154 protein-coding genes, 4 pseudogenes and 1 riboswitch are annotated in these 163,633 nt (G+C 60.2%); of the genes and pseudogenes, 99 read left to right on the top strand and 59 right to left on the bottom strand.

Going from position 1 to position 163,633, the window contains the following annotated elements; genetic code table 11:
* Positions 1-240, top strand: a 240-nt coding sequence (locus XW59_RS29555; RefSeq protein WP_206077764.1) for a hypothetical protein, incomplete at its 5' end; no start/stop codon positions are given.
* A 34-nt stretch (positions 241-274) separates the two neighbouring features.
* Here XW59_RS29555 and XW59_RS27480 read toward each other — a convergent pair.
* The 5 genes from XW59_RS27480 to XW59_RS27460 form a co-directional block, all read right to left on the bottom strand.
* Complete coding sequence (locus XW59_RS27480; protein WP_170990238.1) at positions 275-3,421, bottom strand: autotransporter outer membrane beta-barrel domain-containing protein; 3,147 nt, start codon at positions 3,419-3,421, stop codon at positions 275-277.
* 58 nt (positions 3,422-3,479) lie between these two features.
* On the bottom strand, positions 3,480-3,614 hold the full coding sequence (locus XW59_RS29840; protein WP_281406256.1) for a hypothetical protein: 135 nt from the start codon (positions 3,612-3,614) through the stop codon (positions 3,480-3,482).
* Positions 3,605-4,819, bottom strand: a complete 1,215-nt coding sequence (locus XW59_RS27475) for a GGDEF domain-containing protein (protein WP_348639337.1) — start codon at positions 4,817-4,819, stop codon at positions 3,605-3,607. The genes XW59_RS29840 and XW59_RS27475 overlap by 10 nt, the downstream gene beginning before the upstream one ends.
* Before the next feature lie 127 nt (positions 4,820-4,946).
* Entirely contained in the window at positions 4,947-5,522 is a 576-nt protein-coding gene (locus XW59_RS27470) for a DUF924 family protein (protein WP_206077763.1), read from the bottom strand.
* Positions 5,523-5,948: 426 nt separating this feature from the next.
* Entirely contained in the window at positions 5,949-6,722 is a 774-nt protein-coding gene (locus XW59_RS27460; protein ID WP_047144449.1) for an SDR family oxidoreductase, read from the bottom strand.
* A gap of 138 nt (positions 6,723-6,860) precedes the next feature.
* On the opposite strand from XW59_RS27460, the gene XW59_RS27455 reads away from it, so the two are divergent.
* Positions 6,861-7,781, top strand: a complete 921-nt coding sequence (locus XW59_RS27455; RefSeq protein WP_047144448.1) for a LysR family transcriptional regulator — start codon at positions 6,861-6,863, stop codon at positions 7,779-7,781.
* 179 nt (positions 7,782-7,960) lie between these two features.
* Here XW59_RS27455 and XW59_RS27450 read toward each other — a convergent pair whose 3' ends face one another.
* Positions 7,961-8,287, bottom strand: coding sequence for a hypothetical protein (locus tag XW59_RS27450; RefSeq protein WP_047144447.1), 327 nt, complete (start codon positions 8,285-8,287; stop codon positions 7,961-7,963).
* Positions 8,288-8,433: 146 nt separating this feature from the next.
* Here XW59_RS27450 and XW59_RS27445 point away from each other — a divergent pair, with 146 nt between their 5' ends.
* The 4 genes and pseudogenes from XW59_RS27445 (at position 8,434) to XW59_RS27430 (ending at position 10,845) form a co-directional block, all read left to right on the top strand.
* Positions 8,434-8,709: a hypothetical protein gene (locus XW59_RS27445; protein WP_047144446.1), complete on the top strand. Its 276-nt coding sequence runs from the start codon at positions 8,434-8,436 to the stop codon at positions 8,707-8,709.
* Between the two features lie 133 nt (positions 8,710-8,842).
* Positions 8,843-9,517 (top strand): hypothetical protein, encoded by a 675-nt coding sequence (locus XW59_RS27440; protein WP_047144445.1) that lies wholly within the window; start codon positions 8,843-8,845, stop codon positions 9,515-9,517.
* Between the two features lie 111 nt (positions 9,518-9,628).
* A riboswitch (TPP riboswitch) is annotated at positions 9,629-9,747 on the top strand.
* 29 nt (positions 9,748-9,776) lie between these two features.
* Positions 9,777-10,139: pseudogene (locus tag XW59_RS29905) on the top strand (NUDIX hydrolase); the annotation flags it as partial.
* 106 nt (positions 10,140-10,245) lie between these two features.
* Positions 10,246-10,845: a bifunctional hydroxymethylpyrimidine kinase/phosphomethylpyrimidine kinase gene (locus XW59_RS27430; protein ID WP_052958056.1), complete on the top strand. Its 600-nt coding sequence runs from the start codon at positions 10,246-10,248 to the stop codon at positions 10,843-10,845.
* Positions 10,846-11,056: 211 nt separating this feature from the next.
* On the opposite strand, the gene XW59_RS27425 is transcribed toward XW59_RS27430, so the two are convergent.
* Complete coding sequence (locus tag XW59_RS27425) at positions 11,057-11,956, bottom strand: LysR family transcriptional regulator (protein WP_047144444.1); 900 nt, start codon at positions 11,954-11,956, stop codon at positions 11,057-11,059.
* Between the two features lie 161 nt (positions 11,957-12,117).
* Here XW59_RS27425 and XW59_RS27420 point away from each other — a divergent pair, with 161 nt between their 5' ends.
* The 11 genes from XW59_RS27420 to XW59_RS27370 all read left to right on the top strand — a co-directional run bounded on the left by XW59_RS27420 (position 12,118) and on the right by XW59_RS27370 (position 28,455).
* Positions 12,118-13,200: a 4-oxalomesaconate tautomerase gene (locus XW59_RS27420; RefSeq protein ID WP_047144443.1), complete on the top strand. Its 1,083-nt coding sequence runs from the start codon at positions 12,118-12,120 to the stop codon at positions 13,198-13,200.
* A 268-nt stretch (positions 13,201-13,468) separates the two neighbouring features.
* Complete coding sequence (locus tag XW59_RS27415; protein WP_052958055.1) at positions 13,469-15,034, top strand: ABC transporter substrate-binding protein; 1,566 nt, start codon at positions 13,469-13,471, stop codon at positions 15,032-15,034.
* Positions 15,035-15,149: 115 nt separating this feature from the next.
* Positions 15,150-16,130 carry an ABC transporter permease gene (locus XW59_RS27410; RefSeq protein WP_047144441.1) on the top strand — a complete coding sequence of 327 codons (981 nt, stop codon included), beginning with the start codon at positions 15,150-15,152 and terminating at the stop codon, positions 16,128-16,130.
* A 1-nt stretch (position 16,131) separates the two neighbouring features.
* Complete coding sequence (locus XW59_RS27405; RefSeq protein ID WP_047144440.1) at positions 16,132-17,055, top strand: ABC transporter permease; 924 nt, start codon at positions 16,132-16,134, stop codon at positions 17,053-17,055.
* Between the two features lie 57 nt (positions 17,056-17,112).
* On the top strand, positions 17,113-18,993 hold the full coding sequence (locus XW59_RS27400) for an ABC transporter ATP-binding protein (protein WP_082137477.1): 1,881 nt from the start codon (positions 17,113-17,115) through the stop codon (positions 18,991-18,993).
* A complete protein-coding gene (locus tag XW59_RS27395) occupies positions 18,990-21,305 on the top strand; it encodes a molybdopterin-dependent oxidoreductase (protein ID WP_246666242.1) in 2,316 nt (771 codons plus the stop codon). Before XW59_RS27400 ends, XW59_RS27395 begins: the two co-directional genes overlap by 4 nt.
* A 170-nt stretch (positions 21,306-21,475) precedes the next feature.
* A complete protein-coding gene (locus XW59_RS27390; RefSeq protein WP_246666245.1) occupies positions 21,476-22,192 on the top strand; it encodes an aspartate/glutamate racemase family protein in 717 nt (238 codons plus the stop codon).
* A gap of 48 nt (positions 22,193-22,240) precedes the next feature.
* Entirely contained in the window at positions 22,241-24,337 is a 2,097-nt protein-coding gene (locus XW59_RS27385) for a hydantoinase/oxoprolinase family protein (protein ID WP_047144437.1), read from the top strand.
* Positions 24,334-26,034 carry a hydantoinase B/oxoprolinase family protein gene (locus tag XW59_RS27380; RefSeq protein ID WP_047144436.1) on the top strand — a complete coding sequence of 567 codons (1,701 nt, stop codon included), beginning with the start codon at positions 24,334-24,336 and terminating at the stop codon, positions 26,032-26,034. Before XW59_RS27385 ends, XW59_RS27380 begins: the two co-directional genes overlap by 4 nt.
* 13 nt (positions 26,035-26,047) lie before the next feature.
* Positions 26,048-27,394 (top strand): MmgE/PrpD family protein, encoded by a 1,347-nt coding sequence (locus XW59_RS27375; RefSeq protein ID WP_170990236.1) that lies wholly within the window; start codon positions 26,048-26,050, stop codon positions 27,392-27,394.
* 32 nt (positions 27,395-27,426) lie between these two features.
* A complete protein-coding gene (locus XW59_RS27370; protein WP_170990235.1) occupies positions 27,427-28,455 on the top strand; it encodes an AbrB family transcriptional regulator in 1,029 nt (342 codons plus the stop codon).
* Between the two features lie 14 nt (positions 28,456-28,469).
* Here the strand turns inward: XW59_RS27370 and XW59_RS27365 are convergent, their stop codons facing one another.
* The 3 genes from XW59_RS27365 to metC all read right to left on the bottom strand — a co-directional run bounded on the left by XW59_RS27365 (position 28,470) and on the right by metC (position 31,932).
* The gene (locus XW59_RS27365) at positions 28,470-29,192 is read right to left on the bottom strand and encodes a GntR family transcriptional regulator (RefSeq protein ID WP_082137475.1); all 723 of its coding nucleotides are present in this window, start codon (positions 29,190-29,192) and stop codon (positions 28,470-28,472) included.
* Between the two features lie 151 nt (positions 29,193-29,343).
* Positions 29,344-30,717, bottom strand: coding sequence for an MmgE/PrpD family protein (locus XW59_RS27360; RefSeq protein ID WP_047144434.1), 1,374 nt, complete (start codon positions 30,715-30,717; stop codon positions 29,344-29,346).
* A gap of 54 nt (positions 30,718-30,771) precedes the next feature.
* The gene (gene metC / locus XW59_RS27355; protein WP_047144584.1) at positions 30,772-31,932 is read right to left on the bottom strand and encodes a cystathionine beta-lyase; all 1,161 of its coding nucleotides are present in this window, start codon (positions 31,930-31,932) and stop codon (positions 30,772-30,774) included.
* 296 nt (positions 31,933-32,228) lie between these two features.
* Between metC and XW59_RS27350 the strand changes: the two genes are divergently transcribed.
* From XW59_RS27350 to XW59_RS27340, 3 genes are read left to right on the top strand one after another with little or no spacing between them, the layout of a single operon-like run.
* Positions 32,229-33,605, top strand: a complete 1,377-nt coding sequence (locus XW59_RS27350) for an MmgE/PrpD family protein (RefSeq protein ID WP_047144433.1) — start codon at positions 32,229-32,231, stop codon at positions 33,603-33,605.
* A gap of 5 nt (positions 33,606-33,610) precedes the next feature.
* A complete protein-coding gene (locus XW59_RS27345; protein ID WP_047144432.1) occupies positions 33,611-34,963 on the top strand; it encodes an MmgE/PrpD family protein in 1,353 nt (450 codons plus the stop codon).
* 17 nt (positions 34,964-34,980) lie between these two features.
* Entirely contained in the window at positions 34,981-35,580 is a 600-nt protein-coding gene (locus tag XW59_RS27340; protein WP_047144431.1) for a glutathione S-transferase family protein, read from the top strand.
* 425 nt (positions 35,581-36,005) lie between these two features.
* Here the strand turns inward: XW59_RS27340 and XW59_RS29725 are convergent.
* Together XW59_RS29725 and XW59_RS27330 are read right to left on the bottom strand one after the other, a co-directional pair.
* A pseudogene (locus XW59_RS29725) lies at positions 36,006-36,301 on the bottom strand (hypothetical protein); the annotation flags it as partial.
* A 10-nt stretch (positions 36,302-36,311) separates the two neighbouring features.
* Complete coding sequence (locus XW59_RS27330) at positions 36,312-36,725, bottom strand: helix-turn-helix domain-containing protein (protein WP_047144429.1); 414 nt, start codon at positions 36,723-36,725, stop codon at positions 36,312-36,314.
* An 89-nt stretch (positions 36,726-36,814) separates the two neighbouring features.
* Here XW59_RS27330 and XW59_RS27325 point away from each other — a divergent pair, with 89 nt between their 5' ends.
* The 6 genes from XW59_RS27325 to XW59_RS27300 all read left to right on the top strand — a co-directional run bounded on the left by XW59_RS27325 (position 36,815) and on the right by XW59_RS27300 (position 43,885).
* Positions 36,815-37,699: an NmrA/HSCARG family protein gene (locus XW59_RS27325; protein WP_047144428.1), complete on the top strand. Its 885-nt coding sequence runs from the start codon at positions 36,815-36,817 to the stop codon at positions 37,697-37,699.
* A gap of 312 nt (positions 37,700-38,011) precedes the next feature.
* Positions 38,012-38,296 carry a YMGG-like glycine zipper-containing protein gene (locus tag XW59_RS27320; protein ID WP_082137493.1) on the top strand — a complete coding sequence of 95 codons (285 nt, stop codon included), beginning with the start codon at positions 38,012-38,014 and terminating at the stop codon, positions 38,294-38,296.
* A gap of 212 nt (positions 38,297-38,508) precedes the next feature.
* Positions 38,509-39,183: a response regulator transcription factor gene (locus XW59_RS27315; RefSeq protein WP_047144427.1), complete on the top strand. Its 675-nt coding sequence runs from the start codon at positions 38,509-38,511 to the stop codon at positions 39,181-39,183.
* Between the two features lies 1 nt (position 39,184).
* Complete coding sequence (locus XW59_RS27310) at positions 39,185-40,534, top strand: HAMP domain-containing sensor histidine kinase (protein WP_047144426.1); 1,350 nt, start codon at positions 39,185-39,187, stop codon at positions 40,532-40,534.
* Between the two features lie 199 nt (positions 40,535-40,733).
* A complete protein-coding gene (locus tag XW59_RS27305; RefSeq protein WP_047144425.1) occupies positions 40,734-41,927 on the top strand; it encodes an efflux RND transporter periplasmic adaptor subunit in 1,194 nt (397 codons plus the stop codon).
* Positions 41,928-41,935: 8 nt separating this feature from the next.
* On the top strand, positions 41,936-43,885 hold the full coding sequence (locus XW59_RS27300) for a MacB family efflux pump subunit (protein WP_047144424.1): 1,950 nt from the start codon (positions 41,936-41,938) through the stop codon (positions 43,883-43,885).
* A 151-nt stretch (positions 43,886-44,036) separates the two neighbouring features.
* Here the strand turns inward: XW59_RS27300 and XW59_RS27295 are convergent.
* The 4 genes and pseudogenes from XW59_RS27295 to XW59_RS27280 all read right to left on the bottom strand — a co-directional run bounded on the left by XW59_RS27295 (position 44,037) and on the right by XW59_RS27280 (position 48,467).
* Positions 44,037-45,744 (bottom strand): annotated as a pseudogene (locus XW59_RS27295) (hypothetical protein).
* Between the two features lie 410 nt (positions 45,745-46,154).
* The gene (locus tag XW59_RS27290; RefSeq protein ID WP_047144423.1) at positions 46,155-47,099 is read right to left on the bottom strand and encodes an aldo/keto reductase; all 945 of its coding nucleotides are present in this window, start codon (positions 47,097-47,099) and stop codon (positions 46,155-46,157) included.
* A 25-nt stretch (positions 47,100-47,124) separates the two neighbouring features.
* Positions 47,125-47,433: a hypothetical protein gene (locus tag XW59_RS27285; protein ID WP_047144422.1), complete on the bottom strand. Its 309-nt coding sequence runs from the start codon at positions 47,431-47,433 to the stop codon at positions 47,125-47,127.
* Positions 47,434-47,522: 89 nt separating this feature from the next.
* Positions 47,523-48,467 carry a branched-chain amino acid--2-keto-4-methylthiobutyrate aminotransferase gene (locus XW59_RS27280; RefSeq protein ID WP_047144583.1) on the bottom strand — a complete coding sequence of 315 codons (945 nt, stop codon included), beginning with the start codon at positions 48,465-48,467 and terminating at the stop codon, positions 47,523-47,525.
* A 73-nt stretch (positions 48,468-48,540) separates the two neighbouring features.
* Here XW59_RS27280 and XW59_RS27275 point away from each other — a divergent pair, with 73 nt between their 5' ends.
* The 10 genes from XW59_RS27275 to XW59_RS27230 all read left to right on the top strand — a co-directional run bounded on the left by XW59_RS27275 (position 48,541) and on the right by XW59_RS27230 (position 58,586).
* A complete protein-coding gene (locus tag XW59_RS27275; protein ID WP_052958053.1) occupies positions 48,541-50,058 on the top strand; it encodes a PLP-dependent aminotransferase family protein in 1,518 nt (505 codons plus the stop codon).
* Positions 50,059-50,442: 384 nt separating this feature from the next.
* Positions 50,443-51,648, top strand: a complete 1,206-nt coding sequence (locus tag XW59_RS27270; protein ID WP_246666241.1) for an ABC transporter substrate-binding protein — start codon at positions 50,443-50,445, stop codon at positions 51,646-51,648.
* 196 nt (positions 51,649-51,844) lie between these two features.
* Positions 51,845-52,600 carry an ABC transporter ATP-binding protein gene (locus XW59_RS27265; protein ID WP_047144582.1) on the top strand — a complete coding sequence of 252 codons (756 nt, stop codon included), beginning with the start codon at positions 51,845-51,847 and terminating at the stop codon, positions 52,598-52,600.
* 10 nt (positions 52,601-52,610) lie between these two features.
* Complete coding sequence (locus XW59_RS27260) at positions 52,611-53,522, top strand: branched-chain amino acid ABC transporter permease (RefSeq protein ID WP_047144419.1); 912 nt, start codon at positions 52,611-52,613, stop codon at positions 53,520-53,522.
* Positions 53,522-54,586: a branched-chain amino acid ABC transporter permease gene (locus XW59_RS27255; RefSeq protein WP_047144418.1), complete on the top strand. Its 1,065-nt coding sequence runs from the start codon at positions 53,522-53,524 to the stop codon at positions 54,584-54,586. The genes XW59_RS27260 and XW59_RS27255 overlap by 1 nt, the downstream gene beginning before the upstream one ends.
* 73 nt (positions 54,587-54,659) lie before the next feature.
* A complete protein-coding gene (locus tag XW59_RS27250) occupies positions 54,660-55,379 on the top strand; it encodes an ABC transporter ATP-binding protein (protein ID WP_047144417.1) in 720 nt (239 codons plus the stop codon).
* Between the two features lie 218 nt (positions 55,380-55,597).
* Positions 55,598-55,924 (top strand): NIPSNAP family protein, encoded by a 327-nt coding sequence (locus tag XW59_RS27245; RefSeq protein ID WP_047144416.1) that lies wholly within the window; start codon positions 55,598-55,600, stop codon positions 55,922-55,924.
* A 9-nt stretch (positions 55,925-55,933) separates the two neighbouring features.
* A complete protein-coding gene (locus tag XW59_RS27240) occupies positions 55,934-56,380 on the top strand; it encodes a type II 3-dehydroquinate dehydratase (protein WP_047144415.1) in 447 nt (148 codons plus the stop codon).
* A 24-nt stretch (positions 56,381-56,404) separates the two neighbouring features.
* Positions 56,405-57,319: an acetamidase/formamidase family protein gene (locus XW59_RS27235; protein WP_047144581.1), complete on the top strand. Its 915-nt coding sequence runs from the start codon at positions 56,405-56,407 to the stop codon at positions 57,317-57,319.
* A 151-nt stretch (positions 57,320-57,470) separates the two neighbouring features.
* Complete coding sequence (locus XW59_RS27230; RefSeq protein ID WP_047144580.1) at positions 57,471-58,586, top strand: enolase C-terminal domain-like protein; 1,116 nt, start codon at positions 57,471-57,473, stop codon at positions 58,584-58,586.
* A 92-nt stretch (positions 58,587-58,678) separates the two neighbouring features.
* Here the strand turns inward: XW59_RS27230 and XW59_RS27225 are convergent, their stop codons facing one another.
* On the bottom strand, positions 58,679-59,071 hold the full coding sequence (locus XW59_RS27225; RefSeq protein WP_136068051.1) for a hypothetical protein: 393 nt from the start codon (positions 59,069-59,071) through the stop codon (positions 58,679-58,681).
* Here XW59_RS27225 and XW59_RS27220 point away from each other — a divergent pair.
* Positions 59,054-59,293, top strand: a complete 240-nt coding sequence (locus tag XW59_RS27220) for a hypothetical protein (protein ID WP_047144579.1) — start codon at positions 59,054-59,056, stop codon at positions 59,291-59,293. The genes XW59_RS27225 and XW59_RS27220 overlap by 18 nt on opposite strands.
* The gene (locus XW59_RS27215; protein WP_052958052.1) at positions 59,290-59,733 is read left to right on the top strand and encodes a type II toxin-antitoxin system VapC family toxin; all 444 of its coding nucleotides are present in this window, start codon (positions 59,290-59,292) and stop codon (positions 59,731-59,733) included. Before XW59_RS27220 ends, XW59_RS27215 begins: the two co-directional genes overlap by 4 nt.
* A 66-nt stretch (positions 59,734-59,799) precedes the next feature.
* Here XW59_RS27215 and XW59_RS27210 read toward each other — a convergent pair whose 3' ends face one another.
* Positions 59,800-60,771: an SDR family oxidoreductase gene (locus tag XW59_RS27210; protein WP_052958051.1), complete on the bottom strand. Its 972-nt coding sequence runs from the start codon at positions 60,769-60,771 to the stop codon at positions 59,800-59,802.
* A gap of 118 nt (positions 60,772-60,889) precedes the next feature.
* Here XW59_RS27210 and XW59_RS27205 point away from each other — a divergent pair, with 118 nt between their 5' ends.
* Both XW59_RS27205 and XW59_RS27200 read left to right on the top strand, forming a co-directional pair.
* Positions 60,890-61,789 carry a LysR family transcriptional regulator gene (locus tag XW59_RS27205; RefSeq protein WP_047144412.1) on the top strand — a complete coding sequence of 300 codons (900 nt, stop codon included), beginning with the start codon at positions 60,890-60,892 and terminating at the stop codon, positions 61,787-61,789.
* 604 nt (positions 61,790-62,393) lie between these two features.
* Positions 62,394-63,392, top strand: a complete 999-nt coding sequence (locus tag XW59_RS27200) for an aldo/keto reductase (protein WP_047144411.1) — start codon at positions 62,394-62,396, stop codon at positions 63,390-63,392.
* Positions 63,393-63,827: 435 nt separating this feature from the next.
* Here XW59_RS27200 and XW59_RS27195 read toward each other — a convergent pair whose 3' ends face one another.
* The 7 genes from XW59_RS27195 to XW59_RS27165 form a co-directional block, all read right to left on the bottom strand.
* Complete coding sequence (locus XW59_RS27195) at positions 63,828-64,871, bottom strand: ABC transporter substrate-binding protein (protein ID WP_047144410.1); 1,044 nt, start codon at positions 64,869-64,871, stop codon at positions 63,828-63,830.
* The gene (locus tag XW59_RS27190; RefSeq protein ID WP_047144409.1) at positions 64,868-65,716 is read right to left on the bottom strand and encodes an ABC transporter permease; all 849 of its coding nucleotides are present in this window, start codon (positions 65,714-65,716) and stop codon (positions 64,868-64,870) included. Before XW59_RS27190 ends, XW59_RS27195 begins: the two co-directional genes overlap by 4 nt.
* Positions 65,713-66,543 carry an ABC transporter ATP-binding protein gene (locus tag XW59_RS27185; protein ID WP_082137474.1) on the bottom strand — a complete coding sequence of 277 codons (831 nt, stop codon included), beginning with the start codon at positions 66,541-66,543 and terminating at the stop codon, positions 65,713-65,715. The genes XW59_RS27190 and XW59_RS27185 overlap by 4 nt, the downstream gene beginning before the upstream one ends.
* A gap of 9 nt (positions 66,544-66,552) precedes the next feature.
* The gene (locus XW59_RS27180; RefSeq protein WP_082137473.1) at positions 66,553-67,683 is read right to left on the bottom strand and encodes an NrtA/SsuA/CpmA family ABC transporter substrate-binding protein; all 1,131 of its coding nucleotides are present in this window, start codon (positions 67,681-67,683) and stop codon (positions 66,553-66,555) included.
* Positions 67,604-68,758 carry an LLM class flavin-dependent oxidoreductase gene (locus tag XW59_RS27175; protein WP_052958049.1) on the bottom strand — a complete coding sequence of 385 codons (1,155 nt, stop codon included), beginning with the start codon at positions 68,756-68,758 and terminating at the stop codon, positions 67,604-67,606. Before XW59_RS27175 ends, XW59_RS27180 begins: the two co-directional genes overlap by 80 nt.
* A 13-nt stretch (positions 68,759-68,771) precedes the next feature.
* Positions 68,772-69,461: a class II aldolase/adducin family protein gene (locus tag XW59_RS27170; RefSeq protein ID WP_136068049.1), complete on the bottom strand. Its 690-nt coding sequence runs from the start codon at positions 69,459-69,461 to the stop codon at positions 68,772-68,774.
* Between the two features lie 462 nt (positions 69,462-69,923).
* On the bottom strand, positions 69,924-70,841 hold the full coding sequence (locus XW59_RS27165; protein ID WP_047144407.1) for an NADP-dependent oxidoreductase: 918 nt from the start codon (positions 70,839-70,841) through the stop codon (positions 69,924-69,926).
* Positions 70,842-71,051: 210 nt separating this feature from the next.
* Here XW59_RS27165 and XW59_RS27160 point away from each other — a divergent pair, with 210 nt between their 5' ends.
* From XW59_RS27160 to XW59_RS27145, 4 genes are all read left to right on the top strand, one after another.
* Positions 71,052-71,927 (top strand): LysR family transcriptional regulator, encoded by an 876-nt coding sequence (locus XW59_RS27160; RefSeq protein ID WP_047144406.1) that lies wholly within the window; start codon positions 71,052-71,054, stop codon positions 71,925-71,927.
* 105 nt (positions 71,928-72,032) lie between these two features.
* Entirely contained in the window at positions 72,033-72,479 is a 447-nt protein-coding gene (gene msrB / locus XW59_RS27155; RefSeq protein ID WP_047144574.1) for a peptide-methionine (R)-S-oxide reductase MsrB, read from the top strand.
* Positions 72,479-72,991, top strand: coding sequence for a peptide-methionine (S)-S-oxide reductase MsrA (gene msrA / locus XW59_RS27150; RefSeq protein ID WP_047144405.1), 513 nt, complete (start codon positions 72,479-72,481; stop codon positions 72,989-72,991). Before msrB ends, msrA begins: the two co-directional genes overlap by 1 nt.
* A 52-nt stretch (positions 72,992-73,043) precedes the next feature.
* Positions 73,044-73,526 (top strand): thiol-disulfide isomerase, encoded by a 483-nt coding sequence (locus XW59_RS27145; RefSeq protein ID WP_047144573.1) that lies wholly within the window; start codon positions 73,044-73,046, stop codon positions 73,524-73,526.
* 160 nt (positions 73,527-73,686) lie between these two features.
* Here the strand turns inward: XW59_RS27145 and XW59_RS27140 are convergent, their stop codons facing one another.
* Entirely contained in the window at positions 73,687-74,673 is a 987-nt protein-coding gene (locus tag XW59_RS27140; RefSeq protein WP_052958047.1) for an alpha/beta hydrolase, read from the bottom strand.
* An 80-nt stretch (positions 74,674-74,753) separates the two neighbouring features.
* Here XW59_RS27140 and XW59_RS27135 point away from each other — a divergent pair, with 80 nt between their 5' ends.
* The 7 genes from XW59_RS27135 (at position 74,754) to XW59_RS27105 (ending at position 82,322) form a co-directional block, all read left to right on the top strand.
* Positions 74,754-75,371 carry an FMN-binding negative transcriptional regulator gene (locus XW59_RS27135; protein ID WP_170990234.1) on the top strand — a complete coding sequence of 206 codons (618 nt, stop codon included), beginning with the start codon at positions 74,754-74,756 and terminating at the stop codon, positions 75,369-75,371.
* Between the two features lie 59 nt (positions 75,372-75,430).
* Positions 75,431-76,582 (top strand): C45 family peptidase, encoded by a 1,152-nt coding sequence (locus XW59_RS27130; RefSeq protein ID WP_052958045.1) that lies wholly within the window; start codon positions 75,431-75,433, stop codon positions 76,580-76,582.
* 10 nt (positions 76,583-76,592) lie between these two features.
* Positions 76,593-77,537: an ABC transporter permease gene (locus XW59_RS27125; RefSeq protein ID WP_047144404.1), complete on the top strand. Its 945-nt coding sequence runs from the start codon at positions 76,593-76,595 to the stop codon at positions 77,535-77,537.
* A gap of 2 nt (positions 77,538-77,539) precedes the next feature.
* Positions 77,540-78,352, top strand: coding sequence for an ABC transporter permease (locus XW59_RS27120; RefSeq protein WP_047144403.1), 813 nt, complete (start codon positions 77,540-77,542; stop codon positions 78,350-78,352).
* Positions 78,349-79,974 (top strand): ABC transporter ATP-binding protein, encoded by a 1,626-nt coding sequence (locus XW59_RS27115; RefSeq protein ID WP_206077762.1) that lies wholly within the window; start codon positions 78,349-78,351, stop codon positions 79,972-79,974. Before XW59_RS27120 ends, XW59_RS27115 begins: the two co-directional genes overlap by 4 nt.
* A 218-nt stretch (positions 79,975-80,192) precedes the next feature.
* Positions 80,193-81,608 carry an ABC transporter substrate-binding protein gene (locus tag XW59_RS27110; protein WP_170990233.1) on the top strand — a complete coding sequence of 472 codons (1,416 nt, stop codon included), beginning with the start codon at positions 80,193-80,195 and terminating at the stop codon, positions 81,606-81,608.
* Between the two features lie 90 nt (positions 81,609-81,698).
* Positions 81,699-82,322: a GntR family transcriptional regulator gene (locus XW59_RS27105; RefSeq protein ID WP_047144401.1), complete on the top strand. Its 624-nt coding sequence runs from the start codon at positions 81,699-81,701 to the stop codon at positions 82,320-82,322.
* On the opposite strand, the gene XW59_RS27100 is transcribed toward XW59_RS27105, so the two are convergent.
* The 10 genes from XW59_RS27100 to dctP (XW59_RS27055) form a co-directional block, all read right to left on the bottom strand.
* Positions 82,323-83,156, bottom strand: a complete 834-nt coding sequence (locus tag XW59_RS27100) for a serine hydrolase (RefSeq protein WP_246666240.1) — start codon at positions 83,154-83,156, stop codon at positions 82,323-82,325.
* Positions 83,157-84,131: 975 nt separating this feature from the next.
* Complete coding sequence (locus tag XW59_RS27095) at positions 84,132-85,652, bottom strand: class I adenylate-forming enzyme family protein (protein ID WP_082137471.1); 1,521 nt, start codon at positions 85,650-85,652, stop codon at positions 84,132-84,134.
* Between the two features lie 21 nt (positions 85,653-85,673).
* Complete coding sequence (locus XW59_RS27090) at positions 85,674-86,075, bottom strand: carboxymuconolactone decarboxylase family protein (RefSeq protein WP_047144398.1); 402 nt, start codon at positions 86,073-86,075, stop codon at positions 85,674-85,676.
* A 52-nt stretch (positions 86,076-86,127) separates the two neighbouring features.
* On the bottom strand, positions 86,128-86,895 hold the full coding sequence (locus XW59_RS27085) for an IclR family transcriptional regulator (RefSeq protein WP_047144397.1): 768 nt from the start codon (positions 86,893-86,895) through the stop codon (positions 86,128-86,130).
* A gap of 34 nt (positions 86,896-86,929) precedes the next feature.
* The gene (locus XW59_RS27080) at positions 86,930-88,114 is read right to left on the bottom strand and encodes an iron-containing alcohol dehydrogenase (RefSeq protein WP_170990232.1); all 1,185 of its coding nucleotides are present in this window, start codon (positions 88,112-88,114) and stop codon (positions 86,930-86,932) included.
* 14 nt (positions 88,115-88,128) lie between these two features.
* Entirely contained in the window at positions 88,129-89,415 is a 1,287-nt protein-coding gene (locus XW59_RS27075) for a TRAP transporter large permease (RefSeq protein ID WP_047144395.1), read from the bottom strand.
* On the bottom strand, positions 89,412-89,981 hold the full coding sequence (locus XW59_RS27070; RefSeq protein ID WP_170990231.1) for a TRAP transporter small permease: 570 nt from the start codon (positions 89,979-89,981) through the stop codon (positions 89,412-89,414). The genes XW59_RS27075 and XW59_RS27070 overlap by 4 nt, the downstream gene beginning before the upstream one ends.
* Positions 89,982-89,991: 10 nt before the next feature.
* The gene (locus tag XW59_RS27065; RefSeq protein ID WP_047144393.1) at positions 89,992-91,146 is read right to left on the bottom strand and encodes a MaoC family dehydratase N-terminal domain-containing protein; all 1,155 of its coding nucleotides are present in this window, start codon (positions 91,144-91,146) and stop codon (positions 89,992-89,994) included.
* A gap of 4 nt (positions 91,147-91,150) precedes the next feature.
* Entirely contained in the window at positions 91,151-92,191 is a 1,041-nt protein-coding gene (gene dctP, locus XW59_RS27060; RefSeq protein WP_047144392.1) for a TRAP transporter substrate-binding protein DctP, read from the bottom strand.
* A 1-nt stretch (position 92,192) separates the two neighbouring features.
* The gene (gene dctP, locus XW59_RS27055) at positions 92,193-93,218 is read right to left on the bottom strand and encodes a TRAP transporter substrate-binding protein DctP (RefSeq protein WP_047144391.1); all 1,026 of its coding nucleotides are present in this window, start codon (positions 93,216-93,218) and stop codon (positions 92,193-92,195) included.
* Positions 93,219-93,564: 346 nt separating this feature from the next.
* Here dctP (XW59_RS27055) and XW59_RS27050 point away from each other — a divergent pair, with 346 nt between their 5' ends.
* Together XW59_RS27050 and XW59_RS27045 are read left to right on the top strand one after the other, a co-directional pair.
* A complete protein-coding gene (locus XW59_RS27050; protein WP_047144390.1) occupies positions 93,565-94,080 on the top strand; it encodes a MarR family transcriptional regulator in 516 nt (171 codons plus the stop codon).
* Between the two features lie 495 nt (positions 94,081-94,575).
* A complete protein-coding gene (locus tag XW59_RS27045; RefSeq protein ID WP_047144389.1) occupies positions 94,576-96,258 on the top strand; it encodes a methyltransferase domain-containing protein in 1,683 nt (560 codons plus the stop codon).
* A 195-nt stretch (positions 96,259-96,453) separates the two neighbouring features.
* Here XW59_RS27045 and XW59_RS27040 read toward each other — a convergent pair whose 3' ends face one another.
* Together XW59_RS27040 and XW59_RS27035 are read right to left on the bottom strand one after the other, a co-directional pair.
* A complete protein-coding gene (locus tag XW59_RS27040) occupies positions 96,454-97,143 on the bottom strand; it encodes a glutathione S-transferase family protein (protein ID WP_136068047.1) in 690 nt (229 codons plus the stop codon).
* Between the two features lie 32 nt (positions 97,144-97,175).
* Positions 97,176-97,862, bottom strand: a complete 687-nt coding sequence (locus XW59_RS27035) for a class I SAM-dependent methyltransferase (protein ID WP_047144387.1) — start codon at positions 97,860-97,862, stop codon at positions 97,176-97,178.
* A gap of 337 nt (positions 97,863-98,199) precedes the next feature.
* Between XW59_RS27035 and XW59_RS27030 the strand changes: the two genes are divergently transcribed.
* From XW59_RS27030 to XW59_RS26985, 10 genes are all read left to right on the top strand, one after another.
* Positions 98,200-98,628: an Rrf2 family transcriptional regulator gene (locus XW59_RS27030; RefSeq protein WP_047144386.1), complete on the top strand. Its 429-nt coding sequence runs from the start codon at positions 98,200-98,202 to the stop codon at positions 98,626-98,628.
* 384 nt (positions 98,629-99,012) lie between these two features.
* Positions 99,013-100,005, top strand: a complete 993-nt coding sequence (locus tag XW59_RS27025; protein ID WP_052958042.1) for a tripartite tricarboxylate transporter substrate binding protein — start codon at positions 99,013-99,015, stop codon at positions 100,003-100,005.
* A gap of 15 nt (positions 100,006-100,020) precedes the next feature.
* Complete coding sequence (locus XW59_RS27020; RefSeq protein ID WP_047144385.1) at positions 100,021-101,088, top strand: Ldh family oxidoreductase; 1,068 nt, start codon at positions 100,021-100,023, stop codon at positions 101,086-101,088.
* Positions 101,089-101,110: 22 nt separating this feature from the next.
* Positions 101,111-101,932, top strand: a complete 822-nt coding sequence (locus XW59_RS27015) for a TIM barrel protein (RefSeq protein WP_047144384.1) — start codon at positions 101,111-101,113, stop codon at positions 101,930-101,932.
* 52 nt (positions 101,933-101,984) lie between these two features.
* A complete protein-coding gene (locus tag XW59_RS27010) occupies positions 101,985-103,025 on the top strand; it encodes a Gfo/Idh/MocA family oxidoreductase (RefSeq protein ID WP_047144383.1) in 1,041 nt (346 codons plus the stop codon).
* A complete protein-coding gene (locus tag XW59_RS27005) occupies positions 103,022-103,504 on the top strand; it encodes a tripartite tricarboxylate transporter TctB family protein (protein WP_137327108.1) in 483 nt (160 codons plus the stop codon). The genes XW59_RS27010 and XW59_RS27005 overlap by 4 nt, the downstream gene beginning before the upstream one ends.
* On the top strand, positions 103,504-105,003 hold the full coding sequence (locus XW59_RS27000; RefSeq protein WP_047144381.1) for a tripartite tricarboxylate transporter permease: 1,500 nt from the start codon (positions 103,504-103,506) through the stop codon (positions 105,001-105,003). Before XW59_RS27005 ends, XW59_RS27000 begins: the two co-directional genes overlap by 1 nt.
* Positions 105,000-105,998 (top strand): NAD(P)-dependent oxidoreductase, encoded by a 999-nt coding sequence (locus XW59_RS26995; RefSeq protein ID WP_047144380.1) that lies wholly within the window; start codon positions 105,000-105,002, stop codon positions 105,996-105,998. Before XW59_RS27000 ends, XW59_RS26995 begins: the two co-directional genes overlap by 4 nt.
* A 16-nt stretch (positions 105,999-106,014) precedes the next feature.
* A complete protein-coding gene (locus tag XW59_RS26990; protein ID WP_047144379.1) occupies positions 106,015-106,683 on the top strand; it encodes a hypothetical protein in 669 nt (222 codons plus the stop codon).
* A gap of 64 nt (positions 106,684-106,747) precedes the next feature.
* Positions 106,748-107,758 carry a LysR substrate-binding domain-containing protein gene (locus tag XW59_RS26985; RefSeq protein ID WP_348639336.1) on the top strand — a complete coding sequence of 337 codons (1,011 nt, stop codon included), beginning with the start codon at positions 106,748-106,750 and terminating at the stop codon, positions 107,756-107,758.
* A gap of 40 nt (positions 107,759-107,798) precedes the next feature.
* On the opposite strand, the gene XW59_RS26980 is transcribed toward XW59_RS26985, so the two are convergent.
* Positions 107,799-108,791, bottom strand: a complete 993-nt coding sequence (locus XW59_RS26980; protein ID WP_047144378.1) for a GlxA family transcriptional regulator — start codon at positions 108,789-108,791, stop codon at positions 107,799-107,801.
* A gap of 125 nt (positions 108,792-108,916) precedes the next feature.
* Here XW59_RS26980 and XW59_RS26975 point away from each other — a divergent pair, with 125 nt between their 5' ends.
* From XW59_RS26975 to XW59_RS26945, 7 genes are all read left to right on the top strand, one after another.
* Positions 108,917-109,954 (top strand): ABC transporter substrate-binding protein, encoded by a 1,038-nt coding sequence (locus XW59_RS26975; RefSeq protein ID WP_047144377.1) that lies wholly within the window; start codon positions 108,917-108,919, stop codon positions 109,952-109,954.
* A gap of 9 nt (positions 109,955-109,963) precedes the next feature.
* Positions 109,964-111,010, top strand: a complete 1,047-nt coding sequence (locus XW59_RS26970) for an ABC transporter ATP-binding protein (protein WP_047144376.1) — start codon at positions 109,964-109,966, stop codon at positions 111,008-111,010.
* Entirely contained in the window at positions 111,007-111,840 is an 834-nt protein-coding gene (locus tag XW59_RS26965) for an ABC transporter permease (RefSeq protein WP_047144375.1), read from the top strand. The genes XW59_RS26970 and XW59_RS26965 overlap by 4 nt, the downstream gene beginning before the upstream one ends.
* Before the next feature lies 1 nt (position 111,841).
* Positions 111,842-112,633: an ABC transporter permease gene (locus tag XW59_RS26960; RefSeq protein WP_047144374.1), complete on the top strand. Its 792-nt coding sequence runs from the start codon at positions 111,842-111,844 to the stop codon at positions 112,631-112,633.
* A 25-nt stretch (positions 112,634-112,658) separates the two neighbouring features.
* Entirely contained in the window at positions 112,659-113,672 is a 1,014-nt protein-coding gene (locus XW59_RS26955) for a proline racemase family protein (protein WP_047144373.1), read from the top strand.
* 416 nt (positions 113,673-114,088) lie between these two features.
* Entirely contained in the window at positions 114,089-115,012 is a 924-nt protein-coding gene (locus XW59_RS26950; RefSeq protein ID WP_170990229.1) for a helix-turn-helix domain-containing protein, read from the top strand.
* A gap of 188 nt (positions 115,013-115,200) precedes the next feature.
* Positions 115,201-118,605 (top strand): autotransporter domain-containing protein, encoded by a 3,405-nt coding sequence (locus XW59_RS26945; RefSeq protein ID WP_047144371.1) that lies wholly within the window; start codon positions 115,201-115,203, stop codon positions 118,603-118,605.
* 154 nt (positions 118,606-118,759) lie between these two features.
* On the opposite strand, the gene XW59_RS26940 is transcribed toward XW59_RS26945, so the two are convergent.
* The 3 genes from XW59_RS26940 to XW59_RS26930 form a co-directional block, all read right to left on the bottom strand.
* Complete coding sequence (locus XW59_RS26940) at positions 118,760-119,149, bottom strand: hypothetical protein (RefSeq protein WP_136068045.1); 390 nt, start codon at positions 119,147-119,149, stop codon at positions 118,760-118,762.
* A gap of 72 nt (positions 119,150-119,221) precedes the next feature.
* On the bottom strand, positions 119,222-119,767 hold the full coding sequence (locus tag XW59_RS26935) for an STM3941 family protein (protein WP_136068043.1): 546 nt from the start codon (positions 119,765-119,767) through the stop codon (positions 119,222-119,224).
* Between the two features lie 10 nt (positions 119,768-119,777).
* The gene (locus XW59_RS26930) at positions 119,778-120,305 is read right to left on the bottom strand and encodes a hypothetical protein (RefSeq protein ID WP_047144368.1); all 528 of its coding nucleotides are present in this window, start codon (positions 120,303-120,305) and stop codon (positions 119,778-119,780) included.
* A 354-nt stretch (positions 120,306-120,659) separates the two neighbouring features.
* Here XW59_RS26930 and XW59_RS26925 point away from each other — a divergent pair, with 354 nt between their 5' ends.
* Positions 120,660-121,259 (top strand): TetR/AcrR family transcriptional regulator, encoded by a 600-nt coding sequence (locus tag XW59_RS26925; protein ID WP_206077761.1) that lies wholly within the window; start codon positions 120,660-120,662, stop codon positions 121,257-121,259.
* A gap of 141 nt (positions 121,260-121,400) precedes the next feature.
* Here the strand turns inward: XW59_RS26925 and XW59_RS26920 are convergent, their stop codons facing one another.
* From XW59_RS26920 to ehuB, 9 genes are all read right to left on the bottom strand, one after another.
* On the bottom strand, positions 121,401-121,880 hold the full coding sequence (locus XW59_RS26920) for a VOC family protein (protein WP_047144366.1): 480 nt from the start codon (positions 121,878-121,880) through the stop codon (positions 121,401-121,403).
* An 87-nt stretch (positions 121,881-121,967) separates the two neighbouring features.
* Entirely contained in the window at positions 121,968-122,744 is a 777-nt protein-coding gene (locus XW59_RS26915) for a VOC family protein (RefSeq protein WP_047144365.1), read from the bottom strand.
* Positions 122,745-122,748: 4 nt separating this feature from the next.
* Positions 122,749-123,471 (bottom strand): DUF1428 domain-containing protein, encoded by a 723-nt coding sequence (locus tag XW59_RS26910; RefSeq protein ID WP_047144364.1) that lies wholly within the window; start codon positions 123,469-123,471, stop codon positions 122,749-122,751.
* A 47-nt stretch (positions 123,472-123,518) separates the two neighbouring features.
* Positions 123,519-124,235, bottom strand: a complete 717-nt coding sequence (locus tag XW59_RS26905; RefSeq protein WP_047144363.1) for a glutathione binding-like protein — start codon at positions 124,233-124,235, stop codon at positions 123,519-123,521.
* Between the two features lie 26 nt (positions 124,236-124,261).
* Entirely contained in the window at positions 124,262-124,645 is a 384-nt protein-coding gene (locus XW59_RS26900; protein WP_047144362.1) for a VOC family protein, read from the bottom strand.
* A gap of 324 nt (positions 124,646-124,969) precedes the next feature.
* Entirely contained in the window at positions 124,970-125,716 is a 747-nt protein-coding gene (locus XW59_RS26895) for an amino acid ABC transporter ATP-binding protein (RefSeq protein WP_047144361.1), read from the bottom strand.
* 28 nt (positions 125,717-125,744) lie between these two features.
* The gene (locus tag XW59_RS26890; protein WP_047144360.1) at positions 125,745-126,404 is read right to left on the bottom strand and encodes an amino acid ABC transporter permease; all 660 of its coding nucleotides are present in this window, start codon (positions 126,402-126,404) and stop codon (positions 125,745-125,747) included.
* Positions 126,394-127,053: an amino acid ABC transporter permease gene (locus XW59_RS26885; protein ID WP_052958040.1), complete on the bottom strand. Its 660-nt coding sequence runs from the start codon at positions 127,051-127,053 to the stop codon at positions 126,394-126,396. Before XW59_RS26885 ends, XW59_RS26890 begins: the two co-directional genes overlap by 11 nt.
* Before the next feature lie 20 nt (positions 127,054-127,073).
* The gene (gene ehuB / locus XW59_RS26880) at positions 127,074-127,964 is read right to left on the bottom strand and encodes an ectoine/hydroxyectoine ABC transporter substrate-binding protein EhuB (RefSeq protein WP_047144566.1); all 891 of its coding nucleotides are present in this window, start codon (positions 127,962-127,964) and stop codon (positions 127,074-127,076) included.
* A gap of 123 nt (positions 127,965-128,087) precedes the next feature.
* Here ehuB and XW59_RS26875 point away from each other — a divergent pair, with 123 nt between their 5' ends.
* The 11 genes from XW59_RS26875 (at position 128,088) to XW59_RS26825 (ending at position 140,218) form a co-directional block, all read left to right on the top strand.
* Entirely contained in the window at positions 128,088-128,846 is a 759-nt protein-coding gene (locus XW59_RS26875) for a GntR family transcriptional regulator (RefSeq protein ID WP_047144358.1), read from the top strand.
* Positions 128,843-130,042: a Xaa-Pro peptidase family protein gene (locus tag XW59_RS26870; protein WP_246666239.1), complete on the top strand. Its 1,200-nt coding sequence runs from the start codon at positions 128,843-128,845 to the stop codon at positions 130,040-130,042. Before XW59_RS26875 ends, XW59_RS26870 begins: the two co-directional genes overlap by 4 nt.
* The gene (locus XW59_RS26865) at positions 129,987-131,087 is read left to right on the top strand and encodes a succinylglutamate desuccinylase/aspartoacylase family protein (RefSeq protein WP_246666238.1); all 1,101 of its coding nucleotides are present in this window, start codon (positions 129,987-129,989) and stop codon (positions 131,085-131,087) included. The genes XW59_RS26870 and XW59_RS26865 overlap by 56 nt, the downstream gene beginning before the upstream one ends.
* Entirely contained in the window at positions 131,084-132,265 is a 1,182-nt protein-coding gene (locus tag XW59_RS26860; protein WP_047144355.1) for a pyridoxal-phosphate dependent enzyme, read from the top strand. Before XW59_RS26865 ends, XW59_RS26860 begins: the two co-directional genes overlap by 4 nt.
* Before the next feature lie 694 nt (positions 132,266-132,959).
* The gene (locus XW59_RS26855) at positions 132,960-133,712 is read left to right on the top strand and encodes an IclR family transcriptional regulator (RefSeq protein WP_047144354.1); all 753 of its coding nucleotides are present in this window, start codon (positions 132,960-132,962) and stop codon (positions 133,710-133,712) included.
* A 30-nt stretch (positions 133,713-133,742) separates the two neighbouring features.
* Positions 133,743-134,537, top strand: a complete 795-nt coding sequence (locus XW59_RS26850) for an RraA family protein (protein ID WP_047144353.1) — start codon at positions 133,743-133,745, stop codon at positions 134,535-134,537.
* Between the two features lie 58 nt (positions 134,538-134,595).
* Positions 134,596-135,054: a tripartite tricarboxylate transporter TctB family protein gene (locus tag XW59_RS26845; protein WP_136068041.1), complete on the top strand. Its 459-nt coding sequence runs from the start codon at positions 134,596-134,598 to the stop codon at positions 135,052-135,054.
* Entirely contained in the window at positions 135,054-136,556 is a 1,503-nt protein-coding gene (locus XW59_RS26840; RefSeq protein ID WP_047144351.1) for a tripartite tricarboxylate transporter permease, read from the top strand. The genes XW59_RS26845 and XW59_RS26840 overlap by 1 nt, the downstream gene beginning before the upstream one ends.
* A gap of 27 nt (positions 136,557-136,583) precedes the next feature.
* Complete coding sequence (locus XW59_RS26835) at positions 136,584-137,564, top strand: tripartite tricarboxylate transporter substrate binding protein (RefSeq protein ID WP_047144350.1); 981 nt, start codon at positions 136,584-136,586, stop codon at positions 137,562-137,564.
* Positions 137,565-138,012: 448 nt separating this feature from the next.
* Positions 138,013-139,389 (top strand): amidohydrolase family protein, encoded by a 1,377-nt coding sequence (locus XW59_RS26830; protein WP_246666237.1) that lies wholly within the window; start codon positions 138,013-138,015, stop codon positions 139,387-139,389.
* A gap of 13 nt (positions 139,390-139,402) precedes the next feature.
* Positions 139,403-140,218, top strand: coding sequence for a hypothetical protein (locus tag XW59_RS26825; protein WP_246666236.1), 816 nt, complete (start codon positions 139,403-139,405; stop codon positions 140,216-140,218).
* Positions 140,219-140,491: 273 nt separating this feature from the next.
* On the opposite strand, the gene XW59_RS26820 is transcribed toward XW59_RS26825, so the two are convergent.
* Positions 140,492-140,983, bottom strand: coding sequence for a hypothetical protein (locus XW59_RS26820; protein WP_047144349.1), 492 nt, complete (start codon positions 140,981-140,983; stop codon positions 140,492-140,494).
* Between the two features lie 61 nt (positions 140,984-141,044).
* Positions 141,045-141,467, bottom strand: a complete 423-nt coding sequence (locus XW59_RS26815) for an organic hydroperoxide resistance protein (protein ID WP_047144348.1) — start codon at positions 141,465-141,467, stop codon at positions 141,045-141,047.
* Between the two features lie 124 nt (positions 141,468-141,591).
* On the opposite strand from XW59_RS26815, the gene XW59_RS26810 reads away from it, so the two are divergent.
* From XW59_RS26810 to XW59_RS26760, 11 genes are all read left to right on the top strand, one after another.
* Complete coding sequence (locus tag XW59_RS26810) at positions 141,592-142,038, top strand: MarR family transcriptional regulator (RefSeq protein WP_047144347.1); 447 nt, start codon at positions 141,592-141,594, stop codon at positions 142,036-142,038.
* Positions 142,039-142,269: 231 nt separating this feature from the next.
* A complete protein-coding gene (locus XW59_RS26805; RefSeq protein ID WP_047144346.1) occupies positions 142,270-143,409 on the top strand; it encodes an FAD-dependent oxidoreductase in 1,140 nt (379 codons plus the stop codon).
* On the top strand, positions 143,399-143,731 hold the full coding sequence (locus XW59_RS26800) for a (2Fe-2S)-binding protein (protein WP_047144345.1): 333 nt from the start codon (positions 143,399-143,401) through the stop codon (positions 143,729-143,731). Before XW59_RS26805 ends, XW59_RS26800 begins: the two co-directional genes overlap by 11 nt.
* Positions 143,728-145,092: an FAD/NAD(P)-binding oxidoreductase gene (locus XW59_RS26795; RefSeq protein WP_047144344.1), complete on the top strand. Its 1,365-nt coding sequence runs from the start codon at positions 143,728-143,730 to the stop codon at positions 145,090-145,092. The genes XW59_RS26800 and XW59_RS26795 overlap by 4 nt, the downstream gene beginning before the upstream one ends.
* A 30-nt stretch (positions 145,093-145,122) precedes the next feature.
* Complete coding sequence (locus XW59_RS26790; protein ID WP_047144343.1) at positions 145,123-145,503, top strand: RidA family protein; 381 nt, start codon at positions 145,123-145,125, stop codon at positions 145,501-145,503.
* Between the two features lies 1 nt (position 145,504).
* On the top strand, positions 145,505-146,647 hold the full coding sequence (locus XW59_RS26785) for an ABC transporter ATP-binding protein (RefSeq protein ID WP_047144342.1): 1,143 nt from the start codon (positions 145,505-145,507) through the stop codon (positions 146,645-146,647).
* A complete protein-coding gene (locus tag XW59_RS26780; RefSeq protein WP_047144341.1) occupies positions 146,644-148,410 on the top strand; it encodes an ABC transporter permease subunit in 1,767 nt (588 codons plus the stop codon). The genes XW59_RS26785 and XW59_RS26780 overlap by 4 nt, the downstream gene beginning before the upstream one ends.
* A gap of 48 nt (positions 148,411-148,458) precedes the next feature.
* Entirely contained in the window at positions 148,459-149,532 is a 1,074-nt protein-coding gene (locus XW59_RS26775; RefSeq protein ID WP_047144340.1) for an extracellular solute-binding protein, read from the top strand.
* Between the two features lie 102 nt (positions 149,533-149,634).
* Entirely contained in the window at positions 149,635-150,708 is a 1,074-nt protein-coding gene (locus tag XW59_RS26770; RefSeq protein ID WP_082137465.1) for an ABC transporter substrate-binding protein, read from the top strand.
* Between the two features lie 55 nt (positions 150,709-150,763).
* Positions 150,764-151,939: an MFS transporter gene (locus XW59_RS26765; RefSeq protein WP_136068039.1), complete on the top strand. Its 1,176-nt coding sequence runs from the start codon at positions 150,764-150,766 to the stop codon at positions 151,937-151,939.
* Positions 151,940-151,980: 41 nt separating this feature from the next.
* Complete coding sequence (locus XW59_RS26760; RefSeq protein ID WP_047144338.1) at positions 151,981-152,898, top strand: LysR substrate-binding domain-containing protein; 918 nt, start codon at positions 151,981-151,983, stop codon at positions 152,896-152,898.
* 44 nt (positions 152,899-152,942) lie between these two features.
* On the opposite strand, the gene XW59_RS26755 is transcribed toward XW59_RS26760, so the two are convergent.
* Positions 152,943-153,425, bottom strand: coding sequence for an Lrp/AsnC family transcriptional regulator (locus XW59_RS26755; protein ID WP_047144337.1), 483 nt, complete (start codon positions 153,423-153,425; stop codon positions 152,943-152,945).
* A 118-nt stretch (positions 153,426-153,543) separates the two neighbouring features.
* Here XW59_RS26755 and XW59_RS26750 point away from each other — a divergent pair, with 118 nt between their 5' ends.
* The 5 genes from XW59_RS26750 to XW59_RS26730 all read left to right on the top strand — a co-directional run bounded on the left by XW59_RS26750 (position 153,544) and on the right by XW59_RS26730 (position 159,684).
* Positions 153,544-154,746, top strand: coding sequence for a diaminopropionate ammonia-lyase (locus XW59_RS26750; protein WP_047144336.1), 1,203 nt, complete (start codon positions 153,544-153,546; stop codon positions 154,744-154,746).
* Positions 154,747-154,787: 41 nt separating this feature from the next.
* Positions 154,788-155,963 carry a Xaa-Pro peptidase family protein gene (locus XW59_RS26745; RefSeq protein ID WP_047144335.1) on the top strand — a complete coding sequence of 392 codons (1,176 nt, stop codon included), beginning with the start codon at positions 154,788-154,790 and terminating at the stop codon, positions 155,961-155,963.
* Positions 155,964-156,018: 55 nt separating this feature from the next.
* Positions 156,019-156,870: an ABC transporter substrate-binding protein gene (locus XW59_RS26740; protein WP_082137463.1), complete on the top strand. Its 852-nt coding sequence runs from the start codon at positions 156,019-156,021 to the stop codon at positions 156,868-156,870.
* Between the two features lie 61 nt (positions 156,871-156,931).
* The gene (locus XW59_RS26735) at positions 156,932-158,431 is read left to right on the top strand and encodes an amino acid ABC transporter permease/ATP-binding protein (RefSeq protein ID WP_047144334.1); all 1,500 of its coding nucleotides are present in this window, start codon (positions 156,932-156,934) and stop codon (positions 158,429-158,431) included.
* A gap of 17 nt (positions 158,432-158,448) precedes the next feature.
* Positions 158,449-159,684, top strand: coding sequence for a Zn-dependent hydrolase (locus XW59_RS26730; protein ID WP_047144333.1), 1,236 nt, complete (start codon positions 158,449-158,451; stop codon positions 159,682-159,684).
* 61 nt (positions 159,685-159,745) lie between these two features.
* Here the strand turns inward: XW59_RS26730 and XW59_RS29720 are convergent.
* The 4 genes and pseudogenes from XW59_RS29720 to XW59_RS26710 form a co-directional block, all read right to left on the bottom strand.
* Positions 159,746-159,870 (bottom strand): annotated as a pseudogene (locus XW59_RS29720) (nucleotidyltransferase); the annotation flags it as partial.
* 105 nt (positions 159,871-159,975) lie between these two features.
* Positions 159,976-160,395, bottom strand: coding sequence for a type II toxin-antitoxin system VapC family toxin (locus tag XW59_RS26720; protein WP_047144332.1), 420 nt, complete (start codon positions 160,393-160,395; stop codon positions 159,976-159,978).
* Entirely contained in the window at positions 160,392-160,646 is a 255-nt protein-coding gene (locus XW59_RS26715; RefSeq protein WP_047144331.1) for an Arc family DNA-binding protein, read from the bottom strand. Before XW59_RS26715 ends, XW59_RS26720 begins: the two co-directional genes overlap by 4 nt.
* A gap of 545 nt (positions 160,647-161,191) precedes the next feature.
* A complete protein-coding gene (locus XW59_RS26710) occupies positions 161,192-161,794 on the bottom strand; it encodes a CGNR zinc finger domain-containing protein (RefSeq protein ID WP_047144330.1) in 603 nt (200 codons plus the stop codon).
* 103 nt (positions 161,795-161,897) lie between these two features.
* On the opposite strand from XW59_RS26710, the gene XW59_RS26705 reads away from it, so the two are divergent.
* Positions 161,898-162,785: an alpha/beta hydrolase gene (locus tag XW59_RS26705; protein WP_047144329.1), complete on the top strand. Its 888-nt coding sequence runs from the start codon at positions 161,898-161,900 to the stop codon at positions 162,783-162,785.
* 204 nt (positions 162,786-162,989) lie between these two features.
* Here the strand turns inward: XW59_RS26705 and XW59_RS26700 are convergent, their stop codons facing one another.
* Positions 162,990-163,199 (bottom strand): hypothetical protein, encoded by a 210-nt coding sequence (locus XW59_RS26700; RefSeq protein ID WP_047144328.1) that lies wholly within the window; start codon positions 163,197-163,199, stop codon positions 162,990-162,992.
* Positions 163,200-163,633 lie beyond the last annotated feature (434 nt).

Below are 163,633 nucleotides of genomic sequence, written 5' to 3'. Positions count from 1 at the left end.
CTGCGATACCTCCAAAGCCCCAGCTGCGGAGGTTTTTGCGTTTCTGGGACCTCGCGCATCGCGGTTGTCCGCCAGCAGGCCGTCGATCACCGCCATCTCCGACAGGACTGCCGGCTTCTTCCTGCCCGCCACGAAGCGCAGGATGGCCGCCAGATCGCCGCGCAGGCAAAAGATACGGCGAGGATGCAGCCCGCCGCGCGGTGCGTCGCAAAATTCCCCGAAACCTACGACACATTTTGACGTTGCGGCCGTCAGGCCCCGAGGTGAGTGATCGTCACCACTTTACCTGAAAGCCGACTTTGCCTTGCAGCGAATAGCTGTCGCCGACATTGGCAAGGCTCGTATTGATAAGACCCTCGGCGTAGAGGGAATAGGTATCATCGTTCCAGCTATAGGTTCCACCGGCGCCGAGACCGCCCCAGAGGCGGTCTTTTTCGAAGTGAAAATTATCGCCGGCTACATCGACTTTGGTGCCATCCAGGAACTCGTAGTAAACGTTGGCGATGCCATAAACATGCGCCCGGTTTGTTAGACCGTCGGCGTTTTGCCATCTGCTTTCGTGGTCAAGCGTAAGGCCAAGGCGTCCCTGAAGGCTTGAGCCATTGTCACGACCGATCTCCACACCGAAACTGTCGGCAAAGCTGTCGAAATCGATCCGGGAATAGGCAAGTTGCGCCTGTGGCGTCACAGACCAACCGTCCTGGATCGTGACACGCTTTCCGGCTTCCAGCGAAAGCGCATAACCGAACGCATCATTTCCACTCACCAGGGTGCGACTGGCGGCGATGGAGCTCAAGTCCGACCCGTACCATGTCATCTGCGCCTGGCCATCGATGTAGGATCCGTTGTCCCCGTACCAAGTCAGTGCGCTCCCGAGGCCATAGCCGTTGGTGGAGATCTGTCCATCCCCGTGGGCGGAGTACGTTTTGACGGTGCCGTGCGTATAGTGGGCTGAAACACCGGCGATGAGCGAGCCGGCCGTGCTCTCCAGGAGGAGCCCGTCGATCCCGGCCTGCACCTCGAAGATGTTCTGGTCAAAGTGCGTTCCGGCAGTCGCGTGGCGTGCGTCAATGCTGTTGTGCGCGCCTTCGATACGCGCCCAGATGCCGCTGGTCGTGCTGGATGCGCCCGAGTGACCTTCAGAGGAAGTAGGACCGTCGGTCAGCCAGAAGCGATTGCCAACACGTTGTTGCAGCGTGGACAGGTTGTTCAGGTTGAGCAGCGCCTGCGGATAGTCTTCGTAGACCGGCGCGCCCGGGTGGTAGAGCGGTTCCTCCGGGTCTACGGGATCGGGGTCAGTCGGGTCGATAAACTCGGAACGCAGATACCAGTTGTTCGTCTCCGTACCGGTTCTGTTGCCCTTGAACAGCTGGTAGGAATAGGCGCCGGCGACGACGACGGGAACGCCGCCGACCTGGTAGTCCCCAACGAGGCTGAAGACAGCATCCGAGGTCCCGCCTACCGTGATCAGTTCGATGCCTTCGTTTGTTGCCGCGCCAGCGCCGCCAGTGTTTATTACCCGGACCGACGACGTGCCGGAGCTGTCTCCCGCGATGTCCAGCCGGTCGGTTGCAGACGTGTCGTTTCCCAGCTCGGTGTCGAGAACGATCGTGCCATTGTTGCCCGTATAATTACCGTCGATCCTGAGAAGATCGCCGGCGCCGCCGCCTTGTGCCGAGATGAGGCCTGCGTTGATCACGCTGCCGCTGATGGTCGTGGTTCCGCTACCATTGCCTGACGCCAAGAACCGCGTGCCGGCGGCAAGCGACAGATTGCCGTCGAGCGAAAAGTTGTCCTGTGTTGTGTCGAGTGTGGAGCCGTTGCGCAGGAAGATGCCGGTCGTTATGTCGTCGGGCGTGCCGATGGCCACGCCACCATCGGTAAGCGTCAGATAGCTGTTGTCGAGATTGATCTCGGTCCAGTTGACGATGTCGCTTCCCGCATGGGTCGCGTTGGCAGCATTGAACAAGTTCAGGACATCGGTGCCTCCGCCGCCGCCGTCGAGAACCGTGATACCCGAAAAGTCGCCTCTGAGGGTCATGGTGTCGCTGCCCAAGCCCAGGTCGACGCGACCATTGACCGTGCCGAGGGCGGCAATCTCGACATTGCTGTCCCCATCGTTGTTGGAGATGCCATTGCCGGAAACCGACTCCACAACCGAACCGGCTGCGACGTTGATATTCGTCAAGACTCCAGAGGCAGATTCCGTCGCGATGCCGTAGCCCGTGCCGCCTTGAATATTGCCGGTGACAGTGACCGTCGCCGTATTGGCGAGGGTGCCGACGGTACTACCATGGATGGTCTTGATGCCATTCTCGCCGCCTTGGGCATGATTTGCATTGAGATTCAGGGCAGAGCTTCCAGCACCTGTCTCAACAAAAATGCCGTCGTCGCCGTGACCTGTCGCCGTGCCTGTCGAGGTTACCGTCACCGGACCGCTGCCATTATGCGTTGCGTAGATGCCCCATCGCCCGCCGACCGTATCGACGGCATTGATCGTCGCACTTGCGCTGGACGCGGCGCCGTAAGCGTGCAGTCCGGTCGTACCGCCCTCGGCTGTGCCGGTGGAATCTACCTCAAGGAAACCGGTGCCGCGGTTATTGACGCGGATTCCCATGCTGCCACCGTGCGTATGCGCGGCAGTAACGCTGACATCGGTGCCATAGTTGTCGGCGAGAATGCCGCGCGCGGAGGTGCCGACGGCGAGCCCGGTCGAGGTGACGACCAGTGCCCCGGAGGTGCCGTTCCTGGCGAAGATGCCCTCTATGGCGCCTTCGGTATTGACCGCTTCGACCGTCATGCCGGTGCCGGACCAGACATAACCATAGATCCCATTTCCGTTGTGACCCGTGGCCTGCCCTGTCGAGACGATACGGACTGAGCCTGAGCCCTGGTGATCGACGGTGACCCCGTTACCGGTGCCTTCCGTGTCGTGGATGCGAACCGACGTGTCCGCCCCAGAATTGTAGGTGCGGATGCCGTCGCCACCGTGGCCTGGGGCGATTATGCCCGTGGAGATCAGCGATCCCGTCGATGTGACGCTGACGTTGCCGCTGCTCTCGTTTTCGATGAGAAGGCCGAAATAGCCGTCCGTCGTGATCGTGGCCGCGTGGTTGTCTGTGAAGGTGACGCCGCCTTCGCCGAATATCGCTATGCCGTCATCGCCGCCCGTGACGTTCAGCTCGAAACCCGGATCGGTGGTGACCTCGACAGGGCCGTTGTAGTCAAATCTTTGCATCGTGTCGGCGCCGGAAGCCTGGCCCGAGCAGACCGATGTCGGGCCTGGCGTGCAATCGCCGGCGATCGCCGGTTGCTCCATTTGGAGAGTTACCGCAAGCGCCACGGGTGGCACGACGGCGACACCCGACAAGAGCCGAACGACGGCGGAGCGACGTACACTTAAGTCTTTGACGTTCTTCAATTGATTCTGCCCCCGCTGAATCCCAAGTCGTTTCGAAGCGAGTATCGTTCGTAATCTGTTAACGATAATTGAAAGCATGCTGGGCGATCTGCGCCGGTTTCAGCGGTCGTTGCCCCATGATGTGTTGAACGGATGTGCCGCTGCCAGGGGCGGATAGCCGTCCCTTGAGATACGCCAGGCTGATCATGGCCATGGCCGTTGTCCAGCCGCGGCGGCGCTGAATACCCTGTTTCGCCCGAGGGCCTTGGCTTCATAGAGTGCGCTATCCGCGCGTGTCAGCAGCTCTTGAATCCCGTTCGCGTCTGTCGGAAAGGTCGCGATGCCGATGCTGATGGTGATAGCCCGGTCGAGATCGGGATGCGAAATAGCCTCCACGGCGGCGCGAATGCGTTCAGCCAGCGCCATCGCGCCCGGTGGCGCTTCCGGGCAGAGCAGCGCGAACTCCTCGCCGCCATAGCGGAACAATTCGTCCGCCTCGCGCTTGGTGCGCATGATCGCATTGGCCACTTCCCGGATGACCTTGTCTCCGACGGGATGACCATGCCGATCGTTGATCGATTTGAAGTGGTCGATGTCGATCATCATCAGGCTGACCGACCGCTCCGATCGCAGGGCTACCTGCAACATCTTTGGCCCTTGCGCATCGAAGCGGCCCCGGTCCTGAAGCCCGGTCAGTGGGTCCTTGCCGATACGTTCGACCAGTTTCTCGTAGCGATGGCGATAGGTGAGGCGATCGAACACATCGATGGCGCCCTGCGGGCGAGCACGAATGGCTGTCGTCTCAATGAAGCGCAAATAGATCGTCAGCATGAGGCTGAAGAAGCCGGCTGCCCCGATCTTGGCGATCCAGCCACCATAGAAGGCCGAGACCGGCACGCCGGTGAGGAGGGTCAATCCTACATAAAAGAGCGCCTGATCGAAACTCAGCACGATCGCCAGGCTGATGAAGATGCGACCTGGAATCGTATTGGTCACCAGCGCGCCGAGCCGCTCGTAGATGATCACGAGCGCGATCAGGTCAATGAAGAGCAGGACAGTGCCCCAGATCATGAGGAACCCGATCTGGTCGAGGAAACGCAAATCCGGATTGTATCCCGGCAGGTTCACCGGCTCGCTGTAGGCGCGAAGGATCATCGCCAGCACCACCATCAGGACGTTGCCGATCAGCAGCCCGTAGATCGGCTGGCGCATGCTCTCGGCATCCTCCTTGATATAAAGCAGCAGGAAGAAGGCCAACTTGCCGGCGAACATCACGGTCGAACCCGGCGAGATCAGCCCGAAAGGGAGTTCGATGAAAAAGACGGCGGCGAGATAGGTCTCGAGGAAATGCATCGCGCCGAGAACGCAATAAAAGACGCCGATCCCGATCACTGTCCTGAAGTTGAAGATGACCGCCATCGCGGCAAAATAAATGGCTGCCTGTGCAAGCAGAACAAGAAAACCCGACATGTCGTCAATCAGCCCCCAGCCTTAACCTTTACTATTCGTGTTCCTCCCATATTTGTCTGATACCTATCGCCGCATCCTATCCTCGAAACCCTCCATCGCGCAGAAATGCGGCCTCCTCCAGTGTCGTCTCTCGCCCCAGCATTTGATTGCGATGGGGGAATCGTCCGAAGCGGCGAATGATGTTTCGGTGACCTTCGGCATGCGAGAGCCAAGGCTCGCCGAGCTTTGCGTTGAGTTTCACCGAGACATCCTGATCGGCGACGTCCTCCGAATGTGCAAATGGAAGACAGAAGAACAACTGCAGATCCGATTCGATGCGCTCCATGTGCCTAGCTTTGCATGCGTGCCGGGCATAACAGCGGGCGAGGGGATCGGTAGCGTACATGTGCCCGGTCCCGCGAAACGCATTGCGCGGGAACTGATCCGTCAAGATCAAGAGCGCGAGGGCTCCTTCGGCCGTCGTCATCCAGCCATCGAGCCGGCGTGTGGCGACGTCCATGTGCACGCCGAGGAAAGCTTTCCGAAATTTCCGGTCGAACCCGTCGTCCTTGCCGAACCATCGGCCCTGCGCGCCGGCCTCCTTCCAGAAGCCGATGACGTTCGCAATCAGCGCCTCATCTTCCGGCTGTCGTACCTTAAGCGTGGTGACCACGTAGGTGTCTCCGAATTGACCGGGCCGCCCTCGCGCGGTGGATCACCGTGGATTAGGACCTGGCCCGGATGGTTGCGGCAAGCGGCGATCAACCTCTTGCCATCTGCCAGGCCAGCACAGCAGCGATCACAGCCGGGACGGCGAAGACCACGAGCAGGATCGGAAGCTCCTGGGCCAACGTGTAGCCGGCCTTGGTGACCCCACCCACATGTTGATGAGCGCAATGACTAGCCAGGCGGGGACGAACAGCTTCAGCGAGTTCGCGACGCTCGCCATGTCGCCGCCCCAGAGTTTGCCGAAGAGCGCAAAGACCCCGCACAGGATTAATCCACCAGTGATAACGAGCAGCATGTGCATGAATTGCCCCCGATCCTATGATCCTTGCCAAGGGCGACCCGCCTTCGCATCGGCAGGCCACCGATGACGTCACTTGGTCGTATAGCCACCATTGACGAGGATGGTTTGACCGGTCATCCACCAGCCGTCCGTGACGAGAAAGCGGATGTAGGGGACGATGTCCTCGATGTCGGTGAGGCCGGTCTTGGAGAAGTTCGACAGCGCTGCAGCCGTCTTGTGGTAGGCGACTGCATCCTCGCCTTCTGCCGGATAGAAGAATGGCGTGTCCATCGGGCCGGGACCGATCGCGGTCACCGAGATGCCGCGCTCGCCGAATTCCTTCGACGCTGCCCGCGTAAAGTGCTCCACCGGAGCCTTCGTGCCGGCATAAGCTGCATAAAAGGGCGTGTAGGCGCCGAGCAGCGAGGTGACGAGCGTGCAGATCTTGCCGTTGTCATTGAGGTTCTTGCCGGCCTCCTTGAGGAAGAAGAAGGCGGACTTGGAATTGACGTCGGTCATCGCGTCATATTCGGCTTCCGATATCTCGATGATCGCCTTCTTGAGCACCTTGCCGACGGTGTTGATGGCGATGTCGGGACGGCCGATGGCGGCGACCGCATCGGCAAACAATTTCTCCACAGCGCCTGCCGTGGTCAAATCTGCCTGAAACGCGACAGCCTCGGCGCCGGCAGCCTTGACGGCAGCCACCGTGGCGCCCGCCTCCGCTTTCGTGGCGGCACTGTTGTAGTGGATAGCAACGGCCTTTGCGCCCTGTTCGGCTAAATCGCGGGCGATGAGCCCGCCCAGATTCTTTGCTCCACCGGCGATGATGATGGTCTTGCCCCTGATTGAATGGTCGGTCATTGCGTCAGCCTCCTTTGCCGATGCGACCGCGCCATGCAGCCGCTTTCAGGTTAAGAGATTATCGTCTAGGATATTCCAATAAAGATGGCCGTTCTGACATCTCCTGTCGTTATTCCTGGATAATAGAGCTGCTGCGCATTGGACCGTATTGATCTGTTCCGCATTTTCTCCCGCGTCGTCGAATGCTCGAGCTTCACGCGGGCGGCCGATACGCTCGGCGTGCCGCGCTCGTCGGTGTCGGCAGCGGTGCAGGAACTGGAAGGCCGGGTCGGAGCGAGGCTTCTCCATCGCACGACGAGACGGGTATCGCCGACGCAGGATGGGATCGCCTTTTATGAGAGATGCCTGCGGCTGATCGCTGATGTGGAGGAGGCCGAAAGCCTCTTTCGCCAGACAGCAACACCATCGGGCAGGTTGCGCATCGACGTTCCCGGCCGCATCGGGCGCCTGATCATTGCGCCGGCGCTTCCTCAATTCCTCGACGCGTACCCGGAAATCGGCATCGATCTGGGCGTTACCGATCGTGCCGTGAACCTGATCGAGGAAAGCGTCGACTGCGTTCTGCGCGTCGGCCCGCTGGCCGATTCCGGAATGATTGCAAGATCGATCGGCGAACTGCCGCTGATCAACGTCGCGAGCCCCGCCTATCTGAAGCGGCATGGCGTTCCACAATCTCCGCAGGATCTCGCCATCCATTCGGCGGTCAACTACGCCTCGCCATCGAGCGGACGCGTCGAGGGCTGGGAATGGATCGAGGATGGTGCGCAGCGGTCCATGCCGATGCGCGGCCGCGTCACCGTCAACAGCGCCGAGGCGTATATCGCGTGTTGTCTCGCCGGTCTCGGCCTCATCCAGATTCCCGCATACGATGTCCGCTCTCACCTGGATGCCGGAGAACTGGTCGAAGTGATGCCCGGCCATCGCGCCGAACCCATGTCGATGACGCTGCTCTATCCCCATCGACAGCATCTTTCGCGTCGTCTTCAGGTCTTTGCCGACTGGCTAGAGGGGGTGTTAAAAGCCGAGGTGCTGCGCGGCACTTGGGTCTATGCTCGCTAGCGTCTGTCCGCCGCACCTTTATCCCAGCAATGAAACCTCGGCGAGCCCACTTCCAGGCTGAATATCCTAAACGAACGAGCCCGACGGAAGACGTCTGCAGGTGATGATCGTTCCGACAAGGTCAAGCCATTGGATCGATCGTGTCTGTGGCTACGCGACCGATGCATCGCCGCGTGCCTTCAACGCAGATGGGTCGTGTCCAGCTTCGCGAGCTCACGGTCGAGCTTGATCGCAATATCCTTCCGCTTGCCGCCGATGGACATCCTACGAACGTGTTTGGCTCCACCATACGCCGCCAGGACCGCCCATGCGAAGTAGATCATCGGTCCCGTCATCGTGGCCGGCGCGTAGGACACCCGGCCTTCAACGATCTGAAACAGGAAAACGAACAGGGGACCGAGCGCCCTGATCGAGCCGCTTACGGCGACGGCATTTGCCGTAGTCGTCTTTGACGAAATCCTGGGCGTGCCAGCCATGGTTGGGGCGGCATTCCTGCTGACCGCCATGATCCTGCTGCTCGGACGCGCATAGACGATCTCTCCTCCTGTAGAACCCGCGGAACGCCCGAAAATGGCCTCATAGCGCCCTAAGCTGACGATCGTGAGCCCACATCGATTTCGGAGGAAATGCCTTGAGAATTGCCATTGCCGCCTTGTTCGCCGCGAGCCTCGCCATCCCCGCCTTCGCCCAGACAGAACCGCCAGCAGACTTCGACGAAGCCGCGTGGCAGGCCGAATGGGATGTTGGCGACACCGATGGCGACGGCAAGCTCAGCAGGGATGAGGCGAAGGCCGGCAATGCGAACGTTACCGATGAGGTCTTCGACCAGATCGACACGGACGACGACGGCTTCATCAGCCCTGAAGAAGACAAGGCCGCTCTGTTCAAGCATTTGCAGGCGCGAGAAGCGACGAGAACCGAAGACTAACCCTCATTCATCCAACAGTGTTGAGGCGCGCTTGCTTCTTCCTCGCATATTTGTCGTCACCCTCGTGTGCTTGTTCGCTGCCGGGCTCCCCGTGCGTGCAGAGACGGCTTGCAGATTCGGCACTCCGCCCACCGTGCTCGTCGAGGAAGGTGACCCCCACGAGATCGGCAGCAGGCTACTAAAGGTATGGGAGGTCGAGGACAATCCGGTCTTCTGGTCCGAAACGACACCCGGCAGTGAAGCTTACAGCAAATTCAGGGGCGAGGTGGCCGATCTGGATATCGAAACCGATCCGGTGCACCTGCTGGAGGGCAGTTCCATCGAAAACAGCCGCATCGTGCATCGCAACGCGGATGACTGGATCGGACCGGCCGGTTGTCTGGAAATGCTGATGTACGGCCATCAGCACGCGCGCATGAACACGTTTACCGATCCCACGGAGTTCGGGAGCTTCATATTGCGCTCGCCCGACGAGGAACGGCTGCGCGTCTACTTCTACACCAACAATCAGGACGGCCTCGGCAATATGGACGTCATCGTCACCCCCGTGCTCGAGGACAAGCGGGAAGGGTGGGACGTGTTGGTCGCACTGCACAGCCATGTCTTCCATCCGGGGCAGCCCGAGATCAACGGCATCCTTGCGCCGAGCGAGCCCGATGCCGACTTCCACGCCAACCTTCATGCGAGCCTGGGTCTGCGGGAGGGGTGGATCACGAACGGCGTCCACACCGTGCGAATGCCGTCGTCGAGCTTCGACGATTTCACGCGCCCTTCCGGGCGCGGCGAAGTGAGCAATCCATATGAATAGGGCGAGAACTCTTGCTACCGAAGCATAATTGCATCTGCCTCACGCGGCCAGGCTTGCCGTCTGCTGCGCCTCGAATGCAACGTGCATTCAGGCGGAACCTTTGCTATACCTCGCCCTACCTAGGGGTGTCCCGCAAGGGGCTGAGATTCTGCTGGGCCGCAAGGCAGCGCAGCGACCCTTCGAACCTGATCCGGATCATGCCGGCGAAGGGACAGGTCTCGCGGGCTCTCTCCTTTGCCGGCCTCAGCGCGAGGCCGAAATGTCAAACCAAGTCTCCATCAAATCTCCAGATCCTGGTGTAGCGCGGCCGATCGCTGCGACGATCGCGACGGTGATCAGGGACGGCCGTGTGCTTCTGGTGCGGCGCGCCAATCCGCCAGATGCCGGTCGATGGGGTTTTCCGGGCGGCAAGATCGATATGGGTGAGACTATCGAAGCAGCGGCAGTCCGCGAGCTGCGCGAGGAGACGGGAGTACAGGCCACTGCACAACGGGTCTTCGCGGCCGTCGACGCGTTCGATCGCGACAAGGATGGGCAACTTCGCCACCACTACGTGCTTGTCGCGGTGGTCTGCTCCTGGATTGCCGGCGAACCCGTTGCCGGTGACGATGCGCTTGAAGCCCGCTGGTTTGCGCTGGATCAGCTGGAGCAAGGTAACTCGCACTCAGCCTCGATGTTGCCGCAGTGGCCCGGCAAGGCGCGGAGTTCGCCCGGAGGGAGCTGGCGCCATGATCGCCAACGTTCTCACCATCGCCGGCACCGATCCTTCCGGCGGGGCAGGCATACAGGCCGACATCAAGACCTTCTCGGCTCTCGGTGCCTATGCCGCGTCAGTCATCACCGCCGTGGTCGCGCAGAATACGCAAGGGGTGCGGTCATTCGTTGCGCTCGAGCCGAAATGGACATTGGCGGAAATGCGGGCGTGTGTGGCGGCTCTCCATCGCCTCGGTCCGCAATGGGTATTGCTCAAGGGCGGACATCTGGAAGGGTCGGAGGAGAGCACCGATCTGCTGCATGACGGGCAGCGGTTCATAGAACTGTCCGCTCCGCGGATCGCGACGAAGAACGATCACGGCACAGGCTGCACGCTGTCAGCAGCCATAGCGGCGCTGCTGCCGTCGACGCCGGTCGAAGACAGTGTGCGCACGGCGAAGGGCTATATGCACGGCGCGCTCGCGGTGAGCGGGGAACTGGATGTCGGCCATGGTCATGGTCCACTCCATCACTTCTACCGCCTCTGGGGACGAGGCTCCGACGAAGGCGACCGCATTGGTTCGGCGAGATCACCGAAACGGGCTCTATTGTCTCCCATCGTGTGGCCACGATAGAGGTTCCGATCCGGCTTCTCGCGGGCGCACGGGATCCTTCGACGCCGCCCCTTTTCTAAATATTGAACAGGCCTCTGCCGTAAGCGGCCTGATTAGACGGTTTATTCGGGAAGTTTAGCCCAGCTGGCAGGAGTGGTCCGCGTGTTCCGGCGACGCTGCAGCCGAGCGCCTGCAGGAAGCGTGTGAACTCATCCGTGCCGCGTCGGAGGCCTCAGCCCTCGGTCCAGGTCGTGATCAGCATTCTCAAAAACCGCTCGGCAGCAGGGGAAAGACTGACGCCACGGCGCTTCAGAATGCCGATTGTCCGCGAGACTTCGGGGTTTCGAATCGGGATCGGCACGAGAAAAGGATGATCGGTTTGCGGCATTGCCAGTCTTGGCAGAACTGAAATGCCCAGCCCGGCCTCGACCAGTCCAAGCGACGTGGACAGATGTGTGACCTCGTAACTCCATGGCAGGCGAAGATTCGATTTCGCAAGCGATGCGTCGAGCAGGGTCCTGTTCGCCGACGAGCGATGCACCGTGATCAGCGGATAGGGTGACAGTTCGGACCAGCTCACGACGCTTTTGCCCGCCAGGTCGTGATCCTTGCGAGCCGCCAGCACGAATGGGTCCTCGATCAGCCGGATAAATTCCAGATCCGGATCGGAATTGCCCATGAAATTGATGCCGAACTCGACTTCGCCTCGCGCTACCGACTGAACGCCTTGCGTGGCCGGAAGGTCGAGGATCGAGAAGCGGACCAGCGGATATTCCTGTGAGAACCGGCCGATCACCAGGGGCAGGAAGTAGAAGGCCGCCGTTGGGATGCAGGCCATGTTGATAATGTATGAACGCTGAACGCCGGCTTCGCGGGTGGTGAATAAAGAGGCGTCGAATTCTTCAAGCATGCGCCGTACCAGCGGCAGCAGCTCCATGCCCATCGCCGTTGAAGCAACATGGCGTGTGCTACGTTCGAGCAGGGCGCCCCCGATCACGCTTTCCAGCTTCTGAATGCGCCGGCTTAGAGCGGGCTGCGACAAGTTCAACGTGTCCGCGGCGCGGTGAAAGCTGCCCAGCTCCACGACCATAAGGAAGCAGCGTAGGTCCAGAATTTCGCAATTGATCCGCATGACGCCGCATTATCTCCCGTGCTCCACGACCCGAAGATCTCATGATGCGCGTGGCGCATCAATGGTCCGAATCTTCGCATTTCACAAATCATACCTACGCCGGTAAGTGAAACAAAGCAGCTTAATGATGCGTGATACGCATCAATGGGGTGGTTTCACACATGAATGACCTTCTCTCGATACCCTGTGTTCTGATGCGAGGTGGTACCTCCAAAGGAGCCTTCTTCCTGTCTTCCGATCTGCCGCTCGACACGGCCGAGCGCGATCACGTGCTGCTGTCGGTAATGGGGATTGGGGACCCGCTACAAATTGATGGCGTGGGCGGCGGCAATCCCGTGACGAGCAAGGTTGCTATCGTCGGTCCCGCGAGCGTGCCTGGTGCCGACGTTGATTATCTTTTCGCCCAGGTGCGCATCGACCGCCAGCTCGTAGACACTTCACCCAACTGCGGCAACATGCTGGCGGGCGTTGGTCCCTTCGCGGCAGAGGCCGGTTTGGTGCGAATTCAGCAGGGCGAGACGATGATCCGCATCCACAACGTCAACACCGGCAAGATCATCGAATCGGAAATTTCGACGCCGAACGGCAGAGTCGCCTATCTGGGCGATGCGTCGATCGATGGGGTGTCGGGGAGCGCTGCGCCGATTGCGCTGACCTTTCTCGATGCGGCCGGCGCGCGTACCGGTAAGCTACTTCCGACCGGAAGAGCCAGCGAGATGATCGACGGAATCGAGGTGACCTGCATAGACTGTGCGATGCCGATGATGCTGGTTGAGGCCACTGCGCTCGGTTTGAGCGGCGCGGAATCGCCGGCGATGCTCAACGAGAACAGGGGATTTCTTGTACGTCTCGAAGAACTCCGGATGGAAGCTGGTCGCCGAATAGGCTTCGGCAATGTCAGCAATCAGGTGATACCGAAACCGGTTCTTCTGTCGCGGCCGGACGGCGATGCCGATCTGCGCGTGCGGTATTTCATGCCAGCCGAATGCCACCCGGCACTCGCCACCACCGGCGCGGTCGGTTTGGCGACAGCCTGCGTCACCCCGGAAACGATCGCAGCGAAGGTCATCGGCCTGAGACCTCTACCGACCACGGTCCGGATCGAGCATCCAAAAGGCCATTTCGATGTCAAGCTGCGGCTGCGTGATGGAAAGATCCTGGCCAGTGTACTGCGGACTGCACGTCGGCTGTTCGAAGGGCGCGTGCTTGCACGGCCCTATGTGCGGACCAGCACGCCAGCTTGAGGCAAATGTCCTGCCACTGTTCCGGAGCCATCGCGGATTGGTCTGAACGACAGCGCAGAGCAAGAAGCGATTGACCTCCAGTTGTCTGATTTCGGGCAAAAAATGACAGGATCGAGCGAACATCTCGAAATAAAAACTCTTGCATACCGATGTTTTTAGTGTTTCGATTGCGATGACTGGACACCAGAAGCCGGCTCGTATTCCAGAGAAAGGAACAACCATGATAATTCATAGACGGACATTCGTCGGGGGCGCCGGCGCTCTCTTATTGTCAGGTTTCCTGTCGCCCGCCAGCAAGGTTCTGGCAGCGGAAAAGGGTGGAACGCTTACGCTCGGCTTTACCAGCGAAACCTCCTCGATGGATCCGCATTGGCACATCGTCACGCCCAACAACTCGGTGTCGCAGCATCTGTTCGATCGACTTGTTCATCTCGACGAAAAGCAGGGACTCGTGCCCGGACTGGCATTGAGCTGGAAACCGGTCGATGACCAGACGTGGGAATTCAAACTGCGCGAAGGCATTACCTTCCATGACGGCAGTCCCTTTACGGCAGACGATGTGATTTTCAGCGCCCAGCGGGCGCAGAACGTCACCGGCGCGATCTTCAACATGCGCGCTTATCTATCTGACAAGGTGTTTGAGAAGGTCGACGATCTGACACTTCTTGTGCGCACCGATGCCGCCAATCCTCTCGTGCCCAACGAGCTTTCGACGACGGCGATCCTGTCGAAGGCCGTGGCGGAGGGCGCTGCGAGCGCCGACTTCAACAGTGGCAAGGCCGCGATTGGCACCGGGCCGTATAAGTATGTCGAATATACGCCCGGGGCCCAGGTCGTATTGGAACGCAATGACGCCTACTGGGGTGACAAGCCGGACTGGAAGCGGGTCGTCATCAAGCCGCTTCCAGCTGGCGGCGCGCGGGTGGCTGCACTCCAATCGCGCAACATCGACGTAATCGACAACATTCCGCCGGCCGACGTTGCTCATCTCGAGGGAACTGCGGGACTGAACCTAGTCAAGGACGTGGCCAATCGCATGGTATTCCTGTCGATGGACCAGGGTCGCAAGGTCTCGCCCTTCGTGCGGGCCAAAGACGGCAGCGAGATCGCCAACGTCTTCCTCGATCGTCGCGTGCGGCAGGCCATCGACCTGGCGATCGACAAGAAGGCGGTCGCCACCCACATCCTCGCAGGCAATGGTGCGGCGGCAAGTCAGTTCGTGCCGGAGGGAATCTTCGGTCACAATCCCGATATTCCGCTCAAGGACGCCGACCCGGAAAAGGCCCAGAGCCTGCTTGCTGAAGCTGGCCTGGCAGATGGGTTTCAATTGACTATCCACGGGCCCAACGATCGGTTCATCCGGGATTCGGCCGTTGTCCAGGCCATCGCACAGATGCTGACCCGCATCGGCATTACCATGCAGGTGGACACCATGCCCGGCAACGTCTTCTACAAGCGCGCCTCGTCGGGCGGCCCGGAAGACGGGAGCGAGTTCAGCTTTTTCCTCGTCGGTTACAGCGCAGCCACCGGCGAAGTCTCGGGCGCTTTGCGCAATGTCGTGCACAGCGTGGACAAGGACCGTGGTCTGGGATCGAACAACCGGACCCGCTATTCAAACGCTGACGTCGATGCGCTGATCGAGGAAGGCATGCGGACCATTGATGACGCCAAGCGGCTGGAAATCTTCCAGTCTGCCTGCGCCATGGCAATCGAGGACGTCGCCTACATTCCGCTTTATTATCCGGTCAGCGTTTGGGGCCTTCAGGACAGCATGACCTTTGCCGGGCGGTCCGACGAACGCACCCTGGCGATGGATTTCCATTCCGCCCGCTGATTTCGCGTTAGGCACGCGACCTGGATTCGCCGCTGTGGCAGAGCTTCGGCCCGCCGCAGCGCGTGTCCGCAAATCGGCAGGCCCTGCCGTCGACGTTTCAGCCAGAGGTTGCAACATGCTCGCTTCCCTTCTTCATCGTGTGTTCCAGGCGGCATTGATCCTGGTTGCGATGACGGTGATCGTTTTCATCGGCGTCAATGTGATCGGCAATCCTGTCGATATCCTCATCTCGCCACAGGCGGATCAGGCGGAACGTGCGCGCATCATCGCGGAACTTGGGTTGGACCAGCCGCTGTGGCGGCAATATCTGGCGTTTGTATCCAATGCCCTGCAGGGTGATTTGGGGACAAGCTACATCTTCAACCAACCTGCATTGGAGGTCATTCTCCAACGCCTGCCGGCGACGCTTGAACTGGCAGTCTTCGCAATGCTGATCGCGATCCTGCTCGGCATTCCGCTTGGCCTCTATGCCGGCCTGCGGCCGGAGTCGCCGATTTCGCGCACGATCATGGCCGGCAGCATTCTTGGTTTCTCCCTGCCCACATTCTGGGTCGGCATGCTGCTGATCATGGTCTTTGCCGTTCAACTCGGCTGGCTGCCCAATGGTGGGCGTGGCGAAACCGTAACAGTGCTCGGCACGCAGTGGTCGTTCCTGACCGTGAACGGGCTGACACATCTTTTTCTGCCTGCTCTGAACCTGGCGCTGTTCAAGACGTCCCTGATCCTGCGCCTCACTCGGGCGGGGGTGCGCGAGGTGATGCCTCAGAACTATATCCGGCTGGCGCGCGCCAAGGGCTTGAGCAACCGCCGCATCATCTTCGTACATGCGCTGAAGAACGTGCTTATCCCGGTCGTCACCGTGGTAGGGCTGGAGTTTGGCTCGGTAATCGCCTTCTCGGTCGTGACGGAAACCATCTTTGCCTGGCCAGGCATGGGCAAGCTGATCATCGACAGCATCAATGTTCTCGATCGGCCGATTATCGTTGCGTACTTGATGATCATCGTCGTCCTGTTCGTCGTGATCAATCTTGTCGTCGACGTTGCTTACACGCTCCTCGATCCGCGGGTGCGGCTCGACGGCACCAAAGGGGCCTGACATGACGGACACCTTCTCCAATCCGATCGAGAGCCCTGTTACTGCTCCCACGGTTTCGCCGATACGCAAGCTGGTACGCCAGTTCAGCCGATCGAAGCTGGCACTTGCCGGTCTCGCAGTGCTGGTCGCGATCTGCCTCGCCGCGATTTTCGCTCCGCTTTTGTCGCCGCAAGATCCCTACGACCTGATGCAGCTCGACATCATGGACGGCCAGCAGGCACCCGGCAGCACCTCGCTGGGGCACGGTTTCACCTTCCTTCTCGGCACCGACGACCAGGGGCGGGACATGTTCTCGGCCATCCTCTACGGATTGAGGATTTCGCTGGGGGTGGGGCTCACTTCCGCGATCGCCGCGGCGCTGATCGGGGCTACACTCGGCATGATCGCCGCCCATGCGGGCGGGCGCACCGAAGCGGTGATCATGCGTATCGTCGACCTTCAGCTCTCGTTTCCGGCTATCCTGGTGGCGCTGATGATCCTTGCATTCCTCGGCAAGGGCATCCTCAACGTCGTGCTGGCGCTCGTTCTCGTTGAATGGGCAACATTTGCTCGCGCTGCGCGTGGCTCGGCCCTGGTCGAGAGCCAGAAGGAGTATATCGAGGCGGCCGTGTGTATGGGGCTGCCGCTGCGGCGTATACTGTTGCGGCATCTGCTGCCAAACTGCCTTCCGCCGCTTATCGTGATCGCGACCATTCAAGTCGCGCGTGCCATCTCGCTTGAGGCGACGCTGTCATTTCTTGGCGTCGGCGTGCCGATCACCGAACCTAGCCTCGGTCTCCTTATCTCCAATGGCTATCAATACATGCTCGCGGGCTACTACTGGATGAGCTTGTTTCCAGGGATCGCGCTGCTGATCACCATTGTTGCCATCAATCTCGTCGGCGACCAGCTTCGCGACGTTCTCAACCCTCGCAACCGGAGCTGAGCAATGACGGGACAGCGCATGGAGGCTCCACTGCAGACAAATGAAGAAGGGCGTGACATGGCCGCACCGCTTCTCTCCATCCGGAATCTCACAACGTCTTTTCGCAACGACGGCCAATGGTCGCCGGTGGTGCGTGACGTGTCCTTCGACATCCGCGCACGCGAAACCCTTGCGGTGGTGGGCGAAAGCGGTTCGGGCAAGAGTGTTACCGCCATGTCGGTCTTGCGGTTGCTGCCCCCCGCATCAAGTCGGATCGAAGGGCGCATTACCTTCGACGGTAAGGATTTGACAGCGCTGAGCGACGAGGCCATGCGCGCGATCCGCGGCAACGACATCGCAATGATCTTTCAGGAGGCGAGCCTCAATCCGGTCTACAAGATCGGCTTCCAGCTTGCCGAAGTGCTGGTCGAGCATCGCGCCATGAGCCAGACGGAAGCACAGGCAGAAAGTGTGCGCCTGCTCGACCGGGTACGCATTCCGTCGGCGAAAAACCGGCTGGACGCGTATCCGCACAATCTGTCGGGCGGCATGCGCCAGCGAGTCGCTATCGCCATGGCGCTGGCCTGTCAGCCCAAGCTCCTTATTGCCGACGAGCCGACGACGGCACTCGATGTGACGATCCAGGCGCAGATCATTGAACTGATCAAGACACTGCAGCAGGAGGACGGGATGTCCGTCCTGTTCATCACGCATGACATGGGCGTGGTGGCGGAAGTTTCGGACAGGACGGTGGTGATGTATCGCGGGGAGCTGGTCGAGGCGGACACCACGGCCGAGATTTTTTCTCGGGCGAGCCATCCTTATACGAGGGCGCTACTCGCCTCGATCCCTCATCTGGGCTCGATGCGCGATCGCGATGCACCTTTGAGCTTTCCTCTGGTGGACCATCAGACCGGCGCCGTTTCCGAGCCGAAGGAAACTGTCGCTCGACCAAACCAGCAAGCCGAGCCGTTGCTCGCCGTGCGCGGGCTCAAGGTGAGGTTCAACATTCGCTCCGGTATTTTGGGCGGAGTGAGCGGGCGCGTCCACGCCGTTGAGGACGTGTCTTTCGATGTCAAGCCTGGGGAGACCCTGTCGCTGGTCGGCGAGAGCGGGTGCGGAAAGTCAACGACGGCGCGCGCCATCATGGGACTGGCCAAGTATGAGGACGGCGGTATCACCTTCAACGGAAAGCCGCTTGCAGGACTGACGGGCCAGGAGCAGCTGGCGCGCAAACGCGACGTGCAGATGGTGTTTCAGGATCCATTCGCCAGTCTCAATCCGCGCATGACGGTGGGCCAGGCGCTTTCCGAGCCGCTCGCTTTCCATACGAGCTTGTCGCGCGCCGGCATACGGGCACGGGTATACGAACTCCTGGAAGGGGTGGGCCTGCATCCCGACATGGCGAGTCGCTATCCGCACCAGTTCTCGGGCGGCCAGCTGCAGCGCATCGCGATCGCGCGCGCCCTTGCGCTTGAGCCGAAACTTCTGATCGCCGACGAGGCGGTCTCCGCGCTCGATGTTTCGGTGAAGGCGCAGATCGTCAATCTGATGATTGAGCTGCAGGAGCGGTTAGGCCTTTCCTACCTGTTCATCTCGCACGACATGGCGGTGGTGGAGCGGGTCAGCCACCGCGTCGCGGTGATGTATCTCGGCGAAATCGTGGAGATCGGGCCGCGCCAGGCGGTCTTCGGGAACCCGGCACATCCATACACTCGCGAACTGATGTCGGCCGTGCCGGTTCCCGATCCACAGCGTCGAGCGACAGAAACGCGGGTCCCGGCACGTGAATTGCGCAGTCCGATCCGCGCGCCAGATTTTCAGGCGCCCAAACGTATGATGCTCGAGGTGGGACCGGGCCATTTTGCCCAGGCAGATAGCGACGGGATCGTGACCCAGTTGACATCGCTGGCCGAAACTGCAGCGCAGACCCGGCAGCCTCGTCTGGCGGCCGAATGATGACGGGCGACCTTCTGCAGCACAGTTCCCATTGGGGTGCTTTTCGAGCCCGTCACGCCGACGGCGTCACGGAAATCCGGCCGTTGGCCAGCGACCCCGATCCGTCACCGCTGTTGGGCAATCTGCCGGCGGCACTCAGCAGCGATTGTCGTATCCTCAGACCCGCTGTGCGCAAGGGCTGGCTGGAGGATGGTCCGGGCGCCGACCCGCGTCGCGGGCGTGACGCTTATGTCGAGGTTTCGTGGAGCGAAGCACTTGATCTTGCGGCCGGCGAATTGCGGCGCGTTTATTCCGATTTCGGTCCTTCGGCGGTGTTCGGCGGTTCCTATGGATGGTCGAGCGCGGGCCGCTTTCACCATGCACAGAGCCAAATCCATCGCTTCCTCAACATGTTGGGTGGTTATACGCGCTCCGTAAACAACTACAGCGCGGGCGCGGCCATGGTCATTATCCCGCACGTGTTTGGTGACTATGACCGCTTCGAGCGGCGCAGTGTGAGCTGGCGGGCCGTTGCGGAACACAGCGAAATGGTGGTCGCCTTCGGGGGAATGGCGCTCAAGAACGCCATGGTGAATGGCGGAGGCAACAGTCATCATATCGTGCGCGGCCGTATCGCCCAGGCGGCCAAACGCGGGACACGCTTCATCAATGTGAGCCCGTTGCGTGACGATATGCCGGGCGAGGCCTTGAGCCGCTGGTTGGCGGTCAGGCCAGGCACCGATGTGGCGCTGATGCTCGGTCTTGCGCACACGCTCGTGGAAGAGGGGCTGCATGACTCGGCTTTTCTTGATCGGTACACGGAAGGCTACGCAGAGTTCGAACTCTATCTGCTGGGCAAGAGCGACGGCATAGCGAAGACTGCCGCGTGGGCGGCTGCCATTTGCGGCATTTCGGCTGCCGACATCAGGGCGCTCGCGCGGGAGATGGCGCGGTCCCGCACGCTGGTCACGGTCAGCCATTCACTTCAGCGCGCCGAACATGGCGAACAGCCGGTTTGGATGGCAGTCACACTGGCCAGCATGCTGGGGCAGATCGGGCTAGACGGAGGTGGTTTCGCCTATTCGCTGGGCGCGCTGGGCAACATCGGCAAGGATGCGCTGGCCGTGCCGCTGCCGACCTTCTCGCAAGGCAGCAATCCGTGTTCCGAGTTCATCCCGGTTGCGCGCATCGCCGATATGCTGCTGCATCCCGGCGAAACCTATCCGTTTAATGGTCGCGACCTGACCTATCCCGAAATCCGGCTCGTCCATTGGGCCGGCGGCAACCCGTTTCATCACCACCAGGACCTCAACCGGTTGCGCAGGGCGTTCGCCCGACCGGAGACTATCATCGTTCATGAGACGGGCTGGACAGCTTCGGCGCGGCATGCCGATATCGTGCTGCCGGCGACCGTGACCATGGAGCGCGAGGATATCGGCGCTTCGGCCTTCGACCCTCTGATGTTTGCCATGCATCGGATTGCCAAACCAGTCGGCGAGGCGCGAGACGATTATTGGATCTTCACCGAATTGTCGCGCCGGCTGGGGACGGAAGCCGCCTTTACCGAAGGGCGCAGCGTACGCGACTGGCTCGCTCATCTCTACGAGACAACGCGCGCAGCGCTCGAGCAGCGCGGCGACGCGCCGCCCGGATTCGAAAGCTTCTGGGCACATGGTGAGTTGCATCTTCCGGTGCTGGCCGACGAAGGCGGCCCGGCTCGTCTCTATCGTGCTGACCCGCAGGCCAATCGTCTCAAGACCCCAAGCGGCAGAATCGAAATCTTCTCAAGGCAGATAGCGGGTTTCGGCTATTCCGACTGCGCCGGCCATCCGAGTTGGTATCCACCGGCCGAAGGCTACGGCTCGGCGGCAATTCAGCGCTACCCGCTGTACCTTGTCGCCAACCAGCCTTCGACGCGCCTCCATAGTCAGCTGGATTACGGCGTGGTCAGCCTGGCTTCCAAAATTCATGACCGCGAGCCCGCGCGGTTGCATCCGGATACGGCCGCCGCGCGGGGCATCGTGGATGGGGATGTCGTCAGGATTTTCAACGATCGCGGCTATTGTCTCGCAGGCGCGCGGCTCAGCGACGAGGTGATGCCCGGCGTCATCCAGCTTTCCACCGGCGCATGGTTCGATCCTGCGGATCCGCAGACCGAGCAGACGGGGTGCGTTCACGGCAACCCCAATATCGTAACCCGCGATATCGGCACGTCGAGCCTGGCGCAGGGGTGCACCGGGCAACTGAGCCTGGTCGAGGTTGAGCGGTTCGAAGGCGACTTGCCGCCAGTTCGCGCGCTGAAGCCGCCGATCTTCGCGGCGCGAAACAAATGATTTTACAAAACTAAAAACATTAGTATGCAAGTGTTCTTGTTGTGTGTATTGTGTGCGGCAATGAGCATGACGCGCAGGTTGACGGTCGTCAGCCGCGCTTGACGGAAAGTCGAGGAGCACGGCGGACGGTTGCTATGAGACATGCGGACCTGCGCAGATTTGGCGTGATCATGCCCGGCGGCAACATGACCCTGGAGCGTGAATTGCCGTCGCATCTGCCGCCCGGTTTCACGATCAACTGGAGCCGGGTCTCGCGGCCCAACTGGGAAACGGTCAACCGGGAATCTCTGCTAGAGATGAACGCGCTGGCCATCCGCGGCGCGACCGATCTCGTGCGGCTGAAGCCGGAGCTCATCCTCTATGCCTGCACGAGCGGCAGCTTTATCGAAGGCGAGGGCGAGGAGGCGGAGATTGCCCGGCGCATTACGCAGGCAACCGGAATCGGGGCGCTGACCACGTCATCTGCAGTGATCGAGGCGCTGCAGGCATTGCAGGCCCGCCGCATCTTAATGGTGACGCCCTATCCCGACGAGATCAACGAGACGGAGGCACGCTTCCTCGCCTTTCACGGCATCACGGTCACCGCATGCGCGGCGTTTCACTGCGACGCCAGCCGACCCATTGCCTCGATCGCCTCGGAAGAGGTCGCGGCTCTGGTTCTGACGCATGAGGAAGAGGCGCGGGCGGCCGATGCGGTCTTTATCAGCTGCACCAATCTCCTGACCTTCGATCAGATCGACCGGCTCGAAGCCGAACTGGGCCGCCCGGTGGTCAGCTCCAATCTGGCCTCGCTCTGGTCAGCGCTGCGCGCGATCGGCGCGCCGCTCGCGGGAGTAGCACCCGGCCGCCTGTTTTCGGCTGCTGCCGTCTCCGACCATTCGTATTAAGAGCGCCGGCACTGCCTAGCGCCCGGAAAAAGAGGGAAGAAAAAGACAATGACGGATAGCAGGCAGGCGCGTCTGGCCGTGGATATCGGCGGGACCTTTACCGACATCGTGCTGGAGATCGCGCCCGGCCAGCATGTCTCGGGCAAGTATCTGACGACCCATGCCGCGCCCGAGCGCGCGGTTCTGGAAGGCACGCGCGATCTTCTCGCAAGAAGCGGCGTGTCGCCCGCCGATATCCGTCTTGTGGTCCATGGCACGACGCTTGCCACCAATGCGCTGATCGAGCGCAAGGGTGCCAGGACCGCGCTTTTGACGACGGCCGGTTTCCGCGATTCACTGGAAATGGCCTATGAGCACCGGTTCGAGGTGTCGGACCTCTACATGGTTCGTCCGGAGCCGCTGGTGCCGCGCAATCTGAGGCTCGAAGTGGATGAGCGGCTGGCCGCCGACGGCTCGGTCCTGCGCCATCTGGACGAGGAGTCGGTGAGGGCGCTGGTGCCCGTGCTCGAACGCGAGACCGTCGAATCCGTGGCCGTCTGCCTGCTTCACTCCTATGCGAATGGCGAGCACGAAACGCGGGTCGGCGCGATCCTGCGCGACGCGCTGCCGGGCCTCAATGTCACGCTGTCACATGAAATCTGCCCGGAAATCCGCGAATTCGAACGGGGCTCGACGGTCTGCGCCAACGCCTATGTGCAGCCGATCATGGAAAGCTATCTGCGCCGCCTGGACGTCGGCCTGAAAGATGCGGGCATCGACGCACAGGTCATGCTGATGATGTCGAGCGGCGGCCTGACCAGCCTCGAGATTGCCTGCGCGCAGCCAATCAAGTTGGTGGAATCAGGGCCGGCCGGCGGCGCGGTGCTGGCGGCCGACATCGCGCGCAAGCTGGATTTGCCCGAAGCGCTTGCCTTCGACATGGGCGGCACGACTGCCAAGCTCGTGCTGATCGATGGCGGCATGCCGCATCAGAGCCGATCGCTTGAAGTCGCGCGCGCCTATCGTTTTCTGCGCGGCAGCGGCATGCCGTTGCGGGTGCCCGTCATCGATCTCGTAGAGATCGGAGCTGGCGGTGGCTCGATCGGCGCGGTGGACGCGCTCGGTCGCGTGCAGGTCGGCCCGGAAAGTGCGGGCTCTGAACCCGGTCCTGCATGCTACGGGCGCGGCGGCACGAAGCCGACCGTCACCGATGCCGATCTGGTGATGGGCAAGATCGATCCCGAGACCTTCGCCGGCGGTATGATCAGCCTTGACATCGGCGCGTCGTGCGCTGCCCTCCAGTGTCATATCGGCGCCAGCGCGCAGATGGATGCGAGGACTTCCGCCATCGCGATTGTCGAGGTGGTGGATGAGAACATGGCCAACGCGGCCCGCGTGCACGCGACCGACAACGGCGCCGAACTGGAAGGGCGCACGATGATCGCCTTCGGGGGCGCCGCGCCGATGCACGCTGCGCGCATTGCCCAGAAGCTCGGGATCGACACGGTGATTGTGCCGCGTGGTGCAGGCGTCGGCTCAGCGCACGGCTTCCTCCTCGCGCCCGTCTCCTACGAGGCGGTGCGCACTCGGCTCATTTCTCTGTCGGCCTTCGACGTGGAACTGGCGCGTTCCGTTCTTGGCGAGATGCGCAAGGAGGCCGAGAGCTTCGTGCGGCTGGGTGTGACGACCGCCGCAGCGCTGGAGGAGCGGATTTCAGTTTACATGCGCTACCGCGGCCAGGGCCACGAAGTACAGGTTTATCTTGCCGCCGATGTTCTGGACAGAGATCCCGAGACCCGCATCCGGGAACTCTTCGAAATGGAGTATCGCAGGCATTTCGGACGGATCATTCCCAAGATGGAGATCGAGTGCCTGACCTGGACGCTCACCCTGGCCGCGCCGACGCCCGAAGCGGCAGCGGCCGATAGCGCGACGGCAAGTCCTGCTCCCGCTCCACGCCGCACCCAGACGCTGGTCGATCTCGCTTCGATGCAGGACAACCCGGCAAATATCTATCACCGCACCGACCTGGGGTGCGGCGCCAGTGTGGCGGGTCCGGCGATTATCGCCGAGGCCGAAACCAACACCATGGTTCCGGTTGGCTTCACCGCATGCACCGACACTTACGGAAACCTCATCCTCAAGACCGGAAAGGCCGCAGCATGAGCGACGCGACCAGGAATATCCAACTGCAAGTGATCTGGAGCCGACTGATCGCCGCCGTCGAGGAACAGGCGCGCAGCCTTATCCGTGCGGGCTTCTCGACCTCGACCCGCGAGGCCGGCGACGTTTCCGCCGGTGTCTTCAACCGGACCGGCGAAATGATCGCGCAGGCCGTGACGGGCACACCCGGCCACATCAACTCCATGGCGCGTTCCGTGCGCCATTTCCTCGATGAATATCCTATCGACACGATGCAGGAAGGCGACGCCTACATCACCAATGATCCTTGGAAGGCAACCGGCCATCTCACCGATCTTTCGGTGGTAACGCCGATCTTCCGCAACGGTCGGGCAGTGGCGCTGTTTGCATGCACCACTCATGTCGTCGATATTGGCGGCAATGGACCTTCGCCTGAATCGCGCGATGTCTATGGCGAAGGGCTTTTCATCCCGATTATGAAGATTGTCGATCGCGGCGAGATGAACGAGCATCTGCTGAAGATCGTGCGCGCCAACGTCAAGGAACCGATCCAGGTCGAGGGTGATATCTTCGCACTCGTCGCCTGCAATGATATCGGCGGCGCGCGGCTGCAGAAGATAATGGATGAATATGCTCTCGACGACATCGAGGCCGTGGGCAATCAGATTCTGGAGCGCAGCAAGCAGGCCATGATGGAGGCGATCGCCAGGCTGCCGCGTGGCACCTGGCGGAACCATATGCGCATCGATGGCTACGAAGCCCCTATCGACCTTCACGCCGCCGTCACGGTGGACGAGATGGGCGTTCATATCGATCTCGCCGGCACATCGCCAGCTTCGCGCTACGGCATCAACTGCCCGATGTGCTACACTGAAGCCTATGCAGCCTTCGGGGTAAAATGCCTTGTCGCGCCCAGCCTTCCCAACAATGCCGCGACGCTCGGCTGCATAACGATTACGGCGCCGGAGGACTGCATCGCCAATGCATCCTTCCCGCGCCCCGTCGTGGCCCGCTCCACCATAGGAATGTTCCTCCCCGATCTCGTCTTCGGCTGCTTCGAGCAGGCGATCGACGACGTCGTGCCGGCTGAAAGCACCGGTACGCTTTGGAACATCCGGCTCGGCGTTCAGCCGAGCGGCCAGGATCGCGGCTTCATGGTCACCACCTTCCATAGCGGCGGCGCCGGTGCGCGGCCGCGTCTTGACGGCCTTTCGGCAACGCCGTTCCCCTCCGGCATCCGTAACGTGCCGGTGGAGGTGACGGAGGCTATCACTTCGCTGGTCATCTGGAAGAAGGAGTTTCGCGAAGATTCCGGCGGGGCAGGTACATATCGCGGTGGTCTCGGACAGACCATGGTGATCGGCAACCGCGCTGATGCTCCGCTTACTTTCTATGCCCGCTATGAGCGGGTGGAGAATGCGCCAAAGGGACGTCAGGGCGGGCAGCCTGGCGCGAAGGGCCGGCTCAGCCTCGGCTCCGGCTCTGCACGCGTCAAGTCAAAGGGCATTCAGACGATTCCCGAGAAGGATACGATCATCATCGAGATGCCGGGTGGCGGTGGCTATGGCAGTCCGCTGGCCCGTGACCCCGAAGCTGTGGCAAAGGACGTGATGCTCGGCTATGTCACTGTCGAGGGCGCGCGCGAGCAATACAAGGTTGCGTTCGACGTATCCGGCCGGCTCGACCGCGACGCGACTGCGCGGTTGCGGGCAGCTGGCTGACCTCTGTGCCGCGATGAACTACCCGCTCACGCTCAAGCTGGCGCAGGCATTGGTTGGCCTGCGCGAGACGGTACTCGATCCGCTGGTTTCGGAGCGGGCCGCCATTGCCTTTCTGGATACGGTCGGGGTGATGATCGCCGCTCGCAGTGAACCTGCCGTGGCTGGCCTCAAACAAACGCTCGATGCCATCGGAGCAGGACCACGCGACAGCGCGCATTCGGCGCTTGTCGACGGAACGGCCGCGCATGCACTGGATTTTGACGACGTGGCCTTCGGCGGTCATATCAGCGCGGTTCTGATCCCGGCGATCATGGCGGTTGCCGCGCCGCGCGGGGCGAGTATCCGCGAGGTCGTTCTGGCGTATGTCGCTGGCTATGAAGCCTGGGCGGAGCTCGCAGCGCGCGAGGCCACGCTTTATCACGCCCGTGGACTGCATCCGACCGGACTCCTCGGCGCCGTTGCGGCCTCTGTGGCCGTTGGGTCGCTGCTGCGGCTGGACGAGCAGGGTATGGCGCGGGCATTGGCGATCGGCGCCTCGCAAGGCGCGGGGCTGATGGCGAATTTCGGCAGCATGATCAAGCCGTTTCATGCCGGACGCGCTGCGCAGTCGGGCGTCCTCGCGGCCTTCCTGGCCCAACAAGAATTCACGGCTTCGCCTGATGCGCTGGAAGCGCCAAACGGGTTTCTGGCGAGTTATTCGCCGGCCGGCCAGGTCGATCTGGAGCGACCGATCCAACTCGACGGACACGGCCCGGTTCTCGGCCGCAACGCGCCCAATATCAAACGCTATCCGGTCTGTTATGCCGGACACCGCGCGATCGACGCCGTGCTCGAACTGGGATCGACCTCGCTGATGGCGGATGCGGTAGAATGCATCGAGATCCGGTTGAGCCCTCGCCACTCCGACACGTTGCGCTATCGCGATCCGGAAACGGTTGCGCAGGCCCGTTTCAGCCTTGAGTTCTTCGCGGCTGCTGCACTCATGCGTGGTTGGGTTGGCCTTTCGGAACTCTCCGACGCCACGCTCGCCGATCCGACCGTGCGGCCTCTGATGAGGAAGGTCGAACGGGTTCTCAGCCACGATTTCGACCCGGATCTTGATGGCTGGGCGCGCGCCGATCGGGCTGCGCTGATCCTGAAGGACGGCACGCGCCTGGAAAGCCACCCGGTGAGACGGCCGAAGGGGCATGCTGAAAATCCGACGTCTCTCGAGGATGTGCACCGGAAATTCGTGGACTGCCTTCGAAGCGTGGGTGAGGGCGAACTGGCGCCATCGCTGTTTTCGGCGGTGAGCGGATTGGCAGAACCTGATGATGGACCGATCCCGGCCGCGTTGCGCGCCGTGTTCGTAGCATCCTGATGCTTTGCAGGCCCGCTGCCTATTCCGGAAGGGTGTTTTCGTTCCTGTTGACACTGGGCATTGCGACGCTGGGCGGTTACCTGTTTTCACTTGCCCATGTGCCGCTCGCCTGGACCATCGGCGCGATGGTGAGCACTACGGTTCTGGTTTGGATCAGGCCTGTCATGCTGCCGCGCGCAACGCGCCCGCTTGCGATGATTGTCTTGGGCACCAGTTTCGGGTTGGGCTTCAGCGCGCCGGTGTTGGTAGCGGTTTTGGCCGCGCTGCCGATCATCATGACAGCCGGGACGCTAATCGTCGTCGTTGGCCTGTGCCTAACGCCGCTTTTTGCACGGCTGGCGAAACTCGACAGGAAGTCGGCCTATTTCTGCACCGTGCCGGGCGGTATTGCCGTGATGCCGGTTCTCGCCGAGCGTGCCGGAGCGCAGATTGCACCGGTGGTCTTCGCCCAGACGATCCGCATGGTCATGGTCGTGCTGACCATTCCGCCGGCGGTCGCGCTGTTCGGTTCCGTGCGAGACGACAGCATCTTCCGTCCCGATCTGCCGCCGATCGACTGGTCGAATCTGGTGCTTCTGTTTGGCTTTACGATTGGCGGGGCGCTGTTGCTCTTGCGCTTGAAGGCAGCAAATCCATGGCTGATCGGCCCGTTGATCTGCTCGATGAGCATCACGGCCTTATGGCAAGCGCCCACCGGCTTTCCGCCCTGGCTGGTCAACGTGGCGCAGATAGGCATGGGCGCCGGGCTGGGCGTCAGGCTGACGAGGCGCTTTCTCTTCACAAGCGGCCGCCTGGCCGTCGCCTCACTTGTCTCGACTGGCATTCTGCTTGTCGTATTGACCACAGGTGCGGTTGTGCTCTCAGTCATCTCCGGTTTGCCGAGCGAGGCGGTCATTCTCGGACTGGCGCCAGGTGGAACGCCCGAAATGGTCGTCACCGCCGCCACGCTGCATATAGGCGTGCCGCTTGTGCTCGGATTTCACATCGTGCGCATGCTGATCAACAACCTGTTGATTGGTCCGATCTGGAGCGTTGCGAAGCGGCTCGGTTTTGACATCTAGCGCGATCCGCCGGATCAGCCGTTGCGGATTGCCAGCAGCATGCGGTGTTGGAGCGACGAGCGTACATGCTCGCGTGCTGCCGCTTCGGCCGCCTCGCTGTCACGTGCCAGAAGGGCGCTCACAATGGCTTTGTGCTCCGCGGTGGCCTGCCGGGCGCGATCACCCTTCGACAGCAGGCTAGGCAAAAGCGACATGGTCACGGATAGCTGTGACAAGCTGCGCAGGAGATATCGATTATGCGCCGCCAGCAGGATCATCTGGTGGATCCGCAGATTGATCTCGCTCAGCTCTTCGTAATTGCCCGGATGATGCAGTTCGGATTCATTGAGTTCAGCGATGGTGCGTAACTCGACGTCGCTGGCGCTTTGTGCGGCCTGCCGTGCCGCCGCTCCCTCCAGCACCTCGCGCATGAAATAGAGCTCGACGATCTGTTGATGGGACAGATCGGTGATGATGAGGCCGCGACGCGGCTCATTCGTCAAAAGACCGTCGGCTTCCAGCCTTACGATTGCATCGCGCACCGGCGTGCGCGACACGCCAAACCGGGCCGCCAGCTCGGCTTCCGTCACTCGCTCGCCAATTGACAGCGCGCCCTTGCGGATCGCGTCGCGGACCTTGTGATAGACCTCCGAGGTCAGGTCGCCGGAATTGATAGGATATTGCGATGCCTTGGGTGTCGCTCCCGCGGCCCCGCCAGCGGCCTCGTCCTTATCTCTTGCCTTACCACGTGCGGCCATCTGCTCTGTCCCTCCCACCGGCCGCGCGCCGCGTGCGAGCCGGCACGACAGGGCCGCAAAGACACCATCCAAGTTAATCGATAACCAAAAGAGGGCTGTGAGCCAAGCCGGAACGGTTGGAGTTCACAGACACGGCGCCCTGGAGCGGGCGTCAGGTACCGGTGTCGCCAGCTAGCAGTGAGGCAATCGACGCCAGGCCATCCATCCCTTCCCCGAAACGGCGCACGGTGACAAACAGGCCGTTGGCTCTTGTTCCACCCAGAACAGGTTCGACAAGACCTTTGAACTTGTCTTCGATCTGCGCCCAGCTCAAAGGCGTGTCGGGATGGCCGAGCACGACATCGACCACGGCTTCAAGTGTCTGGCCGTCCGAAAGGGTGATTTCGAGACGCGCGGCGACTTCCGACTGTCCCTTCACTGGAATACAAGTGACGCGCGGCGTGAGATCGGCAACGATCGGATCGTTGATGATATCATCGGTAAAATCGAACGCACTAAGGCGATAGCCAGCCAGGCCCATGGCGATACAGCAATGGGTGCTGAAACGGGCTTCCAGCCCGGTTTTCGGGGCAGGATTTCCGGCGGCGACAAGCGCGATCGGATTGACATATGCCCTGATCGCTTCGATGCGCCGATTGCCGAGCCTGCCTCTCACGCCCTGCGCAGCCTCAGCCGCGGCATGGGTGGCGCGACAGGAGGCAAAACGCTTGTAGCCGTTGCGCAGCACATACCATTGTTGTGTGAAGTCGAGTTCAGGCAGCACGTATTCGGCATCCTTCAGAAAGGATGGAAGGATGCCCTTATCGATTTCAAACAGGTCAGAGGCCGCCAGGAAACCGCTCTGCGCCATTTCGGCGGCCATGATGCCGTCCATCGCTGCTTTGCCGGCATGAAACGGCTTGGAATGCGTGCCAAAGGAGCCGACCAGCCCGCCGGCCGTCGTTGCCGCAACGCCGAGCGCACTCGCCGCCTCTTCCTTTGTCAGCCCGAGGACCACGCAGGCGCTTGCCGCCGCACCGGCCCGGCCGAAAATCGAAGTGGGGTGAAACCCGCGATGCTGGAGCGTGCGTCCTACTCCTGATTGTCCGCCGCCGCCCAGCCGGGACATGACTTCGTAACCGGTCACGAACGCTCTCAGCGCCGTCGTATCCGCCAGTCCGTGATGCTGTGCCAGTGTGAGTGCCGCCGACCAGCACGGACCGCTCGGATGGCCTCCACCGGCATAATGCACGTCATCCAGGTCCATCGCATGGGTCATCGTACCGTTAAGGAGTGCTGCAACCGCCGGCTGGGTCTGAGGGCCGAGGAAGATGCGTGCGCCGCCGGGTGCGTTCCAGCTATTTGCCAACTTGCGCAGCGCCTTGACGGCAGGATCTGCATGCCCGGCCACCGAGACGCCGATGTAGTCGGCCAGTGCCTGCCTGCCAGCTTCCTGAACTTCTTCTGGCAGGGGCATCGTGGTGGCTCGCGCGACAAAGCTGGCGAGGGTGGCTGAACGGTCCGACTGTTGATGCGGCTCGGTCATCAGAGGGGTTCCTTGCTTTGCGGAACGACGAAAATTCGGGCAGGGCAGCTGAATTCAGCGCAGCCGGTCGAATCCCGCGCGAATGTCGTTGATGAGATCGCGTGGATCTTCGAGGCCGACATGGATGCGGATCGTCTGCCCATTCGGGTCCCAATGGGTGGCGCTGCGGTTCGCAGCCGGATTGGTCGGCGTCATCAGGCTTTCGAAGCCACCCCAACTCGAGCCCATGCCGAACAGGCCGAAACCATCGAACATCCGCGCGAGACGGGTGCGGTCCTGCTCGTGGATCACCATTCCGAACAGGCCGGAAGCGCCCGTGAACTGGGCCTTCCACAGATTGTGATAGGGGCTGGAGGGCAGGGCGGGATGAAGCACGCGGATGACCTCGCCCTGCTGCTCCAGCCATTGCGCGACCATCAGCCCGGATTCGTAATGCTGACGCAACCGCAGACTGAGGGTGCGCAAGCCGCGCAATGCCAGAAAGGCATCGTCAGGGCTGATGCAGACGCCGAAACGCAGGTAGATTTCGCGAAGGCGGTCATAGCAGGCCGCGTTACAGGCAATTGTTCCGAGCATGATGTCGGAATGGCCGGAGATATATTTCGTGCCGGCCTGGACCGAGATGTCCACGCCCACCTCCAGTGGCTTGAAAAAGTGCCCGCCACTCCAGGTGTTGTCGATCGCAGTGGTGACGCCGCGGCGTTTGGCGATCGCTGCGATCGCTTTCACGTCCTGAATCTCGAAGGTCTGCGAGCCGGGCGATTCCATCCAGATAAGACCAGTTTCCGGGCGGATAAGCGCTTCGATTTCGGCGCCTGCAGCTGGATCGAAATAGGTTGTTTCAACGCCCATCCGGCGCAGAACGCCCTCACAGAACTTGCGCACCGGCGCATAGGTGTTGTCGGTCACCAGAATGTGCGCACCAGGCTCGGCGTAGCTGATCAGGACGACGCTGATCGCCATTACGCCGGAGGGGGCGACCAGCGCGTGATCGCCGTGCTCCAGCGCACAGACCGCCTCTTCGAGCGCATGCGTCGTCGGCGTGCCGCGCCGAGCATAGCGCACACGTAGCGTTTCCTTGGCATCCAGCGTTGCCAGGTTCGGCATCAAGATTGTGGATGCTCGGTAGACCGGGACGTTGACAGCGCCTTTGTGCGCCTTCGGGTCCCGTCCGGCATGCGCCAGAACGGTATCGGGCCGGTAATCGCCGCTCATGAGATGGTTCTCCAACACTGCCTGCCTGTGTCGACCCGAAGGGGCCAGGGCGAAACTTGAAAAGACACGTTGCACCCTGAAAAACATCGGTATACATTAGCACTTAAGTTGTCAAATGAGGTTCGTTCGGCCGCCGAGACTTCCGCACGGGAGGGAGGCGACCCGGAGACTAAAACACACCACCGGCAGGAGCGGCGTCGCACGGCCGCAGGTGTCCGGCCCTGCCGGCCACCCGCCTTCCAGCTTGTTCATACGCGCCGGTCGATGCGAGCCGGACCATCCGGAGACCGCAATCCATGCCCCTGGCCTTGCAGATCGCCGAACGAGCGTTGGCGCTCGATCGCGAAACCTTCGACCCACGGGCGGTCAAATGGGCGAAGGACGCGATCGCCGACATGATCGGTTGCACGCTTCTGGGCGCCAACACCGAGACGACCGATGCAGCGCTCAACGCCGATAGCTATGCGCCAGGCGCCTGCCTTGTACTTGGCCGAAATCGTCGGCTGGGACAGCTCGAGGCTGCTTTCGTCAATGGCACCGCCGGCCATGCGCTGGACTACGACGACACAAGCAAATCGCTATCGGGCCATCCCACGGTCATCATCGTACCCGGTCTGCTGGCGCTGGCGGAGGAACGGGATGCCAGCGGTCGCGACTTTCTCGATGCATATATCGTCGGCGTGGAGACGGCGACGCGGCTGGCCAGAGGCGTCAATTTTCACCACTACGAGAAGGGCTGGCATCCTACGGCGACGCTCGGCATCTTCGGTGCTGCCGCGGCTGCCGCGCGCCTGTTGGGACTTTCAGCCGAACAAACGGCCCATGCCTTGTCAGCCTGCGTATCGTTCGCTTCCGGCGTCAAGGCCAATTTCGGCACGCCGACGAAGCCAATGCATGCCGGGATAGCCGCGCGCAACGGGCTCTTTGCGGCCCTGCTGGCGAAGAAGGGGCTCGCTGCAGCCCCGGGGGCACTGGAAGACCGCCAGGGCTTCCTTGACGTCTTCAACGGACCGGGCAATCACGACGCGGCGAAGATGCTGATTGACTGGGGGCAGCCGCTCGATCTGCTGGATCCCGGCATCTCGATCAAGAAGTATCCCTGTGTCTACAGCGTGCATGGCGCGATCGATGCGGCGATCGCCTTGCGTGAGGAAAGCGATGTCTCGCCGGAAGCGATCGTTTCCGTGCTGGTGCGCATGCATCCGCGCCGCCTTCTTCCCCATGTACGCAACCCCGCAACCAGCGCGCTGAACGCCAAGTTTTCGCTGCCCTACGCTGTAGCGCGGGGGCTCGTCGACGGTGCCGTAACGCTCGATCATTTCGAGGAGGATGCCTTGCACGATCCGGTCGTAACGCGGGTGATGGACCGCGTCGTCATGGAGCCACTTGACGATTTGACGAATGACTACGGCGCTGAATTGCGCGTCACGCTGGCCGATGGCACGGTCTGCATGAAAGCCGTCACGGCTCCGCTCGGGCGAGGGCCGGAAGTGCCGCTGCCGCCGGCAATGCTGGCGGCTAAGTTCGCCGACTGTGCGAGCCGCGCTGTCAGTGCGGCCGGCGCCTCGGAGATCTTCGACATGCTGATGGCACTGGACGGACTGCGATCGATGCGCCTGCTGACCAAGGCCATCGAGAAAGCGACCTCCGACCGATCCGGATCTGCGAGGTGACACGGATGAGCTTCTCTCTGGATCTGGCCCAGCGTGCCAATGCGATTTCATTCGACACCTGCCCGCCGGAGGCCGTCGCCTTGGCAACCCGCGCGCTTGCCGACACTCTGGGGGTGATGGTCGCCGGCAGCGCGGCACCGTTCCTCGACCCGATCGCCAGGGTTCTGGGTGCCGACGGTCGTCACGGCACTGTCTGCGCCATCGGCCGTCCTGGTCGCTATTCGATACTGCATGCAGCGCTCCTCAACGGCACGTCCGCTCATGCGCTCGACTACGACGATTGCAGCACCGTGATGGGCGCGCACCCTTCCGCGCCTGTAGTGCCCGCCATTCTCGCACTGGCGCAGGAGCGCGGTCTGGACGGGCGGGCAGTCGTCGAAAGCTATCTGGCCGGCATCGAAGTGGAAATCCGGTTGGCGCGGGCCGTCATGCCGCATCACTACGAAAAGGGATGGCACCCAACCTCGACGCTTGGCGTGTTCGGCGCGGCAGCAGCCGCAGCCCGACTGCTGCGATTCGACGATGGGCTCCTGGCTCAGGCGCTTGCCGTTGCGGTCTCTCTGGCAAGCGGCGTGAAGGCGAATTTCGGCACACCGGTCAAGCCACTGCATGTCGGTCAGGCCGCCTATAACGGCCTCCTGGCTGCCACAACCGTATCGCAGGGGATGCGGGCCAATCTAGACGCATTCGAGCACAACTATGGCTTCTTCAATCTGTTCAACGGTGCTGCTGCTTTCGATCCGCAGTGCGCGCTGAACGGCTGGGATGAAGGGCTCGAAATCCTCGGCTCCGGCCTGTCTGTGAAGCAGCATCCGTGTTGCGGCAGCGCGCATTCGGCCATTGATGCCGCGCTGGAGATTCATGCCGCAAAAGGGGTAATTACGCCCGAACGGATCGAGCGGATCGATATCTGGTCGCATCCGCGCCGGCTTGCCCATACCGACCGTGCTGCGCCGCGCACCGGGCTTGATGCCAAGTTTAGCATCCAGTTTCTGACCGCGAAGGCGTTGCAGACCGGAGCGATCGGCCTCGGTGATTTCGACGACGTGTCGTTTCTCACGCCGGATGTGGCGGCGCTGATGGAGAAGACCACCGTGCATAGGCGAAGTGGGGCCGACGAATATCTGGCTGAGCTTCGCGTGACGCTCTGCGACGGTACCCTCCTCGACGCGCAAGCCTCGACCGCGCTGGGGCGCGGCCCTGACCGACCGCTCTCCGACGCGGAACGCGAGGCGAAATTCATCGACTGCCTGCGCGGCCGCGCCGATGCGCAACAAGCACGGGACCTGTTCGAAATGATACTGGCGCTCGACACGGCTCGGGACGTCTCCGCCATCATAGACGGTATTTCGCGCTAGAAGAGAGGGCTTCTGCCATGCTGAAGGTCTACGGCCGTTCCAATTCCTCCAACTCCGCCAAGATTTACTGGCTGCTCGACGAAATCGGGCAGGTCTTCGAGCAAATAGAATGCGGAGGCCGGTTTGGTGGCACCGACACGCTCGCCTATAGGGCCATGAACCCTCATGGCAAGGTACCGACCGTCGTCGACGGGGATGTGATTGTTTGGGAATCGAATGCGGTGCTGCGCTATCTTGCAGGTCGTTTCGGCGCCGCCGCTTTGTGGCCAACGGAGGTCGGCGCACGCGCTTGCGTCGATATGTGGATGGACTGGAGCGCGACTGGGCTCGTGCCGCCGCTTGGACGGCTTCGCAAGAGCATTAAGGGCGCAGAGATTCAAGAGACGCTGGTCGCGCCGGTGATTGCAACCTTTCGACTTCTGGACGCGCAACTGCAAAACCGTGATTACATTGCCGGCAACGCCTTCACGCTTGCCGACATTGCCGCCGGACCGGCCCTGCATCGCTGGTTCCTGCTTGCGGTCGACAAGCCCGACCTGCGGGCGCTGGGATTATACCGCGACCGGCTTGCTGCCCGTGCACCCTACCAAGCCCGTGTTGTAAATGGCCTCACGTGAGGGACACCGGGAACGGCTTCATATCATCTTCAAATTCCTTGTAGACTTTCCGAATGCTCTGCCCTGCCACCAATAGGGGCTAGTTTCGTGTCCAAAGGTCGCCACCTGAGGGGAAACTTATGGTGTCGAGAAACAGAAACAAGGCGTTTCAGCCTGTCCTATAAACGGAGCAAGGGCGATCGTTGCAAGTGCAGTCGCCGCAGCCAGCAGGCAGCGTGCCCACCTACGACATGCTGCTGCGCCGGCGGCGCTAGCGGCTGTCATGGCTTTGGCCGTGACAGCTATCGAGGAATGTTGCACAACGTCGTTCATGAGGTGGCTTCTACGGCGAGTTTTGTCTCGATAGGGGTGGTGTCCGTCGTCCTGGTTGCGCCGGCGAACCTTGATGTTTGTTCAGACGAAGCACCTCGCGCTTCAGAAGGTCTCCGAAGCCGATCTCGTAGCGCCGCGAGCGTTGCAATCTCATACGGCCGGCGATCGGCTTCCCCTGCCCGAAAATGAGTTTTCAATCGACCTGACTGAGGTGGGTGACTGGAACGCGATCCAGGAGTCTCCGACGCGTGTCCGAGTAGAGCCGTTTCAGCAACGCAATCGCCCCAAGCAGTGGATCGTGGCGGCGCGCCGAGTGAAACGTGAAGGTATGCAGGAACGCGCCAGCGTACTTGCTGACGGTTACATACTGCTCGACCGCCAAGGTCAATGGTGACGCCTCGTTGTCCTCGGGATTTGGATTACAACTCCGTCTGGTCGTAAGCGCGCCGGTTTGCCGTGATGGAGTTCAAATTGTCGCGGACCCAGAAGTTAAACTCCTCAAGAGCGCGCAAGGCTCCGTGGCCGATCTCCGTCAGCTCATACTCGACACGCGGTGGCACTTCAGGGAAATAGTGGCGTATAATAAATCCGTCGCGCTCGAGATTGCGCAGCGTGAGCGTCAGCATGCGCTGGGTGATTTCACCAGTCTCTTTTCTCAATGCTGAAAAGCGGAGCCGACGATCCTCAGCGAGAGAAAGACGCCAAAGAACCGGCACAGTCCATTTGTCACTCAGCAGGCTGCAGACCCCGTTTGACGGAATGGGCCTGAATTGTTTGTCGTTCTCTGACCCGTGCAGCGTGCCGGCATCGATCTCTTCGTCCAAGGGTATCATCCGTGTGCCTGATGCTGAAAAATGTGCCGTCTTCCGACGAAATTGGATTCGTATATATGGATGGCCCTTGTTTAACGCGAGGGTTTCAAGTGACCAATAGCAAGCACCCCATTCTGGTTTTCGGCGCTACCGGAAGACAGGGTGGATCTGTCGCCAAAGCCTTGTTGAATACGGGTTGGGTTGTTCGCGCGCTTGTTTTGGATCCCACCGAAGCTGCGTCCGTGCAATTGCGGAATTCAGGCGTGGAGCTAGTGCAGGGTTCTTTCGAAGAGACAGATGTGATCCGCTCAGCGATGAAAGACGCCTACGGCGTCTTTAGCGTACTGCCAGCCAACCTGGCCGCCGAGGATGAAGTCCGTCACGGCATTTCGATTGCCGATATCGCTGCCGAAACCGGCATCAACCATTTTGCCTATTCGTCGGGCGCCAGCGTGGGGAATGAACTGACAGGCGTTCCGCGTTTTGACGCCAAGCCTCGTATCGAAGCGCATGTTCGAGGACTAGACATAGCTACAACCATCATCCGGCCGATGATTTTCATGGAGATGCTCGTGCGACCCGGTTTCGGTCTGGATGAGGGCCGGCTAATATCCCTGATCCGACCGGACCATTTTATTCAGCTTACTGCCGTAGAAGACATCGGCAGGTTTGTTGCTGCCGTGCTTGCCGACAAGCCCCGCTTTGGCGGCAGGACGCTTAAGATCGCGAGCGACCGCCTTACTGGGCGCGAGCTTGAGATCGCCTTCAGCGAAGTCGCCGGTCGTCCAATCTCCTATGAACGTTTTCCCGATGACATTCTCGCTGCAAACACGGATCTCGCGCATATGGCGAAGAGCCTGGAAGACGGGCCGCTTGCAGAGCACGTCGATTTGGAAGTCATGCGCGAAATGAACCCCGACCTCCTCACCTTCAGGTCCTGGCTTGCTGGCAATGGGCGCCGCTCGCTTGATGAGGCCTTGCGAACATCAGCCTAGCTAGGGCGTGCATCCAGTCGATGACCCGAAGCGTGCTCATACTGTCTTTAGGGCGTAGGTAAATTGCCGACGCTACGCACCAACGCCAACATGAAGCGGCTCCAAGCGCGAGCCGCCCCTGTGTCGTCGAATCTTTGAAAAGTGTTCGCGACAGAACCCGTTTTTCGTGCACGAATTTTCACTTTCGACCGGCATCGATGCCGACGGTCCTGTGTAACTTCCACGTAATCCCCGGTGGCCATACACCTCCACCTCGGCTCGCCTTAATGATCGACGGGCGGCCGGAGCATGATATGGATCGAAAGGACGCAGATGAAGAAGATCATTTCAGGCGTACTCATTTGTCTGACGCTGACAGCGTGCAGCCAGACGGAAAAGGGTGCCGGTATTGGTGCGGCCAGCGGCGCAATCATTGGTGGGCTGGCAAGCGGCACATGGGAAGGCGCTGCGGTAGGTGCTGCGGCCGGTGGTGTGGGAGGTGCAGTCGTTGGCAATGTCAGCGAGCGTAACGACAGGAACCGCCGTGAGCGCTGGGAACAACGTGACCGTCGTCACTACGGTTGCAGATACCAGGATCAATACGGGCGCTGCCGATAAGGAGTACTGGCTTGTCGGTGCACGGTCAAAAACCAGATGGATGCCGGGCCAACTTTGGTTTGTTCGGTATCGACATTTGCAACAGGTTCCTGGCGCCCAATAACCGTACGACCAGGATCGCATGATAGTCGGGCTCATCTGAGCCCGAGGCGCGGTTTTGCTGTAAAGACTGTCGGACGACGACTGTCCGGAACTTAACCGATCAGGCCACGATGAAACTCCTGCTTATCGAAGACGATCCGGAAATGACAGACGCGCTGAGAGCCGCTCTCTCCCAGCACGGCATTGTTCTCGACGCGGTAGGGGATCTGGCTACGGCACGGGAAGCGATTGCGGTGGCCGACTACGACATCGTCCTTATCGACAGGCAACTGCCGGATGGCGACGGCAGCTCGTTTCTGGCAGATTTGCGTCTCGCGGGAGCAAGCACCCGTTCGATCATCATCTCCGCTCTGACATCGACGGATGAACGGATTTCCGGTCTGAATGACGGCGCCGATGATTATTTGCCGAAGCCGTTCGAAATCCCTGAACTGATTGCCAGAATGAGCGCTGTGCTGAGACGGGCTCCGACAGCCGGACCATCGGTCCTGACTGCCGGCAATGTCATCTTTGATCGCACGTCACGCGATGTGCATGTGAACGGCGTGCGGCTTTCTCTCACCCGCCGGGAGCTGCTCATCATCGAGACGCTTCTGAGAAACCGTGGTCGTACCGTGTTGCGCTCCTCGCTGGAAGAGCGGGTCTATTCCTTTGACGACGAGATCCAGTCGAACTCGCTGGAGGCCAATATGTCTCGTCTGCGCCGGAAGCTCAGCGATGCCGAGGCGGACATTGTCATCAAGAACATTCGTGGCATTGGCTACTACCTTCATGAGCAGAAATAGGATGAAAAGCTCATCTCTGCGCTGGCGATTCACACTTGGCTTCATCGTCCTGCAGGTTTGCGCGGTCGTCGTCTCGCTCGGCCTGGTTTTCTATCTGTTGTCCGGCATCAAACCCGACGTGGCGATCACGTCCATCTGGCTGTCTCAGGAAATCGCCGATTCGGTCGATCTCGGGCCGGATGGCCGGGCCCGTCTGGAGCCGACGGCCAAACTGACGGAGATGATGGAGGACGCGCCCGACCTGTGGTTCGTGGCGGACCTGGGCAATGGTGGTGTCCTCTCACACGGCGCAATTCCCCAGGGCATTGCCGGCAATACGCCATTCCTGAAGACGTTCAGAAGCGTCGAACTCCATGGTTATCTTGACGATCCATTGAGCGTAGCCCGAATGGAGCGGTTCGAGACCCCGGCCGGTGAGGCAACAATACTTGCCGGCGGTGCTCCCATGTCCCAATATGGCGTGACCGTCCTGCTGGGGAATTTTGCCGTCGGCGTGCCGGCGCTGATTCTCGTCGTCATCTCCCTGATCGGCGTGCCGTTCGTCACGCGCTGGGCCTTGCGGTCTTTCGGCAATCTGAAGGAGCGCCTCGACCGGATCGATCTCGACACCCGTGGCGCTCTGGTGGAAGAGCGGGGCCTGCCCAATGAGGTCCTTCGTCTTGTGCGTGACATCAACAGGGCGCTGCGTCGTCTCGATAGTGGCTTCGAGTCGACGGAGCGCTTCTTCGTCAACGCCGCGCATGAACTTCGAACGCCGATCGCCATACTCCAGGTGAGAATCGATACGCTCCCGGCAAGTGAGGTCAAGATGCACCTGCAGACGGGCATCAAGCGCCTTACAGCGATCACGAACCAGCTTCTCGACACCGAAAAGTACCGGCAAAAGCCTCAGCAAGACGTAACCGTCGATCTCAATGATATTGTGTCGAAGGTGGTTGCAGACATTGCCCCCTTCGCTATTGCGGAAGGCTATGAGATTGAGTTCGACAGCAACACGGAAGACGCTTTCGTACGTGGGGACGCGGAGGCGTTGGAGCGTACATTCGTCAATCTGGTGCGGAATGCGATCCAGTACGGAGGGGGAAGCGGGCTGATATCGATCGCCGTCGAATCTGACGGCAGCGTGACCGTGGCTGATCAGGGCTGCGGCATAGCCGACGACAAGCATGCGCGCATATTCGAGCCGTTCTACCGGGTCAGTCCGCACGGCTCGGGAGCCGGCCTGGGGCTCAGCATGGTCAACGAGATCGTGACCCGCCACGGCGGTTACGTCGAGCTGTCTTCGGCCCCCGGCAAGGGCAGCACCTTTGCCGTGCGCTGGCGCGGCATGCGCGTTTTCCAACATCCTTAGCGCATGTCTCCCGAAAGTGGAGACCGGTTTCGGGATAAAGACATGCGAAAAAAACAAGACGCTAAAGCGTGCGGAGTGAATCTGAAAGATCGCGACACGCTTTAGGGAGCGCGTCTGCCAGGCAGGCCGCTCCGTAATGTTGGGGCAATACTCGTGAGTGACAACGCCCGCGATTCTCAATAGCGCGGTCCAAGGCTCAATGACACGATACATAACCCGAAAGCGTCTGGCCCTGGCGGCGGCAACCCTTGTTGGTCTGCTGGTCGTCTGGTTTCTGTTTCTGCGTCCGCCGGCGAAGCCTGAATTGGTGACCGCGCAGGCGCGTACTGGCGACATCGAGGAGGTCGTGCTGGCGACCGGGGTGCTCGAACCGCTGGAACTGGTGCGCGTCGGCGCCCAGGCCTCCGGTCGCGTGGAGCGTCTGGCTGTCAAGATCGGTGACGTCGTCGAGGCCGGGCAGTTGGTGGCCGAGATCGATTCCCAGACCCAGCGCAACACCTTGCGGGACCGGGAGGCTGCCCTTGCCAACATCCGCGCCGTCCATGTCGCGCGCATGGCCGGTCTGACTCTGGCCGAGAAGGATTTCGAGCGCCGCCGCGCGATGCTGGCCGCTGCCTCGACGCCGCGCGCCGAGTATGACGCTGCTGTGGCCGCCCTGGCCAGTGCGCGGGCGGAGGTCCAGGCGCTGGACGCACAGATCAGCCAGGCGCAGGTCGCACTGGAATCCGCGGGGGTAGAGCTTGGCTATACCCGCATCACCGCCCCTATTGCCGGCACCGTGGTTGCGATCGTCACCGACGAAGGCCAAACCGTCAATGCCCTTCAGACCGCGCCGACCATCGTCATGATCGCGCAACTGGACACAATGACGGTGCGCGCGGATATCTCCGAGGCTGACGTCGTGCGTGTACGCAAGGGCATGCCGGTCTGGTTCAGCATTCTTGGCGCCCCGCAGCGTCGTTTCGATGGCGAACTGCGCCAGGTCGAACCAGCCCCCGCCTCCATCGCCAACGAAGGCAGTTCTGCTGCAGGCGTGCGGGGCTCAACCAGTGGGGCCATCTACTACACGGGGCTGATCGACATCGCCAACGTGGACGGGGTGTTGCGACCCGCCATGACGGCGCAGGTGTCCATCGTCCTGAGTCGGGTCAGCGGCGCCGTGCTGGTTCCTCTGAGCGCAGTGGAAGGCGCGCCCCGGGGCGGCGATACGGCGCATGTCCGCGTGCTCGACGCGAAGGGCGAGGTACAGATGCGGGAGGTGCAAGTCGGCATCGACAACGGCGCGGACATCCAGATCCTGAGAGGGCTTCAGGCTGGTGAGATCATCATCCTTGGCGCGTCCACAGACGAACGCGCAGACGGCCAGTCTCAACTGGCCGGGCCCAACCGGTAGGGCGCGTCATGACCGAGCCGCTGATACGCGTACGAGGGGTATCCCGCGCTTTCCCCGCAGGCGACGAGATGGTGCGGGTGCTGAAGGATGTCGACCTCGATGTCGAGGCCGGCGAGATGATGGCCATTATCGGCGCCTCCGGCTCCGGCAAGTCGACCCTGATGAACATCCTTGGATGTCTCGATCGGCCGACGACAGGCAATTATTGGATCGAAGGGCGCGAGACGTCGAAGATGGATGTGGACGAACTGGCGGCGTTACGCCGTGAGCGGTTCGGTTTCATCTTCCAGCGCTATCATCTGCTTGGCGACCTGAGCGCGGCCAGCAATGTCGAGGTGCCGGCCATCTATGCCGGACGCAGCCGATCCGACCGGCACAAGCGGGCGATCACCTTGCTGACCCGGCTGGGCCTGGCCGAGCGCACGGGCAATATCCCCGGCAAGCTGTCGGGCGGCCAGCAGCAGAGGGTGTCGATCGCCCGCGCCTTGATGAATGGCGGCGAGATAATTCTGGCCGACGAACCGACCGGGGCTCTGGACACGCACAGCGGCGCGGAGGTGATGAATATCCTGCGCGAACTTCATGCCGAAGGGCACACCATCATTCTGGTCACGCATGACAAGAAGATCGCCGACCATGCGGATCGGGTTGTGGAAATCAGCGACGGTGTCATCATTTCCGATGTGCGCAATGTAGCGAAGGCGGCCGCAACGGGGCGTCCCGTCCGGGAGCGCGCGCCGGACGCCGGCTGGCGTGGCGCAATCGATCGGATGACCGAAGCCTTCCGCATGGCCGGGACGGCGATCTGGGCCCACAAGATGCGCTCGCTTCTGACCATGCTCGGCATCATCATCGGTATCGCCTCGGTGGCCGCGATCTCGGCCCTGGGAGCCGGCTCGCAGCAACAGATCCTGAACAGTATCAGCTCGCTCGGCACCAATACGATCGAGGTGCGGGCCGGGAAAGGCTTCGGCGATCTCGAGGCGGGCCGAATACGGACCCTTGTTCCTGCCGACGCCGATGCGCTGGCGCGCCAGCCCTACGTTGACAGCGTGACGCCAACCGTCTCGACCAGCGTGACTGTCAAGCGCGCCGCCGTGGCCGTCAATGCGGCGGTCACCGGCGTCGGCGCCGACTTCTTTCGCGCACGAGGGCTTGAATTGGCGCAGGGACGATTGTTCGAAGCCCAGGATGTCATAGGCTACGGCCAGAATGTGGTGATCGACGCGAACGCCGCACGCGACCTGTTTCCTGACAGGGCTGATCCCGTGGGGCAGGTGATCCTTCTGGGCACAATGCCGGCGAGGGTGGTGGGGGTGACAAAACAGGAGAACTCCTTCGGACCGGCGGCGGATACCCTGACCGTCTATGCGCCTTACACGACCGTCATGGGTCGCATGCTGGGTCGCCCGAACGTCGATGGCATCACTGTCCGCATCAGCGACGATGTCGACCCGGGCAATGTCGAGGCTGCGGTTTCCCGCCTTATCGAGCGTCGGCACGGCGCGAAGGACTTCTTCCTCACCAACTCGGCGACCATCCGCGAGACCATCGAGACCACCACGCAAACCTTGACGCTATTGATTTCGTCAGTCGCGGTAATCTCGCTGATTGTCGGCGGCATTGGCGTTATGAATATCATGCTGGTGTCGGTCACCGAGCGCACCAAGGAGATTGGCGTCCGCGTGGCCGTCGGTGCGCGCCGCAGCGACATCCTCTCGCAATTCCTGATCGAGGCCGTTCTGGTTTGTCTTGTCGGCGGCTTGATGGGAGTCATGCTTGCTCTCGGCATCGGCGCTCTTTTCAACTTGTTGAGCCCCGACTTCAAGATGATCTTCTCCTCGGGATCGATCATCATCGCCTTCGCCTGTTCGACCATGATCGGTGTCGTCTTCGGCTTCCTGCCCGCGCGCAGCGCGGCCAATCTGGACCCGATCGAAGCCCTGGCGCGCGATTGATGGGCCGCCGGAGGGGATCCGAACCGCTACTGGACGTCTGCTTTGTCGGTCTTGCTCTTCGGAACCGGACTGACAACTGCCGGCCCATACCGGCCGTGTCTGATGGCGGATCAAGAGGGATCGAGCTCCTAGATCCCCCCTTGAAATCCGCCTACGCCGCTTCCCAGACCTGGTTCAAAATCCGAGCGGCGAGAGCTGCCTTGTCCTGCGGCAGGAAACGACCGTAGTGCTGCGCGACCATGTCTGGTGTGTCCTGGATGGCGTAGCTCGCCTGCTCGTAGGAACCTGTCTGCTTGAGGATATGCGTCGCCAACACGTCGCGGACATTATGCGGGCCGTGAGGGAGGAGGCCGGGAATCGCGCCCCGTTCCGTGTAGGGGTTGTAGATCCCATATCGCTGGATCGTCAGGCGCCAAGCCTCATAAAACGTGTTCTGGTCGTAGGAAGCATCCTTGCTCGTCGTCTTCACCGTCTTGACGAAGAAAGTGCCCGGGTCCTCGGCGCCGCCGAGAAGCACACGCCTGTGCCGATCGGTATAGGCCTCGATGTGATCATAGAGGCCGCCGAGGTTGGGCAGGATCAATCGGAACGGCTTGCTCCCGAAATAGGACGAATTGGTATTCTTGAAGGCGACCGACGGGATTAGCACCACCCAACCCTTGTCACGTTCGCTCCATCGGATCTCGCCGCGCTTCATGTCGGCGAGTTGGCGCTCGGACCGGGGCAGTCGTCCGCGTTCACAGACCATCAGCTGACGAAGGTTCTTCTGCCGCAATCCAAGGTGCAGCCCAAAGCGCAGCATCAGGAACGAGCGGACGGTTTCCGCCGCCGGGCGACGATAGAGCCGCTCGTCCGGCATGAGTCGGAGGATTTCCTCCGTGATCTTCCGATATTCGCCGACCGGGCTTTCGGCCTCCAATACCGGCATGATCGGCTCGAACGGGTCGCGATGGACCCGCGCGACACGTTGAATCTCCTTCACGCGGGAGGACGCATGCTTGAAATAGACGTCGCAGGCATCGTCCCAGTCCGCACATGCGCGGTCGATGTCTTCCTGAGTAACCAGGCCGGCGATAGGCTGGAGCCGCGTTCCGAGATGAGGATGCTGCCGCAGCCATCCCGTTTCCTTTCGGGTGAGGGCAAGCGAGATGCGCAGCATATCCACCTCCCAGGCGGTATAGAAGCCGCGCCGCCTCTCGCGCCATTGCACGTACCAGTCCCAGATCGAGGGGAAGACGAGCAGCCCGAAGGTCAGGTGCTGCGGCGCCACGCCGTAGCCACGTACGGGGGCCCGCGAATGGGCGGCCAGGGCGCCAAACATCAGGCCGAGATGCTCGACCTTCTGTGATGCTGTCTCTTCGCCCCAAACACCTTTCCGCTGGAGACCGAATGCCGTGAGCGTTGCGGTCTTGAAGCGGATGAGTTCGACCATTTCCATGGCGAGGACAGGTGGGGCGTCGATGACGCCGGATCGCAGGTCGGGATCAGCGAAGGAAACGCTGTCTTCGTCCTGCTCCTCGCATCTGTCTCGATAGCGTTCGCCCGCGATGACAGCCTGACCGTAAGTGATTCCTGGAAGCGGATCGCGTAGCGCTGCTTCATCGCGGCTGCCTGGAAGCGCCTGTAGTCGGTCGAACCCTGATGATTACGCGCCGAACCCATTCGAGGATCTCCTCCTGTTCCTGGCGCGGGCGTATGTTGAAATCGTCGGGCAGATGCCAAGCGAGTCGCCGTCGCTCGGCCGGGGCAATATCGTCGAGAACATAACCCGAGGCCGACCGAGTCTGATGCGGCAGCTTCGCCTTGAAATATCCTGCCGGAAGGCGGTACCGGCGTTCGATGCGACCGAGCACCTCCATGCTCGCAACGCTGCGAGGGGCTTTCGATCCCTGTAGCCAATGACGAATGGTCGAGTGGTCGAGTCTTTCGTCATCGCGAACGACGGCACGGCCGATTGACAATGTGGGGCTCAGAACAGCCTTGGCACGAGGTGATTGACCAAAAGGTCGTCTGGGTGTTGCACGTCGATGCCGACGGCTCCAAACCTTGGTTGGAAAGTCAGCGAGGTTCTGCGTCACGATAACGGTGCAACGTCTGACGATCGTGGCGGCGAGCACATGTGGTCATCCGCATGCGTCAGCGCCGGGATCAGGACCTGGTAGCATTATCAGGACCTGGTAGCATTCGACCAAGCTATCGCGCGTTGCCCGATCCATGAGGTCGCGCCTTGCCATGCGCAAGGCGCCCGGGAACGTCGCTTACCATCAATCTATCGATGCCTGTCATGAGAACCTTGCTGCGGATCCTCGATAGAGAAGGGCAACTCCATCAACTCTGCCCATACAGCTTCTGGTATCGGCCAGGTGGACCATTCAACGGTCTGGGCAACCCGCTCAGGTTTGGAAATGCCGCAGATCGTCGACGTGATGCGGCGGTCTCTCATCGAAAATTGCAATGCAGCAGCTCCAACCGGTATATCGTGGGTGTCACATATCCTCCGTAGCGCCGCAATCCGGGCCTGTTCGGTGGGATTCAGGTCCCGGTATACATATCTTCGAACTTCATTCTCACCTTTGGCCAATACTCCGCTGGAATAAGGAGCTGCGTTGAAAACAGCGATTCCGAGGGCGGCCGCCTGTGTTATGACCTGATCGGCCTGGCGATTAAGCAGCGTGAAGCGATTGTGCGTGAGCATGGCGTCAAACGGCCAACCCTCCAGCAATTGGGACAACAGCGTGATATTTCCCATCGCAATTCCGACGGCGTCCGTAAAACCTTCCTCTTTCATTTTGAAAAGAGTATCTAGCGCTCCGCCCTTCTTCGTCACATCTTGAATATCCTGCGCATATTCCGGGTCGTGGATATGAAGAATATCAACTTTGCTCAACCCGAGCGTGTTCAGACTCTCCTCAAGCGAGCGACGCGCCTGCTCGCCATCGAACCGGTTCGTGGCCGCGTCACGATCGAGCTTGGTCGCGATCGTGAATTGGTCGGGCGGCCCGCCCATCTCACGAATGACCTCTCCAATGAGGGTTTCACTGCGCCCGGGCCCGTAGTTTCGCGATGTGTCGAGAAAGCGAAAAGGACTTTTCAATGCCGCACGGATCGTCTCTCGCGCACGCTCGGCCTGCACCTCATATCCATAAAGCTCCGGCACGCTGGCTAAGGGCGAGGTTCCAAAGCAGACACGGGGCAGATCCAAAAGCTTGGTCATTGAAGCCTCTTGTCGAGTGCCGCGATCAGGCCATCTTTCGTTGCTGAAGGGCGATGGGTAGAAAATCATAGGTGGCGTACATTTCGCTGCGGAAGGCACCCCATGCGGAACTTTCGATAGACCGGTTCACATCGCGAAGCTTTTCGGCGGGAAAGCGAAGCGTAACGATTTGCCCAAGACCCATTGCGATGACCCAGGAAACGATCTCCGTTCCCTCCGGCGGAAAGGCGCCAAGCCAATTCTGCTCATTCAGTTGTTCCTGAAGTTGCCCGACGGTTCGCGACTGATCATGGCGCAGCAAGATCGTCAGCATCATGGTCGATGTTTCACTCATTGCAGATTTCCATAGCTGTCCTGGTTGGCATGTAAGTAAGTCTGCCTGGAACCGAGACCATCGTGTTCCGGGCAGACCGAATGCAAGCCTCAGACGAGGTCGTACTTCACCGGCTCGCCATGCCAGCCACTGGTACGCTTCGCCCAATAGGTTTCACGAATTTTCTGGCTGATTGGCCCGGGGCGATCATTGTTCATGATCCGGCCGTCAATCCGGCTCACGCCGATGACGCCGCCAGCGGTGGAAGAGACGAAGATCTCGTCGGCATCGCGCAATTCCTTGGCAGAGACCCTGCGCACTTCCAGCTTGAGGCCCAGATCGTCACAGATCTCCAGGACAGACTTCCGGCTGATGCCCTCGAGCATGCCGTAATCCGGAGTTGCAACAACACCGTCGGTGACAACGAAGACATTGAAACCCGGGCCTTCCGTTACGTTTCCATCCAGATCGAGAAGTATCGGATAATCCGCACCCTTATCCTCCGCCTCGAACATCGAGATGTTCATATCCCCCCAATGGAAGTTCTTGGCGGTGGCATCAACGCAGACCTGGGGGATACGCGGCGTCGACGAAACGATCATATGCATTCCACGCTCGATCTTGTCGGACGGGACAAGGGTGGAAAACGGCGACGCCCAGCAGACGATATAGTTCCTGGCCTTGGCAGGGTGGCGAACGCCCGGGGCTCCTTGACCGCGCAGACAGTCCATCGCCACATACGCGCTGCGCAGCCCCGACAGCGCCATGAGCTTATGCAAGATCTCGCGGATCTCTTCGTCCGTTTCCTTCGGGCTGAACCGGTAACGCTCGATCGAGCGGCGAAAACGGCCGATATGGTCATCAAGGCGAAAGAACACTCCGTCCCACACGCTGACAACGTCGTAAACAACATCCGAGCGGCGATACGCCCAGTCGGTGACGGGGATTTTGGCCTCGGCGAGAGGCACGAACTTGCCGTCAACATAGGCCGCGCCGGAGGACCAGTTTATTGAGTCGTTTTCAGCGGACTCTGCCTGATTAGCCGCATAAGTCATAACATCTCTCCAACTTCGTAAGATCTTCAACAGTTGCCACTGGAAATCCATTTTGGTAACTGCCGGGAAGATAATGCGGAAGTGGAGATACGAAAGGTCCAATTCCTTGCGAAACAAAAGGTCCACTTTTCGCGCAGGCCAGCTACCGCTTGACGCGCTCCTGATTGATCGGGACAGCCCCGAACCCATCCAGCGCCAACTTTATGCGGCCCTTCGCGACCTGATCTTGCGGCGTGTGTTGACGCCCGGACTCAAGCTTCCTTCAACACGTGAGCTGTCGAAGAGAATAATGGTCTCGCGCAACACGGTGGTCCGGGCTTACGAGCAGCTGGATAGCGAGGGCTATGTCGAGACCCGACAGGGATCCAACACCTGCGTGGCTGACCTTCCTTTATCGCCCTCGTCTGCTATTGATGACGACAGCGGCAAGCAAACCGGCCACCTTTCCAATTTCGGGCATGCGTTCGACTCGCTTGAACTTCCGCAATTCTCGGTGCTTCATACCGCCTTGAGGCCGAGCACGCCCGACGTCGCCAGTTTTCCCTTCAAAACCTGGAATCGGCTTCTGGGGGGAAATCTGCTTCGCCAGAATTTTGATCTGTTCAACTACAACTATCCTACCGGATATCCGCAGTTAAAAAAGGCAATCGCCAGCTATCTGCAAGCTTATCGTGGTGTGCGGTGTGAAGCGCATCAGATCCTGATCACAAACGGTGCTCAATCCGGGCTTGATCTTTTGTCGCGCGTTCTTTTGGACCGCGGCGATACGGTCTGGATGGAAGAGCCGGGCTACGACAATGCCCGCGTTTTATTCAGTGCCGCCGGAGCTCATATCAAGCCGCTGCACGTTACTTCCAGCGGCTGGGATCTCGACCGCGTACCGGACGGCGATATTCGCCTGATCTATTCCACCCCATCCTGTCAGGCGCCGCTGGGACTTACCATGCGCATGGAACAGCGGTTGCGTCTGCTGGAGATCGCCCATCGCAAGGGGGCATGGATTATCGAGGATGACTTCGACAGTGAATATCGGTTAACCGGCGCATCGATTCCAGCAATGCAGGGCAATGATAGTTTCGGACGAACGATCTATATCGGCACATTCGCCAAGACGCTCTTCCCTGCCATCCGGATTGGCTTCGTGGTGCTGCCGCGGTCGATCGAGCCGAGCGTCAATCGTGCGGCTTTCTACTGCGGTCATCAGGTAAGCCTGCCTCTCCAGGCCACGCTCAGCGATTTCATCATGAGCGGTCACTTCGCGCGCCACCTGCGCCGGACACGCAGGCTCTATGCCCAGCGCCGGGAAGTATTTCTTGAACTATCCCGCGATCTTCTGGGCGAATGGATGGAGCCGTTCGAGGCCGATGTCGGAATCCAGGTCGCATTCCGCTTCAAGCGGTCGTTCAACGATGCCGCCATTGCCAGACGTGCCAATGAGCTGAATCTCAACGTTGTACCGCTCTCACGATATTGCCATTTCAGCGACCCCATTCGCGGCCTCGTATTTGGATACGCCGCACTCGATGAATCTTCCATGCGAACGCATCTTTCTACTCTCGTGGAGATAATCAGAGCGAGTGAAGGCGCATAGATCTCGCGCTCCAACCGACACCTCCTTTTGCTCAACTGCGGCAAAGGGTGCTTAGCGATTCCACCAACCTGCGGCTGTGATTGTTTGGGCTTTTGCCGCGCGCAGGGGTGGCGCGAGCGCGGTGAAAGCGCGACCTCGCATCCTCAGATTGTGTCCCTCAAAATGAAGGCTGCACGGGATTAACATCAAAGTGGACCCATCAACTTTCACCATATTGGACCTTCCGTAGGTTAAGCTCCATGGTACACTTTTCTCGCAAACGGCAATCATGCAGCCAGTTGGACGAGATCCAAAACGCATAAAAAAACGATCAATTTCAATTTGATGGCTTGCTGCTGCCAACTCAATGAAATCTGAAACCCGGCCGGAAATGGGAGGCCTCCCGTGAATTACAGTGTGAAAAGCTTTCTTTGTGCAGGATTAGGTGGCGTCGCGATGGCGCTGGCCAGTTCAGTTGCCCCGGCGCAGGAGGCGGAGCCGATCAAGATCGGCTTTGCGACCGCGCTCTCGGGCTGGCTGGCGGCCTACGATCAGGAGCCACATCAGGCCGCGATCCTGAAGATCGAGGAGATCAATAAAGCCGGCGGCCTGTTGGGCCGCAAGATCGAATATCAGGTCACGGATACCAAGACGGACCTGACACTGACGGCGAATGTCGCAGCCTCGCTTATCGATTGGGGCGCCAATATGCTCGTCGTGCCGCCAGATTTCGACTATGGCGCGCCGGCTGCCTTCATGGCGCAGAACGCCAACCTGATTGCCATATCGACAGGGGCAAGCGATCCCAAGATGGGTGTTCAGGGGGTTGGCTCGAACGTCTTCTCCGCGCATTCCGCGGGACAGGCCGCCGGTATCGTCATGGCCGAATATGCCCATGACAAGATGAATGCAAAAACCGCATTCATGCTCGAGGACGTGTCGCTGGAAGCCCATAAATCATCTTGTGCCGGTTTCGTCGCGGGTTGGGAGAACAAGGGAGGCGAACTTGTCGGAAGAGACTCCTTCCGCATGGAGGATACTTCCATCGCCGCTCAGATAACGCGGATCAAGGGTTTGGCGAGCGAGCCCGACATCATCTTTCTTTGCTCCGGTCTTCCCCAAGGGGCTTCTGCGGTCCGGCAGGTCCGTGCTGCGGGAATTGACACGCCGATCCTGGCGGAAGCGGGCATGAGCGGCGACTACTGGCTCGGCGGCGTGCCGAACCTCAAGGATTTCTACGTGCCGACCTTGATGTCGATCAGCGACGATCCGCGCCCTGAAGTGAACAAGTTCATCGAAGCGTACAAGGCGCGGTGGGGTGCTCTTCCGACCACCGAGTTCTCGATACTCGGCTATTGCACGATCGAGCAATGGGCGGCGGCCGTCGAACAGGCGCAATCGGTGGAGACGGAGGTTGTTCTCGCGGTGATGAACCAGTTCGAAGATCAGCCCACCACCTGCGGCCCGACATCGTATAGCGACCAGATTCATATCCAGGTCAGCCGTCCGCAACTCATTGCGCGGGTCGAAAATGGTTCATTCCGGTCGGTGGAGATATTCCGCAACCAATTTGTTCCAGACCTGAAACTGCTCCTCAGGAGCAGCAATTAACGGTATCATGCGGTGCGCGGCGCTTTGCGCCGTGCACGCTCCGTATGCATCTGCGGCGGGGCCCGCTGGCATATGCACCCTTTGCTGCATCTTGCAGCGCGTTCGCGGTGAACGCGTTCATTCCATAAACCGATCACAAGTTCTGACACCTATTGGTCGACAGGTGCGGTTTCAAAAAATGGAGACCTGGATCTCAATGTCGGAGTCCCGCAAGGAGAAGCTCGAGGCCATAGACGTCCACGTTCATTTCGGCGGCGTCAAAGCCTTGAACGGCGTAAACCTCAGCCTTCAATCCGGCGACATTCTCGGCTTGATCGGGCCCAACGGCGCCGGCAAGACAACGATGGTCAACGTTCTGAGCGGTTTCCAGATGCCGCACCCCGGAACCGTCAAGCTGAACGGCGAGAATGTCTCCAATCTGTCCGCCCGAAAAATGGCGCGCGCCGGTATTGGCCGCAGCTTTCAATCGGCCCGTCTGTTTCCCAAGCTGACCGTTCTGGAGAATCTGGTGATTCCGGGCCTCGGTATCGGCTTGTCGCGCCGGGCCGCAACCTCCCAGGCTCGGGATATTCTCGATTGGATCGGCTATCGGGAGGATCCCGACCGCCAGTGCGATTCCCTTCCCTACAGCGATGAGCGCCGCATCAGCATTGCCCGCGCGCTGGCCCTGCGGCCTTCGTTCGCACTGCTCGACGAGCCCGCATCGGGAATGAATGAGCAGGAATGCGATAGACTTATGCAAATCATCACAAGAATTCCTCAGGAATTCGGCTGCGGCGTTGTTCTTATCGAACACAATATGCATGTCATCATGGGGGTTTGCCATAGAATTCATGTTCTGGATGGCGGGAAAAGTCTTGCGGAGGGAACTCCGGACGAGGTGAAGAAGGATCCGAAAGTGCTCAGGGCATATCTCGGCGAGCAGGCCTCGCGCCCGGAAGCAGTCATTTAAAGGTGATCCCATGACACATTTCATCCAAGTTCTGATTGATGCGGTTGCCATCGGCAGCCTCTATGCCCTCGTCGCGCTGGCGATCGGTCTGGTCTTTGGGGTTATGAGGCTGATCAACTTCGCCCAAGGCGACTACATCACCATCGGGGCATATTCACTGGTTGTTCCATCCGCTGCCGCGACACCCGCGCTGATGTTCGGTGCCCTGCCTTGGCCGGCGATGATCCTGTGCGTAATCCTCACGGTGGTGGTGCTTGCGCTGGTTACCGAGCGGCTGGCATTCCGTCCGCTTCGAAATTCCGATTTGACCTCGCTTCTCATTTCGTCCTTCGCAGTAAGTTATTTCCTGCAAAGCCTGATCCTGATGGTGCATGGCGGGCGCCCGAAAACGGTGAGCATCGGAGACGCATTGAGCAGAGCCGTGGAGATTTTCGGTGTCCGGCTGCCAGGCGTCCAGCTCCTGACCATGGTCGTTGCCCTGACGCTGCTGATCGTGCTGGTGCTGTTCCTCAAGAAAACGCCGATTGGAATACAATTGCGCGCTGCGGCAGAGGATTTTCAGATGGCCCGGCTGTTGGGCGTGCCGGCAAACCGCGTCATTGCGATTGCCTTCGCAATCAGCGGTATCCTCGGTGGCACGATCTCGTTGCTAGTCATCATCCAGACCGGCACTTTGGACATCAGGATGGGCCTGATGCCCACGATCTTTGCTTTCTTCGCCACGGTGATCGGCGGAATGGGGTCGTTACCCGGCGCCGTCGTCGGCGGCTACATTATGGGAATACTGAGCGTTCTTCTGCAAGCCTATCTGCCGGCCGAGCTCCGCCCGTTCCGCGATGCCGGCGTATTTAGCATCGTCATCCTCATACTGCTCGTGCGTCCACAGGGCATATTTGCGAAAACAGCCAAGGAAAGAGTGTGATGCTGATTCTGAAGCGTATGTTCCCGGTAATCGCACTGGTTGTACCGCTGATAATCGTTGTTTTCGTTATCGATCAATTCGGAACGGGCAACATGCAACGTGTGTCTACGGAAGCGCTGGTTCGGCTCGTATTCGCGGTCGGTCTCTACATGTTCGTCGGCAATTCCGGCATCTTGTCGTTCGGACACATGACCTTCTGCGCGGTCGCCGCTTACGCATCGGCATGGCAGACCTGCTGCTCGATGATGAAGCCCACAATCATGTCGGGGCTTCCCGCATTCGTGCGCGACAACACCTTCCCACTCATTCCTTCAGCATTGACCTCCGTAGGGTTGGCGGGCGCGGTGGCGTTGGTGTCGGGTCTTGTTCTGATGAGGCTTTCGTTCTTCAGCGCCTCGATCTCCACGCTCGCCTTGCTGGTTATCATGAACGTTGTCTTTGCGAACTGGACCACGGTTACAATGGGCAACTCAACGATCGTGGGATTGCCGGTCTACGTAACGATCTGGGGTGCCCTGGCGGCTACCGTCGTGGTCATCGTGCTGGCCTATCTTTTTCAGAATTCCCGTTGGGGTCTGATGCTTCGGGCCACGCGCGAGGAAGAAGTGGCCGCGCAAGCCTCCGGAGTCTCGCTTTACTGGTCGCGCTTTATCGCGTTCACCTTGTCGGGCTTCGTCGCGGGGCTGGCCGGCGTCCTCTTTGCCCACTTCATGGGTACGGTATCGCTCAGCAATTTCTTCCTGAACCACACATTCATCATCGTCGCCATGCTGGTCATTGGCGGCATGCATAGTCTGGCGGGCGTCGTGGTCGGTGTTGCGCTGATCAGCGCGGTGACCGAAGTGTTGAGGCAGGCGGAGGCGGGATACTCCATTGGAGGCTTGAGCTTCGCCGTACCGCCCGGAACGCAGGAACTCGTGCTGGCGGTGACAATGCTGTTGATCCTCATCTTCCGCAAGGACGGGATCATGGGCGGCAAGGAATTCCGCTGGCCCTGGCCTGCCCGAAGCGACCGTCTCGCTATTGAAGAGCGGAAAGTGGCGAGCGTGCAACGCTCTTCGTGAGGCAACAACGATGGATGAACCGGGTTTGGCGGCAATAACGCATTGCCATGAGCCCGGCCACAGGGAGGATTGAATGCTGAAGATAGAGCAGGTCGTTGCGGGCTATGGTCGCCTGACGGCGCTGAAGAATATCGATCTGAGGGTGGATAAAGGGGAGGTCGTCTTCGTCGTTGGCCCCAACGGCGCCGGCAAGTCGACCTTGCTGAAGACCATTTCCGGCTTAATGGCACCGACATCCGGGCGTATTTCCTTCCAGGGAGAGCGCGTCGATGGAAAAGCGCCGGAGCAGGTATGCAGGAAGGGGCTCGCCTTGATTCCCGAAGGACGGCACATCTTCAAGACGCTGACAGTACAGGAAAATCTGCTGGTCGGTGCGATGATCAGAAAGAATGCGATGGAAGTCCGTGCCGATATGGAGATGGTGCTCGAGACCTTTCCCATCCTTCGGGAGCGCTATAACGGCGTCGCGGGCCACTTGTCCGGCGGCGAGCAGCAGCAACTGGCGATTGCCCGATCGATCCTGCAACGTCCCACGCTGCTGATGATCGACGAGCCTTCGCTGGGATTGGCTCCCCTGATGATCGACCAGGTGTATAGCAGCCTTCGCCAGCTCAACCAGACCGGCTTGACCCTGCTCATCGTGGAGCAATCGACAGGCCGGATCATGGATCTGGCATCACGAATTTATGTGCTGCGTAACGGCAATGTCGTCCTGGAAGATGCACCGGGCAATCTGGCCAATGGCAATGCTCTGGACGCCGCCTATTTTGGTTTCTCGGACAACGCCGCGTAAGGCACGGGGATGCAGCGGCTTTACGCTTTGCCGCAACGTCAGGCCTCAAAAGAATATCCGAACTCGGGACAACGATCCGAGATCGGAAGCTCGCCCAAAGCTTCGGCTACGAGATAAACTGGACCCTTCATTTCGTCAGATATTGGACCTTTTTCCTCGCCACAATTGCGTTATGGCTGGGTTGAGGGATAAAGCAGTCGCCAGAGAGGAAGAGCACCATGATCCACGAAATGCGAATTTACCACGCCGCGCCCAAGAAACTCGGACATGTCGTTCAACGTTTCGAAAACCACACGATCGGCATTTTCAAGCGACTGGGAATCCGGCCGGTGGGATGCTGGACGGTCGTCATCGGAGAGGCCAACGATCAGTTCATATACATACTCGAGTGGAAGAACCTCGCGGAGCGGGAAGAGAAGATGGCCGCTTTCATGAAAGATGAGGAGTGGCAAACGGTTTGGGCGGAAACCGACAAGGACGGGCCTTTGGTGAGATATACGACGAACCGGATCCTTCAGCCTGTTTTGACAACGCTGACCCAGTAAGAGGGCGCCATGGTACCAAAGATCGTTGTTCTGAACGGACCTTCCTTAAATCTCCTCGGCACCCGCGAACCGGAGGTGTACGGCACCACAACCCTTGAAGAGATTGAGGCTATGTGCCGTAAACGTGCTGGCCTGCGCAATCTCGACCTGACGTTTTTCCGGCAAACCAATCATGAGGGTTTTCTGATCGACTGGATCCATGAAGCCCGATCTTTGAACGCCGCTATTGTCATCAATCCGGGTGCTTGGCTGGCCACGTCCGTCGCGATCGCCGATGCGCTGAAAATATCGCAGTCCCCGGTCGTCGAGGTGCATCTGTCGAACATCCATCGTCGCGAGTGGTCTCACAACGAATCCTACGTTTCGAAGGTTGCGAAGGGTGTCGTCGCGGGGTTTGGCTACCATAGCTATCTCTATGCCATCGATGCCCAGGCAGATTTGCTCGCCCCCCGCTAAACCCAAGCGTGATTGGATAAAGTGATGCCAGAAAAGTTTATCAGCAAAGAAAATCTCAAATATCAGCTGACCGCTGCTGATGCATATGTCGATCACATCTCCCCAGGGGATGATGTCACCATAGAGTGTGAGATTGCTTATAACGGCGGTCTGGTCACATCACTTGAATCCGTGGTGACGCCAGAAGATCTCCGGTTCCCGTATTTCAATCCCCTCACCGGGCCGATTGAGGTGAAAGGTGCCAAAGCGGGCCAGGTGCTTTGCGTCCAGATCAAATCCATGCAACTGGATGAATTCGGGCTTACGGGTCTCATGCCGCACAGCGGCCTGTTCCAAGACTGGATCTTTCAGCGCCAGCCCGAGTTCACCAGGTTCAAGCCGATACGCGTCGCGGATGGCATAATTCATTGGGACGAAAACCGCAGGATTCCTGCTGCGCCAATGGTTGGAGCCATCGGGGTCGCGCCGTCCTTCGGCGGCATATTGAGCATCGATAACGGCGAACACGGCGGTAACATCGACGTGCAGGAGGTTGCGCCCGGATGTACCATCTATCTGCCGATTCAGGTCGATGGAGCCTATCTGTATATTGGTGATTGCCACGCGCGTCAGGGAGATGGCGAGGTTTGCGGAGTGGGCGCCATCGATATCGGAGCACGCGTCACGCTCGCGGTCGAGGTTAAGGACCGGCCTTCGCGCATGGTATGGCCCCGGTTTGAGAACGATACGCATATCGGCGTGATCGGCCTAGGTCGGCCTCTTGAGGATGCGATGCGCGTTGCCTACCGGGAAATGATCTATTGGCTGGCCGACGACTACGGCTTTTCAGAGCCCGATGCGTACATGCTTCTGTCGTCGATCGCCGAGGGGCGAGCAACCCAGATCATGAATCCAAAATCTACTTACGTATGTAAGGTGAATAAGGAATTCATAAAATAGTTCACGTTCGTCATAATTAAAAGATCCGTAATTCTATTGGGTGCCCGTCAGCATAACCCGAATATGCTGAAGAGTTTTGTTTGGCAAAATTCCGGACAAGCATGGGTTTTCGATGGCTGACACTTGCCTGCATGATAGAGGAGCGCCAACGATGGCTGACAGCGGTATCAAGATCAAGCGTGTGGAGATCGCGAGTTGCAGTCTTCCCCTGCAGAAGCCTATCAATCTCGGTTCAGTCAGGATCACATCCCGTGACTACGTCTGCCTGCGTATCGTAACAAATGCCGGCATCGAAGGGTTTGCGATCGGATACAAGAGCGGAAGCCAATCGTTCGAAAGTCTGCAGGCGCTGGCGCCACGGCTCTTGGGGCAAGACGCGCTCATGCGCCAAGCTTTCAATTTCGAGAGTGAAACGTCTCAGGTGCCGGCAAGGGCATCTTATGTTCGGGCGCTGGGTCTGATCGACGTTGCTCTTTGGGATATTACGTCGAAAGTTGCCGGGCTTCCTCTCTACATATTGCTTGGCGGGCTGCGAACCGAGATTCGCGCGATGCCGGTTGTCGGCTTCTCTTACGCCGATCGTCCAATAACCGAGATCGAAGGCGAAATCGATCGCCACTGCGAGAATGGTGAAACCTTGATCAAGATCATGATCAAGGGAACGGACGCAATTACCAATGCCACCTATCTCAGAGCGCTTGCATCCCGTTTTGAGGGGTGTGCATCGTTGGCTGTAGAGACTCACTGGTCGTGGCGGACGATTTCCGAGGCACTAGATACATGCCGCCGGATCGATGACTGTGGCCTTGCATTTATCGAGGATCCCTTTCTGCCTCAGCAATGGCGCCTTGTCGGAGAATTACGCTCCAAGCTCAGGACGCCTATTGCCGTGGGCGAGGATGTACTTGATCTTTATAGCTACGCCGATCTTGTACAAAATGTTGATATCCTGCGGGTGGACGCCACAGGCAGCGGAGGCATAACGACCGCCATGAATGCGTTATCGCTTGCCGCTGCCCATGGCAGAAAGGCAATTCCCCATGTGTTTCCTTATCTGCATGTGCATCTCGCTTGCGCGCACAACGCAATCATGGCGGTCGAGTATATTCCCGAGCACACGGGCACCGATCCAGTTCGCACGCTGTTGAAAAGCTTTCCCACGATACGAAATGGTAAGTTCCAAGTTTCCGATAAACCCGGCGCCGGGTGTAACCTTCAGTGGAATGCCGTTGCGCAGTATTCCACGGAAGCGCGCACATTTGAGTGATTGCCACCTCTGCAGCAGACCGCACCAACCTCAGATAGGCGTGAGCGCTGCCGGGTCGCCAGATCCGAGCCGACGCAAGGCTGGGGGCACGTTCACTGCGGATGCTTGGTGAGCGCTTCGGTCAGAGATCGAGGAGCAGCTTCTGGTGAGGCAAAGAGCTGCTCGCCGCTGCGCGCATCGGCGGCGAAACCGTCAACCGCTGCCACATAGCGAAGGCTGTCAAAGCTCATTGTGCTGTAGCCGACCAGGTCGTCAATGAAAAAAAACCGGCATAGGACGATAGCTGCCATAGGCGGCGATAGTCGACGCCGCCCCTCACCCCGACCAGTGTTTGGTTCATATCCGATTGGTCGCATCGGATGCCCGATCTCTTTTCTGTTTTCTCCGTCCTCCCTTCCGCGTTTTCCTTGAAATGCGTTTTTCCTGTTGCTATCTTTGCTCTCAATGATCTCATTGGGAGCATCATCATGCCTGGCAACCTGCACGTTCGAAATCTCGACGACGAATTGATCGTCAAACTGAAAATTCGCGCCGCCCGCCATGGCCGGTCGGCGGAAGCCGAGCATCGGGAGATCTTACGCCAGGCGCTGCAAGCCGAGGTTGAGCCCACATTCGATGATCTTGCCCTTGATCTGCGCAGACTGACCGCATCCCGCCAGCAGACCCCCTCCGAAGTCTTGTTGCGTGAAGGACGTGACGAGCGCTGAAGGAGACGCTTGTCATCGACGCCAGCATCGCCGTGAAGTGGGTGATCAAGGAAGAGGGCACGGAAAACGCCCTCGGATTGAGGTTAGCGTTTCAGTTTGTTGCGCCTCAATTGCTGATCGCTGAATCCGCCAACATCCTCTACAAAAAGGTTCAGCGCGGTCAGTTGCTTCTCGAGGAAGCGATACTGGCGAGCCGCTTACTTGAACGCTCGGGTATCGATTTCGCATCCATGCAAGGGTTGCTGGAACCCGCCACCGAACTGGCAATTAGCCTGTCGCACCCCGCCTATGATTGTATCTATCTCGCGCTAGCGCGCCAGAAGCAGGCACGCTTTGTGACGGCAGACCAAAGGCTTCTCCGCACGATTTCGAATCGGGCGCCTGGGCAACTGGCCGATTTGTGCGTGTCCTTAACGGAACTGGCTGGAACGACGCACTGATGCGTGCGCCTGCCAACTTGATCGCTCGACACTTTCGCACGGATCGGAATTGCTGGAACGCTGATCTCATGCCGTATAGGAAGCATTGTATCCGCGCGCTACATCGAGCGAGATACCGGAAATCGAACTTGCAGCTTCACTGGCGAGAAATACCGCAGCATCTGCGATGGCCTTTGGTTCCAACACAGAAAGATCTCCAAGCGGCAGCATGGGGCCGATAATGCGATCCTGATCTTCCGATGTCGTTACTCCCATCGATCGGATCTGGCCTTGCGACCGGTACATGGGTGTGTCGGTCGGACCTGGCGCGATAGAGTTGACCGTTATGTTATCAGGCCCCAACTCGAGCGCCGCCTGCTTGGTGAGGCCTATGACCGCCCACTTGGTCGAGGTGTAAGCGCCGTTGCCGGGGACGCCTTGGCGCCCGCCGATGGAAGAGATGGCGATCAGTCGACCTGTACCGCGCTGTCGCAGCGCGGGTATGGCCGCCTTGAAGCTATTGAATACGCCATGGACGTTGACGTCGAAGACGCTTTTCCAATCAAGTTCCGTACCCTCGGCAAAACTATGCCAGCGCACACAACCCGCGTTAGCGACCACGATGTCGAGACCTCCGAACTCCGACATCGCGCGTTCCACCGCCGTCCCCATCTCGTCAGGTATACGGACATCGGCTTGAATCTTCAGCACGCGCCCGCCGAACCTCACCGCAGCAGCTACAGCTTCGTCGAACTCCTGCATATTGGCGGTACGATAACCGTCGACCGGAGGAACGGCGTCCGGATCGGCGAGGTCCACCATCGCCACAGCAGCGCCTTCGCGCACATAAGCCTCGGATATGGCGCGTCCGATGCCGCGGGCGGCGCCTGTCACCAACGCTACCCGGCCGGCAAGCACGCCGTTCGTGGTGGCCTCCCGTCCCTCTGCCGATGTGTTCGCCATGCCGGAGCTCGAGACGACCGTACCGACAATCAGGCTATTGCGAAGGAAGTCACGTCGCGCGTTATCGTGAGTCTGAAAACTATTGCCAGAGCTCATCGTGTTATCTCCTTACTCTGTATTCGGCATATCGATCGCATGGCAAAAGAGTCTGCACGACCACGTTTGTTTTGATAAGCTGTCGAGAGCTGGACAAATACGTTAGGAAAATTAACGTATGGAATTGGATGATCTCGATGGTGTTGTGGCATTCCTCAAAGTCGCGTCGACTCGTAATTTCACCGAGGCAGCACGCTCGTTTGGCGTGACTCGCTCCGCCCTCAGTCAGACTGTATCCAAGCTTGAATCTCGACTTGGCGTGCCGCTTCTCACCCGCACGACGAGGAGTGTCGGTTTGACGGAGGCAGGCCAGCAATTCGTGACCAACGCTGGTCCGCTTGTCGACGGCACGTTGCGGGCGTTGCTTGCCGTAAGAGAACTGAGCAGCGAACCCAAAGGCCTGTTGCGAATTAACTTACCCCGGGTCGCCATGCCAATCGTCATCGAGCCGATCATGCAAGACTTCGCGAACATATATCCCAATGTGTCATTGGAGATCTTTGTTGATGACGGCTTTGCCGATCTATCGAGAGAGGGTTTTGACGCTGGAATACGATTGGGAGAAATGCTCGAGGCTGACATGGTCGCAGTCCGCTTAACACCGCCACTAAGGCTCTCGGTGGTGGGCTCGCCGGACTATTTTGCTCGCCATGGAAGGCCCACCACGGCCGAGGACCTAAGATTTCACCGATGCATCCAGTTTCGGGGAAGCAGCTCCGGTGAATTGTATCGCTGGGAGTTCGAGCGGGAAGGGGAGGAACTCAAAGTAGCGGTGAAGGGCAGCCTGATCGTAAACGAGAGCAATGCCAAAATTTTCGCGGCAACCCAAGGGCTGGGACTTGCTTACGAGCTTGATGAACTTGTCGATGGCTTCGTAAGAAGCGGTCAACTTGAACGCGTTCTCGAGGATATCACGCCGTCATCACCCGGTTTCTATCTCTATTATCCATCACGCACACATGTGATGCCAAAGCTCCGTGCCTTAATCGATTTTCTCAAGGCGCGCTGGAGAGCGTAAAAGCTGAGAACGGGCACAACGCGAAGGCAATAGGTGTCGAGTGGGATAGCCCTTTTGGCCACACGCTCGTGGATGTCCCGCTTGCAATAGATCGCTTCATAGCCGCTGCCCAGTAACCTCCGAGCACTATCTTTCCGATCATGATTCCGGATTCAACCAACGCGTAGGCTTTACGGACGTTTGACCGCGTCAATCGAACTCAAGCACGTTGTCACGTGCGGTCCTCAAGACGCCACGGTTATCAGATCACTAACCTCATTCAGAACTCGGTCGCGTTTGTACATGTCTAGCAATCTGGAACTGTGTTCGAGTAACCACTGCGAATGTCAGTCAGGAAGATGGGTGAGTCCGATCCGCGTTGCGGCAGGGGTCGCGTGTCCCTCGGAGGCCAAGGCGTCGAAGAGCATCAATGGGTGAGGTCTATGTTAGAAGACGAAACCTCAATGGCGCTTATACTAATTGTGCATTGCCGCAATTGAGGAGCCATCAATAGGCTAATCTCGTCATTGCCCTGAAGCCTGATCACAAAAAACAGCGAACACCGGCCGGATTGGTATTCCTCCAAGGCTGAATCCTGGGCGAAAACAATTGAAGGAAGCAATTGATGAAAACACGCCAACTTGGCCCCCATCTTGCGGTTTCTGCAGTCGGACTCGGTTGCATGGGCATGAGCCACGCCTACGGTGGACAGGACGAACAGGACGCTGTCCGCACGCTGCACCGGGCAGTCGAACTTGGTGTCACATTCTTTGATACGGCCGAGGTCTATGGCCCGTTTGAGAACGAGATCCTGGTCGGCAAGGCGCTGAAGCCCTACCGGGATAAGGTGGTAATCGCGACCAAGTTCGGCTTTCGGATCGATACAGGCAAGAAGGGCGTTGAAGCCATGGCCGGCGTGGATGGTCGGCCTGACCATGTCCGCGAAGTGGCCGAGGCATCGTTAAAGCGGCTCGGAATCGAGATGATCGACCTTTTCTACCAGCATCGCATCGACCCGCAGGTGCCTGTCGAGGATACTGTCGGTGCAATGGCGGAACTCGTGAAGGAAGGCAAGGTGCGCGCTCTCGGCCTTTCCGAAGTAGGCGCCGAAATTATCCGCCGGGCACACGCCGTCCATCCGATTTCCGCCCTGCAGAGCGAGTATTCGCTTTGGACCCGCGATCCGGAAGGCGAAATCTTCGACACCTGTCGTGAACTGGGCATCGGCTTCGTGCCATTCAGCCCGCTTGGTCGCGGCTTCCTGACAGGCAAGATCCAGAAGCTGGAGGATTTCGATGCCGGGGACTTTCGGCGCACGCTCCCGCGCTTCAGTCCCGAGAACATGGTGACCAACGCTTCAGTGGTGAAAATGCTAGAGGAGATGGCTGCTGAAAAGGGTGTGACGGCCGCGCAGCTCGCGCTCGCATGGGTTATCAACCAAGGTGATTTCATTGTTCCAATCCCAGGTGCACGCAAGATCGCACATTTGGAGCAGAACGTTGCTGCCGCAGAAATTTCGCTCTCGGGCGAGGACATTAGAACACTCGGTGATCTGCTGGCGCCAGAAAAATTTGTCGGCAAACGCTACGGCGATGCCGGCGCGTGGGTGACCGAACAAAAATGAACTGAAGACGACCGGCAGCTTATGGTGAGCGAAGTATCACACAGGGACTGCCGACGAATGCTGGTATCAGTAGTTGTGAGCCCAGTAACCGGAAGTTTAACGAAAACTCCGGCTTCCGGCAGAGTTTTGCGTTTGGAACGCAATCGCTCTGAACCACAGGAAAACGGTGGTGTTGTAAGAGCTCTCGCCGTTTACTTCCACTTTCCACCAGCTTTTCCTGCAAACGGACTTCCTTCCAACCTCAGAGGAGGTGCACCCTTGCAGGTGATGAAGACAGGCCCGAAAAGGCTGAGTGTTGTGCGCGAGCGGGTCCAGAGATTGCATACGGCGAAGGGCGGTTCTCTCAGAGATCCGTCGATAACAACCGTCTGGCTCTTGAGGAGCAACGTCGCTCGTTTTCCGAATAATTTGGCGCCATATCCCTTGAATGTTTTGTCAGAAAGCGGGCGTGGTCGGCCGTGATGTTAATGCAAGCCGTGCAGCGGTTTCGAGCAGCTTCGGCTCCGCCCAGTCGGTCACGTCGAATCCGTCATCGATGAAGCCGTGGCGAGCGAGGCGGTCGACCTGTAGCTGCAGCAGCGACATGCGCTGCCGATCCAGCGTCGGCGCAAGACCGATGTGGAATTGAGGGCCATAAAGCGCCTGGATGCGCGCGGCCGTGGCACCCGTTTCCTGACCGACGATCTCCGCCGTGCGCCGAGGATTTGCCGCAGCCCAGTCCGCCGCTTTCAAGGTCAGTGCAAGAAAATCCAGAACCCATTCCGGCCGATGCTCCAGAAGCTCCGCGTGAACCGTGATCGGCCTCGGCGTGCCGTTGTTCACGCGTGCCTCGATCGGCAGGGTGTCAATCTCCACAATGACGTGAAGACCCAGTGAAAAGGCGGCCTCGCGCGCGGCGGCGCCCTTGATGTAGGCCGCATCTGCTTGACCATCGGCAATCTGGTGCAGTGATGGCCAATCCTTTATCCCGAGTTCGGTACGCAGCCGTCCCGGCGGCACGGTCCGCTGAGGTGGCGTTTCGACGATCGTGACGTCCGTCGGATCAAGTTCGAGCGAACCCAGGGCCGCCTCAAGCCCGCCCAAGGCCATGGCCCTGGCGTGGCTGGCGTTCTTCCGTATGGCAAATGCGGGAACGGCAATGCGCGCGCCAGCAATATCCTTTGCCGCAGGAACCCTACCGGGGTGCGCGACGATCGCCTGTCCTTCGTCGATGAAGGTCAAGCCGAGCAGACGGGTGGGAGCGCCTTCCGCGTAGGCCACGATGGCCGGAACATTTCCGCCTTCTCGGAAGAGCGTGCGAAGGGAGTGGTCGTAGTGCGACAGCGAGATTTCGAGCGGTGCATCCTGCAACACTCCGAATTGCGCACCGTCTCGGGCGAACCGCTCCCCGAACCATCCGAGATCAAGCGCTATCCCGCTGGCGGTCGGCACCTGGCATCGTGTGTACCAGACTTCGTCATACGCCGAATGCAAGCTCATTCGCCGGTTCTCGCGCGATCGTTCGCCAGATGCCAATGGAGAACCTTTCGCTCTACGAGCAGGAAACCGGCATTGAGCAGATAACCCACCACGGCAACGGTTGCCGCGCCCGCATACATGCGGGAGATATCGAGCGTTTGCTGGGCGTGGATGATATAATAGCCGACGCCGGAATTGCCTGCGATCATGCCGGCCGCGATGGCGATAACGAACGAACCTGCAAGCGCCAGCCGCAGGCCGATGAAGATTTCGGGTGCCGCGGCCGGTACCACGATTTCGCGCACGGTCTGCCACCAGGACAGGTTGAAGGTGGCGGCGGTGTCGCGCAGCGCGGCCGACACTCCGCGGGCGCCCGCATAAGATGCGATAAGGATGGGGATCGTCGCCGATATGAGGATGGCGATGACGTTCATCTCGCGGCCGAGGCCTACATACAGGATGATGACAGGCACGAAGATGATGGTCGGTATGGGACGAAGCAGTTCCACCAGCGGCTCCATCAGCGCGTAGAAGACGCGCACCCAAGCCATGACCACCCCAATCACCACACCAAATATCGTCGACAAGACGAAACCGTAGGCCATCGAAATCATCGTGTCGGCAAGCTGCCACCTCAGTTGCCCAACTGTCATCTCGCGCCACCATGCAGCCGCGATACGCGACGGAGCAGGCAACCCCGGCGACGGGCTAACCTGCGCGACCACCTCCCAAACCATCACGAGAACAAGCAGCGCAAACCAACCGAGCGAACGGCTCTGGAAAAACCTTGCCGCCGCAACCGACAGGCGCCCTGGTTTACTTTCGTTTTCGGCGATGCCTCGGCCTTCCAATGGCGCGATCGTCATGCCGCCCTCGCTTTGTTTTCAGCCGGCTTTGCCAGAACGCTGCCCAATAGTTCGCGGCGATATTCCAGGTAACGGGGATGTTCGCGCGTCTCCAACTGCGCCCGAGGGCGCGGGAGCGAGATATCGACCTCGGCGCCGATGCCTTTCCCATCAGGGTTGAGCACGATGACCCGGTCGGCCATGTAGATGGCCTCATCGATGTCGTGGGTGACGAGCACGGCGGTGAAGCCGAACTCCTTCCACAAATCGAGCATCATGTCCTGCAGCATTGCTCGGCTGAGCGCGTCCACCGAACCGAAGGCTTCGTCCAGAAGGATGATCTTCGGGCGCGAGGCAATTGCACGCGCAATGGCCACGCGTTGCTGCATGCCGCCGGAGAGCTCGCGCGGGTAGCGGTCGATCGCGTGGGACAAGCCAACACGATCGATGATTTGCTCGACGGCAGTGACGCCACCGCTGCTGCCTTCGACCGCGTGACGTTCGCCGAAGCGCACATTTTCTCGCACCGTCAGCCACGGGAGAAGCGATTGGGAATAGTCCTGCGCGACGAAGCGGATTTGAGCGGGCGGCGCATCGACGCGTGCGTCGCCAATGCTAACCCCGCCCTGCCTGGCTCGCGTCAATCCGCCGATCGCACGCAAAAGCGTGGATTTGCCTGAGCCGGAACGCCCCACCAGTGCGAGGAATTCCCCGCTCTTGACCGTCAGCGATACGTCCGCGAGGGCGTCGACGCTGCCGTGTTTTCCATCAAAGCGCACTGAAAGGTGGCTGACCTTGATCGGCGGCGTGGCATGCGCACGCTCCTGAATAGGATGAACCCGGGCCATCGGTGTCTCCTAGAGGCTCGGCGCGGTCGCGGTCTTGTACAGAAGCGGCTCGACATCGATGACCTGGTTGATCACACCCTTGGCATGCGCGATCTCCAGCCACTCGCGGATTGCGCCAAGATCGGCCGGGCCTGATTGAGCCGCATTGACGTCGTTCAGACGCTCGATTACGCCCGGCACCTGCTTTTCCAGTTCGAACAGGTCTATGTCGTCATATTTGAGCGAGATCCCGGCCTTCCGTTCGGCCGTGTAGGCATTGTAGATGCTCGAGCCTTCACGGGCAGCCTTCACAAAGCGTTCAGCGAGATCCGGGTTGGCGTCGATCCAAGCCGTGGTGGCGAAATAGCCGGCCGTGCTCGTGCGCTCGGGAATCTGCTCCCACGGCCGGCCTTCCAGAATCTTGACGCCATATTGCTGCTCCCACTGGGCAACATGCGGGTCGGAAGCAATCGATGCATCGATCTGGCCGGACGCAAGCGCGGCGCCGACAGTTTCGCGCTGATTGATGATGACATATTCGACCGAGTCGGGATCGACGCCGAAACGTTCCAGGTAGAGGCGAACGCGCAGGCGGGACTGAGCGTGCGCGGCAGTGCCGATCTTCTTGCCTGCGAGATCTGCGGGCTTTTCGATCCCGCTATTGGCGGAGGCTATGATGTAGTCGGAATTGCCGCGCCCGTTGGCCGCTTGAAGGAAGGTCAGGTCGAACCCGTTCTCACGGGCACCGATCCAAGCGAAGAGATCGGCGTATCCGATTTCGAGCGAACCGCCGACGGTCGCTGCCAGGATGTTGGGGCCGCCGGCAAGCGTCACGATCTCGATTTCAATGCCTTCGCGCTCGAAGATACCTTCCTCAATAGCGGTCTTGATGCCGGGAACGGCGCCGAACGGGGCCCCGATCCGGATCTTCTCGAAATTCTGAGAGGATGCGACAGGGATTGTGCCTATCGACAGCACGGCGGCCGCCGACAGGGTGAGGGCGGCCAAGAAAGCATGGCGCCGGGTGATTGCAGCGGTCATCGATTTTCTCCCGATTTCGCCAGTTCTTTTGGGGGATACGTCAGGCCGCTTCCGGCTTGCGTTTATCGGAAGGAATGCCCTTTGCCTCGCTTGGCCAGGCATAGGGTTCGGCACGCTCATGCGGTTGCTGCCAGCTGTCGTCGAGCGGAAGCAGCGGCATCACCTGATCGGCAAATCGGTGAGCTTCCTCGAGGAACGGATTGCCTGACAGGATGAAGGATTCCACGCCGATCGACTTGTATTCGATCAAGCGTTCAGCAACGGCTTCCGGGCCACCAACGATGGCGATGCCGGGGCCATTGCGAAGCAGCCCGAAACCGGACCAGACATTGGGATGGAGCTCCAGATCGCGCGCGTGTTTCGGGCGCTTGCCGCCATGGAATGCCGATTGACGGTCCTGGCCGACTGCGTCCTGCTTGCGATTGTTTTGCTGAACCTTTTCGATCGCTTCATCCGTTGCGCTATCCAGCATTTGCTGGGCTGCGTCCCAGGCTTCTTCGTCAGTATCGCGCACGATGAGGTTGAGCCGGATGCCGAAGCCGATTCTCCGGCCGTGCCGGGCCGCCCGCGCACGGACATCCTTGACGACAGCGGCGGTTTCCGCCGGCGGCTCGCCCCAAGTCAGATATTTGTCGATGTGCTTGGCCGCCACGTCGATGGCGACGTCCGACGAGCCTCCGAACCAGAGCGGAGGATAGGGCTTCTGCAGGGATGGGAACTCCGCCTTCGCCCCGCTGACCTTGATGAACTCGCCATCGAAATCGACGGTCTCGCCGGACATCATGCGCCGGTAAACCTCGAGGAACTCGTCGCACCTGCGGTAGCGTTCGTCATGCGCAAGATGCACGCCGGCCGGCGCGAGGCTCGTATGCCCATTCACGATGTTCAGGACCAGCCTGCCGCCGATATTGTGATCAAGCGTGGTCGTCAGTTTCACCAACTGGCTCGGCGTGAACAGCGACGGGTGAACCGCCAGCAAAAACCGCATCCGTCGCGTGTGCGCCGCAAGGCTTGCTGCAGTGATGAACGGATCAAGTCCACCATTGGGCTGGGTGGCGAAAAGTGCGCCCGAATAACCGCGAGCGTCGATCGTGGTCGCTAGCGCGCGCAGATAGTCGATGCCGACAGGCCGGTTCCAACTTGGGTCCCAGGGGTAACGACCGTCGCGGTTCACAACATACCAGAGAATATCCATGGGAGCCTCTTGATCAGCTCAAATTGAAAGGCTGGGATCCACCCAGAGCCTGGGCACGAATGAAGATTGACGCTGCCTCGTCAATGGTCGCGGCAAGCTGTGCGGCGGCCTGTGGCGTCTCGTCGAACACCAGCAATCCATGGTTGGACAGAAGGACGGCGCGCGTATCCGGCTGGGTGGCCAGAAAACCGTCGAGCTGCCCGACCAACCCACCGGAATTCCGTTCCCCATAGGGGCTGACCGGGACGGGTACCTTTTGGCCCCGGGTCACCATGGGTTCGTAATGGACGGGAATAGGAACCTGGGCGACCGCGAAGGCGGTAGCATTGATCGAATGGGTGTGGATCACGGCACCGACACCCGGACGCTTGTAGGCATGGGTGTGCATTGCAATGACCGAGCGTACGCCCGCCCCAAGGCTGCCACTCACAAACTGACCATCGAGCGTCACCACGCCGAAATCGTTTTCGCCGATGTCTGCGGTCATGCCGCGGGCGGTAACGAGGACATGGTCATCCGTGTCGGTAAGACGCACGCTGGCATTGGCCGAGCGCGGGTTGGTGAGGAGTCCGCGCGAACGTAGATGCTCGATCGCCGACAGCAATTGGCGGCGCAATTCCTTGCCTTCAGGGCCGAGGATCGGCGAACCCTCCTCGATCGATCGAATCTGTTCACCGAATTCAATTGCACTGACCGTATTCATCGGCGCCTCCTTGTTATGCTGGAAGCGTATCAAAATCTGTAATGTCGACTAGATTAATAGACTTTCAATTCTGGCGGCATATGGGAACATCGTTTCCGGAATCGCCGCCAAGCGTAGAATGGCATTGCGTGCTGCGGCACTCTGTCGATCCGATCGATAGAGTGGAAAGAGCGGCGCATGGACAGAGACCGGCACGGCCCCAAGCTCGATCGCAGCATCGACATTATCTGCTATCTGCGAATGTCAGGGGGTCGGGCGGCGTGAGTGACACGCGGGTGCCTTGCGGCAATCCAGGGCGCCGGGAGCGGGACCGTCCGGCTGGACAACGCGAGGAGGGCAAGCAGACATTGCGCCGTTGCCTCATCTCTCTCGGTCAAGAAACAGCGGAAACCTTTCTCTGCCGCCTTCTGCGTATTCGTGCGCACGCTCACGCTGCAGGTGAAGGGCTGTTCCTCGGAGTCATCACGAGCGAACGCGGACAACCGTCTTTCCCGCGCGTCGCTCGGTCGCGTTAAAGGTGGCGACGGCATCGTCGAGGGTCGCGATTTTACCGATGTTCGTCCGCAGTCGTCCGTCCCGTATGCGCTGGACGATCTCATTCAGTTGGCGACGATCGGACTCGACAACGAAGTCAATCGCCAGGCCGTCGGTGGGCCGTGACTCAGCCGGCCCGACGACAGTCACCAGCATCCCTCCGGCTCGGATCAGGGCTGCGGAGCGTTTCTGGATGTCCCCGCCGATGACATCGAACACCAGATCGACTCCGCCTATGTCTTCCAGGGCGTCGTTCTCGAGATCGACGAATTCATTTGCGCCGAAGTCGAGTGCCTTTTGACGGTCGTCGGCACGTCCGGTTCCGATGACATGGGCGCCGGCCTCTCGTGCGAGTTGCGTCACCATCGAACCCACTGCGCCAGCCGCGCCGTGACTGAGGACGCTCTGGCCTGCCTGAAGGCGGCCGTGCTGAAACAGTCCCTGCCACGCGGTCAGGCCCGATATCGGTAAGCTCGCGCCGACGATGAAGTCGACATCGCCCGGCAATGGCGCGAGGTTACGGGCCTCCATGGCTACATACTCCGCCAGCGTGCCATCTCGATGCCAATCCGCGAGGCCGAACACCCGCTGTCCCACCGACAGCCCCGTGGTCCCATAGCCTAGAGCGGTGACCACTCCGGCCAGCTCGTGCCCAGGGATCGATGGCGTCCGGTCACGGTCGCGGCGATCGGCCCAGGTCGAAGGCCACTCCAGCTCAGTCGGAACGAATCCTGACGCATGAACCTGAACGACCACGTCGTTTATCGCTGCCTGTGGCTCGGGCCGTTCCACCAGCTTCATCCCAGCCGTCCCCGCAGACTGATCCGTTACCACAATTGCTTTCATCGGAATTGTCTCCTGGCCGTTAGCCTCTCTGGTGGAAATGCCGCTTGCTGGCGGGTATGGGTAGCAAGCTGGTAGTTCGTTGGTCATTTCAGTTGTCGCAGTGCGGAGCGAAAATTGCCAATAGCTGGCATGTATAGTTTCCATGCGGCTCGTTAATTGCTGCGGTCGACAGCGCTTGCTCGAACTGAGGTCGGCGCTGGAGGAAGAACAATGGAATTCAACCAGATTCGCTATTTCCTGAACCTGGCGGACACCCTCAATTTTACCGAAGCGGCCATGCGAAGCGGGGTGTCTCAGCCCACACTCACCCGCGCGATACAGCGGCTCGAACAGGAGTTGGGCGGAACGTTGGTTTATCGCGACGGAAAAGATAGTCGACTGACAGCCCTCGGACGCGACATCCGCTCCGAATTCGCTGCAATCGTAGATCGTGAGCAGCGGGTTCGGGCGATATCCCTCAATCGGGTTCGCGGCCGCCGTGAAACCTTGACGCTGGGTATCGTTAATACCATCGCGCCGGCGCTGATTACGGGTTTCCTAAATCATGCCCTTCGCCAAATGCCGATGCTCGAACTGGTTCTCCAGCCGATTACGCGCGACCAGGGTTTGGATCTCCTCCTCAGCGGCCAAATTGACGGGTGTTTCTGCACGGATCCAATAGCCGGAAACACCAAGGTCGCTACCGTCGAAATGTTCAACGAGCGACTGTTATTGGCAATGGCACAGGGGCACAGCCTGGCAAACCAGGCTTCGGTTTCGCTTGTCGAGCTGTCGGAGCAACCGTACCTCGATCGGCTCCAATGCGAATTCCGCACGCGCGTGCAAAACCATCTACACGAGCGCGCGATTATCATGATCCCGCGTCTCAGGTCCGAACGGGAGGATTTGATTCAACAAGCCGTGGCGGAAGGCGTAGGTGTTTGCATGCTGCCCGAGCGGTCGGCAATCGTTAACGGTCTGACGTTGCGCCCGGTCGATACGCTGGAGCTGTCGCGCTCGGTCGCATTTCAGTCGATTTCGGGATCCGGAACGGCAGCGGCACTGCGACAGCTCCGTGTGCTCATCGAGCGTTATGTGCGGTCGTGAATTCTTGGGACATGTCAGCCGCACATCGAAACTATAGCCGCCGCGTATTGGACACCTTCGGATCGAATATCCATTTTGTCTGGCATGAGCTCGAAGGAGAAATTCATGGCTGCCTACAAGAAAACAGAAGCTGCGATCGCCGGGCTGTCGCCTGAGGAATATCGGGTGACGCAGCAGAGCGGGACCGAACGTCCTGGAACTGGTGCGCTTCTCTACAACAAAGAACCTGGCATCTATGTCGACATCGTCTCGGGCGAACCGCTGTTCGCATCGTCGGATAAATACGAGTCGGGCTGCGGATGGCCGAGCTTCACCAAGCCGATCGAATCCGCAAACGTGAACGAGCTGCGTGACACAAGCCACGGCATGATCCGGACGGAGGTGCGTTCGACGCATGGCGACAGCCATCTCGGCCACGTTTTCCCTGATGGACCGGGTGATCGCGGCGGCCTGCGCTACTGCATCAATTCCGCTTCGCTGCGCTTCGTGCCCCGCGACGAGATGGTGGAGCAGGGTTATGGTGAATATCTCAACCAGGTGGAGGACATCTGATGAAGACTGAACGTGCTGTTCTCGCGGGGGGCTGCTTTTGGGGCATGCAGGATCTCATCCGCAAGCTGCCCGGTGTGATCTCGACCCGGGTCGGGTACACCGGTGGCGACGTGCCGAATGCGACCTATCGCAATCACGGCACCCATGCCGAGGCGATCGAGATCGACTTCGATCCCTCGCAGATCACATATCGTCGGCTGCTCGAGTTCTTTTTTCAGATCCATGATCCGACGACGCCGAACCGTCAGGGGAACGACCGTGGCACGAGCTATCGTTCCGCGATCTATTTCACCAGCGATCAGCAGAAGGCTGTTGCGCTCGATACGATCGCGGACGTCGATGCTTCGGGACTATGGCCGGACAAGGCCGTCACCGAAGTCGAGCCGGTCGGTGATTTCTGGGAGGCAGAGCCCGAGCACCAGGATTATCTCGAACGTATTCCGAACGGATATACCTGCCATTTTGCACGCCCCGATTGGGTGTTGCCGCACAGGGCCGGTGCTGCCGTTTAAAGTAAACCCGCGGCTCGCGGTACAACGCCGCGAGCCGCTCATGGGGAAGTTCATGAAAACGGGAATTGTGGGTCTGCCTGCACCTCCGCTCGAGCATGTCCGGTGGATCGATGAAAGCGGCGACGAGCGCGGCCCTTTGTCCCTGGCAGAGTTGGGGCAAGGCTTCAGAATACTCTATTTCTTTCAGGACTGGTGTGCGGGCTGCCATGCACACGGCTTTCCCGCATTCGTGACTCTTGCCGAGAAATTTAAAGGCGTTGGCCTTGCAGCCATCCAGACCGTGTTCGAAGGATCGGACGTCAACACCTTCGACCGTCTGCGGGAAAATCAGCGACGATACGGACTACGGGTTCCCTTTGGGCACGCCGCCGCCAACTCCACCTCAACAGAGATAGTGCCTGCGATCATGGAGGCATACTGGTCCGGCGGTACTCCTTGGTTCGTCGTTATCGCGCCCGATGGCAGCGTCGTATACGACGGTTTTGGGCTCGACGTAGAGAGTCTTGTCACCGCCCCGAAACTTTTCATTCGCTAGGCTCCCCGCGGACGGCAGAGCCGGGGCCGGTCCAAACCGCCCGCCATGGACAGTGCTGAGCGAATAGTCGCTGTTTGGCGAACACCGGCGCGGTCTTGCGTCCACATCCGATCTCGCTGACAGGCTTCGGTACCCCAATTCGAAATCACGCCCGCGTCAGCTACTCAACCTTTTCGGCGCAGGCGCCGTGGAGCACAGCAAGTCTCTCATTCAACAGTCGGATAACGTCGTTGAAAGCTTCCTTGGCTTTGATTGATACGGCACTATGGCCCATGAAGTTGTGGATCATCGCATCAAAGCAGCGATACTCCACGCTCACGCCCTGAGCCGACAGGCGGTCAGCGAGCGCGCACCCCTGATCGCGAAGGACGTCGTTTCGCGCTGCGAAGATGACCGTATCCGGCAGGACGTCGAGATCGGTCGCGACAATGGGAGAAGCACTTGGATCGTCGGCAAGTGCGCCGTCAACCAGATACTGCTCGCCAAAATAGCACATGTGGTCGAAATCCAGCCCCTTGCCGAGGGCAAACTCTTCGTCCGAAGCTGACGCGGCGGTCATGCCGAAATACGGTCTGAAGTCGGTGACCGGATAGAGCAAGCAAAGCAGGCGGAACAGGTCCCGGTTTTCCGCGCCGAAATAGCGGGCCACGTTGATGGCGAGATTGCCGCCGGCACTGTCGCCCATCAGCGTCACACGCTTCGCGTCCAGGCCCAGCTTGGATGCGCTGGCGAGTAGCCATCGGGCCGCCGCTACACTGTCGTCCACGGCTGCCGGAAACGGGCATTCGGGCGCTTTCCGATAATCGACGAAGGCGACGGCGCAATTGCAGGCGAGCGCGATGTTGCGAGACTGGCGCTCATACGCTTCGGCATCGCCGAGTACGAAACCTCCGCCATGGAAATAGATTATGAGCGGTAGAGGTTTGGCCGACCCTAACGGCTTGTAGATCACGACGGCAAACGCATCGGCTCCTTTCCCGATCTCGATCCGATGCTGCGATGTGGGCTCGGATGGAATGACGCTTCGCTCGTTGTATCGGGTGCGATAACCCGCGCGCATGTCCTTGACCGAAACCTCGCGTATTGGCGTCACACGCCGGGGCGCGGCCGCTGCCAACATGGCCTCGATATCCGGGTCGATCGTCATTCTGCTTCCTGTTCCCCACTTGATTTCGCGTAAAATTCTGACATTTTATGCGCAAAAATCAATGGGAAATTTTGCCTTCGATGTTCGTTCCCTCGCATTATGCTGCCGCGAATCCCCGCTCGATCATTCGAGACCATCCTTTTGCAGCGGTCGTGACGACCGACGAGAAAGGTATGCATGCCACCGCTACTCCGGTGTTTTTCGAAACCATGGGGGCGGAGGAAATGGATCTCGTCGGCCATATCGCGAGGCGAAATCCGCAGGCGGACGGCTTTCATCCAGACCAAAACGCGTTGCTGATTTTCTCCGGTCCGAACGCCTACATATCCGGCGCCTGGTACCGGCAAAAGCCTCAGGTTCCGACCTGGAACTATATCGCCGCCCAGGTGCAGGGAACGCTGACGCCCCTTGACGATTCAGCAGAAAGCCTTGCTGTACTTCAGCTCACGGCGGAAAGGCTGAGCTCAAGGAGAGGTGATGCCTGGCATCTGGAAGATGCGCCGCAGGGCCGTGTCGAGGCGCTCCTGCCGCACATCCGTTCCTTTCGCGTGAAGGCTCGCGCGATCGAAGGGGTCGAGAAGCTCAGCCAGACGCATCCGCAGGAAGATCGTCTGCGCGTGATCGCCAATCTGGCGCAACGCGGAGAAAGTGGCGATCTGGCAATCGCCCGGCTGATGGCGGAGCGGGAGGCCGGATGAAAATGGCCCCCGCTTTCACGAAGACGCTTGTCAGATGAATTTTATGCCGCTACGAATTTATGCGCAAAAATATTGAGGCAGAGATGCAACCCATGCAATTCCCGTTCGTCGAAATATCAGGAGGGCCTCGCGACAGAGGTCGGCAGTACGGAGCATTTGCATCCGCAAGGATAGCGCGGGGTATCGAGCACTATCTCGCCCAGTTCTCCGCCTGTGGCCTCGACACCGCGTCGATCCGTCGACACGTCGAATCCTATCTTCCGCGCATTCGCGATTTCGCGCCGACATTGGTGGAAGAAATGGAAGGTATAGCGGAAGGTGCCGGCGTCGAGTTCGAGTCGATCGTTCTCCTCAATGCCCGCACGGAGCTTCTGCACGAGGCGAGGGTGGTTGCGAACAGGCAGCGCGAAAAGGAAGAGCCGGACGGGTGCACCGGCGTGGTGATCCTGCCGCAGGCGTCTGCGACGGGCCAATTGATCCACGCGCTCAATTGGGACTGGAAGGCCGAATGTGCATCGACGTCCGTGGTCGTACGGATAAGGCGCGACGACGGGCCTGACGTCCTGACATTCACCGAGGCGGGTGCTGTGGCGCGGGCCGGCATGAACGCGGATGGTCTGGCGGTTACGGCCAACTATATCGAATCCGACCAGGATTTTCGCAAACCCGGCGTCCCGCTGGCGCTTGTGCGTCGCAAGGTGCTCGAGGCGGAAACCTATGCACAGGCCATCGGAGTGATCGCATCGACGGAGACGCTCACGTCGAACAATCTCATCCTCAGCCATCGCGATGGAGTCGCCATTGATTTCGAATGCGCGCCGGCCGAAACCTTCGCGGTTTATCCAACGGACGGGATGATTGTGCATGCCAATCACTGGACCAGCGTGGCCGGCCTCGCAAAATACAAGGATACCGGCATCCTCACGACGCCAGACAGCCTTTATCGGGATCACCGCGTGCGCGAACGACTGTTGCTCAAGGGTGGCAAGATCAGCAAGGCCGATCTGGTCGAGGCGCTGCGCGACAATTTCGGGGACCCCTGGTCCGTTTGCCGACCGCCGCGTCCCAATCCCTATGGCGCGCTCACGGCGACTGTGGCCATGCTTGTCATGGACAGCACGGCCGGCACCATGGAATTGACGCCACTACCCGCCCTCAACACAAAATCGAGCACCTACGCCTTGTCGGGTGATCCGGCGATGGCGGCCTGAGAACGAAGCTATGGCGGCCTATCTGCTCAAGCGGCTGGGAATGAGTGCGATCACCTTGTCGCTGGTCGCGGTGACCGTGTTCGTTCTTATCCGGTTGGTGCCGGGCGATGCCGCCTCCCTGATGCTCGGCGAATCCGCGACCGAGGCTCAGCTTGAGATCCTGCGGCAGCGCTGGGGACTGGACCAGCCTTTGCCCATCCAGTTCCTTTATTGGGTAGGCGACGTGCTCCGAGGTGATCTCGGCACCTCCACGCGAACGGGACAGGCAGTGCTCCCGCTTATTCTCGACCGTTTCCAGGTAAGCGCGGTCATCGTTCTGGTTGCTATGAGCCTTGCCGTGCTGATCGCCATTCCTGCGGGCCTTTTCGCGGCATGGCGCCAGAACAGCTTGTCCGACTTTCTGGTCGTCACGCTGGCAACACTGCTGCTTTCCGTCCCCAGTTTCTGGCTCGGCCTGCTGATGTTGCTTTTGTTCGGGCTCAAGCTCGGCTGGCTACCGGTGCTCGGTTATGTCGGTTTCAATGAAGACTTCCTGCGGGCGATCTCCTTCATCGTTCTGCCGGTGGCAACACTGGCTCTCATCGAGGCCGGCGTCCTGATACGCATGGCGCGTGCCAGCGCCATCGAGATATTGCGGCTTGAATATGTGGCGCATGCCCGCGCCAAAGGTGTTTCGGAATGGAAGGTGCTGGCAAAACACGTTTTGCCGAACGCCTTTGGCCCGACACTGACGCTGATAGGCCTGTTGCTCGGAAATCTCCTGGGGGGCATCGCGGTCCTAGAGACGGTTTTCACGCTTCCCGGCATCGGGCGTCTTCTCGTCGATTCCATCTATGCGCGCGATTACCCGGTGGTGCAGGGATGCCTGCTACTGACGGCAAGCGTCTTCGTCATGATCAACCTCGTCGTCGACCTGCTCTATCCGGTCTTCGATCCGCGCGTGGCGAGGGTCTAGCTATGCCGACACGTTTCAACCTGCTGATCGGATCGACAATACTGGCTGTTCTCTTTGTCGCTGCCATACTGGGGATCGTCTGGACGCCCTATGATCCGATGTTGCTTGACATGATGAACAGGTTGCAGCCGCCGTCGGGACAGTACTGGCTGGGCACTGACGAGTTCGGCCGCGACATACTGAGCCGCATCATGGCGGGCGCCGCAACAAGTGTGGGAATCGCCACTGCGACAGTGCTGTTTGCCGTCGTGTTCGGGACGATGATCGGCCTTGTTTCTGGAGGTTTGCGCGGCTGGTTCGACCGCGTCCTGATGGCGGTAACAGATGCCGTGCTGGCCTTTCCGGGCATTCTGCTTGCCCTTGTGCTGATCGTGATTCTTGGGGCCGGCGGAATGGGCATAACGCTGGCCCTGGCCATTGCCTATATGCCGGCCGTCGTCCGCGTTGTGCGGAGCACGGTTCTGTCGGTACGGGAAAAGGAGTTCATCGAGGCATCGAGATCGATCGGCAATTCCGAACTCTACACACTTGCCGCGCACATCCTCCCAAACTGCTTGGCCCCGATTTCCGTGCTGGCGACGTCTATGTTCGGCTGGGTCATCCTCGCAGAGAGCGGGCTTTCCTTTCTCGGCCTAGGCGTACCGCCTCCGGCGCCGACATGGGGCAACATGCTGGCGACAAGCCGCCCCTATTTCGAACAGGCCTTGTGGTTGAGCATTTCACCGGGTTTGTGCATCGCGCTCGCTCTTCTCGGTTCCAATCTGGTCGGCGACGCACTGCGCGACCGCTTTGATCCCAGGATGGCTGTCGCATGACGCAGGACATGCCGCTCCTCAGAATCGAGAACTTGGAAGTCTCTGCGCCCGGCGGCATGAAGATCCTGCACGGGATCGACTATACGCTCGACCGTGGCACCATCGGCGCTCTGGTCGGCGAGTCCGGCAGCGGCAAGACGATGGCTGCGCGTTCGATCATAAAACTCCTGCCGCCCGGCCTGTCGATCACAGGCGGACGTATCATGCTTGCCGGCGAGGATGTTGCCGCGGCTTCGTTGCGCCGCCTGCGACAGGTGCGCGGACCGGTCGCCGGCATGGTTTTCCAGGAGCCGATGGTCACGCTCAACCCGGTCATGACGATCGGTACGCAGATGGCGGAAGCGATGCGGCTTCACACAAGCCTGACGCGTGACGAGATCAGGCAGCGTTCGGTGGAGATGCTCGAGCGCGTGCAGCTTCGCGACCCGAGATCCGTCCTGACGGCCTACCCGCACGAGTTCTCCGGCGGCATGCGGCAACGTATCCTGCTCGCCTCCGTGATGATGCTCCGTCCCAAACTGTTGATTGCCGACGAACCGACCACGGCGCTCGATACGTTGAGCCAGCGCGAAGTTCTCGACCTGATGTTGGAGTTGGCGCGCGATTTCGACACTGCCGTCCTGCTGATAACCCATAATCTCGGCCTGGTTGACCGCTATACTGAGCATACCGCGGTTCTGCGCGAGGGCAGGGTGGTCGAAAGCGGGAGCACGGCGTCAATCGTCCGGCGCCCGGCCAATGCTTATACTAAGGAACTGATCGCGGCTGCGAGCAAAGGCGATCTTTCACCACCGCCCCGGTCGGGCGCGAATAGGCAGCTGCTGGAAGCCAGGGGCCTGACCGTTTCCTATCGAAATCGTGCCACCGGCAAGGAGTTCGAGGCGGTCTCGAAACTCGACATTTCCGTCGGTGAGGGTGAGACCGTTGCTGTCGTCGGCGGCAGCGGCTCGGGCAAGACCACTCTTGGCCGAGCCATGCTTGGCCTGGTCGCCCGGACGGCGGGAACGGTCGAATTCCTTGGAAAGGAGATCGTCGACGATAGCGGGAAAGCAAACCGCGAAGCGCGTCTTGCCTGCCAGCTCATCTTTCAAGATCCCTATTCTTCTCTCGATCCGCGTCAGCGCGTCAGCCGCATCGTGCGCGAGCCGCTTCGTCATGTGCCGGTGATGTCGGACGCGCAGAAGGATGAAAGGGTTCGCGAGGTTCTGGGTGAAGTTGGCCTGGCGAATTTCGGGAACCGCTATCCGCACCAGCTTTCCGGCGGGCAGCGCCAGCGCGTAGCGATCGCCCGCGCGCTCGTGCGCAGACCCAGGCTGGTGGTGGCCGACGAGCCTGTCTCCGCACTCGACATGACTATCCAGGCCCAGGTGCTCGACCTGATCCGCAAGCTGCAGAGCCAGCATGGCTTCGCCTGCCTTTTCATCAGCCATGACCTGACCGCCGTGCGCCGCGTCGCGCAAAGGGTGGTTGTCATGCAGGCCGGTAGAATCGTCGAGGAAGGGCCCGCGGGCAGAGTTCTGGACGCGCCGGCCCACGACTATACCCGCGCCCTCGTGGAAGCGTCTCCATCGATCGATCCGCAAAGTAAGGCCGCATCGGCTGAAACGGCCAGGCCGGTATAGACGAAGCACCAGCGCAAACGATTTTTCGATTGCGCAGTTGAATTTTTTGCGCATAAACTTTGTCATCGTCCTGAACATCAAAGCTATAAGGGGTAGTCATGAGTGGACGTACAATGGGATTGGCGCTGCTTTTTGCTGGAACGGCGGCGAGCAGCATGCCAGTTTTTGCACAAAATACAGATCGTGTTACCGTCGCCATGGCGGAGGACATCAGGGGCATGGACCCACGCCGCGAGCGCGACGGGATGTCCGACGAAGTGCATCTTCACGTGGTGGAAGGGCTCGTCGGCTTCACCGACTCCCTGGAGGTCAAACCGGTGCTGGCGGAATCCATGGAGGTGCAGGACGAGGGCAAGAGCTACGTCTTCCGCCTGCGCGAGGGCGTCAAATTCCACAATGGAGAGCCGCTGACCTCGGCCGAGGTCAAGTGGAGCTGGCAATATCTGATGGCCGAGAATTCGATCTGGCGCTGCAAAGGCGTCTTCGACGGCGCCATCAAGGTCGCCTCTGTCGAAACGCCGGACCCGATGACGGTGGTGTTCACTCTGGAGCAGCCGAGCGGCAGCTTCCTCTACAACATGGCCCGGACGGATTGCGCGCAAACGCCGATCCTTCATCCCGATTCGGTCGCCGAGGACGGTAGCTGGAACAAGGCGATCGGCACCGGCCCCTTCGTGCTGGGCGAGCGCCGCATTGGCGAATACACGGATGTGACGCGGTTTGCCGACTATTCGCCCCGCACCGACGAACCTACCGGCATGGCCGGCCGCAAGGAGGCGCTGGTCGAGGCCGTGCGCTTCAGCGTTGTTGCGGACCCCTCCGCCCGCACAGTCGGCCTGCGTTCCGGCGACATAGACGTCGCGCCGATTACGGTTCAATCCATCCCGCAACTCGAGGCCGAGCAGAACCTGCACGTCTCGTCGTCTCCCACGACGGTCTGGTATTCGCTGCTTCTGGGCATGGACGATCCGCTGCTGAAGGATGTGCGCATCCGCCAGGCGATCGCCGCGGCGATCGATGTAAACGGGGTCGGCGGCGGCGTTTCATTCGGACTCTGGCCCGGCAGCACGACACCGGTTTCTCCGACGAGCAAGATCTACCAGAAACCGGCAGACATGGCGCCGTCCGTGGAAAAGGCAAAGGCGCTGCTGGCCGAAGCGGGTTATGCCGGCCAGCCGATCAAACTGATCGCAAACAAGGCCTATTCGCTGATGTTCGATCAGGCGGTGATCGTCCAGGCGATGCTGCAGGCCGCAGGCATCAATGCCACGATCGAGACACTGGAATGGGGCCTCCAGCTGGAGCACTACACCAAAGGCGACTACCAGGCACAATCGTTCGGATATTCTGGCCGGTTCGACCCTATGGGTGCATGGGAACGGATCATCGGACCAGAATCGCGTAAGGTCTGGAAGGATCCCGAAGCGATCGCCCTGCTTGACGAGGGCATGGCGACCGCGGACGATGCCAAGATGAAATCGATATCGAACCAGCTCTACGAGAAGTTTATCGAAGAGGTCCCAGCCGTGAGCCTCTATCACGTCGAGGTCGCCTATGGCGTCAACAACAGGCTCGACGGCTTCAAGGCTTCGCCGCTGGAAGCGATCCGCCTCTGGAACGTCGCGATCAAGTAGTCCGTCCGGAAAGTTGGACGGTATTCTGCCAGCGTCTCGAATGGCGCTGGCATTTGTTTTAGGATCGGAAATGACCTGGCAGAGGAGCGCATGGCAAAATCGAAGGAAGCGGCGGAACAGCTTGCCACGCTGGTGCAGGAGATCCGCAACGACATCGTGTTCGGTGTCTACGAGCCGGGCGCCTGGTTGAAGCTGAACGAGCTTCAGGGCAACCATCAGGCAAGTCCGTTCCATATCCGCAGGGCGCTCGACGAACTTAAGAGCCTCCGTCTGGTGGACCATGTCGCCAATGCGGGTTTCCGCGTGGCTATGCCGGATGAAACCGCACGCGAGGACACGCGTTTCGTCCGCATCGTGCTCGAACGCAGCGCCGCGCCGATGATTGCCGCCCGCGCGCGGGAAGACGACGTGGTCGAGTTGCGCGCGCTGGCCGAGGCCTTCGACGAATCCATCTCCACGGAAGGACGTCGAAACCAGGCGCGCGCCAACTACGAGTTCCACGAGAAGCTCTATGCTATCGCCGGCAACGCCGTGCTCTCGGACATGATCAAGCAGCTAAGGAGCCGCAGCCATCAGGCTACCACGGGGCGCTGGCGCTCCCGTGAAGGGCTGGAGGCCAGCAGCAGGGACCACCACAAGATCGTTGACGCGATCGCGACCCACAATCCTTATGAGTTGGAGCGCATTATCGTCGCCCATATCGAGGCATTCTGATCAGGCGAGGCAATCCCAACAGGCGCGTGACAGGCGCGCTATGGCGTGGGTGGCCGCCGCCTGTCCCGGCAGGCCGTCCGCCATCGTATCCGGCACCTGATCGGTCGTCGCGCTGACGATGTATAGAGGTTTGCCGTCACGGAAAACGATGCCGGCATCCATCCAACCGCGTTGGCCCCAGCCTGTCTTGTTCGCTACCATGGTCCCCAGCGGCAGGAGCGCCGGGATCATGTTGTGATAGCGCTGCCAGGTGAGGAACTGCATCGCCATGCGGCAAAGTTCGGGAGTGACCATAAGCTGATCAGCGGCCGCGGTGTCGTCGCAGCCCCGCAGGATGAGATCGAGCAAGTGAACCTGATCGCTGGCCGTTGTAGTCGTCACCGCTTCCAACGGATGATCCGCTGCCAGGCCGACTGGAGGAAGGCGGGTGCGGTGCACGGTGTCGACCATACCGATGCGCAGGCAGTAGTCCGTGAACTCCTCCACCTCCAGATCCTTCATCACCTCGTAGGTGCAGATGTTGTCGCTGGTGATGATCATCTGCAGCATCGCATCGCGCATCGGTATGACGAGACCCGGCGTCATATACTGGCACACGCCGGAGAGAATCCCCTCCTGCATTTCGGCGCGTATCGTCACCGGCGCGGAAAGATCGAGCCTTCCCTCGTGTACCGCACGGAGAGCGGCCATCAGTACCGAAATCTTGCGCACGCTTGCCGACGGAAGAACGGTACGCTCGCCTCGCCCTAGCGTTTCGCCAGTAGCGACGATCTTGATCTGCCAATAGATATCGAACGGGAGGGTATCTGCGAATTTATCGAGGATTTGATTCAAAGGCATACTGCTCACCTATGTGCAAAAATGAAGTGCCGACCCTATCGATTCCAATTGCGCTTATTCTGGCTCTTCCACATGAAAGGCCGGATTCAGCGCGATGTGGGGAAATTTCATCTCCCGTCGCGTCTTCGATTTCAATTATCTTTTGCGCATAAATTGCCACTGAAAGTCAATCGTCATCTCGAATACCGGCAACGTCCGGGTGCAGCAGGAGCCACAGCTGACGAACGTGCAATGGGTCGGCGGCCGTTGTTTTTGGCTGCACCAAAATGGCGCAGATTGTAGATTCCAGATCGGAGCGTGTATCTCGCAACCAACAAGCAGGAAGCTGGCTGACGGCGGTTCGCGGAGGATGAGGCGCGTGATGTGAGCGTTGGATAGCGGTCGCCGAGGCAGACGATCTTAGTGGGCGAGAACGTAGGCAATCACATCGGACGAAAGGCGTTTCCGAAGAAGTCGCCGTCTGTCTTTGGTGCAGATACTCGAGGAAGCAGGTGCCGACCGCGTTTTCCAGAGGGTCGGGAAACGCGACGCAGTGGCTTATCAGACAAGCAAGACCCGTCAGTTGGGGGCTTTTCAGCAGCAGCATCGAACGAGGATGAAAATGCTGTCATTACTGTGTGGAGGTTGGCATCACCCGTGCGAATGTCCTGCACTAAATTCTCATCTCCGAAGTCAGGAAAAAGTCCCGCAACGCCGATAGTAAGCCATACGGATCAGTGAGAACTTCTCGGGAGTATTGAGCTGCCATCTGAAACCTCGTTGCCTCAACGGAGACGCGCTGCAATTTGCTAGATAGCCGGACCTCTGCGAAATGTCCCCAATGAGGTCGTCAGCGGTCGAGCTATAACCGCAATTGCCGGATGCTCGATCTGGTGGGAAGCCGACATTCTACCCCGATCAGAAACGTTGGACAACAAAGCATCTTCGGCCCGCAAGCAGCTAATTACTGATGTCAAAACCTTCGAGTGCCTAGCAAGCTGCAGATGTCGTTTCAGCCATTCTGTCCTTGAGAAACCTATTGCACGCTGCCAAGTCAACCTTGCCGGATCCGAGCCTTGGCAGAGAAGGAACAAGCGATATATGCTTCGGCACCTTGAAGCCTGCCAGGGACCGACGACAGATCTGTCTGATGCTTTCGGGACTAATGTCGTCTGAAGCAGGAACTACCAGAGCGGCGACGCATTGGCCTAGCCTCTCGTCGGGAACCCCTACGACGACAGCATCTGACACTCCGTCAAGAGCCAGCAGGACGTCCGACACCTCCGATGGGTAGACGTTCTCGCCGCCGGTCTTGATCAAGTGGTCTTCGCGACCGACGAAGACAAGGGCGCCATTGTCGTCGAACCGCCCGAGATCGCCTGTCGGCTGCCATAGACCACCTTTGGCGCTGATCGATACCACCTTGTCGCGATCCCAGTAGCCCGGTGATACCCCGTCGCCGGCGACCGCGATCTCGCCCATCTTTCCATCCGAGCGCGGATACGAGGTGGACTCGTCAAGGATCGCGATCAACGAGTTGTTCCGGTTAGGGATGCCATTGTTGATAAACGAGCGTTTGGCGCGGTCGATCGGATTATAGGTGATCCCGCCTTCGGTTCGGCTGTATCCTTGAGAGAAGGTGCCGCCGATGCGCCGTTCGAACTCCTCGAACAATCCTGGATCCGCCGAATGCCCTCCGCCCCACGTGAAGCGGATGGTCTTGTCGAGCCCTTCAAACAAATTTGCGTCCGCGCGCACGATGTCGACGACCAGGGTCGTCACAAGGTGCAGGAAGGTCACCCGCTCTGTTGCCACCAAGCGAACAAATTCCTCGACGTTCCATTTTTCCTGGAGGACAAGAGCGCCGCCGCAGAAGATTGCATTGGCAAACACGCTGAAGCCACCTGTATGGAAAAGCGGTGAAATCGCCAAGCCGATATCGCGGCACGACATTTCGAAGCAGTCGGCCATGGTGGCGGCGATCGCTACGCGCATGCCATGAGTGTGGATCGCGGCCTTCGGTACCGAAGTGGTGCCAGAAGTCATGAGCAGGTTGGCAATATCGGTGGATTGCCGTCCCACGCTTTTGAAGCGATTGTCCCGACCGGCCAGCGCCTGCCAGAACGTCCCCTCGCCATGGCTCTCTCCACACACAAGGGTCCGGCAGCCCTCGGGCAGGTTGCCGGACAGCTCCACCGTCGTAACGATCAGCGACGGCGCGAGATGAGCAAGGGGGGCGATGAGGTCTGCGGTCGCAAGCCGCCAGTTCAGTGGTACAGCTATCGCCCCAAACTTCATCGTTCCCAGCAATGCGATTACCATCTCCGCCCTGTTGGGCATGTAGACGGCAACCCGGTCGCTCTCCGACAGGCCAAGCTCCCTCAGATGGTCGGCAAAGCAACTGGCCTCTCGGTCCAGCTCTGCGTATGAGAGCCTCTGCCTACGGTCGACGACGGCCAGGGCATCCGGTTGACCGCGGGCATGCATTTCGAGGAAACCTGCAAAGTTCATCGCGCCACCTTCACGCTGCCTTCAGCCGCGGCCGCGTTCGAGCTCGGTGATGAAGTCGACGACCTTGTAACCAGTCTTCCCCCACGTCGTTACGCCGCACACATGCATGACCTGCATGCAGCCTTCGGCGAGTTCGGTGCTCGTCATGCCAGCCTCGAATGCTGCCCGGCCGTGGTTCTTCGCGCCGTCCAAATTATGGGTGAGGATGTCGAGAAGCGTGTAGATCAGCTCCTTCGTCTTCAGATCCAGATGTCCGGATTCCGATGGTTTACTGTAGATCGCTTCTCGGAACTGGAGGTACCCCGCGAAGTGTTCGGGAAGATACTCCATCATCGCCCGGATCGGTTCGGGAACGTTGCCGAGTGTTTCCATAAAGTGCTCGCGGCCCGCGGCTACGGCATCGGCTGTCACGTTAGCGTCCATGGATTTCCTCCTGTTTCTGGACATAATTTGCCATCATCGTCGGTCAGGCCGACTAGGCGGTGGTGAAGGGATAGGACATGCTGCCCATACGCAGCGAGATAAGCCGGGCACCGCCGTGCAGCTTTGAGGCATAGGCGGCTTCATCGTTCCGAGACAGCTGGCTCTCGGGAAACACGAGGCTCAGGGCGCCTATTGCGTCTCCTGCAGGTCCGATGATGGGCACGGCGATGGTGGCAACCCCGATGGTCGTTTCGTTACGCTGGACATCGTATCCCCGCTGCTTCGATTCCTTGATCGTTCGCCGTAGCGTTTCGACGTTGACGGTCGTATGGGCAGTCACGGGCTCCAGAGGCCTCGCGGCCAGGATGCGGTCGAGATCGGCGTCCGGCAAATATCCGAGAAGCACCCGGCCTGCCGACGAGCCGTGCCAGGGAAGCCATCGTCCGGCGCGGAAGCCGGTGTCGAAGAATTGCGGACCTTCCACGCCGATCAGGTAAAGAACCTCGTCACCGTCGCGCACCGACAGACGTGCACTGTGTTCCGTCTGCCGCACGATGGCATGCATGACCGGCAAGGATTCGCGTGTCAGGGGATCAAAATTGACGTACCGAGATCCCAGGGCATATGCCCTGATGCCAACCACGTAGCGCCTGCTTTCGGTATCCTGCACGACCAGCCCGTGTTTTTTCAGGGTCGCGAGCACCTTTGACACCTGGCTCTTCGGGAGGTCCAGCCGTTCAGACAGCTCCATAACGCCCATGCTGCGGCGGTCCGCCATGAAGGCCATCAGAACGCGCATGGCTGAATCCAGCGATTTCATGCCGCAGCCTCTCGCGGGATGGCAGACTGCGGTGTCACCACGCGGCCTCCAGAATGTCGAGGATCGGCTCGGCGGTTTCCACCCGGCGTGGGTTAAAAAACACTCCGCGGTCGAGTAACGTCTGTGCCGCGACGTGCGGCAGGGCCCTGCGTTCAATCTTCGTATCCCTGAGCCTTGAGGGAACGCCGATTACGCGCTGCAGTGCCCTCACGCGCTCGACCGCGATGTCCGTCGGGTTGTTGATAGCTGTCGTGCGCTCCGCCCCGAGCGAGACCGCCATCTCGACGAACTCGCCAGCCGCCGCATCGCCGTTAAAGGCCATCGCGTAAGGCAACATGATCGAGTTCGACTCTCCGTGCCCGAGACCTGCGTGCGCTCCCAAGCAATGACAGATGGCGTGATGGATTCCCACTCGGGCGTTGGAGATTACCATTCCAGACAGATGAGCTCCTGCCAGTACGCGCGCCCTATGATTGGTGTTGTCCGGCTCGGCGACCATTGCGGGAAGGCCCGAGGCGAGCATCTTCAATCCCTGATGGGCGATCGCCTCCGAGATCGGATTACGGAGCCGTGAATACAGCCCCTCGACGCAGTGAGCCAAGGCGTTCATCCCTGTCTCCGCCATCACTCGTGACGGAACTTCCAGGTTCGCCTCGGGATCAAGGACGATAAGGCGGGGACAGAGCTTCACGTCCCAGAATAGCATCTTCCGGCCGTCGGCCCCGCGGACTCCGAGGCCCGGCGTGACCTCCGCTGCCGATGCCGTGGTCGGCACGGCGATGATCGGGAGCTTGGGCTGATGGAGTTCCTTTGGCCTGAAGTCGTCGGGCGGTGTGAAGCTCGAGCTGTGTTCGGAGATAGATCCACCTTCCGCCAGCACGATGGCGATTGCCTTGGCGCAGTCGGACGCGCTGCCGCCGCCGAAGGCGAGAAGACCGTCGATACCCCGGCTGCGGGCCTCGTCGGCGGACCTCATAACGAAATCTTCCGGAGTATGGGCGGGAATGTCGGAGACGACCGACACGAGGCGGTGGCCCAGTGCTGCCGATATCTCGCCGAACGCCGCCGACCTGCTGGCGCTTGGCCCGGTTATCACCATGACTTTACGGCAGCCCAGCCGCTCGAGCTCCGTTTCGATCAAGTCGGCGGCGCCGGCCTTCATGACGACCTTGGTGCCCGTGTTGAGGTAGGTAAAATCGTCTGGGGAGAATTTGGTCACGTGCGTAATCCCGGCTATTGCATCTGACCCGGCAGCCATAGCACCGTCTCTGGAAAGAGACAGAGGATGGCGACGACGATCAGGTGAGCAAGGATGTGCGGCCACAGCCCGGAAAAAACTTCCTCAAGCGGTCTTCCCGTATACTTCGCCACAACGAACGCATTGAGGCCGAGTGGTGGCGTCACCAACCCGATCTCTGCCATGACGATGACGACCACGCCGAACCACACGGGATCATAGCCCAGGGAGATCATGAGTGGCAGCAGCACGGGCACCGTGAGGATCAAGATGGCGGCCTGATCCATGAAGCAGCCGAGTATGAAGTAAAGGACTAGGACCAAGACCAGGACGGTGGCCGGCGAGAGTTGCTGGTCGTCGACGAAGCCGATGAGGTTCTGTGTCACCTGGGTGAGGGTGAAGAAGTATCCAAAAAACTTGGCCCCCATCAGTATGAGGAAGATCATGCAGGTCGTCGCCGCGCTGCGCGTGATGGCCTGAACGATGGTGCGACGGCTGATCTTCCCGTAGGCCAGGCAGATCAGGAAGGCACCGATTGCCCCGAGGGCAGCGGCCTCCGTCGGTGTGGCCACGCCGAGATAGATTACTCCGGTCACCGCCATGAAGAGCAGAATGACGGGCCCTGCCACCTTTAGGGAGGCGAACTTCTCCCGCATAGTGAACGAGGGGCCGCGGGGAGCCGACTCCGGCCGTCGTAACGCCAGCAGGTAGACCGTCAAGGCGATCGCCAGAGTGACAATGATGCCCGGAACCACGCCACCGATCAGCAGGTCGCCGATGTTCTGGTCAGCGATGATGGCATAGAGCACGAGTGCGATGGAAGGCGGAATGAGCATGGCCAGCGTGCCGGAGATTGCCACCACGCCCGTCGCCATTTTCGGCTCGTATCCGCGCTCAAGCATGGCAGGGACGCTTGTCGCGGAAAGCGTGGCAGCCGAAGCGGTACTTGAGCCGCAGATTGCTCCGAATCCTGCGCCGGCGACGGCTGTAGCAATGCCAAGGCCGCCGCGCGCGCGGCCGACCCAAGTGGCCGCAGCCGTGAACAGGGAGTTCGCCACGCCGGACAGGATCACGAATTCGGCCATCAGGATGAACATCGGCACCGTGATCAACTCGAAGGATGATGCCGATGCGAGCGGCGTGGTGGTCAGGTATCCGACAAGAAGCGTCGTGCCGCCGAAGAGCCAGAGACCGAAAGCTCCGGCGAGGAGCATGGCGAAGCCCACGGGCATACCGATCGCAAGCAACCCAAAAAGAGACAGCGTTCCGAGCAATGCGGTCACAGCGTTTCAACCTCTGTGTGGGTGCGGGCACGTTCAGGAGACTCGCCAGGCACATCGCGTGTGTGCGTCAGCAACGCGTGGAGAAGCGCGACAAGATCGAGAACCAGCCTGATGGTCAGGACGAGGAAACCAGCAGCGACGATCGCGGCCGGAAGCCAAGTTGGCCACCGAACAGCACCGGAAATGACCTCGTTCTTGGCCCAGCGTGCTTCGGCATCCATGGCCGAGAGCCAGACGATCCAGGCTGCCATGGGAAGCGTTGCGACCGCCACGGCGAGGCGCACGGCCCGCTGCCAGAGGCGGTTCATCCGCAGGTAGAGGATGTCAACCGAGATGTGGGTATTGCGGCTGAAAGTGGCCGAGAGTGCCAGGAAGAAGGCCAGCGGCACCATGTAGATGCCAATGAAGTCATAGGACCAACTGAATGGCCGATGCATGAAGTACCGCATGAATACGTCTGCGCCGACCACCGCCATGATCACGAGGGTGACAATCCCGGCAAGGACAAGAAGGAATTCCTCCACTATCTGGACTGCTCGATTGGTTCTCAGGAGGAAGTCGGACATCGACGTCTCCCTATGATCGCCGCCTCGGCAGCTCCACGCAGGAGGTGCCGGAAGCTGTGGTTTCGCCATGCTGGTTCGTGGCGCGAAGCGCGATGTCGACGAGCGCCTGTCCGTTCTCGATGCGCTTGCCCGTTACCTCACCAGTGGTGATTGTGAGGTCGCCGAAGATGACGGGCTTGTGGAGGCGCACGCTAAGCGACCGCATGAAGCCATCGTCGCCCATCCAGTTGGTGACGCAGGTTGACACCATGCCGATCCTCTGGGGACCGTTGTCGTAGGGGCCGGGCATTCCGACCTCGCTGACGGCCACCTTCGCGTCCTGATGCCCGATCGAGGGCAGGACCGAGGCCGCATAATAACTGGGATCGTAGTTGTTTGGCAGGCGCTCGGGGTCGTTCAGTGCCCAGTGCCGGTATTTCCACCGCAGCTTGGTCGACTTGTATCCCGAGGTGCCGACTGCGCCCGCGTAGTAGCATGTCATGTCCATGAGGGTGAGGGGGCCACGCGTTGTTCCGGGCAATACTTCTCCTGGTTCGATGTCTTCCCAGAACAGCGTCTCGGCCCCGCGCCGATATTCTGTAAGGACGGCTTTCTGGATGTCCTCCAGTTCCGTTGCGGAATAGGCCTGCGGATCGCGCGCCTCGTACTTCAAAGCTCCCTTTGCGCCTGGACGGGGTACCCGAAAGCAGTGGCTTTCAACACGGGCGAGCAGCTTCGAATCCTGGTTCAAGTATTCCACAGTGCCAGTCTGTAAAATCATTCTCCCGACCATATCTCCGCCGACTGGCCTGGCGTCGGAATATTCGGCTTTGACGGAGAATTCGTCGCCTCGTCGTGCAGGTTCAAAGAACGTCCAGTCCGCTCCTGCGTAAAACCATTGAACGTCGGGCAGACCAGGCGCGACCACCGCATCGAAAACCCCGAAGAAGAACGTCGGTGGCGCGATAAGGCCCTTCCATCTCGTGCCCGCCGCATATTTGGGATCACTGTAGAGCGGATTGTCGTCGCCGATGCCCCAGGCGTAGTGCCTGATCGTGTCGCGCGTGGCTTCATTGTTCCAGAGTTCGGCTCGGATCGGCATCCCGATCATCGACCGGGCGATCTCGAGGTCATTCTCCGGCAGGTCGGCCGCAATTAGCGAGCGCTGGTCTGCGTTGGCGTTCATCGTGTCAGTTTCCCATTCCGAGTGCTTCATGGAAGGATTCGAGGACTTGCGTCCCGGCGAGACCCTGGGCGTCGACGGAGGCTGCCCACCGGGTTCCAATGTCCTTGAGCCTGACAGCGACCTCTGAAGCGAGCGCCTTTGGCATTTCCGTAGCCTGCACGCCTGCTTCGGCGAGCCGCTCGAGAGCAGGACCTTTGTCGTCGCGGTCGAGACTTTCGCAAGCATGACGTTCAGTCTCGGACGCGGCCTCGGCGATGACCGTCTTCAGATCGTCGGGAATGCCGTTCCAAGCCCGTTCGGAGATCGAATAGGTCGTCGCGAAGCCACCAAAATTCGCCGAGCGCGTCGTATTCTTTAGGACTTCTGAGAGCCGGAAGTCGATTGTCGCTTGAAGAGGAAAGACCGCGCCGTCCAGCGTCCCGCGGCTGAGGGATTCATAAACCTCCACTCCGCTCATCCTGACCGGAACGGCGTTCAGTGCGGTGATTGTCTGGTCCTGGGCCGTTCCGCCGGATCTCAGTTTTAGGCCCGAGAAGTCGTCGAGCGACGTCACCGGATCGCGAGTGACTATCTGGTATGGCGGCAGCATGAACACGATCAGAGGCCGGATCCCGTTTTCCATGAAATCGCGTTCCGCCAACGGTCCTTCGGCGGCGATCTTGGTGTATGCTTTTCCGCCTTCACATGAACTGGCATAGGTTCCAGGCAGCTCGGCGACTGCCGACAGCGGCATCTTCTCCGGGACGTAGGAAGGCGCAACGAGGCCGATGTCGACGACGCCCTGCTGGGTGAGAGCAAGCATGTCTCGGGCCTTCCCCAACTGCTCGGCCGGAAAGTATTGGAATTCGACGCGGCCACTGCTGCGCTCCTTCACGAGGTCCATGAAGTACTGGATCGTGTACTGCCGTGTCAGCGAACTCGGAGCGTAATGGTCTGCAACCCGCAGGCTTATCGTTTCCTGTGCCGCCGCGGCTCCGGCGGCGAGTGCGAACGCAATGCCAGTCCCAAGAATGCACCACCGGAGCTTCAGTGATGAAGCGGTCATGTTAGTGTCCTCCCAGTTCGGAACGGAAAGCATCGAGCACTGCCGTGCCCTTGCGGCCCTGGCCGTCAAGCTCTGCCGCCCATTGGTTCGCGATACCTGCCATCGCGGCGTCGACCTTGGACCTGTCGGCCTCCGGTAACTTGACCAGTGTTACGCCGCCCGCCTTCATCTTGGCTGCATCCTGCGGGACGGAAGCGTCGATGGCAGCACATGCGTCGAACGTGATTTTCTCACCAAGTTCGTCCATCGCCGCGCGGACATCTTCCGGCAGGGCTTCCCAACGGGGTTTCGCTATTCCGTATGTGATGACGCCACTGCCGAAATTCTCTCCCGTCGTTGCGTATCGAGCGTATTCCGTCGCGCTGTAGGACAGCGCTGTTCCAAAGCCCATCAGGCCGCCGTCGATTGTTCCGCGGGACAAGGATTCGTAGAGCTCGTTGGTGGCCAGCCTGATGGGCACTGCTCCAACCGCACGCACGGTGAGGTCCTTGGCTCCGCCCGTGGCGTATATTTTCTGCCCCCGGAAGCTTTCGATGCTTTCAACAGGCTTCGAGCTGAACAACTGGTAGGGAGGCAGGACAAGCGCAAGCAGCAGATGGATGCCGTTCGGGTCGAACTCCTCCTCCTTCAGCACGCCTTCTCGGGCAAGCTTCCAGAATGCCCTGGTGCCTTCGCAGCCTTCGGAGAAAGATCCAGGCAGCTCTGCAACGGCGGACAGCGGAAACTTGTCTGGAACGAGTGGAGGAACGATGACGCCCACATCGACAGCGCCGCTCTGAGTAAGGGAAAGGAAGTCCGGCCCTTTACCGAGCTGCGATGCAGGGAAGTAGCTTACCTCTACCCGCTCGCCGAGCCGTTCTTTAAGTTGGTCCATCCACGGCTTCACGAGCGCTTCCGCCATGTAGTGGCCCTGCGGGTAAACATCACCCACCCTCAATGAAACGGTTTCTTGCGCACTGGCTGAACCGGCCGGGACGCACGCGATCAATACCGCGCAGCCAGCGGCTACGCTTACTGGACGAACCATCTGCTCCTCCCCAGGAAAGTTTCAAATAAAGAAACTATGTTCTTACATAAGAGACACTGTATCTTGTTAAAAGCCGAGTCAACCCATTTGGTGCTACGATCGGAATTCGGTGTCGAATTGGCGCATCGGCACTCAACGGCAAGGTTGGTCCGATCAGCGGCTCAAGTGGAACGTGCCAAGCGGTTTTTTGCGTTCTGACCTGCCAGCGAGTTTTCATCCGACGGTCGGAGTTCGCCTTAAGCGATGTTCACTGCGATTTGTGTGCGGCAATCAGCGGTTTGTGTTATCTCGCATACCTACGGATTTACATTGCCATGACCACGGTAATCGGCTTCTAGGCGACTTCATGGAACACCGCTCCACGACCAGTCTCATCGCTTTGCGTAGGATTCTGAGGGCGACGGAGCTCAATGCGCGCGCTCTGTCGCGTGCTACGGGATTGACCACGGCGCAGCTGATCGTACTGGAAATCGTCGCGGCGGCCGGACGGATTTCGCCAAAGGAAATATCCGGCAAAGTGGGTGTCGGACAGGCGACGGCGACCTCGCTTGTAGACAAGCTTGTGGCGCGGGGACTGGTGGCACGCACACGCAGTGAGCGCGACAAGCGTGTTGTATTGGTATCTCCGACCGCGGCAGGACACACGCTTCTTGAAGCAGCTCCCGACCCACTCCAGAAAACATTCGCAAGTCAGTTCGAGGCACTGCCGGACTGGCAGCAAGCGATGATTGTCGCGACACTCGAACAGGTCGGAGCCATGCTCAATGCTGGTTCCCTCGATGCCGCGCCACTACTCGACGTTGGTGCCGTTGATCGCCAATCGGCCTATGAATCGAATGAATCCAACGTCAAGGGCCGCTAGCCTCGAATCTACAATCATGCCGCATTTGTTCTCGCTGGCTCCAGTATGATGCCGGTTCGATCCGTGCCCGCTCTTCTGCTCGTATTTCCGTCCAACTGGTCGCTTCTCGACACTGTACGATTTGTCTTTTCGCAGGTCCGATACGCTGCTCGGCCGATGCGAAAAGTAGCTATTTTGAGACAGTCGCCCAACCGTCTCGATGTTAGGTGCTTCGCCCTTCAAAGGAAATGAAGCGGGGATTCATTTTACCGATCCCTTGATTCAGTGGATCTTGACGCGCTATAGAAACGCTTTCGGTTGGCGCCAAACGTTCAGGTGCTTCGTCAATCAAAATATATGGCGATTCTTCTTCCGGGCGGAGATGACACGTGCCGTAACGCACGGCCGCCCCACCAGCCATTTAGCCGCTGCCGCACATGCGTGTCTGCATCTCTCGCAGGCCAGGTAGATGCACTGTGGCTTGCCCTACGACCACGGAGAACGAGAGGAGACAGTATGTTCCGTACCAATGCGACCAACGCAGAGCTCACACTGACCAACCAGGTCTATAGCGGCGACCCACTTCAAGATCGTGAAACCGACCAATATCGTAACGAGTACGTGACGACCTTTGTGGAGAAATGGGATGAACTGATCGATTGGCGTGCACGAGCGGAAAGCGAGGGCCAGTTCTTCATCGACGTTTTGAAGGCGCGAGGCAAAGAGACGGTGCTAGACGTCGCCACCGGCACAGGCTTTCATTCCGTGCGACTGACGGAAGCCGGCTTCAACGTGACCTCTGCCGACGGCTCGGCGTCGATGCTTGCCAAGGCTTTTACAAACGGCCAGGCGCGCGGTCTGATCCTCAAGACCGTGCAGGCAGACTGGCGCTGGCTCAATCAGAATATCCACGGAAAGTATGACGCGATTATCTGCCTCGGAAACTCGTTCACCCATCTGCATGAGGAGCAAGATCGGCGCCGTGCCCTTGCCGAATTCTATGCCGCGCTCAAACACGACGGCATTCTGATCCTTGATCAGCGCAACTATGACACGATGCTCGATGAGGGATTTTCTTCAAAACACAAGTATTACTATTGTGGCGACAAAGTCAGCGCTGAACCTTCTCATGTCGATGAGGGTCTCGTGCGCATGCTCTACACTTTCCCCGACGGTGCCGAATACACTCTGAATCTTTGTCCGATCCGCAAGAATTACGTCCGCCGCCTTCTCTCTGAAGCTGGTTTTCAGCGTGTACGCACCTACGGCGATTTTCAAGAAACCTTTGCCGAGAACGATCCCGATTTCTTCATTCATGTAGCGGAGAAAACCACGCTGCAATTCATCCGCTCAAACGAGCGCGCCTCGGTCTCGACGAGTGTACGCGATATTGCAGAGAGCTATTACGACAGCAACGACGCCGACACGTTCTACTCCACTATCTGGGGCGGCGAAGACCTTCATATCGGCATCTACGACAGCACACATGATATTCGTATAGCGAGCGATGAGACCGTCGACCGCATGGCAGCCCTTATCCCGGATCTCGGTCAATCGACACGCGTTCTAGACATTGGCGCCGGCTATGGCGGTTCGATGCGTCGACTGGCGCGCAACTTTGGTTGTTCGGCCACATGTCTGAATATCTCCGAGATGCAGAACGATTATAATCGCGCCAAAACACGACGCGCAGGCCTCGCAAGCAGCATCAACATCGTTCACGCCGCCTTCGAGGATATCCCCGAAACCGACGAGGCATACGACCTCGTATGGAGCCAGGACGCGCTCTTGCATTCCGATCAGCGAGAGAAAGCTTTGGAGGAAGTCTGGCGTGTGCTGAAGCCGGGTGGATACTTCGTATTTACGGACCCCTGCCAGAAGGATGATGTGCCCGAAGGCGTGTTGCAACCGGTTTACGACCGATTGCAATTGAGCAACCTCGCCTCGTTTCGCTTCTATCGAGAAGTGGCAGAAGCCCTCGGCTTTGAGATGCTGCGTCAAGATGACATGACTCGGCATTTGCGCATCCATTACGAGCGTGTGCGTGAGGAACTGGACGCCAACTATGACAGATTGCGCGAAAACGGTGCCTCAACCGAGTATCTCGACAAGATGAAGATTGGCCTTACCAATTGGATCAAAGGTGCCGAGGATGGTTATCTGGCTTGGGGTATCCAGCTTCTTCGCAAACCCAGTTGATCGGCCTATTCGAGAACAATCTCCGACGTTCAACCAGCGAGCGGGCGGATGGCACTCGTTCATGAGCGTGCCGCCATCTGCCAACCGCTGAGCACCGCACCGACCACCGCAATATTCAATCCTGGGCACACCGATCGGTGTGCCCATGACCGGTGGCAAGGGTATGTTGGCGGCCATCAATCCAATCGCTCCAAGCTACAGGGCTATATTGGTCTGCTCCATCAGCCCCATCGCTTGCGCGCGCTTGATCTCCGGGTATTTGGGCTGTGCGGCGCTCGGACGCATAGAGAAGCGATCGAACCAGTTCTTGAGTTTGACGCATTCGGACGGAATCGGCACGGCATAGAAGTCGTCGGCATATTGTAAGGTCGCCATCGCGATGCAATCGGCTATCGTGATCTGATCGCCGGCGATAAAGGCATCGTCGCCCATAATACGGTCGAGCAGCCGTAGATGATCGAAATACCGGGCGGCGCATATTTCTGCGACTTCCCGGCTCGTGCGCACCACGCCGTGGCCGATTTGACTACCATGGCGGGCCCAAAGGCCGAAGAACGTCAACGCTTCATCGAAAACATAGACGAACTGACGGGTTCGCGCCCGCACGGCTGGCGTGGCCCCGCGCATGTCAGGGCCAGAAACCTTATCTTCCAGATATTCCAGGATTGCCAGAGATTGGCCGATCACCATGCCGTCCGTGTCCTGAAGGATCGGCATCGAGCCGGTGGGCGTTAGCGCCTTGACCGACGCGGGGGGTACATCGGCACCCTCGTTGGGCTCATCGAAGATGATCCGCTCCACGTTCGTCGGGTTCTTTTCTGCCAGATAAATATTCAGCCTCTGGGGATAGGGACCGAAGGCAAAGTTGTAGAGTTTTATCGGCAATATCTCGATCCTTATTCGTTTGGATGAAGCGGTCACGACTGGCCGGCGATCGCCACCCAGCCTCGAAACGAAAAGGCGGCGTAAAACAACGCCGGCTCCACGAAATTGGCTTCGCGCAGAAGCTCTTCTTCTGCTGCGGGGGACAGGAGGGGCAGACGATCGGCCATCGCCTTCGCGGCGGTCTCAGCCGTTTCCCGATCGGTACCGGAATGACTGGCGAAGGCGGCCGAGCGTGCCAGCCAACGCTCCGGATCGCCACTAGGCGAGGTGTGGTGCGCAATCACGAGGACGCTGCCCGGCTTCAGGCGGCGATGGATTTCCTTCAGCGTATGCAACCGTTCGTTCCTGTCGAGGAAATGCAAGGTGAGCAGGCATGTCGCGCCATTGAAGGGGCCGGATGGTGCCTGGTCGACGGTTCCGGCCAAAAGTGCGATCCGATCGGCGAAAGGCGAGGTCGTTTGGCGTGCGAGGTCCAGCATGGCAGGCGAAGGATCGACGCCGGTAAACCGCCAATTCGGTCGTGCCTGCGCCATGAACTTCAGTTCCAACCCGCCCCCCGCGCCGACAACGAGCATGTGGGCGGGGCCCGGTTCTCTTTCGGCAAGAAGCAGTGCCGTCATCCGGTGAAGATCCGCCAGTCCCGGCACTTTCTTCGGGGTTTCCTCGCCATAGGACGCAACAGCGGCAGGGTTCATGAACGGCGTGAGATTGTCGTTCATACCGCTGTCTCAGAATGAAGCTCGCCCGTTTCTAAGACACAAACCGAGCGCGCACGCACCAGATAAAAGGCAGCGGAGTGATCGGCAAAGCTGCGTCCTCGCCTGGGGTCATGAACCGTCGTATCGATCAAATGAGCATCGCAAGGGAGGACGGGATTTTCTGGAAGGAGTGAGTTGTCAAAGCTGGACATAGGAACCTTACGTCATGTATCAGTTGGAGATACATAACAGGGCGTATTTCATGTATCAACAACTGATACGTAATTTTATGGCTGCCTCATACAACCGGGCGATTCCGTGTTCTCAGACGCCGATCGCCTCAACGCCGGGATTTTGAATGAATAAGGACACCAGGCTTTCGGACGTGCTGCACGTGCTTTTGCACCTGGCTCAGGTCGACCAACCTTTGACCTCCGAGGTTCTTGCCAGAAGCATGGGCACCAATCCTGCGGTGTTTCGCAGGACAATGGCTGGCTTGCGGGAGGCCGGCTATGTGCAATCCGGCAAAGGGCATGGAGGTGGCTGGCAATTGGCCCGTCCGCTGGGCGAGATCACCCTGCTGGCCGTTTACGAGGCTCTCAACCGGCCCACTCTGTTTGCCATCGGCTATCGCAGTGACCATCCCGATTGTCTCATCGAGAAGAGCGTGAACGCTGCCCTATCGGACACGATGGCGCAGGCGGAGGCCCTATTCATCGAGCGGTTCGCGCAGGTGACGCTGGACCAGCTTTCACCGGAACAATCGGAGCTAGCGCCGCGGCATTGAAAGAAGAGCTGCTAACCGGCTTATCCCGGCGCAGAGCTCCCTATCTGATAATCCAATAACAACCAGATCGGTGTGCCGCGATATCCTATGGCAGGGTGCCAGCACGACAGACACCATCCCGGGACCGATGCGGACACCGTGGTGGTGACGTTACCTGCTGACGTTGAACCTGCGAGGTGATTTGTATCCCCGGCTCGCCTTTGAATCTTCCCGGATCAGGCCCGCTGGAAGAGCCGCCTTATGCCTGTCAGGCAAAATCGGTATGGCAGACATAAGCAATCTGTTTTTGAAGTGTGGCACCGCCTGCCTCTAACAACATAGTTGATCCGGCGGGAGGAGCCTTGGTCCTGTTTTTGAGTGCCGGTTCGACAGGGAGGTAATGCAATGATTTTTCATCCGACGAGGCGCGGCGTTCTGACGGGTGGCGCAGCGCTTACAGCCATGCTGGCGGCGCCGGCCATCGTGCGTGCGCAAAGCTGGCCTTCGCGCCCCATCACCATCATCTGCGGCTTCTCGGCCGGCGGCACGACCGATGCTCTGGCACGGTTGTTGGCCGGCAGCCTGAGCGAACGGCTCGGCCAGCCAGTTCTCGTGGAGAACCGGACCGGCGCTGCCGGCGCGATCGGCATGACGGCTGTGGCCAATGCGGCCCCAGACGGTAACACGCTTTTGTTTTCCGCTGTCGGACAGCTGACCGTCGTCCCGCACGTCTCAACTAACCTGACCATCGATCCTCGCGCGGCTTTCGAACACATCTCGTTGCTCGCCGAGGGCGATTTCCTGCTCAATGCGAGCGCCGGGTCAGGGTTCGAGAGCTTCGAAGATCTCGTGTCGGCGGCAACGGACAACCCCGGCGCTGTGCTCTATGGAACGTCGGGTGCCGGCGGCAACCTGCACCTCTTCACCGAGGCGGCCTTCCAGGCCGCAGGGATCAACCTGCGCGGTATCCACTACGCTGGCGGCTCGGCGCTGATGCCGGATCTCCTCAATAACCAAGTCCAGGTTTCGCTGAACTCCTATCCCATCTCCGCTCCCTATATCGAAGAGGGACAGTTGAAACCGCTTCTGGTAGTCGGTCGCGAACGCAACGCCTCGTATCCCGACGTTCCGTTGGGTGCCGATCTCGGCTACGACACATTGTCGTCCTGCGTCGATTGGTTCGGCCTTCACGCGCCTGCGGGAACCCCGCGTGAAATCGTGGATGAACTTGCAGCAGGAGTCAAAGAAGCTTCCCAGGAGCAGGCGCTTAAAGACCGGATCGAGCAGGGCAGCCTGCGCAACGTCGCCAGCACGCCCGAAGAATTCGCCGAACGTATCAACTCCGATTACGAACTGTTCGGAGAAATCGCATCGGCTGCCGGAATGTCTGCATCCTGACCGATCGATATTGACATGACATCCGATACCACCAAGCGTTTCGCCGTGGCCGAGCTTCATGCTTTCGCGGCGAGCGCCCTGCAGGCGGCTGGGCTACGGTCCGGCGACGCCGAGACAGTTGCCGATGCGCTGGTGCAGGCGGACTGTCGCGGCGCGGCCTCGCACGGCCTGATCCGGCTGCCGTTCCTTATTGCAAGGGTGCGAGATGGCGGCGCAAACGCGCAAGCGCAACTGCAGACCGTCGTGGACGCACCAGCCATCGCGGTGCTGGACGCGAACGGTGCGCTCGGCCCCGTCGCGGCGAGCCATGGCATGAGGCTGGCCATCGAAAAGGCGAGCCAAGCGGGTGTAGGGGTAACGACGGTTCGCAACAGCGACTTTATCGGAACATGCGCCCATTCGGCCATGCTGGCGCTTGATGCGGGCATGATCGGCATGACGTGGACAAACGGTCATCCAGGCATGGCGCCCTGGGGCGGCCGTGCCAACGGCATCGGCAACAATCCCCTGGCTTTCGCCATTCCCGGAGGGCGCGGCGCGCCGGTCGTTCTCGACATCGCCATGAGCGTCGTCGCCGGCGGTAAAGTTCGTCATGCCGCAAAGACCGGAGAGCAAATACCCCATGGCTGGGTAGTCGATGCGCAAGGCAACGATACGTCGCGGCCGGAAGACTTTCCGGCAGGAGGGGCACTTCTAGCGCTCGGCCATAAGGGCTACGGCCTGGCCGTCGTCGGCGAGGTACTGGGAGGCGTCCTTGCAGGCGCGTCGATCCTCGGCGGGATTCCGCAATGGTTCACAGCCACCGACAAACGCGTGGGCAACGGCCATTTCCACATGGCGCTCGACCTGTCGCGCTTCGTTGCGCCTGGGCAGTTCGCCGAACGAATGGACGAATTGCGCAACAGCATGCGTGACATAGCGCGCCGCCCGGGCGTGGAGGAAATCCTGCTTCCCGGAGAAGGCGCGGAGCGACGCGAACGAGAAGCGCTGGCGAACGGCGTCGCCCTTCCAGAAGCGGTTATTGGCGATCTCGCCGGGCTCGCTTCCTTCTACAATCTGATCATGCCTCAAGCCCTCGCCTGACAATGCCCGAAAGGCACGAACGATGCGCAAGTCGATCGCCCACCTCACTCTCAGCACGACACCCGGCAAGACCATCGCGGCCGCCGCGAAGGCCGGGTTCGACGGTGCCGGTATCCGCATTTGCGGCCGTTTTGTCGGCGACGATTCTTTCCAGGACATCATTGGCGACCGCACCGAAATAACACGCCTGCACGCACTGACGCGCGATCTGGGCGTCGTCATCTCCAACATTTCGGCCTTCCAGTTTTATCCGGGGCTGACGCGGGACCATCTCAAGGGCGTTGTCGAGACAGCGGCAGGACTCGGCGCTGATACGCTTGTCGTGAACTGCTTCATGAAGGGCCGCGACGAGGCGCTTTCGCTATTCGCCGCCTATGACGAGATGGCGCGGGAGGCGGGCATGCGGATCGCGCTGGAGTTTCTGCCTTACAGCACCGTACGTGATCTCGCCGAGGCGAGGGCCTTCATCAAGGACAGCGGCGCAAGCGTATCGCGTCTTCTGATCGACGCTCTGCATCTTGAGCGTTCGGGAGGTAGCGTCGACGACATCGCCTCGCTCGACGGCGGAGAGATCGCGTTCTGGCAAATCTGCGACGCACGTCAGCGAAACGGTGCCGCCGCATCCGACGACCAGCTCATGCGGGAGGCTAGAACCGCGCGCCTGCCGCTTGGCGAGGGAGACTTGCCCCTTCGCGCGTTGCTGGCAGCGTTGCCTGCCGATCTGGAGATCGAATACGAAGTCGCCGATGCCAGTATCCGGCACTTGCCGGAGGAGTTTCGCGCAAAGGCCGCCATGGAGGATCTTCAGCGGTTTCTCGCGATGGTCTCGGCCGACGCGAACTGAACGGCGGTGCCGCTCAACTGAGTAACGAGATTAGCCCATTACGGGAGGTTCCATGTCGCAGAACACGTTGAAAGTCGGTCTGCTCGGATGCGGGCATATCAGCCGCGACCATCTGGTCGCTTGGTCGCGATGCGAAAACGCTAAGGTGATTGCGGTCTGCGATCCGATGCGCGACCGTGCCGCAGCCCAGGCAGAGGCATTCGGCATCGAGCAGGTATTCACCGACCCTACAGCGATGATGGCCGAAGCCGGGGTCGATGCAGTGGACATCGTGACGCCGCGGGGCACGCATGCCGCGATGATCCGCGTTGCCGCCGATAACGGTCTGCACGCCTTATGCGAAAAACCGCTATGCCCCACACTCGCAGAAGCCGAAGCGCTGGTCGCCGAGATTGGCGGGCGTATTCGCGTGATGGTCAACGAGAACTGGCGCTATCGCGCCTACTTCACGCAAATACGTGAGTGGATATCGACCGGACGGGTCGGAACAGTAACGCAGGCGCGCATGGCGTTGTGGCGCTCCAACATGCTGGAGCGGCCGGACGGGATCATCCCGTCGCTTAGCCGCCAGCCCTTCGTTGCAAAGGAAGAACGGCTGCTTGTCGCCGAATCCCTTATTCATGAATTGGACACGGCGCGCTCTCTCTTCGGCGAAATGAGCGTCGTCGCATCGCGCCTGTCGCGCTACAGCGACCGCATCATCGGCGAGGATGCGGCCGCCATTCTCCTTGAAGCCGATGCGGGCCATGCGGTCGTCGTTGAGGGCGTAATGACTTCCGCCGGACATACTTTCCGTGCCCCGAATCGGCTCGAAATCGCGGGCACGCGATGCAGCATCACGCTGGACGACGCCGTGTTGCGCCTTCACGGCGCGGAGGAAGAGACGATACGATATGTCGAGGACGACGTTCGCCAAGGCTGTTTCGACGCCGCGATCAAACATTTTGTCAAAAGCCTGACGACCGGAGAGCCCTTCAAGACCTCCGCGAGCGACCAGTTGAAGACCCTCAAGCTTGTTGAGGATGTTTATGCGTCGGCCGGCGCCCTGCGGCGGCCATCGGTTGTCGCGCCTATCGAAAGCGTGCCGGCATGAGAAAGCAAACCCTTCGAGAGATATTATCCGGCGCAGTGGTGACCCTTTCCGGCGTCGCATTCAGCATCGGCGCCCTGCAGTACGGTCTCGGCTCCTTCAGCCAGATGCAACCCGGCATGTTCCCCTTCCTCGTCGGTCTGATGGTCGCCTTCACCGGCCTCCTGATCGCAGCTGGCGCAGTATTGACAAGAGCGGCGCCAGAACCAGTCGATGAAAGCGATCAGACTGACGAGCCCGTTCAGGGAGAATGGCGCGCTCTGCTGCTGGTTTCCGCTGCGCTGATCGTCTTCGGTCTGGTCGTCAGCCGATTCGGAATGGCTCCGGCCGTCATCGTACTGGTGCTGCTGGTCGGCGTCGCCGAGCGGGAGCGCAGGCCGTTGCAGGCGGTGGTGGTCGCCCTAAGTCTGGCTGCATTGACGACCGCTCTCTTCATTTACGGCCTCGGCATGAACATCCCCGTTGCGACCTGGGGGCCGTGATGCAGGAAATGATTGCTAACCTCGCCATGGGGTTCGACACGGCAACAACGCCGATGAACCTTCTCTACTGCTTCTTTGGCGTATTCCTGGGTACGTTTGTCGGCGTTCTGCCCGGCATCGGATCGCTGGCTGCGATCTCGATGTTGATGCCGCTGACCTTCTACGTACCGCCCGATACCGCGCTCATCATGCTAGCCGGAATCTATTATGGTACCCAGTATGGCGGCTCGACCGCGGCAATCCTGCTCAATCTACCCGGTACTCCTTCTTCGGCCGTCGTGTGCCTCGACGGCTATCCGATGGCCAAGCAGGGGCGGGCGGGCGTCGCGCTTGCCATGACGACGTTCGCTTCGTTTATCGGCGCGACGTTCGGCATCATCGTTTTGACCATGTTCGCCGAGATGTTGGCGCAGGTCGGCATGTCTTTCGCGGCCGCCGACTATTTCGCGCTGATGCTGCTCGGCCTTGTCGCCTCCTCGACGCTGGCGGCCGGCTCGCCTCTTAAGGGCATCGCCATGGTGCTTGTGGGAATTTTGCTGGGTCAGGTCGGCACGGACGTCCAGACGGGCTTGCCGCGTTACACGTTCGGCTCTCTCTCGCTTGCCGATGGCATTAGCCTGGTGGCATTGTCGATGGGGCTGTTCGGTGTATCCGAAGTGATCTCGAACATTGCCGGCGGCGGTCATGCAGGAAGCGTCTATCGCGTTACGTTGCGCTCGCTGATCCCTACGCGCAAGGACGTGCGCGAATCGGCGGCGCCGGCCGCACGCGGAACGATGCTGGGCTCGCTGATCGGCGCCTTGCCCGGTACGGGCACAAACATCGCCTCTTTCATGGCTTATGTCGTCGAAAAACGGGTCGCGAAGAACCCCAAGAAATTCGGCACCGGCGCCGTCGAAGGCGTTGTCGCGCCGGAATCCGCCAACAACGCCGCCGCGCAGACCGCGTTTGTCCCAACCATGACGTTGGGCATTCCAGGCGATGCTGTTATGGCGCTTTTGCTCGGCGTGCTGATCATGCACGGTATCCAGCCAGGACCACGGCTCATCGAAGCGCAACCCACTCTTTTCTGGGGGCTGATCGCAAGCTTCTGGATCGGCAACATCATCCTGGTGATCCTGAATCTGCCGCTGATCGGCCTTTGGGTACGCCTGCTCTCCGTGCCGCGGCAGATCCTGATGCCAGCAATTCTCGTGTTCATGTGCATTGGTGTCTACAGCGTCAATCTCAACGTATTCGACGTGTGGGTAATGATCGCGTTCGGCGTCATGGGCTTTACGATGATCCGCTTCGGGTTCGAACCGGCGCCGCTCATCCTCGGCTTCATCCTCGGGCCGCTCGTCGAACAGTATCTGACGCGGGCACTGCTGATCTCGGGCGGCGACCCGATGGTCTTCGTCCAGCGCCCGATCAGCGCGGGGCTTCTGGCTGCAACCGCGATCCTTCTGATCGTGACAGTCTATGGATCGCTGCGGCGCAGAAGGAAGGTCGAACCATGAGCAGCGCTCGCATCTTTCTCTCGCATCCCGAAACCGCCCGCACATGGTGGTACGGAAAGGACGCTCTCGCGAGTCTGCAAGAGCTCGGAGAGGTCGTTTTGAACCGGACGGACGATACGCTCTCTGGTATCAATTTGGCCAAGGCCGCAGCCGGTTGCCGTGTCATGATCCTCGACCGTGCCACGGCAGTGAGCAGCGGGGTCATGGAAGCTTTGCCTGATCTCGTTGCAATCGTGCGCAGCGGCGTGGAGACGCGCCATGTGGATGTCGCCGCCGCCAGCAAACGCGGCATTCTCGTTACCCGCTCGAACCCCGGATATATCGCGTCGACTGCTGAACTGATCCTCGCGCATATGCTGAATTGCGCCAGGGACATACCCGACTATGTCATGGCCTACCGCAGCGGAGGAGTGCGTAGTCCAAGCCATGGGCTCGAGATGGCCGGCAGCACTGCCGGGTTGATCGGATATGGCCGCATCGCCCGCCATCTTGGCCGAGTGCTCGACGTGATGGGCGTCAGCGTCTTGGCATACGACCCCTATACCGAGGTTGAACCACCTGCGCGTTCCGTATCCCTTCAAGAGCTTTTGGAAGTTTCGGATTTCGTTGTCCCTATCCTTGCGGCGACGGGCGAAAGCGCGAACCTTCTGGACGAGAAGGCCCTCGGCTCCATGAAGAAAGGCGCGTTCCTGATCAACGCATCGCGCGGCGACATTGTTGATGAGCGCGCATTGGTCGCCGCGCTCGATGAAGGCCGCATAAGGGGAGCGGGACTCGATGTCGGCTGGGGACCCGACCAGACACCATCCCCGGCGCTTGCCACTCACGCCTGCGTCAACGCAACGCCACATATCGGGAATCTCACCACACAGGCCGCGGCCCGGCACCCTGCCGACACCGTAGCTCAGACCGCGCAGATTCTCGCGGGCCGCATTCCGTTCGGGGCACTCAATCCCGATCATGCCCACCGCCTCCGCGCAACCACAACACGATAATCGAAGGACAGATTTCATGCCGCTTGTTGGAAAGGGCATCGTTGCCATCTGGAACGACATTCTGCCGGAAATGCGCGACGAATTCTTTGAATGGCATCCGCGCGAACACATGCAGGAACGCATGGGAGTTCCCGGTTTCCTGCGCGGGCGCCGGCTCATTTCCACCGGAGGCGGGGAGGAATTCCTGACGCTTTATGAAGCCTCGGAACCCGAGCTTCTGATCAGCGACGTCTATCGCAAGCGCCTGTCAAATCCCACGGAATGGTCGCTCAAGGTGTTGCCATCTTTCCGAAACAATTTGCGGGGCGTATGCCGCATCGTCTCGACCATGGGCTATGGCGATGGCGGCTATGTTCTTTCGGTCCGTTACGACATGCCCGAAGACGGCGACGATGCGCCGGTCTCGAAATTGATCGCGCCATGGATCGATCGGCCGCGCGTGACCGGGGTGCATCTCATCCGTTGCGACCGCACGCTCAGCGCCGTCGATCCTTCGCTGAACCGGGGGCGAACGATCTCGGTTCCCGACCGTGTCATGCTGATCGAGGGTTCCACGCTGGAGGAATTGGAAGAGCTCAAGGCCGAAGCCGAGACGCTTATCGGCGAACAAGTGGGCGCCTCGAAACCGGTAGGCGCCGTCTACCGCCTCGAATACCAAGTCATGAACTACCCCGAGGCCGGATAGTTTCCGATCGCATGGCTGCTTGCGTTCGCAAGGATAGAGCCTTACCTCTCCGAACTTCACCGGCATCGATGAAGTTCGAGGTGGGAGGCACATCATCAACCTTCGGCAACTGCGATATTTCGCGAAGACGGTCGAGTTCGGCAACATAACCAAGGCGGCCGAGACGCTGCTCGTCGCGCAGCCGGCGCTTGGGCTTCAGATTCGACAACTCGAGGAAGAGCTGGGCGTGCCGTTGCTGATCCGGCACTCGCGTGGCGTCTCGCCCACCGAGGCCGGGCAGCGTCTCTACGTCCGTGCGCTGGAGATTCTGGAACTGGTCGAGCGCACGCGATCGGAAGTCGCGCTCTCGGGACGCGGCGAGCGCGAGACCATCGTTCTCGGGCTGACCAACGGCACGACGGCGCTGATTGGAACCCAGCTCATTCGCGACGCCGACGCGGCATTGCCCAACATCCAACTCAGCCTTGTCGAGGAGATGTCGAGCGTACTCGTCGATGCGCTGGATCGCGGCGAGGTCGACATCGCGCTGGCCTATGATGCACCGGAAAAACCGGGCCTCTTGCGCATCCCGTTGATCGAGGAGGAAGTCGTCTTTGTCCATGCGGCCACGGATAAAGACGATCCCCGGCCGATAGCGTTTTCCAGTGTTCTTGCCATGCCGCTGGTCCTGCCGAATGAACGCGATGTCATCCGTGTACGACTGCAGGCCCTTGCCAACCAACTCGCCCTGCCGCTTCGCATCGGCTACGAGGTGTCGTCGATCGGCATGCTCAAGCGCCTGGTCGCCGATGGCGCCAGCGCCTCCGTCATGCCGTATGCCAGCGTTTTGGACTATGTCGAGGCAGGGCGCTTAAGTTGCCGCCGCATCGTGGATCCTACCCCCAAGCGTACCTTGTACCTGGTGCGGTCCACCCGCAGGGGCCGTTTCGTTCAGGAAGATGAGTTCGTGGATTTCCTTCAGTCCGGCGTTCACAGATTCATTCGCATCTTGGGCGATCTGGCCGTTACGCTTCCCGTTATGGACACACCGTTCTCAAAGGTCATGGCACGGCTGACGAGCGACTCGGATACCTAGGGAGTTTTCACGTCGTTGCTCGCTTGCCTCCCGCACCGCTTCAGACGGCAGAATGAGCAGACAGCGATCTACGATGTTCGCTGGGCGAGAGCCCGAAGTGGTTCCGGAATTCTCGTGAGAAATGCGCGGCATCCGAGAAGCCGCTGTCGAGCGCGATGCGTGTGATGCTTTCCGTATGGTTTTCGATCATCCATCGGCCGTAGTTCAGTCGCATCACGCGGTTGTAGCGTGATGGTGTGGTATCCATTTCGGCGCGGAAGGCCCGTTCCAGTTGCCGTACGCTGATACCGACATAGCGCGCGATGGCCGGCAGCGGTGGGGGGTGATCGAGTTGTTGCTCCATAAAATGAAGCGCCTTGCGCACACGTGCATCGCTGACGCCGCTGATATCCTGATGAAAGAAGGCCTGCGGCAGGTTTGGAGCGCGTATTCCGCTCAGCATCATGTGGCGCACCGCCTGTTGAGCGCGATCGCGTCCGCAATGGCGCGAGATGAGATAAAGCCCGAGGTCAATCGCCGCGGTGGAACCGGCGCAGGTAATCAGGTCCCCTTCGTCGATGAAGAGCCGATCGACGGAGATGCCGATATCGGGAAAGCGCTCTTCAAACGCGTCTCGTACGTTCCAGTGGACGCAGACCGTGCGGTCCTTCGCCAAACCGGCGCGGGCGATATTGAAGCTTCCGGTGCATATGCCCAGAAGGCGCACACCCTTCGCTGAAGCATCACGCAGATACGCATCGAGCTGCGGCCTGGGCGTTTCGTCCAGGTAGCTGTTGCCGCCGCAAACGGCAATATAGTCGAAATTCTCCGGCGGCACGACCTCGTTGCTGCCGGTGACTTTGAGTCCGCAGCTCGCGATGCGGTCTCCCGAACCAGGCGTCATCACCGTCCATGCCGCGTGGATCTGCCGGCTGTTGCCGCCATCATCGGCGGCAAGGCGCAACGCGTCGATCAGCCCTCCAAAGGCTGCAAGGGTGAATTTGTCTAGCAGCACAAATCCGACGCTCAGCGCCGGACGCCGATCATCGGGCAAGGAACATACTCCTTCAAAAGGGGCAGATCATGTCGTTTATATTCAAGCCAAGGGCCGGAGGCTTCAAGCATCCACTCAGGATCCCCGCATAGTTTTCCCGACAATAACCGAAAAGGGGGAATGCCATGAAATCGACAGCACTTATCCTATCGGCTTCCGCCATCGCGCTTTCAGCGATGGCGCCGGCTCACGCTCAAGGCGACTCCATAACGGTAGCCTGGTACGGCGGCAATTGGGGCGATGCGTTCCAGGCTTGCATCGGCACGCCGTTCACCGAGGCGACGGGCATCAAAGTCGTTCCCGATATCGGCACGTCCACCACGACGCTTGCCAAGCTGCAGCAGCAGGCCGGCGCTCCGACACTTGATGTCGCGTTTCTGGATGGGGGCATCAGCGAGCTTGCCGAAGAGGCAGGCGTCTTGGCGCCGATCGATCTCAAGGCCATTCCCAACGCGGCCAATCTGGCCGATGCTGCCGTCTATGAAGGCGACAATGGCGTCTATGCCGTCAGCGGCGGCTTCTATTCGCTCGGTCTTACCTATAATACCCAGGAAATTTCCAAACCGCCGGCTTCCTGGGAGGATCTTTGGAATGACGACTACGCTTTTGCGGTGACGATCCCGTCGCCCAGCAATTCTTCCGGCATTCCCTTTATCTTCTTTCTCAATCAGATGCTTGGTGGAACCTCCGACGACTTCTCGCCGGCCTTTGAGAAGCTAAAGAGCTTAGATGCTGCGCTGTATTTTGATTCCTCGGGTGCCGCGAGCAACGCCTTCCAGAGCGGCGAGATCATCATCGGCGCGCATTTCAATGTCGGTGCGTGGGGTCTCGCCGATGCCGGGCTGCCGATCGGCTTTGTTGTGCCGAAGGAAGGTGTGTGGGCAACCGACGCACGACTTCATCTCGTCAAGGGTGGCCCCAATCCCGAAGCCGCCGCCAAGTTCCTCGATACGGCGCTCAGCGCGGAGGCGGCATCCTGCCTCGCGGCAAACCTCTACCTCGGCCCTGCCGTCAAGAATGTCGAGGTCCCCGAAGAGGTTGCCGGGAAGCTTCCCTGGGGCGAGAGCGGCTCGGTGGACGACCTGCTGCTCTTCGACTGGAACGAGGTCAACGCCAAACGGGCGGAACTGACCGATATGTGGAATCGCGAACTCGCCCGATAGGTCAGGTCCATGGCTCTCCTCTCCATCGAAGGCGTATCGAAGTCGTTCGGCAGCCATCAGGCGCTCAAGGACGTCTCGCTAAATGTCGAAGCAGGCGAATTCGTCTCGTTGCTTGGCCCGAGCGGCTGCGGCAAGACGACTCTGCTGAGGCTGATCGCCGGCTTCCTGACAGCCGATCGCGGTACGATACGCATTGACGGAGAGGACATTACAAACGTGCCGGCGCATCGCCGGCCGCTCAACACCGTCTTCCAGAACTATGCGCTCTTTCCGCATATGAGTGTGCAGGATAACGTCGCCTACGGACCCCGGCGTAGCGGGGCAGGACGGGTGGAAGCCGCAGAACGGGCGAGTGAGGCGCTCTCGCTCGTCGGACTTGGGCAAATGGGCGATCGCTATCCGCGTCAGTTGTCAGGCGGTCAGCAGCAACGTGTTGCCTTGGCCCGCGCCATCGTAAATCGTCCAAAACTGCTTCTCCTCGACGAACCGCTGAGCGCGCTCGATCTTCAATTGCGCCGGCGCATGCAGGTCGAACTGAAGCAACTGCAGGAGAAGCTCGGCGTCGCCTTCGTTTTCGTCACGCACGACCAGGAAGAAGCGATGGCGATGTCGGATCGCATATCGGTGCTGTCGGAGGGACGCATACAGCAGGTGGGGAACGGTGCCGAAATCTATCGCCGTCCGGCCAACCGCTTCGTGGCCGAATTTATCGGCGAGGCGAACCTGCTATCAATCGACAGCGCACACGGTTTCGAGATCGTGTTTGCTCCCGCCGACCAGTCCACGAACCGGCTCGGCGTGGTTCGGCCGGAACATGTCCGTATCCTGCGAGAGGGCGATACGGCCGCGTTATCCGAAAATGACGTGCGCATTACCGCCGAAGTCGCGGCGGTCGCGAGCATCGGAGGCACGACCGATATTCACTGTACGTCGCTCGGCTATGAGATCGTAGCCCGCAGGCTCGGTCTCTCCGACGGAGGATTCAAGCCTGGCGACAAAGTCACGCTGGTCATCGCTGGCGACGACATCCACATCATCGAGTCCGAAAGGTCATGATCAACTCGCGCTCGACCGTTGCGGCGCTCGTCTTCCTGCCGCTCTTATTCTTCACGGCCTTCTTCCTCGTGCCTTTGACAGTCGTCGCAACCGCGAGCTTCACGAATGGCGATGGCGTGCCGACGCTGGCCAACTATGCGCGTATTCTGCTGGATACCTATCATTGGTCGGTGATCGCGACGACGTTTCGCCTAGGAATAGTCACGACGCTGATCTGCATCCTAATCGGCTATCCGCTCGCCTGGTATCTGGTGCGGATCGTCAAGTTCCGCAGTTGGCGGCGGCTCTGCGTCATCCTGCTGATCCTACCTCTCTTCACCAGTAATATCGTTCGCTCCTTTGGCTGGATGGTGCTTCTGGGTCGCAACGGCCTTGTCAATGAGACACTCCAGATGGCGGGCTTGACCGAGCGTCCGTTGCGCCTTCTCGGCACCGAAACCGGTATCCTGATCGGCCTCGTCTATATCCTGCTACCTTTCGTCGTGCTGACGATCGGCAACGCGCTTGCCAAGATCGACCATTCGCTGGAGCAGGCATCCGCGGATCTCGGCGCGAGCCCGGCGGCCACCTTCTGGCGCGTGACCTTCCCGCTGACGGCCCCCGGCATCGCTGCTGGCGCGATCATTGTCTTCGCCCTCGCTGTCAGCGCCTACGTCACGCCGGCACTTCTCTCCGGCGGCCGGGTGACCGTGCTCGCGGTCCTCGTCTTCCAACAATACTCCTCGGTATTCGACTTCCACTACGGTGGGGCGCTGGCCGTGACGCTGCTCGTCTTCACCATGGCGATCATCGGGATCTCCTCGCTGGTCTCACGGCTGGGAGCGCGATGACATGATCCTGCGCAACCTGATCTGCATCGTCGCTCTCTTCGGGATGACCTTCCTCGTCCTACCGCTCGCAGTGCTCGTTGGCGCCTCGCTGACGACGAGCGAATTCTTGGCCTTCCCGCCACAGGGCCTCACACTGAAATGGTACGCTGTAATATTTTCCAATCCGACCTATGTCGCAAGCTTCCTGACGAGCACGTGGCTTGCTGCCTCGGCAACGCTGATCGCCATCTTGCTGGCCGTGCCAGCCGCTCTTGCCGTTTCGCGCTACGATTTTCCGGGCAAGGGAGCGTTTTCTGCATTCCTGCTTTCGCCGCTCGTCCTTCCGCATCTGGTGCTTGGTGCAGCGCTCCTGCAATTCGGCGGGTCGATCGGGCTGACGCGGAACTTCTGGGCCCTGCTCGTAGGTCACGTGGTGATCGTCACGCCCTTCGTGTTGAGAACCGTGCTGCCGCTTCTGTCGCGCGAACAGCAGGCGATGGAGGAGGCTTCGCGTGATCTCGGCGCCGATGGGGTCACGACATTTTTTCTGGTGACGTTACCGCAGATTCGCAGCGGGCTTGTCGCCGGTGCAATCTTCGCCTTCATCACCTCCTTCATCAATGTCGAGCTGTCGATCTTCAACACGACCGCTGAACTCAACACGATCCCGGTCCAGCTCTTCAATTACGTCCAGTACTCGGTCGACCCGTCGATCGCCGCTGTTTCCTCGGCGACCATCGTCGCAGCCGCCGTCGCAATCATCCTGATCGATCTCACGGTCGGTCTCGATTTCCTTACCACCAATGACGATTGACCATATGTCTGCCAGGAGCCCAATCATGAAGTTTCAGAATGCCTTCGATGTCATCTATACCCACACCGAGGGCGAGCCGCTCTGCATCATCCACAGCGGCATCCCCTATCCGGTCGGCTCGACCATCGTTGCGAAGCGCGCCTTCCTGAAGGCGAATTACGACTGGGTGCGCAAGGCGCTTATGCGCGAGCCCCGCGGCCATGGCGATATGTTCGGTGTGTTCCTCACCCCGCCTTCCTCGCCGGAATATGATGCCGGATTGATCTATATTGACGGCACCGAATATTCCCACATGTGTGGCCACGGCACCATTGCGGTTGCCATGGCGATGGTTGCCCATGGCTTCGTCGCACCCGGTGAGAATGGCACGACGCGTATACGCTTCGAAACGACCGCCGGATTGGTGGTCGCCGAGGTTGCCTCGCAAGGCACCGACGTGCTCTGGACCCGCTTCGAGAATGTGCCAGCCTATGTCGCCGAGCAGGACATCCCGTTCGAGTTACCCGGCATCGGCGAACTCAAGGCTGATCTCGTTTGGGGCGGCAACTATTTCGGGATCATCGATCTGTGCGGTACGAAGCTGAAGATCTCGCCGGAGAATGGCAGCGAGCTGTCGCGCCTCGGTGTCATCGCCCGCGACATGCTGCGTGACAAGCTGACGATCCAGCATCCGACGCAAGGCCATATCAACGATCTCAACTTCGTCACCTTCTGGCACGAGCCGACGATCGAAGGCGCGTTCTACAAGAACGTTCACGTTTTCAGCGCGGGCCAACTCGATCGTTCGCCGGGTGGGACCGGAACCAGCGCGATGATGGCGATGTTCGAGGCGCGTGGCAAACTTGCCCTGAACCAGCCGATCAAGTCGGAGGGTCTGCTCGGCAGCGGCACGTTCGAAGGTTGCTTGATCGGTGAAACGACGCTCGGCAATACTCGTGCCGTTCGTCCTACCGTCAAGGGCACTGCGGGTCTCCTCGGCACCGCAAGGTGGACCATCAACCGTGACGATCCTGTTGACGCGGGCTTTCTCGTTCTTTGATCGAGCTTGTTGATCCTGATATCGTGGGGGCCGGATCTAATCTGGCCCCCGCGATATCGTTCTGCCCCCGTTGAAGCGGGGGAGATCGCAAGTGGCGCCGATTTAGACATTGTTGGCGTTGCAGACGAGCGCAAGTTTGACGAACGGCATGTTTTCTAGTCGCGCGCGTCGAACTCGCCGGCTACGGCTCCAGCGGTGTTCAACGGAAGGTATCGGGAAATTGAAACTGCCCGATTTACGAGTGTGCGGCGATGGAATAGCTTGCCGCGGACCGCACGCTGCCGGAACCCGAAATGCCTATAGCGACGCTGACGGATGCCGCATTGCAAGTTCCGCGCTCGGTGCTGGACACGCGAAGCCTGCCGTTCAGGCAGGCGCATTCCGTTTGGCAGGAATCGATCGGCGCGCTCTATGACGTGCGCCTCATCGGCGGTGGAGACGAGAATTTGGACTGCCACGCCGAGGCGTTTCATTTCGGCGAGGTGGTACTGACCTACTATCGGTGCGCTGCGCAGAGCTTCGATCGTTCACGGACCCGGATCGGTCGGGATGGCCTCGACCACATCACCTTTCAAATCTGCGTTTCCGGCCGGCACGGGCGACGCGATAGAGGGACGGAGGACGAGGCCGGACCGGGCGATATGTTGATCGCCGACCTCGCCCAACGCCAGGCTACGGCGACTTCGGATTTCTCGAGCCTCAACCTCACCGTTCCCCGCCGCCTGCTTGCGCCGCTTCTTAAGGCGCCCGATGCGCAGAACCTGCGCCGCATTCCCGGTGAGACGCCGCTTATGGTGCTCTTGCGCAATCATTTGCAAGGCCTCCACCAGGCCGCGCCAAGAATGCGCCGTGGGGAGGTCGCGACCATCGTTGGTCCGACGCTGGAGCTGGCCGCGGCAGCCGTCAATGCTGCGGTGGCCGATGAGAACGCTGCCGCTGTACGTATGGCGCTGACCGGCGAAATCCGCCGCCATGTCGAAGCGCGCATCGCCGATCCGATTCTTTCCGTCGAAAGCGTCGCGGCGGCGTTCGCCATGTCGACGCGCAAACTTTATTACCTGTTCGAGCCGCATGGCGGGTTCACGCACTATGTGCAGGCCGAAAGGTTGCGCCGTTGCCGCGCCGAGCTGACGGACCCGGCACACCGGCACGAGAGCGTCGCCGAGATTGCCGGGCGCTATGGCTTCACCCACCGTAAGAGCTTCATCCGCGCCTTCCGCCGCGCCTTTGAGATGACCCCTCGCGAGACGCGCGCGCTCGCCGCGGAAGGGCGTAGCCTTACAGTTTGGCAGGCGGACGCTGCCCGCCATATGTGGCATTGGATTCGCGAGCTGCGCTGAAGCGCGCCGCGTTATCGTGCTGTTAACCATGGATTTTGCAGGCAGAGCCACTTTGCTTGCGCGCGCGGCCACATTTGCCGGCGGGTCGCGCATTCCGCTTGATTGGCGCTCCTCTTCCCATCGAAAAGCGAACCGGATCAGTTCCGGCATGTGTCGGGCTGTGTCGAGTCGCGGGGCGAGAGGATTGCATGTCGACATTCGTTTCCACCTTCCGGGGGAAGGCCAACGCCTACCGCCGGCTCATGACAATGGCGCTTACCGGGGTATCGGCCACCGCGCTCACCTTGGCGCTCACGCCCGCCCGCGCCGAAGAAAGCATCGATAGCGGCCAGATCGTCACGGTGCCGGGAGATCATCCCTCCCCATGGAACCTGGTGGGTGAGACCCTCATAGTCGGTGATACCGGGGCCGGCACACTTATCATAGAAAATGGCGGCATCGTTTCGGCCGATGTCATCGTTGTGGGCCGTGCCGACAACGGCGTCGGCACGGTGACCGTCTCCGGAACCGGCTCGGATCTCACGGCTACGGGATTGGTTATCCAGGTCGGTTCAAGTGGCAAGGGCACTGTCACGGTCAACGATGGCGCCTCGCTCAGTTCGACGGATCTTGTCGTGGGCCATTTCAACGAGGGAACACTGACAGTCACCGGCAACGGCTCGAGCTTTGCGCTAACCGATCATCTGGGGATAGGCTCGTGGGGGAAGGGAACCGCCAGCCTGACGGATGGTGCCGTGGCGGTCACCGGCGGATTGTTGACCCTGGGGGTCTTTGAGTCCGGAGACGGTTCTCTCGACATTTCCGGTGAGGGAACCAGTTGGGAGGTTCAGGAACATGCCTTTATCGGCAATGGCGGCCGCGGCGACCTGCAGGTGCGGAACGGTGCCAGCCTGGACGTGGCGCAGACCCTGAACTTGGGTGACGATGCAACCGGCAGCGGTCGGGTGACCGTCAGCGGAACGGGTGCCAGGCTGATCTTCGGCGACTTGATGGCTGGCGTCCATGGTTCTGCAGTCCTGTATATCGAAAACGGCGGGGCGCTGGGCAACGCCGGGCATAATGCAGTGTTCGGTATAGGCGCAACCGGCACTGCCGACATGGTGATCAAAGGGCAGGGCTCTACCTTTACGGCCAACCTGGTAACCATCGCCGAGGCAGGCAAGGCGACCATTTCCGTCTCGGATGGCGCATGGCTCGAAACTGGTATCACCTCGATGGGTCAGCAGGCCGGCAGCGTCGGCGAAGTGCATCTGTCCGGCCCCGGCACGGTCTGGGCGAACACTGCCGACGACATCTATGTCGGCCAGTTTGGCGAGGGGATCGTGACCGCCGGCGGCGGAGCCAGGATCGATGCAGTCAGCTATGTCCGGCTCGGCGCCGACGTCAACGGGCGTGGCACCATAGCCTTGATGGGGGCGAGCACCGCGCTCGAAGCGGGCGTAGCGATCGAGATCGCCAAGTCCGGTCTCGGCGAATTCACCGTCGCGGGAGGCGCTTCAGTCAAGCATGACGGGAACCTGCTGATCGGCCAGTCGAATGGTTCCATGGGGATAGCCGAGGTCAGTGGATCCGGATCGAGCTGGCAGGGGCTGGGGGACGCCACCATCGGCGAATCCGGCATCGGCACCTTTGCCGTGACGGACGGCGCGACCGCGAGCCTCGTCGGGAACACCGTGGTGGGCGCGGTCGCTGGTGGCGGGGCCCTGTGGGCGGACGGCGGCGCGATTTCGACGGGGACACTAACCCTCGGCGATGCGGGCGCCGGCACGCTGGTGGTCGAGAATGGCGGGTCGGTCACCGTCGGCGGCGGCGCGGGCACGGTGTTGGTCGGTACGCAGGCCGGCTCCCACGGCACCATCAGCATCGGCAACGGCAATAGCGCGGGAACCATCGGCGCGACCAGGATCCAGTTCGGCGCTGGCGATAGCAGCTTGTTCTTCTCCCACACCGACGAGGAATACCGGTTCGATCCAATCCTCAAGGGCAATGCGGATATTGAGCACGGCGGCGGTAGGACGATCCTGACGGCAGACAGCGCGCTCTTTTCCGGCATGACGAGGATCTGGGGCGGCACGCTTGTCGTTGACGGCGTCCTGGGCGGCACCGTCGATGTCGATGCCGGCGGCACGCTCGGCGGATCGGGCGCGGCGGGCGACGTGACCGTCGCTTCGAACGGCACGGTAGCGCCGGGCAACTCCATCGGCACGCTCGATGTCGGTAGCATCATCTTCGATGCCGGCAGTCAGCTCGTGGTTGAAGTCAACGGCCTCGGCAACGCCGATCTCGTCAATGCGGCCGGCACGGCCACGATCAATGGCGGGCTCGTGGACGTGCTGCCCCTCCCCGATGTCAGCATCGATACTCCATATGCCATCGTCACCGCCGGCGGCGGGGTGGTCGGCGGGTTCGATGGCGTGGCGTTCGCCTCGGGCTCGCTGTTCATCACGCCGATGCTGACCTACGACGCCAGCAACGCCTACGTGACGCTGGCCCAGACGACCGACTTTGCCGATGTGGCGCTGACCCCCAACCAGAAGGCCGCTGCCAGCGGCATCCAGTCGGTCGGCGCCGGGCAAGTGTTCTCGGCCATTGCCGCGCTCGGTGACATCGAGGATGCGCGAGACGCGTTCGACGCGGTCTCGGGTGAGATCCATGCCTCGGCTAAGACCGTGCTCGTCGAGGACAGCCGGTTCACGCGCGAGGCGGCCATCAGCCGGATCCGCGCGGCATCGGACAGCGTGGCGGCGCCGCAAACGGCGTCTGTGCTCGACGGGATCGAGTTCTGGGGCCAGGGCTTCGGCGCCCGCGGCGAATGGGAGAGCGACGGCAACGCCGCATCGCTCGAGCGGTCGCTCGGCGGGTTCGTGCTCGGCACCGATGCGGCTGCCGGCGATTGGCGCCTTGGCCTCCTTGCCGGCTACGGCCACACGGAGTTCGACGTCGACGACCGGAGCTCTTCCGGCTCGGCGGCGAGCTATCATCTCGGTGCCTATGGCGGCACCGAGATCGGCGGGTTCGGCGTGCGTCTCGGCGGAGCCTATAGCTGGCACGACATGGAGATCGACCGCACCGCAGCGTTCAACGGATTTTCTGATACGCTCTCATCGAGCTACCGGGCCGGCACCGGGCAGCTCTTCGGCGAGCTCGGCTACGGCTTCACGGCAGGTGCCGCGCGTTTCGAACCCTTCGCCAACCTCGCCCATGTCCGCCATTCGACGCGAGGCTTTGCTGAGGATGGCGGGGCCGCGGCTTTGAATGCGGCTCGCGAGACCGTCGATGCCACCTACACCACGCTCGGCGTGCGGGCGGAAACGGAACTGGCCATGGGCCAGGCGAGGACCGCCCGCCTCACCGGCATGGTCGGCTGGCGTCACGCCTTTGGCAATGGCACGCCAGATGCGACACTCTACTTCGGAGGTGGCGATGCGTTCACGGTATCGGGCGTTTCGATCGCGCGTGATGCGCTGACGCTGGAGGCCGGCGTCGACATCGATGTCTCGTCGACGGCTAGCTTCGCCATCCACTATTCCGGCCAGATCGCTTCGCGAGCACAGGATCACGGCGTGAAGACGAGCTTCAACGTCCAGTTCTGACGAATATGGTACGCTTACGCGAATCTGGTCTCTTTCCAGACGCAAAAGGCGAGGGTGATGACGCTGCGCGTCGCGGCTGACGGGTCCTGAGCAAACTACCGGTATTGCGAATGCCGGTGACGCTTCGATCAAGAACCGCTCTTTCCGGCGACGACTATTGGAAACCTGCAGGGACCTCGACTTCAGGAAAGCGCATCGAGTCGGTTTGGCATTCGTGCCATTTATGGAAGGCGTTGGCCTCGTCTTTCTTCCCGCGACACATGCCGCGCTCGTTGAGGGCCATGCCATAGATCGCTATCGATTGGCAGGCGACCGCCACTTCGACGTCTCGGCTGGGACTGCGGACGCACAAATCTGCGGCAGCGTCGTAAAGCGCGATCAATTGCTCATTCGTTTCTTGTGCTTCAGGGAAATGTTCTGTGTGCGTCCAGGCTGGTTGGCTTAATACAAGGATCACCAGAAACGCTGCACTGTACCATCCGCCAAATACGATTCCTGCTTTTCGGGTATTTGACGAGATTCGAGCTACATTGTATTGGCGCATATCCGTTTCTCCTGGTGATTGCCTTCCGGCCTGGTCACGCCGTTCGCCGAGGCGCCACACTTCATGCCATTTCTATTTCCGCGGCCGCCGGTGCTCCCGCGCATAGGTGCGGAACAGCTTCAGCAGATCCTTGGTGGATATCGGCATTCCCATGAACGAGATGGCCAGTCCGTCAATGCCCAGCCAGCGATTGGCAGCACGGGTCAAGCGCGCCGTCAGCGAAATCCCCGGTCCGCGCCAAACCTCGTCCGTTACTTTCACGATGATCAGCGTGCTTCCCATCGAAGACCATGTCCGAACGCCCAGGACGGCGCTCCAAGGAACAATCTGTGAGGCAACCCGTGTCGCAGTGAAGCCTTCTGGCGATAGTGTAATAACCGGCCGAACGACGCCCAATCCCTGCAGCGACACGAATGCACCGCCGCCTCCGAAGAAAACAACACCGATCCAGAGAGACGCTCGCTCAAGGATGCTAGGCTCGCGAAATAGCGGCCAGACGGCCGCACCGCAAAGACCGGCCATCAAAAACGCGCCGAGGGCGAATGGCCAAACCTTTTGTGGCACCGCGACCAGGGTCGTTTCCTGCGACGTATCAATTGGTTCAAGAGCAGTCTGCATAGCTTGCCCCTCAGCGATGTACGGACACCTTGGTGATGAAAGCGTCGATAGCTGCTGATTGGGCTTCCCATTCGCTGGACGGACAGGCGGCGATGATCAGCAGTTCCACCGCATTTACCCATTGGGTCGCTATCCGGTTGCGATAATCAGTGCCATCCTGTCCGCGATAGCTGATCTCCTCCGAGAAGAAGGCCACCGGTTCGCCGTTGCTGGCGTGCAGCTCCATATCCGGCGTCTTGCTCCTCGTTAAGTCGCCGACCTGCACACTCAATTGCTGCACATAGGCCTCGATCGTATCGTGTGGCGTGCGCCCCGCGGCCTTTGCCGCATCAGCGCCGAGATTCTGCACGAAGGTGATCTGGCAGCCGCCTTGCACCTGCTGAAACCGATACACACCGTTCTGCCCGATGATGTCCGGTCGCCAATTTTTGACATCGACGGGCATTTCGAAGGCAACGTCGGCTTCGGGATTTTGTGCGTTCGCCGAAAGTCCGAAAAGCCAGCCAGCAAGGAAAGCGGCTGCAAAGACTAGTCTCATGGGAATATCTCCGTAGGGGGCGATGCAAGAAGCGGAGGTAGGAAAACGTGGGTTGCGGGCTGAGGTGAACAGGTCGGCGCCATACTATGGCCGAGCAGATCGCGGCTGACAGTTAGACTTCACGGACCTCACGCAGCGTGTTTGGCATCGACAACGATGAAACGCAGCGTTTCCTCACGGGCGTCGCGCTTCTCGTCAAAGGCAATGAGCGGCGCGTTGCCAAGGTCCGCTTGAAGTGCTTCATCCTGACCTCCTCAAGACCGAGACACGAAGGGTCAATCTGTTATAAGAAGGCACCATACAAAAGAATGAACTGGAGTTCAATTCTTAATGGTTTATCGCCGAACGCCTAAGATGCAAAGCCGGATCGACGCCGCACGCGAACAGATCGTGACGGCGGCGCATCGTCTCGTGGCAGAATCCGGTTATGGAGGCACGGGTATTCCCGACATCGCAAAGGAGGCCGGTGTTTCGACAGGCAGCGTCTACGTTCACTTTCCCTCGAAGACCGCTCTCTTTTCAGAGGTGTATCAGCGAGCGTCCCGACATGAGATCGAGGCGTTTCGCGAGGTTGCGGAAGCGCACGGCACAGCTCGCGAACGCTTGGCACGAATGGTGGAGACATTCGCCCGACGGGCGCTTGCGGGCCGCAAGCTGGCGTGGGCTTTGCTGGTCGAATCCGTCAATCAGGAAATCGATGCGGAAAGGCTGAGGTTTCGTGAGCCCTATCGTGCGATCATAGAAGATGTGATCAACGAAGGCATCAATGCAGACGAATTCGTTTACCAGGACGCCCGGGTCACCTCCATGTGCATTGTCGGGGCCATCGTGGAAGCCCTGGTCGGACCCTTGAGCAATGCGCTTGAAACCGACGAGGAGGGGCGCCTGGTCGACAGTCTCACACAGGTTTGCCTAAGATCCGCCGGTCCGATCAACTCCGAGCCAAGGGGTTGACCATCGTCACGCGATCTATCTCGCTCAGGGCCTGAGCTTGTCCCGCGCAACCGTGAGCTGGGCCGCGAGATAAGCGTGATTGGCTTGTCGTCGGCCACGAAACCTGCCTTTGCCATGTGAGGTTCACATACGCGGGCGTCATCAGCCTCGCCGCGCTGCCTCGATCGTGGCGACGTCGATCTTCTTCATGTCCATCATCGCCTCGAAGGCGCGTTTTGCTTCAGCCCCACCGGCTGCCATCGCCTCCGTCAGCACGCGCGGCGTGATCTGCCAGTTGACGCCCCATCTGTCCTTGCACCAGCCGCAGGCGCTTTCTTGACCGCCATTGCCGACGATGGCGTTCCAGTAGCGGTCTGTCTCTTCCTGATCGTTGGTGGCGATCTGGAACGAAAAGGCTTCGCTGTGCTTGAATGCCGGCCCGCCGTTGAGGCCGATGCAGGGGATGCCGGCGACCGTGAAGTCGACCGTCAGCACGTCACCCGCCTTGCCGGCCGGATAATCGCTCGGAGCACGGTGGACGGCGGTCACCGAGCTGTCAGGAAAAACCTCGGCATAGAATCGGGCCGCGGCCTCGGCGTCCTTGTCGTACCAGATGCAGATGGTGTTCTTGGCAATCGTCATTGCTTGTCCTTTCGCTTCTGAAGCTCTGGCAGAGATTGGCGCGAAACCGCCAGCCACCGCGGATGAATTGCCGCCATGCCGGCGGTGTCAGCCGGTTCGCGGTCCAACAAGGCCGAAGCGTGCGCCCCGGTCGTCCTCGGCGACGAGCGCGAAGCAGTTGCCGGGGATCTCGTCGGGTCCCTGAACCGCACGCCCGCCGGCCTGACCAAGCCGATTCACGGCCTCGTCGATATCGTCGACCGAGAAATACACCAGCCAGCCCGGCTGTCCGTTCGGCACTTCGCCCATCACCGCTCCGATGCAGTCCGGCCCCGCATGAATGAAACTGTAGTCGCCGAGTTCCCCCATCGGCATTCCGCCCTCCCGGCGCAGGCCGAGAAGCGCGCCGTAGAATGCGATGGCGGCGTCAGGATCAGCCGCTGTGAGCTCGTTCCAGATCGCATGGCCCTGCGGCACGTTTTCGCCGCACCGGAATGCCCGGCTGTCTTCTTCGCTTGCGCCGCGCATCAGGTAGAAGAGCGCGCCCTGCGGATCGGAAAGAAAGGCAAAGCGTCCGACTTCGGGAATATCGGTTGGCGGCACGTGAACGGATGCGCCCGCTTGCCCGGCGTCCCGCGCGCTGTGGTCGACGTCCTCGACGCCGAAATAGATGAGCCATCGCAACGGCATCTGCTGGCCGTCAGGTTGCTGCATCAGCCCAGCGACCGCCGTGCTGTGCGCGCTCGCGATGCGATAGTCCATGTCCGGGGTTGCGGGCATACGCTCGAACCGCCAGCCAAGCACACTGCCGTAGAAGCGCTCGGCCGCATCGGCGTCCGCCGTGATGAGTTCATACCAGATAGGAATTCCCTGCCGGTTCGTCATTGTCTTATCCCCTGGCGTCGTTGACGATCTCGAAGCCGCCGAAGATCATCCGCTTGCCGTCGAAGGGCATCGGGTTGTCTTTCATATGCGCTTCCATCTCCGCGAAGAGCCTCGCCTGTCCCGCGTCGCGGGTCGTCTTGTCCGGCCATTCTACCCACGAGAAGATGATGGTTTCATCGTCCCTGGCCTTCACCGAGCGGTAGAAATCCGTGACCTTGCCCTCGGGCACGTCCGCGCCCCAGCACTCGACCACGCGCAGCGCGCCCTCGCGCAGGAAGAGCGGTGCGGCCTTTTCGGCGTGTGTGATGAACTTTTCCTTGTTGGCGGTCGGCACCGCGCCGACGAAGCCTTCCACATAGCCGGCCTTGCCGCCTTCGCCCTGATCGACGACCGGCTCGAAACCGCCGAAGATCATGCGTTGGCCGTCGAAGGGCATCTCGCCGATCTCGGCCATACGCGGGTCGTTCATCATCTTTTCCGACGCCGTATCGCGTATCGCGCGGTCGGCATATTCGATCCAGCCGAAGCCGATCGCCTCGTCGTCCCTCGCCTCGACGGCGCGGTAGAAGTCGGTCGTCTCGCCTTTCGGCACGTCGTTGCCCCATGCGTCCACGATCCGGCCCGCGCCGAATTCCTGGAAGAAGCGTACCGCCTTCCTCGTATGATCTAGAAAGGCCTCGCGGTTGGCGGTGGGGATGGCGGTTACGAATCCTTCGATGAAGGGCATGGTAATCTCCTTGAGAGTCTGTCGGGCACGAATGGTCGGAAGACGCGTCAGCCCTTTTTTTCGTATTTCGCCGCGTTCTCCCGGAACGGCGCCAGTTGCCCCTCGAGCGCTCTCCGAAACGCAGGGCGGTCGGCATGCAGAGAGACGTAATCGCGAAGATCTGGCTGGTCGTCGAGGAGTTCGAAGCTGTCGGCGATGCGCAGAACCGTCACCATGATCAGGTCTGCGACCGTGAAGCGGTCCGCGACCAGATACTGCCGCTTGCCGAGCACATCGGCGAGTTGCTTCAATCGCAGGACGGCGCCGTCCCGTGCGGCAGGCCGGATCGTCGCCACCGCGCCGGCATCCGCTATGCCGAAATGCCGCGGCTCCTGCTCGAAAAAGAAAAGTGTCGCCATCATGCTCAGCGGCGGCTCCACCGTGTTCAGCGCGGCGAACATCCAGGACAGGCACTGGTCGCGCTCGGCCTTGTCCTTCGGCAGGAGGATTTCGCTCGCCTCGGCAATGCGCCACACGCAAGCCCCGGACTCAAACATGGTCCCGGAGTCGGCCGTCAGCGTCGGTATCTGGCCAAAGGGCTGACGGGACATGTTGTGCCCGTGGGCCTGCGTGCCTTGCGGCACGAGTTCGACCTCGTAGGACAGCCCCGCCTCCTCAAGTGCCCAGCGTAACCGTAGATCGCGGACCAGCCCCTGCGCGAAACCCGGCACCCAGTCATAGGCGGTGATCCTTACAGGCTTCCGGTCGGAAACGATGGCATTCATGAGACTGCTCCTCTCTTTCGGCGATGTCAGTCGCCGGGCATCTGGTTGATGTGCAGGATGTTGCCGTCCGGGTCTTCGAACCAGACGAGCTTCATGCCTTGGGCATGATGGATATTGTCGCGGAACTCCCCGATTTCGGGATAGTGCTCGAAGACGACCCCCTTCGCGGCAAGGTCGGCGACGATCGCATCGATCCCGTCCCCGACATCCCAGACCACGGCGTTGGCGCGATTCGTTCCCGCTGTGTCCGAACGGTAGACGACGAGATGCGTCTTGCCGGTGCGAAACACCATCACCTCGTCCATTTCATCTTCGACCAGATCAAGGCCAAGCACGTCCGAATAAAAGCGCCGCGCACGCGCGATGTCGGATACGGCAACGATGGCCGAGGAATTGCAATCCTTGAACATGGTCTCCTCCGTGGTGGTCGGTTTGATAATTACGTTGATATCAACATAATTATCCCATGTCCAGCTAAAACGTCGAATCACGAAATCATGCCGTTCGAAACAATGCTCTTCGCGGTTCCGGTCTGGACGAGAATGCGCCGCGATGCGGGAGCCATGCTGGCAAGCTTTTCCGGACCCTGCAGTTTCTGCAAGCAGACCGACTGCTCTTGGCCCCGGACGTCTCTATGGCGGTATGACTAACGATGGGCTCCGGCCGTGTTCCCGATTTTGAGTAGCTCGCGCGGATGTCGGTAACACATGGCACGAGCGTGCTCGAGGATCTCCTTAATGAAGGATTTGGCTTAGGAATTTCTTGGTTCGGTCGTTCCGTGGGTTGCTGAAGAACACATCCGGCGTGGCCTCCTCAATGACCATGCCTTCGTCCATGAAGACGATACGATCCGCGACCTCTCGAGCGAAGCCCATTTCATGTGTGACGCAGATCATGGTCATGCCGTCCTTCGCCAGCGCCGACATCACATCCAGCACTTCCTTGATCATCTCCGGATCGAGCGCCGACGTGGGCTCATCGAAGAGCATGACTTTCGGCTGCATGCAGAGCGCACGGGCGATCGCAACGCGTTGTTGCTGCCCCCCAGAGAGCTGTGCAGGATACTTACGCGCCTGATCGGGAATGCGCACCTTCTCCAGGTTTTCCATCGCCAATGCTTCAGCTTCAGTGCGCGGCATCTTCTTGGCACGGGTCAGCGCCAGTGTGCAGTTCCCGAGAACACTAAGGTGAGGGAACAGGTTGAACTGCTGGAATACCATGCCGATTTGACGGCGGATCGGCGCGAGGTTGCCTGCCCCGGGTTTCAGTTCGAGCCCGCCGACTGACACTTTTCCCTTCTGATGCGTTTCAAGCTGGTTGACGCAGCGAATGAGTGTCGACTTGCCCGAACCGGAGGGGCCGCAGATGACGATTCTTTCTCCATCCGCGACCGACAGGGAAATCCGCCTGAGCGCATGGAAGTCTCCGTACCATTTGTCGAGGTCGGTGATTTCGACAGTCCCGGTCAGATTCTCAATCATTTCGCGTCCCGAAGGTCATGGTTGCATTCTATCGTTTGCTCGATGCCAGAAGCCGCTGTTCGAGACCTTTCACGGCCTGCGCGATCGCCACCGCCAGCGCGAGAAAGATCAGGCCGGCGACGAGGACGGGCTCGGCGTAGCGGAAGGTTTCGGAAGCAATATCGAGGGCGCTGCCGAACATTTCGGGCACTGCGATGACGGCGAGGTAGGGCGTGGCCTTGAGAAGCGAGATGAAATAGTTGCCCATCGGAGCGGCGATGTTGCGCAGCATCTGGGGAAGGATGACGAGGAAGATCGTATCTGCTCTTCCAATTCCGAGCGCCTTGGCAGCTTCGAACTGGCCGGAATCGATTGCGTCGATGCCCGCCTTGAACACTTCGGCCAGATATCCGGAATAGTAGATGCTTAGAGCAAAGACCCCTACCACGAGGGCGGGAAGCGTGACGCCGTAATAGGGCAGAACAAAGTAGAGAAAATAGATCTGGACCAGCAGCGGCGTGGAGCGGATGGCGTCGATTACGAACCGCATTAGAGAGCGCAGCGGGCGATTGAGGCGGCGCAGGATTTCCCAGGTGAAACCGAGAAGAGCGGCGCCGATCGAACTGACGACCGTAACCCAGATCGTCGTGAAGAACGCAGATAGGATAAGCGGTGCCGTCGATATGGCGAACTCGAGATCAAAATTCACGATGCTTGCTTTCTGCGTAGCTGGCGCGCTGCTCGATGGAGCGGCCCAGGACGGTGACCGGATAGCAGATGATCAGGTAGGCGATGAGCAACCCTGAGTAGATCCCGACGGGGTTGTATTCCACCTGTGCCAGCTCCTTCGCCCGGTAGGTCATGTCAGTCAGCGTAATCAGGGAGACGAGCGCTGTGCCTTTGATGAGTTGGATGAGCTGATTCATGAAGGTTGGCACCATCGACCTCAGAGCTTGTGGCAGCTCTATCAAAAGAAGGATCGTCCAGCGTTGTAGTCCGAGCGCCAATCCCGCTTCCACCTGGCCATGCGGCAGGGCCTGCAACGCTGCGCGGACGGCCTGGCTGCCGTAACCGCCGATGTTGAGACCGAGCACCAGCGAGGCTACCGTCATGGCCGACATGCGGACGCCGAAGGCAGGCAGGCTGTAGTAGAAGACGAACAGCAGTACGATGACCGGCGAACTGCGCCAGAACTCGATAACGGTCGTTACCAACACCCTGCGAACACCCGGGAGGAAATGCTGCAGCACGCCGGCGACGAATGCGAACGGAATCGCGTATAGAAGACCGAGCGCCGTGACGGTCGCGGTTACGCGAAACCCCTCGAAGATGCCCGCGATGATTTCCAACAGGCTCACGGTATGCAGTCTCCAGCCTGTTATTGTTCGCCCGAACAGAGCTTCGCGGTCACGATGAAATCCGGTGCTTCTTCTTCGGTGGTGAAGCCGTATTTCTCCATGATGGCCGTGAGCGTGCCGTCGGCCTTCAGCGCGGCAAGCCTTTCGTTATAGGCATCCCTCAGATCCAGATCGTTCTTGCGAAAGGCGATCGCGGCGTAGTTGGCGGCCGGAAGACCGTTAGGTTTCACAAAGCCTTGGAAAGGCGTGGCCCGCTCCAACCCCGTGATCTTCGGGTCCGAGAGGACCGACACCACCGTTGCGGTCGAGAAGGTCACCGCCTGAACACGCCCTGCCATGATGGCCGAGACGGATGCTTCGGTATTCTGGAACTGCTGTATTTGGGGGGTGGGGATGCCGGAGGCTATTGCATTGCCCATGTTGGCGCTGCCACGTGAGCCGCCGATGAGGACATTTGGATTAGCAGAGATATCCGCGTAGCTGTGGAGATTGTGAGGATTGCCCTCCTTGACGATCAACGCATCGCCGATCGCCAGATCCGGCTCGCTGAACGCAACCTGCTCGCAGCGGGCGGGGGTGACGGCCAGACCCGATGCGACCACGTCTATGCGTTGAGCGAGCAGGCCGGGGATGAGTGCGCCAAAATCGGAAATGATGAACTCTATCTCGGTTACGCCGAGTGGCTTGAAAGCAGAACGGATCAGGTCCGGATGGAATCCCGTGGCTTCGCCATCGGGACCGCGGAATCCCCACGGCGCCTGATTGTGGATGCCGATAGTTATCTTTCCCGATGAGAAAATATTTTCACGTGTGCTTTCCGCCTCGCTCTGGACTGTAGTCGCAGCCAGCATTGCGTATGCGATAAAGCCCGAGATCAGTGCGCGCTTCGCGTTCTTCATTCTGGTTTGCATGAACCCCTCCAAGAGTTGACAGCGTCGCCCGAACATACTAGGTATACCAGGTATGTCAATAACCCTCGACTGCGGTACGGATCGTTGAAAAAAAGAGGGCTGGAAGAGCGGAGCGAAATCAGGATGGCGGGTAACGAAGTGCTGCTGAACGGAAGTTCGCTGCACGAGGGCGTGCGGGAGGAAATCCGACGGCGCATTGCGGCGGGACTTTACATCGAGGGAGAAGCGATCCCTTCCGCGGCTCAGCTCAGCGAGGAGTTCGGCGTCAGCGCCATCACCGTGAAGCGTGCGCTGCGCGACCTGCAATCATTCGGAGTTTTGACGGCAGTAGCGGGCAAAGGCACCTTTGTGAAACAGCAGCGCCGTTTCCTTCGCGAACTCAGCGTAGGTATGTCTTCCACCGAGGATGCGCGCCGACGCGGTCTCAAGCTAACGGTGGACCTTCTGTCTATCACGAGGGAGAAGATCGTTGATCCTGCCTTGCTGTCATTCGATCACTCCGATGCGCTTAAGTTGTGCGTGCGCAAGATCGTCTACGCTGACGGTATGCCCGTCATGTATGACGCGACATATGTCTCGACGGATATGCCCGATGAGATCGTCGAGGAGTTCAGCAATTGCCTCGTCACGGACGCCTTGCAGAACCACGGCGTGGGTTTGACAGACATTCACCTCATCATCGACGCCGCGCCGGCTTCCGTTCCCGCACAGCAAGCCTTTTCGATCCCGAGCGGGTATCCGATGCTTCGCCGGCTGTATCACCAGAAGACGACGAGACCGGATATTTCCGTGGTAGGTCTCGTGGAGTCGCCCTTCGACAGGCTGGCTTGTTCCGTAACGCTTCCTGTAGGTAAGCAGGCTTTCGGGGAGCGGGAAGCGTGAGCGTTCGCCGGACCTCTGGCTCGATCGTGCTTCCTCCGGCTCCCGCCGTCGACGTGCCGCTGGCCGAACTGGGGTTGCGGCTGGCGAGCCTTCGCGCCCGAATGGAGCATGATGGGCTGGATGCTATTGTCCTGTCCGACAAGAAGAATGTCGAGTATGTCACGGACTTGCAGACGCTATCGTGGGCCTACAAGGCGAGGCCGCTTTTCGTTCTGGTCACGGCGCGGGAACTGATCGTGATCGGAAGCCTCGCGGAACGTAAGAATGTGGAGACACGACCTCGCGGCTTCGTGGCACGATACTACAATGGCTATCTTGTGGAGGCCGTGGCGATGGTGGTCGACGCCGTCCAGGTCACCGTGGGGACCTCGACTCCGACAATTGCCCTGGATTACGGGCAGGACATGTTGGGGCGGGGGTCGCTCGAACTGATCGAGGCGCTGCAGTCGCTATCGGCGAACCGGCGTCTTGCAAGCGCGGCGTCGACGCTGTGGCATGTACGGTTGGTTAAATCCCCGCTGGAGATCGAGCGAAAGGGCATCGCACTGGCGATCGTCAACGAAGCATTCGACGAAGCCATTGCGCAAGCGCGCATCGGCATTACCGAGTTCGAGCTCTGCCGCATGTTACAGGCTCGGATCTACACCAACGGCGCTGAAAGCGCTGACCCGATCGCGATGCTGTTCAGCAAGGGCGATTTCATCTATTGCCGCCCGCCCGGTACGCGTCACCTTCAGACAGGACACTACGTCTGGACGGATTTCCGGGCGACCTATGGCGGGTACCCCGCTGATCGCAATCGCACCGCGCGCGCGGGAGCACCTCTTCGGTGGGAGGAGGAGGTCTACACAGCGATACGCGACCTGACGATCGCGCTTGCATCCTCAGTACGACCCGGCATGATCTGCTGCGATGTTCACGCCGAATTTCAAAGACTGTGGAGCGATGCCGGCCTCGGCAAGGTTTATGGCGCCGTTTCGCGGATTGGCCATGGCGGAGGGCTGGATGTCACCGAGCCGCCGTCGATTTCGCCGTCCGACAGGACGGTCATCCGGCCCGGTATGATCCTGCACCTCGAGCCGAAGCTCGAGCGGGATGGAGCAGTCTTTCAGTTCGAAGAGGTCGTTGCGGTGGGCGCCGATGGCGTCGAGTTCATCAGCGATCTGTCACCCGAACGCATCCCCGTCATTCTTTAGGCATGCAGCAGTTTCCGGGCCATTATCCATGACTTCCCAAACACGCATATGGACGCCACTCGACTTCGATCGGGACGGAAAGCAATCGGACTGTCTACGGCTGCCGATTTCGACAGACCTCTCCGCCTATGGATGGGTTCCCATTCCGGTGGTTTGCATCAAGAACGGAACCGGACTCACGGCCGTCCTGATCGCGGGTAGCCATGGAGATGAATATGAAGGACAGGTCGCGCTTCACGACCTAGCTCGTTCAATCCAGCCGGCGGAGATCCGTGGCCGCATCATCATATTACCTGCGCTCAACTCTCCTGCCGTCGGCGCAGGACGGCGGGTATCACCGATGGATGACGGGAATTTGAACCGTCTCTACCCCGGCCGCGCAGACGGTTCCGCGACCCAGATGATCGCCCATTACGTCTCTACCGTTCTTCTGCCGATGGCCGATCTCGTCGTCGATCTGCATTCCGGCGGACGCTCGCTCGAATATGTCCATTGCGCCCTCATACGGCCTTCAAAAGACCCAGGGAGGCAGAAGGCAATGCACGAACTGGTCAGGGCTTTCGGGGCGCCGTTCAGCTACGTCAGCGACGGCCGGGGCGGTGGAGGCGCGACGACGTTGTCCGCCACTGCCGAGACGATGGGCGTGCCGGTCCTGACGACGGAGCTCGGCGGAGGTGGCAGGCTGAGCGTGCGGGGCAAGTCCCTGGCCGATGCCGGTGTTCGCAGGTTGCTGCAGATCGTCGGAATCCGCGACGACGGGACCGTTCCGGAGGCACCAGCCACGCGAATGATGGAAGTGCCGGGTCGGGAATATTTCGTTTATGCGGATTTCAATGGCCTGTTCGAGCCGCTGGCAAACCTCGGAGACGAAGTTTCAGCAGGCCAGTTGGCCGGCTTGATCCATTCGTTCGAGCATCCGATGAAAGAACCTCATCCGATCCGCTTCCAGGTGTCCGGGATGGTGGCCTGCCGCAGGTTTCCCGCGCTTACGGCTCGCGGTGACTGCCTTTTCGGTCAGATGCGCGACCTCGAGACGCGAGAATGACAGTGCCGGCAATCGATCCATTACCCCTGAACTCAAAGATAGTCGGAATGCGCTGCATTCGCTGCCAGGCTTGCTTCCCGGTGGCAGATTATTTGGAAGGATGTCCTGCTTGTCTCGCATCCTCCCTGCCATCGAGCCTGGTCTTCGACTATAGGCTGGCGGCCGCCGGTGCGCCGTTCAACGCGCGTGAATGGCTGGTATATGCAAGCGATCCCCAGTTGGGGGAGGGCGACACCCCGTTGGTAGAGCTTCCTCGGCTGGCGTCAGATGTCGGGATAGCCCGGCTGACGGCCAAGTACGAGGGCGCGAACCCGACCGGTTCGCACAAGGACCGGATGAGCGCACTGTTTATCCAGCGTGCGAAGAGCGCCGGCTTTCCAACCGTCGCTATCGCCTCCAGCGGTAATGCGGGTGTGTCGCTGGCCGCATACGCGGCGGCCGCCGGCATCGAATGTGTGGTCGTGACGACGGAAAAGATGACAGACAATTGGCGTCGAGCCATCGAAATGCACGGTGCCCGGCTCATCGCGACATCCACGGTCGATGATCGGTGGCATCTGATTGCTGGAAAAGCGCGTGCTGGAGAGTGGTATCCCGCGACCAACTACATAATCCCGGCCGTTGGCAGCAATCCGTTCGGCGTTGATGGATATCGGGCGATAGCCTTCGAGATGTTTTTGCAGTGGCAGGATGCGCCTGCCACCGACGTTCTGGTGCCGACTTCACGTGGTGACGTGCTCTGGGGCGTAGCACGCGGGTTTCATGATCTGCGTCAGGCCGGATATTTGACCGATGTGCCGCGGGTCCATGCAGTGGAGCCGTTCCCGCGCATCGAGCGTGTTCTGAGCGGCGAGGATTACCGCACGCTTTTCTCCGGGCAAACATTGATGACGTCGCTTGGAGGTAGCACCGTTGCCTACCAAGCGCTCGACGCACTACGTATGGCGGGCGGCTCGGCCGTAGCGGTGAACGAGCCGGCCGTCATCGAGGATCAGCGCCGGCTGGCACTGGAAGGGCTTTATCTGGAGCTTTCGAGCGCCTCGGCCTTGACCGGTCTGCGCAGCCTCATGAAGCGCAATGTAATTCCCGCCGGCGCACATGCGGTTCTGATCGCAACGTCGCACGGTTATAAAGAAGAACCCAGCTTCACGGCGCCCATTCCAATATTTTCCGGTTAGGCTCAGGATGCTGTCCTGCCTCATGCCACCGCTTGCACCCGGTTGACGTGGGCAACGAAATGGCGGCTTAGCGGCAGCTCGATTCGAAACCGGCCGGTCAGTTTTTGTCCCTTGGGCGGGCATGGTACCGATGCGGTCTTCGCCTCATAGCCTCCTATATAGATGCGATTATATGTCGGCTTCGTGGGCGGCGAGCCCTTGCAACCGCCGTTCGGCGAGCGGTTCGTCGCTAAGCGAACGACTGCTGCGGAGGTAAAGCATATCGGTGTGCAACTGCGCAAACCGTCTCGCCCGGCTCGCCGCCGCGATGCGGACGTTCTTTTCGCGGCGGACACTCATTGCGCTCAGTCCGCGTGCCCATGAAACTCAAAATGGCGTACCGGCATATCGCCATATACGCAGAGCCCTCAAGGCTTCGGATATGCCTCCTACAGCCTGATCCGAAAAGTGATGCATGGACATCGCCCTGATGTCTGCTGCCAACACCATCCGATCCGAGGAACGGTTGTTCTTGATGGTGATCGCGCATGGATGCAGGCGGAACTGAAGGGCGTTGGCGATCAACTTCAGACGCGCGGGTCCCGCTGTCCCGTATCTTGCAGCGAGCGTCGGTCAACTTACTGGCTGCCTTGACTCGGGCTTGAAATACAGGCTAGTTTAACGAAATAGAAACATATTTCTATAGAGTAGAAAATTGAAAGAAGCCGATCGCCATATTGTGGCAGTCTCCGCCGCCCTGGAGGTTCTTGCAGCCTTCGACCGGGATGTGCCGTTACGGCTCAAAGACCTGCACGAGCGGACCGGCCAAAACAGGAGCCGACTGCTTCGACTGCTCGGGACGCTCGAGAACCACGGCTTCGTGCAATCCAATTCGACCGACGGCACCTACGAACTGGGCGGCGTGCTTTACCGACTGGGCTCTTTGATGAATGACCGCTTTTCGCGGGTGGATGCCACGATCCGACCCGTTCTCAAGCGGCTTGTCGCGGAGACGGGCGATACGGCCTTCTTCTCAAGCGTCGAGGGATTGCGCCGTGTGGTCGTGGTGGCGGAGGAGTCCACCGAAGCTTTGCGGTTCACCGCGCGCGAAGGTCAGAGCCGACCCTTGCATCTCGGTGCAAGCAGCAAGGTGTTGCTTGCTTTCGCCGACGCCGAAACCCGTGAACGGGCAATGGCAATGGTTTCCGAAGACGAACATCCGGCGATTCTGAAGGACATCGACGAGATCACTGCCAATGGGTTCGCCGTGAGTCGCGGGGAGATCACTCCTTACGGCTTCGCGATCGCCGTGCCTGTGACGCAAGACGGCGGCCGTGTCGGCGCGCTGAGCCTGGCGGGCGTACTGAGCAAGCTCAGCCCCGATCTCATCGATCAGCATGTCGACCGACTGCGCAGCGAAGCTGCCCGGCTCGAACTTGCGCTGCGTTCTCCCCTCGCGACCCTTTGACGGGCGCCGACAACAATACAGGAGCATCCCGTGACCAAGAACAAAGATCAGATCGATCGCGACTATGAAGAATACAAGCTTGCAGGTCGCGTTTGGGGTCAGGTTCCCCAGGAACGTATCTCCAAGATTAGGTTCCCGCGTCCCAGCAAGGAAGTCATTGCGGAGTTCGAAGCGCTCGATGACTTGACGACAACCATTTCGGATGTGCTCGATTCGCTCGGCATCCGCGGCACGATCGCCGGCTCGCACATGCCGCCGCTCCTTCCCGGCAAGAAGATTGTCGGCACGGCTGTGACCGTTCGATCGATCCCCGAGCGCAAGACCTCGACACAAGGTTACATTGACAAGGACTTCATCCAGATGTCGACCCGGGAATCCTACTACCTTGGAGAGCCAGGTGACATTCTGGTCTGCGATTTCGGGGGCAATCTCGAGGTCTCCAACATGGGCGGGCAGTCGGTCACCGTGGCGAAGTCGCGCGGCTTCGTCGGCGCGATCGTCAATGGCGCGGTTCGCGACGTCGATACGATACGCAACGCCGACTACCCGGTCTGGTGCAAGGGCGTTACGCCGATCACGGGTAAGTTTCGCATGCAGGCGATGGAGCTCAACGGGCCGGTAACGGTACACGACATCATGGTCGAGGCCGGCGACCTCATCGTCGCCGACGGGTCGGGCATCTGCGCGATCCCCTTTGACCTCATCGAGACCGTGCTCGAAAAGGTCAAGGGTATTCTCGCGGAGGAGGCGACGATGCGCGACCTGATCGAGAGCAAGCGCCCGCTGGACGAACTCCGTCCGCTCTACCGCAAGCGCTATTCCTGACGCCTCGTCGCGGCGTAACGCCGGCCTGGCGTCGAATACAGAAACGAGGAGGAGCAGCTTGAACCGGATCGTCGTCAGTTCCGACTTCCTGAGCGGGGCTCTGTTCATGCTGTTCGGCGGAGGCTTCATCCTCATCGCTCGCGGCTACGAACTAGGCACCTCGGTACAGATGGGCCCAGGCTATTTCCCGCTCGCGCTTGGCTGTGGCGTGGTGCTCATCGGGCTTGCGCTTTGCGGCAAGGCCTTCCTCGCTCCTGCCGGCGGGGAGTGCGCTGCGGAATTCCATGTCCGCCCGGCGCTATTTGTCCTTGGTGGCATGATCGTCTTCGGTCTGGCACTCCGGCCGTTTGGCCTCATCGTCTCGGCCGTGTTGATGGTCGTTGTCGCGAGCTTTGCCGGCTCGGAGCGTCGATGGTGGGAGGTTGTGCTGCTCGCGTGCGGGCTGGCCATCTTCAGCGCCCTTGTCTTCGTCGAAGCGCTCGGCGTGCCGATGCCGCTCTGGCCGCGAGGTCTGTAATGGATTTCGCTTCCAATATCGCTCTCGGCATGTCGGTGGCCATAACGCCGTGGAACATCTTCTATTGTTTCGTCGGCGTTACGCTCGGCACGCTGATCGGTATCCTGCCCGGCATCGGGCCTCTTGCGACAATGGCGATGCTGCTGCCAGCCACCTACGCGCTAGAGCCGACGTCTGCGCTGATCATGCTCGCCGGTATCTATTACGGGGCCCAGTATGGCGGCTCGACCAGCGCCATCCTGTTGCGGCTTCCAGGTGAATCGTCCGCCGTGGTCGCCACTCTCGACGGCTATGCGATGGCGCAAAAGGGAAAAGCAGGCGTTGCCCTCGCAATCGCCGCCATCGGATCCCTGATCGCAGGCACGCTCGGAACGTTCGTGCTCGCGGCGTTCGCTCCGGCATTGGCGAAGCTTGCGATCACATTCGGAGCGGCCGAGTATTTCGCTCTCATGGTGGTCGGACTCGTGGCTGCGATCGTATTGTCATCGGGCCCTATCTTGAAATCGCTCGGAATGCTGATGCTCGGCCTCCTGTTCGGCCTGGTCGGTGCCGACATCAATTCGGGCATAGACCGCTTTACCTTCGGTATCCCAGAGCTCTCAGGCGGGGTCAGCTTCGTCGTCGTGGCACTCGGCCTCTTCGGCATCACCGAGATCCTGAGCAACCTCGAAGCGCGCGAGAAACGGATACTCGTGTCGGCAAAAATCGGCCGTCTGATGCCACGTTGGAGCGAGCTCAGGCAGGTTATGCCGGCTATCCTGCGCGGGTCCGGGCTTGGGTCGCTTCTCGGTATCCTGCCTGGCGGTGGAGTTACGATGGCGGCCTTTGCGTCCTACACGATGGAAAAGCGGGTGGCTGCCGATCCGGACCGGTTCGGCAAGGGCGCGCCAGAAGGCCTGGCTGGGCCGGAGTCGGCCAATAATGCGGCCGCCCAGACCTCGTTCATTCCGTTGCTGACGCTCGGCATCCCGTCCAACGGCATCATGGCGATGATGATGAGCGCCATGCTCATCCACAACGTCCAGCCCGGGCCGCAGATCATTACCGGAGCGCCGACGCTGTTCTGGGGGCTCGTTGCCTCAATGTGGATCGGCAATTTGATCCTGGTGATTCTCAACCTGCCGATGATCGGCATGTGGGTCAGGCTGCTGCTGGTGCCCTATCGCCTGCTGTTCCCGGCCATCCTGCTCTTTTGCTGCATCGGCCTCTATAGCGTGCAGAACAACACGACGGACATCTATCTCGCCGTGATCTGCGCGGCGATTGGCTACGTGTTTTACAAGCTGCGCTGTGATCCGGTGCCGTTCCTGCTCGCCTTCATCATAGGGCCGATGCTGGAGGAAAACTTCCGACGCGCCACGCTGCTTTCGCGCGGCGACTTCGGCGCCCTGCTGACCCGTCCACTGACGGCGAGCCTGCTGCTGCTGGCCGTTGCGCTGCTCGTCCTCGCAATACTGCCCAAGATCAGACGCACCCGAAAGGTTGCATTTCAGGAAGACTGAATCGTCATCGTCAAGGAGGAAACAACGATGTTCAGACAGGTAGCGGTCGGATCGGCCGCAATCATCGCCGCGCTTGCGATGGCTCTGCCGGCGCATGCGCAGGAATGGCGCCCGACGCGCCCGGTCGATCTGATCGTGCCATCCGGCGCGGGCGGCGGCCACGACAACAACGCACGCCTGCTGGGCGCGGTCATGGAGAAGTATGCGGGACAACCTATAAACATCATCAACCAACCGGCGGGTGGAGGCGTGGTCGCGTATCGCGAAATGCGCGATGCTGAGCTGGATGGCCACACGATCGGGCAGGTGTCGGTCTCGATCGTTTCCGATCAGTTTCGTATCGAAGGCGTCGACTATAACAAGGATTCATACGGTTATATCGGCCAGATTTCGGCAGACCAGAACGTGCTGGTCGTCGCTGCGAACGGTCCCTATGGCGAGATGGACGTGAACCAGTTCATCGAAGCGGCAAAGGCTGAGCCCCAGGCCGTCGCTTTCGGTGTCTCGGGCAACTGGACCAACCACGACTATACCCGCTACCAGATCGAGCAAGCCACGGGCGCGCAGTTCCTGCGCGTGCCCATCAAGGGCGGTGCCCAGATCGTGCTGTCGTTGCTCTCCGGCGACGTTCAGGCAGGCGCGCTCTATCCTTCCGAGATCAAGGCTCAGGTCGATGCCGGCGAGTTGAAGCCGTTGGCACATAACGGCTCGGAGCCGCTAGCCGCATGGCCGGACGTGCCAAGCTTCACGTCGCTTGGGCTCGAGGTCAATCTCGCGATCTGGCGCGCGCTCGTGATCCCGAAGGATACCCCGGAGGACATTCGCAAAGGTTGGGAACGCATCCTTGAGCAGGCGATGAACGATCCGGCACTGAAGGAAGGCTATGCGAATGCGGGTATCGGCTATGCCTATCGCAACGCGACCGATACGGTCGAACTGGTGAACGAGGCCGAGACAGCCTACCGCACGATCTCGGAGGCGGCTGGTGTCCGGAAGGAATCGCAATAAGCCTCAACCAGAATCGATAGTACTCGTCCTGGCCGCCGCAGCGATGCAAAAAGCACAGGATGCGGCGGCGAGGACGGCCCCGTCGCGGTGGAGGGTGCGAGTTCTTGCCAGCCTCGATCGGGCCGGCGCATCCAGGGTGGGCTGACAGTTTGGGAACGGCAAGCATGTAAAATGCTCCGCAAGTGTCCGACGCGGGGGGCGGAAACTGTTCGGCCGGACGTTCCAACTCGGCCGCATCGGATGAAGGAAATGATGGTCATTGTCTTCCGCTCGTTTTTCGCCTTTTCAAGGAGGAAAGCGAGACTTGCTGCCTTGCTGGAGCAAGTAAAGTCTGCTCAATGTGTAATGAGCAAGTGGAGGACGTGTTTTGACGATTCGTTTAGGTCGGAAATACGGGCACCTTACACACGGATTGGGCTGCATATGCCATAGCCCACAAGCTCAGCAATTGTTCACGCGCATTGACAAGGGGCTGTCGCGCCGTTCGGTTCTGAAGGGGTTGACCGCAAGCCTTGCTGCTCCTGCTCTCGGCATCGTCAGCCCTGCATTTGCACAAAGTCCGGCGAAACCAATCCTGCTCACGAATGTGAATATTTTCGACGGGACCAATAGCAGACTCGTCGAAGGCCAGGGCGTACTGGTCGAAGACAGGCTCATCAAGGCTCTGGTCGCTTCCGCAGACACGGTCGCTGATGCGGACATTATCGATTGCGGCGGGCGGACACTGATGCCCGGTATGATCGATGCTCATTGGCATTCGATCCTCGCTGGCATTTCGCAGATGGCGGCAATGACCGCCGATGTTCCTTATGTCCACCTTGTTGCTGCACAGGAGGCCGAGCGGACTGTGCTCCGCGGTTTTACCACAGTGCGGGACGTTGGTGGCCCGTCATTCGCATTGAAGCGTGCAATCGATGAGGGCCGCGTTGCGGGCCCGCGCATCTACCCTTCGGGCGCAATGATCTCGCAGACCTCCGGCCATGGCGACTTCCGCATGCGAACCGATTTGCCGCGCACATCGCAAAGCGATCTCAACGTGACCGAGGAGGCGGGCATCGCGGCGATCGCCGACGGAGAGGCGGAGGTACTTCGCCGGGTGCGCGAACAGCTCATGCTGGGCGCCAGCCAGATCAAGATCATGGGTAGCGGCGGGGTCAGTTCCAGCTACGATCCAATCGACGCACTCCAGTATACGGAGGCGGAGATGAGAGCGGCCGTCTCTGCGGCCACGGACTGGGGCACCTATGTCTGCGTCCACACTTATACGTCTGCTGGTATCCAGCGCGCACTTGCAAGCGGCGTGAAATCGATCGAGCACGGACAGCTTGCCGACGAGGACGCCGTGAAGCGCATGGCGGATGCGGATGCTTGGTGGAGTATTCAGCCGTTCCTGGCCGATGAGGATGCCAACCTTAAGCAGAATCCCGAGCAGCGCGCACAGCAGGAGGAGATTGCAGAAGGCACGGCTCGGGCGGTCGAGCTGGGGCGCAAGTACAATGTCAGGATGGCTCTGGGCACCGACATCCTGTTCAGTCCGAACGGAACGGCGACACAGGGCAGGCAGCTCGTCAAATTCTCCCGGTGGTACGACAACGCGGAGGTACTGCGGCTTCTGACCAGTGGTAACGCCGATCTTATGAGCCTTTCCGGGCCACGCGATCCCTACCCGGCAAAGCTCGGACGCATCGAGGCAGGCGCCTATGCGGACATTCTCGTAATAGATGGCAACCCGCTTGAGGATATCGAACTGATCGCCGACCCGGATCGAACGATGAAGCTCATCTTGAAGGACGGGCGTATCCATAAGAATACGCTTTCGGTTTGAAGGGAGATTTCTGGTGAAAAGCTATCTTGCTGCCGTCGTGATGATCCTCGGTGCTCAGGTGGCATATGCTGCCGACGCCATCCCGGCTCAACCGCTGGAGCCGGCTCCGATTGTGGTCGATCGTCCGAACTGGGCATTGCAGGTCACACCCTATATATGGGCCGCTGGTCTTGATGGAAATATTTCGCCGTTTCGGCGTGCTCCGACGATCGGTGTCGAGAAGTCTTTCTCCGACGTCATGGACGATCTCAACTTCGGCGGTTTCGTCAATGTGTGGGGGCGCTACGACCGCTTCATCTTCTCGGGTGACGCGATGTATGTCGATACGTCAGACAGCCACGCGTTTGGCCCTTTGCCGCCACTGCCAATTCCGATCCCACCGGGCACCATTGTTGATGCCAGCGTCGACACCAAGCAGTTCACGGCGACCCTGCAGGGCGGTTACCGCGTTCTCGACACGCCAGACTTCACGCTCGATGCGTTGGCGGGAGCACGCTTCTGGCATATCTCGAACGATGTGACGGTCAGCGCCTTGGGGACGTCGCGCAGCTATGGCGAGAGCTTCGGGTGGATAGACCCGGTAGTTGGCGCGCGTGCATTTTTCCGCATCACGGAAAAGCTCTCTTTGCAGGTTCAGGCCGATATTGGCGGCTTCGGCGCAGGATCCGATTTCACCTGGTCGGCGCTTGGAACCGTCAATTACATCTTTACCGACCACCTCTCCGTTTCTGCTGGCTACAAGGTACTTGACGTCGACTACGATCACGACGGTCATGTCTTTGATACGCGTCTGAGCGGCCCGGTTCTCGGCCTGACCTATCGCTTCTGATCGGTGAAGTCATAGATAGGGAAGGGGAGGTCTGCCGGATGGCCCGGCTGGATCCCATCGGCGCCGAAGCTAAACGCTTTCGACACGCTCTGCCCGCTTCCGCGCATTCTTCAGCGAGGCGCGTGAGGATGTTCGCTACGATAAGCATGAGGAAGCTCCGACTATGACGCCTCGTCCGCAGCAAGCTTGCCCCGTGCTGTGGCTAGTCGGTGATCGGCTCAATGCGATACCAATGGACCGCCTCGTCGACGTCGCTAATCGCGACGCCGGCCTTCATCGTGCTGTCTGGCCGACCTTGAACTTGAAAAGGTAGATGAACTGCGCGGCAAGACCGAAAACCAGCATTGCCACGAGACTCGCGAGCACCCCCTTCAGAATGGGAGAGTCCGGGTCGGCCGCGATCGGGTGGCCATCGGGAACGCGGCGCAATATTTCGGAGACCGTCGGAACCATCAGCAGGAAAACCGTGATGGTCAGGAGAAAGGTTTCCAGATACCAGCGCACGCGGCCCAAGATCGTGATCCGTCCGACCGTGTAGCCGGCAAAAAGAACCAACAGGGCGGCCGCTCCGATAATCGGGCTTTCAGGTGCGGTAGACACCAGGAAAACCGTGAGCCCGCCGATCACCATGCTGACGAAGTAGATCCGCCCGGCGATCGAGCGCGGTGTTATCCGGCCATGGCGGATAAGCATATAGGTGGCGGCGGGAATGGCGGGCAGGCTGCCCAGCGTGTGCAGCCAGCCGAGTGGCGTTATTCCAAACATTTCGATTCCTTTCCGCAGCCCCAGGGCGACCCGAAGTGTAGGGCATTGGCGAGATCAGAACTCAGACGAGCGTCAGTTCGACATTGAGGTTGTTGCGGGTCGCGTTGGAGTAAGGGCATGTCTGATGCGCGGCCTCGACCAGCCGCTCAGCGTCTTCGCGGGCAAGGCCTGGCAGGCTAATCGCCAGCGCGGCTGTGATGCCGAAGCCCCCCTCGCTGCGAGGCCCGATCCCGACAGTCGCGGTGACCGCGGCATCTTGCGGAACCTTGACCTTTATTTGGGAACCAACCGCTTTGAGCGCCCCGAGGAAGCAAGCCGAATAGCCGGCAGCAAAGAGCTGTTCGGGATTTGCGCCGTCTCCCCCGCTACCACCCAACTCTTTCGGCGTGGACAGCGAAATCTCCCTTCCGCCTTCGATCCGCGACTTGCCATCGCGGCCACCGGTGGACGTTGCTTTGGTGCTGTACAGAACATTGACGGGCATCGGCGGTCTCCTTGGATTGATATCGCGAAAATCATTATCGCGATAATCGTGTGCCTAGCGCGTTGTGAGCGGGCTGTCCAGCTTTTTATTTGCCGCGATAAACAATTGCGTGATATGCAGAGTCATGACCCAAAACATCCCCCTCGAGGACCAACTTTGTTTCTCGCTCTATTCCACGTCCCTGGCGGTCAGCCGGCTCTACAGGCGGCTGCTCGATGGGCTTGGCATCACCTATCCGCAGTATCTCGTGCTGAACGCCCTGTGGGAGAGGGATGGACGGAGTATCAGCGCAATCGCAGCCCGGCTCGACCTTGAGCCGAGCACGATCACCCCTCTGGTCAAGCGATTGGAAGCCGCGTCACTCGTGCGCCGCACTCGCAGCGCCGAGGATGAACGCAGCGTTCGGGTCAACCTGACCGATCAGGGCAAGGCGCTCAGCGAACAGAGCCGCTGTCTCGGCGAGGCGCTATTCGCCAAAGCTGGCATGACGGCACCAGAGATGATCGCCCTCAATCGAGAGATTCGTCGCCTGCGTGCCGCCCTGACGACCGAGGGCGAAGTGACCGCCTGATCAGATAGTCTGCCGAAACGGCGCAACTGATCGACGAAGGCGAGCATGATCATGAACAGTTCTCGGCACCACCATATCCTGGTTGCATGAACCTCATACGTATTTTTATTTGCAACCATTAGAACCCCCTCATAGGCTTTTCTTGCCCGATCATTGGGCAAGTGGTTGATGTTGCCTAAGAAGGGGGCGAGGTCGTGATGCTTGGCGTCATGCAGGGCTTCGTGGAATGATTTGGAACGAGAAAAGCTCATCGTCGTCGGTGGGGGTCTAGTTGGGGCGGCGATCGCGTATGGCGCTGCCCGTGCCAATGTACCGATACTGCTCCTTGACCAAGGCGACGTTGCATTTCGCGCCTCTCGCGGCAATTTCGGTTTGGTATGGCTTCACAGCAAGGGTGGCAATCAGATCCGCTATGCCACCTGGAGCCGCGAAGCGGTGCAGCGTTGGCCGGAGCTCAGCAACGAGCTCCTGGGACTGACGGGCATCGATGTGGGGCTCCGTCAGCCCGGTGGTTTCTGGCTCGGCTTCAGCGAAAAAGATGTCATCGCCCGTCAGAAGCTCTTGGCGCGGATTGATCAGGAAGCCGGCGGCATTCCGTTCCGCATGATGCAGCCCGATGAGCTGCGGCAGCACCTGTCGGGGCTCGGCGCAGATGTTGTCGGCGGCAGCTTCTGCCCCCTCGACGGCCACGCAAATCCGCTGAAGCTTCTCCATGCGCTGCATGCCGGAATCGCCAAGCATGGTGGCCGGATCGTCAGCAGTGTGGATGTCGTCGATGCTCAGTTCAATGACGATGATCGCGCTGACTTCACCGTGACGGCTCGCGATGGTCGTAGTTGGAGTGGCGAACGTCTGGTGCTGGCCGCGGGGCTTGGTAATGCCAGCCTCGCACCGCGCATCGGACTGCACGCTCCCGTGTTTCCTGAAAAAGGCCAAGTCCTGGTAACCGAACGCCTCAAGCCTTTTCTGCGCTATCCGACCAACAAGCTGCGTCAGACGGATGAAGGCAGCATCCAGATTGGCTCTACCAGCGAAGACACGGGACTCGACGATCGCAGTACTCCTGTTGGCATCGAATGGTTGGCGCGGCGTGCCGTACAGACTTTTCCGTTCCTGTCCGATGCGACGCTCGTCCGCGCCTGGGGGGCGCTGCGCGTCATGACCAATGACGGATTTCCCATCTATGAGGCATCCACTGCCTGCCCCGGTGCTTATGTGGTCACCAGCCATAGCGGTGTGACGCTGGCCTCGGTCCACAGCCTGATTATTGGCCCCTGGGTTTCGGGCCTCGCCGCTGTTCCGCAAGGCTTCGAGGTTTTCCGCGGCGGGCGCTTTACCGCGGAAGCGGTGGGGAAAACCTATGCGCACTGAGCCGATTTTCGCAACCATGGCTGGCACCTCGCGACAGACCGTCACCATTCATTTCGAGGGAGCGCCCCTAGTGGTGCCCGCCGGCGTGAGCGTCGCCGCGGCCTTGTTGCTGGCCGGTATCGACTACACGCGGCTCAATCCCGTCTCGCAGGACAAGCGGGCGCCGTTTTGCATGATGGGCGTCTGTTTCGAATGCCTGATGCTGATCGACGGACAGGTGTCGGTGCAAAGCTGTCTGGTTGAGGTGAAGGACGGCATGCAAGTCAGTCGTCAGGATGGGGCAGCGCTGCTGGCGCCGGCAGATGAAGGAGTGCCAGCATGAGCGTCGAAGTCTGGGATTTGGCGATTGTCGGCGCAGGGCCAGCAGGCATGTCGGCAGCTGTGGAGGCGCGGCGGCATGGACTGTCCGTCTGTCTTCTGGACGAGCAGGCGCAACTGGGCGGGCAGATTTACCGCGCCATCGAGCGGCCGCATGCGGAAGCCAACAGAGTTCTCGGTGTCGATTACAGCAAGGGCGCGAAGCTCGCCGCAGCGTTCCGTACCAGTGGCACCGATTACCGCTCGGGCGCGAGCGTCTGGAAAGCCAGTACGGACGGCGCGGTTTTCTATCTACACGAAGGGCGGTCGAAGAGCCTCGAAGCGCGCTTCGTCGTGGTCGCCAGCGGTGCCATGGAACGTCCTTTTCCCGTTGCGGGATGGACCCGGCCTGGCGTGATGGGAGCCGGCGCGGCGCAGATAATGCTCAAGACCAGCCATGCCGTTCCGTCCCAGGACGTGGTGCTGGCCGGCTGCGGACCACTGCTTTACCTGCTGACCGCACAGTATCTGCGCGCCGGCGCTAGGATTGCCGCGCTGGTCGATACCACGACGCGAGATGACTATCTTCGTGCCGCCAAGCATATCGGCGGCGCGCTGCGCGGCTGGCGCGATCTCAAGAAGGGCCTTGGTTTATTGGCCGACATACGTAAGGCCAAAGTGCCGTTTTTCGCTGGCGCTGCCGATCTCGCGGTGGAGGGCGAGGAACGGGCCGAAGCTTTGAGCTTCACTCATCGCGGCAAACGGCGGCGTGTGGTGGCATCGTTGGTCCTGCTGCACCAGGGTGTCGTTCCCAATATCCAGATCAGCCAGTCGATCCGCGCCGAACACCGCTGGAACAGCACTCAGCACTGCTTCGAACCGGTGACCGACCGTTATGGTCGGGTGGCCGATACCCAGGTTTATCTCGTAGGCGACGGCCGCGGCATCGTGGGTGCGGCAGCCTCCGAAGTGCAAGGCGCGCTGGCCGCTCAGGCGGTAGCGTCCGAGATAGGCGTCTTGGCTAACCAGGAACAGGCGGCAGCGCCGCTCTGGTCGAAGCTGAAGGAGCTGACGCAGTCGCGGCCGTTTCTCGACGCGCTCTACGCCCCAAAAGCGGAGAACCGCATACCCCAGGCGGACGACGTCGTGGTGTGCCGCTGCGAGAATGTGTCGGCGGGCAATATTCGTGGATATATCGCGGCCGGTTGCCAGGGTCCCAACCAGACCAAAGCCTTCGGACGCTGCGGCATGGGGCCATGCCAAGGCCGGTTCTGCGGCCTCACCGTCACCCAGCTCATCGCCGAAGGCCGAAAGGTCAGCGAAGACGAGGTGAGCTATTACCGCATCAGGCCGCCCATCAAGCCCATCCGGCTGGGTCAGTTCTAGCCGCACGGTGAAACTTCGGGAGACAGCAAAATGAACATGATCAAGCGCATCGAGACAGACATCCGCCGCAGTAGGGCGGTGGTTTACAACGGTATGGTGTTCGTCGGCGGCATGACGGCAGACGATCGCAGCCAGGATATCGAAGGTCAGACGCGGCAGACGCTAGCCAAGATCGAGGGTTATTTGGCCAAGGCTGGCACCGATAAGGCGCACCTGCTGACCGCGCAGATCTGGATCAAGAACCTGGACCGCGACTTCGAGCGCATGAACCAGGTTTGGAACGCCTGGACCGCCCCCGACGCCGCGCCGACACGGGCCACTGCACAATGCGACCTGGGCGCGCCGGACGTGCTGATCGAGATCATCGTCACCGCCGCTGTGCCGCAGGCCACCAACCCGGAAGCCTCGTAAAATGGCCGTCGATACTTTGCTTGAAACGCCAAGAACCCGAGCCGCCCCACTGCGAGCCACCAAGCTGCGAGTCAACAATCTCAAAAAGCAGTACGGTCAACTGCAGGCGCTGAGACCGACGAGCCTCGAAGTCGGCAATGGCGAATTCCTAACCCTGCTCGGCCCTTCGGGTTCGGGTAAGACCACGCTTCTCATGATGGTCGCCGGGCTCACGGCGCCGACCAGCGGGGAAATCTGGATCGATGGCCGGATTGCCACCGATCTGCCGCCGCAGAAGCGAGATATCGGCGTCGTCTTTCAGAACTACGCGCTCTTTCCGCACCTTTCGGTCTATGAAAACGTGGCTTTCCCGTTGCGGATGCGCCGCTTGGACAATGCGACGATCGATCGCGAAGTAAAGCGCTTACTCGATATCGTTGAACTGTCGAAGATGGCGGATCGCCTGCCGCGCGAGCTTTCCGGTGGGCAGCAGCAGCGTGTGGCCTTGGCCCGTTGCGCCGTTTACGGTCCTTCGATCATCTTGATGGACGAACCCCTCGGCGCCCTCGACAAGAAGCTGCGCGACCAGATGCAGATGGAGATTCGGCATCTCCACAAGCGGCTCGGCGCAACCGTCCTTTACGTCACGCATGACCAAGGCGAAGCCATGACGATGTCCGACCGCATCTGTCTGATGCGCGATGGGGGCATCGAGCAATTGGGCACGCCGGCCGAGCTGTATCACCAGCCCCGCAACCGCTTCGTCGCCGATTTCCTCGGCGGTGCTACCTTTCTCAAGGGCACAATTGCCGGCGAGGACGAAGATTTCGTCATCGTCGAACAGCATGGACAGGCGCCATTCAAGGCCCTTCGCCCCGTGTCGAAATTTACCAAGGGCGAAGCGGTCCAATGCATGATCCGCCCGCAAAACCTCAGTGTCAGCCGCGGACAGTCTGCCGGGCTCAACGTCCTGTCAGCCACCGTCACTGACAGCGTCATGACCGGGACCATGACCGAACATCACGTTCGCCTGGCCGACGCTACCACGGTGGTGGCGGTCGAGTTCACCACCGCCTCCTCCCTGCCGCGCCAGAAGGGCGAATCGGTTCAGCTCACCTGGCGGCCGGCAGACACGATTAGCTTTGTAGGGAGCGACCTCAAATGAGCGCGGTCGATCAGCTGGCCCGACCCGTCAATCCCTTCCGTATCAAGCTGAGCGGCGGCATCTTGTTGCTGCCGATCCTGGCGTTTCTCTTCATCTTTTTCATTTATCCGTTGTTTTCGATGCTGGCGATCAGTGCCTTCGACCGCTCGGGCGCCCTGACCTTCGATTTTTACCGGCAGGCCCTCGGCGGTCGCACCTGGTCGATATTCCTCAATACGCTCAGCATCTCGCTCTGGGTGACGCTGTTCACCGTGCTGCTCTCCTATCCGGTCGCCTATTACCTGGCCACCAGCAAGGGACGCAGCACCAATCTCATTCTCATCATCGTGCTGTTGCCGTTCTGGACCAGTGCGCTCGTCCGCGCCTTCGCCTGGATGCTGCTGCTGGGTCGCAATGGCGTCATCAATTCAACGATGGTGAACCTCGGCATCACCGAAGTGCCAGCCGACCTTCTCTTCAATTTGTTCAGTGTGTTGATCGGCATGGTGCACGCCCTGATGCCGATCGCCGTGCTCTCGATGCTCGCAACGATGCAGAACATAGACCGCAATCTGCATTCGGCTGCGGCGACGCTGGGCGCAGAACCAGGCGACACGTTCTGGCGCGTATTCTTTCCGATTTCGTTTCCCGGGGTGGCTTCGGCCGCGCTTGTCACCTTTATCGTTTCGATGGGCATCTTCGTGCAGCCTTCGCTGCTGGGCTCGCCGCGCGAGACTATGGTCGCCCAACTCATCATCCAGCAGATCGACGAACTCTATAATTGGGGCCTGGCGGCAGCCGTATCGGTCATGGTGCTCGTACTGTCGGTCATTATCATTCTGATCTTCGACAAGCTTCTGGGGATCGCGTCGATCTCAGGTACCCAACAGGCCGGTGGTGCCAGCGGCAAGGCAATGCGCTCGATTACTGCGGCGCTCGGCACAGCCACCGTGGCGGTCAGCCGCGCTATCCGACGCGCTTTGCCGCAGCGCAAGGTCAAGGAAGGTGCTTTTCGCTGGGTTCTGGCGGTCCCGACCCTGTTGATCGTGTTGTTTCTGGCCGCTCCGACCTTCTTCCTCGTGCCGGTCTCATTTACCGGTTCCTCGTTCATGGAGTGGCCGCCGCGCGGCTTCTCCCTGCAATGGTACGAGGCCTATTTCACGAGCCCGGTCTGGCGTGAGGCGACGGTGCGCTCCATCATCGTTGCCCTCGTTACAGCCACGGCGTCGCTTGCTATCGGTGTGCCGGCAGCCTTTGCGCTCACACGCAGCAAGTTCAAGGGTAAGGCGATCGTGCTGCCCTACATCCTGCTGCCCATCGTTGCGCCCAACATCATCGTAGCGCTGTCGCTGTTCTATTATTTCTCCTCCATCGGGCTCGTCGGCACCGATATCGGCCTCGTCATCGGCCACACCGTATTTGCGGTGCCCTATGTCGTGCTGACCATGATCGCGACGCTCTCGATCTATGACCAGCGCCTCGATCAAGCTGCTTGGACGCTGGGAGCAACTCCACTCACCACGTTCCGGCTTATCACCCTGCCGATGATCAAGGTTGGCTTCGTCACCTCGTTCCTCTTTGCCTTCGTTCGCTCGTTCGACGAAGTGACCGTAGCGCTGTTCATCAGCCCGGGCCTCTCGACGACGCTGCCGAAGCGGATGTGGACCGAAGCGCACCACAGCGTGGAGCCGACCTTGGCGGCCGTTTCGACCATTCTTATCATCATGGTCATCCTGGTGATCACGGCGTCCGAATTGCTCAAGCGCAGGGGGCTTGGACGATAGAGACCCGGCAAATCACGTGCCGGGCACCCCAAGGGAGGGAACAAAGTAATGACCATTTTCAAGCCAACACGGCGGAACTTCATCAAGACGATCACCGGCACGACAGCAGCCTTCGCCATGCCGGCAATTTGGACCAGCGCCCGGGGCCAGGAGAACCGGCTGACTGTCGGCGACACCGGTGGCGTGGCAACAGAAGCCTATGCCGAAGCATTCTACCGGCCCTATTTCCAACAGACAGGCATACAGATCATCCCGGTCGAACGCCGCGAAAGTCCAGTGGCGGAGATTCGGGCAATCGTCGAAACCGGCACTTATCGCTACGATTTCTGCGAAGGCATCGGACATGACGTTGCCGCCACGTTGGAAGAAGGCGACTTCCTCGAGGAGCTCGATCTGTCCGGCGAGACGGAAGACATTCCCAACAACATGAAGAGCAGCACCTTTATCGGCTCGAATGTCGGTGCGTTCATCCTTGCCTACCGGACCGACAAGTTTTCTCGACCGCTGAACTTCGCTGATATATGGAATCCGGAACAGTTCCCGGGCCGGCGCGGCTTGCGCCAGAATGCTCGCGACACGTTACAGATCGCCCTCGTTGCAGACGGAGTTGCGCCCGCGGACATTTCCAATGTGCTGGCCAACGAAGAGGGCTGGCAGCGTGCCTTCGCGAAGCTGGATGAAATCAAGCCTCATATCGATGTCTGGTGGACCTCCGCGGCGCAAACGCCAACCTTCCTGCAGACCGCCGAGCTCGACATCTGCCCAACCTTCAATCTACGTGCCCAGTCGGTGATCGACGAAGGCTCGCCGGTCGGTATCACCTGGGATGGCGGGTTCTACATGAACTATGGCTGGTGCATTCCCAAGGGGAGCCCCAAGGCCGACATGGCCCGCGATTTCATCAAGTTCTGTTCGAATGCGAAGGCCCAGGCCATTGCCAGCGAACTGAGATCCAGCGGCCCCTGCAATCCCAAGGCGCTGGAATTCATCGATCCCGTGCGGGCTCGCGATCTGCCGACCCATCCGGACAATATCGCCAACATGGTACTCACTGATTTCCGCTTCTGGGGTCCGCGTCAGGAAGAAGCGACCAACCGCTTCGATGAGTGGCTGATGGCCTGATTCCGATCAGGCCTATTCACGAACTGCCCAAGAGCAGGAGGCTTGGGCGACAGCAGCCTCGTACACCAATTGTCCGGGGCCAATCAAAGAAGGGAACAAGGGATGATTATGCTGAAGTCAACGCGGCGAACATTTGTGAAGACACTGGCAGGCACTGCGGCCGCCATTGCCATGCCTGCAGTCTGGACCGGGGCCAGGGGCCAGGAGAATCGTCTGACCGTCGGCGATACCGGCGGCGTGGCGACCCAAGCCTATACCGAGGGATTCTATAAGCCCTATTTCGAGCAGACCGGTATCGAAGTGATTCCAGTCGAACGGCGCGAGAGCCCGGTTGCCGAGGTGCGCGCTATCGTCGAAACCGGCACCTATCGCTATGATTTCTGCGAAGGTATCGGCCATGACGTCGCCGCTACTTTGGAGGAAGGCGGCTTTCTGGAAGAGCTCGATCTGTCCGGCGAGACGGAAGACATTCCGGACAACATGAAAAGCAGCACCTTCATTGGTTCCAATGTCGTGGCCTTTATCCTCGCCTATCGCACCGAGAAATTTTCCCAACCGCTCACGCATGCCGACGTGTGGAATCCGGAGCAGTTTCCAGGCCGACGCGGACTGCGACAGAACGCACGCGACACGTTGCAGTTCGCGTTGGTTGCCGATGGCGTGGCGCCTGCGGAAGTGTCGAACGTTTTGGCTGATGAAGCGGGCTGGGGACGCGCCTTCGCCAAGCTCGATGAGATAAAGTCTCACATCGATGTCTGGTGGACCTCGGCGGCACAGACCCCGACTTTCCTGCAGACCGGCGAACTCGATATCTGCCCGACCTTCAATTCGCGTGCGCAGTCGGTTATCGATTCCGGTTCTCCCGTCGGTATCACCTGGGATGGCGGCTTCTTCATGAACTATGGCTGGTGCATTCCCAAGGGCAGTCCCAAAGCCGACATGGCCCGCGATTTCATCAAGTATTGTTCGAGTCCGCAGGGTCAGGCCATTGCCTGTGAACGCATGGCCAGCGGCCCGTGCAATCCTAAGGCCCTCGACTTCATCGAGCCGGAGCGCGCCCGCATTCTGCCGACCCACCCGGACAATATCGCCAATATGGCACTAACCGATTTCCGCTTCTGGGGTCCGCGCCAGGAAGAAGCGACCAATCGCTTCAACGAGTGGCTGATGGCCTGATCTAGAGGGGGCGGCCACACGCCGCCCCTTTCCGTCTTCGCGATGTGAGCGCACCGTGACAACCATCTCAACGCCTCGCGCCATCGCCTATTCGACAGCGATGATCTTTCTGTCGACTTTAGGGACCGGCTATTTTCTGGGCCTTTTCGGGCCTGCGATCACCGCCGAATTCGACACTGACCAGACGACCATCGGGATGATCTTCGCCATCTCCACGCTCGCGGCAGTGGTGCCGATGTTCTATCTTGGGGGACTGGTTGATCGCATCAGCCTGCGCGCTTATACCGTCATTCTTTTCTCCATCTTCTCACTTGCCAGCGCCACCATCGCAGCCGCACCAGGGCTGATTGTCTTCGCGGTCGGCGTGCTGTTCGTCCGGCTCCTGGGCGATTGGCTCTTCACCCATGCAGCGCTCACCGCTTCGGTGCGCCTTTTGGGCAGCCGGCGGAAGCGACTCGCCGGACTACCGGCGATCGGCTATGCCCTCGGACCATCGCTGCTGCCGGGCTTGGCCGTGCTGCTCCTGGCGCAGTTGGGTTGGCGGCAGATTTGGCTGCTGATCGCCCTTTCCGTTGCGCTCGTGGTGATCCCCCTATTCTTGTGGCTGCTAGCCCCTGAGCAAAGAGTGCACGCAAATGTGGATGGGGCGCGCGAACCTGCTAAGCGCTTGGTGATCGACCGCCGAGTCCTGCCTTTCCTGCCGGTGCTCATGTGTGTGCCACTGATCTTTTCAGGCGTCTTGTTTCATCAGGCAGTATGGCTAGGAGAGCGCGGTAACGGGGCCGCGTGGATCGGTTGGGGTATGGGCCTTTACGCAGTCGCCCAAACCTCGGCCATGCTGATGTCCGGCTTTTTGGTTGAGCGCTGGACGTCGGTACGCGTCGTGGGATTTCACGCAGTGCCTGCTGCCATCGGCATGACAATTGCTGCCCTAGGCCCTGTAGAAATCAATATCCTCGCCTACTTTCTAGGTGGGGGCTTTTCCACAGGACTCTATTTCGCCTGTACTCCGCACCTGTTGGCCGATCTTTACGGCAATGAGCGGCTGGGCGCCGCGCGTTCTGCCGTACAATGCGTGACGCTTGTTTGTTCCGCAGCCTCGACGGTTGCGATAGGTCTGTGGGTCGACCTTGGACAGGGCATCGAGCCGATCTTTATTGGCGGGGTTGCGATTGTGGTGGCGACGTCGGCTATCGCCTTGGGTGCATTCTCTTGGTACCGTCCCGGATGAGGGGCGTATCCGGGGCGAAAAGGCATCCACCAGCACAGGCGATGATCAGGCTCAGCCATTTCGAAGCGTTTAATGCCGTGATGCGAAGCGGGTCGATGACGGCGGCCGCGACTCTCCTCCATACCTCGCAGCCCAACATCAGCCGGGCCATATCGCGGCTCGAGAGCGAGACCGGCCTAAAGCTGTTTGACCGTCTGCCGGGCAAGCTGCAGCCGACTTCGGATGGCCTGGCTCTGTTCGAAGAAGTACGACGCAGTTTCGTCGGCTTGCGGCAATTGACAGAAGCAGCGCATCGTATCCACCGCTCCGGCAGCGGCATCCTGAGGCTGGGCTCGGTGCAGTCGCATTCCCTGGCAGTAATCCCCCGGGCGGTGAAGCTTTTTTCCGATACCTTCCCGGAAGTGACGATCTCTATTCACGCGGCGCACTCGGATGTGCTCTCGCGATGGGTGCAGGAACATATCTGCGATTTCGCGTTGGTATCGACAACGCCGCCTGGCGACGCCGTCGAGCGCGAAGAGCTTTATAATATCGATGCGGTCTGCATCTTGCCACCAAATCATCCCCTCGTGCGCAAAGCCGTAATCACGCCCGCCGACCTTCAAGGCCAGCCACTGATCACCGTGCCGCGTGGTGAGCAGATCCGGGAAATGTTCGACAAAGTCCTGCAAGACGCGGGTGTCGATGTCAACGATGTGGTGCAAACGCCCTATAGCTCGATCGCCTGTGCGCTGGTGGCGCAAGGCATCGGTCTGGCAGTGGTGAATCCGTTCGTCGCCATGCCCTATCTGCAGGGTGACGTGGTTGCCCGCCCATTCCTGCCCGCGCCCACGCACAGCGCTATCCTGATCTACCCCAAGGGTAAACCGAAAGGCCGACCGGTCAAAAATTTCGTCGCCATTCTCAGGCAGTTGATCCGGGAAGATCACATGACCATTAAGGGGCGGGTTCAGGTCTAGACCTGAGCCTGTCGGGTGGAAGCTGCTTGAGTCGCCGAAGTCGATCATGGCAATAGTGGCACCGGTCCGTTCGCCTTAACTTTTTGCATTGCCACGCAGGTCCTGAAGCTCTTTACGTTCCCGCCCTCGAAAAAGAGCTCCCGTGTCAGGGCGGTGTATTCCTCCATGTTCTTCACGTTCATGATGAGGATGAAATCGGTCTCGCCCGTCACGTAGTAGCATTGCTGGACCTGAGGACAGCCTGAAAAGCGCCGCTTCATTTCATCAAGAAGGTCGAGACGTTCGTTTTCGGTGGTCACCTCGGCCACGATCGTCAACGGCCTGCCGACGGCGCTTTCATCGATGATCGCGATGTCCTTTTGGATGATGCGGCTGCTTCTAAGCCGCTGAAGCCGTCGGGCCACGGCAGGCGCTGAAAGGCCGACGAGCTCGGAAATTTCCCGCTGCGGCATCAGATTGTCCGTTTGTACGAGCCGCAGAATCTTCAGATCGAGGTCATCCAGGTTTTCGAGAGGGGAATGACTCATCGAGAAATTACTCCGTGCTTGGCAAGCTCGCTGCAATTTATTTGCAAGCGAATGGGCAAATGAGAGCACAAATCTTGCACCAAGGGCAATAATCTCTCGTCAAGAGTGAGAGACGGATATGACCCTGCTACGAAACACATCTTCCGACTTTGGTTCCCCGCTTTCCGGAAGGGAACGCGAATATCTCGGCACAAGGGCCCCGGCAGGCGTTGCGCCGTTTCTCGCATTGTGGGGAGAAGTCGAGAAGACGCCTCTGATCCCGTTACCTGAAGTCGCGGCTCGGCTTGGACTCGGGACCGTCGCCCTGAAGAACGAAGCGTTTCGCCTCGGCCAGGGAAGCTTCAAGGCGCTTGGCGGCGCCTATGCAGTGATGGTTTTGTTCAAGCGCTTGCTCGAGAAGCACCTAGGCCGGGAAGTCCGTGTCACGCAGCTTCTGTCGCCGACGGCGCGGGAGTTCGCCAGCACTGTCACGGTATGCTGCGCAACCGACGGCAATCATGGAAAGTCCGTCGCGGCCGGAGCGAGATTGCTGGGCTGCAGGTCGGTCATTTTCATTCATGCGGGGGTCACCCAGGCCCGCGCCAAGGGGCTCGGCGCGGACGAGGTCGTGCGGGTCGACGGCAATTATGACCTTTCAGTCAGCGAAGCAGAGCGGGTGAGCGCCGAGCGTGGATGGCTGCTCGTGTCCGACACTTCATGGGAGGGCTACGAGGAAATCCCGGCCATCGTCGGACAGGGCTATACGATCCTGGCCCAGGAAGCCCTGGAGCAACTGCATGACCGGCAGTTTCCGCTGCCTACGCACGTGTTCCTCCAGGCAGGCGTCGGCGGCTTCGCCGCGAGCATAGCAGGTTATCTCAGGGAGCGGCTGGGACGCGAGGTTACCGTCGTGGTTGTCGAGCCTGACCGCGCGGCGTGCCTCCATGAAAGCGCCCGCGCGGGCGAACTCACGAGTGTCCCGTCGATCGAGCCGACGATCATGGCGATGCTGGAATGCTTCACGCCGTCCTTGATCGCCTGGCGAACACTGAAGAAGGTTGCCGACGGGTTCATGACGATCCGCGAGGGCGACGCTGAAAATGCGATGCGCCTGCTCGCGAACCGGAACGTCGTGGCCGGCGAAAGCGGCGCTGCTGGCCTCGCCGGCCTCCTTGTAGCCGGAGCGGACACTACGATGAAAGCCGCTCTCGGCTTGGGGCCGACGAGCCATGTGCTGTTGATCAACACCGAAACGGCGACGGATCCGGCTTCCTTCAAAGCAATCGTCGGCATGGATCCCGCTCTGATCGAGCGTCCGGACGAGGTTGCGAGCTCGGCGTGAATGCCGCGTGGCCGCAAGCCAACCAACATGGAGATCGAAAGTTGAGCACACATATTGTCGTCCCCAAGCGCGGCTTCAGCCCGGGGGAATTCGAGAGCCGCGTGGATCGGGCGCAGGAGATCATGCGCAAGGCCGAACTCGACGCCGTCTTCGTCACCTCTCCCCCGAATGTCCGCTATTTCACTGGTTTCGATTCCCAGTTCTGGGAAAGCCCGACGCGGCCGTGGTTCGTGGTCGTTCCGCTCGAAGGAGAGCCGATCGCCGTAATCCCGGAAATCGGCGCGCCGGAGATGGCGCTTACCTGGGTGGACGACATCCGCACCTGGCCGGCGCCGGTGCCGGAAGACGACGGCATCTCGCTGTTGAAGGGGACGCTGGAGCACCTTCCGCGCCGCTTTGGCCGGGTTGGTGCCGAGCTAGGGCGCGAAATGGCCCTGCGCATGCCCGTCAACGATCTTCTCAAGCTGCGAGAAAATCTTGGCTCGGAAATCGTCGACGGCTCGCCCGCCATCTGGGAAATGCGGATGGTCAAGACACCTGCCGAGATCGAGCACATCGCCTATATCTGCCGGATCGCCAGCGATGCGTACGAGGCGCTTCCGAGCCAAATATCGATCGGCGAAAACGAGCGGGAAGCGGTCCGCAAGCTGCGCATCGACATCGCTCGCCGCGGCGCGGACGCTACCCCCTTCATGCCCGCGATCTCCGGCCCAGGCGGAGTTCCTCAGATCGTCTGCGGCCCGCATGACCGCACCTTGGAAGACGGGGACATACTCTTCATCGACACTGGATCGACCTTCGACGGCTATTTCTGCGACTTCGACCGGAACTACGCGATCGGCCGGATTTCGAGCGAGGCGGCCCGCGTTCACGAGGCGCTTTGGCTCGCGACCGAGGCCGGAATCGCGGCAGCCGTTCCGGGCGCGACCACCGACGACATCTGGCGGGCCATGTCGAAGATCATCGAGGATGCGGGGGCGATCGGCAACAATGTCGGCCGTCTGGGACACGGGCTGGGGCTGCAATTGACGGAGCCGCCATCGCATCGTCCGGGCGATGGGACCCGGATCGTCGAAAACATGGTCCTGACCATCGAACCCGGCATGGAATACGCCCCGGGCAAGATGATCGTCCACGAGGAAAACATCACGGTGACGAAGGACGGGCCCCGTCTCCTCACCACGCGGGCGCCGCGGGAGATGCCGATCATCCGCTGACAGGCTTCATCAACAGGGGCCGCTTCCAAGACGGCCCACAAAAAGGGGAACTGACATGAAAACAACTGCTTTCCGCACTCACACGACAGCCAGGAGCCTCCTGGCAATTCTGGCAATCGCTGCCGCGACATTGACGGCCGGCCAAGGCATGGCAACCGAGATCCAGACGATCGAACCGGGAACCATCCAGATCGGCTCCGATCAGGTCTATCCGCCATATGACTATGTCGAAAACGGCGTGACCAAGGGCCTGGACGCCGACGTCATGGCGCTCATCGCCCCCAAGCTGGGATTGGAGGCGCGTTTCACGGACACACGTTTCGCCAACCTGATTTCCGGGCTTCAGGCGAACCGTTACGATTTGATCGCCTCGGCTCTCTACGTCACCCCGACACGCGCAAGGGTCGTCGACTACGTTCCCTACGCAAAGACCGGCGGCTCGCTGATGGTGCGAAGCGACAACACGTTCGCGCCCAAGAAGCCGGAAGACCTTTGCGGCAAACGGGTCGGCAACCTGAAGGGGGCGGCATGGGTTCCGGAGCTGCAGAAGGCATCCGAGGCAAGTTGTGGCTCCAGCCCGATGACCATCCAGGAGTACGCGACCTCGGCGGAAGCGGCACAGGCGCTTCTGTCACGCGGGGTTGACGTCGTCTTCGACGATGCCGGCGTCTCCCAAGCGGCGGTCACTGCATCGGGGGAGCGGCTGAAGGTCACCTCCGAGGAGATCCTTTTTCCGGTCGTGATCGGGCTCGCAGTCAAGAAGGGAAACGATCAGCTTCGCAACGCCCTGCAAGCCGAGCTCGACGCACTGATCGCCTCGGGCGCTTATGGTGAGCTTCTCAAGAAGTACAACCTCGAGATGCCGACCGAAGCGGAAATTCAGAAGTCCCTGACGGAAACGAACTGATTTCGACTCATGCGGACGGTCTTCGGATCGTCCGCAGATTCACGCACCGGGAACGTCATACATGACCTTCGACTGGCAATACACGCTGAGCCTGTTCTGGAGCCGCGACTTCTGGCAAGCCACCCTCACCGTGATCGAACTGAGCATCGCAAGCTGGGTGATCAGCGTCGTCATGGGCTTCGGCGTGGCGCTGGCGAGACAATCGCCAATCTGGATCCTTCGGCGCTCCGCGGCCACCTACATATGGTTCTTCAGAAGCCTTCCGCTGCTTGTCCTGCTGATCTTCGTTTACAATCTTCCGCAGGCGATCCCTTCCGCCGGTGCGTTGCTTTCCCAACCGTTCATCGCGGGCCTCATCGCGCTCGTCCTCAGCGAGACGGCCTACATAGCGGAGATCCACCGCGGAGCGCTGCTGGCGATCGGCCGGGGGCAGTACGAGGCCGGGCAAGTTCTGGGATTGTCGAAGTTCGGCCTCCAGAGACTGATCGTCATTCCGCAGGCTCTGCGCATCGCTCTTCCCGCACTTGGCAACGAATATGTCTCCATCGTCAAGCTGACCTCGCTGGTGTCGGTCATCTCGCTCGCGGAAATCCTCCTCGTCGGCCAGCGCTACTACACCCAGAACTTCAAGGTCATGGAGACCATGCTGGCCGTCGCGTTCTACTACGTCCTCGTGGTGACGGTCTTCGACACATTATTGAAGCGTCTCGAAAGCCATCTGGACTTCTCGCGCAGGAAGGCGGCGCTGTCGGACGCAGATCAGCCCGGAATTATCAGCCTGAAGGACCGCCGCGACCGGATAAAGGCTCCGGACGCCGAGATCAGGCTTGAAAAGGGAAGCAAGCAATTCGGAAGCGTCGATGTCTTCCGCGATCTGGACCTGGTCGTCGCGCCGGGCGAAGTCGTTTCGATTATCGGACCATCGGGCTCCGGCAAGACGACGCTTATCCGCTGCCTCAACGGCCTGGAAATGCTCGACAGCGGCATCGTCTACTGCAAGGGCTCGCCCGTGCTCGTCGGCACGCAGGATGTCGGCTTTAGGCGCATCAAGACAGACAGGCGCCAACTGCTCGACATCGGCATGGTTTTCCAGAGCTTCAATCTTTTTCCCCACAAGACGGTACTGGAGAACGTGATGCTAGGCCCAGCCTATCACAATCTGGCGTCGGGTGCGGACATGGAGGCAGCCGCCCGGGGGCTTCTAGGCCAGGTGGGAATGCTCGCCCACGAGAACAAGTATCCGCACCAGCTCTCCGGCGGCCAGCAGCAGCGAGTCGCGATCGCGCGCGCCCTGGCGATGGAGCCTTCCATCCTTCTGTTCGACGAACCGACGTCCGCCCTTGATCCCGAAACCGTCGGCGAGGTGCTCAGGATCATCGCGAGCCTGGCTGAATCCGGCCGCACCATGATCATCGTTACGCACGAAATGAAGTTCGCCATGGAGGTCTCGGACAGGATCATCTTCATGGAAAAGGGCAGGGTCCAGTTCGATGGAAGCCCGGCGGCGCTGCAAGATCGCTTGCAGCATGGCGACCGCCTGGCCGAGTTCATGCGGCTCTGACTACGGGGAAACGCTATATGTCGAAGATTTCGATCAACGCAGACCGTCTGCTCGGCCGCCTCAGAGAACTGGGAGAGATAGGCCGCGATCCCTCTGGCCACCTCACCAGGCTTGCCGCCAGCGATGCGGACAAGCTCGGACGCGACACCTTCATAAGGTGGGTACAGACGGCCGGGCTGGATGTCAGGGTCGACCGGCTAGGCAACATTTTCGGCATATGGGGGGAGCTGTCGCCCGATCGTCCTGGTCCCCTGCTCGTCGGTTCCCACATCGACACGGTGATCGATGCAGGGAAGCTCGACGGATGCTACGGAGTTCTCGCGGGACTGGAAGTGATCCAGACCCTGATGGAGAGCGGGAAGGTTCCGGATTTTCCGATCGCGGTCGCTGCTTTCACCAATGAAGAAGGCGTCCGCTTCGCACCGGACATGATGGGGTCCGCGGTCTTTGCGGGAGCGCTTTCGGCCGATGCAGCGCTAGGCGCTTTCGACACCAATGGCTCAACGCTCGGCGAAGAACTTGAGCGCATCGGCTACGCGGGTGCCGAGCCCGTAGGGTTCTTCCGGCCTCGTGCATACCTGGAACTTCACATCGAGCAGGGACCGGTTCTGGAGAGGGAAGGCGTCGACATCGGGGTCGTCGAGGGGGTGCAAGGCATCTCGTGGCAGAGGATCACTGTCGAGGGACAAGCCAATCATGCCGGCACGACGCCGATGTCGATGCGTCGTGATGCCGGTGTCGCCGCGGCGCGGATCACCACGTTTCTGGATGAGTTGGCAAATGCCGGGGCCGGGGCCCTCGTTGCCACCGTCGGCTGCATCAACTTCTCCCCCAATGCCGTCAACGTTGTTCCGGGAAAGGTGTCTCTCACGGTAGATATGCGCAGCCCCGATCTGACAATCCTCAAATCCGCGGAGACACGGCTCGCCGGCTACCTTGATCGCCTCTCAGGTCAGACCGGTTGCGCGATCTCGTCCGAGCGGCTTGCGATGACGGATCCGGTACTGTTCGACAAGGATCTTGTTCGCACGATCGAGAGAGTGGCAGCGGCACGAGGACTTTCCTCGCGCCGAATGACCTCCGGCGCCGGACACGATGCACAGTTGCTTGCGGACATCGCACCGACTGCGATGATATTCGTGCCGAGCGTCGGCGGGATCAGTCACAGCCCGAAGGAGCATACTCCCGATGACCATCTCGTTCATGGAGCGAACGTCCTTCTAGAGACCGTGCAATCCCTGTCGTTGGCTTAGGGTTGCGTTCCTGGCGTTTGCGCTAGCGGCATCCTGATGGTTTTTTTTACATCAAGTCCCGCAGCACTTCCTCGTTGATCTGGCGGTGCTCGGAATAGCGTGCCTTCACATAGGCCTCGTTGAGCGTGTTGACCAGGCGCGATAGCGCTGCTGGTCACGTGGCGAGGCTTCCGCGAGCCGGCCATCGCACCGCTTCCTGCCAATGGCGGGTCTGCCGCTTCGCGGTTCTCGACAGTCAGCAGAAAATCGCGCCACGTTGAGTGTGTAACGTTGGTTTTTCGGCTCTTATTTCTATGCCTTCCACGGGTTGATGACATCGAGCCCGGCAGCTCGGAACGGGCTTTCATCGCGCGTGGCAACGGAAAACCCGTTGGCAAGGGCGACGGCTGCAATGCAGGCGTCAGCCGTCTCGATCCCGCTACCCGCCGTGCGAACGTTCGCCAGCAGTTCCGCATAGGCATGCGTGCAAGCCATATCGAACGAAAGCACGCGGCCAGCGAACATTGGCAGCACCCGCTTTTCAATGCGCTCATGCAGTGTCATTTGACGCTTGCCATTCGGCATCAGCGCGACGCCGGCGCGCAGCTCCGCCACGGTCATTGCCGACAGGTACAGCGTTTCGAGCGGCTGCGTGTCGATCCAGTCGCTTACACGGGCATCCGGCGATGAACGCAGCGGCTCCGAAATTACGTTCGTGTCCAAGAGGATCATTCAAAATCCACTGCGCGCGCCGGCGTCTTATCATGCAGGTTGTCGAAAAGGGCGTGTTCCTCGCCGGTCAGTTGGATTTCGCGCCCAATCTCGGTCAGCAGCGAACCCAGCTTGACCCTGCCTTGCGGCTTCACGGCGGATTCCAGAATCGCGCGCATCTCGGCTTCTATGCTGCGGCCGTGTTGTGCGGCCCGCACGCGGATAGCGCGGTGAACCTCATCGGGTACGTTCCGGACAGTAACGGAAGGCATCTTTCAATTCCCCGTAATGATGGAGTTTCTTGCAATATAGCAATTTGCAATCATTGAGCAAGACGGCCTTCCATCGCAAAAATGAGAGCGTGTCGCGGAAATCCTGGGCTCGACTCGCGACCGTCGTCACGGTGTGCAGGCGAACGACCTCGCTCAGCGCCGCCAGGCGCGAACTTTTGCGGTGTCACGGACAAGAAGAGCAGCAACGACGCTGACAGGCTGCGGAAATATCTAACGCGCTTTTGTCCTACGGTATCATCGTTGATTCACAGATCGCCAACGACACGTCGCACCTTCATCTTGCGGTAGCGTTGCTGATGAAGGCGCGAGGCTTGATCTCTGCGCTGAATGTCAGCTTTGCCCAATCAGGGGCCGGAGTTGTCCGTCTGCTTCCAGCTTCCATCATGCTAAAAGATTAGTCGCTGCACGCACGACAGCTTTCGGGAAACCGCGCTAGATCTTCGGGCGTCCGAAACTCTTCATTATTCAAGACATCGAGCTAAGTGACCTGGTGCCCAAAAGCGGCCGCTGACATCAATATGGATTTATATAAGGTCAGCCCTTAGCCGATGCCGCGATGCTTTCTCGCGATTGCCGCAGGTCTGCATACTACACCAGCGCCGCCTTCCACCTCGCGATGTATCCACGAAAAGCCAACCGCATCGCGGGCACGCGTGCAATCTCTGGCGCGGCAGAACAATGGATGCTTCGACCGAGATAACCGCCAGGAAAGCGACGATCGCTTTGGGATCATCGAAGTGCGCAATTTCCGATGCCGTATAGGTTTCACGCGGCTTGAGCCGATGCGTCGAAAATCCTTCGGCGGCACGCTCGAACAAAAAGCCCAACGCATCCGGTGCCGGCGGCTTTTCCGCGGCAAGCGCATCAAAAACCGAGAAGGATGCCTCTCTCAGTTTCCGAACACTCTCCACAAAAGCCGGGACTAAAATACCGGAAATCGCATTTGCCTGAGCCTTCGTGGCAAGTCCCGCGAACTGGAACCAATTTCCGACATCCCGTGGCGAGTTCAACAAGTCGTTGTCGTCGTCAGGCAGGTACCGGGTGAAGACGGTGTTGGTGAGGTCAATCGCTGGATGACCACCTATGAAGTGTTCGGGCGTCCAGACGGTGTCCGATTTTTTTGACATGGAACCTAACCGTATAAAATGGATTATGCAGTTACATTATGATAACCGTTATATCCACTTTATACGGTTTTCTCATTTGACATAGCAGCACGGGAAAGGGACCATGCGCACGATCAACGCAACCAGGCATCACGCGACCAAAATCGATGGCGTCAACCTGTTTTATAGAGAAGCAGGCAATCGTGGCGCGCCGGGGCTGCTGCTTCTGCACGGCCAGCCTTGCTCGTCGTTCTATTTCCGTCATGTCATCGGTCCGCTGTCCGAAGTCGCGCATGTTGTCGCGCCTGACCTGCCGGGCTTCGGCTTTACGGAAGCGCCCGAGGACTACTCCTACACCTTCGACGCCATGGCCGAAACCATCGACGCGTTGCTACGCGAGGTCGGCATGGATCGGTTCTTCCTTTACGTTCACGATTTCGGTTCGCCTGTCGCCTACTCCCTGGCGATGAAATATCCTGAACGTGTGCTCGGGCTGATTATTCAGAACGGCAATGCCCATGAAGAGGGCCTTGGAGAGCCATGGAATCTCGTAAAGTCCTATTGGGCCGATCCTACACCGGAAAACCTCGCGAAGATTCCCGAATGGCTGAATTTCGAGGGCGTGAAGCACACCTATGTCGGTGACATCCCGGAACGTCTGGTGCCGCTTGTCGCGCCGGATGGTTGGCATCTCGACTGGGAGCGCATGAGCCAGCCGGGACGCATTGACATCCAACTCCGCATCTTTTCCGACTACAGCTCCCATGTGGCCCGCTTTCCGGCATGTGAAGCCTACCATCGCGACCATCAGCCCCCTGCACTGCTTCTTTGGGGCCGTCACGACCCGTATTATGAAATCGCAGAAGCCAATGCATATGCCAGGGATCTCGACCGGATCGACATGCACTTCTATGACGGCACTCATCTGCTTCTGGAGACGCATCACGAGGAATGCGCGCGCATGATGCGCAATTTCATTGTCGATGTGCAGCGCGATAACGAAGTGTCCTAGCGGCACCCGACCCCGAGATCGGCATTGTTTTCGAGGTCGCCCCGATCGTCGGGGTGCGCCTCTTCGACCATGACCAGCGCACCCTTCAGATGTATAGTTCCCATCTCGATGAAAAACTGACCTTCTGCTCAAGAGTATCCGCCGATGCTGATCGACCCGGGTAGATTTATTGTTAGATGGTGTTTCCGCAGCTGAAGCAGCAATCTAGCTTGCCCTGTTGTGCCTCGTAAGTGCGCCGATCAGCGCGTCCTGGTCTCGAACACCGGCCGCGAAAAGCTCGACAAGCACCTTCGCCCTGTCATAGCGCTCCTGCCAAGCTTCTCCCTCGCGGGCGCCCTGATTGAACAGTCCCTCGATGATCGCGGCATCCATGGGATCGATATTGTATTCTTGGAGCAGGCATTTGAGCGGCATCACTTACAGCCGACAGCGCCCGTGAAAGTGGCTGTCGATACCTGATTAGGTGGCGCGCGGCGGCATTTCGTCAAGCAATCCACGGTAGAGCGAAAGGAAAAGAGCCTGCTAATGGCTAAGGTGACAACGTAGTCGCTTAGGCGCATTATCATGCTGCTGATACCAAGCCGCATCGGCATGAAGCCGTCATCTGCCTTTACCCGAGACGATTGGCGGGCCTCGCTTTTGCCATCCTGATGGCCCAAAGGGGGTACGTCAAGGTGAAGTGACAACTGTGCGACTATGGTTGACGATGGCAACGCCAGCTACCTTGTAATTGGCGGGGCTCGCTGCCAAGCTATCGCTACGGGGCCCGGTAGCGAGCCTCTCAATAGCCAATGACATCCCCTCGCATCTCTGGCGGTCTTTGTTTGCCGGCACGGCCCTGTCCCGGC

It is taken from the genome of Aquamicrobium sp. LC103 (assembly GCF_001014615.2).
Taxonomy (GTDB): Bacteria; Pseudomonadota; Alphaproteobacteria; order Rhizobiales; family Rhizobiaceae; genus LBCQ02.
This window is presented reverse-complemented; position numbering and strand designations above follow the sequence as displayed.

Coding starts and splice junctions, on each gene's coding strand:
- XW59_RS27145 (WP_047144573.1), top strand. CDS start 73,044: ATGAAAACGGGAATTGTGGGTCTGCCTGCACCTCCGCTCGAGCATGTC.
- XW59_RS26915 (WP_047144365.1), bottom strand. CDS start 122,744: ATGACGAACCGGCAGGGAATTCCTATCTGGTATGAACTCATCACGGCG.
- XW59_RS27205 (WP_047144412.1), top strand. CDS start 60,890: ATGGAATTGGATGATCTCGATGGTGTTGTGGCATTCCTCAAAGTCGCG.
- XW59_RS26710 (WP_047144330.1), bottom strand. CDS start 161,794: ATGTCAAAAAAATCGGACACCGTCTGGACGCCCGAACACTTCATAGGT.
- XW59_RS27315 (WP_047144427.1), top strand. CDS start 38,509: ATGAAACTCCTGCTTATCGAAGACGATCCGGAAATGACAGACGCGCTG.
- XW59_RS27410 (WP_047144441.1), top strand. CDS start 15,150: ATGCTCGCTTCCCTTCTTCATCGTGTGTTCCAGGCGGCATTGATCCTG.
- XW59_RS26865 (WP_246666238.1), top strand. CDS start 129,987: ATGGCGTCGAGTTCATCAGCGATCTGTCACCCGAACGCATCCCCGTCA.
- XW59_RS26750 (WP_047144336.1), top strand. CDS start 153,544: ATGACCCTGCTACGAAACACATCTTCCGACTTTGGTTCCCCGCTTTCC.
- XW59_RS27065 (WP_047144393.1), bottom strand. CDS start 91,146: ATGAACGCCAACGCAGACCAGCGCTCGCTAATTGCGGCCGACCTGCCG.
- XW59_RS26935 (WP_136068043.1), bottom strand. CDS start 119,767: ATGCAGACTGCTCTTGAACCAATTGATACGTCGCAGGAAACGACCCTG.
- XW59_RS27175 (WP_052958049.1), bottom strand. CDS start 68,758: ATGGATATTCTCTGGTATGTTGTGAACCGCGACGGTCGTTACCCCTGG.
- XW59_RS27140 (WP_052958047.1), bottom strand. CDS start 74,673: ATGACGATCGACCCGGATATCGAGGCCATGTTGGCAGCGGCCGCGCCC.
- XW59_RS27200 (WP_047144411.1), top strand. CDS start 62,394: ATGAAAACACGCCAACTTGGCCCCCATCTTGCGGTTTCTGCAGTCGGA.
- metC (WP_047144584.1), bottom strand. CDS start 31,932: ATGAGCGGCGATTACCGGCCCGATACCGTTCTGGCGCATGCCGGACGG.
- XW59_RS27220 (WP_047144579.1), top strand. CDS start 59,054: ATGCCTGGCAACCTGCACGTTCGAAATCTCGACGACGAATTGATCGTC.
- XW59_RS27390 (WP_246666245.1), top strand. CDS start 21,476: ATGCCCGGCGGCAACATGACCCTGGAGCGTGAATTGCCGTCGCATCTG.
- XW59_RS27285 (WP_047144422.1), bottom strand. CDS start 47,433: ATGAGTGAAACATCGACCATGATGCTGACGATCTTGCTGCGCCATGAT.
- XW59_RS26810 (WP_047144347.1), top strand. CDS start 141,592: ATGACCCAAAACATCCCCCTCGAGGACCAACTTTGTTTCTCGCTCTAT.
- XW59_RS27250 (WP_047144417.1), top strand. CDS start 54,660: ATGCTGAAGATAGAGCAGGTCGTTGCGGGCTATGGTCGCCTGACGGCG.
- XW59_RS27190 (WP_047144409.1), bottom strand. CDS start 65,716: ATGACGATCGCGCCATTGGAAGGCCGAGGCATCGCCGAAAACGAAAGT.
- XW59_RS27360 (WP_047144434.1), bottom strand. CDS start 30,717: ATGACCGAGCCGCATCAACAGTCGGACCGTTCAGCCACCCTCGCCAGC.
- XW59_RS27025 (WP_052958042.1), top strand. CDS start 99,013: ATGATTTTTCATCCGACGAGGCGCGGCGTTCTGACGGGTGGCGCAGCG.
- XW59_RS26860 (WP_047144355.1), top strand. CDS start 131,084: ATGACAGTGCCGGCAATCGATCCATTACCCCTGAACTCAAAGATAGTC.
- XW59_RS27005 (WP_137327108.1), top strand. CDS start 103,022: ATGAGAAAGCAAACCCTTCGAGAGATATTATCCGGCGCAGTGGTGACC.
- XW59_RS26970 (WP_047144376.1), top strand. CDS start 109,964: ATGGCTCTCCTCTCCATCGAAGGCGTATCGAAGTCGTTCGGCAGCCAT.
- XW59_RS26990 (WP_047144379.1), top strand. CDS start 106,015: ATGCCGCTTGTTGGAAAGGGCATCGTTGCCATCTGGAACGACATTCTG.
- XW59_RS27405 (WP_047144440.1), top strand. CDS start 16,132: ATGACGGACACCTTCTCCAATCCGATCGAGAGCCCTGTTACTGCTCCC.
- XW59_RS26730 (WP_047144333.1), top strand. CDS start 158,449: ATGTCGAAGATTTCGATCAACGCAGACCGTCTGCTCGGCCGCCTCAGA.
- XW59_RS27475 (WP_348639337.1), bottom strand. CDS start 4,819: ATGGCGGTCATCTTCAACTTCAGGACAGTGATCGGGATCGGCGTCTTT.
- XW59_RS27300 (WP_047144424.1), top strand. CDS start 41,936: ATGACCGAGCCGCTGATACGCGTACGAGGGGTATCCCGCGCTTTCCCC.
- XW59_RS27400 (WP_082137477.1), top strand. CDS start 17,113: ATGGCCGCACCGCTTCTCTCCATCCGGAATCTCACAACGTCTTTTCGC.
- XW59_RS26720 (WP_047144332.1), bottom strand. CDS start 160,395: ATGATCCTCTTGGACACGAACGTAATTTCGGAGCCGCTGCGTTCATCG.
- XW59_RS27135 (WP_170990234.1), top strand. CDS start 74,754: ATGTTCGTTCCCTCGCATTATGCTGCCGCGAATCCCCGCTCGATCATT.
- XW59_RS27160 (WP_047144406.1), top strand. CDS start 71,052: ATGGAATTCAACCAGATTCGCTATTTCCTGAACCTGGCGGACACCCTC.
- XW59_RS26900 (WP_047144362.1), bottom strand. CDS start 124,645: ATGTTCAAGGATTGCAATTCCTCGGCCATCGTTGCCGTATCCGACATC.
- XW59_RS27115 (WP_206077762.1), top strand. CDS start 78,349: ATGACGCAGGACATGCCGCTCCTCAGAATCGAGAACTTGGAAGTCTCT.
- XW59_RS26960 (WP_047144374.1), top strand. CDS start 111,842: ATGATCCTGCGCAACCTGATCTGCATCGTCGCTCTCTTCGGGATGACC.
- XW59_RS27010 (WP_047144383.1), top strand. CDS start 101,985: ATGTCGCAGAACACGTTGAAAGTCGGTCTGCTCGGATGCGGGCATATC.
- XW59_RS27345 (WP_047144432.1), top strand. CDS start 33,611: ATGAGCTTCTCTCTGGATCTGGCCCAGCGTGCCAATGCGATTTCATTC.
- msrA (WP_047144405.1), top strand. CDS start 72,479: ATGAAGACTGAACGTGCTGTTCTCGCGGGGGGCTGCTTTTGGGGCATG.
- XW59_RS26905 (WP_047144363.1), bottom strand. CDS start 124,235: ATGAATGCCATCGTTTCCGACCGGAAGCCTGTAAGGATCACCGCCTAT.
- XW59_RS26735 (WP_047144334.1), top strand. CDS start 156,932: ATGACCTTCGACTGGCAATACACGCTGAGCCTGTTCTGGAGCCGCGAC.
- XW59_RS27030 (WP_047144386.1), top strand. CDS start 98,200: ATGAATAAGGACACCAGGCTTTCGGACGTGCTGCACGTGCTTTTGCAC.
- XW59_RS27210 (WP_052958051.1), bottom strand. CDS start 60,771: ATGAGCTCTGGCAATAGTTTTCAGACTCACGATAACGCGCGACGTGAC.
- XW59_RS27385 (WP_047144437.1), top strand. CDS start 22,241: ATGACGGATAGCAGGCAGGCGCGTCTGGCCGTGGATATCGGCGGGACC.
- XW59_RS26920 (WP_047144366.1), bottom strand. CDS start 121,880: ATGACGATTGCCAAGAACACCATCTGCATCTGGTACGACAAGGACGCC.
- XW59_RS27260 (WP_047144419.1), top strand. CDS start 52,611: ATGACACATTTCATCCAAGTTCTGATTGATGCGGTTGCCATCGGCAGC.
- XW59_RS27420 (WP_047144443.1), top strand. CDS start 12,118: ATGAATGACCTTCTCTCGATACCCTGTGTTCTGATGCGAGGTGGTACC.
- XW59_RS27310 (WP_047144426.1), top strand. CDS start 39,185: ATGAAAAGCTCATCTCTGCGCTGGCGATTCACACTTGGCTTCATCGTC.
- XW59_RS26975 (WP_047144377.1), top strand. CDS start 108,917: ATGAAATCGACAGCACTTATCCTATCGGCTTCCGCCATCGCGCTTTCA.
- XW59_RS26700 (WP_047144328.1), bottom strand. CDS start 163,199: ATGCCGCTCAAATGCCTGCTCCAAGAATACAATATCGATCCCATGGAT.
- XW59_RS26775 (WP_047144340.1), top strand. CDS start 148,459: ATGACCATTTTCAAGCCAACACGGCGGAACTTCATCAAGACGATCACC.
- XW59_RS27195 (WP_047144410.1), bottom strand. CDS start 64,871: ATGAGCTTGCATTCGGCGTATGACGAAGTCTGGTACACACGATGCCAG.
- XW59_RS27020 (WP_047144385.1), top strand. CDS start 100,021: ATGACATCCGATACCACCAAGCGTTTCGCCGTGGCCGAGCTTCATGCT.
- dctP (WP_047144392.1), bottom strand. CDS start 92,191: ATGACCGCTTCATCACTGAAGCTCCGGTGGTGCATTCTTGGGACTGGC.
- XW59_RS27280 (WP_047144583.1), bottom strand. CDS start 48,467: ATGACTTATGCGGCTAATCAGGCAGAGTCCGCTGAAAACGACTCAATA.
- XW59_RS26945 (WP_047144371.1), top strand. CDS start 115,201: ATGTCGACATTCGTTTCCACCTTCCGGGGGAAGGCCAACGCCTACCGC.
- XW59_RS26785 (WP_047144342.1), top strand. CDS start 145,505: ATGGCCGTCGATACTTTGCTTGAAACGCCAAGAACCCGAGCCGCCCCA.
- XW59_RS27180 (WP_082137473.1), bottom strand. CDS start 67,683: ATGAGCGTGCCGAACCCTATGCCTGGCCAAGCGAGGCAAAGGGCATTC.
- XW59_RS27320 (WP_082137493.1), top strand. CDS start 38,012: ATGAAGAAGATCATTTCAGGCGTACTCATTTGTCTGACGCTGACAGCG.
- XW59_RS27330 (WP_047144429.1), bottom strand. CDS start 36,725: ATGATACCCTTGGACGAAGAGATCGATGCCGGCACGCTGCACGGGTCA.
- XW59_RS26925 (WP_206077761.1), top strand. CDS start 120,660: ATGCAAAGCCGGATCGACGCCGCACGCGAACAGATCGTGACGGCGGCG.
- XW59_RS27305 (WP_047144425.1), top strand. CDS start 40,734: ATGACACGATACATAACCCGAAAGCGTCTGGCCCTGGCGGCGGCAACC.
- XW59_RS27035 (WP_047144387.1), bottom strand. CDS start 97,862: ATGAACGACAATCTCACGCCGTTCATGAACCCTGCCGCTGTTGCGTCC.
- XW59_RS26940 (WP_136068045.1), bottom strand. CDS start 119,149: ATGCGCCAATACAATGTAGCTCGAATCTCGTCAAATACCCGAAAAGCA.
- XW59_RS27450 (WP_047144447.1), bottom strand. CDS start 8,287: ATGGCGGTCAGCAGGAATGCCGCCCCAACCATGGCTGGCACGCCCAGG.
- XW59_RS27230 (WP_047144580.1), top strand. CDS start 57,471: ATGGCTGACAGCGGTATCAAGATCAAGCGTGTGGAGATCGCGAGTTGC.
- XW59_RS26770 (WP_082137465.1), top strand. CDS start 149,635: ATGATTATGCTGAAGTCAACGCGGCGAACATTTGTGAAGACACTGGCA.
- XW59_RS27120 (WP_047144403.1), top strand. CDS start 77,540: ATGCCGACACGTTTCAACCTGCTGATCGGATCGACAATACTGGCTGTT.
- XW59_RS27095 (WP_082137471.1), bottom strand. CDS start 85,652: ATGAACTTTGCAGGTTTCCTCGAAATGCATGCCCGCGGTCAACCGGAT.
- XW59_RS27245 (WP_047144416.1), top strand. CDS start 55,598: ATGATCCACGAAATGCGAATTTACCACGCCGCGCCCAAGAAACTCGGA.
- XW59_RS26835 (WP_047144350.1), top strand. CDS start 136,584: ATGTTCAGACAGGTAGCGGTCGGATCGGCCGCAATCATCGCCGCGCTT.
- XW59_RS27015 (WP_047144384.1), top strand. CDS start 101,111: ATGCGCAAGTCGATCGCCCACCTCACTCTCAGCACGACACCCGGCAAG.
- XW59_RS26875 (WP_047144358.1), top strand. CDS start 128,088: ATGGCGGGTAACGAAGTGCTGCTGAACGGAAGTTCGCTGCACGAGGGC.
- XW59_RS27395 (WP_246666242.1), top strand. CDS start 18,990: ATGATGACGGGCGACCTTCTGCAGCACAGTTCCCATTGGGGTGCTTTT.
- XW59_RS27170 (WP_136068049.1), bottom strand. CDS start 69,461: ATGAATACGGTCAGTGCAATTGAATTCGGTGAACAGATTCGATCGATC.
- XW59_RS27085 (WP_047144397.1), bottom strand. CDS start 86,895: ATGAAATCGCTGGATTCAGCCATGCGCGTTCTGATGGCCTTCATGGCG.
- XW59_RS27105 (WP_047144401.1), top strand. CDS start 81,699: ATGGCAAAATCGAAGGAAGCGGCGGAACAGCTTGCCACGCTGGTGCAG.
- XW59_RS27110 (WP_170990233.1), top strand. CDS start 80,193: ATGGACCCACGCCGCGAGCGCGACGGGATGTCCGACGAAGTGCATCTT.
- msrB (WP_047144574.1), top strand. CDS start 72,033: ATGGCTGCCTACAAGAAAACAGAAGCTGCGATCGCCGGGCTGTCGCCT.
- XW59_RS27375 (WP_170990236.1), top strand. CDS start 26,048: ATGAACTACCCGCTCACGCTCAAGCTGGCGCAGGCATTGGTTGGCCTG.
- XW59_RS27045 (WP_047144389.1), top strand. CDS start 94,576: ATGTTCCGTACCAATGCGACCAACGCAGAGCTCACACTGACCAACCAG.
- XW59_RS27340 (WP_047144431.1), top strand. CDS start 34,981: ATGCTGAAGGTCTACGGCCGTTCCAATTCCTCCAACTCCGCCAAGATT.
- XW59_RS26995 (WP_047144380.1), top strand. CDS start 105,000: ATGAGCAGCGCTCGCATCTTTCTCTCGCATCCCGAAACCGCCCGCACA.
- XW59_RS26760 (WP_047144338.1), top strand. CDS start 151,981: ATGATCAGGCTCAGCCATTTCGAAGCGTTTAATGCCGTGATGCGAAGC.
- XW59_RS27185 (WP_082137474.1), bottom strand. CDS start 66,543: ATGGCCCGGGTTCATCCTATTCAGGAGCGTGCGCATGCCACGCCGCCG.
- XW59_RS27255 (WP_047144418.1), top strand. CDS start 53,522: ATGCTGATTCTGAAGCGTATGTTCCCGGTAATCGCACTGGTTGTACCG.
- XW59_RS26795 (WP_047144344.1), top strand. CDS start 143,728: ATGAGCGTCGAAGTCTGGGATTTGGCGATTGTCGGCGCAGGGCCAGCA.
- XW59_RS27430 (WP_052958056.1), top strand. CDS start 10,246: ATGATCGCCAACGTTCTCACCATCGCCGGCACCGATCCTTCCGGCGGG.
- XW59_RS26955 (WP_047144373.1), top strand. CDS start 112,659: ATGAAGTTTCAGAATGCCTTCGATGTCATCTATACCCACACCGAGGGC.
- ehuB (WP_047144566.1), bottom strand. CDS start 127,964: ATGCAAACCAGAATGAAGAACGCGAAGCGCGCACTGATCTCGGGCTTT.
- XW59_RS26840 (WP_047144351.1), top strand. CDS start 135,054: ATGGATTTCGCTTCCAATATCGCTCTCGGCATGTCGGTGGCCATAACG.
- XW59_RS27365 (WP_082137475.1), bottom strand. CDS start 29,192: ATGGCCGCACGTGGTAAGGCAAGAGATAAGGACGAGGCCGCTGGCGGG.
- XW59_RS27290 (WP_047144423.1), bottom strand. CDS start 47,099: ATGACCAAGCTTTTGGATCTGCCCCGTGTCTGCTTTGGAACCTCGCCC.
- XW59_RS26705 (WP_047144329.1), top strand. CDS start 161,898: ATGCGCACGATCAACGCAACCAGGCATCACGCGACCAAAATCGATGGC.
- XW59_RS27275 (WP_052958053.1), top strand. CDS start 48,541: ATGCGGAAGTGGAGATACGAAAGGTCCAATTCCTTGCGAAACAAAAGG.
- XW59_RS27000 (WP_047144381.1), top strand. CDS start 103,504: ATGCAGGAAATGATTGCTAACCTCGCCATGGGGTTCGACACGGCAACA.
- XW59_RS26910 (WP_047144364.1), bottom strand. CDS start 123,471: ATGCCCTTCATCGAAGGATTCGTAACCGCCATCCCCACCGCCAACCGC.
- XW59_RS27165 (WP_047144407.1), bottom strand. CDS start 70,841: ATGAAAGCAATTGTGGTAACGGATCAGTCTGCGGGGACGGCTGGGATG.
- XW59_RS27425 (WP_047144444.1), bottom strand. CDS start 11,956: ATGCGGATCAATTGCGAAATTCTGGACCTACGCTGCTTCCTTATGGTC.
- XW59_RS26820 (WP_047144349.1), bottom strand. CDS start 140,983: ATGTTTGGAATAACGCCACTCGGCTGGCTGCACACGCTGGGCAGCCTG.
- XW59_RS26895 (WP_047144361.1), bottom strand. CDS start 125,716: ATGATTGAGAATCTGACCGGGACTGTCGAAATCACCGACCTCGACAAA.
- XW59_RS27240 (WP_047144415.1), top strand. CDS start 55,934: ATGGTACCAAAGATCGTTGTTCTGAACGGACCTTCCTTAAATCTCCTC.
- XW59_RS27130 (WP_052958045.1), top strand. CDS start 75,431: ATGCGCAAAAATATTGAGGCAGAGATGCAACCCATGCAATTCCCGTTC.
- XW59_RS26815 (WP_047144348.1), bottom strand. CDS start 141,467: ATGCCCGTCAATGTTCTGTACAGCACCAAAGCAACGTCCACCGGTGGC.
- XW59_RS26755 (WP_047144337.1), bottom strand. CDS start 153,425: ATGAGTCATTCCCCTCTCGAAAACCTGGATGACCTCGATCTGAAGATT.
- XW59_RS27265 (WP_047144582.1), top strand. CDS start 51,845: ATGTCGGAGTCCCGCAAGGAGAAGCTCGAGGCCATAGACGTCCACGTT.
- XW59_RS27235 (WP_047144581.1), top strand. CDS start 56,405: ATGCCAGAAAAGTTTATCAGCAAAGAAAATCTCAAATATCAGCTGACC.
- XW59_RS26715 (WP_047144331.1), bottom strand. CDS start 160,646: ATGCCTTCCGTTACTGTCCGGAACGTACCCGATGAGGTTCACCGCGCT.
- XW59_RS26800 (WP_047144345.1), top strand. CDS start 143,399: ATGCGCACTGAGCCGATTTTCGCAACCATGGCTGGCACCTCGCGACAG.
- XW59_RS26790 (WP_047144343.1), top strand. CDS start 145,123: ATGAACATGATCAAGCGCATCGAGACAGACATCCGCCGCAGTAGGGCG.
- XW59_RS27125 (WP_047144404.1), top strand. CDS start 76,593: ATGGCGGCCTATCTGCTCAAGCGGCTGGGAATGAGTGCGATCACCTTG.
- XW59_RS27380 (WP_047144436.1), top strand. CDS start 24,334: ATGAGCGACGCGACCAGGAATATCCAACTGCAAGTGATCTGGAGCCGA.
- XW59_RS27070 (WP_170990231.1), bottom strand. CDS start 89,981: ATGTCCGACTTCCTCCTGAGAACCAATCGAGCAGTCCAGATAGTGGAG.
- XW59_RS26740 (WP_082137463.1), top strand. CDS start 156,019: ATGAAAACAACTGCTTTCCGCACTCACACGACAGCCAGGAGCCTCCTG.
- XW59_RS27460 (WP_047144449.1), bottom strand. CDS start 6,722: ATGACCGACCATTCAATCAGGGGCAAGACCATCATCATCGCCGGTGGA.
- XW59_RS26930 (WP_047144368.1), bottom strand. CDS start 120,305: ATGAGACTAGTCTTTGCAGCCGCTTTCCTTGCTGGCTGGCTTTTCGGA.
- XW59_RS29840 (WP_281406256.1), bottom strand. CDS start 3,614: ATGGCCATGATCAGCCTGGCGTATCTCAAGGGACGGCTATCCGCCCCT.
- XW59_RS27350 (WP_047144433.1), top strand. CDS start 32,229: ATGCCCCTGGCCTTGCAGATCGCCGAACGAGCGTTGGCGCTCGATCGC.
- dctP (WP_047144391.1), bottom strand. CDS start 93,218: ATGGTTCGTCCAGTAAGCGTAGCCGCTGGCTGCGCGGTATTGATCGCG.
- XW59_RS27050 (WP_047144390.1), top strand. CDS start 93,565: ATGGAACACCGCTCCACGACCAGTCTCATCGCTTTGCGTAGGATTCTG.
- XW59_RS26780 (WP_047144341.1), top strand. CDS start 146,644: ATGAGCGCGGTCGATCAGCTGGCCCGACCCGTCAATCCCTTCCGTATC.
- XW59_RS26965 (WP_047144375.1), top strand. CDS start 111,007: ATGATCAACTCGCGCTCGACCGTTGCGGCGCTCGTCTTCCTGCCGCTC.
- XW59_RS27090 (WP_047144398.1), bottom strand. CDS start 86,075: ATGGACGCTAACGTGACAGCCGATGCCGTAGCCGCGGGCCGCGAGCAC.